Source organism: Stenotrophomonas maltophilia group sp. P373 (genome assembly GCF_053295075.1).
Map to the genome: position 1 here is coordinate 884,885 of NZ_CM129994.1, position 221,288 is coordinate 1,106,172.

At 66.5% G+C, this 221,288-nt stretch carries 215 protein-coding genes, 14 tRNA genes, 1 other RNA gene and 1 pseudogene (2 of these 231 running past the window's edge); 135 read left to right on the top strand and 96 right to left on the bottom strand.

What is annotated here, in order from left to right; genetic code table 11:
• The 30 genes from fusA to ACSYHF_RS04125 form a co-directional block, all read left to right on the top strand.
• Positions 1–901, top strand: partial view of an elongation factor G gene (gene fusA / locus ACSYHF_RS03980; RefSeq protein ID WP_049414677.1) — the end only. It extends 1,241 nt beyond the left edge of the window; only the last 901 of its 2,142 coding nucleotides appear in the window; its start codon lies off the left edge, out of view; its stop codon occupies positions 899–901.
• Positions 902–953: 52 nt separating this feature from the next.
• Positions 954–2,144, top strand: coding sequence for an elongation factor Tu (gene tuf, locus ACSYHF_RS03985; RefSeq protein WP_065178958.1), 1,191 nt, complete (start codon positions 954–956; stop codon positions 2,142–2,144).
• 332 nt (positions 2,145–2,476) lie between these two features.
• Positions 2,477–2,788 carry a 30S ribosomal protein S10 gene (gene rpsJ, locus ACSYHF_RS03990; protein WP_005408208.1) on the top strand — a complete coding sequence of 104 codons (312 nt, stop codon included), beginning with the start codon at positions 2,477–2,479 and terminating at the stop codon, positions 2,786–2,788.
• Positions 2,789–2,799: 11 nt separating this feature from the next.
• Positions 2,800–3,450, top strand: coding sequence for a 50S ribosomal protein L3 (gene rplC, locus ACSYHF_RS03995; RefSeq protein WP_004145336.1), 651 nt, complete (start codon positions 2,800–2,802; stop codon positions 3,448–3,450).
• A 12-nt stretch (positions 3,451–3,462) separates the two neighbouring features.
• Positions 3,463–4,068: a 50S ribosomal protein L4 gene (gene rplD, locus ACSYHF_RS04000; protein ID WP_005415412.1), complete on the top strand. Its 606-nt coding sequence runs from the start codon at positions 3,463–3,465 to the stop codon at positions 4,066–4,068.
• Entirely contained in the window at positions 4,065–4,364 is a 300-nt protein-coding gene (rplW, locus tag ACSYHF_RS04005; RefSeq protein WP_004145338.1) for a 50S ribosomal protein L23, read from the top strand. The genes rplD and rplW overlap by 4 nt, the downstream gene beginning before the upstream one ends.
• Positions 4,365–4,374: 10 nt before the next feature.
• Positions 4,375–5,202, top strand: coding sequence for a 50S ribosomal protein L2 (gene rplB / locus ACSYHF_RS04010; RefSeq protein WP_004145339.1), 828 nt, complete (start codon positions 4,375–4,377; stop codon positions 5,200–5,202).
• A 6-nt stretch (positions 5,203–5,208) separates the two neighbouring features.
• Positions 5,209–5,478: a 30S ribosomal protein S19 gene (gene rpsS / locus ACSYHF_RS04015; RefSeq protein WP_005415413.1), complete on the top strand. Its 270-nt coding sequence runs from the start codon at positions 5,209–5,211 to the stop codon at positions 5,476–5,478.
• Positions 5,479–5,490: 12 nt separating this feature from the next.
• Positions 5,491–5,826: a 50S ribosomal protein L22 gene (rplV, locus tag ACSYHF_RS04020; protein ID WP_004145348.1), complete on the top strand. Its 336-nt coding sequence runs from the start codon at positions 5,491–5,493 to the stop codon at positions 5,824–5,826.
• Positions 5,827–5,844: 18 nt separating this feature from the next.
• On the top strand, positions 5,845–6,579 hold the full coding sequence (gene rpsC / locus ACSYHF_RS04025) for a 30S ribosomal protein S3 (protein WP_005415414.1): 735 nt from the start codon (positions 5,845–5,847) through the stop codon (positions 6,577–6,579).
• A gap of 5 nt (positions 6,580–6,584) precedes the next feature.
• Positions 6,585–6,998 carry a 50S ribosomal protein L16 gene (gene rplP, locus ACSYHF_RS04030; RefSeq protein WP_004154486.1) on the top strand — a complete coding sequence of 138 codons (414 nt, stop codon included), beginning with the start codon at positions 6,585–6,587 and terminating at the stop codon, positions 6,996–6,998.
• On the top strand, positions 6,998–7,183 hold the full coding sequence (rpmC, locus tag ACSYHF_RS04035; RefSeq protein WP_004154487.1) for a 50S ribosomal protein L29: 186 nt from the start codon (positions 6,998–7,000) through the stop codon (positions 7,181–7,183). The genes rplP and rpmC overlap by 1 nt, the downstream gene beginning before the upstream one ends.
• A gap of 11 nt (positions 7,184–7,194) precedes the next feature.
• Complete coding sequence (gene rpsQ, locus ACSYHF_RS04040; RefSeq protein ID WP_004154489.1) at positions 7,195–7,464, top strand: 30S ribosomal protein S17; 270 nt, start codon at positions 7,195–7,197, stop codon at positions 7,462–7,464.
• A 12-nt stretch (positions 7,465–7,476) separates the two neighbouring features.
• Positions 7,477–7,845 (top strand): 50S ribosomal protein L14, encoded by a 369-nt coding sequence (gene rplN / locus ACSYHF_RS04045; protein WP_010483978.1) that lies wholly within the window; start codon positions 7,477–7,479, stop codon positions 7,843–7,845.
• 16 nt (positions 7,846–7,861) lie between these two features.
• Entirely contained in the window at positions 7,862–8,179 is a 318-nt protein-coding gene (gene rplX, locus ACSYHF_RS04050; protein ID WP_004154490.1) for a 50S ribosomal protein L24, read from the top strand.
• 11 nt (positions 8,180–8,190) lie between these two features.
• A complete protein-coding gene (rplE, locus tag ACSYHF_RS04055; protein WP_005415416.1) occupies positions 8,191–8,733 on the top strand; it encodes a 50S ribosomal protein L5 in 543 nt (180 codons plus the stop codon).
• A gap of 18 nt (positions 8,734–8,751) precedes the next feature.
• The gene (rpsN, locus tag ACSYHF_RS04060) at positions 8,752–9,057 is read left to right on the top strand and encodes a 30S ribosomal protein S14 (protein ID WP_005408209.1); all 306 of its coding nucleotides are present in this window, start codon (positions 8,752–8,754) and stop codon (positions 9,055–9,057) included.
• A 257-nt stretch (positions 9,058–9,314) separates the two neighbouring features.
• A complete protein-coding gene (rpsH, locus tag ACSYHF_RS04065; RefSeq protein ID WP_005415417.1) occupies positions 9,315–9,713 on the top strand; it encodes a 30S ribosomal protein S8 in 399 nt (132 codons plus the stop codon).
• 18 nt (positions 9,714–9,731) lie between these two features.
• Entirely contained in the window at positions 9,732–10,256 is a 525-nt protein-coding gene (gene rplF / locus ACSYHF_RS04070; protein ID WP_005415418.1) for a 50S ribosomal protein L6, read from the top strand.
• Between the two features lie 32 nt (positions 10,257–10,288).
• Positions 10,289–10,642 (top strand): 50S ribosomal protein L18, encoded by a 354-nt coding sequence (gene rplR / locus ACSYHF_RS04075; protein ID WP_004154495.1) that lies wholly within the window; start codon positions 10,289–10,291, stop codon positions 10,640–10,642.
• 161 nt (positions 10,643–10,803) lie between these two features.
• Positions 10,804–11,346 (top strand): 30S ribosomal protein S5, encoded by a 543-nt coding sequence (rpsE, locus tag ACSYHF_RS04080; RefSeq protein ID WP_005415419.1) that lies wholly within the window; start codon positions 10,804–10,806, stop codon positions 11,344–11,346.
• A complete protein-coding gene (rpmD, locus tag ACSYHF_RS04085) occupies positions 11,339–11,530 on the top strand; it encodes a 50S ribosomal protein L30 (protein WP_005408214.1) in 192 nt (63 codons plus the stop codon). Before rpsE ends, rpmD begins: the two co-directional genes overlap by 8 nt.
• A 6-nt stretch (positions 11,531–11,536) precedes the next feature.
• The gene (gene rplO / locus ACSYHF_RS04090) at positions 11,537–11,980 is read left to right on the top strand and encodes a 50S ribosomal protein L15 (RefSeq protein ID WP_004154498.1); all 444 of its coding nucleotides are present in this window, start codon (positions 11,537–11,539) and stop codon (positions 11,978–11,980) included.
• Positions 11,981–11,987: 7 nt separating this feature from the next.
• Positions 11,988–13,355: a preprotein translocase subunit SecY gene (secY, locus tag ACSYHF_RS04095; RefSeq protein ID WP_005415420.1), complete on the top strand. Its 1,368-nt coding sequence runs from the start codon at positions 11,988–11,990 to the stop codon at positions 13,353–13,355.
• A gap of 347 nt (positions 13,356–13,702) precedes the next feature.
• Positions 13,703–14,059 carry a 30S ribosomal protein S13 gene (gene rpsM, locus ACSYHF_RS04100; protein WP_004154500.1) on the top strand — a complete coding sequence of 119 codons (357 nt, stop codon included), beginning with the start codon at positions 13,703–13,705 and terminating at the stop codon, positions 14,057–14,059.
• 11 nt (positions 14,060–14,070) lie between these two features.
• On the top strand, positions 14,071–14,460 hold the full coding sequence (gene rpsK, locus ACSYHF_RS04105; protein WP_004145443.1) for a 30S ribosomal protein S11: 390 nt from the start codon (positions 14,071–14,073) through the stop codon (positions 14,458–14,460).
• Between the two features lie 15 nt (positions 14,461–14,475).
• Positions 14,476–15,105 (top strand): 30S ribosomal protein S4, encoded by a 630-nt coding sequence (rpsD, locus tag ACSYHF_RS04110; protein ID WP_004145446.1) that lies wholly within the window; start codon positions 14,476–14,478, stop codon positions 15,103–15,105.
• A 55-nt stretch (positions 15,106–15,160) separates the two neighbouring features.
• The gene (locus tag ACSYHF_RS04115) at positions 15,161–16,159 is read left to right on the top strand and encodes a DNA-directed RNA polymerase subunit alpha (RefSeq protein WP_005408216.1); all 999 of its coding nucleotides are present in this window, start codon (positions 15,161–15,163) and stop codon (positions 16,157–16,159) included.
• Between the two features lie 190 nt (positions 16,160–16,349).
• A complete protein-coding gene (gene rplQ, locus ACSYHF_RS04120; RefSeq protein WP_005408217.1) occupies positions 16,350–16,733 on the top strand; it encodes a 50S ribosomal protein L17 in 384 nt (127 codons plus the stop codon).
• A 161-nt stretch (positions 16,734–16,894) separates the two neighbouring features.
• Positions 16,895–17,401, top strand: a complete 507-nt coding sequence (locus tag ACSYHF_RS04125; protein ID WP_053500146.1) for a disulfide bond formation protein B — start codon at positions 16,895–16,897, stop codon at positions 17,399–17,401.
• Between the two features lie 63 nt (positions 17,402–17,464).
• On the opposite strand, the gene ACSYHF_RS04130 is transcribed toward ACSYHF_RS04125, so the two are convergent.
• Complete coding sequence (locus ACSYHF_RS04130) at positions 17,465–19,591, bottom strand: TonB-dependent receptor (protein ID WP_447576098.1); 2,127 nt, start codon at positions 19,589–19,591, stop codon at positions 17,465–17,467.
• Between the two features lie 221 nt (positions 19,592–19,812).
• Here ACSYHF_RS04130 and ACSYHF_RS04135 point away from each other — a divergent pair, with 221 nt between their 5' ends.
• Positions 19,813–21,204 carry a class II 3-deoxy-7-phosphoheptulonate synthase gene (locus ACSYHF_RS04135; RefSeq protein ID WP_053500150.1) on the top strand — a complete coding sequence of 464 codons (1,392 nt, stop codon included), beginning with the start codon at positions 19,813–19,815 and terminating at the stop codon, positions 21,202–21,204.
• A gap of 588 nt (positions 21,205–21,792) precedes the next feature.
• The gene (locus ACSYHF_RS04140) at positions 21,793–22,980 is read left to right on the top strand and encodes a mechanosensitive ion channel family protein (RefSeq protein ID WP_315974235.1); all 1,188 of its coding nucleotides are present in this window, start codon (positions 21,793–21,795) and stop codon (positions 22,978–22,980) included.
• Positions 22,981–23,007: 27 nt separating this feature from the next.
• On the opposite strand, the gene ACSYHF_RS04145 is transcribed toward ACSYHF_RS04140, so the two are convergent.
• The 3 genes from ACSYHF_RS04145 to typA are packed head-to-tail and all read right to left on the bottom strand — an operon-like array spanning position 23,008 to position 26,998.
• The gene (locus ACSYHF_RS04145; protein ID WP_005415425.1) at positions 23,008–24,630 is read right to left on the bottom strand and encodes an amidase; all 1,623 of its coding nucleotides are present in this window, start codon (positions 24,628–24,630) and stop codon (positions 23,008–23,010) included.
• Positions 24,631–24,671: 41 nt separating this feature from the next.
• Positions 24,672–25,139 (bottom strand): DUF2127 domain-containing protein, encoded by a 468-nt coding sequence (locus ACSYHF_RS04150; RefSeq protein ID WP_005415426.1) that lies wholly within the window; start codon positions 25,137–25,139, stop codon positions 24,672–24,674.
• 11 nt (positions 25,140–25,150) lie between these two features.
• Positions 25,151–26,998 carry a translational GTPase TypA gene (gene typA / locus ACSYHF_RS04155; RefSeq protein ID WP_005415427.1) on the bottom strand — a complete coding sequence of 616 codons (1,848 nt, stop codon included), beginning with the start codon at positions 26,996–26,998 and terminating at the stop codon, positions 25,151–25,153.
• 272 nt (positions 26,999–27,270) lie between these two features.
• Here typA and ACSYHF_RS04160 point away from each other — a divergent pair, with 272 nt between their 5' ends.
• The 6 genes from ACSYHF_RS04160 to ACSYHF_RS04185 all read left to right on the top strand — a co-directional run bounded on the left by ACSYHF_RS04160 (position 27,271) and on the right by ACSYHF_RS04185 (position 33,957).
• Complete coding sequence (locus tag ACSYHF_RS04160) at positions 27,271–27,762, top strand: peptidylprolyl isomerase (RefSeq protein WP_005408225.1); 492 nt, start codon at positions 27,271–27,273, stop codon at positions 27,760–27,762.
• Positions 27,763–27,879: 117 nt separating this feature from the next.
• On the top strand, positions 27,880–28,866 hold the full coding sequence (locus ACSYHF_RS04165) for a malate dehydrogenase (RefSeq protein ID WP_447576099.1): 987 nt from the start codon (positions 27,880–27,882) through the stop codon (positions 28,864–28,866).
• A 122-nt stretch (positions 28,867–28,988) separates the two neighbouring features.
• Positions 28,989–29,603: an RluA family pseudouridine synthase gene (locus tag ACSYHF_RS04170; RefSeq protein ID WP_111128987.1), complete on the top strand. Its 615-nt coding sequence runs from the start codon at positions 28,989–28,991 to the stop codon at positions 29,601–29,603.
• 653 nt (positions 29,604–30,256) lie between these two features.
• Positions 30,257–32,137: a propionate--CoA ligase gene (gene prpE / locus ACSYHF_RS04175; protein WP_005415430.1), complete on the top strand. Its 1,881-nt coding sequence runs from the start codon at positions 30,257–30,259 to the stop codon at positions 32,135–32,137.
• A 214-nt stretch (positions 32,138–32,351) separates the two neighbouring features.
• Complete coding sequence (locus tag ACSYHF_RS04180) at positions 32,352–32,855, top strand: hypothetical protein (protein ID WP_005415431.1); 504 nt, start codon at positions 32,352–32,354, stop codon at positions 32,853–32,855.
• A gap of 46 nt (positions 32,856–32,901) precedes the next feature.
• Positions 32,902–33,957 (top strand): suppressor of fused domain protein, encoded by a 1,056-nt coding sequence (locus tag ACSYHF_RS04185; protein ID WP_005415432.1) that lies wholly within the window; start codon positions 32,902–32,904, stop codon positions 33,955–33,957.
• 93 nt (positions 33,958–34,050) lie between these two features.
• Here the strand turns inward: ACSYHF_RS04185 and ACSYHF_RS04190 are convergent, their stop codons facing one another.
• The 5 genes from ACSYHF_RS04190 to ACSYHF_RS04210 form a co-directional block, all read right to left on the bottom strand.
• The gene (locus tag ACSYHF_RS04190) at positions 34,051–34,662 is read right to left on the bottom strand and encodes a glutathione S-transferase N-terminal domain-containing protein (protein WP_100477630.1); all 612 of its coding nucleotides are present in this window, start codon (positions 34,660–34,662) and stop codon (positions 34,051–34,053) included.
• A gap of 84 nt (positions 34,663–34,746) precedes the next feature.
• Entirely contained in the window at positions 34,747–35,205 is a 459-nt protein-coding gene (locus tag ACSYHF_RS04195; protein WP_004154513.1) for a cell wall hydrolase, read from the bottom strand.
• 297 nt (positions 35,206–35,502) lie between these two features.
• Positions 35,503–37,533, bottom strand: coding sequence for an FAD-dependent oxidoreductase (locus ACSYHF_RS04200; protein ID WP_197598404.1), 2,031 nt, complete (start codon positions 37,531–37,533; stop codon positions 35,503–35,505).
• Between the two features lie 271 nt (positions 37,534–37,804).
• Positions 37,805–38,437, bottom strand: coding sequence for a membrane protein YczE (gene yczE / locus ACSYHF_RS04205; RefSeq protein ID WP_139726767.1), 633 nt, complete (start codon positions 38,435–38,437; stop codon positions 37,805–37,807).
• 159 nt (positions 38,438–38,596) lie between these two features.
• Complete coding sequence (locus ACSYHF_RS04210; protein ID WP_005415436.1) at positions 38,597–39,616, bottom strand: zinc-binding alcohol dehydrogenase family protein; 1,020 nt, start codon at positions 39,614–39,616, stop codon at positions 38,597–38,599.
• Positions 39,617–39,973: 357 nt separating this feature from the next.
• Here ACSYHF_RS04210 and ACSYHF_RS04215 point away from each other — a divergent pair, with 357 nt between their 5' ends.
• The 4 genes from ACSYHF_RS04215 to ACSYHF_RS04230 all read left to right on the top strand — a co-directional run bounded on the left by ACSYHF_RS04215 (position 39,974) and on the right by ACSYHF_RS04230 (position 43,037).
• Positions 39,974–41,065 (top strand): OmpA family protein, encoded by a 1,092-nt coding sequence (locus tag ACSYHF_RS04215; protein ID WP_005415437.1) that lies wholly within the window; start codon positions 39,974–39,976, stop codon positions 41,063–41,065.
• A gap of 218 nt (positions 41,066–41,283) precedes the next feature.
• Positions 41,284–41,790 (top strand): hypothetical protein, encoded by a 507-nt coding sequence (locus ACSYHF_RS04220; RefSeq protein WP_005408235.1) that lies wholly within the window; start codon positions 41,284–41,286, stop codon positions 41,788–41,790.
• 20 nt (positions 41,791–41,810) lie between these two features.
• Positions 41,811–42,617 (top strand): pseudouridine synthase, encoded by an 807-nt coding sequence (locus ACSYHF_RS04225; RefSeq protein ID WP_262222150.1) that lies wholly within the window; start codon positions 41,811–41,813, stop codon positions 42,615–42,617.
• A gap of 84 nt (positions 42,618–42,701) precedes the next feature.
• Complete coding sequence (locus ACSYHF_RS04230; protein ID WP_005415439.1) at positions 42,702–43,037, top strand: hypothetical protein; 336 nt, start codon at positions 42,702–42,704, stop codon at positions 43,035–43,037.
• Positions 43,038–43,126: 89 nt separating this feature from the next.
• Here ACSYHF_RS04230 and kbl read toward each other — a convergent pair whose 3' ends face one another.
• Entirely contained in the window at positions 43,127–44,335 is a 1,209-nt protein-coding gene (gene kbl / locus ACSYHF_RS04235; protein ID WP_005415440.1) for a glycine C-acetyltransferase, read from the bottom strand.
• Between the two features lie 205 nt (positions 44,336–44,540).
• Between kbl and ACSYHF_RS04240 the strand changes: the two genes are divergently transcribed.
• A complete protein-coding gene (locus tag ACSYHF_RS04240) occupies positions 44,541–45,236 on the top strand; it encodes a TorF family putative porin (RefSeq protein WP_134956049.1) in 696 nt (231 codons plus the stop codon).
• 194 nt (positions 45,237–45,430) lie between these two features.
• Here the strand turns inward: ACSYHF_RS04240 and tdh are convergent, their stop codons facing one another.
• A complete protein-coding gene (gene tdh, locus ACSYHF_RS04245) occupies positions 45,431–46,453 on the bottom strand; it encodes an L-threonine 3-dehydrogenase (RefSeq protein WP_005415442.1) in 1,023 nt (340 codons plus the stop codon).
• A gap of 308 nt (positions 46,454–46,761) precedes the next feature.
• Between tdh and ACSYHF_RS04250 the strand changes: the two genes are divergently transcribed.
• The 7 genes from ACSYHF_RS04250 to ACSYHF_RS04280 all read left to right on the top strand — a co-directional run bounded on the left by ACSYHF_RS04250 (position 46,762) and on the right by ACSYHF_RS04280 (position 55,363).
• Positions 46,762–48,924, top strand: a complete 2,163-nt coding sequence (locus tag ACSYHF_RS04250; protein WP_447576100.1) for a S46 family peptidase — start codon at positions 46,762–46,764, stop codon at positions 48,922–48,924.
• 200 nt (positions 48,925–49,124) lie between these two features.
• On the top strand, positions 49,125–49,769 hold the full coding sequence (locus ACSYHF_RS04255) for a histidine phosphatase family protein (protein WP_005415444.1): 645 nt from the start codon (positions 49,125–49,127) through the stop codon (positions 49,767–49,769).
• A 41-nt stretch (positions 49,770–49,810) separates the two neighbouring features.
• Entirely contained in the window at positions 49,811–51,082 is a 1,272-nt protein-coding gene (gene folC / locus ACSYHF_RS04260; RefSeq protein ID WP_070490517.1) for a bifunctional tetrahydrofolate synthase/dihydrofolate synthase, read from the top strand.
• An 80-nt stretch (positions 51,083–51,162) separates the two neighbouring features.
• Positions 51,163–52,206 (top strand): SPOR domain-containing protein, encoded by a 1,044-nt coding sequence (locus tag ACSYHF_RS04265; protein WP_069138935.1) that lies wholly within the window; start codon positions 51,163–51,165, stop codon positions 52,204–52,206.
• 46 nt (positions 52,207–52,252) lie between these two features.
• The gene (locus tag ACSYHF_RS04270) at positions 52,253–53,032 is read left to right on the top strand and encodes a CvpA family protein (protein WP_049414286.1); all 780 of its coding nucleotides are present in this window, start codon (positions 52,253–52,255) and stop codon (positions 53,030–53,032) included.
• Between the two features lie 30 nt (positions 53,033–53,062).
• On the top strand, positions 53,063–54,529 hold the full coding sequence (purF, locus tag ACSYHF_RS04275) for an amidophosphoribosyltransferase (RefSeq protein ID WP_049414284.1): 1,467 nt from the start codon (positions 53,063–53,065) through the stop codon (positions 54,527–54,529).
• Positions 54,530–54,538: 9 nt separating this feature from the next.
• Positions 54,539–55,363 (top strand): ferritin-like domain-containing protein, encoded by an 825-nt coding sequence (locus tag ACSYHF_RS04280; protein ID WP_065185786.1) that lies wholly within the window; start codon positions 54,539–54,541, stop codon positions 55,361–55,363.
• Positions 55,364–55,429: 66 nt separating this feature from the next.
• On the opposite strand, the gene ACSYHF_RS04285 is transcribed toward ACSYHF_RS04280, so the two are convergent.
• A complete protein-coding gene (locus tag ACSYHF_RS04285) occupies positions 55,430–56,887 on the bottom strand; it encodes a DUF2235 domain-containing protein (RefSeq protein ID WP_111128354.1) in 1,458 nt (485 codons plus the stop codon).
• Positions 56,888–57,112: 225 nt separating this feature from the next.
• Here ACSYHF_RS04285 and ACSYHF_RS04290 point away from each other — a divergent pair, with 225 nt between their 5' ends.
• Positions 57,113–58,366, top strand: coding sequence for a M12 family metallo-peptidase (locus tag ACSYHF_RS04290; RefSeq protein ID WP_069138938.1), 1,254 nt, complete (start codon positions 57,113–57,115; stop codon positions 58,364–58,366).
• Positions 58,367–58,454: 88 nt separating this feature from the next.
• Here ACSYHF_RS04290 and lpxH read toward each other — a convergent pair whose 3' ends face one another.
• The 9 genes from lpxH to ACSYHF_RS04335 all read right to left on the bottom strand — a co-directional run bounded on the left by lpxH (position 58,455) and on the right by ACSYHF_RS04335 (position 72,052).
• On the bottom strand, positions 58,455–59,201 hold the full coding sequence (gene lpxH, locus ACSYHF_RS04295; RefSeq protein WP_095377045.1) for a UDP-2,3-diacylglucosamine diphosphatase: 747 nt from the start codon (positions 59,199–59,201) through the stop codon (positions 58,455–58,457).
• A gap of 93 nt (positions 59,202–59,294) precedes the next feature.
• Complete coding sequence (locus tag ACSYHF_RS04300) at positions 59,295–59,834, bottom strand: phosphatase PAP2 family protein (protein WP_111128356.1); 540 nt, start codon at positions 59,832–59,834, stop codon at positions 59,295–59,297.
• Positions 59,815–60,960 (bottom strand): glycosyltransferase family 4 protein, encoded by a 1,146-nt coding sequence (locus ACSYHF_RS04305; RefSeq protein WP_053500127.1) that lies wholly within the window; start codon positions 60,958–60,960, stop codon positions 59,815–59,817. The genes ACSYHF_RS04300 and ACSYHF_RS04305 overlap by 20 nt, the downstream gene beginning before the upstream one ends.
• A gap of 170 nt (positions 60,961–61,130) precedes the next feature.
• Positions 61,131–64,055, bottom strand: a complete 2,925-nt coding sequence (locus ACSYHF_RS04310; RefSeq protein WP_447576101.1) for a TonB-dependent receptor domain-containing protein — start codon at positions 64,053–64,055, stop codon at positions 61,131–61,133.
• Between the two features lie 318 nt (positions 64,056–64,373).
• Positions 64,374–65,900, bottom strand: a complete 1,527-nt coding sequence (ppx, locus tag ACSYHF_RS04315; protein WP_005415458.1) for an exopolyphosphatase — start codon at positions 65,898–65,900, stop codon at positions 64,374–64,376.
• Positions 65,901–66,069: 169 nt separating this feature from the next.
• Entirely contained in the window at positions 66,070–68,157 is a 2,088-nt protein-coding gene (gene ppk1, locus ACSYHF_RS04320) for a polyphosphate kinase 1 (RefSeq protein ID WP_197598409.1), read from the bottom strand.
• A gap of 4 nt (positions 68,158–68,161) precedes the next feature.
• A complete protein-coding gene (gene phoR / locus ACSYHF_RS04325; RefSeq protein ID WP_061479944.1) occupies positions 68,162–69,493 on the bottom strand; it encodes a phosphate regulon sensor histidine kinase PhoR in 1,332 nt (443 codons plus the stop codon).
• A 106-nt stretch (positions 69,494–69,599) separates the two neighbouring features.
• Positions 69,600–70,289, bottom strand: coding sequence for a phosphate regulon transcriptional regulator PhoB (gene phoB / locus ACSYHF_RS04330; protein WP_005408258.1), 690 nt, complete (start codon positions 70,287–70,289; stop codon positions 69,600–69,602).
• 116 nt (positions 70,290–70,405) lie between these two features.
• On the bottom strand, positions 70,406–72,052 hold the full coding sequence (locus tag ACSYHF_RS04335; protein WP_447576102.1) for a M48 family metalloprotease: 1,647 nt from the start codon (positions 72,050–72,052) through the stop codon (positions 70,406–70,408).
• A gap of 142 nt (positions 72,053–72,194) precedes the next feature.
• Between ACSYHF_RS04335 and grxC the strand changes: the two genes are divergently transcribed.
• From grxC to ACSYHF_RS04360, 5 genes are all read left to right on the top strand, one after another.
• The gene (grxC, locus tag ACSYHF_RS04340; protein WP_004154541.1) at positions 72,195–72,485 is read left to right on the top strand and encodes a glutaredoxin 3; all 291 of its coding nucleotides are present in this window, start codon (positions 72,195–72,197) and stop codon (positions 72,483–72,485) included.
• Entirely contained in the window at positions 72,482–72,874 is a 393-nt protein-coding gene (locus ACSYHF_RS04345) for a carboxymuconolactone decarboxylase family protein (RefSeq protein ID WP_069138941.1), read from the top strand. Before grxC ends, ACSYHF_RS04345 begins: the two co-directional genes overlap by 4 nt.
• A gap of 330 nt (positions 72,875–73,204) precedes the next feature.
• Entirely contained in the window at positions 73,205–74,209 is a 1,005-nt protein-coding gene (locus tag ACSYHF_RS04350) for an isocitrate dehydrogenase (RefSeq protein ID WP_033835461.1), read from the top strand.
• A gap of 246 nt (positions 74,210–74,455) precedes the next feature.
• The gene (locus ACSYHF_RS04355; RefSeq protein WP_197598410.1) at positions 74,456–75,199 is read left to right on the top strand and encodes an isochorismatase family protein; all 744 of its coding nucleotides are present in this window, start codon (positions 74,456–74,458) and stop codon (positions 75,197–75,199) included.
• Positions 75,200–75,252: 53 nt separating this feature from the next.
• Entirely contained in the window at positions 75,253–76,161 is a 909-nt protein-coding gene (locus tag ACSYHF_RS04360) for a LysR family transcriptional regulator (protein ID WP_065179772.1), read from the top strand.
• Between the two features lie 78 nt (positions 76,162–76,239).
• On the opposite strand, the gene ACSYHF_RS04365 is transcribed toward ACSYHF_RS04360, so the two are convergent.
• Complete coding sequence (locus ACSYHF_RS04365; RefSeq protein WP_005415466.1) at positions 76,240–76,998, bottom strand: Bax inhibitor-1/YccA family protein; 759 nt, start codon at positions 76,996–76,998, stop codon at positions 76,240–76,242.
• A gap of 180 nt (positions 76,999–77,178) precedes the next feature.
• Here ACSYHF_RS04365 and ACSYHF_RS04370 point away from each other — a divergent pair.
• The 18 genes from ACSYHF_RS04370 (at position 77,179) to ACSYHF_RS04455 (ending at position 88,576) form a co-directional block, all read left to right on the top strand.
• Positions 77,179–77,255, top strand: a tRNA-Pro gene (locus ACSYHF_RS04370).
• A 39-nt stretch (positions 77,256–77,294) separates the two neighbouring features.
• Positions 77,295–77,371, top strand: a tRNA-Arg gene (locus ACSYHF_RS04375).
• 172 nt (positions 77,372–77,543) lie between these two features.
• Positions 77,544–77,620: transfer RNA gene (locus ACSYHF_RS04380), tRNA-His, on the top strand.
• Positions 77,621–77,699: 79 nt separating this feature from the next.
• Positions 77,700–77,775: transfer RNA gene (locus ACSYHF_RS04385), tRNA-Lys, on the top strand.
• A 198-nt stretch (positions 77,776–77,973) separates the two neighbouring features.
• Positions 77,974–78,049 (top strand) — tRNA-Lys (locus tag ACSYHF_RS04390).
• 415 nt (positions 78,050–78,464) lie between these two features.
• Positions 78,465–78,833: a hypothetical protein gene (locus ACSYHF_RS04395; RefSeq protein WP_005415467.1), complete on the top strand. Its 369-nt coding sequence runs from the start codon at positions 78,465–78,467 to the stop codon at positions 78,831–78,833.
• A 136-nt stretch (positions 78,834–78,969) separates the two neighbouring features.
• Positions 78,970–79,054, top strand: a tRNA-Leu gene (locus ACSYHF_RS04400).
• A gap of 189 nt (positions 79,055–79,243) precedes the next feature.
• Positions 79,244–80,539 (top strand): trigger factor, encoded by a 1,296-nt coding sequence (tig, locus tag ACSYHF_RS04405; protein WP_005415468.1) that lies wholly within the window; start codon positions 79,244–79,246, stop codon positions 80,537–80,539.
• A gap of 76 nt (positions 80,540–80,615) precedes the next feature.
• Positions 80,616–81,242, top strand: a complete 627-nt coding sequence (clpP, locus tag ACSYHF_RS04410) for an ATP-dependent Clp endopeptidase proteolytic subunit ClpP (RefSeq protein ID WP_004146318.1) — start codon at positions 80,616–80,618, stop codon at positions 81,240–81,242.
• A 126-nt stretch (positions 81,243–81,368) separates the two neighbouring features.
• The gene (clpX, locus tag ACSYHF_RS04415) at positions 81,369–82,658 is read left to right on the top strand and encodes an ATP-dependent Clp protease ATP-binding subunit ClpX (RefSeq protein WP_004154600.1); all 1,290 of its coding nucleotides are present in this window, start codon (positions 81,369–81,371) and stop codon (positions 82,656–82,658) included.
• 143 nt (positions 82,659–82,801) lie between these two features.
• On the top strand, positions 82,802–85,252 hold the full coding sequence (lon, locus tag ACSYHF_RS04420) for an endopeptidase La (protein WP_329915928.1): 2,451 nt from the start codon (positions 82,802–82,804) through the stop codon (positions 85,250–85,252).
• Between the two features lie 220 nt (positions 85,253–85,472).
• Positions 85,473–85,745: an HU family DNA-binding protein gene (locus ACSYHF_RS04425; protein WP_005408270.1), complete on the top strand. Its 273-nt coding sequence runs from the start codon at positions 85,473–85,475 to the stop codon at positions 85,743–85,745.
• An 11-nt stretch (positions 85,746–85,756) separates the two neighbouring features.
• Positions 85,757–85,831, top strand: a tRNA-Val gene (locus tag ACSYHF_RS04430).
• 26 nt (positions 85,832–85,857) lie between these two features.
• Positions 85,858–85,934, top strand: a tRNA-Asp gene (locus ACSYHF_RS04435).
• An 82-nt stretch (positions 85,935–86,016) separates the two neighbouring features.
• Positions 86,017–86,093, top strand: a tRNA-Asp gene (locus ACSYHF_RS04440).
• An 86-nt stretch (positions 86,094–86,179) separates the two neighbouring features.
• Positions 86,180–86,256 (top strand) — tRNA-Asp (locus ACSYHF_RS04445).
• Between the two features lie 106 nt (positions 86,257–86,362).
• Positions 86,363–86,439, top strand: a tRNA-Asp gene (locus ACSYHF_RS04450).
• 181 nt (positions 86,440–86,620) lie between these two features.
• Positions 86,621–88,576, top strand: a complete 1,956-nt coding sequence (locus ACSYHF_RS04455; RefSeq protein ID WP_053500849.1) for a peptidyl-prolyl cis-trans isomerase — start codon at positions 86,621–86,623, stop codon at positions 88,574–88,576.
• A 180-nt stretch (positions 88,577–88,756) separates the two neighbouring features.
• Here ACSYHF_RS04455 and ACSYHF_RS04460 read toward each other — a convergent pair whose 3' ends face one another.
• Both ACSYHF_RS04460 and gloB read right to left on the bottom strand, forming a co-directional pair.
• Entirely contained in the window at positions 88,757–89,959 is a 1,203-nt protein-coding gene (locus tag ACSYHF_RS04460; protein WP_032953978.1) for a lytic transglycosylase domain-containing protein, read from the bottom strand.
• On the bottom strand, positions 89,956–90,720 hold the full coding sequence (gene gloB, locus ACSYHF_RS04465; RefSeq protein ID WP_065177986.1) for a hydroxyacylglutathione hydrolase: 765 nt from the start codon (positions 90,718–90,720) through the stop codon (positions 89,956–89,958). Before gloB ends, ACSYHF_RS04460 begins: the two co-directional genes overlap by 4 nt.
• A gap of 11 nt (positions 90,721–90,731) precedes the next feature.
• Here gloB and ACSYHF_RS04470 point away from each other — a divergent pair, with 11 nt between their 5' ends.
• The 3 genes from ACSYHF_RS04470 to dnaQ are packed head-to-tail and all read left to right on the top strand — an operon-like array spanning position 90,732 to position 92,577.
• Positions 90,732–91,376 carry a methyltransferase domain-containing protein gene (locus ACSYHF_RS04470; protein WP_065185797.1) on the top strand — a complete coding sequence of 215 codons (645 nt, stop codon included), beginning with the start codon at positions 90,732–90,734 and terminating at the stop codon, positions 91,374–91,376.
• Positions 91,377–91,388: 12 nt separating this feature from the next.
• Positions 91,389–91,841, top strand: a complete 453-nt coding sequence (gene rnhA / locus ACSYHF_RS04475; RefSeq protein WP_005408275.1) for a ribonuclease HI — start codon at positions 91,389–91,391, stop codon at positions 91,839–91,841.
• A 4-nt stretch (positions 91,842–91,845) separates the two neighbouring features.
• A complete protein-coding gene (gene dnaQ / locus ACSYHF_RS04480) occupies positions 91,846–92,577 on the top strand; it encodes a DNA polymerase III subunit epsilon (protein ID WP_005415480.1) in 732 nt (243 codons plus the stop codon).
• Between the two features lie 62 nt (positions 92,578–92,639).
• On the opposite strand, the gene ACSYHF_RS04485 is transcribed toward dnaQ, so the two are convergent.
• On the bottom strand, positions 92,640–93,344 hold the full coding sequence (locus tag ACSYHF_RS04485; RefSeq protein WP_005415481.1) for a PP2C family protein-serine/threonine phosphatase: 705 nt from the start codon (positions 93,342–93,344) through the stop codon (positions 92,640–92,642).
• A 165-nt stretch (positions 93,345–93,509) separates the two neighbouring features.
• On the opposite strand from ACSYHF_RS04485, the gene ACSYHF_RS04490 reads away from it, so the two are divergent.
• Both ACSYHF_RS04490 and ACSYHF_RS04495 read left to right on the top strand, forming a co-directional pair.
• A tRNA-Ser gene (locus ACSYHF_RS04490) sits at positions 93,510–93,600 on the top strand.
• Between the two features lie 917 nt (positions 93,601–94,517).
• Complete coding sequence (locus ACSYHF_RS04495) at positions 94,518–94,922, top strand: DUF6165 family protein (RefSeq protein WP_005415482.1); 405 nt, start codon at positions 94,518–94,520, stop codon at positions 94,920–94,922.
• Positions 94,923–94,940: 18 nt separating this feature from the next.
• Here ACSYHF_RS04495 and ACSYHF_RS04500 read toward each other — a convergent pair whose 3' ends face one another.
• Positions 94,941–95,987, bottom strand: coding sequence for a glycosyltransferase family 9 protein (locus ACSYHF_RS04500; protein ID WP_005415483.1), 1,047 nt, complete (start codon positions 95,985–95,987; stop codon positions 94,941–94,943).
• 20 nt (positions 95,988–96,007) lie between these two features.
• Between ACSYHF_RS04500 and ACSYHF_RS04505 the strand changes: the two genes are divergently transcribed.
• Both ACSYHF_RS04505 and ACSYHF_RS04510 read left to right on the top strand, forming a co-directional pair.
• Complete coding sequence (locus ACSYHF_RS04505) at positions 96,008–96,757, top strand: 3-deoxy-D-manno-octulosonic acid kinase (RefSeq protein WP_005415484.1); 750 nt, start codon at positions 96,008–96,010, stop codon at positions 96,755–96,757.
• Complete coding sequence (locus tag ACSYHF_RS04510; RefSeq protein ID WP_005415485.1) at positions 96,757–97,524, top strand: MBL fold metallo-hydrolase; 768 nt, start codon at positions 96,757–96,759, stop codon at positions 97,522–97,524. Before ACSYHF_RS04505 ends, ACSYHF_RS04510 begins: the two co-directional genes overlap by 1 nt.
• A gap of 148 nt (positions 97,525–97,672) precedes the next feature.
• Here ACSYHF_RS04510 and ffs read toward each other — a convergent pair.
• Positions 97,673–97,769, bottom strand: an RNA gene (gene ffs, locus ACSYHF_RS04515) — signal recognition particle sRNA small type.
• A 300-nt stretch (positions 97,770–98,069) separates the two neighbouring features.
• Between ffs and ACSYHF_RS04520 the strand changes: the two genes are divergently transcribed.
• Both ACSYHF_RS04520 and ACSYHF_RS04525 read left to right on the top strand, forming a co-directional pair.
• Positions 98,070–98,387 carry a DMT family transporter gene (locus ACSYHF_RS04520; RefSeq protein ID WP_005415486.1) on the top strand — a complete coding sequence of 106 codons (318 nt, stop codon included), beginning with the start codon at positions 98,070–98,072 and terminating at the stop codon, positions 98,385–98,387.
• Positions 98,388–98,745: 358 nt separating this feature from the next.
• On the top strand, positions 98,746–109,635 hold the full coding sequence (locus ACSYHF_RS04525; protein WP_447576103.1) for an autotransporter-associated beta strand repeat-containing protein: 10,890 nt from the start codon (positions 98,746–98,748) through the stop codon (positions 109,633–109,635).
• A gap of 57 nt (positions 109,636–109,692) precedes the next feature.
• Here ACSYHF_RS04525 and ACSYHF_RS04530 read toward each other — a convergent pair whose 3' ends face one another.
• Positions 109,693–110,136 (bottom strand): GNAT family N-acetyltransferase, encoded by a 444-nt coding sequence (locus ACSYHF_RS04530; RefSeq protein ID WP_447576104.1) that lies wholly within the window; start codon positions 110,134–110,136, stop codon positions 109,693–109,695.
• Between the two features lie 348 nt (positions 110,137–110,484).
• Here ACSYHF_RS04530 and ACSYHF_RS04535 point away from each other — a divergent pair, with 348 nt between their 5' ends.
• Positions 110,485–110,859 carry a DUF3592 domain-containing protein gene (locus ACSYHF_RS04535; RefSeq protein ID WP_138953046.1) on the top strand — a complete coding sequence of 125 codons (375 nt, stop codon included), beginning with the start codon at positions 110,485–110,487 and terminating at the stop codon, positions 110,857–110,859.
• A gap of 333 nt (positions 110,860–111,192) precedes the next feature.
• Here ACSYHF_RS04535 and ACSYHF_RS04540 read toward each other — a convergent pair.
• A tRNA-Ser gene (locus ACSYHF_RS04540) sits at positions 111,193–111,285 on the bottom strand.
• 144 nt (positions 111,286–111,429) lie between these two features.
• On the opposite strand from ACSYHF_RS04540, the gene dnaX reads away from it, so the two are divergent.
• From dnaX to ACSYHF_RS04560, 4 genes are all read left to right on the top strand, one after another.
• Positions 111,430–113,478: a DNA polymerase III subunit gamma/tau gene (dnaX, locus tag ACSYHF_RS04545; RefSeq protein WP_164092962.1), complete on the top strand. Its 2,049-nt coding sequence runs from the start codon at positions 111,430–111,432 to the stop codon at positions 113,476–113,478.
• Between the two features lie 6 nt (positions 113,479–113,484).
• Positions 113,485–113,805 (top strand): YbaB/EbfC family nucleoid-associated protein, encoded by a 321-nt coding sequence (locus ACSYHF_RS04550; RefSeq protein WP_019659509.1) that lies wholly within the window; start codon positions 113,485–113,487, stop codon positions 113,803–113,805.
• An 82-nt stretch (positions 113,806–113,887) separates the two neighbouring features.
• Positions 113,888–114,487 carry a recombination mediator RecR gene (gene recR / locus ACSYHF_RS04555; protein WP_053499586.1) on the top strand — a complete coding sequence of 200 codons (600 nt, stop codon included), beginning with the start codon at positions 113,888–113,890 and terminating at the stop codon, positions 114,485–114,487.
• 67 nt (positions 114,488–114,554) lie between these two features.
• Positions 114,555–114,914, top strand: coding sequence for a histidine triad nucleotide-binding protein (locus ACSYHF_RS04560; RefSeq protein WP_005415497.1), 360 nt, complete (start codon positions 114,555–114,557; stop codon positions 114,912–114,914).
• 76 nt (positions 114,915–114,990) lie between these two features.
• On the opposite strand, the gene ACSYHF_RS04565 is transcribed toward ACSYHF_RS04560, so the two are convergent.
• Genes ACSYHF_RS04565 through ACSYHF_RS04580 form a run of 4 tightly spaced genes read right to left on the bottom strand, consistent with a single transcriptional unit; the run spans position 114,991 to position 119,357 of the window.
• Positions 114,991–115,518: a Slp family lipoprotein gene (locus tag ACSYHF_RS04565; RefSeq protein WP_005415498.1), complete on the bottom strand. Its 528-nt coding sequence runs from the start codon at positions 115,516–115,518 to the stop codon at positions 114,991–114,993.
• Complete coding sequence (locus ACSYHF_RS04570) at positions 115,515–117,464, bottom strand: transglutaminase TgpA family protein (protein ID WP_338167680.1); 1,950 nt, start codon at positions 117,462–117,464, stop codon at positions 115,515–115,517. Before ACSYHF_RS04570 ends, ACSYHF_RS04565 begins: the two co-directional genes overlap by 4 nt.
• Positions 117,457–118,380: a DUF58 domain-containing protein gene (locus ACSYHF_RS04575; protein WP_053499582.1), complete on the bottom strand. Its 924-nt coding sequence runs from the start codon at positions 118,378–118,380 to the stop codon at positions 117,457–117,459. Before ACSYHF_RS04575 ends, ACSYHF_RS04570 begins: the two co-directional genes overlap by 8 nt.
• Positions 118,381–118,403: 23 nt before the next feature.
• Entirely contained in the window at positions 118,404–119,357 is a 954-nt protein-coding gene (locus ACSYHF_RS04580; RefSeq protein ID WP_005415501.1) for an AAA family ATPase, read from the bottom strand.
• A gap of 42 nt (positions 119,358–119,399) precedes the next feature.
• Here ACSYHF_RS04580 and ACSYHF_RS04585 point away from each other — a divergent pair, with 42 nt between their 5' ends.
• Positions 119,400–121,235, top strand: a complete 1,836-nt coding sequence (locus ACSYHF_RS04585; protein ID WP_032953980.1) for a glycosyltransferase family 39 protein — start codon at positions 119,400–119,402, stop codon at positions 121,233–121,235.
• A 35-nt stretch (positions 121,236–121,270) separates the two neighbouring features.
• Here ACSYHF_RS04585 and ACSYHF_RS04590 read toward each other — a convergent pair whose 3' ends face one another.
• Positions 121,271–122,236 (bottom strand): IS110 family transposase, encoded by a 966-nt coding sequence (locus ACSYHF_RS04590; protein WP_253137552.1) that lies wholly within the window; start codon positions 122,234–122,236, stop codon positions 121,271–121,273.
• A gap of 324 nt (positions 122,237–122,560) precedes the next feature.
• Entirely contained in the window at positions 122,561–123,130 is a 570-nt protein-coding gene (locus ACSYHF_RS04595) for a Maf family protein (protein ID WP_447576105.1), read from the bottom strand.
• Between the two features lie 113 nt (positions 123,131–123,243).
• Here ACSYHF_RS04595 and ACSYHF_RS04600 point away from each other — a divergent pair, with 113 nt between their 5' ends.
• From ACSYHF_RS04600 to ACSYHF_RS04665, 14 genes are all read left to right on the top strand, one after another.
• Positions 123,244–123,753 (top strand): YceD family protein, encoded by a 510-nt coding sequence (locus ACSYHF_RS04600; RefSeq protein ID WP_005415504.1) that lies wholly within the window; start codon positions 123,244–123,246, stop codon positions 123,751–123,753.
• A 107-nt stretch (positions 123,754–123,860) separates the two neighbouring features.
• Complete coding sequence (gene rpmF, locus ACSYHF_RS04605; RefSeq protein WP_005408308.1) at positions 123,861–124,055, top strand: 50S ribosomal protein L32; 195 nt, start codon at positions 123,861–123,863, stop codon at positions 124,053–124,055.
• 91 nt (positions 124,056–124,146) lie between these two features.
• Entirely contained in the window at positions 124,147–125,124 is a 978-nt protein-coding gene (locus ACSYHF_RS04610) for a beta-ketoacyl-ACP synthase III (RefSeq protein WP_014036188.1), read from the top strand.
• 76 nt (positions 125,125–125,200) lie between these two features.
• Positions 125,201–125,983: a hypothetical protein gene (locus ACSYHF_RS04615; protein ID WP_053499577.1), complete on the top strand. Its 783-nt coding sequence runs from the start codon at positions 125,201–125,203 to the stop codon at positions 125,981–125,983.
• A gap of 160 nt (positions 125,984–126,143) precedes the next feature.
• Positions 126,144–127,088: an ACP S-malonyltransferase gene (gene fabD, locus ACSYHF_RS04620; RefSeq protein ID WP_005415507.1), complete on the top strand. Its 945-nt coding sequence runs from the start codon at positions 126,144–126,146 to the stop codon at positions 127,086–127,088.
• Positions 127,089–127,170: 82 nt separating this feature from the next.
• Positions 127,171–127,914, top strand: coding sequence for a 3-oxoacyl-ACP reductase FabG (gene fabG, locus ACSYHF_RS04625; RefSeq protein WP_005408312.1), 744 nt, complete (start codon positions 127,171–127,173; stop codon positions 127,912–127,914).
• Between the two features lie 152 nt (positions 127,915–128,066).
• Positions 128,067–128,306 (top strand): acyl carrier protein, encoded by a 240-nt coding sequence (acpP, locus tag ACSYHF_RS04630; protein ID WP_005415509.1) that lies wholly within the window; start codon positions 128,067–128,069, stop codon positions 128,304–128,306.
• A gap of 142 nt (positions 128,307–128,448) precedes the next feature.
• Entirely contained in the window at positions 128,449–129,711 is a 1,263-nt protein-coding gene (gene fabF, locus ACSYHF_RS04635) for a beta-ketoacyl-ACP synthase II (RefSeq protein ID WP_005415510.1), read from the top strand.
• Between the two features lie 101 nt (positions 129,712–129,812).
• A complete protein-coding gene (locus tag ACSYHF_RS04640) occupies positions 129,813–131,177 on the top strand; it encodes an aminodeoxychorismate synthase component I (protein ID WP_065177974.1) in 1,365 nt (454 codons plus the stop codon).
• A 233-nt stretch (positions 131,178–131,410) separates the two neighbouring features.
• Positions 131,411–132,472 carry an endolytic transglycosylase MltG gene (gene mltG, locus ACSYHF_RS04645; protein WP_447576106.1) on the top strand — a complete coding sequence of 354 codons (1,062 nt, stop codon included), beginning with the start codon at positions 131,411–131,413 and terminating at the stop codon, positions 132,470–132,472.
• Positions 132,469–133,134 carry a dTMP kinase gene (gene tmk, locus ACSYHF_RS04650; protein ID WP_053501108.1) on the top strand — a complete coding sequence of 222 codons (666 nt, stop codon included), beginning with the start codon at positions 132,469–132,471 and terminating at the stop codon, positions 133,132–133,134. The genes mltG and tmk overlap by 4 nt, the downstream gene beginning before the upstream one ends.
• Positions 133,131–134,087 carry a DNA polymerase III subunit delta' gene (locus tag ACSYHF_RS04655; RefSeq protein ID WP_111127621.1) on the top strand — a complete coding sequence of 319 codons (957 nt, stop codon included), beginning with the start codon at positions 133,131–133,133 and terminating at the stop codon, positions 134,085–134,087. The genes tmk and ACSYHF_RS04655 overlap by 4 nt, the downstream gene beginning before the upstream one ends.
• Positions 134,084–134,437: a PilZ domain-containing protein gene (locus ACSYHF_RS04660; protein WP_005412452.1), complete on the top strand. Its 354-nt coding sequence runs from the start codon at positions 134,084–134,086 to the stop codon at positions 134,435–134,437. The genes ACSYHF_RS04655 and ACSYHF_RS04660 overlap by 4 nt, the downstream gene beginning before the upstream one ends.
• A 117-nt stretch (positions 134,438–134,554) precedes the next feature.
• Positions 134,555–134,629: transfer RNA gene (locus tag ACSYHF_RS04665), tRNA-Val, on the top strand.
• 85 nt (positions 134,630–134,714) lie between these two features.
• On the opposite strand, the gene ACSYHF_RS04670 is transcribed toward ACSYHF_RS04665, so the two are convergent.
• Together ACSYHF_RS04670 and ACSYHF_RS04675 are read right to left on the bottom strand one after the other, a co-directional pair.
• Positions 134,715–135,278, bottom strand: a complete 564-nt coding sequence (locus ACSYHF_RS04670; protein WP_005415515.1) for a hypothetical protein — start codon at positions 135,276–135,278, stop codon at positions 134,715–134,717.
• 52 nt (positions 135,279–135,330) lie between these two features.
• Positions 135,331–135,738, bottom strand: coding sequence for a hypothetical protein (locus tag ACSYHF_RS04675; protein ID WP_447576107.1), 408 nt, complete (start codon positions 135,736–135,738; stop codon positions 135,331–135,333).
• A 566-nt stretch (positions 135,739–136,304) separates the two neighbouring features.
• On the opposite strand from ACSYHF_RS04675, the gene ACSYHF_RS04680 reads away from it, so the two are divergent.
• Complete coding sequence (locus ACSYHF_RS04680) at positions 136,305–136,685, top strand: tautomerase family protein (protein ID WP_005415517.1); 381 nt, start codon at positions 136,305–136,307, stop codon at positions 136,683–136,685.
• Between the two features lie 34 nt (positions 136,686–136,719).
• Here the strand turns inward: ACSYHF_RS04680 and ACSYHF_RS04685 are convergent, their stop codons facing one another.
• Together ACSYHF_RS04685 and ACSYHF_RS04690 are read right to left on the bottom strand one after the other, a co-directional pair.
• A complete protein-coding gene (locus tag ACSYHF_RS04685; RefSeq protein WP_134955758.1) occupies positions 136,720–137,817 on the bottom strand; it encodes an XVIPCD domain-containing protein in 1,098 nt (365 codons plus the stop codon).
• Between the two features lie 32 nt (positions 137,818–137,849).
• A complete protein-coding gene (locus ACSYHF_RS04690; RefSeq protein ID WP_447576108.1) occupies positions 137,850–138,428 on the bottom strand; it encodes a hypothetical protein in 579 nt (192 codons plus the stop codon).
• A gap of 241 nt (positions 138,429–138,669) precedes the next feature.
• Between ACSYHF_RS04690 and ACSYHF_RS04695 the strand changes: the two genes are divergently transcribed.
• From ACSYHF_RS04695 to ACSYHF_RS04705, 3 genes are all read left to right on the top strand, one after another.
• Positions 138,670–139,065 (top strand): DUF2946 family protein, encoded by a 396-nt coding sequence (locus tag ACSYHF_RS04695; RefSeq protein WP_095377022.1) that lies wholly within the window; start codon positions 138,670–138,672, stop codon positions 139,063–139,065.
• Between the two features lie 129 nt (positions 139,066–139,194).
• Positions 139,195–141,333: a TonB-dependent receptor gene (locus ACSYHF_RS04700; protein WP_447576109.1), complete on the top strand. Its 2,139-nt coding sequence runs from the start codon at positions 139,195–139,197 to the stop codon at positions 141,331–141,333.
• Positions 141,334–141,344: 11 nt separating this feature from the next.
• The gene (locus ACSYHF_RS04705) at positions 141,345–142,850 is read left to right on the top strand and encodes a PepSY domain-containing protein (protein ID WP_447576110.1); all 1,506 of its coding nucleotides are present in this window, start codon (positions 141,345–141,347) and stop codon (positions 142,848–142,850) included.
• Between the two features lie 9 nt (positions 142,851–142,859).
• On the opposite strand, the gene ACSYHF_RS04710 is transcribed toward ACSYHF_RS04705, so the two are convergent.
• Both ACSYHF_RS04710 and ACSYHF_RS04715 read right to left on the bottom strand, forming a co-directional pair.
• Positions 142,860–143,993: an MFS transporter gene (locus ACSYHF_RS04710; RefSeq protein ID WP_338167688.1), complete on the bottom strand. Its 1,134-nt coding sequence runs from the start codon at positions 143,991–143,993 to the stop codon at positions 142,860–142,862.
• 11 nt (positions 143,994–144,004) lie between these two features.
• Positions 144,005–144,781 carry a DeoR/GlpR family DNA-binding transcription regulator gene (locus ACSYHF_RS04715; RefSeq protein WP_053499766.1) on the bottom strand — a complete coding sequence of 259 codons (777 nt, stop codon included), beginning with the start codon at positions 144,779–144,781 and terminating at the stop codon, positions 144,005–144,007.
• Between the two features lie 158 nt (positions 144,782–144,939).
• Between ACSYHF_RS04715 and smqnr the strand changes: the two genes are divergently transcribed.
• Positions 144,940–145,587: a SmQnr family pentapeptide repeat protein gene (gene smqnr / locus ACSYHF_RS04720; protein ID WP_065177962.1), complete on the top strand. Its 648-nt coding sequence runs from the start codon at positions 144,940–144,942 to the stop codon at positions 145,585–145,587.
• A 3-nt stretch (positions 145,588–145,590) separates the two neighbouring features.
• On the opposite strand, the gene ACSYHF_RS04725 is transcribed toward smqnr, so the two are convergent.
• Both ACSYHF_RS04725 and ACSYHF_RS04730 read right to left on the bottom strand, forming a co-directional pair.
• On the bottom strand, positions 145,591–146,265 hold the full coding sequence (locus ACSYHF_RS04725) for a class I SAM-dependent methyltransferase (RefSeq protein ID WP_095377019.1): 675 nt from the start codon (positions 146,263–146,265) through the stop codon (positions 145,591–145,593).
• A gap of 86 nt (positions 146,266–146,351) precedes the next feature.
• Entirely contained in the window at positions 146,352–147,050 is a 699-nt protein-coding gene (locus ACSYHF_RS04730; RefSeq protein WP_111127633.1) for a glutathione S-transferase family protein, read from the bottom strand.
• A gap of 115 nt (positions 147,051–147,165) precedes the next feature.
• Between ACSYHF_RS04730 and ACSYHF_RS04735 the strand changes: the two genes are divergently transcribed.
• Positions 147,166–148,110 carry a LysR substrate-binding domain-containing protein gene (locus tag ACSYHF_RS04735; RefSeq protein WP_111127635.1) on the top strand — a complete coding sequence of 315 codons (945 nt, stop codon included), beginning with the start codon at positions 147,166–147,168 and terminating at the stop codon, positions 148,108–148,110.
• On the opposite strand, the gene ACSYHF_RS04740 is transcribed toward ACSYHF_RS04735, so the two are convergent.
• Positions 148,049–149,428: an aminotransferase-like domain-containing protein gene (locus ACSYHF_RS04740; protein ID WP_375367465.1), complete on the bottom strand. Its 1,380-nt coding sequence runs from the start codon at positions 149,426–149,428 to the stop codon at positions 148,049–148,051. The genes ACSYHF_RS04735 and ACSYHF_RS04740 overlap by 62 nt on opposite strands.
• Positions 149,429–149,560: 132 nt before the next feature.
• Between ACSYHF_RS04740 and ACSYHF_RS04745 the strand changes: the two genes are divergently transcribed.
• Positions 149,561–150,424 carry a DMT family transporter gene (locus ACSYHF_RS04745; RefSeq protein ID WP_375367463.1) on the top strand — a complete coding sequence of 288 codons (864 nt, stop codon included), beginning with the start codon at positions 149,561–149,563 and terminating at the stop codon, positions 150,422–150,424.
• On the opposite strand, the pseudogene ACSYHF_RS04750 reads toward ACSYHF_RS04745, so the two are convergent.
• A pseudogene (locus ACSYHF_RS04750) lies at positions 150,414–151,398 on the bottom strand (LysR substrate-binding domain-containing protein). The gene ACSYHF_RS04745 and the pseudogene ACSYHF_RS04750 overlap by 11 nt on opposite strands.
• A gap of 107 nt (positions 151,399–151,505) precedes the next feature.
• Between ACSYHF_RS04750 and ACSYHF_RS04755 the strand changes: the two are divergent.
• A complete protein-coding gene (locus tag ACSYHF_RS04755) occupies positions 151,506–153,023 on the top strand; it encodes an MFS transporter (protein ID WP_065197131.1) in 1,518 nt (505 codons plus the stop codon).
• Positions 153,024–153,301: 278 nt separating this feature from the next.
• Here the strand turns inward: ACSYHF_RS04755 and ACSYHF_RS04760 are convergent, their stop codons facing one another.
• The gene (locus ACSYHF_RS04760; protein WP_329841409.1) at positions 153,302–153,706 is read right to left on the bottom strand and encodes a GFA family protein; all 405 of its coding nucleotides are present in this window, start codon (positions 153,704–153,706) and stop codon (positions 153,302–153,304) included.
• Between the two features lie 171 nt (positions 153,707–153,877).
• On the opposite strand from ACSYHF_RS04760, the gene ACSYHF_RS04765 reads away from it, so the two are divergent.
• On the top strand, positions 153,878–154,852 hold the full coding sequence (locus tag ACSYHF_RS04765; protein ID WP_065197111.1) for an Lnb N-terminal periplasmic domain-containing protein: 975 nt from the start codon (positions 153,878–153,880) through the stop codon (positions 154,850–154,852).
• Complete coding sequence (locus ACSYHF_RS04770) at positions 154,852–156,873, top strand: esterase/lipase family protein (RefSeq protein WP_095377015.1); 2,022 nt, start codon at positions 154,852–154,854, stop codon at positions 156,871–156,873. The genes ACSYHF_RS04765 and ACSYHF_RS04770 overlap by 1 nt, the downstream gene beginning before the upstream one ends.
• An 87-nt stretch (positions 156,874–156,960) precedes the next feature.
• Here the strand turns inward: ACSYHF_RS04770 and ACSYHF_RS04775 are convergent, their stop codons facing one another.
• Positions 156,961–158,382, bottom strand: a complete 1,422-nt coding sequence (locus ACSYHF_RS04775) for an MFS transporter (protein ID WP_095377014.1) — start codon at positions 158,380–158,382, stop codon at positions 156,961–156,963.
• A 29-nt stretch (positions 158,383–158,411) separates the two neighbouring features.
• Here ACSYHF_RS04775 and soxR point away from each other — a divergent pair, with 29 nt between their 5' ends.
• Positions 158,412–158,846 (top strand): redox-sensitive transcriptional activator SoxR, encoded by a 435-nt coding sequence (soxR, locus tag ACSYHF_RS04780; protein WP_005415534.1) that lies wholly within the window; start codon positions 158,412–158,414, stop codon positions 158,844–158,846.
• A gap of 78 nt (positions 158,847–158,924) precedes the next feature.
• Here the strand turns inward: soxR and ACSYHF_RS04785 are convergent, their stop codons facing one another.
• Positions 158,925–159,527 carry a short chain dehydrogenase gene (locus ACSYHF_RS04785; protein WP_005415535.1) on the bottom strand — a complete coding sequence of 201 codons (603 nt, stop codon included), beginning with the start codon at positions 159,525–159,527 and terminating at the stop codon, positions 158,925–158,927.
• A gap of 98 nt (positions 159,528–159,625) precedes the next feature.
• Between ACSYHF_RS04785 and ACSYHF_RS04790 the strand changes: the two genes are divergently transcribed.
• Entirely contained in the window at positions 159,626–160,501 is an 876-nt protein-coding gene (locus ACSYHF_RS04790; protein WP_065197109.1) for a LysR family transcriptional regulator, read from the top strand.
• A gap of 60 nt (positions 160,502–160,561) precedes the next feature.
• On the opposite strand, the gene proC is transcribed toward ACSYHF_RS04790, so the two are convergent.
• Both proC and ACSYHF_RS04800 read right to left on the bottom strand, forming a co-directional pair.
• Complete coding sequence (gene proC, locus ACSYHF_RS04795; RefSeq protein ID WP_447576111.1) at positions 160,562–161,383, bottom strand: pyrroline-5-carboxylate reductase; 822 nt, start codon at positions 161,381–161,383, stop codon at positions 160,562–160,564.
• A gap of 18 nt (positions 161,384–161,401) precedes the next feature.
• Positions 161,402–162,079, bottom strand: a complete 678-nt coding sequence (locus tag ACSYHF_RS04800; protein WP_095377011.1) for a YggS family pyridoxal phosphate-dependent enzyme — start codon at positions 162,077–162,079, stop codon at positions 161,402–161,404.
• 87 nt (positions 162,080–162,166) lie between these two features.
• Here ACSYHF_RS04800 and ACSYHF_RS04805 point away from each other — a divergent pair, with 87 nt between their 5' ends.
• The 3 genes from ACSYHF_RS04805 to ACSYHF_RS04815 all read left to right on the top strand — a co-directional run bounded on the left by ACSYHF_RS04805 (position 162,167) and on the right by ACSYHF_RS04815 (position 165,550).
• Positions 162,167–163,204 carry a type IV pilus twitching motility protein PilT gene (locus tag ACSYHF_RS04805; protein ID WP_004147099.1) on the top strand — a complete coding sequence of 346 codons (1,038 nt, stop codon included), beginning with the start codon at positions 162,167–162,169 and terminating at the stop codon, positions 163,202–163,204.
• A gap of 146 nt (positions 163,205–163,350) precedes the next feature.
• Complete coding sequence (locus tag ACSYHF_RS04810; RefSeq protein WP_049411044.1) at positions 163,351–164,445, top strand: PilT/PilU family type 4a pilus ATPase; 1,095 nt, start codon at positions 163,351–163,353, stop codon at positions 164,443–164,445.
• A 121-nt stretch (positions 164,446–164,566) separates the two neighbouring features.
• Positions 164,567–165,550, top strand: coding sequence for an aldo/keto reductase (locus tag ACSYHF_RS04815; RefSeq protein ID WP_005415540.1), 984 nt, complete (start codon positions 164,567–164,569; stop codon positions 165,548–165,550).
• Between the two features lie 55 nt (positions 165,551–165,605).
• Here the strand turns inward: ACSYHF_RS04815 and ACSYHF_RS04820 are convergent, their stop codons facing one another.
• Positions 165,606–166,505: a LysR family transcriptional regulator gene (locus ACSYHF_RS04820; RefSeq protein ID WP_262221352.1), complete on the bottom strand. Its 900-nt coding sequence runs from the start codon at positions 166,503–166,505 to the stop codon at positions 165,606–165,608.
• Between the two features lie 223 nt (positions 166,506–166,728).
• Positions 166,729–167,643 carry an IS110 family transposase gene (locus tag ACSYHF_RS04825; protein WP_111126928.1) on the bottom strand — a complete coding sequence of 305 codons (915 nt, stop codon included), beginning with the start codon at positions 167,641–167,643 and terminating at the stop codon, positions 166,729–166,731.
• A 484-nt stretch (positions 167,644–168,127) separates the two neighbouring features.
• Between ACSYHF_RS04825 and ACSYHF_RS04830 the strand changes: the two genes are divergently transcribed.
• The gene (locus ACSYHF_RS04830) at positions 168,128–168,340 is read left to right on the top strand and encodes a DUF4287 domain-containing protein (protein ID WP_197598428.1); all 213 of its coding nucleotides are present in this window, start codon (positions 168,128–168,130) and stop codon (positions 168,338–168,340) included.
• A 108-nt stretch (positions 168,341–168,448) separates the two neighbouring features.
• Positions 168,449–169,156 carry a YitT family protein gene (locus ACSYHF_RS04835; RefSeq protein WP_005415543.1) on the top strand — a complete coding sequence of 236 codons (708 nt, stop codon included), beginning with the start codon at positions 168,449–168,451 and terminating at the stop codon, positions 169,154–169,156.
• An 82-nt stretch (positions 169,157–169,238) separates the two neighbouring features.
• Here the strand turns inward: ACSYHF_RS04835 and ACSYHF_RS04840 are convergent, their stop codons facing one another.
• On the bottom strand, positions 169,239–169,784 hold the full coding sequence (locus ACSYHF_RS04840) for a DNA-3-methyladenine glycosylase I (protein WP_072168202.1): 546 nt from the start codon (positions 169,782–169,784) through the stop codon (positions 169,239–169,241).
• The gene (locus tag ACSYHF_RS04845; RefSeq protein WP_447576112.1) at positions 169,781–171,592 is read right to left on the bottom strand and encodes a DUF4153 domain-containing protein; all 1,812 of its coding nucleotides are present in this window, start codon (positions 171,590–171,592) and stop codon (positions 169,781–169,783) included. The genes ACSYHF_RS04840 and ACSYHF_RS04845 overlap by 4 nt, the downstream gene beginning before the upstream one ends.
• A 91-nt stretch (positions 171,593–171,683) precedes the next feature.
• Here ACSYHF_RS04845 and ACSYHF_RS04850 point away from each other — a divergent pair, with 91 nt between their 5' ends.
• The 4 genes from ACSYHF_RS04850 (at position 171,684) to ACSYHF_RS04865 (ending at position 174,341) form a co-directional block, all read left to right on the top strand.
• Positions 171,684–172,250: a YqgE/AlgH family protein gene (locus tag ACSYHF_RS04850; RefSeq protein WP_049410646.1), complete on the top strand. Its 567-nt coding sequence runs from the start codon at positions 171,684–171,686 to the stop codon at positions 172,248–172,250.
• Positions 172,243–172,737, top strand: a complete 495-nt coding sequence (gene ruvX / locus ACSYHF_RS04855; RefSeq protein ID WP_005408378.1) for a Holliday junction resolvase RuvX — start codon at positions 172,243–172,245, stop codon at positions 172,735–172,737. Before ACSYHF_RS04850 ends, ruvX begins: the two co-directional genes overlap by 8 nt.
• 16 nt (positions 172,738–172,753) lie before the next feature.
• Positions 172,754–173,704: an aspartate carbamoyltransferase catalytic subunit gene (locus tag ACSYHF_RS04860; RefSeq protein WP_065197103.1), complete on the top strand. Its 951-nt coding sequence runs from the start codon at positions 172,754–172,756 to the stop codon at positions 173,702–173,704.
• A gap of 145 nt (positions 173,705–173,849) precedes the next feature.
• Positions 173,850–174,341 (top strand): REP-associated tyrosine transposase, encoded by a 492-nt coding sequence (locus tag ACSYHF_RS04865; protein ID WP_262221348.1) that lies wholly within the window; start codon positions 173,850–173,852, stop codon positions 174,339–174,341.
• Between the two features lie 87 nt (positions 174,342–174,428).
• On the opposite strand, the gene ACSYHF_RS04870 is transcribed toward ACSYHF_RS04865, so the two are convergent.
• From ACSYHF_RS04870 to ACSYHF_RS04945, 16 genes are all read right to left on the bottom strand, one after another.
• A complete protein-coding gene (locus ACSYHF_RS04870) occupies positions 174,429–175,226 on the bottom strand; it encodes a carboxylesterase family protein (RefSeq protein ID WP_095377005.1) in 798 nt (265 codons plus the stop codon).
• Positions 175,227–175,297: 71 nt separating this feature from the next.
• Entirely contained in the window at positions 175,298–175,564 is a 267-nt protein-coding gene (locus tag ACSYHF_RS04875) for a hypothetical protein (protein ID WP_005415551.1), read from the bottom strand.
• Positions 175,565–175,669: 105 nt separating this feature from the next.
• On the bottom strand, positions 175,670–177,031 hold the full coding sequence (mgtE, locus tag ACSYHF_RS04880) for a magnesium transporter (protein WP_049410631.1): 1,362 nt from the start codon (positions 177,029–177,031) through the stop codon (positions 175,670–175,672).
• A gap of 187 nt (positions 177,032–177,218) precedes the next feature.
• Complete coding sequence (gene ptsP, locus ACSYHF_RS04885; protein ID WP_447576113.1) at positions 177,219–178,988, bottom strand: phosphoenolpyruvate--protein phosphotransferase; 1,770 nt, start codon at positions 178,986–178,988, stop codon at positions 177,219–177,221.
• A 2-nt stretch (positions 178,989–178,990) separates the two neighbouring features.
• A complete protein-coding gene (locus ACSYHF_RS04890; protein ID WP_005408385.1) occupies positions 178,991–179,260 on the bottom strand; it encodes an HPr family phosphocarrier protein in 270 nt (89 codons plus the stop codon).
• Entirely contained in the window at positions 179,253–179,645 is a 393-nt protein-coding gene (locus tag ACSYHF_RS04895; protein ID WP_005408386.1) for a PTS sugar transporter subunit IIA, read from the bottom strand. The genes ACSYHF_RS04890 and ACSYHF_RS04895 overlap by 8 nt, the downstream gene beginning before the upstream one ends.
• Positions 179,646–179,950: 305 nt before the next feature.
• Positions 179,951–180,835 (bottom strand): RNase adapter RapZ, encoded by an 885-nt coding sequence (gene rapZ / locus ACSYHF_RS04900; protein ID WP_005415554.1) that lies wholly within the window; start codon positions 180,833–180,835, stop codon positions 179,951–179,953.
• A 27-nt stretch (positions 180,836–180,862) separates the two neighbouring features.
• Positions 180,863–181,813, bottom strand: a complete 951-nt coding sequence (hprK, locus tag ACSYHF_RS04905) for an HPr(Ser) kinase/phosphatase (protein ID WP_005408388.1) — start codon at positions 181,811–181,813, stop codon at positions 180,863–180,865.
• Positions 181,810–182,262: a PTS sugar transporter subunit IIA gene (locus ACSYHF_RS04910; protein ID WP_069138991.1), complete on the bottom strand. Its 453-nt coding sequence runs from the start codon at positions 182,260–182,262 to the stop codon at positions 181,810–181,812. Before ACSYHF_RS04910 ends, hprK begins: the two co-directional genes overlap by 4 nt.
• Before the next feature lie 21 nt (positions 182,263–182,283).
• Positions 182,284–182,601 carry a ribosome hibernation-promoting factor, HPF/YfiA family gene (gene hpf, locus ACSYHF_RS04915; RefSeq protein WP_447576114.1) on the bottom strand — a complete coding sequence of 106 codons (318 nt, stop codon included), beginning with the start codon at positions 182,599–182,601 and terminating at the stop codon, positions 182,284–182,286.
• Between the two features lie 58 nt (positions 182,602–182,659).
• Positions 182,660–184,081 (bottom strand): RNA polymerase factor sigma-54, encoded by a 1,422-nt coding sequence (locus ACSYHF_RS04920; RefSeq protein ID WP_447576115.1) that lies wholly within the window; start codon positions 184,079–184,081, stop codon positions 182,660–182,662.
• 40 nt (positions 184,082–184,121) lie between these two features.
• Positions 184,122–184,841 carry an LPS export ABC transporter ATP-binding protein gene (lptB, locus tag ACSYHF_RS04925; RefSeq protein ID WP_005415558.1) on the bottom strand — a complete coding sequence of 240 codons (720 nt, stop codon included), beginning with the start codon at positions 184,839–184,841 and terminating at the stop codon, positions 184,122–184,124.
• Positions 184,841–185,407, bottom strand: a complete 567-nt coding sequence (gene lptA / locus ACSYHF_RS04930) for a lipopolysaccharide transport periplasmic protein LptA (RefSeq protein WP_005415559.1) — start codon at positions 185,405–185,407, stop codon at positions 184,841–184,843. The genes lptB and lptA overlap by 1 nt, the downstream gene beginning before the upstream one ends.
• Before the next feature lie 102 nt (positions 185,408–185,509).
• Positions 185,510–186,085: an LPS export ABC transporter periplasmic protein LptC gene (lptC, locus tag ACSYHF_RS04935; RefSeq protein ID WP_005415560.1), complete on the bottom strand. Its 576-nt coding sequence runs from the start codon at positions 186,083–186,085 to the stop codon at positions 185,510–185,512.
• Complete coding sequence (locus tag ACSYHF_RS04940) at positions 186,082–186,630, bottom strand: KdsC family phosphatase (protein WP_065177942.1); 549 nt, start codon at positions 186,628–186,630, stop codon at positions 186,082–186,084. Before ACSYHF_RS04940 ends, lptC begins: the two co-directional genes overlap by 4 nt.
• 66 nt (positions 186,631–186,696) lie before the next feature.
• Positions 186,697–187,698, bottom strand: a complete 1,002-nt coding sequence (locus tag ACSYHF_RS04945) for a KpsF/GutQ family sugar-phosphate isomerase (RefSeq protein ID WP_005415562.1) — start codon at positions 187,696–187,698, stop codon at positions 186,697–186,699.
• A 54-nt stretch (positions 187,699–187,752) separates the two neighbouring features.
• Between ACSYHF_RS04945 and ACSYHF_RS04950 the strand changes: the two genes are divergently transcribed.
• Genes ACSYHF_RS04950 through ACSYHF_RS04960 form a run of 3 tightly spaced genes read left to right on the top strand, consistent with a single transcriptional unit; the run spans position 187,753 to position 189,590 of the window.
• Entirely contained in the window at positions 187,753–187,983 is a 231-nt protein-coding gene (locus ACSYHF_RS04950; RefSeq protein WP_005408396.1) for a BolA family protein, read from the top strand.
• A 21-nt stretch (positions 187,984–188,004) separates the two neighbouring features.
• Positions 188,005–189,276, top strand: coding sequence for a UDP-N-acetylglucosamine 1-carboxyvinyltransferase (murA, locus tag ACSYHF_RS04955; RefSeq protein WP_005415563.1), 1,272 nt, complete (start codon positions 188,005–188,007; stop codon positions 189,274–189,276).
• On the top strand, positions 189,273–189,590 hold the full coding sequence (locus tag ACSYHF_RS04960; protein WP_053500219.1) for a hypothetical protein: 318 nt from the start codon (positions 189,273–189,275) through the stop codon (positions 189,588–189,590). Before murA ends, ACSYHF_RS04960 begins: the two co-directional genes overlap by 4 nt.
• A gap of 122 nt (positions 189,591–189,712) precedes the next feature.
• Here the strand turns inward: ACSYHF_RS04960 and ACSYHF_RS04965 are convergent, their stop codons facing one another.
• From ACSYHF_RS04965 to purM, 7 genes are all read right to left on the bottom strand, one after another.
• Entirely contained in the window at positions 189,713–190,396 is a 684-nt protein-coding gene (locus ACSYHF_RS04965) for a DUF3108 domain-containing protein (protein ID WP_005415565.1), read from the bottom strand.
• 2 nt (positions 190,397–190,398) lie between these two features.
• Entirely contained in the window at positions 190,399–191,220 is an 822-nt protein-coding gene (locus tag ACSYHF_RS04970) for a DUF3108 domain-containing protein (protein ID WP_005415566.1), read from the bottom strand.
• 68 nt (positions 191,221–191,288) lie between these two features.
• Positions 191,289–191,948: a phosphoribosylglycinamide formyltransferase gene (gene purN, locus ACSYHF_RS04975; RefSeq protein ID WP_065185831.1), complete on the bottom strand. Its 660-nt coding sequence runs from the start codon at positions 191,946–191,948 to the stop codon at positions 191,289–191,291.
• On the bottom strand, positions 191,945–192,607 hold the full coding sequence (locus ACSYHF_RS04980) for a DUF2238 domain-containing protein (RefSeq protein WP_447576116.1): 663 nt from the start codon (positions 192,605–192,607) through the stop codon (positions 191,945–191,947). The genes purN and ACSYHF_RS04980 overlap by 4 nt, the downstream gene beginning before the upstream one ends.
• A 38-nt stretch (positions 192,608–192,645) precedes the next feature.
• Positions 192,646–193,068: a hypothetical protein gene (locus tag ACSYHF_RS04985; RefSeq protein WP_005415569.1), complete on the bottom strand. Its 423-nt coding sequence runs from the start codon at positions 193,066–193,068 to the stop codon at positions 192,646–192,648.
• Positions 193,065–193,553 (bottom strand): hypothetical protein, encoded by a 489-nt coding sequence (locus ACSYHF_RS04990; RefSeq protein ID WP_061480736.1) that lies wholly within the window; start codon positions 193,551–193,553, stop codon positions 193,065–193,067. Before ACSYHF_RS04990 ends, ACSYHF_RS04985 begins: the two co-directional genes overlap by 4 nt.
• 21 nt (positions 193,554–193,574) lie before the next feature.
• Positions 193,575–194,633, bottom strand: a complete 1,059-nt coding sequence (purM, locus tag ACSYHF_RS04995; RefSeq protein WP_053500215.1) for a phosphoribosylformylglycinamidine cyclo-ligase — start codon at positions 194,631–194,633, stop codon at positions 193,575–193,577.
• Positions 194,634–194,732: 99 nt separating this feature from the next.
• On the opposite strand from purM, the gene ACSYHF_RS05000 reads away from it, so the two are divergent.
• Genes ACSYHF_RS05000 through hda form a run of 3 tightly spaced genes read left to right on the top strand, consistent with a single transcriptional unit; the run spans position 194,733 to position 197,745 of the window.
• Entirely contained in the window at positions 194,733–195,872 is a 1,140-nt protein-coding gene (locus ACSYHF_RS05000) for a DUF2066 domain-containing protein (protein WP_447576117.1), read from the top strand.
• Positions 195,869–197,038 (top strand): AI-2E family transporter, encoded by a 1,170-nt coding sequence (locus ACSYHF_RS05005; protein ID WP_053500214.1) that lies wholly within the window; start codon positions 195,869–195,871, stop codon positions 197,036–197,038. Before ACSYHF_RS05000 ends, ACSYHF_RS05005 begins: the two co-directional genes overlap by 4 nt.
• Positions 197,038–197,745, top strand: a complete 708-nt coding sequence (gene hda, locus ACSYHF_RS05010) for a DnaA regulatory inactivator Hda (protein WP_005415574.1) — start codon at positions 197,038–197,040, stop codon at positions 197,743–197,745. Before ACSYHF_RS05005 ends, hda begins: the two co-directional genes overlap by 1 nt.
• 204 nt (positions 197,746–197,949) lie before the next feature.
• Here hda and murU read toward each other — a convergent pair whose 3' ends face one another.
• The 4 genes from murU to ACSYHF_RS05030 form a co-directional block, all read right to left on the bottom strand.
• Positions 197,950–198,660, bottom strand: a complete 711-nt coding sequence (gene murU, locus ACSYHF_RS05015; RefSeq protein ID WP_111127011.1) for an N-acetylmuramate alpha-1-phosphate uridylyltransferase MurU — start codon at positions 198,658–198,660, stop codon at positions 197,950–197,952.
• Entirely contained in the window at positions 198,657–199,682 is a 1,026-nt protein-coding gene (locus ACSYHF_RS05020; protein ID WP_119706065.1) for an aminoglycoside phosphotransferase family protein, read from the bottom strand. Before ACSYHF_RS05020 ends, murU begins: the two co-directional genes overlap by 4 nt.
• A gap of 64 nt (positions 199,683–199,746) precedes the next feature.
• Positions 199,747–200,016 (bottom strand): GlsB/YeaQ/YmgE family stress response membrane protein, encoded by a 270-nt coding sequence (locus ACSYHF_RS05025; RefSeq protein WP_005415577.1) that lies wholly within the window; start codon positions 200,014–200,016, stop codon positions 199,747–199,749.
• Between the two features lie 69 nt (positions 200,017–200,085).
• Positions 200,086–201,579, bottom strand: coding sequence for a M20 family metallopeptidase (locus ACSYHF_RS05030; RefSeq protein ID WP_088496714.1), 1,494 nt, complete (start codon positions 201,577–201,579; stop codon positions 200,086–200,088).
• A gap of 199 nt (positions 201,580–201,778) precedes the next feature.
• Between ACSYHF_RS05030 and ACSYHF_RS05035 the strand changes: the two genes are divergently transcribed.
• From ACSYHF_RS05035 to ACSYHF_RS05050, 4 genes are all read left to right on the top strand, one after another.
• Positions 201,779–202,105, top strand: coding sequence for a ComEA family DNA-binding protein (locus tag ACSYHF_RS05035; protein WP_032953992.1), 327 nt, complete (start codon positions 201,779–201,781; stop codon positions 202,103–202,105).
• 352 nt (positions 202,106–202,457) lie between these two features.
• The gene (locus ACSYHF_RS05040) at positions 202,458–203,543 is read left to right on the top strand and encodes a L,D-transpeptidase (RefSeq protein WP_447576118.1); all 1,086 of its coding nucleotides are present in this window, start codon (positions 202,458–202,460) and stop codon (positions 203,541–203,543) included.
• Positions 203,544–203,560: 17 nt separating this feature from the next.
• Positions 203,561–204,286 carry a murein L,D-transpeptidase catalytic domain family protein gene (locus ACSYHF_RS05045; protein ID WP_447576119.1) on the top strand — a complete coding sequence of 242 codons (726 nt, stop codon included), beginning with the start codon at positions 203,561–203,563 and terminating at the stop codon, positions 204,284–204,286.
• Positions 204,287–204,320: 34 nt separating this feature from the next.
• Complete coding sequence (locus ACSYHF_RS05050; protein WP_447576120.1) at positions 204,321–204,926, top strand: HutD/Ves family protein; 606 nt, start codon at positions 204,321–204,323, stop codon at positions 204,924–204,926.
• Positions 204,927–205,042: 116 nt separating this feature from the next.
• On the opposite strand, the gene ACSYHF_RS05055 is transcribed toward ACSYHF_RS05050, so the two are convergent.
• The 13 genes from ACSYHF_RS05055 to ACSYHF_RS05115 form a co-directional block, all read right to left on the bottom strand.
• Entirely contained in the window at positions 205,043–206,647 is a 1,605-nt protein-coding gene (locus tag ACSYHF_RS05055; protein ID WP_188238752.1) for a sulfite reductase subunit alpha, read from the bottom strand.
• Positions 206,644–207,615 (bottom strand): FAD:protein FMN transferase, encoded by a 972-nt coding sequence (locus tag ACSYHF_RS05060; RefSeq protein ID WP_447576121.1) that lies wholly within the window; start codon positions 207,613–207,615, stop codon positions 206,644–206,646. Before ACSYHF_RS05060 ends, ACSYHF_RS05055 begins: the two co-directional genes overlap by 4 nt.
• Positions 207,616–207,671: 56 nt before the next feature.
• Entirely contained in the window at positions 207,672–208,475 is an 804-nt protein-coding gene (locus ACSYHF_RS05065; RefSeq protein WP_447576122.1) for a DUF4198 domain-containing protein, read from the bottom strand.
• Positions 208,476–208,596: 121 nt separating this feature from the next.
• Complete coding sequence (locus ACSYHF_RS05070; RefSeq protein ID WP_180885530.1) at positions 208,597–209,115, bottom strand: DUF2271 domain-containing protein; 519 nt, start codon at positions 209,113–209,115, stop codon at positions 208,597–208,599.
• 40 nt (positions 209,116–209,155) lie between these two features.
• Positions 209,156–209,794: a PepSY-associated TM helix domain-containing protein gene (locus tag ACSYHF_RS05075; protein ID WP_447576123.1), complete on the bottom strand. Its 639-nt coding sequence runs from the start codon at positions 209,792–209,794 to the stop codon at positions 209,156–209,158.
• 169 nt (positions 209,795–209,963) lie between these two features.
• Positions 209,964–212,384, bottom strand: a complete 2,421-nt coding sequence (locus tag ACSYHF_RS05080) for a TonB-dependent receptor domain-containing protein (protein ID WP_447576124.1) — start codon at positions 212,382–212,384, stop codon at positions 209,964–209,966.
• Between the two features lie 145 nt (positions 212,385–212,529).
• The gene (locus ACSYHF_RS05085) at positions 212,530–212,931 is read right to left on the bottom strand and encodes a hypothetical protein (RefSeq protein ID WP_053496847.1); all 402 of its coding nucleotides are present in this window, start codon (positions 212,929–212,931) and stop codon (positions 212,530–212,532) included.
• Between the two features lie 164 nt (positions 212,932–213,095).
• Positions 213,096–213,773 (bottom strand): Fe2+-dependent dioxygenase, encoded by a 678-nt coding sequence (locus ACSYHF_RS05090; protein WP_053496849.1) that lies wholly within the window; start codon positions 213,771–213,773, stop codon positions 213,096–213,098.
• Between the two features lie 10 nt (positions 213,774–213,783).
• The gene (locus ACSYHF_RS05095; protein ID WP_262221337.1) at positions 213,784–214,503 is read right to left on the bottom strand and encodes a tetratricopeptide repeat protein; all 720 of its coding nucleotides are present in this window, start codon (positions 214,501–214,503) and stop codon (positions 213,784–213,786) included.
• A 71-nt stretch (positions 214,504–214,574) separates the two neighbouring features.
• The gene (locus ACSYHF_RS05100; protein ID WP_447576125.1) at positions 214,575–216,866 is read right to left on the bottom strand and encodes a TonB-dependent receptor; all 2,292 of its coding nucleotides are present in this window, start codon (positions 216,864–216,866) and stop codon (positions 214,575–214,577) included.
• 149 nt (positions 216,867–217,015) lie between these two features.
• Complete coding sequence (locus ACSYHF_RS05105) at positions 217,016–217,420, bottom strand: hypothetical protein (protein WP_053496854.1); 405 nt, start codon at positions 217,418–217,420, stop codon at positions 217,016–217,018.
• A gap of 175 nt (positions 217,421–217,595) precedes the next feature.
• Positions 217,596–217,928, bottom strand: coding sequence for a non-heme iron oxygenase ferredoxin subunit (locus tag ACSYHF_RS05110; protein ID WP_005415593.1), 333 nt, complete (start codon positions 217,926–217,928; stop codon positions 217,596–217,598).
• The gene (locus ACSYHF_RS05115; RefSeq protein ID WP_065177925.1) at positions 217,925–218,464 is read right to left on the bottom strand and encodes a GNAT family N-acetyltransferase; all 540 of its coding nucleotides are present in this window, start codon (positions 218,462–218,464) and stop codon (positions 217,925–217,927) included. The genes ACSYHF_RS05110 and ACSYHF_RS05115 overlap by 4 nt, the downstream gene beginning before the upstream one ends.
• Positions 218,465–218,668: 204 nt before the next feature.
• Here ACSYHF_RS05115 and ACSYHF_RS05120 point away from each other — a divergent pair, with 204 nt between their 5' ends.
• Positions 218,669–219,319: a transposase gene (locus ACSYHF_RS05120; RefSeq protein ID WP_447576126.1), complete on the top strand. Its 651-nt coding sequence runs from the start codon at positions 218,669–218,671 to the stop codon at positions 219,317–219,319.
• 15 nt (positions 219,320–219,334) lie between these two features.
• Here the strand turns inward: ACSYHF_RS05120 and ACSYHF_RS05125 are convergent, their stop codons facing one another.
• Together ACSYHF_RS05125 and sufD are read right to left on the bottom strand one after the other, a co-directional pair.
• Positions 219,335–220,591 carry a cysteine desulfurase gene (locus ACSYHF_RS05125; protein WP_447576127.1) on the bottom strand — a complete coding sequence of 419 codons (1,257 nt, stop codon included), beginning with the start codon at positions 220,589–220,591 and terminating at the stop codon, positions 219,335–219,337.
• Positions 220,588–221,288, bottom strand: the 3' portion of a protein-coding gene (gene sufD, locus ACSYHF_RS05130; protein ID WP_447576128.1) for a Fe-S cluster assembly protein SufD. 562 nt of this gene lie beyond the right edge of the window; only the last 701 of its 1,263 coding nucleotides appear in the window; the start codon falls outside the window, past its right edge; the stop codon is at positions 220,588–220,590. Before sufD ends, ACSYHF_RS05125 begins: the two co-directional genes overlap by 4 nt.

The window sequence follows — 221,288 nt, forward strand, 5'->3', positions numbered from 1 at the left end:
GGTGATCTCGATGGCCGTCGAGCCGAAGACCAAGTCGGACCAGGAAAAGATGGGCCTGGCCCTGGGCCGCCTGGCGCAGGAAGATCCGTCGTTCCGCGTCAAGACCGACGAAGAATCCGGCCAGACCATCATCTCGGGCATGGGCGAGCTGCACCTGGACATCATCGTTGACCGCCTGAAGCGCGAGTTCAATGTTGAAGCCAACGTCGGCGCGCCGCAGGTGGCCTACCGCGAAACCATCACCCTGGCCGACGTCAAGTCGGACTACAAGCACGCCAAGCAGTCCGGTGGTAAGGGTCAGTACGGTCACGTCGTGATCGAGCTGTCGCCGATCACCGCTGCCGACCGTGCCGATCCGAAGATCGCTCCGATGATCAAGGACGACTTCCTGTTCATCAACGACATCACCGGCGGCGTGATCCCGAAGGAATTCATCCCGTCGGTCGAGAAGGGCCTGCGCGAAACCATCACCAGCGGCCCGCTGGCTGGCTTCCCGGTCGTGGACGTCAAGGTGAAGCTGGTGTTCGGTTCGTACCACGACGTCGACTCCTCGGAAATGGCGTTCAAGCTGGCTTCGTCGATGGCCTTCAAGCAGGGCTTCGCCAAGGCCAAGCCGGTGCTGCTGGAGCCGATCATGAAGGTCGAGATCGTGACCCCGGAGGATTACCAGGGTGACGTGATGGGCGACGTCAGCCGTCGTCGCGGCGTGCTGCAGGGCTCCGACACCACCGGTGACGGTTCGGCCAGCATCATCAACGCGATGATCCCGCTGGGTGAAATGTTCGGCTACGCCACTGCACTGCGTTCGCAGACCCAGGGCCGCGCCACCTTCACCATGGAATTCGATCACTACGAGCCGGCTCCGACCAACATCGCCGAAGCCGTCATGAAGAAGGGCTGAGCCTCGCTCAGCCTCTCTTGAAACCACTTACGAACAATCAAGGTATAGAACAATGGCAAAGGGTAAGTTCGAACGCACCAAGCCGCACGTCAACGTCGGCACCATCGGTCACGTCGACCACGGCAAGACCACGCTGACCGCCGCACTGACCAAGATCGGTGCCGAGCGCTTCGGTGGCGAGTTCAAGGACTACTCCTCGATCGACGCCGCGCCGGAAGAAAAGGCGCGTGGCATCACGATCTCGACCGCGCACGTCGAATACGAATCCCCGACCCGTCACTACGCCCACGTTGACTGCCCGGGCCACGCTGACTACGTCAAGAACATGATCACCGGTGCCGCCCAGATGGACGGCGCGATCCTGGTGTGCTCGGCCGCTGACGGCCCGATGCCGCAGACCCGTGAGCACATCCTGCTGTCGCGCCAGGTCGGCGTGCCGTACATCGTCGTGTTCCTGAACAAGGCCGACATGGTGGACGACGCCGAGCTGCTCGAGCTGGTCGAGATGGAAGTGCGCGAGCTGCTGAGCAAGTACGAGTTCCCGGGCGACGACACCCCGATCATCGCCGGTTCGGCCCGTCTGGCGCTGGAAGGCGACCAGAGCGACATCGGCGTGCCGGCCATCCTGAAGCTGGTCGACGCGCTGGACAGCTGGATTCCGGAGCCGGAGCGTGCGATCGACAAGCCGTTCCTGATGCCGGTGGAAGACGTGTTCTCGATCTCGGGCCGCGGCACCGTGGTGACCGGTCGTATCGAGCGCGGCGTGATCAAGGTTGGCGACGAAATCGAAATCGTCGGCATCCGTCCGGTGCAGAAGACCACCGTGACCGGCGTTGAAATGTTCCGCAAGCTGCTGGACCAGGGTCAGGCAGGCGACAACGCTGGCCTGCTGCTGCGCGGCACCAAGCGTGACGACGTCGAGCGTGGCCAGGTGCTGGCCAAGCCGGGCACGATCAAGCCGCACACCAAGTTCGAAGGCGAAGTGTACGTTCTGTCGAAGGACGAGGGCGGCCGCCACACCCCGTTCTTCAACGGCTACCGTCCGCAGTTCTACTTCCGCACCACCGACATCACCGGCGCCGCCAAGCTGCCGGAAGGCGTCGAAATGGTGATGCCGGGTGACAACGTCAAGATGGAAGTCACCCTGATCAACCCGGTGGCCATGGACGAAGGTCTGCGCTTCGCCATCCGCGAAGGCGGCCGTACCGTCGGCGCCGGCGTGGTCTCGAAGATCATCGAGTAATCTGGTAGTATCAGCGCCCCGATGTTGCCTGGGTAGGGCATCGGGGCGTATCAAATGGGAAAGCAGGCACAGGATGTGCCTTGTGTTCCCCGGACCAGGAAGGGTCAATGCCATTCAGGCGGCGTCAACAGGCGACTGTTGACAGCTGCCTTGTGTGCCATTATGCTTCTACGTCTGGGCAGGCCGGGTAACTGGTCTGCCTACGTTTTTGAGGTCCATGGATTGACCTTGGCGGCCTGCAGGACTGCGGGCCGTCCGTATTCAGGAATTTCATGGGACAAAGCAACCCAGAGGCTTTGTCTGTCGCTCTTTTAACGAAGGAACCTACCGCCATGGCGGACCAAAAGATCCGGATCCGGCTGAAAGCGTTCGATCATCGTCTGATCGACCGTTCGGCCAGCGAGATCGTTGAAACGGCAAAGCGGACCGGCGCGCAAGTGCGTGGCCCGATCCCGCTGCCGACCAAGATCGAGCGTTACACCGTTCTCGTTTCCCCGCACGTCGACAAGGACGCGCGTGACCAGTACGAGACCCGCACGCACAAGCGCGTGCTCGATATCGTTGACCCGAATGACAAGACCGTGGACGCGCTGATGAAGCTCGAACTGGCTGCCGGCGTCGACGTTCAGATCAAGCTGACCTGAGGACTACGACCATGACGAAGAAGTATTCGTTGGGCTTCGTGGGCCGCAAGGCCGGCATGAGCCGCGTGTTCACTGAAGATGGCCGCTCCATCCCGGTGACCCTGATCGAAGCAACCCCGAACCGCATCGCGCAGATCAAGACCGTCGAAACCGACGGCTACAGCGCCGTGCAGGTGACCGTCGGCGCGCGTCGCGCTGCCCTGGTCAACAAGCCGGAAGCCGGCCACTTCGCCAAGGCGAAGGTGGAAGCGGGTCGTGGCCTGTGGGAATTCCGCGTTGAAGACGCGCAGCTCGGCGATTTCGCCGTTGGCGGCGAAGTCAAGGCGGACATCTTCGAAGTCGGCCAGATCGTCGACGTCCAGGGTGTCACCAAGGGTAAGGGCTTCCAGGGCACCATCAAGCGCCACAACTTCCGTATGGGCGATGCAACCCACGGTAACTCGCTGTCGCATCGCGCGCCGGGTTCGCTGGGTCAGCGCCAGACCCCGGGTCGCGTTTTCCCGGGCAAGAAGATGTCGGGCCACATGGGCGCGGTGCAGCAGAGCACCCAGAACCTGGAAGTGGTCAAGGTCGACGTCGAGCGCGGTCTGATCGCGGTTCGCGGCGCCGTTCCGGGCGCGGCGGGTGGCGATGTGATCGTCCGTCCGGCGAGCAAGGCATAAGGAGAGATGACGATGGAACTCGTTATCACGGGTAGCAACAACAAGGTCTCGGTCTCCGAAGCCGTGTTCGGTCGCGATTTCAGCGAAGATCTGGTCCACCAGGTCGTCGTTGCTTACCGCAACGCCGGTCGCGCCGGCACCAAGGCACAGAAGACTCGCTCCGAAGTGGCTGGTACCACCAAGAAGTCGAAGAAGCAGAAGGGCGGCGGCGCGCGTCATGGCGCACTGACGGCTCCGATCTTCGTCGGCGGCGGTGTCACCTTCGCGGCCAAGCCGCGCAGCTTCGAGCAGAAGGTCAATCGCAAGCAGTACCGTGCCGCCATGTGCGCGATCCTGTCCGAGCTGAACCGTCAGGGCCGTCTGACCATCGTGGAGGCCTTCGACGTCGAAGCCACCAGCACGAAGGGTCTGATCGCCAAGCTGGCCGGCCTGGAAGTGGGCAAGCGCCCGCTGATCGTCACCGAGGAAGCGTCCGAGCACCTGTACCTGTCCGCCCGCAATCTGCCGTACGTGCAGGTGCGTGACGTGCAGGGTCTGGACCCGGTCTCGCTGGTGGGTGCCGACACGGTCGTCATCACCGCTGACGCGGTCAAGAAGGTCGAGGAGTGGCTGGCATGAACAGCAACGAAAAAATCTTCAGCGTGCTGCGTGCCCCGCGTGTCTCGGAAAAGACCGCGCGCCTGCAGGAACTCTCCAATCAGTATGTCTTCGAAGTTTCGAACGAAGCCACCAAGGCCGATGTAAAGGCCGCGGTTGAGCAGCTGTTCGACGTCAAGGTCGAAGCCGTCAACGTGGTCAACGTCAAGGGCAAGAACAAGTCCTTCCGTAACCGTGCTGGCCGCCGCGGCGATTGGCGCAAGGCGTACGTTCGCCTGGCCGACGGCCAGTCGATCGATGTAACGGCCAAGGCCTGAGGTACATCCCATGCCATTGATGAAATTCAAGCCCACCTCCCCCGGCCGCCGTTCGGCCGTGCGCGTGGTCACCCCCGACCTGCACAAGGGTGCTCCGCACGCCGCGCTGGTCGAGTCGCAGAGCCGCTCGGGTGGTCGTAACCACCACGGTCGCATCACCGTGCGTCACGTTGGTGGTGGTGCCAAGCAGCACTACCGCATCATCGACTTCAAGCGCAACAAGCTGGGCATCCCGGCGCGCGTGGAACGCATCGAATACGATCCGAACCGCACCGCCCACATCGCTCTGCTGTGCTACGTCGACGGTGAGCGTCGCTACATCATCGCCCCGAAGGGCCTGAAGGCTGGTGATCAGGTGATCGCTGGTTCGGACGCCCCGATCAAGGCCGGCAACACCCTGCCGCTGCGCAACATCCCGGTCGGTACCACCATCCACTGCATCGAACTGAAGCCGGGCAAGGGCGCTCAGATCGCTCGCGCCGCTGGTGCGGCCGTGCAGCTGGTGGCTCGTGAAGGCATCTACGCCACCCTGCGCCTGCGCTCGGGTGAAATGCGCAAGGTTCCGGTCGAGTGCTGCGCCACCATCGGCGAAGTCGGCAACGACGAGCACAGCCTGGAAAAGCTGGGCAAGGCCGGTGCCAAGCGTTGGCGCGGCGTTCGCCCGACCGTTCGTGGTGCTGCCATGAACCCGGTTGACCACCCGCACGGTGGTGGTGAGGCCAAGGCCGGCCAGGGTAACCCGCATCCGGTCACCCCGTGGGGTGTCCCGACCAAGGGTTACAAGACGCGCCATAACAAGCGCACTCAGCAGTTCATCGTCCGCGATCGTAGGGGCTAATCGACCATGGCACGTTCACTCAAGAAGGGCCCGTTCGTCGATCACCACCTCGTCAAGAAGGTGGAGGCCGCTGCGGGCAGCAAGAAGCCGATCAAGACCTGGTCGCGCCGTTCGATGATCCTGCCTGACATGGTAGGCATCACCATTGCCGTGCATAACGGCAAGAACCACATCCCGGTTCTCGTCAACGAGAACATGGTCGGCCACAAGCTCGGCGAATTTGCCATCACCCGGACCTTCAAGGGTCACGGTGGTGACAAGAAGTCGGGCAAGTAAGGAGAGATGACAATGGAAGCGAAAGCCATCCTGCGCACTGCGCGCATCTCCCCGCAGAAGGCTCGTCTGGTCGCTGACCAGGTGCGCGGTCTGCCGGCCGAACGTGCGGTCAACCTGCTGAAGTTCTCGGACAAGAAGGCTGCCCACCTGATCAAGAAGGTGGTGGAGTCGGCAATTGCCAACGCCGAGAACAACCAGGGCGCCGACGTCGACGAGCTGAAGGTTCAGACCATCATGGTTGATGAAGGTCCGACCCTGAAGCGTTTCATGGCGCGGGCGAAAGGCCGCGGTACCCGCATCCTCAAGCGCACCAGCCACATCACTGTGGTTGTGGGCGCCGCCAAGTAAGCGGATAAGGAAAAGACCATGGGTCATAAAGTTCATCCGATTGGTATCCGCCTCGGCATTTCCAAGGACTGGAACTCCAAGTGGTACGCCAACAAGGCCGAGTTCGCCGGTTACCTGGCAGCCGACCTGAAAGTGCGCGACATGCTGCGCAAGAAGCTGGCTCAGGCCGGCATCAGCAAGATCCTGATCGAGCGTCCGGCCAAGACCGCTCGCGTGACGATCCACACCGCCCGTCCGGGCGTGGTGATCGGCAAGCGCGGTGAGGACATCGAGAAGCTGCGCAAGGAAGTGAGCGAGATGATGGGCGTCCCGGCGCACATCAACGTCACCGAAGTGCGCAAGCCGGAACTGGACGCGCAGCTCGTTGCCGAGTCGATCGCCCAGCAGCTGGAGCGTCGCATCATGTTCCGCCGTGCAATGAAGCGCTCGGTCGGCAACGCGATGCGTCTGGGTGCCCTGGGCATCAAGGTCAACGTCGGTGGCCGCCTCAACGGTGCAGAAATCGCCCGTTCGGAGTGGTACCGCGAAGGCCGCGTGCCGCTGCACACCCTGCGTGCCGACATCGACTATGGCTTCGCTGAAGCCAAGACGACCTACGGCATCATCGGCATCAAGGTCTGGATCTACAAGGGCGAGGTCTTCGATTTCTCCCAGGTTGGCCAGGAAAAGCAGGACGACACCCCGTCGCGCAACGATCGTCACGATCGCGGCGACCGCGGTGACCGTCAGCGCCCGGCCCGTGAAGCGAGGTAACGACAATGTTGCAACCCAAGCGAACCAAGTACCGCAAGGTACACAAGGGCCGTAACGATGGCCTGAGCTGGAGCGCCAACGCTGTCAGCTTCGGCGAATACGGTCTGAAGGCAACCGCACACGGTCAGCTGACCGCGCGCCAGATCGAAGCGGCCCGCCGCTCGATCAGCCGCTACGTCAAGCGCGGCGGCAAGATGTGGATCCGCGTGTTCCCCGACAAGCCCATCACCAAGAAGCCCATCGAAGTCCGAATGGGTTCGGGTAAGGGTAACGTGGAATACTGGGTGGCCCAGATCCAGCCCGGCCGCATGATCTATGAAATCGAGGGTGTTTCCGAGGAAGTGGCTCGCGAGGCGTTCCGCCTGGCCGCCGCCAAGCTCTCGGTCACCACCACTTTCGTGACCCGTACGGTGCGCTGATGGATATCAAAACTCTCCGTGAAAAGTCGGCTGACGAACTCAAGGCCCACCTGATCGACCTGCGTAAGGAACAGTTCTCTGTCCGTATGCAGCAGGTCACCGGCCAGCTGCCGAAGACCCACGACATTCGCCGGGTCCGTCGCGAGATTGCTCGCGTCAAGACCCTGCTCGGCAGCACGAAGTAAGGATGGCCGCTATGAGCGACAATACTGAAAAGAAGACGCTGCGCACGGTCGAAGGCCGTGTCGTCAGCAACAAGATGGACAAGACGGTTACCGTCCTGGTTGAGCGTCAGGTCAAGCACGCGCTGTACGGCAAGTACATCAAGCGCTCGACCAAGCTGCACGCCCACGATGCCGACAACGCCTGCAAGGAAGGCGACGTCGTCCGCGTGACCGAGATTGCTCCGATGTCCAAGACCAAGAACTGGCGCGTGGTGGAAGTCATCACGCGTGCGGCTGAATAAGGAGTCTGAATCATGATCCAGATGCAGAGCTACCTTGACGTCGCGGACAATTCGGGTGCCAAGCAGGTGATGTGCTTCAAGGTGCTGGGTGGTTCCAAGCGCCGTTACGCCGGTATCGGCGACATCATCAAGGTCACCGTGAAGGATGCGATTCCGCGCGGCAAGGTCAAGAAGGGTGAAGTGTATGACGCCGTCGTGGTGCGTACCCGCAAGGGTGTGCGTCGCGCCGACGGTTCGCTGATCCGCTTCGACGGCAACGCTGCCGTCCTGCTGAACAACAAGCAGGAGCCGATCGGTACCCGTATCTTCGGGCCGGTGACCCGTGAACTTCGTTCGGAGAAGTTCATGAAGATCGTCTCGCTCGCTCCCGAAGTGCTGTGAGCGACAGGAGATAATCATGGCTAACCGTATCAAGAAGGGCGACCAGGTTGTCGTCAACGCTGGCAAGGACAAGGGCAAGCAGGGCGAAGTCGTCCGCGTCGACGGCGACCGCGTGGTCGTCGCCAACGTGAACATCGTCAAGCGCCACACCAAGCCGAATCCGCAGGCAGGTGTTGCCGGCGGCGTGGTCGAGCGCGAAGCTTCGATCCATATCTCCAACGTGAACGTGCTGAACCCGGCTTCGGGCAAGGGCGAACGCGTTGGCTTCAAGGTGCTGGAGGATGGACGCAAACTGCGTGTGTTCCGCTCCAGCGGTGAGGCGCTCGACGCCTGAGGAATGTGAAGATGACTTCCCGTCTCGAAAAGATCTACAAGGAAGAAGTGGTGCCGGCGCTGATGAAGCAGTTCGGCTACACCAATCCGATGGAAGTACCGAAGCTCGTCAAGGTCACCCTGAACATGGGTGTCGGCGAGGCTGCCACCAACAAGAAGATCCTGGAAAACGCCGTCGCGGACATGACCAAGATTTCCGGCCAGAAGCCGGTTGTCACCAAGTCGCGTATCTCGGTTGCGTCGTTCAAGATCCGTGATGGTTGGCCGATCGGCTGCAAGACCACGCTGCGTCGCCACAAGATGTACGAGTTCCTGGACCGCCTGATCAACATCTCGCTGCCGCGCGTGCGCGACTTCCGTGGTGTTTCCGGTCGTTCCTTCGACGGCCGCGGCAACTTCAACATGGGTGTGAAGGAACAGATCATCTTCCCGGAAATCGACTTCGACGCCGTCGACGCGATCCGCGGTATGGATATCGCCATCACCACCACTGCGAAGACCGACGCGGAAGCGAAGGCGCTGCTGGCAGCGTTCAAGTTCCCGTTCCGTAACTGATCTGTCGAGGAAACCGAAATGGCAAAGACCTCCATGGTCAACCGCGACATCAAGCGGGAAAAGCTGGCCAAGAAGTACGCTGAGAAGCGTGCGGCTCTGAAGAAGATCGTGTCCTCCGTGGACGCGACCTACGAAGAGAAGATCGACGCCGCAACCAAGCTGGCCAAGCTGCCGCGCGATTCGTCGCCGAGCCGCCAGCGCAACCGTTGCGAGCTGTCGGGTCGTCCGCGTGGCGTGTACAGCAAGTTCGGCCTCGGCCGCAACAAGCTGCGCGAAGCCACCATGCGTGGCGACGTCCCGGGCCTGCGCAAGGCCAGCTGGTAATTCCAGCCGGCCCTGCGATCAGGAGCCCCCTCGGGGGCTTCTGAACCGGGGAGGGAGGCGTTCAGCTTCCTTTCTGCGAAAAAACCCGAAGAGCCCGGCGCAAGTCGGGCTCTTTTGGCGTATACTCCCGCGTCTTGCCCTGCGCAAACGGGGTTGTAGGAGTGGGCCCCGGCCCGCTGCATCAAGGGACCTGGCCCGTTTCCAGGAGACAACAGATTTTCGCGAAAGCGGATATCGGTGCACTCAAAGGTACTCATATGAGCATGACTGATCCCATCGCCGACCTGCTGGTCCGCATCAAGAATGCGGCTGCGGTTGGCAAGCAGACGGTGAAAGCCCCGTCGTCCAAGATCAAGGTTGCGATCGCCCAGGTCCTGAAGGACGAGGGTTACATCACCGACCTGCGCGTGACCCAGCTGGAAAACAACAAGGCCGAGCTGGAAATCGTGCTGAAGTATTTCGAAGGCAAGCCGGTCATCGCGACCCTGAAGCGCTTCTCGCGTTCGGGCCTGCGCCAGTACCGCGGCAAGAGCGAGCTGCCGAAGGTCATGAATGGCCTGGGCATCTCCATCATTTCCACCTCCAAGGGCATCATGACTGATGCGCAGGCGCGCCAGCTGGGCGTCGGCGGCGAAGTCCTGTGCTTCGTGGCCTAAGGCGAAAGGAGTAGAACTATGTCCCGCGTAGCCAAGAAGCCCGTCACCCTGGGTAAGGTCGAACTGAACGTCCAGTCGGAAAGCGTCACCGTCAAGGGCCCGAAGGGCACCCTGTCGCTGGTCAAGCCGGCCGGTATTGCCATCAACGTCGACAGCGGCGTTGCCACCCTGAGCACCGAGAGCGCCGACCTGGTCGCGCTGACCGGTACCGTGCGCGCGATCCTGGCCAACATGGTCAAGGGCGTGTCCGAAGGCTTCGAGCGCAAGCTGGAGCTGGTCGGCGTGGGTTACCGTGCTGCCATGCAGGGCAAGGATCTGAGCCTGTCGCTCGGTTTCTCGCATCCGGTCGTGTTCGTGGCGCCGGAAGGCATCACCATTTCCACCCCGACCCAGACCGAGATCCTGGTCCAGGGCGCTGACAAGCAGGTCGTCGGTGAAGTCGCCGCCAAGATCCGTGCGTTCCGCAAGCCGGAGCCGTACAAGGGCAAGGGCGTGAAGTACTCCGACGAAGTCATCATCCGTAAGGAAGCCAAGAAGGCCTAATTAGGCGCTTCCGCTTTCAAGGAAAACACATCATGAACAAGAACATCGCCCGCCTGCGTCGCGCCAAGTCGACCCGCGCCCACATCCGTGAGCTCGGCGTCGCCCGCCTGTCGGTGCTGCGCACCGGCCAGCACCTGTACGCCCAGGTCTTCACCGCTGACGGTTCGAAGGTGCTGGCTGCCGCCAACACCACCCAGACCGACGTCAAGGAAGGCCTGAAGAACGGCAAGAACGCCGATGCCGCTGCCAAGGTCGGCCGCATCGTTGCCGAGCGCGCCAAGGCCGCCGGCATCGAGAAGGTTGCCTTCGATCGTTCGGGCTACCGCTACCACGGCCGCATCAAGGCCCTGGCAGAAGCCGCCCGCGAAGCCGGCCTGCAGTTCTAAGGGACAAGGGCAGGGGGCCGATGGCCTCCTGCCTGCCTGCTCGCCAGCCTGAGTGAGGCTGGACGGCGCCGCTCTTCTGCAGCGGTCCACCGGAACAACGCGTCACTCCACAACCATAAGCGGCCTCGAGCCGTACATACCCAAACAACCAAGGAATCAACATGGCAGAAGAGCGTCAGCAGCGGGGTCGCGATCGCGACCGTAACCGCGAAGAGAAGATCGACGACGGCATGATCGAAAAGCTGGTCGCGGTCAACCGCGTCAGCAAGACCGTCAAGGGTGGCCGCCAGTTCACCTTCACCGCCCTGACCGTGGTCGGCGACGGCGAAGGCAAGGTCGGTTTCGGTTATGGCAAGGCCCGCGAAGTGCCGGTCGCCATCCAGAAGTCGATGGAACAGGCCCGCAAGAACCTGGTCAGCGTTGACCTGAACAACGGCACCCTGTGGCACACCATCAAGGATGGTCACGGCGCAGCCCGCGTGTTCATGCAGCCGGCTTCGGAAGGTACTGGCGTCATCGCCGGCGGTGCGATGCGCGCCGTGCTGGAAGCCGTTGGCGTGAAGAACGTGCTGGCCAAGGCCACCGGTTCGCGCAACCCGATCAATCTGGTGCGCGCCACCGTGAAGGGCCTGACTGCTGCGCAGTCGCCGGCCCGCATCGCGGCCAAGCGTGGCAAGAAGGTGGAGGAACTCAACCATGGCTAATGAGTCCAACAAGACTGTGAAGGTCCGCCTGGTGCGTGGCCTGCGTGGCACCCAGTCGCGTCACCGCCTGTCGGTGCGTGCCCTGGGCCTGAACAAGCTCAACGATGTGCGTGAACTGAAGGACAGCCCGCAGGTGCGCGGCCTGATCAACAAGGTTCAGTACCTCGTCCAGGTTGAGGAGTAATCGACCATGACTCTGCGTCTCAATGAACTGAGCCCGGCACCGGGCGCCCGCACCGAGCGCACCCGCGTCGGCCGCGGTATCGGCTCGGGCCTGGGCAAGACTGCCGGCCGCGGCCACAAGGGTTCGTTCGCCCGCAAGGGTGGCGGCAAGATCAAGGCTGGCTTCGAAGGCGGCCAGACCCCCATGCAGCGTCGTCTGCCGAAGATCGGCTTCCGTTCGCCGATCGCCAAGGACACCGCTGAAGTGCTGCTGTACGCGCTGGACAAGCTGCCGGCCGGTGAGATCGACTTCGCCGCCCTGCGTGCTGCCAAGCTGGTCCCGAGCACTGCCAAGAAGGCCAAGGTCGTCGTCAAGGGCGAAGTGACCAAGGCGTTCACCCTGAAGGGTATTGCTGCCACGGCTGGTGCCAAGGCTGCGATCGAAGCTGCCGGCGGCAGCGTAACGGAGTAAGAAAATCATGGCGCAAGCTGGCATCGGTAACCTCGCGGGCGGAATGGGCAAGTTCACTGAACTTCGCCAACGTTTGCTGTTCGTCGTCGGGGCTTTGATCGTCTATCGCATCGGCTGCTACGTGCCGGTGCCGGGCGTCAATCCCGATGCCATGCTTGCCATGATGCAACAGCAGGGCGGCGGCATCGTGGACATGTTCAACATGTTCTCGGGCGGCGCCCTGCACCGTTTCAGCATCTTTGCGCTGAACGTGATGCCGTACATCTCGGCATCGATCGTGATGCAGCTGGCCGTGCACATCTTCCCCGCCCTGAAGGCGATGCAGAAGGAAGGTGAGTCCGGCCGCCGCAAGATCACCCAGTATTCGCGCATCGGCGCCGTGCTGCTGGCAGTGGTGCAGGGCGGTTCGATCGCGCTGGCCCTGCAGGGGCAGGTTTCGCCGTCGGGCGCTCCGGTCGTGTACGCCCCCGGCATGGGCTTCGTGCTCACCGCGGTGGTCGCACTGACTGCCGGCACCATGTTCCTGATGTGGGTCGGTGAGCAGGTCACCGAACGCGGTATCGGCAACGGCGTGTCGCTGATCATCTTCGCCGGTATCGTCGCCGGCCTGCCGGGTGCGGTCATCCACACCTTCGACGCCTACCGCGACGGCAACATCCAGTTCATCCAGCTGCTGCTGATCGCTATCGTCGTGCTCGCTTTCACCTTCTTCGTGGTGTTCGTGGAGCGCGGCCAGCGCCGGATCACGGTCAATTACGCGCGCCGCCAGGGCGGTCGCAACGCGTACATGAACCAGACCTCGTTCCTGCCGCTGAAGCTCAACATGGCCGGCGTCATCCCGGCGATCTTTGCCTCGAGCCTGCTGGCCTTCCCGGCCACCCTGGCCATGTGGTCCGGCCAGGCCGCCAACCAGAGCAGCTTCGGCCAGGTCCTGCAGAAGGTCGCCAATGCCCTGGGCCCGGGCGAGCCGCTGCACATGATCGTGTTCGCTGCGCTGATCACCGGTTTTGCGTTCTTCTATACCGCGCTGGTGTTCAATTCGCAGGAAACCGCCGACAACCTGAAGAAGTCGGGCGCTTTGATTCCGGGCATCCGTCCGGGCAAGGCCACCGCCGACTACATCGACGGCGTGCTGACCCGCCTGACCGCGGCCGGCTCGGCCTACCTGGTGATCGTCTGCCTGCTGCCGGAACTGATGCGCACGCAGCTGAATGCCTCGTTCTACTTCGGTGGCACGTCGCTGCTGATCGTGGTGGTGGTGGTGATGGACTTCATCGCCCAGGTGCAGGCACACCTGATGTCCCACCAGTACGAGAGCCTGCTGAAGAAGGCCAACCTGAAGGGCGGCAACCGCGGCGGTTTTGCCCGCGGCTGATAGGCCTGTTATACTTTCGTCTTCCTGACGTGATGGTCCCTCCGCTTCGCGGACTCCGGCCACACAAACGAAGGGCGGCCCCCGCAGCGGTTCCGGGTGGGGGTGTGATGAGGTGGTCCCGCGCTGGAGTAGCGCGGGCGGCCCCGGGGGAAACCCCAGGTCCAACCCCATCCGGCGCCGGAGCCTGGGCACACTCCCCAGGCCGGGTTCATGAAACCAATGGTTTCACGGGCTTCCATGTAAACCGGAACCTTGTTAGTATCGCTAGTTCACTTTTTTGATCCATCCTGCCGGATTGGCGTGCCCGAGGCGCGCTGTCGGCCATCACTCAGCTGGAGAACCGCGTCATGGCGCGTATTGCAGGCGTCAACCTGCCAGCCCAGAAGCACGTCTGGGTCGGGTTGCAAAGCATTTACGGCATCGGCCGTACCCGTTCGAAGAAGGTCTGCGAAGTCGCAGGCGTTGCTTCGACCACCAAGATCCGCGATCTGTCGGAGCCGGAAATCGAGCGCCTGCGCGCCGAAGTCGGCAAGTACATCGTGGAAGGCGATCTGCGCCGTGAGATCGGCATCGCGATCAAGCGCCTGATGGACCTGGGCTGCTACCGCGGCCTGCGTCACCGTCGTGGCCTCCCGCTGCGTGGCCAGCGCACCCGTACCAACGCCCGCACCCGCAAGGGTCCGCGCAAGGCGATCAAGAAGTAAGGGACTGAGAAATGGCTAAGCCCGCTGCTAAGACCAAGAAGAAGATCAAGCGCGTCGTCACCGACGGCGTTGCCCACGTCCACGCTTCGTTCAACAACACCATCGTCACCATCACCGACCGCCAGGGCAACGCTCTGTCGTGGGCGACCTCCGGTGGCGCTGGCTTCCGCGGTTCGCGCAAGTCGACCCCGTTCGCTGCCCAGGTGGCTGCTGAAAAGGCCGGTCGTGCTGCGCTGGACTACGGCGTGAAGTCGCTGGAAGTCCGCATCAAGGGCCCGGGTCCGGGCCGTGAGTCGGCCGTGCGTTCGCTGAACAACGTCGGCTACAAGATCACCAACATCATCGACGTGACGCCCATCCCGCACAACGGGTGCCGTCCGCCGAAGAAGCGTCGCGTCTAAAGGGAGCGATAAGAAATGGCTCGTTATATCGGTCCTACCTGTAAGCTCGCCCGCCGCGAAGGCGCCGACCTGTCCCTGAAGAGCCCGGCGCGTGCGCTGGACTCCAAGTGCAAGCTGGAGCAGAAGCCCGGCCAGCACGGCGCCACTGCCCGCAAGGGCAAGCTGTCCGACTACGCCACCCAGCTGCGTGAAAAGCAGAAGGTCAAGCGTATCTACGGCCTGCTGGAGCGTCAGTTCCGCAACTACTACAAGAAGGCCTCGACCAAGAAGGGCAACACCGGCGAGAACCTGCTGCAGCTGCTGGAAACCCGCCTGGACAACGTCGTCTACCGCATGGGCTTCGCCGTGACCCGTCCGGCTGCCCGTCAGCTGGTGTCGCACCGCGGCGTCACCGTGAATGGCAAGTCGGTCAACCTGGCTTCGTACCAGGTCAAGGCTGGCGACGCCATCGCTCTGTCCGAAAAGGCTGCCAAGCAGCTGCGCGTCCAGGAAGCCCTGACCGTCGCCGCCCAGCATGACCTGAGCCCGTCGTGGGTTGAAGTGGATTCCGGCAAGTTCACCGGCATCTTCAAGGCTGTTCCGGATCGTTCGGATCTGCCTGCGGACATCAACGAAGCGCTGATCGTCGAGCTGTATTCGAAGTAATTCACATTGGAGAGCCCCCGGCGACGGCCGGGGGTTCACTAGGAGAACCCGCAACATGACGGTTACCGCCAACCAGGTTCTGCGTCCTCGCGGTCCGCAGATCGAACGCCTTACCGACACCCGTGCAAAGGTCGTTATCGAACCTTTGGAGCGGGGTTACGGGCATACGCTGGGCAACGCCCTGCGTCGCGTGCTGCTGTCGTCCATCCCGGGCTTCGCCATCACGGAAGTCGAAATCGACGGCGTGTTGCATGAGTACACCACGGTCGAAGGTCTGCAGGAGGACGTGCTCGAAGTCCTGCTCAACCTGAAGGATGTGGCCATCCGTATGCACTCCGGCGACAGCGCCACTCTGTCCCTGTCCAAGCAGGGCCCGGGCGTTGTCACCGCTGCCGACATCAAGGTCGACCACAATGTGGAGATCCTGAACGGCGACCATGTGATCTGCCACCTGACCAAGGATACGGCGATCAACATGCGTCTGAAGATCGAACGTGGTTTCGGCTACCAGCCGGCTGCCGCGCGTCGTCGTCCGGACGAAGAAACCCGTGCCATCGGCCGCCTGGTCCTGGATGCCTCGTTCTCGCCGGTTCGCCGTGTCGCCTATGCCGTGGAAGCGGCGCGTGTCGAACAGCGCACCGACCTGGACAAGCTGGTCATCGATATCGAGACCAACGGCACCATCGATGCCGAGGAAGCCGTGCGCACCGCCGCCGACATCCTCAGCGACCAGCTGTCGGTGTTCGGTGACTTCACCCACCGCGACCGCGGTGCGGCCAAGCCGGCCAACAACGGCGTGGATCCGGTGCTGCTGCGCCCGATCGACGATCTGGAGCTGACCGTGCGTTCGGCCAACTGCCTGAAGGCTGAAAGCATCTACTACATCGGCGATCTGATCCAGAAGACCGAAGTGGAGCTGCTGAAGACCCCGAACCTGGGCAAGAAGTCGCTCACCGAGATCAAGGAAGTGCTGGCTCAGCGCGGCCTGTCGCTCGGCATGAAGCTGGAGAACTGGCCGCCGGCCGGCGTCGCCAGCCACGGCATGCTGGGCTGATATCGGTAATACCTGAAGGCTCCACCGTTCGCGGTGGGGCCTTCAACGCACCACACCATGCCACGACGAACCGCAGGTTCGCGGGCAGGTCGTCCAGGACGGGCGGCCAGGACCATCCGCAGTCCGCGCAGCAACGCCAGGATGGCGACAACGATCCGCACAGCCTCATCATTAACCAAGGAATATCACCATGCGTCACCAGAAGTCTGGCCGTAAGTTCAGCCGTACCAGCGCCCACCGCGAAGCGATGTTCAAGAACATGGCCGCCTCGCTGTTCAAGCACGAGCTGATCAAGACCACCCTGCCGAAGGCCAAGGAACTGCGCCGCGTTGCCGAGCCGCTGATCACCCTGGCCAAGGTCGACTCCGTCGCCAACCGCCGTCTGGCTTTCGCCCGCCTGCGCGACAACGAAGCCGTGGGCAACCTGTTCACCATCCTGGGCCCGCGCTACGCGAACCGTCCGGGCGGCTACCTGCGCCTGCTGAAGTGCGGCTTCCGCGCTGGCGACAACGCGCCGATGGCCTACGTCGAGCTGGTTGACCGTCCGGTCGTGGCCGAGGAAGTGGCCGAGTAATCGGACCGCTCCAATGCGACACAGCGAAAGCCCGGCCTCTGCCGGGCTTTTGCGTTTCTGCGGGATCTGACCCGCACCGTTCCGACAGGCGTCACCTGTGGCGGTTCGAATGGCATGCACTCTCGGTTACGCTTGGCGCCTGATCCATTCGAGCGTTGACGATGAATCCACTGCGCTGGCCCTTCCGCGCCCAGTTCTTCCTGGGCTTCCTGATCTGCGCCGGCCTGCTGGGCTACGCGATCTTCCTGCAGCTGAAGATGGGCCTGGAGCCGTGCCCGCTGTGCATCTTCCAGCGGCTGGCGTTCGCCGCGCTGGGCCTGCTGTTCCTGATCGGTGCACTGCACGGGCCCTCCAACCGTCCTGGCCGGGCAACCTACGGCGTGCTCGCCTTCATTGCCGCCGCGGTCGGCGTAGGCATCGCTGCGCGCCACGTCTACGTGCAGATGCTGCCACCGGAGATGGGGGCGACCTGCGGCCCGCCGCTGAGCTTCCTGCGCGAGACCATGGGGCCGCTGGAAGTGTTCCGCACGGTGCTGACCGGTACCGGCAACTGCGGCAATATCGACTGGACGTTCCTGGGCCTGACCATGCCGATGTGGTCGGGCGTGTGGTTCGTGCTGCTGGCGCTGTGGTCGCTGGTGGTGTCGCTGCGCAAGGTCAAGCGCTGAACTAAGGCGGGGTCGGAGCCCTCTCCTGCGGAAAGGGGTCCGACCCCAGGCACCCTGGCGTCCTCAGAAATCCTGCTGCAGGCTCAGGTAGGCGCCACGGCGCGGCCCCCACTGCGGCGCGAACACGCCAACACCGCCGCCATCGCGCAGCTGGTAGCTGCGATCCAATGCGTTGATCACGGCCAGTTGCACGTGCAGCGGATGCCCGCTGTCGGCATTGAAATCGTGCCCGGCGCTGAGGTTCACCTGCAGGTAGGATGGCAGCTCGCCGCCGTTGGGCACGCCCTCGATGTCCGAACGCAGGCCGCTACCGAACACGTAGTTGGCGCCGACCCGGTTGTGGCCGGCGAAGGCGTAGCTGAAGCCGCCCGATGAGGTCAGCTTCTGGTCGTGGTCGAGGTGGATCCAGTGGTTGGCCACATAGGCCAGCGCCTCTGGATCGAGGTTGTACTGGCTGGTGATGACCTGGGTGCCGATGGCCTTGTTGTACGCCGCGTTGACGTAAGCGCTGAACGGACCGTTGCTGTAGTCGGCACTGAACTCCAGGCCACGGATATGGCCGCGGCGGTAGTTGAACGTCGAATAGATGTAGGCGGCACCAAACTGGCCTTCGTCCTGCAGGCGCGCAACACGGCGGTCGTACGCGTCCAAGCCCAGGGTCAGGTGTTCGCCCAGCTGATGCGATACGCCGATGTCGTAGTAGTCACTGCGCTCGGCCAGTGGCGTGTTGTTGCCGCCGCTCGGCTGCTGGTTGGTGGTGCCGTCGTACAGCGCGATATCGCTGCTGGCGATCAGCTCACTGGCCGGCGGCGTGAAGTAACGCGAATAGCCGGCATGCACGGTGGTGCTGTCGCTGGCATTCCAGGCCACGCCCACGCGGGGGCTGAGCTGGCCCTCGGTGTGGCCAAAGGCCTTGTAGCGATCGCCGCGCAGGCCGTAGTTGACGGTCCAGTCGTCGCCGATCTTCCATTCATCCTGCACGTACAACGCCAGCGTGCTGGCATGGAAGGCACTGCGGTCAGGTATCAGCAGCGGCGTGGTGCTGGACTGCTGGCCGGCGTCATCGACCGGGAACACCCAGCTGCTGTTGCTGGCCCGCGCGTTCTCGTAGTTGCCGTACAGGCCATAGCGCAGCGTGTGGTCGTTGCCCAGCGGGGTGGAGAAATCGGCCTGCAGCGTGTTGGCGCGGTTGCTGCGCTGCACCTGCGAGGCGACGCCACTGAATACCAGGTCGCCGATGACATCCGGGTTGAACGCCACATCGCTGTAGCGCTGCCCGGCGGACAGCTGGTAGGCGGTGCTGCCCAGCGCGCCCTGCAGCACCAGCATGCCGAAGCGGGTGGTTTCGCGCTGGGTTTCATCCAGCTGGCTGGAGTCGAAGGTGGTGGTGTCCAGGTAACCGAACTGCGGGGTCTGCCCGGGGTTGACCGGGATCTGGAAGCGGTTGTTGGCGAAGCCGGCGAACACGCTCAGGCGGGTGTTCTCGTTGACCAGGTAGGTGAGGTCAGCGAACGCTTTGCCCTGGTGGGTGTCGTCGTGCAGCGGCTTGCGCGAGCGGGTCGGGTTTTCCAGGCCAACCTCGTTCTGGTCGTAGTTGCCAGTCAGGAACCAGCTCCATCGCCCCTGGTTGCCCCACCACGAGGCATTCGGATTGATCTTGCCGAACGAGCCTGCGGTCAGACCGGCGCTGCCGCCATTGCCGAGCTCGGCACCATTGCGGGTGGTGATGTCGACCACTGCAGCGGTGCGCTCGCCGAACTGCGCCGGCAGCGCGCCATCCATCAGGCGGATGCTCTTGATGGTGCGTGCATCCAGTGTCTGGCCGAAGCCGGAGATCGATTCGGGCAGCAGCACGCCATTGATGCGGTACTGCAGGTTGGCGTGGTCGCCGCGCACGTGCACGCCGCCATAGGAATCCTGGACCACGCCCGGGGCCTGCAGCAGTACCTGGCTGAGCGGCGCGGAGGCACCCAGCGGCTGCTTCTGGATGTCCTCGGCGGTGATCTGGTACTGGCTGCTGCCGATGTCCGGCGACAGCGCGTTGCGGGCCTGGTCGAGCTGGGCGTGGACGGTGACCGCGTCCAGGTCCTTGACGGAGGAAGAGGTGTCGTCGGCCGTTGCGGCGAAGGCGGGCAGGCTGGCCAAGGCCAGGGCGAAGGTAATACCGGTAGCGAGGGGCGAGGGCTTCATGGTGAGAGAGGGGGCGGCTGGGCGTGGAAGGGGCCGGTCCATGACGTGTAAGTGTTACTCCGTAACAAATCATGCGCCTGTCCCCTGCGGCTGGCCATGCTGGATCTGGCTGCTGGCTTTGGCCTTTCCCTGCCGTTCAGGTGGCCGGGGCGGTGGGGGTGGGCCTTTGCGTCAGCGGCTGGCTCTGCGACCATGGCCGCCCCCCACCCCGGAAGTCTGCAATGAGCCTGTCCGCCGTTCCGCCCGCCTCCGATTCCGACGCGACCACCGCTGGCGCTGCCTGGTCGCCGGAGAGCTGGCGTGGCAAGACCGCGCTGCAGATGCCGACCTACCCGGACCCGGTGGCGTTGGACGCCGCTCTGCACGAGCTGAAGCGGCTGCCGCCGCTGGTCACCTCGTGGGAGATCCTGGCGTTGAAGCAGCAGCTGGCCGAGGCCCAGGAAGGCAAGCGCTTCCTGCTGCAGGGCGGCGACTGTGCCGAGAATTTCAGCGACTGCGAATCGGGCACCATTTCCAACCGATTGAAGGTGTTGCTGCAGATGAGCCTGGTGCTGGTGCACGGCCTGCGCCAGCCGGTGATCCGCGTGGGCCGCTTCGCCGGCCAGTACGCCAAGCCGCGCTCGGCCGACACCGAGACCCGCGATGGTGTGACCCTGCCCAGCTACCGCGGCGATGTGATCAACGCGCCGGCCTTCACCGAGGCAGCACGCCTGCCGGACCCGAAGCGGATGCTGCAGGCCCACGCGCATTCGGCGATGACGATGAACTTCGTGCGTGCGCTGATCGACGGCGGTTTCGCCGACCTGCACCACCCCGAATACTGGAACCTGGAGTGGGTAAGCCACTCGCCGCTGGCGGCCGAGTACCAGAAGATGGTGGCCTCGATCGGCGATGCGGTGCACTTCATGGAGACCCTGGCCGGGGCCCGCGTGCACAACCTCAACCGCATCGACTTCTACACGTCGCACGAAGCGCTGCTGCTGCCCTACGAGCAGGCGTTGACCCGCCAGGTGCCGCGCCAGCAGGGCTGGTTGAACCTGAGCACGCATTACCCGTGGATCGGCATGCGCACGGCCGCGCTCGATGGCGCGCACGTGGAGTACCTGCGTGGCGTGCGCAATCCGATTGCGATCAAGGTGGGCCCGTCGGTGACGCCGGACCAGCTGCTGCGCCTGATCGATGTGCTCAACCCACATGACGAGCCGGGCCGCCTGAGCTTCATCCACCGGATGGGCGCAACGCAGATCGCAGAGAAACTGCCGCCGCTGCTGGACGCGGTCAAGCGTGATGGTCGCCGCGTGCTGTGGGTGTGCGATGCGATGCATGGCAATACCGAAAGCACCGCCAACGGTTTCAAGACACGCCGCTTCGACAACGTGCGTGGCGAGGTGGAGATGTCGTTCGATCTGCATGCGGCCGCCGGTACGCGCCTGGGCGGTGTGCATCTGGAACTGACCGGCGAGGACGTGACCGAGTGCATCGGCGGCGCGCGCGAACTGACCGAGCGCGACCTGGAGCGTGCGTATCGTTCGACGGTGGACCCGCGGTTGAACTACGAGCAGTCGCTGGAGATCGCGATGGCGATCGTGCGCAAGCAGGAGCAAGTGCGGTAAGTGCGTTGCGGCAGGGCTTGCAGCCCTGCACCTGCCGAATCAACGTCAACTTCAACGTCAAACGCGGGCATTCCGTGGGAAGGCGGGGCGGTATCGGAGTGCGGGGACGCCGCAAGTACGTCCTTGTAGGCTTGGCAGCCGCATCCATGCGGCTGACACCCCGCACTCCGACACCGCCCCGCCTCTTACGAATTCCGGCGGCTGCGGGTAAGTGTCGACCTTGGTCGACACGGTAGATCCACGCCATGCGTGGATGCTTTTGGAATCCAATTCGAAATATTCGATTCCGATGGAGATTCATCCACGCATGGCGTGGATCTACTGCAGATCGCGGAGATCTGTCGTAGGCGGGGTGGGTCCGGTTGCGGGGGCGTGAGCCGCATGGATGCGGCGACCGAGCTTACATGGACGTACTTGCAGCGCCCCCCGCAACCGGACCCACCCCGCCATCCCACAGCAAACCCGCTTCTGCTTCGGCTGATGCTGTTGAGGTTGCCGGCCAGCGGCCGGCACTACCGCAGGTGCAGGGCTGCAAGCCCTGCCGACCAACACCCTCCTTACAAACGACTGACGTGACGCTCATGTGCCATGCGCGAGGCTGTCCACTTGGCGGTTCGACTGGAGGTGACAAGGGTGCACTGGCAGAGCGCACAGGCCTACGCATGGCCGTTGGGATTGGCCGTGGTGGTGGGCGGTATCGGCGCGTGGCTGATCCTGTGGATCTATCATCGGCTGAAAGGGCGTGATCGGCGGCGCGCGCGCATCGGGCGTGTGCTCGGGCTGCCAATGGCCACCGCATGGCCGCTGCTGCTGTTGATTCCTGCGTTGCAGGCCACGCCGCTGCAGGATCCCCTTCTGGGCAACCTGCAACGGGTGCTGCATATCGCACTGACCGCCTGCTTCATCTGGTTGCTGGTACGCGCAGTGGCAGCGGGTGAGCGGGCCATCCTGCGCAGCCATCCCATCGATGTCTCCGATAATCTGGAAGCGCGCCGCATCCAGACCCAGACGCGGGTGCTCAGCCGAGTGCTGATGGGCGGCATCATCGTGCTGGGTGCTTCGCTGGTGCTGTTGACCTTTCCCATGGTGCAGAAGATCGGCACCGCGCTGCTGGCCTCGGCGGGCCTCATCGGCCTGGTGGCCGGTATCGCCGCAAAGCCAGTGTTCGGCAACCTGATCGCTGGCCTGCAGATTGCAGTGACCCAGCCGATCCGGCTGGACGATGTGGTGATCGTCGAGGGCGAGTGGGGACGCATCGAGGAGATCGGCAGCAGCTACGTGGTGGTACGCATCTGGGACGAGCGGAGGATGGTGGTGCCGTTGACCTGGTTCATCGAGAACCCCTTCCAGAACTGGACGCGGCGTAGCGCTGACCTGCTCGGCACAGCCTTCCTGTGGCTGGATTATCGTGCCCCGATTGCGGCGATCCGTGCTGAACTGGAGCGCATCTGCCGGGGCGAAGCGTTGTGGGATGGCCGGGTCTGCGTGACCCAGGTGACCGAAACCAGCGAGCGTGCGATCCAGGTGCGCCTGCTGGTGAGTGCGCGCAGCTCCGGCGACGCGTTCGACCTGCGTTGCCTGGTACGCGAGCGCATGCTCGATTTCCTCGCGCGTGAGCATCCGCACTCGCTGCCGCAGCTGCGTGCGCGGCTGCAGCATGCAGACGAGCTGGACATGCCGCGAGGTCCTCGTGCACGCACTGCAGATGTGCGTTCGCCGGGGGCTGAAGACGGTGAGGCGGCAATCGTGCCGATGGAGCCGGAACCCGAACGGTAGCGCCGGCCAGCGGCCGGCACTACCGGATCAAGGCTCGCCGGCGTCGATCAGCGTGTCGGTGCCGAAGTGCGGTGGCCGCCGCGCGCGGGTGCGCTGTTCGTAGGCGTACGCCATTTCGATCAGCTTCGGTTCGCTCCAGGCGGTGCCCATGAACAGCAGGCCGACCGGCAGGCCATCGATCTGGCCCATCGGCACGCTGAGGCTGGGATAGCCGGCGACGGCGGCGGCACTGTAGCTCTCGCCGGGGAAGTCGTCGCCTTCGCTGCGGATCGGCCACGCAACGCCGGTGGTCGGCGCGACCAGGGCGTCGAGCTGGTGGGCGGCGAGGGCCGCATCGATGCCTTCCGGGCCCGCCAACCGGCGCGCATCGCTGCGTGCGCGGATATAGGCGGGGTCGGCCAAGCCAGCGGTAGCGTCAGCTTCCACCAGCAGTTCCTGGCCGAACAGGCCCAGTTCCTGCTTGCTGTGCGCCCGGTTGAAGGCGATCAATTCGGCCAGGCTGTGCAGGGGAGCGCGGTGGGCGCTGAAGTAACGCTCCAGCCCGGCCTTGAACTCGTACAGCAGTACCTTGCGTTCGGCGTCGGCCCAGGCGCCCTGGTTGGGCAGCTCCACCGGCACCACGACGGCGCCGGCCCGACGCAGCTCGGTGGCGGCGTGTTCGATCAGTGGCGGCATGCCGCGGTATTTCAGCAGCGGCGTCTGCAGCAGGCCGATGCGCTTGCCACGCAGTCCCTGCGGATCCAGCCGCGCGGTGTAGTCGTACACCGCACGGCCGGGCATGGTTGCGGTGGCCGGGTCGGCATCATCGCGGCCGGCAATTGCGGTCAGTACGGCCGCAGCGTCGGCGACGCTGCGTGTCATCGGCCCCGCAGTATCCTGGCTGAAGGAAATCGGGATGATGCCATCGCGGCTGACCAGGCCGACGGTCGGCTTGAGGCCGACGATGCCATTGATCGCCGCAGGGCAGACGATGCTGCCGTCGGTTTCGGTGCCGATCGCCACGCTGGCCAGGTTGGCGGCCACCGCTACCGCGCTGCCGCTGCTGGAGCCGCAAGGCGAGTGGCTGAGGCGATAGGGATTGCGGGTCTGGCCACCGCGCGCGCTCCAGCCGGACACCGAATCGTTGCCGCGGAAATTGGCCCATTCGCTGAGATTGGTCTTGCCCAGCACCACGGCCCCGGCCTCGCGCAGGCGCCGCACCAGATACGCATCGTCAGGGCGGAACCCCTGCAGGGCCAGCGAGCCGGCACTGGTGGCCATCGGTGCGGCGTTGATGTTGTCCTTCAGCAGTACCGGGATGCCATGGAGCGGTCCGCGCAGGTGCCCATCGCGGCGCTCGCGGTCGCGTTCGGCGGCTTCCTTCAGGGCATCGGGGTTGAGCTCGATCACCGCGCGCAGGCGGGGGCCGGCCCGATCCAGGGCGGCGATGCGCTGCAGGTAGGCCTGGGTCAGGGTGGTGCTGTCCAGTTCACCGGCGGTCATCCGCGCCTGCAGGTCGGTAACATCGGTTTCAGCGTACGGGAACGGCACGTTGCGGCTCGCAGGTTCGGCCGCATGCGCGCTGGGCGTGGCCGGGCTGCAGCCAGCCGAAAGCAGCGCAGGCAGCGCGGCGAGCAGGCAGGTCAGCAGAGGCGGCAAGGACGGGCGCATGGGGCGGCTTGGTCGGCTCCAATCCCCAGTGTAGCCGGTGCTCAGCGGTGGCGCTTGCGCAGGTCGCGGGCGAGAACGTAGACCACGATCAGGTTGATCGCCAGGATCGTCCACGACGGCCAGCCGGGGTGGCGGATGATCGCGAAGATGTCGAAGGGCAGGTACAGCGAGGCAGTCAGGCAGCCCAGCCAGGAGGCCCAGGCCTTGGCCCGCCACAAGCCCCAGGCTTCGACCAGGTGCAGCAGGCCGTAGCCGATCATCCCCGCCGCGGCCAGGTGGACCGCGTCGGGGCTGATCATATGCAGCAGCGAGGGCAGGGTGCCATGGTCCGGATCCAGGCTGAAACGCCGGATCAGGACCATGATGCCGTGCCGAAGCGGCTGCGGTCCGAGCACTTCCAGCCCGGTGGCGGCCAACAGCGCCAGCATCGCCTTGCTCGCTTCGAGCAGGGCGATGACGTGCAGACCTGGATGCCGGTGTGGATCCGGGTTGTAGCCGCTCTGGTTCACGGGGTGCTGGCTCAGCCGCCGCGCGAAGCCTTCTTGCGGTCGCTCTCGGTCAGGAACTTCTTGCGCAGGCGGATCTCCTTCGGGGTGATCTCGACCAGCTCGTCGTCTTCGATGAAGTCCAGGGCCTGTTCCAGCGAGTACTTGATCGCCGGGGTCAGCTGGATCGCATCGTCCTTGCCCGAAGCGCGCATGTTGGTCAGCGGCTTGGTCTTGATCGCGTTGACGGTCAGGTCGTTGTCCTTGGAGTGGATGCCGACCAGCTGACCTTCATACACGTTGTCGCCTTCGGCAGCGAAGAGCTTGCCGCGTTCCTGCAGCGGACCCAGCGAGTAGGCCGGGGTGACGCCCGGCGCATTGGCGATCATCACGCCGTTGATGCGCTTGGCGATGGCGCCCTGTTCCTTCGGGCCGTAGTGGTCGAACACGTGGAACAGCAGGCCCGAACCCTGGGTCAGGGTCTTGAACTCGTTCTGGAAGCCGATCAGGCCACGGGCCGGGATCTGGTACTCCAGGCGCACGCGGCCCTTGCCGTCCGATTCCATGTTCTTCAACTGGCCCTTGCGGGTGCCCAGCTTTTCCATCACGCCGCCCTGGTGGATTTCTTCGATGTCCACCACCAGCTGCTCGATCGGCTCCATCAGCTGGCCGTCGATTTCCTTGATGATCACTTCCGGGCGCGACACAGCCAGCTCGTAGCCTTCGCGGCGCATGTTCTCGATCAGCACCGACAGGTGCAGTTCGCCACGGCCGGAGACCAGGAACTTGTCGGCGTCTTCCAGCTGCTCGACCTTCAGGGCCACGTTGTGGACCTTTTCACGGTCCAGGCGGTCCTTGATCTGGCGGCTGGTCAGGAACTTGCCACCGGACAGGTCCTTGTTGCCGGCGAACGGCGAATTGTTCACCTGGAAGGTCATCGAGATGGTCGGCTCGTCGACGGTCAGCGCAGGCAGGGCTTCCGGGAAGTCCGGTGCGCAGATGGTATCGGAGATGGTCAGCTCCTGGATGCCGGAGATGGCCACGATGTCGCCGGCCTCGGCCGAATCCTGCTCGATGCGCTCCAGGCCCATGAAGCCCAGCACCTGCAGCACCTTGCCGTTGCGCTTCTTGCCTTCACGGTCAATGACCGCGACCTGCATGTTCTTCTTCAGGGTGCCGCGCTGGATGCGGCCGATGCCGATCACGCCCACGAAGTTGTTGTAGTCCAGCTGGCTGATGCGCATCTGGAACGGGCCTTCCGGGTCCACTTCCGGCTTCGGCGCGTGCTGCATGATCGCTTCGTACAGCGGGGTCATGTCGCCGTCGCGCACGGTGTCTTCCAGGCCCGCGTAGCCGTTCAGGCCCGAGGCGTAGACGATCGGGAAATCCAGCTGCTCGTTGGTGGCACCGAGCTTGTCGAACAGGTCGAAGACCTGGTCGATCACCCACTCCGGACGGGCGCCCGGACGGTCGACCTTGTTGACCACGACGATCGGCTTGAAGCCCATCGCGAAGGCCTTCTGGGTCACGAAGCGGGTCTGCGGCATCGGGCCGTCCATCGCATCGACCAGGATCAGCACGGTGTCGACCATCGACAGCACGCGCTCGACCTCACCGCCGAAGTCGGCGTGGCCGGGGGTGTCGACGATGTTGATCCGGTTCTTGATGCCGGTCTTCTTGTCTTCCCAGGTGATGGCGGTGTTCTTGGCCAGGATGGTGATGCCGCGTTCCTTTTCCTGGTCGTTGCTGTCCATCACGCGCTCGGCGAGGACGGTGCGCTCGGACAGGGTGCCGGACTGCTTCAGCAGCTGGTCGACCAGGGTGGTCTTGCCATGGTCGACGTGGGCGACGATGGCGATGTTGCGAAGATTTTCGATGGACATACGAAAGGGGGCCAGTCGGCGCCGGATTTGGAAAAAGAAGTCCAACATTATACGTCGAACTTGACGATTCGCGAAAAGGTGGATTTCACGCCGGCCAAACGGCCCATTCAGCTGGCTGTCCGCCGCTTCGGCCGAGGTCGCCAGGACGGGCCCCCCGGCTCACCTTCCGCTGGCTGAAGGCGGGGGCTCCACCGATGGTCGAAGGCACCGCCGCCACGAGGCAGGTGTAAACTAGGTGGCTAGACGCATTCCCCTTTGCACCAAGGATCTTCATGTCCCTCATCGCCACTTTCGACACCACCCAGGGCCCGATCAAGGTCGAGCTTTTCGCCGACAAGGCGCCGCTGACCGTGGCCAACTTCGTGAACCTGGTCAAGCACGGCTTCTATGACGGCCTGATCTTCCACCGCGTGATCGCCGACTTCATGATCCAGGGCGGCTGCCCGCAGGGTCGTGGCACCGGCGGGCCGGGCTACAAGTTCGAAGACGAGAAGAATGGCGTGAAGCACGAGGTCGGCTCGCTGTCGATGGCCAACGCCGGCCCGAACACCAACGGCAGCCAGTTCTTCATCACCCACATCAAGACCGATTGGCTGGACGGCCGCCACACCGTCTTCGGCAAGGTCCTGGAAGGCCAGGCCATCGTCGATTCGGTCAAGCAGGGCGACGTGATCCATTCGATCACCCTGGAAGGCGACGTCGACGCCGTGCTGGCCGCCCAGGCCGACCGCGTCGCGGAGTGGAACAAGCACCTCGCCGCCTGACCCCCTTCGAAACGGCCACCCACGGGTGGCCGTTTCCCTGTTCCCCGCCGCCCGCCCGGCCTGCGTGGCCATGCCCGCGGCGTCCCATCAAACGCTTGCAAGCAAGAGGAAACCCCCATGAAAGCACCCGTTCGTGTTGCCGTGACCGGCGCCGCCGGCCAGATCGGTTATGCCCTGCTGTTCCGCATCGCCTCCGGCGAAATGCTGGGCAAGGACCAGCCGGTCATCCTGCAGCTGCTGGAACTGCCGGTCGACAAGGCCCAGGCCGCCCTGAAGGGCGTGATGATGGAGCTGGAAGACTGCGCGTTCCCGCTGCTGGCCGGCATGGTTGGCACCGATGACGCCGAAGTCGCGTTCAAGGACGCCGAAATCGCTCTGCTGGTCGGCGCACGTCCGCGTGGCCCGGGCATGGAGCGCAAGGACCTGCTGCTGGAAAACGCCAAGATCTTCACCGCCCAGGGCGCGGCGCTGAACAAGGTCGCCAGCCGCGACGTGAAGGTGCTGGTGGTCGGCAACCCGGCCAACACCAACGCCTACATCGCGATGAAGTCGGCCCCGGACCTGAAGCCGGAAAACTTCACCGCCATGCTGCGCCTGGACCACAACCGCGCGCTGAGCCAGCTGTCGGCCAAGCTCGGCAAGCCGGTCGGTGGCATGGAGAAGCTGGTCGTGTGGGGCAACCACAGCCCGACCATGTACCCGGACTACCGTTTCGCCACCGCCGACGGCGCCTCGATCGCCGATGCGATCAACGACCAGGAGTGGAACGCCAACACGTTCATCCCGACCGTCGGCAAGCGCGGCGCGGCGATCATCGAAGCCCGTGGCTCGTCCTCGGCCGCTTCGGCCGCCAATGCCGCCATCGACCACGTGCGTGACTGGGTGCTGGGCAGCAACGGCAAGTGGGTCACGATGGGCGTGCCGTCCGACGGTTCCTACGGCATTCCGGAAGGCGTGATCTTCGGTTTCGCGGTGACCACCGAGAACGGCAAGTACACCCTGGTCAAGGATCTGCCGATCGACGACTTCAGCCAGAAGTACATCGACAAGACCCTGGCCGAGCTGGAAGAAGAGCGCGCCGGCGTCGCCCACCTGCTGGGCTGATGCAGGCGGTACCGGCTCCGGTCGGTACGTCTTGCATCAAGGTAGGTACCGACCGCTGGTCGGTACGCAGAAAACGGGGAGGCTTCGGCTTCCCCGTTTTCATTTGGAATTCCTGGAACCGCATGATCCACCTGCACTACATCGACGACGCGCTGCTGGTGGCTGAAAAGCCCGCCGGCCTGCTGTCCGTGCCCGGCCGCAGCGCCGAGAACCAGGACTGCGTCGTCGCGCGCCTGCAGTCGCTGTACCCGGATGCGTTGACCGTGCACCGCCTGGACCAGGTGACTTCCGGACTGCTGCTGCATGCGCGTGGCAAGGACATGCAGGCGGCGTTGTCGATGCAGTTCGAGCAGCGCCGGGTTGGCAAGCGGTATGAAGCCGTCGTGCAGGGTGTGATCGAAAGCGATGCCGGTGAAGTGGACCTGCCGCTGATCGTGGACTGGCCGAACCGGCCGAAGCAGATGGTCGACCATGAGCGTGGCAAGCCGGCGCTGACGCGTTGGCGCGTGCTGGTGCGCGATGTTGAAGCGCGGCGCACGCGCGTGGCGTTGGAACCGATCACCGGCCGCAGCCATCAGCTGCGGTTGCACATGGCCAGTATTGGCCATCCGATTGTTGGCGACGTGCTGTATGACGCGGCACCGGCGCAGCGCGTGCACCTGCATGCGCGCAGCCTGCGGTTCACGCATCCGCTGACGGGCGAGGCGCTCGCGTTCGAGTCCGCGGCTCCGTTCTAGGGGGTCGGCAGGGCTTGCAGCCCTGCACCCGCAGAATCAACGTCAATGTCAAAAGCGGGCTATACGTGGGTTGGCGGGACGGTGTCGGAGTGCGGGGCCGCCGCAAGTACGTCCGTGTAGGCTTGGCAGCCGCATCCATGCGGCTGACACCCCGCACTCCGACACCGCCCCACCTTCGACAGGTTCAGTCGGCTGTTGGTAACGGTGGCCGTTGTTCCGCGCAGCTGTTGGTAGGTGTCGACCTTGGTCGACACGCTTTTTCTGTCAGATATCGAATGAATCATTCACGCATGGCGTGGATCTACCGTGTCGACCAAGGTCGACACCTACCAGAACAATATGCCGTTCCGGCAGATCGCGGAATCTGTCGAAGGCGGGGTGGGTCCGGTGGCGGGAGTGTCCGCGGCATGGATGCCGCGGCCAAGCCCCCATGGACGGGTTTACGGCGTCTCCCGCCACCGGACCCACCCCGCCATCCCCAAGTTAGCCAGCTTCTGCTGTTGCTTCGGCTTCGGCTTCGGCTTCGGCTTCGGCTTCGGCAGGTGCAGGGCGCAGCCCTGCATGAAAAACCCACCCCCTACCAAGGTAGGGCGGCCCGCGCGCCAGCGCCGGACTATCCTCGAACCCATGACTTTGTCTGGGAGGGCTGCGTCATGAACTACGAGGAAACCTACCGTCGCTCGATCGACGAGCCGGAGGCCTTCTGGGGCGAGGAAGCCAAGCGCATCCATTGGCACAAACCGCCGCAGCAGGTGCTCGACTACAGCAACCCGCCGTTCCGGCGCTGGTTCGTCGGCGGCGAAACCAATCTCTGCTACAACGCCGTCGACCGCCACCTGGCAACGCGCGCCGACCAGCTCGCGCTGGTTGCGATTTCCACCGAAACCAACAGCACCCGCGAGATCACCTATCGCCAGCTGTATCGCGAAGTGAACGACTTCGCCGCCGTGCTCAAGCATCTCGGCGTCGGCCACGGTGACCGCGTGGTGATCTACATGCCGAACATGGCCGAAGCCGTGTTCGCGATGCTGGCCTGCGCGCGCATCGGTGCGGTGCACTCGGTGGTGTTCGGTGGCTTCGCCGCGCACAACCTGGCGCTGCGCATCGACGATGCGAAGCCGAAGTTGCTGATCGCAGCGGATGCCGGCATGCGCGGTGGCAAGCTGATTCCGTACAAGCCGATGGTCGACGCGGCCTGCGCCGAAGCGGCGTCGCCTCCGCCACACGTGCTGATCGTCTCGCGTGGGCTGGATGCCGCCGAACCCCGCGTGCCGGGTCGCGACGTGGACTACGCCGCGCTGCGTGCACAGGTTGGTGAAGTCGATGTGCCGGTACAGTGGCTGGAAGCGAGCGAGCCGAGCTACCTGCTGTACACCTCCGGTACTACCGGCAAGCCGAAGGGCGTGCAGCGCGATGTCGGTGGTTACGCGGTGGCGATGGCGCAGTCGATGGAGACCGTGTTCGACTGCAAGCCGGGCCAGGTGATGTTCTCCACTTCCGACGTCGGCTGGGCGGTAGGCCACTCGTACAACGTGTACGGCCCGCTGATCGGTGGCTGCACCTCGTTGCTGTACGAGGGGCTGCCGACGAATCCGGACCCGGGTATCTGGTGGGCGCTGTGCGAACAGTACAACGTGCGCACCATGTTCTCCTCACCCACCGCCATCCGCGTGCTGAAGAAGCATGACGCGGACTTCATCCATCGCCACGACCTGCGCGCCCTGAAGTATCTGTTCCTGGCCGGAGAGCCGCTGGACGAGCCCACCGCGCACTGGATCAGCGAAGCGCTGGGCAAGCCGATCATCGACAACTACTGGCAGACCGAAACCGGCTGGCCGGCACTGACCCTGCTGCCGGGCCTGGAGATGAAGCCGGTGCGCTTCGGTTCACCGGGCTTCCCCAATCTCGGCTACCGGATGAAGGTGATCGACGAGAACACCGGCGAGGAAGTGGCACCGGGGCAGAAGGGCGTGCTGGTGGTGTCGCCGCCCTTGCCGCCGGGTTGCATGAGCACGGTGTGGAACGACGACAGCCGTTTCCTGCAGAGCTACTTCAGCCACTTCAAGGAACTGCTGTACAGCTCGCTGGACTGGGCGATCCGCGATGACGATGGCTATACCTTCATCCTCGGCCGTACCGACGATGTGATCAACGTGGCCGGGCATCGTCTGGGCACGCGCGAGATCGAGGAGGCCATCTCCAGCCATCCGCGCGTGGCCGAGGCTGCCGTGATCGGGGTCAAGGACGAGCTGAAGGGGCAGGTGCCGCTGGTGTTCGTCACCCTCAAGCAGGGGCTTGAAGGCGAGGATCCGGCGCCGGTGGTGGCCGAGATGATGGCGACGGTGACGACTTCGCTTGGTGCGGTCGCGCGCCCGGCGCATGTGCACGTGGTCAACGCGCTGCCCAAGACCCGTTCGGGCAAGCTGCTGCGGCGCTCATTGCAGGCGTTGGCTGAGCAGCGTGACCCGGGCGACCTGTCGACGCTGGACGACCCCAGCGCGCTGGAGGAGATCCGCCGCGCGCTGGGCCGTTGATCCGGTGGTGCCGGCCGCTGGCCGGCCCCCCCTCAATCCCGAGGTTGCCGGCCAGCGGCCGGCACTACCCGCTGCACTTGCGCTAAGCTCGCCCTGTCATCGACCTGCAACACGCGGTGCGCGCCGGGGAATGCGCGCGCCGCCCAGGGGTGGCACACAGGGGGGCGTGCCCGTGAGGGTGCGCCGGCATGGCGCATCAAGGGAGGGGGATGCAATGGCATTGCTGCACGCCAAGACGGCTGCTGGCCGTCAGGAAATCGAAGACCGTGGCCGGCGCCTGCCGGCGGCACTGCGTTCAATCCTGCTGATGGTCGATGGCCATCGCGATGACACCGAACTGCGCGGCTTGTTCGATGGCCTGCGCGCACCTCCGGATGCACTGGAGCAGCTGGCCGCACAGGGACTGATCGAGGTGATCGGCGGGAGCGTAGAGGCCGCTCCGGCGCGTGGCATCAGCACCGGCCGCGAACAGGACCCGGCGCTGTACCAGCAGTTGTACGACGCGATGAGCGAGGCGGTGCGGCGCCATCTGGGGCTGAAGGGCTACTTCATGCAGTTGAAGATCGAACGCTGCACCGATGCGCTGGCGTTGGAACGCCTTTGCCCGGAACTGCTGGCGGCGGTGGGCAAGGCGCGCAGCCCGGCGCTGGCCCAGCGCTGGTGGCAGGAAACCCAGTCCGCCGTAGTAAACGCTGGCAAAGAGGTCGTGCAGGCCTGAGCCACCGCGTAAAGTGATCGGTTCACTTCCCCACAAGGAGTTCCGCGTGCAGGACGACCACGATGACACCGACACCCCCGGCTGGGACGCGATCAATGCGGCGCTTTCGCCGCTGTATGCCGGGCAGGAGCCGCGACACTACGGCACCGCGCTTCCCTACACGCTCGGCGGCCAGGATCCGCTGGATGGCATCAGCGTGTACTGGGCGGATGCGCCGGTTCCGCATTGGCACTACATCACCTACGGTTTCTCCGAGCTGTATGCCAAGGAGAGCAGTGATGCTGCCGCCAGCGGCTATGGTTTCGAGCTGACGTTCCGTCTCGCTGCCGAAGCCGCTGAGAACGCCGACAGCACGCCGCCGGTGTGGCCGATGAACCTGCTGCAGAACCTGGCGCGCTATGTGTTCGGCAGCGGCAACGTGTTCGAGGATGGCCACCATCTGAATGCCAACGGCCCGATCGCACTGGAGACCGACACGCGGTTGTGCCACCTGGCCTTCATTGCCGACCCGCAGTTGCCGGCACGCGACACCGCCAATGGCCACCTGCAGTTCCTGCAGCTGGTCGGATTGACCGATGAGGAAATGGAGGCGGTCAAGCGCTGGTCTACGCGCGGCGTGCTGCAGGCGCTGCAGCCGGCAATGCCGCTGTGGGTCAGCGACCTGCACCGCGGCAACCTGCTGGAGGACCCTGCGCTGGCGGCAGAGGTGCGGGCCGGCAGCGAGCGCGAAGGCTCCAGCACCGGCATGCTGTTCATCGAGACACTGGACTGGCGCCAGGAGGCGGGCATGACCACGCTGGTGCTTGGCGCCGGCCAGGTGGCGAGCGTGTGCGAACTGCTGCCGCTGCGCCTGCGCCACGGCAGATCGCTGGAACTGGTCAGCCGCGAGCGGCAGTGGGAGTTCATCGCGGACGGGGGCGGTGAAGTGGCGGACGTATCCGCCGACAGCGCGCGCTGGTCACTGGACGAGGCGGGCCTGCAGGCCCTGGCAGGGGTGCACTCCGAGCGCGGGGTCTACCCGCTGGCAGGAAGGTTGCGTATCGAGGTGGTGCCGACCTACCTGCGCGATGCCAAGGGGGAAGTGATCCGCCAGATCGGCTGATCGCGCCAATGAAATCGAGGGGGGCGGAGCCGCCTGGTAGCCGATGGGGTCAGATCCGTTCGCCACGCGAACGGCTCTGACCCCTGACCAAGGTCAGGCCAGGCCTTCGGCCTTCAGCGCGGCCTGCACGCCGGCATCGGCGTCCATGCGTGCCTTGTAGGCGGCCAGGTTGTCCAGGCCGGACAGATCAACCTTGGTACCGGCGGCCCAGCGCAGGGTGATGTAGAAGTACGGGTCGGCGAAGCTGCGGAAGCCGGCCAGCCAGGGCTTGTCGGCCAGCTGCCTGTCAGCGGTCTCGAACAGGCCACGCAGGCGCTTGTGCGCGGCGGCGCGGATCGCGTCGTACTGGCTCTCGTCGGCGATGAACTTGCCCGGCGCGAACAGCGGCGAGAAGGCCGGGTGCACGTCGGAATTGACGAAGGCCAGCCAGCGGGTGGCTTCGGCGCGCTGGCGCGGGCTGCCATCACCGCCGAGGCCGGCCTGCGGGAAGCTGTCGGCGATGTAGCCCATGATCGCGGCGTTCTGCAGCAGCACGAAGTCGCCGTCGACCAGTGCGGGAACGGCACCGGCCGGATTGATCTTCAGGAATTCCGGACCCTTCAGGGTGTCCTTGTTCAGCAGTTCAACCTCGAACGGCTGGCCGGTCCACTGCAGGGCGATGTGGTCGGCGGTGGAACAGGCACCGGGCTTGCTGTACAGCTTCATGGGAACTCCAGGTGATGCGGGCGGGAAACGCCCACTATCCCAGAGCCCGGCGGCGGCCGGCAACGCTGCCGCCAGCACGGATCGTTACGATTGCCGCGGCTTGAGGTTCTGCACCTTGTAGAAGGTGTGATCGCCGATGGTCGCCACCTGGTAGGCGTTGCGCCAGTTCGGGCTGGCGATGGACAGCGCGGCGAAGTGGCTGGCACCGGGCACGATCTCGCGGCGTTCGCCGGCCGGCAGCGCCCAGTTGCGCTCGGCGTCGAAAGCCACGTTCATCGCTTCGCTCCACGCCGCGTCATTGCCCAGCTGGGTGCCGGGGGAGACGATGGTCGGTGCGAACTGCTTGCGCGCGGTGACCACCTGGCACATCGAGTCGCCCCACAGGCCACTGTCGAGACGGCGCAGGGCGACCTCGGCAACAGCCTGCTGGCCGCGCAGGGTCTGGTCGCGGGCTTCCAGGTAGACGGTGGTGCTCAAACACAGTGAATCAGCGGCCGGCTGAGGCAACAACTGCGACAGCCAGAGAATCCAGGCCAGTTTCATATAACTCCTTGCTCCGTATGGGCCGCACCCTCCGGTTCCGGCCGCGGGGCGACAGGAGGTGGGGGACGACTTGGCGTCATGGGGAGGCGGCCATCGGGGCCGCCCCGTGGGCAGCCCCAAAAGAAACGATCAGTACCGATCGTGGGGACTGCGCCGGCTCACCGGAAACTGGCTGGTGAGCGGAAAGATGGCGCAAGGTAGGGGGGCATAGCCGAACGCATCGTGAACCGCTCGGCTTGACATTCAGGTTCAACCGGGGTGACGGAAATCACATTCCGTCCCCCATTCAGGCGCTCATCAGAGCGCGGCGGCGACCCGGCTGCCCTGGTCGATGGCGCGTTTCGCATCGAGTTCGGCGGCCACGTCGGCACCGCCGATCAGCTGCGCGTTGATGCCGGCCGCCTGCAGTTCGGCCTGCAGCGTGCGGTTCGGTTCCTGCCCGGCGCAGATCACCACATGGTCGACCGGCAGCAGCTGTTCGCTGCCGTCCACGCGGATGCGCAGGCCCTCGTCGTCCACCCCTAGGTACTCGACGCCACCGAGCATGCGCACGCCCTTGGCCTTCAGCGTGGCGCGATGGATCCAGCCGGTGGTCTTGCCCAGCCGCGCGCCCGGCTTGCCCGGGCTGCGCTGCAGCAGCCACAAGCGTCGCGGTGACGGCTCGACCTCGGGCCGACCCAGCGAGCCGCGTGCCTCGAAGCTGGGGTCCACGCCCCATTCGGCCATCCAGCGCTGCGGATCCAGCGAGGGGGATTCACCGGCGTGGCTGAGGAATTCGCCGACATCGAAGCCGATGCCGCCGGCGCCGATGATCGCCGCATTGGCGCCCACTTCGACCCGTGCCAGCAGCACGTCCAGGTAGCTCACCACCTTGGCGTGATCGGCACCGGGGAAATCGACCTTGCGCGGGGTGATGCCGGTGGCCAGCACCACCTCGTCGAAGCCAGCCAGTTGGGAAGCGTCGACGCGGGTGCCCAGGCGCAGCTGTACGCCGGTCTCCTGCAGCGCGTGGCGGAAGTAGCGCAGGGTCTCGTGGAACTCTTCCTTGCCGGGGATGCGCTTGGCCACGTTGAACTGGCCGCCGATCTCATCATTGGCATCGAACAGGGTGACCTGGTGGCCACGCTGGGCAGCGACAGTGGCGCAGGCCAGGCCGGCGGGGCCGGCGCCGACCACCGCAACCGTCTTCGGCGTAGCAGTGGGACGATAGACCAGCTCGGTCTCGTGGGCGGCGCGCGGATTGACCAGGCAGCTGGCCAGCTTGTTCTCGAACACGTGGTCCAGGCAGGCCTGGTTGCAGGCGATGCAGGTGTTGATCGCCTCCGCGCGGCCGGCACGGGCCTTGTTCGGCCACTGCGGGTCGGCCAGCAGCGGGCGTGCCAGCGACACCATGTCGGCGCCGCCACCGGCCAGGATGCGTTCGGCAACGTCGGGCATGTTGATGCGGTTGGTCGCCACCAGCGGTACCTTCACATGCGGCTTGAGCTTGGCGGTGACGCCGGCAAAGGCCGCGCGCGGCACCGAGGTGGCGATGGTCGGAATGCGCGCTTCGTGCCAGCCGATGCCGGAATTGATGATCGTTGCGCCAGCCGCCTCGATCGCCTGCGCCTGTTGAACGATCTCGTCCCAGTCGCTGCCGTCGTCGACCAGATCCACCAGTGACAGGCGGTAGATGATGATGAAGTCCGGGCCACAGGCCTCGCGGATGCGGCGCACGATCTCGACCGCGAAGCGCATGCGCTGGCGCGCGTCACCGCCCCAGGCATCGGCGCGCTTGTTGGTGCGCGGGGCGATGAACTCGTTGATGAGGTAGCCCTCCGAGCCCATCACTTCCACGCCGTCGTAGCCGGCCTCGCGGGCCAGCTTCGCGCTGCGAGCGTAGTCGGCGATATGGCGCTCTACGCCGCTGGCCGACAATGCGCGCGGGGTGAACGGGTTGATCGGTGCCTTCAGCTTCGACGGTGCCACCGACAACGGGTGGTAGGCATAGCGGCCGGCATGCAGCAACTGCAGGCAGATCTTCGCGCCGTGCTGGTGCGCGGCGGCGGTGAGCTGGCGGTGCGGCCGCACTTCCCAGGGCCAGGACAGCTTGCCACCGAATGGCTTCAGCCAACCGACCACATTGGGCGCGAAGCCGCCGGTGACGATCAGGCCGACGCCGCCCTCGGCGCGCTCGGCGAAGTAGGCCGCCAGCCGTGGGAAGTCGCGGGCGCGATCTTCCAGGCCGGTGTGCATCGAACCCATCAGGACGCGGTTGCGCAGCTGGGTGAAGCCCAGATCCAGCGGGGCGAACAGGTGGGGATAGGCGCTTTCGTTGGCTGGCGACATGGTCGATACGCTTGCGTACGGAAGCGCGAAGCGTGCCGCGAAACGGCGGCCGGGGCAAGGGCCGCTTCTTTGGGAGGGCTGGCCGCTGTCTGACGGTTTGGTAGTGTCGGCCGCTGGCCGGGTGCGCTCGGCACATGCGTGCTGTCGCTCCCGCGTTTCGCTGCGCGAATCGCGGGCCCCACTCACCGGCCTCCAACCCCCCCGCGCCTGCGGCGCTGCCCCCGAACTCCGGGGGCGGTAGTGCCGGCCGCTGGCCGGCATTCCGGTCAACTCAGGGCGATTGCGGTTGCCGGCCAGCGGCCGGCACTACCGGAGCAGGCCGACCGATCCCGAACCAGCCCAGCGTCACTCCGCACAGCGGCCCGATCAGCAGGGCGAAGGCGAGGGTGCCGAGGCCGACATTGCCGCCCAGGCACCAGCCCAGCAGCAGTACGCTGCCTTCGATCAGGCTGCGCACCTTCCAGATCGGCCAGCCGGCACGGGCATGCAGACCGGTCATCAGGCCATCGCGTGGCCCCGGGCCAAGGCGGGCACCGATGTACAGGCCGGTGGCCAGCGCCACCAGCAGCATGCCGGCACAGAACATCGCCACCTGCCAGCCAAGGCCGACGGCCGGCGGCAGCAGCCACAGCCCGAACTGTGCGGAGGGGCCGATCAGCATCACGTTGAGCACGGTGCCGAGGCCCGGCTTCTGCCGCAGGGGCCACCACAGCAGGAGCACCAATGCACCGATGGCATTGGTTGCCAGGCCGAATGACAGCGGCGTCTGCGCGGCGATGCCCTGCGACAGAACATCCCAGGGTGCCACGCCGATGGCGGCGCGGATCATCAGCGAGGCGCCGAAGCCGTACAGGAACAGGCCGGTGATCAATTGCAGCAGGCGCAAGGGCAGGGCGGTGGGCATGGCGGTCCGGGGGGGGGCGGGAATCTGTTTCCACCGTATCGCCGTTTCTGCGTCATCCATAGATACAGATGCCGGCCAATCCGCCGCTACAGGTAGCGTCGATCCCGCGTAGAGGCTGTGGTGTAGAGCCGAGCCCCTGATCGGCTCCGCACTGCGGCGTCAGTCGTCCCAGCCGACCAGCGCCAGCTTGCCCACCGTGCGCCCGCTGGCCAGGCGCTGATGCGCGATGTCCAGGTTGGCCGCATTGATCGTGCCCAGCGTCTCATTGAGCGTACCGCGCAGCTGGCCGGCATCGATCATGCTGGCCGCACGGCTGAGGATGCGGTGCTGTTCGATGCAGTCGGCGGTGGCGAAGCGCGAACGCGCGAACATGAATTCCCAGTGGATGCCGATGCATTTGGCCTTGTAGGGATCGCCGATGCGCAGTGCACCCCGCGGCTCGACGATCAGGCCGACGTGGCCCTGCGGTGCCAGCAGCTGGCCCAGTTCATCCCAGTAGTGGTCGGTGTCGGCCAGATTGAGCGCGACCTGCACCGCATCGATGCCCAGCGCCTGCAACTGGGGCTGCAGTGGCTGCCGATGGTCGATCATATGCGCGGCCCCCATCTGTCGGCACCAGTCGATCGAGGCCTCGCGCGAGGCGGTGGCGATCACCTCGAAACCGGCATGGCGTGCCAGCTGGATCGCCATCGAGCCGACGCCGCCGGCGCCGCCGATCACCAGCAGGTGCTGGCCCACGTGGCGGCGGCCATCGAGCTGCAGCGGCATGCGCTGGAACAGCAGTTCCCAGGCTGTGAGAGTGGTCAGCGGCAGCGCGGCCGCTTCAGCGAAATCGAGCGTGGTCGGCTTGCGCGCGACCAGGCGCTCATCAACCCACTGGTACTGGGCGTTGCAGCCCGGTCGGGTCACGTCACCGGCGAAGTAGACCTCGTCACCGGAGGCGAACAGGCTGGCCTCGTCACCGATGGCTTCGACCACGCCGGCTGCGTCCCAGCCGAGCACCCGGGGAACCTCAAGGGTGGCTGGATCGGTGGCGGCCCGCTGCTTGCCATCGACGGGGTTGACCGAAACCGCTTCGATCCGCACCAGCAGATCGCGGCCGCGAGGAGGCAGCGGCGGTGGCAGGAGGACATCACGCAGGGCGGGCGCGTATTCACGACTCAGGGCGACGGCTTTCATCACGGCTCCGGCTGGGTTCGTGATCCCATCATAAGGTTCCTCACGTTTCCTCAGACGCGCTGAACCGTGTGATGCAGCACGTTGCGCAATATGTCGCTTCTCGCACCTAAACCCCGTCAAACCCTTGCAGCGTGTGGGTCTTGCGGATTTTCATCATCCTGTATAGGGTTTCAACGTCGGACCGGTGGACGGTCGGGCGCAACACTTCACATGTTACGGGACTGTTAACATGGCCTTCACCCGCCTGAGCATAATGTTCGCGGCGGTGGCGTGCTGAATCGGCTGTCGAACATCGACGCACTAGTGCTGGCCCATGCCTCTACCGGTTTCATACCCCCGAAATAGGAGCTGTATTCAATGAACAAGAAGATCCTTACTGCCGCGCTGCTGGGCGGCCTGGCTTTCGCCCAGGCAGCTTCTGCGCAGGAGTTCGATGACCGCTGGTACCTGACCGGTTCGGCCGGCTTCAACTTCCAGGACAGCGACCGTCTGACCAATGACGCTCCGTTCGTGACCCTGGGCCTGGGTAAGTTCATCAGCCCGAACTGGTCGCTGGACGGTGAGCTGAACTACCAGAACCCGAACTTCGACAGCAACCAGGACCTGAACTGGTCGCAGTACGGCATCTCGCTGGACCTGCGTCGCCACTTCATCAAGGAAGGCCGCGGCTGGAACCCGTACATCGTCGGTGGCCTGGGCTACCAGAAGTCGGAAGAAGAGTACGCTGCGCTCGACAACAACGGCCCGCGCCAGCGTAAGGACGGCAATGTTGCTGCCAAGCTGGGCGTCGGCCTGCAGACCACCTTCGACAAGCGCGTTGCTGTCCGCGCCGAAGTGGCCTACCGCGCTGACTTCGACGACCAGAGCATCGCCGCACGTGACGAAAGCTGGTTCGGCGACGTGCTGGCTTCGGTCGGCGTCGTGATCCCGCTGGGCCCGGCTCCGGTCGCGGCTGCTCCGGCTCCGGCTCCGGTTGCCCCGAGCTGCGCCGACCTGGACGACGACGGTGACGGCGTCAACAACTGCGACGACAAGTGCCCGAACTCGCAGCCGGGTCAGACCATCGGTCCGGACGGTTGCCCGGTTCCGGTCTCCATCGACCTGAAGGGCGTCAACTTCGACTTCGACAAGTCGAACCTGCGTCCGGACGCCGTGGCGATCCTGAGCGAAGCCACCGAGATCCTGAAGCGTTACCCGGATCTGCGCGTTGAAGTTGCCGGTCACACCGACTCGAAGGGTACCGACGCTTACAACCAGAAGCTGTCGGAGCGTCGTGCTACCGCCGTGTACAACTACCTGACCAAGAACGGCGTTGACGCCGGTCGCCTGGTCGGCCCGATCGGCTACGGCGAGAGCCGTCCGATTGCTCCGAACACCAACCCGGATGGTTCGGACAACCCGGAAGGTCGCGCCAAGAACCGTCGTACCGAGCTGAACGTCCAGAACTAAGTTCTGACGCTCTGCCCGTAGGACACAGCAGGACCCGGCTTCGGCCGGGTCTTGTTGTTTCTGCGGGCAGGACGCTCGCCTGTGACGGGGCAAGGCAACCGTTCGTCGGTCTTTTGTCCGTAAAACCAATAAGTTGTCGTATTCATTGAAAGTGGCGCTTGAAAGCTGACGCGGCATTGCTAAACTCGCCGCGTCACTTCCTTCCGTGGATGCCCCTCATGCTGCGCTCTGCATCGGCCGCCGTCCTGGCGCTGGCCCTGGTTCCCGCCGCCCACGCTGCGGTCGATTGCTCGGTCAACACCAGCGCCTCGCCGCTGCCGTTGCCGGCCACGACCATCGCGCCAGTGGCCGACGAGCTGTACATCCGTGGCAACCAGCTGGGCATGCCGGCCGGTGTGCTGAGCAGCAACTACGATCCGTCGCAGTCGCTGGACCAGGTGCTGCAGCGCCTGCGCATCGACGGCTGCCAGAACATCGCCAAGGCCATTCCGAGCGCACCGGCGGTGAAGCCGAACGATCCGGCGGCCTACAAGCCGCAGACCGAATTCGACAACACGCCCTGGCGCTTCGACATGAGCCAGAACGGCAAGCGCATGACCGCCGAAGAGTTCGACGCCTGGATGAAGGCGCGCGGCGTTCGCGTGGTCAAGGCGCGTCCGGCTCCGGCCGCCACTCCGGCCCCGGCCGAAGCACCGGCTGAGACCAAGCCGGTCGACAAGAAGTAAGCGCCGCGGGGAGCAGAGGCTTGCGCACGCGCCGCCCACCTGCCGCCCCCGCCGCCCGCTCCCGCGCACCGCGTGGGCGTGCGACTCCGGATGTCTCCAGTGGCGTGCGCCATGGCCTGGCGCGCGTGCTGTCCAAGGCGGGTGTGTGCTCGCGCAGCGAGGCCGCGCGCTGGATTGCCGAGGGCCGCGTACGCGTGTCCGGCCGCATCGTTCGTGATCCCGAGTTCCCGATTGCCAGTCCGCCCCCGCCGATCGAGGTCGACGGCCAGCCGATGGGGGCGCCGCAGCGCCTGTACCTGATGCTCAACAAGCCGCGCGGGGTGGTCACCACGGCGCAGGACGAGCGTGGTCGCGACACCGTGTATCGCTGCTTCGATGGTGCCGGCCTGCCGTGGATCGCGCCGGTCGGGCGCCTGGACAAGGCCAGCGAAGGCTTGCTGTTGTTCAGCAATGATCCGCAGTGGGCGGCGCACCTGACCGATCCGGAGACCGGCCCGCAGAAAACCTATCACGTGCAGGTGGATCGTCTGCCCGATGAGGACACCCTGGCCGCGCTGCGCGCCGGTGTCGAAGACGCGGGCGAGCTCCTCGCCGCCCGTGCCGTGCGCGTACTGCGCAGTGGCGACAAGACCGCATGGCTGGAGGTGGTCCTCGACGAGGGCCGCAACCGCCATATCCGCCGCCTGTTGGCGGCCTTCGACCTGCAGGTGCTGCGCCTGGTCCGGGTCGCGATCGGTGGGCTGGTGCTCGGCGATCTCGGCAAGGGCCAGTGGCGGGTTCTGCAGGTCAGCGACCAGCAGCGGCTGGGGGCCGCTGCACTGGGCTGATCATCGCCCGTGGCCGGCAGTTGCCGGCCGCCGTTCCAGGCGTAGGGGGCGCCTGGCTGTCGACATTCCCGAACGGAGCCTGCCATGTACCACCCGACCCTCAATCAAACCCTGCGCTGTGCAGGCCTGCTGCTGCCGATGGTGCTGCTGGCCGCCTGCGGCGGCCACAAGAAGGTGGCCAAGGCGGAAACGCCTGCCGAGACCCCGGTGGTGGAAGTGAAGACCCCGGAGCTGGATGGTCGCGGCAGTTACCGCTTCCTGATGAGCAACGGCGACAAGAAGATGACCGCCGATGAGTTCGATGCCTGGATGAAGGCCAACGGCATCCGCGTTGCCAAGGGCAATGGCCAGGACGCTGCCGCCAAGCCGGTAGTGGTGGCCAGCAAGGAAGAGCCGAAGGGCAAGAAGAAAAAGAAGTGACGCCAGTGGGTGCCGACCTCGGTCGGCACGCTTTGACCGTGCGGGGTCAGAGCCCTTTCCTGCGGAAAGGGATCCGACCCCGGCCGTGATCAGCCCTTGACCACGCCCAGTTCGACACCGATGCGGGTGAACGCATCAATCGCCCGGTCCAGGTGCTCGCGGCTGTGCGCGGCGCTGATCTGGGTACGGATGCGGGCCTGGCCCTTGGGCACCACCGGGAAGAAGAAGCCGATCGCGTAGATGCCTTCTTCCAGCAGGCGCTCGGCGAACTTCTGCGCCAACGGTGCGTCATACAGCATCACCGGGCTGATCGGATGCACGCCCGGCTTCACGTCGAAACCGGCGGCGGTCATCTTCTCGCGGAAGTAGGCGGTGTTCTCGGCCAGGGTGCTGCGCAGGTCGTCAGCGGCAGCCAGCATTTCGAACGCCTTGATGCCGGCGGCCACCACGTGCGGCGGCAGCGAGTTGGAGAACAGGTACGGGCGCGAGCGCTGGCGCAGCAGTTCGATCACCTCGGCGCTGGCGCAGGTGAAGCCGCCCAGTGCGCCGCCCATGGCCTTGCCCAGAGTGCCGGTGATGATGTCGATCTTCTCCAGCACCCCCTTCACTTCGGCCGAGCCGCGGCCGGTGGCGCCAAGGAAGCCGGTGGCGTGGCATTCGTCGATGTGCACCAGGGCGTTGTACTTCTTTGCCAGCGCGGTGATCTCGTCCAGCGGCGCGATGAAGCCATCCATCGAGAAAACGCCGTCGGTGGTGATCAGCTTGGTCTTGCAGCCGGCGGCATCGGCGGCCTGCAGCTGGGCTTCCAGATCGGCCATGTCACAGTTGGCGTAGCGGAAGCGCTTGGCCTTGCACAGGCGCACGCCGTCGATGATCGAAGCATGGTTCAGTGCATCGGAAATGATCGCGTCGTTCTCGCCAAGCAGCGGCTCGAACAGGCCGCCGTTGGCGTCGAAGCAGGCCGCGTACAGGATGGTGTCCTGCTTGCCGAAGAAGTCGGCGATCTGCTTTTCCAGCTGCTTGTGCAGGTCCTGCGTGCCGCAGATGAAGCGCACCGAGGCCATGCCGAAGCCGTGGGTATCGAGTGCGTCCTTGGCGGCCTGGATCAGGTCCGGATGGTCGGCCAGTCCCAGGTAGTTGTTGGCACAGAAATTCAGCACCTTGCGGCCGTCGTCGAGGGTGATCTCGGCCGACTGCGGGCTGGTGATGATCCGCTCGGACTTGAACAGGCCCTGGGCGCGGATGGCGTCCAGTTCCTCGGCGTAGTGGCGGGTCAGGGCGGAGGAGGCGTCGGTCATGGCGTGGGCACGGCTCTGAACGGGAAACCGCTGATTCTAACGGGCATCGCCGCTCGCCGACCGGCCCGGGCGGGGCATCGCCACGGCCGGCACATGTTGCATCGCAATAGCAAAGTGGTTAAAAATTCGTGAACCGGAGCTGTCCCGTTCCGGCCGATACGCCCGCCCTCGGCCTTCCACGCCACCGCCCCCACCGGAGACGCTCATGAAGCACGCCCGTGCCTGCCTCGCCATTGCCGCTGCCTTGACCCTGGCTGCCCCGTTCGCCGCCAGTGCCCAGGAAAACGAATCGCCGTACAGCTGGAACGTCACCGCCGTGTCGGACTACCTGTTCCGTGGTGTCTCGCAGACCGACGAAAAGCCGACCCTGCAGGCCGGTTTCACCTACACCTCGCCGGTAGGCCTGTATGCCGGTGTCTGGGGGTCGGGCGTAGACTTTGGTCCGGGCGACCCGAACACCGAGGTCGACTACCAGATCGGTTACGGCGTGGACGTCACCCCGCGCGTCAACTTCGATGTGCTGCTGAACCGCTATACCTACATCGGTGCCAGCAACCAGAACTACAACGAGCTGGTGACCACCACCACGCTGGATGAGACCTACAAGCTGACCGTGGCCTACACCAATGACCAGTGGAACAGCGGCACCGACGGTTGGTACTACGGTGTCGGCGGCCAGTGGGGCCTGCCGCGTGACTTCACCCTCAACGCCAATGTCGGCCGCAGCAGCTTCGAGAAGGGCCTGGCCAAGGACTACACCGACTGGAACGTCGGCGTCAGCCGCCAGTTCGGCCTGTTCAACGTCGGCCTGGGCTACTACGGTACCGACGGCAATGGCCGTGACAACTCGGGCAAGCTGGCACACAGCCGCGTGCTGCTGACCGTGGCCATCGGCAAGTAACCCTTGCTTCGGTAGGTGCCAGGCTTGCCTGGCATGCTTTACGAAAAAGGCGCCCATCGGGCGCCTTTTTCAATTCCGCAGTGTTCTTGATCCCATCCGGGGGAGAGCCCCCTTGTTGTTCAAGGGGGCGCGCCAATGGCGCGGGGATAAGGAAACATGCGCGGACTGATTCAACGTGCCGAGGGCACGGTGAATCAGTTCCAGCTGAGCACGACCTTGCCGGCCTTGCCTTCTTCCATCAGGTCGAAGCCCTTCTGGAAGTCGTCGATCGGCAGCTGGTGGGTCATCACCTTGCCGAGCGGGAAGCCGGACAGCACCAGCTGGGTCATCTTGTACCAGGTCTCATACATCTTGCGGCCGTAGATGCCCTGCACGGTCAGGCCCTTGAAGATGATCTTGTCCCAGTCGCAGCCGGCACCCTTGGGCATGATGCCCAGCATGGCGATCTTGCCACCGTGGTACATGCAGTCGAGCATGTCGTTGAACGCACGAGGGTTGCCGCTCATTTCCAGGCCCACATCGAAGCCCTCCATGTGCAGTTCCTTCATCACGTCCTTCAGCGACTGGTTGGCGACGTTGACCACCCGGGTGGCGCCCATGTCGGCGGCCAGCTTCAGGCGGAAGTCGTTGACGTCGGTCACCACCACGTTGCGCGCACCGATGTGCTTGCAGATGCCGGCAGCGATGATGCCGATCGGGCCCGCGCCGGTGATCAGCACGTCCTCACCGATCACGTCGAATTCCAGTGCGCAGTGCGCTGCGTTGCCGTACGGGTCGAAGAACGCGGCCAGCTCCGACGGGATCTGGTCCGGGATCGGCCACAGGTTGCTGGCCGGCATCACCATGTATTCGGCAAAGGCACCATTGACGTTGACGCCGATGCCGACGGTGTTCGGGCACAGGTGCGGGCGGCCGCCGCGGCAGTTGCGGCAGTGGCCGCAGACGATGTGGCCTTCGGCCGAGACGCGCTGGCCGATCTCGTAGCCGGTCACGCCCGGGCCGATTTCGGCAATGCGGCCGACAAATTCATGGCCGATGGTCAGGCCCGGCTTGATCGTGCGCTGGCTCCACTCGTCCCACAGGTAGATGTGCAGGTCGGTACCGCAGATCGCGGTCTTCTCGAGCTTGATCAACACCTGGTTGGGGCCCGGAGTCGGCACCGGAACCTCTTCCATCCAGATGCCCTTGGCTGCTTCGCGCTTGACCAGGGCCTTCATCGTTTGCTGCGCCATCGGGGTGGAACTCATCAGGGGGAAAGCGCGGATTATAGGGTGCCGCGCGGATTTCCCATGTTGCGCTGCGGGTGCAGTGGCGGAACGAAAGGCGTGCGCCGGCGGGCGTTTCGAACGTACTGCGAACAGCGGCGCCTCCCTGATTCCGGGGCAGGGTGACCACGCCCCCTCTGGACGATTCCGTGTGCGCGGCCGATGTGCGCAGAGCAAGAAGCAGGCCCATGACTTCCGGGGTTCGGGCCGGGGCAGGGCGGCGGGCTACAATCGAGGGTTCCACTACCAGGGGCCGCTCCATGCGCTCGAACCTGCTTGCATTCTCCATCGTCGCCAGCCTTGGGCTGGTCCAGGTCGCCCACGCCGCAGAAGGCATGTGGGTGCCGCAGCAGCTGCCGGAAATTGCCGGGCCGCTGCAGAAGGCCGGCCTGAAGCTGTCCCCGGAGCAGCTGGCCGACCTGACCGGTGACCCGATGGGTGCGGTGGTTGCGCTGGGGGGCTGCACCGCCAGCTTCGTCTCGCCGCAGGGCCTGGTGGTCACCAACCACCACTGCGCGTATGGCGCCATCCAGCTGAATTCGACCGCGCAGAAGAACCTGATCAAGGACGGCTTCAACGCGCCGACCCTGAAGGACGAACTGAGCGCCGGCCCGAACGCCCGCGTGTTCGTGCTCGACCAGATCACCGACGTCACCGCCCAGGCCAAGGCCGCCATCGCCGCCGCCGGCAACGACCCGCTGGCCCGCAGTCGCGCGCTGGACGCCTTCGACAAGGCCCAGGTTGCCGCCTGTGAAGCCGATGCCGGCTTCCGCTGCCGCCTGTACAGCTTCTCCGGCGGCAACACCTATCGCCTGTTCCGCAACATGGAAATCAAGGACGTGCGCCTGGTCTACGCGCCCCCGGGCAGCGTCGGCAAGTTCGGCGGCGACGTCGACAACTGGATGTGGCCGCGCCACACCGGCGATTTCTCGTTCTACCGCGCCTACGTCGGCAAGGACGGCAAGCCGGCCGCCTTCGCCGCCGATAACGTGCCGTACCAGCCCAAGCACTTCCTGAAGTTCGCCGACCAGCCGCTGGGCGCCGACGACTTCGTGATGGTGGCCGGCTACCCGGGCCGCACCAACCGCTACGCGCTGGCCGGTGAGTTCAACGAAACCGCCAGCTTCACCTACCCGACCATCGCCAAGCACTACAACGCCGTGCTGAAGATGATCGCCGACGCCGGCAAGGCCGACGCCGACGTCAAGGTGAAGTACGCTGCCACCGCCGCCAGCATGAACAACGTGGCCAAGAACTACCTGGGCCAGCTGGAAGGCTTCAAGCGCATCGACGCCGCCGGCCAGAAGCAGGCTGAAGAAGCTGCCGTGCTGGCCTGGCTGAAGAAGCAGGGTGCCGCCGGCAAGCCGGCCCTGGCGGCGCACGCGCAGCTGGTCAAGCACCTGGATACCAGCAAGGCGACCCGCGAGCGCGACCTGTTCGTCGGGCAGTTCAACAACACCTCGGCCGTTGGTGCGGCAATCACCCTGTACCGCCTGTCGATCGAGCGCAGCAAGCCGGATGCCGAGCGCGAAGCCGGTTACCAGGAACGCGACCTGACCACCATCGAAGGTGGCCTCAAGCAGATGGACCGCCGCTATGTGGCGAAGATGGACCAGCAGCTGCAGGCCTACTGGCTGGAGCAGTACGTGGCCCTGCCGGCCGCGCAGCGCGACAATGAAGTGCTGAACAAGTGGCTGGCCGGTAGCGATGCCAACGCAGTCAAGGCGCTGGTGGGCAAGCTGTCGGGCACCGAGCTCGGCAGCCTGGACGCACGCCTGAAATGGTTCAAGGCCGACCGTGCCGCATTCGAAGCCAGCAGCGATCCGGCCATCCAGTACGCCGTGGCTGTCATGCCGGCACTGCTGAAGCAGGAAGAGCAGAAGAAGATCCGCGAAGGTGAATCGCTGACCGCACGTCCGCTGTACCTGCAGGCCGTGGCCGACTACAAGAAGAGCCAGGGCGAGTTCGTCTACCCGGACGCCAACCTGTCGCTGCGCATCACCTTCGGCAACGTCATGGGCTACGGCAAGGACGGCGTGAAGTACACCCCGTTCACCACCCTGGAAGGCGTGGCGGCGAAGGAAACCGGTGAAGATCCGTTCGATTCGCCGAAGGCGCTGCTCGATGCGGTCAAGGCCAAGCGTTATGGCGGCCTGGAAGACAAGCGCATCGGTTCGGTGCCGGTGAACTTCCTGTCCAACCTGGACATCACCGGCGGCAACTCGGGTTCGCCGGTGCTGGACGCCAACGGCAGGCTGGTCGGCCTGGCATTCGATGGCAACTGGGAATCGGTCAGCTCCAACTGGGTGTTCGACCCGGTGATGACCCGCATGATCGCCGTCGACAGCCGCTACATGCAGTGGATCATGCAGGAAGTGGCGCCGGCGCCGCAGCTGCTGAAGGAACTGAACCTGGCGAAATAAACCGGTTGCGGTAGTGCCGGCCGCTGGCCGGCAAACCCGACCCGATGGCCGGGAATTCCGAAACCCCGCGACCCACGTCGCGGGGTTTTTTCATGCCCGCCCCGACCCGGCGCGCCGAACAGGTATCATCCGTGTTCCGCGCACTTCACAGGATGTGAACGAAACGCGGGAACCTCCTCCCCCCAGGACCCCTTGCACGCATGCGCATCCTGCTTGCCCGCCACGGTGAAACGCCGTGGAACGCCGAAGGCCGCTATCAGGGCCAGATCGACATCCCGCTGTCGCCGATCGGCGAAGCCCAGGCCCAGGCACTGGGTGCCCGCCTGGCCTCGGTCGACATCACCCGTGCCGTCGCCTCGCCGCTGTCGCGCGCGCAGCGCACCGCGCAGCTGGCGCTTGGCGCCGCCCGTGCCGACATGCTGCTGACCGAGCCGGAACTGCAGGAAATCGCCCACGGCGAATGGGAAGGGCTGCTGGCCAGCGAGATCCACGAGAAGGATCCGTCGCGCCTGCAGGCCTGGCGCGAGGAGCCGGATACCGTGCTGATGCCCGGCGGCGAATCGCTGCGCCTGGTGCTGGAGCGCAGCTGGCGCGGCCTGGCCCGCGCCACCGACGGCCTCGGCGAGCACGACACCCTGCTGGTGGTTGCCCATGACGCGGTGAACCGCGTGATCCTGTGCAAGGTGCTGGGCCTGCCGATCTCCCGCCTGTGGACCTTCCGCCAGGCACCGACCACGCTCAACCTGCTCGAAGGCGCCGACCTTGACAGCCTGGAAGTGGTGCGCCTGAACGACTGCGCCCACCACACGCCGTTCTTCGGCGAAGCCAAGCACCGCGCACTCTGATCGATCCCCTCGCACCAACTGCTTCTGCTGGAACCGCTGCCGTGACGAACACCCCGACCACCCTGGCCGACTGGCTGGACTACATTGAACGCCAGCATCCGGCGAGCATCGACATGGGCCTGGAGCGCGTGCGCGCCGTGGCCACGGCGATGGGCCTGGGGGCGCCGGCCAAGCGCACCATCGTGGTCGGTGGCACCAACGGCAAGGGCTCCACCGTGGCCTTCATCGAAGCCATTGCACGTGCCGCCGGCTGGAAGGTCGGCGCGTACACCTCGCCGCACCTGCTGCGCTACAACGAGCGCGTGCGCATCGACGGCCAGGACGTGGACGATGCCGCGCTGGTCGCTGCGTTCAGTGCGGTCGAGGCCGCGCGTGGCGAGACCACGCTGACCTATTTCGAGTACGGCACGCTGGCTGCGCTGCAGCTGTTCGCCGACGCCGGGCTGGACCTGGCGGTGCTGGAAGTGGGCCTGGGCGGCCGCCTGGATGCGGTCAACATCGTCGATGCCGACGTGGCGGTGATCACCACCGTGGACATCGACCACGCCGAATGGCTGGGCGAGGACCGCGAGGCGATCGGCACCGAGAAGGCCGGCATCATCCGCGGCTGGAAGCCGGTGATCCTGGGCGAGACCGACCCGCCCTCGAGCGTGCTCGCGCGTGCCTACCTGGTCGGTGCCAACGCGATCCGCGGCGGCAGCGACTATTTCTACGAGCCGATCGATGCCCAGCGCTGGCGCTGGCGGGACGTTGGCCTGCGCATGGAACTGCCAACCCCGGCGCTGGCCGGGCCGATCCAGCTGGCCAATGCGGGTGCCGCCATTGCTGCGCTGCGCGCGCTGGACAAGCCGGTGCCGCGCGCGGCGTGGGCCGCCGGTATCGCGGCGGCGCGCATTCCGGGCCGCCTGCAGGCGTTCGAGCGTGGCGGTGTGCAGATCCGCGTCGACGTCGGGCACAACCCGCAGGCGGCGGGCCAGCTGGCGCGCGCGCTGAAGGCCGAGGCGTCGGCCGGGCGCACCTTGGCGGTGTATGCCGCATTGCAGGACAAGGACGCGGCGGGCGTGGTGCAGGCATTGCAGGGCGTGGTTGGCGAGTGGACCCTTGCCGGCCTGGACGGCCCGCGCGGCCAGAGTGCCGCCCAGTTGCAGGCGCGCCTGGCCGAGACCGCTGCTGGCAGCGCGCAGCTGGCCGCTTCGGTCGAACAGGCGCTGGCGCAGGTACTGGCCCGGGCCGAGCGCGGTGACCGCGTACTGGTGTTTGGCTCCTTCCATACCGCTGCCGCCGCGTTGCAGTGGTTGCAGGGCAGCGCCTGAGCCACGTTCAGCCAATCCCGACGCCGTCCGGTCCGGCACCCGTATAATCGACCGCAACCTCCGGACAGTTGCCGCCTCACGTGGATACGCCTCTGAAACAGCGTCTGATTGGTGCCATCGTGCTGGTTGCACTGGCCGTGATTTTCCTGCCGATGCTGGTCAAGGGGCCTGCACCGGACAGCGGCGTGGCCTCGGTGCCGATCGCCGCGCCGGATGCACCGGCCGATGGCCAGTTCGAAACCCGTGAACTGCCGCTGGTGGCCCCGGCCGGTGGGGCTACCGGCCTGCAGACCGGGCAGGCCAAGCCGCTGCAGGAGGCCGCCACGCCGGCCACGCCGCCGACCGTGGACACGTCCCCGGCGGTTGCCGCTGGCAACTACGCCGTCACTTTCGGCGCATACGGCAGCAAGGCCGACGCCGATGCCGTGATCGCCTACCTGCAGCGCTCGCAGCTGCCGGGCTTCGCAGAAGCGACTACCATCAACGGCCGTCAGGCATGGCGTGTGCGCGTGGGGCCGTATGCCGACCGTGCACAGGCCGAGGCGGCCCGGCTGCAGGCGGTGAAGATCCGCGCCGATGTGAAGGCCGAAGTGATCACTCTGGATGCCGCAACGGGCAGCAGCGCCCCGGTGGCAGCTACCCCGGCACCGGCTACGCCAAGCGCCAGTACCCCGTCCGCAGCCACCTCGCCGTCCGCCAGCAGCAACCCGGTGCGCAGCGAAAGCCTGCCGCCGAGTACGCCGACTGCGACGGCCACTCCGGCGGCCAAGCCCGAGCCGCCGAAGCCGGCGCCGAAGCCCGAAACCCCGAAGCCCGAGCCGAAGCCGGAGGCCACCGCCAGCAAGCCGGCGACGGCACCGGCCACGCCGGCTGCACCGGCGGCCAGCGGCGTCGGCTTCGCCGTGCAGCTGGGCGCGTTCGGCCAGGCCAGCGATGCCAATGCGCTGCGTGACAAGGTCCGTGCTGCCGGCTTCAGCGCCTTCGTCGAGCAGGTGCGTACCGAAAAGGGCACCCTGCATCGCGTCCGTGTCGGACCGGTGGCTAACCGGGCTGACGCCGAACAGCTGAAGGCGCAGGTCGCCGCCAAGGTTGGCGTCGCCGGCATGGTCCGACCGCACCCATGACCGACGTGCAGGCCCGTTGCCAGCGCCGCCGAAGGAGCGGGGCGCCATGATCGACGTGGTGCTGCTGATCGTGATCGCTGCCTCGACCCTGCTCGGGATGCTGCGTGGCTTCGTGGGAATCGTCATCGGCACGTTGTCGTGGCTGCTGGCCGCGTGGGCGGCCTTCGCCTTCGGCAACGATGCCGCGCGCTGGTGGGCGGCACCCGCGGCACCTGGCGGCGAACATTTCGTCGGCGGCTACCTGGGCGTGGGTATTGGCGTGATGATCGTGGTCGCGGTGATCGGCATGGTCATCAAGGCGATGATCCACCGCAGCATGCTGACCAGCCTGGACCGGTTGCTGGGCGGTGTACTGGGGGCCGTGCGTGGTGGCCTGATCGCGGCGATCCTGGTGCTGCTGGCCGGCTTCACCCCGCTGACCGCCGAGCCCTCCTGGAAGCGCTCGGCGGTTCGCCCGGTGCTGAATCCGGCCGTGGCATGGATGAACGGGAAGCTGCCGCGCTGGCAGGTACCCGGCGCCGATATGCTGCCCAAGGCCTTGCCGACCGACATGCTGTCCCCATCTGCATTGATGGAATTGGGGAAGAACGCAGGCGCCGGGTTGGGAAAGCCGGGCGCGGCAGGCGATAATGGCATCCTCAACCAGGTAGTGGCGGGCGGCGGATGGCTGCGGCCCGCGAAAGCGGAACAGGGCGATGCATACGATCCGGCCGAAGTGCGCCCGGACGCCCCAGCACTGCCGGACAGTATCGAGCCGGACGATCCGGCCAATGTCGACCGCAGGCGCGGCGACCACCGCGGCCAGGTACGGCCACCTTCCTTGTAACTGGGCACAGCCCAGCGGAGACCTCGCACCATGTGTGGCATCGTCGGAATCGTCGGCAACCAGAACGTCGCCGGGCAGTTGTATGACGGCTTGACCGTTCTCCAGCATCGCGGCCAGGACGCGGCAGGTATCGCCACCGCCAATGGCAGCCGCCTGCGGGTGCAGAAGGCCACCGGCCTGGTCCGCGATGTGTTCGACGCCCGCACCATGTCCACGCTGGAAGGCAGCGTCGGCATCGCGCACGTGCGCTATCCGACGGCAGGTTCGGAAGGCATGGACGAGGCACAGCCGTTCTACGTGAATTCGCCTTACGGCATCGCGCTGGCCCACAACGGCAACCTGATCAACACCGAGGCGCTGCGCCAGCAGGTGTTCGAACAGGACCGGCGCAACGTCAACACCGATTCGGACAGCGAAGTGCTGTTGAACGTGTTTGCCTACGAACTGGAGCAGCAGCGCCAGCTCAGCCCGGAAGCCGCGATCCGCGCGGTGGCCGGCGTGCATCGCCGCTGCAAGGGCGGCTATGCAGTGGTCAGCGTGGTGCTGGGCCTGGGCCTGGTGGCCTTCCGCGACCCGCATGGCATCCGCCCGCTGGTGCTGGGCAAGCGCAGCCACGCAGAAGGCGACGAGTACATCGTGGCGTCCGAGTCGGCCGCGCTGGACGTGCTGGGTTTCCAGCGCGTGCGTGACGTGCAGCCGGGCGAAGCGCTGGTGATCACCGCGCGCGGCGAGCTGTTCTCGGAAATCTGCGCCGAGCCGGCCGAGCACACCCCGTGCATCTTCGAATACGTGTACTTCGCGCGACCGGATTCGATGATCGACAACGTCTCGGTGCACAAGGCACGCATGCGCATGGGCATCAAGCTGGGCGAGAAGATCCTGCGCCTGCGCCCGGACCACGACATCGACACCATCATCCCGATCCCGGATACCTCGCGCGATGCCGCGCTGGAGATCTCCAATGTCCTCGGGGTGAAGTACCGCGAAGGCTTCATCAAGAACCGCTACATCGGCCGCACCTTCATCATGCCGGGGCAGGGGGAACGCGTGAAGTCGGTGCGCCGCAAGCTCAACCCGATCCACCTGGAGTTCCGCAACCGCGTGGTGCTGCTGGTGGACGATTCGATCGTGCGTGGCACCACCAGCCAGCAGATCGTGCAGATGGCCCGTGATGCCGGCGCGCGCAAGGTCTACCTGGCCAGCGCCGCGCCGCCGGTGCGCTACCCGAACATCTACGGCATCGACATGCCGGCGGCCGAAGAGCTGGTCGCGCACAACCGCACGGTGGAAGAGATCGAGGCCCACCTGGGCTGCGACTGGCTGATCTACCAGGACCTGGAAGACATGGAAGCGGCGGTGAGCGAAGGCAACCCGGCGCTGCGCAGCTTCGATTCGTCCTGCTTCAACGGCCACTACCCGACCGGTATCGAGCCGGGCTACTTCGAGCGCATCCAGCAGTTGCGTTCGGACGATGCCAAGCACAAGCGCCGCGCCTGAGGATCAGGCGTGGTGGATGTGCCCGACGTTGGTGGCGACCTGCTGCGCGCTGCGCAGCAGTGCCTGGCTGAAGCCGATCCGCTGCGCAAGGTTGCATTGACCCAGGCGTATGCGGCCGCGTTCCGTGCCGGTCGCCTGAAGGTGGCCGCGGATGCGCCGCCGCCGGATCCGATCTGCATGCCGGGTCGTCCGGGACGACTGGTGCTGGTGCATCCGCGCGAGGTACCACGGCGTGGACTGGGCGGCGTGGAAGGGCGGGCTGCCTTCATCCACGCCATCGCCCATATCGAGCTCAACGCGATCGACCTGGCCTGGGACGCGGTGTACCGGTTCCGGGGCCTGCCGTCGGCGTTCCATGCTGATTGGGTCAGCTGTGCCGATGACGAATCGCGGCATTTCATGCTGCTGCACGAGCGCCTGCAGGTGCATGGCCACGACTATGCTGATTTCCCCGCACACAACGGTCTGTGGGAAATGTGCGAAAAGACCGCGCATGACGGCCTGGCGCGCATGGCGCTGGTGCCGCGCGTGCTGGAAGCGCGTGGCCTGGACGTCACCCCGGGCATGATCGAGAAGCTGCGCAATGTCGGTGATGGCGAAACCGCCGATGTGCTGGAGGTGATCCTGCGCGAGGAAGTGGCGCATGTTGCCGCCGGTTCGCGCTGGTATCGCTGGTACTGCGACCGCGCCGGTGTCGAGCCGCGCGCGCGTTTCAAGGAGCTGCTGGTGGAGTACGCCGGCGGCTACCTGCATGGGCCGTTCAACATGGAAGCGCGCCTGCTGGCTGGATTCGATGCGGACGAACTCGCCAACCTGGTCGAGCAGGCCGTTTGAAAAAAAGGGACGGAGGGAATTAAGTCGTTTTGGCACAAACGACTTAATTCCCTCCGTCCCTTTTTTTCATGCGTTCGGCAGTACCACGCGCTTGCCATCCACCGTTGGACGGTTGATGTAGAACAGGCCGGGGCCCGGCCGGTACGGCAGCTCGCTGACGCCGGCATCGGCGGCGTAGGTCAGTGCGGTGTCGCCCAGCGCGTCGAAGTTCCAGTGCGCCGACTGCATCAGGTAACGCCGCCGCAACAGCGCCTCCTGGGTTTGCGTCAGTGGCTGTCCGGCCACCAGTCGTCGTGCGATGGGTTGCAGGGCGGACGGCAGCTCCCAGCCGGGGACTGCGTTGGCATTGGCCGTCCATCGCACGCCGGCATCAATGGCATGCTGCTGCATCACCTGAAGCGCGATCAGCTGGTAGCGCCAGTCGATGCGCCGGCGCAACACCACGGCCGCCGTCACGTACAGCACCGGTGACAGCACTACGCTGCGGCTGCCGGCGCGACGCTGTTGCTGCCACTGGTGCCAGACATCCACCCAGACTTCCTTTTCGTCCAGGCCCAACTGCTGCCGCCAGCGCTCGGCGTCGGCCTGTGCCTCGGCGTAGGCCGTGGTCGCCTGCAGGATCGCCAGCGGTGGCGTCTGGTACTCGGCCACGCTCGGGCGGCGCAGCAGCTGCCGGCGCGGGCGACTGAGCAGCTTGGGCCCTTCTTCGAGCTGGTTGTAGCCGCCGCCGATGTTGGCGTGTACGCCGGGCAGGGCGATCTCGGTGAACGTTGGCGCCACGCTGGTCAATGGATAGTGCTGGCGATGCTCGTCACGCGCGCTCAGTTGCAGCACCTGCCTGGCAACGCCTGCATGCAGCGCGAGATGAGGTTGTTCGTCGGTGCGGCCACCGCTGACCGCAACCACCGTGTCGAACAGGCCGATGAAGCGCAGCGGCGGAGCGGCCGGGGCGAAGTCCGTTGTGCAGGACAGGCCAGCGGCCTGCAACAGCTGCCGCCAGCGGGTGCGATCCCAAGCCTGCAACTGGTTGGCCACATCGCGCGCGGCGGCCGCACCCCGTGAAAAGCCGAACAGATCCAGCTGCACGCCACGCACTGGTCGCTGCCAGCGTGCAGCGAGTGCACCCAGTGCCGCCGGCAGCAGCACCTGCAGCGCACGCTGCACTTTGGCGCGCACACCGCTGGCGCCAATGCCGAACGCCAGTCCGATCAGGTCGTCGTCGGCGTCATCGCGGGTACCGACACCTTCCACGTAGATCGACAGGGACGGGGGCGCCGATGTCCCGCTGCGGCTGTCCGGGTACAGCTGCTGCAGGCGGGCGATGTTGGTCAGGCCATTGTCGTAGCTGCTGGTCAACCGGCTCTGGTAGGTCGAATCGTCATCCGCACGCAGCTGCGCCGGGCGCGGCTGCGGCAGCTGGGGCCTGCCACGGGCCAGGTTGTGTGCGTTGTTGCGGGTGCCATCGAAGAACAGCCCGATCCGCAGCAAGCCGACATCTTCGTCCGTGTCCTGCGATGGTGCCATGTGCATTCCCCGTCGTGGCTGCGTCACGGTAGCGCGAAAGCGGTGTGTTAGCGACGTGTAGTAACGCTTTTGACCTTACTTAACCCAGATGCGGCCGATCACAAATCCTGATTTTCACTTCTCTCGCCTATTGAATTCACACGACCCGCGCAGGCCATATGACCAGACCCGGCAAACCGGGTCGTGCTGCATCAACGCTGTTCACATCATTCAAGGAGCGACGCAATGTTGTCCAGATCGATTGGCAAAGCGGCAGGTGGCCTGGTGTTGGGTTTGTCGGTGGCAGCGGCCGCGCATGCGGCACCGTTGTTCGAGCCGGTGACGGTCATCAGCCGCGCATCGGCAAACAGCGAGCCCGCACTGGGCAAGCTGCTGGCCACCCCGTCCACGGCGACGGTACAGGAAGTGCGTGTCGATGCAGCAGCCACTGCACAACCGCAGCTGGAATTCGAACTGCTCGGCCGGCGGGTGCAGGCGGTGCGCAGCAAGGTCGAAGCACTGCCCGATGGCGGCAGCATCTGGTACGGCCAGTTCCGTTCGCCCTCGGACAAACTGACCGCGGCCACCTCCAACGGCCAGGACGACCCCGGCAATTCGCTGATCCTGGTGCGCTCGGGCGACACCGTCACCGGCTCGATCCGCAAGGATGGAAAGCTGTATCGCCTGCGCCCGTTGGGCAACCGCCACGTGCTGGTGGAAGTGGATGAATCGCGGATGCCGGCCGACCATCCGGCCGACTACAACCAGCTGCCGAAGATCCCGATGGGCAACAACGATCGCATCGGCATCGCGCAGGCATCGTCCGGTACGCCGGCGACCATCCGTGTGCTGGTGGTGGCGACCAATGCCGCCGTCGCCGCCTATGGCGGCAACATGCAGTCGCTGGTGCAGCTGGCGGTGGCCGAGTCCAACCAGGGCTACGGCAACAGCAACGTCGGCCTGACGCTGCAACTGGCCGGTTACGAGACCACCAGCTACAGCGAGTCTGGCAACTTCACCACCGACCTGTCGCGTTTCCGTGGCACCAGCGACGGCTACATGGACAGCATCCACACCAGCCGCAACACCACCGCGGCCGATGTCGGCGTGCTGCTGATCAACAACAGTGCCTACTGCGGCCTGGCCTCGGGGATTGGCTCGACCGCGTCGACGGCGTTTGCGGCGGTGTACTGGGATTGCGCGACCGGCTACTACTCATTCGCGCATGAGATCGGCCACCTGCAGAGCGCGCGGCATGACATCGCCACCGACCCGAGCACATCGCCCTACGCCTATGGCCACGGCTACCGCTATGAGCCGTCCAGCGGCACCGGCTGGCGCACGATCATGGCCTATAACTGCACCCGCAGCTGCCCGCGCCTGAACTACTGGTCCAACCCGAACATCAGCTACAACGGCATCCCGATGGGCAATGCCAGTACCGCTGACAACCAGCGCGTGCTGGTCAACACCAAGGCCACCATCGCGGCCTTCCGCTGAGGCCAAGCGCCGACCAAGCGGCGGCGTCTACCCGGGCGCGTTCACCGGCTCGGGTAGATGCCAACCCTGGTTGGCATCCTGCGATCCATCAATCGCGGGCGAGCGTATCCAGCGACCAACCGTTGGCATCCACACGCAGCACCGAACCCTGTTCGTACCAGTCACCCAGCACGATACGGATGCAATCGCGTCCACCGGCCTGCAGTGCGTGGATCGCCGGACGGTGCGTGTGACCGTGGATCATGGTGTCCACGCCGTGGCGGACGAAGGTTGCATCGACTTCGGACGGGGCCACGTCGGTGACGGTCTCAAACTGCGCACGATCGCCCTGCTTCATTTCCGACTGGCGGGCCTGGCTCGCCTCGCGCGCCTTCTGCGCGAAGGCGATGCGTGCGGCCAGCGGCTGCGACAGGAACTGCGCCTGGAACACCGGGTCGCGGGTCTGCGCACGGAACTGCTGGTAGGGGATGTCATCGGTGCACAGCAGGTCACCATGCTGCAGCAGCACCGGGCGGCCGTACAGCTCGATCATGCACGGGTCGGGCAGGATGCGCAGGCCGGCACGGCGCGCATAGTCCTCGCCAAGCAGGAAGTCGCGGTTGCCGCGGATGAAGTACACGGGCACGCCGCTGTCGGACAGCACCTTCAACGCATCGGCCACCGCATCGGCGGCCGGAGAGGGCGTGTCGTCGCCGATCCAGGCCTCGAACAGGTCGCCGAGGATGTACAGCGCATCGGCGCCGGGCGCCTGCTCGCGCAGGAAGCGCAGGAACAGGTCGGTGATCTCCGGACGGCTGGGGTCCAGGTGCAGGTCGGATATGAACAACGTGGTCATGCCTGCATTCTAGGCCATCAATGATGATGGTAGCGCCGCCGGTATTGTGGGGGTCAGATCTCTTTTCCGAAGGAAAAGGATCTGACCCCGGGGCTACACCGGCAGCGGCAGCCAGGTCAGGCTGGCCGAAGCCAGCAGGACGGCGATGCCCGTGGCGGCGAGCACGTCGGAAGGATAGTGCAGGCCCAGCACCACCCGCGACAGTGCGACGCCGAGGGTGAACGGCACCAGCAAGGGTGCCAGCCAGGGGTAGTAGGCCAGTGCGACGATGGTGAACGACACTGCGTGCAGGGTGTGCCCGGAGGGGAAGCTGAATTCGTCCAGCGGTGCCACCCAGGCGCGGATGCGAAGATCGGCCGCGTAAGGCCGCGGGCGCCGCGTCCAGCGCTTGAGGCCCTTGTACAGCAGCAATGCGGCCAGGCCGGTGGCGGCCATGTGCACCGAGGCGCGCAGGCCATCGAAGCCATCCAGCACCACCAGCGCAGCCATCAGCACATACCAGAACACGCCATCGCCGAGACGGCTGATGGCCGCGAACAGGCGGCGCACGCGGCGGCGCCGGCAGTAGTGGTTCGCCCGCCGGCACAAGCGTGCCTCGCGCCCTGCCAGCAGTTCAAGCGGCGTGGTGCGCATGGCCGCTCCTCCGCGACTGCGCAAGCTCGGCCAGCAACGCATCGAACTCGGCCACCACCTGCTGTGGATGCAATCGCTTCATCGCGCGTGCGGCATTGCCGCCCAGTTCGTGGCGTTTCGCGTCATCGGCGGCCAGTTGCACGGCGGCCTCGATGAACTGCTCGTCGCTGTCCACCGCTGCGCCGTTCTCGCCGTTGCGCAGGTACTCACGCGCGGCGCCGTAGTCGAAGGCCACGGTGGCCACACCGCTGGCCATGCTTTCCAGAGTCACGTTGCCGAACGTCTCACTGCGGCTGGGGAACAGGAACAGATCGCCGCTGGCGAAGTGGCGGGCCAGCGCATCGCCGCGCTGGATGCCACAGAAGATGAAATCGGGATTTTCATGTGCCAGCTTCTCGCGGGCCGGGCCGTCACCCACCCATACAAAGCGTGCCTTGGGCCGGATCTGCTGCAGGCGGCGGAATGCCTTCACCGCCAGGCCGAGGTTCTTTTCGGCAGCAATGCGGCCGACATAGATCGCCACCAGGCCGTTGCCATCCACGCCCCATTCCTCGCGCAGTGCAGGGTCGCGCCGGCCTGGATCGAACTGCTGGCTGTCCACCGCACGGGCCAGCAGGCGCACGCGTTCGAAGCCCTGTTCGCCGAGGAACTGCTGTAGTTCGCGGGTCGGCACCAGGGTAGCGTCCGCTTGGTTGTGGAAGCGGCGCATCCAGCGCATGGCCGCGGCCTGCAGCCATGCCACGCCATAGTCGGGCAGGTACTCGTCGAAGCGGGTGTGGAAGCCGCTGGCGACCGGAATGCCGAGGCGACGTGCGGTACGCAGTGCCGACCAGCCGAGTGGACCTTCTGTGGCGATGTAGACCGCATCCGGACGCTGATTCTGCCAATGGCGGCCCAGCCGGATCGGGGCTGGCAGGCCGAAGCGCAGGCCGGGGTAGCGGGGCAGGGCAGCGCCGGGAACCAGCAAGGTGCCGGGTGCCGAATCCAGCGCTTCGGTGGACTGGCGGGGGCGGACGAGGTCGATCTCGTGTCCGGCTGCACGCAGACCCTGCTCCAGGCCCTGTACGGTGAGGGCGACGCCGTTGACTTCCGGCGGATAGGTCTCGGTGACGATGGCATAGCGCATGGCGGGCCTCCCGGTTTCCGGCATGCTCGGCCCTGGCGATGTAGCCGACATGACCGCTTTGCGACCGTCAGATGACGGGGGCGCCGGCCACCGCAGGGGCGCTGCGGCCAACAAAAAACCACGGCCCCGAAGGGCCGTGGTCCTGGTGCTTCATGTCACAGCGCGATGGATCAGAAGCGCTGCTGGTACTTCATGTAGACGAAGCGGCCGATGTCGTAGCCACCGTAGTACGAGAAGGCCGAGTTCGGCTTGCTGTACATGATCGGGCCGGTCTTTTCGAACACGTTGTTGGCACCGACCGACACGGTGGCATCCCACGGCAGCGAGTAACGCACCTGCACGTCGTGGAAGGTGACCGCACCACGCTCGTTGTAGTTGCGGGCGCCCTTGTACCACGGTGCATACACACCCGGATCCGAGCATTCGTCCGGGTACAGCGCGATGTTCGAGCAGGTTTCCTTCACGCCCGAGTAGTAACGCGCGGTCCAGCTCGCGCCGAAGTTGCCCCGCTCGTAGCCCAGCACCAGGTTGGAACGGACGCGGAAGGCGCTGCCGATGCCGTTGGTGACGATCGGAACGATCGAGTTGTCGTTGGAGGTGCGGTAGGTCGCACTGGACACGTAGGTGGTGGCCGAGTTCACGTTGAACTTGCCGAACCGGGTGTCCAGACGGTAGCTCACGTCCAGGTCGTAGCCTTCGGTTTCCATGAAGCCCGCGTTGCGGTTGCCGAACTTCAGGTTGGTCACGATGCCGGTCACCGGGTCACGCTGGAAGCGCGAGCAGCGCGCTTCGATGCCCGACTCGTAGCAGTCCTGCAGGATCTGGGTCGGCGTGTCGGCGATGATCGTGTTGTCGATGCGGATCTTCCACCAGTCCAGCGAGGCGTTGAAGCCCTGGATGAAGCTCGGACTCCAGACCAGGCCCAGGGTCTTGCTGGTCGAGGTTTCCGGCGTCAGCAGCGGGTTGGACCCGGAGGTGAACGGCACCGGCGTCGCGTCCGTCGACGTGTTCACCGGGGTGCCGCCCTGGCGCAGCTGGCGGAAGGTATTCGCATTGGCGATGTCGCGTGCGCAACGTGCACGGACTTCGGCGCTGGAGGCCGAGGAACCGAAACGGGTGTCGCACGGATCGCTGAACTGCGCGAAGGTCTCCGAACCACCACCGAACAGGTCGCTGATGGTCGGTGCACGGAAGCCCTCGGCCCAGGTGCCACGCACCATCAGCGAGTCGATCGGCTTCCACTTGAAGCCGAACTTGCTGTTGAGCGTGTTGCCGAAGGTGTTGTAGTCCGAGAAGCGGGTTGCGCCATTGAAGGTCAGTTCCTTCGCGCCCGGCAGGTCGGCCAGCACCGGAACGTTCACTTCCAGGTAGGCCTCGTTGACGGTGTAGTCACCGCCGGTCGGGCCTGCGGCCAGGTTGGTGGTAGCGCCGGTCTGGGCCAGGGCATCCGGGGTGTACTTGCCTTCTTCCTTGCGGCTTTCCACGCCGAAGGCGAAGCCGAGATCGCCAGCCGGCAGGGTCACGATGCTGCCAGCGATGTTGGCAAAGAAGTTCTTGGAGGTGGTGCGGCCCTTGGTGATCTCTTCCGGGAACAGCCACGCCTGCAGTTCTTCGTTGCCGTACAGGCCATCGGCAGCCGTCGTGCCGTACGGAACCAACGGGTTCCACGGCTTGCACACGTCGTAGGAGATCGGTGCAGCTGCGGTACCGCACTGCACCTTGCCAGTGGCGGCGTTGTAGAACGACGGGCCGACGCCGCCGGCGACGCGACCCTTGTGCAGGTTGCCGGTGGCCACCGATTCCAGTTCATTGCGGTTGTACTGGTAGCCCACTTCCCAGTCGAAGTAGCGGCTGCCGATCTCGAACGAACCGTCGAACGACGCCACCGCGCGGTAGGTCTTCAGCTCGCTGGTGGTCACGCGCGGCACTTCCCAGGTACGGCGGTTCCAGGCCACGGCGGTCGGGTTGGCGTAACCGTGCTGGCGGCCGAACGGGTTGAAGTAGCTGTTGATCGACATCGAGCCGACACCGGCGGTGCTCGACTGCAGCGGATAGCCCGCGATCTGGCGGGTGGACTCACGCTTGTTGTAGCCCAGCTCGGTGCGGAAGTTGACGTTGTCGGTGATCTTGAAGCGGCCGTCGAAATAGACCGAGTCGCGCTTGATCGGATACATCACATGCATCTGGTCGTTGGCGTTGCTCACGTCACCGGTGAAAGGCGTGGTATCGGTGAGGTGGTAATTGGCCGGGTTGGTGGGATCCGCGCCGCGGTTGAGGGAATAGCCGCAACCCGCAGTGGCGGTACAGCCCGGGCCGCGCAGACCCGTGAACTGGCCGTACTGGCTGATCGTGGTCCAGTTGCTGCTGTCGTACGGATGGCGATCGGTCATGCCGTACTTGCTGAAGCCGCGATCGCGCGCCCACACGCCCTTCTCTTCGGCATGCTCGGCCGAGAGGGTCAACGACACGCGCTCATTGCTCCAGCCGGCGACAACGTCGAAGCGGTCGCGTGCACCGTCGCCCTGGCTGTACTGGCCGTGGTAGACGTTGGCAGTCACACCGGTGACATTGGAACGGGTGATGATGTTCACCACACCGGCCATGGCGTCGGAGCCATAGATCGCAGAGGCGCCGTCCTTCAGCACCTCGATGCGTTCCACGGCGGACACCGGCAGCGTGGAGATGTCCTGGTAGCCGGACGTGCTGATGCCCAGGCGCTTGCCGTTGACCAGCACCAGGGTGCGCTGGGTGCCCAGGTTGCGCATGTCGATGTAGGTGCCGCCCGCGTTTTCGCCTGCGGTCAGCGCATTGGCGCGGCTGATGGTCGGGCTGCCCATGGCGGTGACGTTCTGCAGAATGTCGGCAACCGAGCTGAACCCCTGCTTTTCGATGTCGTTGCGGCTGATCGCGAACACCGGCTGGGCGGTCTCCACGTCCACCTGGCGGATGCGCGAGCCGGTGATCTCGATGCGGTCGAGGTTGGTCGGGTTGGCGTTGCTGCCTTCCTGGGCAAACGCGGGCAGCGCTGCCAGCGCTGCAGTGGTAGCCAGGGCGTAGCGGATGGCCTGCCCCAGTGCGGTGGTGCGTGAAGTCATGGCGAGCTCTCTCTCTCAGGTCGTGCACAGGACGCCAAAGTGGGCGTCGAAGGAGCCAGCAGGGTCGATGACCGAGCCGGTGACCCGATAGTAGTCTCGTTAGTTAATGCTCTGTAAAGGGTTCGTATCCATTTATGTCACGCGGCCGCGCCATCCTTCACAAAACGTGAACAAAAGCAGGCGCTTACGTGATGGCAGCGATTGCCCACAGCGGGCCGTTTGTGGTGCGGAGCAGCACAAAAAACCGCCAGACTGCGCAAAGTGGGAGTGGGAAATGCGTCACCCCGGTTGTCCTGTGGACAACAGCGGACAGCGTATTCAGGCCACGAACGGACGGAACTGGATGCCCAGCCCGGCGATGCCATCGGTCTCGCCGATCAGGTCCGCGCGCAGCAGCGGGCGGGCATCGATGAAGGCCTGCGGCACGATCAGCGACAGCCGGTTGTCGTCGGCGGTCAGTTCCAGTGCCGGCAGCGGATCGTCTTCGTGGGCGCGATTGAGCAGCACCGCCAGCCGCAGCAGGGCCGCCAGCCGGCGTGCGGTCAGCAGCAGTCGCTCGGGCAGGGCGTCGAAGGCGGTCTTGGTCACGCTGCGGCGGTGGCTACGCACCAGGGCCGCCAGCATCTGCTGCTCCTGGCGCGAGAAGCCGGCGATATCCGAGTGTTCCAGCACATAGCTGCCATGCACGTGGTAGCCGCTGTGCGCGATCATCAGGCCCAGCTCGTGCAGGCGCGCGGCCCAGCCGAGCATGCGCGCATCGTCGGCATCGAGCCTCCAGCGCTCCTGCACCTGTTCCAGCAGGGACAGCGCGGTGTCCTGCACGCGCTCGGCCTGGACGGTATCGATACCGTAGCGCTGGCTGAGAGCAGCCACCGATTCGTCACGCAGGTCGTTCTCGCCGGCGCGGCCGACGATGTCATACAGGATGCCTTCGCGCATCGCCGCCTTGCTGACCAGCAGCTTCTGCAGGCCCAGCGCCTGGAAGGCCGCTTCCAGCACCAGGATGCCGCCGGCGATGATCGGGCGGCGGTCGCTGGACAGCCCCGGCAGCTGGATGTCGTCGATCTTCTTGGCCTTCAGCAGTTCATCGCGCAGCTGCGGCAGGGCCTCGGCGGTGATGGCGCCCTTGCTCAGCTTCATCGTCGCGCAGATCTCGCTGATCGCCTTGTGCGTGCCGGAAGAGCCCAACGCTTCCTGCCAGCCCAGCGCGCGGTACTTGCTGGCGAAAGGCTGGAACTCGCGGCCAATCTCGGCCAGCGCGTCCTTCCAGCGCTTCTTGCTCAGCTTGCCGCCGGGGAAAAAGCGCCGGGTGCTGGCGATGCAGCCGGCCTGCAGGCTTTCGCGCTCCAGGGTCTGCATGCCCATGCCGATGATGAACTCGGTGGAGCCACCGCCGATGTCGATCACCAGCCGGCGCTGCCCGGGCTTGGGCGGTTGCGCGTGGGCCACGCCCAGGTAGATCAGGCGCGCTTCTTCGCGCCCGCTGACCACTTCGATGGCATGCCCCAGTGCGGTCTCGGCCGGTACCAGGAACGACTGCGGCGAGCGCAGCTGGCGCACGGTGTTGGTGGCCAGCGCGCGCACCCGGTGCGGCGGCACATTGCGGATGCGCTGGCCGAAGCGGGCCAGGCATTCCAGTGCACGTTGGCGTGCAGCGGAAGAGAGACCACCCTTGCCATCCAGGCCATCGGCCATGCGCACCGTCTCGCGCAGGCGGTCGATCACCCGCAGCTGGCCGAGCGTATAGCGCGCGATGACCATGTGGAAACTGTTGGAGCCAAGGTCGATGGCGGCCAGCAGGTCGCCATCCTGCAATGCGGGCGGAGTCGTGGTGGTATGCGGCATGGACGAATGTTAGCCGAAGGGGCGGTGTGCTCGTCACCGCGCGGCCTTCACATTTTGGAAGAGGGCGTGCCGCAGGACTGCAAGGGGTCAGATCCCTTTCCCGCAGGAAAGGGATCTGACCCCGTGGCGATCGAATCCCGACCAGCGGTCGGGATCTACCGGGGCAGGGTCAGAGCCCCTGCATCAACGCCATCTGCGCCGAATGCGGGGCTTCGTCGTGGGCTGGGGCACGCTTGTGGTAGATGCCGTGCGCGTCCAGTTCCCAGGCGTTGAGGTTGTCGTCAAGGTAGTTCTGCAGGACTTCGCGGTAGACCCGCTTGGCCAGTGTTGGATCGAGGATCGGGAAGCAGGTCTCGACCCGGCGCAGCAGGTTGCGTTCCAGCCAGTCGGCGCTGGCGCAGTACATTTCCGGTGCGCCGTCGTTGCCGAACCAGTAGACGCGGCTGTGTTCCAGGAAGCGGCCGACGATCGAGCGCACGCGGATGTTGTCCGAGATGCCCGGTACGCCCGGTCGCAGCGTGCAGGCGCCGCGGATGATCAGGTCGATCTGCACGCCGGCCTGCGACGCGGCGTACAGCGCGCGCACCACCTGCGGTTCGTTCAGTGCGTTCATCTTGGCGATGATCCGCGCCGGGCGGCCGGCGGCGGCGATGCGCGTCTCGCGCTCGATGCGGCCGAGGATGCCGGTGTGCAGGGTGAAGGGCGACTGCAGCAGGCGCTTGAGCTTCATCTTCGACGCCAGCCCGGACAGCTGCTGGAACAGCAGGTGCACGTCATTGCCGATGTCCGCATCGGCGGTGATCAGGCTGATGTCGGTATACGCGCGGGCGGTGCCGCTGTGGTAGTTGCCGGTACCCAGGTGCACGTAGCGGCGCAGCTTGCGGCCCTCGCGGCGCACGATCAGCAGCATCTTGGCGTGGGTCTTGTAGCCGACCACGCCGTACACCACCTGCACGCCGGCTTCCTGCAGGCGATCGGCCAGGCCGAGGTTGGCTTCTTCGTCGAAGCGGGCGCGCAGTTCGACCACCACGGTCACGTCCTTGCCGTTGCGCGCGGCCTGGATCAGCGCATCGACGATCAGTGAGTCCTTGCCGGTGCGGTACAGGGTCTGCTTGATCGCCAGCACGTTCGGATCGATTGCCGCCTGCCGGATCAGGTCCAGCACTGCGGTGAAGGCGTCGAACGGATGGTGCAGCAGCAGGTCCTGGCGCGCCACCGTCTCGAAGATGCCGTCACTGTCGCGCAGCGTGCGCGGGGTCATCGGCGGGTATTTCAGGTCCGGTTGCGCGATCAGATCGTACAGCTGGATGATGCGGTTGAGGTTGACCGGGCCATCGATGCGGTACACCGCGTTCTCGGTCAGGCCGAAATTCTGCAGCAGGGTCCGCACGATCTCGCGTGGCATGTCGTGCGCGATCTCCAGCCGCACCGCTGGCCGGTAGCCGCGGTCGACCAGCTCGTCACGCAGCGCCAGCGCCAGGTTTTCCACTTCCTCCTCGTCCACCACCAGCTCGGAATTGCGGGTGACGCGGAACTGGTAGGCGCCCTGGACTTCCATGCCCGGGAACAGCTCATCGACGAAGGTCGACAGCACCGACGAGAGGAACACGAAGTTCTGGGGCCCGCCGAGCTTTTCCGGCAGCTGGATGATGCGCGGCAGCGAGCGCGGCGCGCGCACGATGGCCAGGTGGCCGGCGCGGCCGAACGCATCGGTGCCCTTGAGCACCACCACGATGTTCAGCGACTTGTTGAGGATCTTCGGGAACGGGTGCACCGGGTCCAGGCCCAGTGGCGACAGCACCGGCATGATCTCGTTGCGGAAGTAGGCGCGCAGCCAGCGCTTCTGGCGGTCGGTCCAGGAGTGGCGGCCGAGCACGCCGATGCCGGCCTCCATCAGCGCCGGCCGCAGCGTCTCGTTCCAGCAGCGGTACTGCTGGTCCACCAGTTCGGCGGCGCGGTCATGGATGGCGCTCAGGATGGCCTGCGGGCTCATCCCGTCCGGTGCGGGTGGCAGGCCGAACTCCTGCGCGTGGCGCACGGCGGCGGCGCGGATCTCGAAGAACTCGTCGAGGTTGGTGCAGGAAATGCACATGAAGCGCAGGCGTTCCAGCAGCGGTACCTGCGGGTCCATCGCCTGGGCCAGCACGCGGAAGTTGAAATCCAGCTGCGACAGCTCGCGGTTGATGTACAGCGCCGGGTCACGCAACGGATCGTTGTCCGGGCTCACGGGGAGGGGGAGGGATCCGAGGCTGCTCATGGCGTCATTCTTCGATGGAGGTCAGGGGGGCGGACTCGCGCGGGCGCACGTGGTCGGCATCGAAATGGCAGGAGAACACCGAGCCCTTGCCGACTTCGCTTTCAATCTCCAGCCGCGCGTGGTGCAGGCCGAGGATGTGCTTGACGATGGACAGGCCCAGGCCGGTACCACCGCTTTCGCGCGAGCGGCTGCTGGAGACACGGTAGAAGCGTTCGGTCAGGCGCGGCAGGTGGGTGGCCGGGATGCCGTAGCCGGAATCGCGCACCGCCAGCACCGCGCCGTCGCCCTCGCGGCGGAACTCCACCGCGATGCGGCCACCGGCCGGCGTATAGCGCACCGCATTGGTGACCAGGTTGGAGAATGCGCTGTGCAGTTCCTTGGTCGAGCCCTGAAGGTCAACGCCGGCGAGGTCGTCGATGCTGATCTGGTGGCGGCCCTGGCTGTGCGCTTCGGCTTCGCGGCGCAGGGTGGCCAGCATCGGCTGCATGGCCACGGTCTCGTCCTCGCTGTGTTCCTGCGATTCGAGGCGCGACAGGGTCAGCAGGTCTTCCACCAGCTGGGCCATGCGCTGGCTCTGCTTGCGCATTTCTTCCAGCATCGGTCCGGTTCCCGGGAAATCCTCCGGGTCCATCATGTCCAGGTAACCGTGCACCACGGTGAGCGGCGTGCGCAGCTCATGTGAAACGTTGGCCACGAAGTCACGGCGCACCTGTTCCAGGCGCAGCAGCTTGCTGACATCGCGCGCGATCAGCAGCCAGTAATCGGAGGAATAGGGAATCAGCCGCAGGTTGAGGCGGATCGCCGGATCGACCGGCGAGGGTACGTCCAGGATCGGCTCGGCATTGCGGCCACCAGCCAGCCAGTGCGCCAGCGGCATTGGCTGCAGGCGCTCGACCAGGGCCTCGCCAAGGTCGCCGGGATGGTGCAGGCCGAGCAGAGCGGTAGCCGCTTCGTTGAACCACTGCACGCGCTGGCTGTTGCGATCCAGCACGACGACGGCATCAGGCAGCGCGGCGGCGGCAGCGCGGTAGCTGCGCAGCATGTCCAGCAGGCGGCGCTTGCGCACGCGCATTTCCACCTGGTTGCGGTACAGCAGGCGGTCCAGTTCGTTCCAGACGCCGGTGCCTTCTTCGGCGGTGTCCCAGCGCTGGCGAGCGGTCAGCCGGCGCAGAACGCTGCGCAGGCGCCAGTAATGCCAGGCCAGGGTCGCCAGCGCGCCCAGTGCGATGCACAACCACAGATGGCCCGTGAACCACCCCACCAGTCCGGCGAACAGCAGCACCGCGGCAACGGTGGCCAGGGTCTTCAACCAGGCAGAGCGGATGTGGCGGGGCATTGCGATCTCGTCGTTGAGGTGCGGCGGTTCACTGGGGTGAACCGAGGGTTATAGCAGAGTTGCCGGCACCGGCACCCGCAGGTGCGCGGTGCCGGCACGACGAGACTCAGGTAGCAGTGGAGAAGCGGTAGCCGGCGCCGCGCACGGTCTGCACCATGTTCTCGGCGTTGAACGGCTCCAGCGTCTTGCGCAGGCGGCGGATATGCACGTCGATGGTGCGCTCCTCCACGTACACGCTGCCGCCCCATACATGGTCCAGCAGCTGCGCGCGGGTGTAGACGCGCTCGGGATGGGTCATGAAGAAATGCAGCAGACGGTATTCGGTCGGGCCGATCGGCACCGGTTGGTCGTTGGCGAACACGCGATGGGCGGCGCCGTCGATACGGATCGGGCCGACGGCTACGCTGCCGTCCTCGTCATCTTCGCGGGCGCGGCGCATGACCGCTCGGATGCGGGCCAGCAGTTCGCGTGCCGAGAACGGCTTGACCACATAGTCATCGACACCGGCCTCGAGGCCACCGACGCGATCATTCTCTTCGCCGCGGGCGGTCAGCATGATGATCGGTACTTCGCGGGTCAGCGTTTCCTTGCGCCAGCGGCGGGCCAGGTCCAGGCCGCTGGTGCCGGGCAGCATCCAGTCCAGCAGGATCAGGTCGGGAACGCGATCGGCGATCGCGGTCTGGGCCTCCCGGGCATCGCCGGCGTGGACCGGTTCGTAATCGCCCTTGCGAAGGGCGAAGGCGACCATTTCACGGATCGCGGGCTCGTCATCGACGATCAGGATGCGTTTCTGCACGAGGACACCGTAGGGCTCGGTTACTGGAGTGGTGCCAGTAGACTACGGTTTGATGACATGTTTGTGACTACCCGGCCGGAACCGGCCTGGATTGCCATCGGCCGGTCATGCGGTGCTCAGCGGCGGTCCAGGTCCGGGTCCTGCACGCCCTGCCGGCGCAGCTCCAGCACTGTCGGGGTGATCGATTCGATGCGGGCGTCAACCCGCGCGCGGCCGATGTAATCCAGCGCCGGGTTGCGCTTGAGCGCCTGCAGCTGCATCAGCGCCTGTTCTGGCCGCCCGCTGAGGAAGGCGGCCTCGGCATAGGCCTCGCTGGCGCGCACGCTGTCGCCGGCCAGCTCGCTGGCGCGGGCGAAACGCTGCTGGAAGACCGGATCGTTACCGCTTTGCGACAGCAGGGGGCGCAACATTGCCTGCGCACGCTGGCCGGCTTCGCGGCTGCCTTGTTCGTTCAGGATCTCGGCATAGGTCAGTGCCACCGGGCGGCTGTTGGGGTGTTCGCGCAGCAGCTGCTCGAAGCGGCTGTTGGCCTGGGCCGCCTGGCCTGCGCGCGACTCCGCCTCGCCCAGTCCCAGCGCCAGCCACAGGTTGCCGGGATGGGTCTGCAGCAGGCCGGCCAGGGTCTGCCGGGCCTGGCCGGCACCGGCACGGCCACCGCGCATCACCGCCAGCGCCTGGCCGTAGCGCTGCGCATCGTTGAGGCCGTCCTTCTGCCGCTTGGCCAGGTCGGCGTACTCGCGCTCCAGCTCGGGGGTGGAGTCCGCGCTGAGCACGCGCAGGCGCTCACGCGCCCACTCGAAGTCACCGCTGGCGCCACGGTTGAGCTGGCCGATCGGCAGGCGCAGCACACTGCCGGGCAGCAGCGGGTTGTTGCCGCGCAACAGCGGCTCGCCCAGGCTGGGATCTGCCGGGTCCACCCGCTCCTTGCGCTCGCCGGTGGGGGTGCTGGTGGTGAGCAGCACCGTATCCTTCTTCATCTGCTCGGCGCGGGCTTTGGCCTCGCTGATGCGGGTGATGTTGACCGGGTGGGTGCGCAGGAACTCGGGCACGCTGTAGCCGCCTTCGTTGCCGCGCATGGCTGCCGACATCCGCTCGAAAAAGCCGGCCATGGCATCCACGTCGTAGCCGCTGCGCGACAGGGTGCGGATGCCCAGGCGGTCGGCCTCGGACTCGTTGGAGCGGGTGTAGTTGATCTGCCGCTGCTGCATCAGGCCCATGCCCGAGCTGATCGCGGCCATCGTTGCGTTGCCGGACGACGTGCTGTTGCTGGCCTGGGCGGCCACTACCGCCGCCAGCATGCCCAGCAGGATCGGGATCTGGTCGCGCTGGGCGCGCTCGACACCGCGCAGCACGTGCTGCTGGGTGACGTGGGCGATTTCGTGGGACAGCACCGCAGCGACCTCGTCCTCGCGCTCGGCGGTCAGCACCAGTCCGGCATTGACCCCGATGTAGCCGCCCAGCGTGGCGAACGCGTTGATCTGGCGGTCGTTCATCACGAAGAAGGTGTACGGCTGCCGCGGCTGGTCACTGTTGGAGCCGAGCCGGGTACCCATGGTCTGCAGCCAGTCGTTGACCAGCGGGTCTTCCAGCAGGTAGCCGTAGTTGCGCAGCTCGCGCAGCATCATCGCGCCGTACTCGGCCTGGCGGGCCGGGGTCAGCAGCTCGCCGGCCGAAGAGCCGATGTCGGGCAGCTTCTCCTGGGCCTGGGCCAGCGGCATGGCCAGGGCCAGGGTGACGGCGGTAGTCAGCAGCAGGGCTCGCAAGCAGAAGGTCCTCGGGCGGGGCGCGCCAAGCGTGGCAGGGCGGGGGGCAACCATTCGTTAATCCACAGTGTTGCGGCCGTGGCGTGGAAATTCCAGCGCACCGGTACCATATGTAGACCGTCGATCCATCGTGGAGTTTCCCGTGACAGCCCAGACCGCCGGCGGTGCCCCCGCCATCACCATCTATTCCACTGCCGTCTGCCCGTATTGCGTGGCCGCCAAGAACTTCCTGAAGAGCAAGGGCCAGCAGTGGACCGAGGTCCGCATCGACCTGGACCCGGCCGAGCGCGAGAAGATGATGGCGCTGACCCGCCGCACCAGCGTGCCGCAGATCTTTGTCGGCGACGTCCATGTCGGCGGCTACGACGACATGATGGCCCTGCACCGTGAAGGCAAGCTCGAGCCGCTGCTGGCCGGGCAGGGCCAGGCATGAGCGCGGCCGACGACGGCAGCAAGGACCGCATCGCCGAGTTCACCGAGTTCCGCAAGCGCATGAACGAGCGCATCCTGGGCGAACCGAACCAGGTGGTGCGCCGCTTCTTCGCGCTGGATACGCAGACCTACCAGGCCGGCGCGCTGGACGTGAAGACCAAGGAGCTGCTGGGCCTGGTGGCCTCGATGGTGCTGCGCTGCGACGACTGCATCAGCTACCACGTGGCCCAGTGCAAGGACGCCGGGGTGACCCGCGAGGAGTTCTTCGAGACCTTCTCGGTCGGCCTGGTGGTGGGCGGCTCCATCGTGATCCCGCACCTGCGCCGCGCGGTCGACTTCCTCGACCAGCTGGAAAGCGGCGCCGCCGCGCCAGCCGCGCACGAGCACTGAGTGCTCCGGAAGTGCCGGCCGCTGGCCGGCATTTCCTGAACCCCACATGGCCGAGGTTGCCGGCCAGCGGCCGGCACTACCGGACCTGCGAGGGGGCCTTCCCCGCAATCCAACAGTCCAGGAGCCCCCTTGTTGTTCAAGGGGGCGGGCCGACAGGCGCAGGGTTAAGGCGGGATGCGCGGGCAATTCTGCCTGAGCCGGGGACTGGGACCATGGTCTATTTGGGACCTCGGCCCCGGCTCAGGCATAATTGCCGGTGAAACTTCCTTTGCGCCGGCGTTTCCGGGCACGTCCGGACGGCGTTTTTCCCCCTGTTCGGAACATCGATCAATGACGCAGAAAATTACGGTCATCCGCGGCGACGGCATTGGCCCGGAAATCATGGACGCCACCCTGTTCGTGCTCGACCAGCTCAAGACTGGCCTGGAGTACGAAGACGCCGACGCCGGCCTGGTGGCCCTGGAAAAGCACGGCGACCTGATGCCGGCGGTGACCCTGGAATCGATCGCGCGCAACAAGGTCGCGCTGAAGAGCCCGCTGACCACCCCGGTCGGCGGTGGCTTCACCTCGATCAACGTCAGCCTGCGCCGTCACTTCGACCTGTACGCCAACGTGCGTCCGGCCCACACCTTCCCGAACACCAAGTCGCGTTTCGACAACGTCGACCTGATCACCGTCCGTGAGAACACCGAAGGTGCCTACCTGGCCGAAGGCCAGGAAGTGTCGGCCGATGGCGAGACCGCCTTCTCCGGCACCCGCATCACCCGCAAGGGCTCCGAGCGCATCGTGCGCTACGCCTTCGAGCTGGCCAAGAGCACCGGCCGCAAGAAGGTCACCGCCGTGCACAAGGCCAACATCATCAAGTCGACCTCGGGCCTGTTCCTGAATGTCGCCCGTGAAGTCGCCGCGCAGTACCCGGACATCGAGTTCCAGGAAATGATCGTCGACAACTGCTGCATGCAGCTGGTGATGCGTCCGGAACAGTTCGATGTGATCGTCACCACCAACCTGTTCGGCGACATCATCTCCGACCTGTGCGCCGGCCTGGTCGGCGGCCTGGGCCTGGCTCCGGGTGCCAACATCGGCAAGGACGCGGCGATCTTCGAAGCCGTGCACGGCACCGCGCCGGACATCGCCGGCCAGGGCAAGGCCAATCCGTGTGCGCTGCTGCTGGCGGCCGCGCAGATGCTGGACCACATCGGCCAGCCGGAGAATGCCGAGCGCCTGCGCAAGGCCATCGTGGCGACCATGGAAGCCAAGGACTCGCTGACCGGCGACCTGGGTGGCACCGGTACCACCATGAGCTTTGCCCAGGCCATCGCCAGCCGCCTGTAAGCGGCCCGACCTCGGTTGGATCCACAGCGGGGCGCCTTCGGGCGCCCCGTTGCGTTGTGGGCTGGCTCGGTAGATCCACGCCATGCGTGGATGACGGGGCCCCTACGGTCCGCAGCCACCCATGGGGTGGCTCTACAGGGGATTTTCTGTGCGTATATCGCACAGATCATGTGCCGCTGGGCGGCTGGTTCGTGCGTAATGTGATCGGCATCCTGTGCCCACTTCCCAATGCACCGGAGCTTGAACATGAACCTCACCGCCTTCGGCCTGGCCAGCCTGATCGGCATGACCCCCACCCTCCCGCTTGCTGCTGCCGAGCCGGCCCATCCCACCATCCGCCATATGGCGGGTGCGCCGGTCGCGACCTCGCTGGATGCGGCGAAGACTGCCGTGCTGGTGATCGACTTCCAGAACGAGTACTTCGATGCCAAGGCTGTACCGGGCTTTGCGGGTGGCCGCATGGTCATTCCCGATGGCGAGGCCGCACTGCGCCAGGCCAGGCGGGTAGTCGAATTCGCCGATGCCCACGGCATCCGCGTGATCCATGTCCAGCACGTGCTGCCGGCCGGCGCACCCCTGTTCGCGCAGGGCAGCGTCAATGCCGCCTTCCATCGCGACCTGCAGCCGCGCCAGGGCGAGACCGTGGTGAAGAAGGACAATGTCAGCGTATTCGCCGGCGCGTCCGCCGCGGTGCTCGACCCGATGCTGAAGAACGCCGGCATCGACACCCTGATCGTCACCGGCCTGCAGACCCACGCCTGCGTGGCCGGTGCTGCGCGCGACGCGGCAGCGGCTCCGCGCGGCTACCGGGTGATCGTCTCGTCCGATGCCAGCGCCAGCCGCGATCTGGATCTGGCCGGCGGCCGTCGCATCGGCCATCGCGCGCTGCATGAGGCCTCGCTGGCGCAGATCGAAGACGCCTTCGGCGATGTCATGAGCACCGACGCGATCCTCGCGCTGCCGTTACGCAAGGCCGGTGACGGCGCTTGATAAGCTGGCGGGGCCCGCATGCCGTGGGCCCCGCCACGTGGAGCTGCCCGCCGATGGATCACTTCGCCGCCCTGCGTGCGCTGCGCGCCATCGTTGACGCGGGCAGTTTCACTGCGGCCGCCGAGCGCCTGGGGACCACCCACTCGGCGATGTCGCGGCAACTGCGGCAGCTGGAAGAGCACCTGCAGGTACGCCTGCTCGATCGCAACAGCCGTCGGCTGTCATTGACCGAGGCCGGGCGCGATTACTACCGCGAGGCGGCAACGCTGCTGGACCGCCTGCAGGAGGCGGATGATCGTGCTCGCGCCGGGCAGGCGCAGCCCAGCGGCAGCGTGCGGATCAGCGTGCCGCAGGTGGTGGCCAGCCAGGAGCTGCCCCACTGGCTGCCCTCGTTCCTGCAGCGTTACCCGCAGGTCACGCTGGACCTGTCGGCGGATGATCAGGTGGTGGATGTGGTCGGTGGTGGATTCGACCTGGCGCTGCGCATTGCAGCTTCATTGCCGGACAGCCAACTGGTTGCGCGCGAGCTGGCCAGCTGCCCGCGCATCCTGGTCGCCGCACCGGTCTACCTGGCGCGCCATGGCCTGCCACGGCACGCTGTGGATCTGGAGCAGCACACGCTGCTGGGTTTCAGTCCCACGCCGTCAATGCCGCCCTGGCGGTTGCTGGGACCGCGCGGCGCCAGCGTGAGCGTTGAAGCCGGGCAGCGCCTGCGCGTGGATGCCACGCCCGCGCTGTACGCCGCCGCGCTGGCCGGAATGGGCATCAGCCTGTTCACCGCGCTGACCGTGCAGGAGGATCTGCGCGCCGGTCGTCTGATCCGCGTGCTGCCGGCCTGGCATGCCGGCCAGCGGCGCTACTTCGCGTTGTACCCGCATGCACGTGCGCTCGCGCCCAAGGTGCGAGCGCTGGTCGAACACCTTGCGGCGCACTACGCTGCACAGGCTGGCGTGGCTGGCTAGCCGGGAAATGCAGCCACGCGTTACAAAGAGAAAAGGGCGCCCCGAAGGCGCCCTTTGTCGTTCATGGCTCTGCCTGGTTCAGCGCTGCTGGATCTTCGACAGCAGGCGCAGGAACTCCACATACAGCCAGACCAGGGTCACCATCAGGCCGAATGCGCCATACCACTCCATGTACTTGGGCGCGCGCTGGGCCACGCCGGTCTCGATGAAATCGAAGTCCAGCACCAGGTTCAGCGCGGCCACGACCACCACGAAGAGGCTGAAGGCAATGCCCAGCCAGCTGGAGTCGTGGATCACCGGCACGTTGATGTTGAAGAAGCCCAGCACGAACGAGGCCAGGTAGAGCAGGGCGATGCCGCCGGTGGCGGCCACCACGCCCATCTTGAAGTTCTCGGTGGCCTTGATCAGGCCGCTGCGGTATGCGAACAGCAGGGCGGCCAGGGTGCCGAAGGTCAGCAGCACCGCCTGGAACACGATGCCCGGGTACTTCATGTTGAACAGGGCCGACACGGCGCCCAGGAACAGGCCTTCGACCAGTGCGTACATCGGCGCGGTGACCGGCGACCATTCCTTCTTGAAGATGGTGATCAATGCCAGCACCAGGCCGCCGATCGCGCCACCGATGGCGTACAGGCTCGCGCTGCCGGAAATCTGGCCGTACTCGTCGACCGCCTGGCTCCAGGCGAACGCCGCGGTCAGCACGGTCAACAGCAGCAGGATGCCGGTCTTGTTGGCGGTGCCGTTGAGGGTCATGGCCTGGTCGGGGCTGGTCACTACCGAGCCACTGGCGAGGTCGAGGAAAGTCGACTCGGAAAGAGCCGGGTTGCCGCTGCGCATGCGTGTTCTCCGTGCGAATGAAGGTCGGGACGGCCATCCGGCCGATGGGCGTCAGCATAGCCGATGACTGCTTTCGGCGTTGTGGCAGGCCCGGGATCTGTGCATCCTTCGTTGACAGTTCCCAACGCGCTTGGCGACAATGACCAACTCCCCGGGCCCAACCCGAGGGGATTGCAAGACCGGGGTATAGCGCAGTCTGGTAGCGCGCCTGCTTTGGGAGCAGGATGTCGGGGGTTCGAATCCCTCTACCCCGACCAATCCCACGCCACGTCGGATTGGACACCGTTCCGGTTCGGGCGCCCGTAGCTCAACTGGATAGAGCACCGGCCTTCTAAGCCGGCGGTTACAGGTTCGATTCCTGTCGGGCGCGCCATTGGCGAGCACCGGGATCGCATCGACGGATGTGAAGAAGTGCTTGCAAAAGCGCAAGGACTCCACCAGAATATCGGACTCGCTTCGGCGGACCGCAGCTTCGGTGACAGTCCCCAGGCAATGTTCAAGGTTCCAGCGTCAGTGATATCGGCGATGGAGCGAAAGTTTCAGTGGTGGCTGTAGCTCAGTTGGTTAGAGTACCGGATTGTGATTCCGGTGGTCGGGGGTTCGAATCCCCTCAGCCACCCCACTGATTCAACCGCATCGGCGCAGCCGAAACGGTATTGCAATAAACAGAAGGCACGCTACAATGTGCGTCTGAGTTTCACGGGCCGTTAGCTCAGTTGGTAGAGCAGTTGACTCTTAATCAATAGGTCCAAGGTTCGAATCCTTGACGGCCCACCAAGACAGAAGCCACCTGGTACGCCAGGTGGCTTTTTTCTTATAGGTGTGACTCCCATCGTTCCGATGGATCACGCGTTGCGGAACCCGTTTGGCGTGGATCTGCAGCAGGAGCGGGCCCCGCAGTGCTGGTTTCAACCACGTTGAAAAAAGTGCTTGCACCCACCGAGCGGATCGGGTCATAATTCGCGCCCCGATTTCGGGCTGTTAGCTCAGTTGGTAGAGCAGTTGACTCTTAATCAATAGGTCCAAGGTTCGAATCCTTGACAGCCCACCAGACAAAAGCCACTTGGTCCGCCAAGTGGCTTTTTTCTTGCCTGTTCGCTGAGGGGCATCTGCAGATGCCAGCGGTGCTGGCTGGAGTGGAGCCCCCTTGAGTCAAGGGGGCACGGCGAAGCCGCGGGGATGTGGCGGCTGATGAAGTGGGGCCCGCGCTTTGCCGCGCAAAGCGTGGGGCTGCGGCGCGAATGCGCGGCAGCTTCCCACTTGGTCCGCCAAGTGGCTTTTTTCTTGCCTGTTCGCTGGGGGATTTCATCCACGCCTGGCGTGGATCGACTGAAGCAATGCTGAAATCAGCGGCATACACGTCATCAGTGTTTTCAATGCTGTGCGCTGCATCTCACCGCATCGCGTCCTGCATCGCACCCAATGGATCTTCCGCGCCGACGGCGCATGCACGAAGGACGATGTTGATGGCTCATATCAATCGATTGCACCGCACGCTGTGGGTTTCCTTCGCGTTGCTGGCACTGGCGGCCTGCGCGCCCGCCGACGATCCCGCGCAGACCGTCGAACGCGATGCTGGCACGGAGAGCGCTCCTGCACGCTCGGTCGGTGAGGCCATGCAGATGCAGCCGGCTCAGCCGGCAGAGCGGGAGGCCCTGCCCGATGCGGTGGACGTGCAGCGCAATGCGGATGGTTCGGTGGATGTGCGCAAGGCCACGCCGGAGTCGGCGGCCCTGCGGCGCACCGGCGACGGGGGCGTGGAGATCCGCAAGGTGGATCCTGCAGCCGGGCAGGGTGCCGATACGGCGTCGGCCAAGGCCAGGCCGCAGCAGTGAACCCCGCCACCCCGGATGAGCTTGCGCTCGCCGGGGTGGTTCAACGCGCGGGCTGCGCACAATTGCCATGTTCAGTTTTGTGCAGGCCTTCCGCTTCCCGTCATCGCCTGCGACAATGAACACCTGCGCCGGCCACGCGAAAGTGGCGGAATTGGTAGACGCCCTGGATTTAGGTTCCAGTGCCGCAAGGCGTGGGGGTTCGAGTCCCCCCTTTCGCACCAGTGCCGGCCTGTCCCCGCCCTGATCGGGCCATCTGCGCCCCCTTGACCGGCACGCGCTGGCAGTGCAAGCCGAATTGGGCGAAACTAAAGGGCTGCGGCAAGCAGGCGCGTCCCAGACGTCGCGTCCTTACAACCGTTTCATCCCAATCATCGAGCCGGGGGCCTGGGCCACCGGTGGCAGGAGTCAACATGCAAGCTTCGATCGAATCCACCGGCAACCTGGAACGCCGCCTGAGCTTCTCGCTGCCGGAAGAGCGTCTGCAGAGCCACATCGTCGGCCGCCTCGGCGAAATCGCCCGTACCACCCGCATCAAGGGTTTCCGCCCGGGCAAGGTGCCGGCCAAGGTGATCGAGCAGCGCTTCGGCGCGCAGGTCCGTGGCGAGGCGCTGGACGGCCTGCTGCGCGAAACCTTCGATGCAGCCGTGCGCGAGCACGACCTGCGCATCGTCGGCAGCCCGCGCATCGACAAGGGCGACGAGGGTGAGTTCTCCTTCGTCGCCACCGTGGAAGTGGTGCCGGACTTCGGCGACATCGACGTCAGCAAGCTGACCGTCGTGCGCCATACCGCCGAGATCACCGACGCCGACATCGACCAGATGATCGAGAACCTGCAGAACCAGCGCCGTACCTGGGCCCCGGTCAGCCGTGGCGCGCAGGACGGTGACCTGGTCGCGGTGGAAACCTGGTCGCAGGCCGGCGAAGAGCGCCTGCCGGCCGAGGGCACCGAGAAGGGTTCGATCGTGCTCGGCCAGGGCATGATGTTCGACACCATCGAGAAGGGCCTGGTCGGCCTGGCCAAGGGCGAAGAGAAGACCCTGGACGTCGAGTTCCCGGCTGACTGGCGCGTGCCGGTGCTGGCCGGCAAGACCGTGCAGGTCACCGTCAAGGTCACCGAGGTCTCCGAGCCGGTCGTGCCGGCGGTCGACGAAGCCTTCATCAAGAGCTTCGGCGTGAAGGGCGGCGATGTGGAGCAGTTCCGCAGCGACATCCGCGCCAACCTGGAGCGCGAGCTGAAGGGTGCGTTGATGAACCGCCTGCGCCGCGAAGTGGGCGAGCAGCTGATCGCGGCCTACTCCTCGGTCGAAATGCCGCCGCGCCTGGTCGAGAACGAAGCCCGCGCCATGCTGGCCCAGCAGGTCGAGCAGCTGCGCCGCAACGGCCAGAACGTCGGCGAGATCCCGGCCGATGCCCACGAAGGCTTCAAGGACGCTGCCGCCAAGCGCGTGCTGGTCGGCCTGCTGGTCGGTGAAGTGGCCCGCATCAACGACCTGCGCCTGGAAGCCAAGCGCCTGAATGAAACGATGCGTCTGATCGCTTCGACCTACGAAGAGCCGGAGCAGGTCATTGAGATGTACCGCAACGACCCCCAGTTGATGTCTGGCCTGCAGAACCGTGTGATGGAAGAGCAGGTGATCGACTGGATCGCCGAGCGTGCCCAGCACACCGAAGAGAAGCTGTCGTTCCAGGACGCGATCCGCCAGTAAGCCCGGGCGGATCACCGGATGCCCCGCGCCTTTGCCGGCGCGGGGTTGTTGCCCCCCAAGATAGGTACCTCACGTAATGGACAACCGAACCAAAGCCCTGAACCTGGTTCCGATGGTGGTCGAGCAGACCAGCCGCGGCGAGCGTGCCTACGACATCTATTCGCGCCTGTTGAAGGAGCGCCTGATCTTCCTCGTGGGCCCGATCGACGATCACATGGCCAACGTGGTGGTGGCGCAGTTGCTGTTCCTGGAATCGGAAAACCCGGAAAAGGACATCAACATCTACATCAACTCGCCGGGTGGCGTGGTCACCGCCGGCATGGCGATCTACGACACCATGCAGTACATCAAGCCGAATGTGAGCACCACCTGCATCGGCCAGGCCGCCTCGATGGGCGCCCTGCTGCTGGCCGCGGGCGAAGCCGGCAAGCGCTATGCGCTGCCGAACTCGCGCGTGATGATCCATCAGCCGCTGGGTGGCTACCAGGGCCAGGCCACCGACATCGACATCCACGCGCGCGAGATCCTGACCCTGCGTTCGCGCCTGAACGAGGTGCTGGCCAAGCACACCGGCCAGTCGCTGGAGACGATCGCCCGTGATACCGAGCGCGACAACTTCAAGAGCGCCTTCGAGGCGCAGGCCTACGGTCTGGTCGACCAGGTCCTGGAGCGTCGTCCGGATGAGTCGATCCAGGCCGGCTGACCGGCCTTCACGGGGCCAGGGAGGCCTCGTTCCTGCAGGGTCGGGTGGGACTGGTGTCCCCTCGGCCCTGTGCTATTCTCGAATCGAACCCCCGTTCAGCGGGTGGGGTAACTGGGTAAGCGAAGCATGAGCGAAGACCGCCAAGGTCGTTCCACGGACACCGGCAAGATCCTCTACTGCTCTTTCTGCGGCAAGAGCCAGCATGAAGTGCGCAAGCTGATTGCGGGTCCGAGCGTGTTCATCTGCGATGAGTGCGTGGAGCTGTGCAACGACATCATCCGTGAGGAACTTGAGGAAAAGGCGCAGTCGGCGCGCAGTTCGCTGCCCAAGCCGCGCGAGATCCTCGAGGTCCTCGACCAGTACGTGATCGGCCAGAACCGTGCCAAGCGCACGCTGGCAGTGGCCGTGTACAACCACTACAAGCGCATCGAGAGCCGGCAGAAGAACGACGACGTCGAACTGGCGAAGTCGAACATCCTGCTGGTCGGCCCGACCGGTTCGGGCAAGACGCTGCTGGCCGAGACCCTGGCCCGCCTGCTCAACGTGCCGTTCACCATGGCCGACGCCACCACGCTGACCGAAGCCGGTTACGTGGGTGAGGACGTGGAGAACATCATCCAGAAGCTGCTGCAGAAGTGCGACTACGACGTCGAGAAGGCGCAGCAGGGCATCGTCTACATCGATGAAATCGACAAGATCTCGCGCAAGAGCGAGAACCCGTCGATCACCCGCGATGTGTCCGGCGAAGGCGTGCAGCAGGCGCTGCTGAAGCTGATCGAAGGCACCGTGGCCAGCGTTCCGCCGCAGGGCGGCCGCAAGCACCCGCAGCAGGAATTCCTGCAGGTGGACACCAAGAACATCCTGTTCATCTGCGGCGGCGCGTTTGCCGGGCTGGACAAGGTGATCCAGGCCCGTTCCACCGACGTCGGCAGCATCGGCTTCGGCGCCAAGGTGAAGAGCAGCGAGCGCAAGCAGGAAGTGGGCAAGGTGCTGGCCGAAGTCGAGCCGGAAGACCTGATCAAGTTCGGCCTGATTCCCGAGTTCGTCGGCCGCCTGCCGGTGGTGGCGACCCTGGAGGAGCTGGACGAACCGGCCCTGATCAAGATCCTGACCGAGCCGAAGAACGCCATCACCAAGCAGTTCAAGAAGCTGTTCGAGATGGAGAACGTCGAGCTGGAGTTCCGCCCGGACGCGTTGTCGGCCATTGCCCGCAAGGCGCTCAAGCGCAAGACCGGTGCCCGCGGCCTGCGCACCATCGTCGAATCGGTCCTGCTGGACACCATGTACGACCTGCCGTCGCAGGAAAACGTCAGCAAGGTGGTGGTGGACGAGTCGGTGATCGAGCACAAGTCCGAGCCGTACCTGATCTACCAGACCCCGGCGGCCCCTGAACAGAAGGCCGCAGGCGCCGAGTGATCCTTCCAGGTTGTTGATTGGAAAGGATTTTCAAGGAATGCCTTGCATCTGAAAGCCGATGGCCCCATAACGGGGCCATCGGCTTTTTTTGTCTCCGGAAGATGCCCTCCCGGAGGCGGTTTTCCCCCTTCCCTGGAGCCCCCATGGCCCGTTCCCCAAGTGAAACCCTCGACCTGCCGGTCCTGCCGCTGCGCGACGTAGTGGTGTTCCCGCACATGGTCATCCCGCTGTTCGTCGGCCGTGACAAGTCCATGCACGCGCTCGAACAGGCAATGGAGGCGGACAAGCGCATCCTGCTGCTGGCGCAGAAGTCGGCCGAGACCGATGACCCGCATGCGGCCGACCTCTACCAGGTCGGTACGCTGGCGCAGGTGCTGCAGCTGCTGAAGCTGCCCGACGGCACCATCAAGGTGCTGGTCGAAGGCCTGTCGCGCGTGCAGGTCACCCACGTCGACGAGCGCAACGGCTCGCTGCATGGGCAGGCGGTGGAAATCGACGCCACTGACGAGCGCGAAGCGCGCGAGGTCGAGGCGATTGCCCGCTCGCTGATGTCGCTGTTCGAGCAGTACGTGAAGACCAACCGCAAGCTGCCGCCGGAGCTGCTGCAGACGCTGTCGGGCATCGATGAGCCGGCGCGCCTGGCCGACACCATCGCTGCGCACATCAGCGTGCGCCTGGCCGACAAGCAGCGCCTGCTGGAAACGCTGGCCGTCGGTGACCGCCTGGAGATGCTGGTCGGCCTGGTCGACGGCGAGATCGACGTGCAGCAGATGGAGAAGCGCATCCGCGGCCGCGTGAAGTCGCAGATGGAGAAGAGCCAGCGCGAGTACTACCTCAACGAACAGATGAAGGCCATCCAGAAGGAACTGGGTGACCTGGACGACGCGCCGGGCGAGCTGGAAGAACTGGCCCGCAAGATTGCCGAGGCCGGCATGCCGAAGGCGGTTGAAGCCAAGGCGCGCAACGAACTGAACAAGCTCAAGCAGATGTCGCCGATGTCGGCCGAAGCCGCCGTCGTGCGCAACTACCTGGAGTGGCTGCTGGGCGTGCCGTGGAAGAAGCGCAGCAAGGTGCGCAAGGACCTGAAGGTCGCGCAGGATACGCTCGATGCCGACCACTACGGCCTGGAGAAGGTCAAGGAGCGCATCCTTGAATACCTGGCGGTGCAGTCGCGCGTGAAGCAGATGAAGGGCCCGATCCTGTGCCTGGTCGGGCCGCCGGGCGTGGGCAAGACCTCGCTGGGCCAGTCCATTGCCAAGGCCACCAACCGCAAGTTCGTGCGCATGTCGCTGGGCGGCGTGCGCGACGAGGCCGAAATCCGTGGCCACCGCCGTACCTACGTCGGTTCCATGCCGGGCCGCATCGTGCAGAACCTCAACAAGGTCGGCAGCAAGAACCCGCTGTTCGTGCTCGACGAGATCGACAAGATGTCGATGGACTTCCGTGGCGATCCGTCTTCGGCGCTGCTGGAAGTGCTCGATCCGGAGCAGAACAACGCATTCAACGACCACTACCTGGAAGTGGACCTGGACCTGTCCGAAGTGATGTTCGTGGCGACCTCGAACTCGCTCAACATTCCCGGCCCGCTGCTGGACCGCATGGAAGTGATCCGCATCCCCGGCTACACCGAGGACGAGAAGCTCAACATCGCGACCCGCTACCTGGTGCCGAAGCAGGTCAAGGCCAACGGCCTGCAGCCGGAAGAGCTGGAGATCGGCAGTGATGCCATCCAGGACATCGTGCGCTACTACACGCGTGAATCGGGCGTGCGCAACCTGGAACGCGAGATCGCCAAGATCTGCCGCAAGGTGGTGAAGGAGATCGCGCTGGCTGGCCCGCAGCCGGTGAAGGCGAAGAAGGGTGCGAAGAAGTCCAAGGCGCTGGTCAGCGTGTCCAGCAAGAACCTGGACAAGTACCTGGGCGTGCGTCGCTTCGACTTCGGACGTGCCGAGGAAGAGAACGAGATCGGCCTGGTCACCGGCCTGGCCTGGACCGAGGTCGGCGGCGACCTGCTGCAGATCGAATCGACCCTGGTGCCGGGCAAGGGCCAGCTGATCCTGACCGGCCAGCTCGGCAACGTGATGAAGGAGTCGGCTTCGGCGGCACTGTCGGTGGTGCGTTCGCGCGCCGTGGGCTTCGGCATCGACAGCGACTTCCTGCAGAAGCACGACGTACACCTGCACGTGCCCGATGGCGCCACGCCGAAGGATGGCCCGAGTGCCGGCGCGGCGATGGTCACCTCGCTGGTGTCGATGCTGACCAGGGTGCCGGTGCGCGCCGATGTGGCGATGACCGGCGAGATCACCCTGCGTGGTCGCGTCACTGCCATCGGTGGCCTGAAGGAGAAGCTGCTGGCTGCACTGCGTGGCGGCATCCGCACGGTCATCATCCCGGAAGAGAACCGCAAGGACCTGGCCGACATCCCGGCCAACGTCACCCGCGATCTGAAGATCGTGCCGGTGAAGTACATCGAAGAAGTCCTGGACCTGGCGCTGGAGCGTCCGTTGGCACCGAAGAAGGCGCGCAAGAGTGCGCAGCGTGTCACGGTGCGCAGCAAGGCCAAACCGAGTGGAAACGCGCGCGTCAAGCATTGACGCGCGCTGTCCAATGGCCCGAAACCCGCGTCGTTGCTGGCTTTCCAGCTTGCGTGGGGGTAGGGCCACTGGTATAAAAGCAGCACTCGCGAATGAGTGGTCGCAGTCTGGTGATCGCTGGAATTCGGCGAACCGTTTCCACATGGCGGCCGCATGCAGATGGCGTGCGGTTGCTTCCCTGTCGAATAAGCGGAACCCACCGCCAAAGGAGTTGTAGAGAATGAACAAGACCGAATTGATCGATGCCGTTGCTGAAGCTGCCGACCTGACCAAGGCAGAGTCCAGCCGCGCTGTCGATGCCGTCGTTGCTGCCATCACCAAGGCGCTGAAGGACGGCGATGCGGTCACCCTGGTTGGCTTCGGTACCTTCCAGGTCCGCGACCGTGCTGCCCGCACCGGCCGCAACCCGAAGACCGGCGACACCATCAAGATCGCTGCTTCGAAGAATCCGTCGTTCAAGGCTGGCAAGGCCCTGAAGGATGCTGTAAACTAAGCGGCTCGCTGGGGTGCTTAGCTCAGCGGTAGAGCGTCTCCTTTACACGGAGAGGGTCGGGGGTTCGAAACCCTCAGCACCCACCACAGCACCGCGGTAAAAGTTTGAGTGTGGAGCGGTAGTTCAGCTGGTTAGAATGCTGGCCTGTCACGCCGGAGGTCGCGGGTTCGAGTCCCGTCCGCTCCGCCATTCAACGAGGCCTCCGGCCAAAAGCTGGAGGCTTTGTTTTCTCCCCGGTCCAGGCCGGCTGAAAGCAAAAAAGTAACAACGCGGAGCGGTAGTTCAGCTGGTTAGAATGCTGGCCTGTCACGCCGGAGGTCGCGGGTTCGAGTCCCGTCCGCTCCGCCAGTACATCGAGGCCCCCGGTTCAAGGCTGGGGGCCTTGTCTTCTCACCGAGAGGTTCGGGAGGAAGGCGAAAAGTCTTTGCAAGAACGGAGCGGTAGTTCAGCTGGTTAGAATGCTGGCCTGTCACGCCGGAGGTCGCGGGTTCGAGTCCCGTCCGCTCCGCCATTGCAGACTTCTTAAGTCCCTGTGAAAAAACTTTGAAAAAAGTGTTCATCGGGCTGGGTTTCCAGCGAGTCTTCGGATATACTGGGCACCTGCAAAGTTCAAGCGCGGAGCGGTAGTTCAGCTGGTTAGAATGCTGGCCTGTCACGCCGGAGGTCGCGGGTTCGAGTCCCGTCCGCTCCGCCAACTCTAAAAGCCCTCGGCGCAAGCCGGGGGCTTTTTCTTTGCGCCAGGATGGAGTTGGCCGATGCACTGATGGTGCGTGCCTGCGCAAGTGGGCGCAGGCCGCGTCGGTGCTGCTTTTGGTCCCTGCGGCGAAGCGGGTTACACTGCCGGGCTCGCCAATCAGGCCTTGTGATTCCTCACCATGCTGCAGAAACTCCGCGACAAGACCTCAGGCTGGATCGTCACCGTGATCCTGGGGCTGCTGATGATTCCGTTCCTGTTCGTGATCGACAACAGCTACCTCGGTGGCGTTGGCGCACAGAACGTGGCCAAGGTTTCCGCGCCGCCCACCTGGTGGCGTTCGGCGCCGTCGTGGTGGCCGGTGCGCATGCTGTGGCAGCACCATGAGATCAGCTCGCAGGATTTCCGCACGCGTTTCGAGCAGGAGCGCATGCGTGAGCGCCAGCAGCAGGGCGACAACTTCGACCCGCGCGCGTTCGAGAGCACCGAGAACAAGATGGCCGTGCTCGATCAGCTGATCGACGAACAGGTCGTGCGTCTGGTCGGTGAACAGGCGGGCGTGGTGATCGGCGACGGCGCTGTGCGCGAATACATCGCGACCATGCCGGCGTTCCTCGATTCGAACGGCAAGTTCAACGAGAACAACTACCGGCTGGCATTGGCCGGTGGCAATCCGCCGCGTACCCCGACCCAGTTCCAGGAACTGGTGCGTGAGAGCCTGCAGCAGTCGGTGATCCCATCGGGCCTGCAGAGCTCCGGCTTCGTCACCCAGGCCGAGACCGAGCGCCTGTTGAAGCTGCTGGGCGAAACCCGCGACGTCGAGCTGGCCGCGTTGCCGCCCGTACCGGCCGATACCGCGCCGGTCACCGATGATCAGATCAAGCAGTGGTACGACAGCCACGGCAAGGATTTCCGCCAGGCCGAGAGCGTGTCGCTGGAGTACGTCGAGATCAACGGTGCGAACCTGCCGGCACCGGTCCCGGCCGATGAAGCGACCCTGCGCAAGCGCTATGAAGAGGAAAAGGCAAAGTTCACCTCGCCGGAGCAGCGCCAGGCCTCGCACATCCTGATCACCGGTGACGGCGCCGAAGCCAAGGCGAACAGGATCGCTGCCGAAGCCAAGACGGCCGGTGCCGACTTCGCTGCGCTGGCCAAGGCCAATTCGGAAGATCCGGGCTCCAAGGACCAGGGCGGTGACCTGGGCTGGGTCGAGCGCGGTGCGATGGTCAAGCCGTTCGAGGACGCGCTGTTTGCGGCCAAGGCCGGTGACGTGATCGGCCCGGTCAAGACCGAGTTCGGTTACCACATCATCAAGGTGGCCGCTGTGCGCGGTGGCCAGGGCAAGTCGTTCGAGGAAGTGCGTGACACCCTGGCTGCCGAGCAGCTGAAGGCCGACGGCGAGCGCGGCTTCAACGAACTGGCCGGTCGCCTGGTCGATGCCATCAACAAGAGCCCGAGCGACCTGGCGGCCGCCGCCAAGGAAGTGAACCTGCCGCTGCAGACCCTGGGCCCGATCACCCGCGCGACCGCCAGCGGCATCGCCGCTGACCCGGCCGTGCTGCGTGCCGCCTTCTCCGACGTGCTGGTGCAGGACGGTACCGCCAGTGACCCGATCGCCCTGGGCGGCGCGACCAACCACAGCGTGGTCATCCGTGTGGCTGCACACACCCCGGAACAGGCCCTGCCGCTGGACAAGGCCCGTGACCAGGTGATCGCTGCGATCCGTGCTGATCGCCAGCGCCAGGCCAGCGACAAGGCGGCCGATGCCATCCTGGCCAAGCTGAAGGCGGGCGCCACCCTGCAGTCGCTGGCCGCCAGCGAGAAGCTGCAGCTGAGCCCGATGCCGGGCCTGCCGCGCAGCCAGCCGGTGCCGACCCCGGAAATCAACCGCGCGATCTTCAGTGCGCCGGTGCCGGCTGAAGGCAAGCCGAGCTATGGCAAGGTCGACGTCAATGGCCACGCGCTGCTGTTCGCGGTGAACAAGGTCAATCCGGGCGACATCAAGGAAGTGACTGCAGAGCAGCAGAAGCAGCTGAAGGAACAGCTGAGCCAGATCGACGGCATGGCCGCAGCCAAGGCCTACATCGAAGCGATGCGCAAGAAGTTCATGATCCAGACCACCGAAGCGAACCTGTAAGCCTCGCGGCGGCACCCATGAGAGAGGCCCGGCAATGCCGGGCCTTTTTTGTGCCTGCCGATGCGTAGCGTCGAGCCATGCTCGACTGCGCCTGCTGGGCGCAGGCATGAAAAAAGCCGAGCGTGGGCTCGGCTCTCCAGAACAAAGGGGCGGGCAGGGCGCGGCGGTGCCGCGCCGGACTCAGTCCTCCACGCGCAGCACGGCGCCCGGCTTCAGCACGCTGCTGCCGCTCAGGCCGTTCAGCGACAGTAGCGCCTTGACCGGCATGCCATAGCGGCGGGCGATGGTCCAGGCCGATTCACCATCCCGCACGGTGTGGCGACGACTGCGCGGACGATCGGCGATCGCGGCCACGGTCTTGGCGACCTGTGGCGTTGGCGAGGCGGCGGCAACAGGTACGCTACTGGCCACCAGTGCGGTGGCGGTGTCCGCCACGGTCGCGCTGGCGGCCGAGACCGGCGCCAGCACGCGGGTGGTGCCGGACGAGACGCGCCCACCGCCCGCCAGGGCGGGGTTGAGGCGGACGATCCTGGCCGGGTCCAGGGCACGCTGTGCGGCCCACTGCTGGACGCTGGTGCCGGCGGGCAGGGTGTGGTCCTTCAGTACGGGCACGGTGCGGTCCAGCGAGGCCATGACACCTGGCTGGTCTTCCACATCTTCCAGCACGCAGGCCAGGGCATGCAGCTTCTCGACGTAGGCATGGGTGACCGGCGACAGGCCGGGCAGCGCCGAGGGCTTGGCGTTCTGCGCGTTCATGCCGGCCTTGCGCATCGATTGCAGCACGCGGTACTCGCCGGCGTTGTAGGCCATGGTGGCCAGGCGCCAGTCGCCGCCGAACATGCCGTGCAGGGTCTTCAGGTAGCGCACTGCGGCCTGGGTGGAATCGACCGCCGACAGGCGCCCGTCGTAGCCGTTGGCCATGGGCACGCGGTGATTGCGCGCAGTGGTGGCGATGAACTGCCACAGGCCGGTCGGGCCGCTGCCATTGCGTGCATTGGGCCGGTAACCGCTTTCCACGAACGGAATCAGCGCGAACTCGGTAGGCAGGTTGGCCTTGCGCAGCTCTTCGACCACATAGCCGAACAGCACCAGTGCATCGTCATCCTGGTTGGCCAGGCGCGACGGGGCGTGGGCGAACTGCTTCTGCCAGCGCGGGCTGGTGGCCTCGGCATTGCAGGTGGGCTCGGCCAGGCCGTCGCGGAAGCTGGAGAAGATCTCCTGGCCGTTGCGGACCGACGCGGCCGGCAACGCGGCCGGATCCAGCGGCAGGGCCGCGGCGGCGGTCAGGTTCTGGCCGATGCCAGCGCCCAGCGACTGGGCGCCGGCGGTTCCGGCCAGCCCCAGGACCAGGCCCAGGGCCAGCGGCAGACTTCGGCGCATCATGCGCGGAAGCCGTCTTTCCAGTGCCGGAGACCGGCCATCACGTCGACGTCGTCAACGACGTCACGGCCCAGGTGCGCCGACACCGACGCGCGGATCGGCGCAGTGTGCACACGCAGGAACGGATTGCAGTCGAATTCGCTGGCCAGGGTTACCGGCAGGGTGGAACGGTCATCGCGGCGCATGGCCAAAGCCTCCTCTTGGCGCTGCCGCAAGGCAGCGTTGGCGGGGTCGACATGCCGCGCGAAGACGGCATTTGACACGGTGTACTCATGAGCGCAACAAAGCAGCAGTTGCGCGGGCAAGGTACCCAGCTTGCGCATCGATGCCAGCAGCTGGGACGGCGTACCTTCGAACAGGCGTCCACAGCCCAGGCTGAACAACGAATCTCCGCTGAAAAGATGTTCAGCAGTGTGAAACGCGATGTGGCTGCGGGTATGCCCGGGCACGGATAGTACGTGGAACGCCTGGCCCAGTGCCTGAACGCGTTCACCTTCGCCGACCCGTTCGGTTGCCGTGGGGATGCGCTCCTCGACGGGTGCGATCACCCGGACTCCAGGAAAACGTGCCTGCAGCACCGGCACGCCACCGATGTGGTCATCGTGATGATGGGTGAGCAGGATCGTGTCCACGCGCAGGCCCTGATCGGCGAGCGCAAGCACCGGCGCGGCATCGCCGGGATCGACGACCACGGCGTTACCGTCGTCGTCGATCAAGGTCCAGATGTAGTTGTCCGCAAATGCGGGCAGGGCAGTCAGTCGCATAGAATTGGACCATGCCCGCGCTGCAGAGCACCCGTCAAGCGAGCCAGACCCCGTGGTTCGACAGCGAACCAGCGGAAGCCCTGCGCGTTCTGGAGCGGCAACTGCTGCTGCCGCAGCTGTCGTTGCTGCCGGTGCAGCCCTGGCTGTGGATCGCGCCGAGTGCCGCATGGCTGGACGATGCGCAGCTTGGCGGGCGCGGCCTGCGCCTGTACCGGCAGGGGCACGGCTATGCCGGCGACACCCGCTGTGCGTTGCCGCTGCCGCTGGCCAATGAAAGCGTCAATGCGGTCGTGTTGCAGCATGTCACCGCAGCTGACGCTGATCGGTTGCTCGATGAGTGCGAGCGCGTGCTGATGCCGGGCGGCCATCTGTGGCTGAGCAGCCTCAACCCGTTCAGCCCTTACCGCACGCACTGGCGCCAGCACGGGCTGGTGGTGCGCACGCCGCAGCGGATCCGCCTGCTGCTCGGCCGCCACGGGCTGGAGTGCGACGATATGCGTTTCCTCGGCCCGCTCTGGCGCGGCGCCGGCAGCCGTCGCCCGGGCGGTTGGTCGCCACTGCGCGCGGCCTGCCTGTTCCATGCTGAAAAGCGAACGCTGGCCCTGCCCGGGCCGAAACCGTTGCCGGTGCGTTGGCACGGCACCGTTGCTACCTGATCTGGAGTTGTATTGAAAACCATTGAAATCCACACCGACGGCTCCTGCCTTGGCAATCCTGGCCCCGGCGGCTGGGCTGCACTGCTGCGCTACAAGGGCCACGAGCGTGAACTGAGCGGCGGCGAAGCGCACACCACCAACAACCGGATGGAGCTGATGGCGGCCATTTCCGGCCTGGAAACGCTGACCGAGCCGTGCAACATCGTGCTCTATACCGATTCGCAGTACGTGCGGCAGGGCCTGACCCAATGGATGCCCGGCTGGATCCGCAAGAACTGGAAGACCGCCGGCGGCGACCCGGTGAAGAACCGCGAGCTGTGGGAGCGCCTGCATGCGGCGACGCTGCGGCACCAGATCGATTGGCGCTGGGTGAAGGGCCACTCCGGTGACCCGGACAACGAGCGGGTGGATACCCTGGCGCGCAACGCGGCCATCCAGATCCGTGACGCCAGCCCGGTAAACTGAGTCCATGCGCCAGATCATCCTCGATACCGAAACCACCGGCCTGGAATGGAAGAAGGGCAACCGCATCGTTGAAATCGGCTGCGTGGAGCTGTTCAAGCGCCGCCCGACCGGCAACAACTACCACCAGTACATCAAGCCGGACTGCGAATTCGAACAGGGCGCGCAGGAAGTCACCGGCCTGACCCTGGAGTTCCTGGCTGACAAGCCGGACTTCGCGCAGATCGCCGATGAGTTCCTGGCTTTCATCGATGGCGCCGAGCTGATCATCCACAACGCGGCGTTCGACCTGGGCTTCCTCGACAACGAGCTGTCGTTGCTGGGCCCGCAGTATGGAAAGATCACCGATCGCTGCACGGTGATCGATACCCTGGTGATGGCGCGCGAGCGCTTCCCGGGCCAGCGCAATTCGCTGGATGCGCTGTGCAAGCGCCTGGGCGTGGACAATTCGCACCGTGCGCTGCATGGCGGCCTGCTCGACGCGCAGATCCTGGGCGATGTCTATATCGCGCTGACCTCGGGCCAGGAAGAGATCGGCTTCGGCATGGGCGACGATGACGGTGGTGGCGCCGGTGCCGCGCTGCAGGCCTTCGATACCAGCAAACTGCTGCCGCGCCCACGCGTGGTGGCCACCCCGTCTGAACTGGAAGCGCACAGCGCGCGTCTGGAACGACTGCGCAAGAAGGCCGGCTACGCCTTGTGGGATGGCCCGAAGGTGGAAGAGCCCGCCAGCGCATAAACATCCACGCATGGCGTGGATCTACTGTAGAGCCGAGCCCATGCTCGGCTCATGCACCAGGTTCAGTGGCAGCGCACCAGGATCACGCTGATGTTGTCGCGGCCACCGCCGTCGAGCGCGGCCGCGACCAGCGTGTCCACGCATTCCTGCGCGCTGGCATCGTCGAAGGCGAGGGTGCGGGCGATGCTGCGGTCGTCCACTTCCTCGGTCAGGCCGTCACTGCACAGCAGCAGCTGCATGCCCGGGCGCAGCTCACCGCTGGTGGTGGCCACGTTCAGATGTGCCGGGTCGGTCACGCCCAGCGCCTGGGTGACCACGTTGCGATGTGGATGCGCACGCGCCTGTTCGGCCGTCAGGTTGCCCTGCGCGACCAGTTCCTGCACCACGCTGTGGTCCTGGCTGAGCTGGGCCAGCTGGCCGTCACGCCACAGATAGGCGCGGCTGTCACCGACCCATGCCACTTCATAGCGATTGCCCTGCACGCGTGCGGCGACCACGGTGGTGCCCATCGGCAGGGTGTCGTTGCGCCGGCGCGAGGCGCGGATGATCTCTTCGTCAGCGGTGCGGATGGCCTGGGCCAGCGGCGCGCCACGGCGGATCTCGCGTACGATGGTTTCGCGCGCCAGCGCGCTGGCCACCTCGCCGCAGGCGTGGCCACCCATGCCATCGGCCACCAGCCACAGGGCCAGCTCGCTGTCACCGTAGTAGGTGTCTTCGTTGAGCTCGCGGCGCAGGCCGGGGTGAGTGAGGTGTCCGAATTCGATCATGGGGTGCGGGGGCGGGGTATTGCTGGGGAGACAGGCATCATCGGGGGGCTGCAGGCATCCGGCAAGGCATGCACTCAGGAAATTTTCACTTCGTTGACCGGAATGACTTGTCGCCGGCCTCACTTCCTCGTATGATGCGCGTCCCCGGTCCGCCGGGGACCACCCGGAGAGGTGGCAGAGTGGTTGAATGTACCTGACTCGAAATCAGGCAGGCGTTTATAGCGCCTCGGGGGTTCGAATCCCCCCCTCTCCGCCAGATAAAGAAAAAGGGCTGCCGAACGGCAGCCCTTTTTCTTTATCTGGCGCGGGACACGACGCGCTTTGCGCGCGTCGCCCCACACGTTGCTGTGCAACGCGTGGGCCCCTCCCTTCGCCGGCCTCTCCCCGCCCCTGTCGGGGCAGCCCCTCAACAGAGGGGCTTGTTCCACCAGATTGCCTCCGTGAATCCACGCCATGCGTGGATGCGCATCGGGATTTGCGGCGTAGTGACCATGTCCTGATCCGGCGCGGGACACGACGCGCTTTGCGCGCGTCGCCCCACACGTTGCTGTGCAACGCGTGGGCCCCTCCCTTCGCCGGCCTCTCCCCGCCCCTGTCGGGGCAGCCCCTCAACAGAGGGGCTTGTTCCACCAGATTGCCTCCGTGAATCCACGCCATGCGTGGATGCACATCGGGATTTGCGGCGCAGTGACCATGTCCTGATCCGGCGCGGGACACGACGCGCTTTGCGCGCGTCGCCCCACACGTTGCTGTGCAACGCGTGGGCCCCTCCCTTTGCCGGCCTCTCCCCGCCCCTGTCGGGGCAGCCCCTCAACAGAGGGGCTTGTTTCTCCAGATGCATCCGTAGATCCACGTCATGCGTGGATGGACAGCGCGAGTTGCGCTGTAGTGACCATGTCCTGATCTGGCGCGGGACGCGACGCGCTTTGCGCGTCGCCCCAAACGTTGCCGTGCAACGTTCGGGCCCCTCCCTTTGCCGGCCTCTCCCCGCCCCTGTCGGGGCAGCCCCTCAACAGAGGGGCTTGTTCCAGCAGATGCATCAGTAAATCCACGCCATGGGTGGATGCACTTGCTGCAGGGCTGGACCATCCACGCGCGGCGTGGCTCTACCTGAACTGTCCCATCGCCAGTCGCGGGTTAAACTGCACACATCACTTGCTGGAGCTTTCCCCGATGACCGCTGAAATCCTCGTCCCCGTGTCCTTCGGCGAGCTGCTGGACAAGATCTCGATCCTGCAGATCAAGTCCGAGCGCATCAGCGACGAGGGCAAGCTGGCCAATGTGCGCAGGGAGCTGTCGGCGCTGGAGCAGACCTGGATGGCACACCCGGCTGCGGTGAAGGACATCGCCAAGCTGCGTGCCGAGCTGAAGGCGGTCAACGAGCAGCTGTGGGACATCGAGGACGACATCCGCCTGAAGGAGAAGGCGCAGGCGTTCGACCAGGGCTTCATCGACCTGGCGCGCAGTGTCTACCTGCGCAACGACGAGCGCGCGCGCATCAAGAAGGCGATCAACCTGGCGCTGGGTTCGGCGTACGTGGAAGAGAAGTCCTATCAGGATTACGCGCAGCGCACGTGATCCCGGGCAGTCCGCCGCTCACCCCAGGTGGTCGGCGACGTAGCGTTCGAAGGCGGCGATACCGTCTTCGACGGTAATCAGTTCCATTACATCGTCGAACTCGATCTTGGTGCCCCACTTCAGATCGGTGGCCTGCTTGGCCAGGTACTTGCGCGCTGCGTCGTCGTAGCGGTCCACGCAGTAGCGGCGGTCCGAGTACGGGCCGCTGCGGTCCGGATTGCTGGCCGCATGCAGCCCCAGTACTTTGGTGCCCATTGCGTTGGCGATGTGCATCGGGCCCGAGTCCGGGGTCATCACCAGATTGGCGCGGGCCAGCAGGGCAGGCAGCTGCTTCAACGTGTCCTTGCCAACCAGGTCCAATGCAGGCGTCTGCAGCTGCGCCTGGATCGCATCGGCCATGTGGCGCTCCAGTTCGCTGCGGCCACCGCACAGCACCACCCGCCAGCCGCGCTGGACGGCATGGTTGGCCACCGCGGCGTAGCGGTCGGCGTACCAGTTGCGGCGCACGTGGCTGGAACAGGGCGAGATCATCAGCACCGGGCGGCCATCGTCCTGCCACTGCGCGGCGGCCCACTCGAAGGCGGACGGCGGCACGGCCAGATCCCAGCTGACTTCGGTCTGGCGCAGGCCCAGCGGCTCGCAGAAGCTGCCGATGGCATCCAGCACGTGGATGCCGGGGCGATCGGGAATACGCTCGTTGATGAAGAGCCCGTGCAGGTCCTTGGAGCGGCTGCGGTCGTATCCGATGCGGCGCTCGGCCGGAATGAAGGCCGACAGCAGGTTGGCGCGGAACGCGACCTGCATCTGCAACAGCGCTTCAAAGCGCCCCGGTGGCAGGTGCCTGCGCAGTTCCTTGACCCCGGCCATGCCGCTCTTCTTGTCGTAGGCATGGAAGGTGACGCCGGGCAGCCCGTCGAGCAGCTTGTGGCCGGCTTTGTCGATGATCCAGTGGATCGGCGTGTCCGGGCGTGCGGCCTGCAGGGTGCGCACCAGGGGCACCACGTGGGTGACATCGCCAAGTGCGGACAAGCGCAGGAGGCACAAGGAGGAGGACGCTGATGCCATGTGTTGTTAGACTCAATGAAATGGTCGCATTCGACGCCAATGAAGCGCTGACGCCATGCCGCGAGGGTCGCGGCATCGGGGCCATTCTGTTCGACCGCGAGCGGCTGCGGCAAGCCGATATTGGCCTGTTCTCGCCCCAGCACTGGGGCAGCAAGGCCCGCCCGGTGGGCGAGGGCGGCCGCGGCAGCGCCTGGTTCGTCGATGCGCCGTTCGGGGCCAGCGTGCTGCGCCACTACCTGCGCGGCGGCATGGCGGCCCGGATCAGCCACGACCAGTACCTCTGGCGCGGCTCGGACCGGACCCGCAGCTTCGCCGAATTCCGCCTGATGCGCGCGCTGCGCGAGAAGAAGCTGCCGGTGCCACGGCCGATCGCCGCGTTCTACATGCGTGAAGGCCTGCGCTACCGGGCGGCGATCCTGATGGAACGGATCGAGGACGTGCGCTCGCTGGCCGACCGCGCACTGGTTGCGGGCCGGGGCGCGCCCTGGGAAGAGACCGGGCGGCTGATCGCCCGTTTCCACCGTGCCGGCCTGGACCATGCCGACCTCAACGCGCACAACATCCTGTTCGATGGCAGTGGCCATGGCTGGCTGATCGATTTCGACCGTGGGGTGATCCGCATCCCGGCCACCGGCTGGCGCGAACGCAACCTCAAGCGGTTGCTGCGCTCGCTGGTCAAGCTGCGCGGCGAGCGCAGCGTGGAAGATGTGCAGAAGGACTACGCACGGCTGCGCCGTGCCTATGACATGGCGTGGAACCGGGGCACCTGATGGACTGGTCGTTGCGTTTCCTCGGCGTCGGCAATGCGTCGGCGGTCGAGCTGGGATCGCCGATGTCGGTGATCGAGCGCGGTGGTCGCCCGTGGCTGACCATCGATTGCGGCGGTGAAGGCCTCACCGCGTTCAAGGCGCACTACGGGCACATGCCGCAGGCGCTGTTCGTCACCCATGTGCACCTGGACCATGTGGCCGGCTTCGAGCGCCTGTTCGTGGACACTTTCTTCAATGCGCACCGGCGCGGCAAGGTGCGCCTGTACGTGCCTGCCACGGTGGTGCCGCTGCTGCACAAGCGCATTGCTGACTATCCGAACGTGCTGGCCGAGGGCGGTGCGAACTTCTGGGATGCCTTCCACCTGATCGTGGTGGGCGAGGCGTTCTGGCATGAGGGGATGCGCCTGGAGGTGTTTCCGGTGCGCCATCACTGGCCGGAGACGGCCTATGGCCTGCGCTTGCAGGGCGCGCTGACCTGGAGCGGCGATACCCGGCCGATTCCGGAGATGCTGGCGCGCTACGCCAACGACAACGAGCTGATCGCCCACGACTGCGGCCTGCATGGCAACCCGTCACACACGGGCGTGGACGACCTGGAGCGTGAGTACAGCATCGAACTGCAGGCGCGGATGATGCTCTACCACTACGCCAGCGTGGCCGATGGCCAAGCGCTGGCCGTGCGCGGGCACCGCGTGGCGCAGCCGGGGCAGTGCGTGCCGCTGGCCGACCCGACCGCGCCGCACGTACTGGTGCAGGATCCGCCGTGAGCAGGACCGGCCAGCCCGCTGATACGGCGCGGGCTGCCGAACTGGAGGCGCTGGAGCGAGCGCTGCAGTAGCGATGGGCCATGCCCGGCGAGGGGCGCCAACCAGGGTTGGCAGCTGCCAGGGCCGGGTGTCGCCAGAAAAGGCGATGGCCCCGCCGGCTGACCTCGGCGCCCGCGTCGATCGATACCGTTGCTGCCTTCCGGCCCTGGCGGGGTTTTCGACCTAGCGTCGCGAGGGGCCGACGGGGCCACCATAGAGACGTTGGCCGCCCCGAGGGCGGCCAGTTCACGGATCAGGGGAAGCAGCGCGCGATGCGCCGGAGACCACAGCCGGACCGCACATCGGCTAGCCGATGGCAGGCGCTCATTCTAGCGCAGGCGGGTGCGTCGATGCCAGCTTCACGCACTGAATCGGCTGTAACCCGTTCCCGGCCACGGCGGCCGGGCGTGGCTCCCGTTGCTAGAATGCCGGCCAGGAGGAACGACCTCCCCCACATCGGGAATCAAAGACCAGGACGGCCTGGCCCTACCAAGAGGAGGGCCGTCATGGCCTGGATCTATCTATTGTTTGCCGGCCTGCTGGAAATCGTCTGGGCCGTGTCCATGAAGCAGTCCGAAGGCTTCACCCGTCTCACCCCCACCGTGGTCACCATCATCGGCATGATCGCCAGCTTCTGGCTGTTGGCGGTGGCCATGCGCAGCCTGCCGCTGGGCACCGCCTATACGATCTGGACCGGCATCGGCGCGGTCGGCGCGTTCGTGGTCGGCATCGTGTTCCTGGGGGAGCAGGTCAGCCCGATGCGGATCGGTGCAGCGGTGCTGATTGTTTCCGGCCTGGTGCTGATGAAACTCTCCAGCAGCTGAATTTATTTACTCATGGCGGGGAATGGATTCTCCGCCACATGCAGCGATATGCATTTTCGGCAAAACCATTCTGTCTGCCTCTTTTATTTGACGTGCGTCATGAAAATAACGCGCGCGATTCACATGCCGCTGGCACGGCCGGTCGCACAGTGCCGCCATTCGTCGGGCGAAATCGGGGAGTTTTCGTCCTGGTGGACACGCTGACGTACCTGTCCCGGGGTGCGATTACGTGAAGATGTGAAGATTTTCAGGAGTTAATGCCTTCAGGCCTTGTTCCCGTATCGGGAGCAGGGGTGGACCGCATTGTCTCGAAAAACCTGCCAGCTGTGCCATCCGGTCTTTTCATGGAGATTTGCCGATGAACCGCATTTACCGTCTGGTTTTCAATCGCGCCCTTGGGGTAATGCAGGTTGCTTCGGAGGTCACCCGGAATCCCGGCGGAAGCGCGGTCGGCGCAGGGCGGGTGCCGCGATTGCGGGCGCACCAGCTGGCGGCGGCACTGGCCGCCACACTGGCCAGCGGATCGGCATTCGCGGCGTGTACGGGCACCACGACCGTAAACTGCGACAGCACCACCAACATCAACAACTACTCCAACGCGACCAGCGGCCTCACGCTGAACATTGCCGCGGGTGCGTTGCTGCGTACGCCGCCGATCGTAGGTGGAGGCAACGCAGCAACGCTGACTGGCGACAACGTGACGGTCAACAACAATGGCACGATCGATCCGAGCTCGATCGTCCTCGCCTCGCCCGGCCTGGTCATCGGCAATGGTTCCGCCAACAACAGCGCGATCGTCGTCAACAACAACGCCAGTGGACAGATCAAGGGTGTCGTCAACATCGCAACGCTGCTGGGCTTCGGTGGACAGGCGCTGGTGGCACAGAACGTCAACGGCACCACCACCATCAACAATGCCGGCCTGATCAGCACGTCGTTGATCGGTGTGGGCAGCGTTTCCGACGCGACCACGGTCGTGACCTATGGTGGCGCGGCAGCCAATGTGACCAACACCGGCACCATCGACGGGCGTGTCGGCCTGGGCGCTTCTGGCGGTAATACGTTCCTCAATGCAGGGGCGGTCAGTGGCAGCGTTCACCTGGGTGATTCAACCGGCGGCAATACCTTCACCGCAGTGTCGGGTTCCAGCGTTGTGGCCGGCGGTGGCACCGCCCTTGCCGGCGTGATTACGGGTGTTACCGGGGTGAAGGTTGCGGCAGCGGGAACGGTCGACGCCGGTACCGGCAGTGGCGCGGCCAACAACACGCTGGTGTTGCAGAACGTCGTCAGCGGTCCGGGCTCCGGCACCGGCGGAGCGGTGACCACACTGGGCTGGAACCAGTACCTCAACTTCCAGAAGCTCACCGTCAACAGCGGTACCTGGAACCTGCAGGGCGCATGGGGCGCATCCGGCCCGACGACGCTCAATGATGGCCTGGTCAATTTCAACAATGCCGGTTCATTCGGCACAGGGCTGTTCACGGCCAACGGCGGTGCCATCGCATCCTCCACGGCCGGTCTGAATCTGGCCAATGCGTTCAACCTCGGCGGCAATCTATCCCTGGCCGGGACCAATGCGTTCGGCTTGAATGGCGTGCTTTCAGGCGCTGGTGGGCTGACGGTGAACAACACCGGCATTGTTACTCTCGGCGGCGCAAACCTGTTCTCCGGGGGCGTCAACCTCAATGCCGGCGGCCTGCTGCTGGGCAATGCCGGTGCACTCGGCAGCGGCAACCTGACCGTCGGTGGCAGCGCCTCGCTGGATACGACGGCAGGCTTCGCCCTGGGCAACAACCTGGTGGTCAATGGCGGGGGCTCGCTGAACCTGCTGGGCAGCAATGCGCTGACATTGAGTGGCTCGATATCCGGTGCCGGCAACGTGACCAAGAACGGTGCCGGCACGCTGACCTTGAACGGTGCCAATTCGCTGAGCGGCAGCTTCAACCTGGCCGGGGGCGCGTTGGCGCTGGGCGCGGGCGGCAGCCTGTCGCCCACCGGTGCGATCACGCTGGGCGTCGGCACCAGCCTGGATCTTTCGGCGGCGGCCGACCAGACCATCGGCTCGCTGGCCGGGCTTGGCGGTTCGGTCAACCTCGGCAGTCACACCCTGACCCTGGGCGGGCTGGGCAATACCAGCTACAGCGGCACGTTCGCCGCAGGCACCGGCGGCCTGATCAAGCTCGGCACCGGTGTGCAGACCCTGTCGGGCGTCAACAGCCTCGCGGGCGGTGTTGCGCTCAACGCCGGTGGCTTGTTGCTGGGCAATGCCGCCGCGCTGGGCAGCGGTACGCTCTCTGTCGGCGGCAACACCACCTTCGACGGCACCACGGCGCTGGCGCTGACCAATGCTGTCAGCCTCGGATCGGGTGCCAGCCTGAATCTGCTTGGCGGGCAGGCGCTCACTTTCAACGGGGTGATCAGCGGCGCTGGCGGCCTGATCAAGGATGGTGCATCGTCGCTGACCCTCAACGGCGCCAATACGTTCGGCGGTGGTCTGGCACTCAACGCGGGCAGCCTGGTGCTGGGCAACGGCGGTGCACTGGGAACCGGGGCACTGAACGTCGGCGGCGCGGTATCGCTCGACGCCAGCGCCGGGCTCGCCGTGGGCAATGGCATCACGCTTGGCGCCGGTGGTTCGCTCAATGTGCTGGGCTCGAATGCGCTGACGCTGGGGGGTGTCATTGGTGGGAGCGGCAGCCTGGTCAAGAACGGCGCTGCCACGCTGACGTTGGGCGGCGCGAACACGTTCACGGGTGGACTGGCGGTAAATGCCGGAACGGTGGCATTGGCCAGTGGTGGCAGCCTGGCGGCGACCGGCGCGGTCAGCCTCGCCGGCGCTGGCAGTGCACTGGATATCTCGCTGGGTGGCAACCAGACCATCGGTGCATTGTCCGGTGTGGCGGGCAGCACCCTGGCGCTGGGCAGCAGCACGCTCACCTTCGGTGATGCCACCAACCAGACCTTCGCCGGCGTGATCGGCGGCACCGGTGGGCTGATCAAGCAAGGTACCGGCGTGCAGACGCTGACCGGTGCCAATACCTTCAGCGGTGGGGTGAATCTTGCGGCCGGTGGCCTGGTGCTGGGCAACGCCGGTGCGCTGGGAAGCGGTGCGCTGACGGTCAGTGGCAACGGCTCGCTGGACGCCACTGCGGCGCTGAACCTGGGCAATGCGATCAACCTCGGCGCGGCCCTGACCCTGCCGGGCAGCCAGGACCTGACCCTGGGCGGCAACATCACTGGCACCGGCAGCCTGGTCAAGAATGGCGCGTCGACACTGACCTTGAACGGCACCAACACTTTCAGCGGTGGACTGAACGCAAACGCCGGCAGCCTGCTGCTGGGCAACAGCGGCGCGCTCGGTACCGGAGTACTGGGCATCGGCGGCAACGTCACGCTCGATGGCAGCGCCCCGTTGAGCCTGACCAACAATGTTGACCTGGGCGCGGGTGCGGCGCTGTCGTTGCCGGGCTCGCAGGCGATCACGCTGGGTGGCGTGGTGTCCGGTACCGGCAGGCTGGTGAAGAACGGTGCCAGCACGTTGACCCTCAACGGCGCCAACAGCTTCGGTGGTGGGCTCACCGTCAACGGCGGCGGCGTGTTCCTGGGGAACGCCGGCGCACTGGGCACCGGTGCACTGTCGGTGGGCGCCACTGCCACGCTGGACAGTTCAGCAGCGCTGAACCTCGCCAACAACGTCAACCTCGGGGCAGGCGCGGCGCTGGATCTGCTGGGCAGCCAGGACGTGTCACTGGGCGGTCTCATCAGTGGCACTGGCAGCCTGGTCAAGAATGGTACGGCCACGCTGGCGTTGAATGGAGCCAACACCTTCAGCGGGGGTGTCGGCCTCAACGCGGGCCTGCTGCAGCTGGGCAATGCGCAGGCACTGGGTACCGGCCAGCTGGACGTGGGCGGTAACGCTTCGCTGGATGCAACGTCTGCACTCACCGTAGGCAACCTCATCGGCCTGGCCGCCGGTGCGAATCTCTCCGTGCTGGGCGGCAATGACCTGACGCTCACCGGTCCGGTATTCGGTGCCGGTGGGCTGATCAAGGACGGCGCGGCCCGCCTCACTCTGTCCGGCGCCAACCTCTACACCGGTGGCACCACCATCAACGCCGGCACGCTGGCGCTGGGGGCGGGCGGCAGTCTTGCCGCGGCCGGCGCGGTGGATCTTGCCGGTGCCGGTGCGACGCTGGACATCTCCGCAGCCGGTACGGCGCAGGCCATCGGCGCGCTGAACGGCGTGGCAGGCAGCCAGGTGGTGCTGGGCGCGCAGTCGCTGACCTTTGGCGGCGCCAGCAGTGGCAGCTTTGCCGGCGTGATCGATGGTACCGGCGGCCTGATCAAGACCGGTGCCGGCGTGCAGACGCTGTCCGGTGCCAATACTTTCAGTGGTGGCCTTGCACTCAACGACGGTGGCCTGATTCTCGGCAACGCCAGCGCACTCGGTACCGGTGCACTGGGCATTGGTGGCACGACCACGCTGGACAGCACCGTGGCGCTGAACCTGGCCAACGCAGTGAACTTCGGTGCCGGTACGCAGCTGACCCTGGGTGGCAGCAACGATCTCACCCTCGGTGGCATGGTGGCCGGCAATGGCAGCCTGATCAAGAACGGTGCGGGCCTGCTGACCCTCAACAACACCAATACCTTCGGTGGCGGCCTGACCTTGAACGGCGGTGGCCTGGTGGTCGGTGCGAATGGTGCGCTCGGTACCGGCGCGCTGGCGGTGAATGCCAGTACCACGCTGGACGCGGGCGCAGCAGTGACGCTCGGCAATGCGGTCACGCTGGGCTCGGGCGTCGTACTGACGTTGCCGGGCAGCAATGCGCTGACGCTGTCGGGCGTGGTCGGCGGCAATGGCAGCCTGGTCAAGAATGGTGCCACCACGCTGACGCTGTCCGGTGCCAACACCTACACCGGCGGTACCACCATCAATGCCGGCACGCTGGCGCTGGGCACGGGCGGCAGCCTTGCTACAGCGGGTGATGTCACGTTGGGTGCAGGCGCTGGCTTTGATATTTCCGGTGCCGGCAGCAGCCAGACCATCGGCGCGCTCAACGGTGCGGGTGGCAGCACCTTGGCGCTGGGCGGCAATTCGCTCACCTTCGGTACGGCCGGCAACGCCGCGTTCGATGGCGTGATCAGTGGCGGCGGCGGTCTGATCAAGGCAGGCGCGGGCGTACAGATGCTGTCCGGAGCCAACACGTTTGGCGGCGGCGTAACGCTCAACGCGGGCGGACTGGTGCTTGGCAATGATGCGGCGTTGGGCGCCGGCGCATTGACTGTTGGTGGTGCCGCCACGCTGGATACCACCGGCCTGGCAACGTTGGTCAACAACATCGCGCTCAACGCCGGGCTGACCGTGCTCGGGACCAATGCACTGACGCTCAACGGCGTCCTGTCCGGGGCCGGCAGCCTCACCAAGAATGGCAGCGCGACGCTGACCTTGAACGGCGCCAACACCTATACCGGTGGCACCAACATCAACGCCGGCACGCTGGCGCTGGGGGCCGGTGCCAGCCTGGCGGCGAGCGGTACCGTGAACCTCGCCACCGGTGCCACGCTGGACCTGTCTGCCGGCAGCGGCACGCAGCAGTTCGGCACCCTGGTCGGCAATGGTACGGTGAACCTCGGCGCCAACTCGATCGAAGTGGGCGGCGCCACCGATGGCACCTTCAGTGGCTCGATCGCAGGCACCGGTGGCCTGACCAAGGTGGGCGCGGGCATCGAAACGCTGACCGGTGCCAACACCTACACCGGCGGCACCTTCATCAACGCTGGCACGCTGGCGATTGGTCCGGGCGGCAGCCTGGCCGCGACCGGCGCGGTGACGCTGAGCGCTGCGGGCACCGGCTTCGACATCTCCACCGCAGGGGCCGGCCAGACCATCGGGTCGTTGAACGGCGTGGCCGGCTCGACGGTGAGCCTGGGGGCACAGACGCTGACACTCGGTGGCGTGGGCAACAGCCTCTTCGATGGCGCGATTTCCGGCACCGGTGGCCTGGTCAAGAATGGCGCCGGCATGCTCACGCTGGGTGGCGCCAATCTGTTCAGTGGTGGCGTTGCACTGAACGGCGGTGGCCTGGTGGTCGGCAACAACGCTGCGCTCGGCAGCGGTGCGTTAACGGTCGGAAGCAACGCGACGCTGGATGCAACGACCGGCGTCAGCCTTGCCAACAACATCGGGCTGGCAGCGGGTGCCAGCCTCGATCTGCTCGGCAGCCAGGCGCTGACACTGGGGGGCGTGATTTCCGGCACGGGCGGGCTGATCAAGGACGGTGCGTCCACCGTAACCCTGAGCGGTGCCAACACCTACACCGGGGGGACCACCATCAACAGCGGCACACTGGTAATCGGTGCCGGTGGCAGCCTCGCCGCAACCGGCGCGGTGAACCTGGCCGGTGCGGGCACGCTCGACATCTCCGCGGGTAACCAGGCCATCGGTTCGCTGGCCGGCGTGGCGGGCAGCACGGTGGCGCTGGGTGGCAGCACGCTGACTCTGGGCGGCACCGTGGACAGCACCTTCAGCGGTGTGATCGGCGGCAGTGGCGGCCTGATCAAGAACGGTGCGGGCGTGCAGACGCTCAATGGTGCCAACACCTTCAGCGGTGGCGTGGCGCTCAACGCCGGTGGCCTGGTGGTCGGCAACAATGCTGCGCTGGGCACCGGTACGGTGACGGTCGGAGGCGCTGCGACGCTCGATTCGAACACTGCGGTCATCCTCGGCAACAACTTCATCCTCAACAACGCGTTGACCGTCCTGGGCAGCAACAACCTCACCCTCAACGGCAACCTGAGTGGTACCGGCAGCCTGACCAAGGAGGGGGCCGCGACGCTGACCTTGAACGGCACCAACACCTACACCGGCGGCACCAACATCAACGCCGGTACGCTGGCACTGGGTGCGGGCGCGAGCCTGCACGCCAGTGGCATCGTCAACCTGGCCTTGGGGGCGACTTTCGATCTGTCGGCAGGCAGCGGCACGCAGCAGTTCGGTACCCTGATCGGCAACGGCACGGTGAATCTGGGCGCCAACACGCTGACGATCGGAGACGCCACCAATGGCACGTTCAGTGGCTCGGTGGCCGGCTCCGGTGGGCTGATCAAGGAAGGCTCCGGTACCCAGACGTTGACCGGCACCAACACCTTCACCGGTGGCACCACCATCAACGCCGGCACGCTGGCGATCGGCGCCGGTGGCAGCCTCGCTGCGACGGGTGCGGTGAATCTGGCCAACGCCGGTACCACCTTCGACATCAGTGCGGGGGGCGCGCAGGCGATCGGTTCGCTGGCAGGCGTGGCAGGCTCTTCAGTGGCGTTGGGTGGCAGCACGCTGACCCTCAATGGCGTGGGCAATACCACTTTCGCCGGCACCATCGGAGGTGCAGGGGGGCTGGTAAAGAACGGCGCAGGCATCCAGGGCTTGACTGGCGTCAACGTCTTCACGGGCGGCGTGACCCTCAATGCCGGTGGCCTGCTACTGGGCAACGACGGTTCGCTGGGAACCGGTGCGCTGACCGTAGGCGGCAACGCCAGCCTGGATGGCACCAGCGCGCTGACGCTGGCCAACACCGTGCAGCTGGCCAGCGGCACGCTGACTCTGGGCGGCAGCAACGCACTGACCTTGAACGGCCCGATCAGCGGCGCTGGCGGCCTGCTGAAGGATGGCGCGGCGACGGTCACCCTCGGCGGTGCGAGTACCTATACCGGTGCCACCACCATCAACAGTGGCACGCTGGCGGTGGCGGCCGGTGGCAGCCTGTCCGGTGCCAGCACGGTCAACCTGGCCGGTGCCGGTACGCTGGATATCAGTGCCGGTGGCAGCCAGAGCATCGGAGGCCTCGCTGGCGTGACCGGTTCCAGCGTGGTGCTGGGCGGTGCAACCCTGACTACCGGCGGCAACAACGCCAGCACCACGTTCGCCGGCGTGCTCAGTGGCACCGGCGGCCTGGTGCAGAGCGGTACCGGCACGCTGACCCTGAGCGGCGACAACACCTATACCGGAGGCACCACCATCAACGGTGGCAGTACGCTGCAGATCGGCAACGGCGGCAGCACCGGTTCGGTGCTGGGCGACATCACCAACAACGGCAGCCTGGTCTACAACCTCGGCACCACGGCAACCGTGGGCGGTGTAGTCGGCGGCAGTGGCAGCCTGACCCAGGCCGGCAGCGGCACGCTGGTGCTGACCGGCAACAACACCTACACCGGCGGTACCACCATCAATGCCGGTGGCACATTGCAGATCGGCAACGGCGGTGCGGCCGGCGCGATCGTCGGCGATATCACCAACAACGGCGCGCTGGTATCCAACGTGGCCGGCAACACCACGCTCGGTGGCACCATCAGCGGCAGTGGCGGCCTGACCCAGGCCGGCAGCGGCACGCTGACCCTGACCGGCAACAACACCTATACCGGCGGCACCACCATCAATGCCGGTGGCACGTTGCAGGTGGGCAATGGCGGTGCGACCGGCGCGATCACCGGCAACGTTGCCAACAACGGCAGCTTGGTGTTCGACGTTGCGGGCAACACCACGATCGGCGGTGCGATCAGCGGCAGTGGTGGCCTGACCCAGGCCGGTAGCGGTGTGCTGACCCTGGTGGGCAACAATACCTACACCGGCGGGACCACCATCAATACCGGCGGCACGCTGCAGGTGGGCAACGGCGGCGCGACCGGCGCCATCGCTGGCGACATCACCAACAATGGCGCGTTGATTTCCAACGTGGCCGGCAACACCGCGCTGGGCGGCACCATCAGTGGCAGCGGCGGCCTGACCCAGGCGGGCAGCGGTACGCTGCTGCTGACCGGGACCAACACCTATACCGGCGGCACGACCATCAACGCCGGCAGTACGCTGCAGCTGGGCAATGGCGGGGCAACGGGCTCAATCGTCGGTGATGTCACCAACAACGGCACGCTGGTGTCCAACCTGGCGGGCGATACCACGCTGGGCGGCACCATCAGCGGCAGTGGCGGCCTGACCCAGGCCGGCAGCGGTACGCTGACCTTGACCGGCAACAACACCTATACCGGCCCGACCACCATCAACACGGGTGGCACGCTGCAGGTGGGTAATGGCGGCGCCACCGGTGCGATCGGCGGCAGCGTCACCAATAACGGCAGCCTGGTGTTCAACGTGGGCGGCAACACCACCGTCGGCGGCGCCATCAGCGGCAGCGGTGGCCTGACCCAGGCGGGCACCGGTACCGTGATCCTGGCCGGCAACAACACCTACACCGGCGGCACCACCATCAACACCGGCGGCACGCTGCAGGTCGGCGATGGTGGCGCCAGCGGTGCGATCACCGGCAACGTTGCCAACAACGGCAGCCTCGTGTTCAACGTCGGCGGCAACACCACGGTGGGCGGCACCATCAGCGGCAGTGGCGGCCTGACCCAGGCCGGTACCGGCACCGTGACCCTGACCGGCAACAACACCTATACCGGCGGCACCACCATCAACGCTGGCGGCACCGTGCAGGTCGGCAATGGTGGGGCCAGTGGCTCGATCACCGGCAACATCACCAACAACGGCGGCCTGGTCATCAACACCGGTGGCACCACCACGCTTGGCGGCAGCATCACCGGCGGCGGCAGCATCGTGCAGGCCGGCCCGGGCACGCTGAATCTGGGCGGCAACAGTGGTGGCTTCAGCGGCACCGGCCAGGTCACCGGCGGCGGTTTGAATGTCACCGGCACGATCGGCGGCCAGTGGACCATCGGCAGTGGTACGACCCTGTCCGGCACCGGCACCATCGGTGGTACCGGCGGTGGCGTGACGGTGTCCAGCGGCGGCGTGCTGTCGCCGGGCAATGGCGCGGGCAATGGCAGTGGTGCAGGCAATGGCACCGGCACGATCACGGTGGGCGGCAATCTGAACCTGTCACCGGGCAGCACGCTGGGCATCGACCTGGGCGCCACCGGCAGCGACACGGTGCAGGTGGGCGGCAGCGCGAATGTGGGCGGCAGCACCGTGCGGGTGAATACCATTTCGCCGAGCACCAGCTACCAGCAGGGCCAGCAGTACACGGTGGTCAATGCGGGCGGTGGCGTGAGTGGGCAGTTCGCCTCGGCAACCTCGCCGTCGGCCTTCCTGACCATCACCCCGGTCTACACCGCCAACACGGCCAACCTGCAGATCGACGTGGCACAGACCGCAGCGTTCACCACCGTGGCCAACACGCGCAACCAGTACAACACCGCCGCGGCGCTGGACAGCCTGCCGCAGAGTGGCGCGGCCCTGGGCCTGTACAACACGGTGCTGATGTATGACGCCGGCACTGCGCGCAGCGCATTCGAACAGCTCTCCGGTGAAGTGCACGCGGCCAGCCGCGCGGTGCTGCTGTACGACAACTACCTGGAAGAAGGCATCCGCCAGCGACTCGGCAGCGAGTTGCCGACCGTGCGTGGCGAGCGCGCTTCGGCCTGGCTGGCCGGCAGTGGCAAGGTGTTCAGGCAGGATGGCGACGGCAATGGCGATGAGATCCGCGCCAATCGCAATGCGCTGATGGCCGGTGTCGACTGGCAGCTGGGCGAGCATGTGGTGCTGGGTGCAGCGGCCGGCAACGAACGGCTGGATACGCGGCTGTATGATCGCAGCTCGCGGGCCCGCCTGCGTGGCAACACGTTCGGCCTGTATGCACAGGGACAGTGGAACAACGGCTTTGCGGTTGGTGGCAGCGTGTCGCGCGGTGACTACCGCACGCGCGCCACGCGTGAAGTGCCGTTGTTGGGCCAGACCCTGTACAGCCGCCAGGATTCCGATGTGACCATCGCCCAGGTGGAAGGCAGCTGGACATGGACCCACGGCAGGACCCAGCTGCAGCCCTATGTGCAGTTCACCAAGCACTGGGTCGACAGCGATCGTGCGGTGGAGCAGGGCGGCAGCGCGGCACTGGTGCTGGAAGGCGGCAAGGACACGCTCAATGTCAGCACCGTGGGCGTGCGTGGGCGCTGGGACGTGGGCAGCGGCGAGCGCTTCCCGGCGCAGCTGACGGTCGGCCTGGGTTGGCAGCATGCGTCGGGGGATACCGATGTGGTCAGCCGCAACCGCTTTGCGGTCGGTGGTGATGCCTTCGATGTCTACAGCGCGGTGATGGCACGCAATGCCCTGGTCAGCCAGGTGGGCGTGGCGGTCGGCCTCGGCCGCAACAGCCAGCTGTCGATGTTCGTACAGGGCCAGCATGGCGATGGCCGCCGCGATGTGGGTGGGCAGATCAACCTGCGCGTCGGGTTCTGAGCAGGGGATGCCTGCGGTAGATCCACGCCCTTCGTGGATGGCACCGGGGCGGGAGCGCTAGAGCTCCCGCTCCATTTCAACGGCGTCGATCCCGGCGCCATGCCCATCGGGCACGATGCGCGTCACCTGGAAACCCAGGCAGGCATAGAAGCCCTGGGTGTGCTGGCTGGTGCTGAGCGCGATGCGGTCGATCGACGGATCGCTTTCAGCCTGGTGCAGGCGCGCGAGTGCCAGTTCGCGGCCCAGTCCCTGGCGGTGCAGCGCGCGCTGCACCATGCCCCAGCAGAAGCCGGCGCTGCCGTCGCTACGGCGCGAGAGGCCACCACAGGCGACGACGTTTCCATCGCGCTCGATCACCTGGAATGCACAGTCCGTGGCCTGTTCGCGCAGGAAGCATTCAAAGTCGCTGCGCTCTTCGGGCGCGAAGTAGGTGGGTACGTTGCTGTCGAAAATCGACAGGCAGGCGCTGGCATCGGCGGGGCGGTAGAGGCGGAGATTCATGGGAAATGCGTGGAGTTGCCCGGCTGCATTTCAACCGTCCAGACGTTGGGAGGGGGCGAAAGTTCAAGGGTACATGGAGCGATGCCAATCCCTTTACAGGTAACGTCTCCCCACTCGAATGATCGTGCGGAATGCAGGCGCCTGAACCAGGCGGGTGCGTCGGTGGCGGGCAATGGCGAGGCGCATCCGGTGGCGATGGCGTGCAGTGGGGCGCAGTGGCTTCTGGGCTATGCTTTCCACACGTGGGACTGACCGCGCGGCAGGATCCGCCGGCCCCATTCGTCTTCCCGCCTGCAACGGAGCTGCCCAGCGATGCCCGCCCCTTCTTTTTTCCGGACTGCCCAGCTCATGCGCGGCCTGCTGTTTGGCGTGGTGGGTCTGTTGATCCTTGCTGTGGCCGCCTTCGAGGTGACACATCGTCTTGAGTTCCTGGCGGTCGCGCAGGCCGTTGATGGCCAGGTCGAGCGCCTGAACGCCGGCGGATCGCATCCGCAGGTCGCGTTCACCACCGCGACCGGCCAACGCGTCTCGTATCCGCAGGGCGGCATGATCTTCGGCTATGAGCCTGGGCAGCCGGTACGCGTGCTGTACGACCCGGCGCAACCGCGGCTGGATCCGGTCCTGGACACATTCGGTGCGCTGTGGGGAATGACGGTCGTGTGGGTGCTGCTGGGGCTGGCGTTCGTCGGCGCCTGCGTGCGGGGACTGCTCCGGCGCAGATGACCTGCGGCGGATCGCGCGCCGTCGGCGGGCGGGCCGTTGGACCGGCCACGATGGCAGGCCCTGTTCAGTCCGGTAGTACCTGCGACGATTCCCGCCAGCCATACAAAAAAGCCGCCCACTGGGCGGCTTCTTCATTTATCTGGCGGAGAGAAGGGGATTGTCGGGTGCATCCCTGCACCCGATCCCGATGCGCGTTGCGCCCCGGGACCAGCCTGCGGCTGTCCGGTTCTGCTCCTGCAGAACCGTCGAACCCCGGCGGGGCTTCTCACCACCCATCCCATCCGCCAGACAAACGCAAAAGGGCCACCCTGTGGGCGGCCCTTTGCGTTTGTCTGGCGGAGAGAGGGGGATTCGAACCCCCGAAGCGCGGTTTAGACGCTTACACACTTTCCAGGCGTGCTCCTTCAACCACTCGGACACCTCTCCGGATCCCTGCCATCGGCAAACGCCTCAGCAGGGGCGCAGATTCTAGCGGGCGGCGCGGCCGGACACAAGCACCTCTGATCAGAGGCGCATCCACGGGCATTGTTGGCGAGGGGGCTGGACAGGCATGGCACAATGGAACATCCGATGGAAAACGGTGGCCTGATGTCCTATCTCGTCCTTGCCCGCAAGTGGCGTCCGAAGCGTTTTGCCGAGCTGGTGGGCCAGGAGCATGTGGTCCGTGCGCTCAGCAATGCGCTGGACAGCGGCCGGGTCCACCACGCGTTCCTGTTCACCGGTACCCGTGGCGTGGGCAAGACCACCATCGCGCGCATCTTCGCCAAGTCGCTGAACTGCGAGCAGGGCACCAGCGCCGACCCGTGCGGCCAGTGTGCCGCCTGCCTGGACATCGACGCCGGTCGCTACATCGACCTGCTGGAAATCGACGCCGCGTCCAACACCGGCGTGGATGACGTGCGCGAGGTGATCGAGAACGCGCAGTACATGCCCTCCCGCGGCAAGTACAAGGTCTACCTGATCGACGAAGTGCACATGCTGTCCAAGGCGGCGTTCAACGCACTGCTGAAGACGCTGGAAGAGCCGCCGGAGCACGTGAAGTTCCTGCTGGCCACCACCGACCCGCAGAAGCTGCCGGTCACCGTGCTCAGCCGCTGCCTGCAGTTCAATCTCAAGCGCCTGGACGAAGACCAGATCCAGGGCCAGATGACCCGCATCCTGGCGGCGGAAGAGATCGAGGCCGACGGCAGCGCCATCGTGCAGTTGGCCAAGGCCGCTGACGGCAGCCTGCGTGACGGCCTGTCACTGCTGGACCAGGCGATCGCCTATGCCGGCGGCGCGCTGCGCGAGGATGTGGTGCGCACCATGCTGGGCACTGTGGATCGCACCCAGGTGGCGGCGATGCTCGATGCGCTGGCCGAGGGCGATGGCCCGCGCCTGCTGCAGGTGGTGGCCGCGTTGGCCGAATTCTCGCCGGACTGGAGTGGCGTGCTGGAAGCGCTCGCCGAAGGCCTGCACCGCATCCAGGTGCAGCAGCTGGTGCCGGGTGCCGCCGTCGCGGAAGGCCTGGATGTCGCATCATTCGCCGAGCGCCTGCGCCCGGAAGTGGTGCAGCTCTGGTACCAGATGGCCCTGAATGGTCGACGCGACCTGCCGTTGGCGCCGAGCCCGCGCGCCGGCTTTGAAATGGCGGTGCTGCGCATGCTGGCGTTCCGCCCGGCCGCAGCGGTACCGCCGGTGCCGAAGGCCGTCGACGGTGCGGTGGGAGGCACGCCGGGTGGCAACGCTGCCGGTGGTGGCGCCCATGCCGGAAGCCATGAAGCGACGCCGGCTGCTGCCGTCGCTTCGGCCAGCCCGGCCGTGGCGGCGCAGGTGGCCGCTCCGGCGGCTGCACCGCGCGAACCTGAACCCGAACCCGAGCCGGCCCCGCAACCGGAGCCGGATCCGACGCCTGAACCCGAGCCGGTTCCGGTGGAAGAGCCCGTGTCACCGCCGCCGGTGAAGGCCGAGGCGCTGGCGCCTGCCATCGCTGCAGAGGCAAGCGATGACCTGCCGCCGTGGGCCACCGACGAAGCCGAGGCGCGGGATGGGGCTCTGGCGGCCGAGATGGCCGGCCCGGATGCCGCCATGGTCGCGCCCTGGCATGAACCGCCGGCTCCCGCCGCGGATCCAGGCGAGCCTGCGCCGCCGGAGCGTTCGTTCCGCGCCGAAGGTATTGCCATTGCGCCGGCCGAACCGGCCCCGGCGCATGCCGCCACGCCGCAGGAAGGTGTCAGCGAGCTGGCCACTGCCGAAGACTGGCTGGATCTGGTCGCCAACAGCGGCCTCAGCGGCCCGTCGCGCCAGCTGGCCGCCAATGCCGCCTTCATCAGCTGCCAGCACGGGACCTTGAAACTGGGCCTTTCGCCCGGATTTGAATACCTGCGCTCGGAGCGCGCGCTGGCCGCCCTGGGCGAGATGCTGGAAAAGGCCCTGGGCCAGGCGCCGAAGATCGTGGTCGAGACCGTGGAAACCGAACACGTTCCGGCCGAGACCCTGCATCAGCGTGCCGACCGCCAGCGTGGCGAGCGGCAGCAGGTGGCAGAGGCCGTTTTCATGGATGACCCGGAAGTGCAGGTGCTGATCCAACAGCACGGTGCCCGGGTTGTTTCCGATTCCATCCGTTCTTTTGACGAGTAAGAGACTATGCGCGGCAACATCGCCCAACTGATGCAGCAGGCCCAGAAGATGCAGGAAAACCTGCAGAAGGCCCAGGAAGAAATCGCCAGGATCGAAGTGACCGGCAGTGCCGGCGGCGGCATGGTCAGCGTGACCCTGACCGGCGCCAAGGAATGCCGCAAGGTGCGCATCGACCCGTCGCTGACCAGCGACCCGGAGATGCTGGAAGACCTGATCGCCGCCGCCTTCAACGATGCCTCGAACAAGATCGATGCCGAGTCGAAGTCGAAGATGGGTTCGGCCACCGCCGGCATGCAGCTGCCGCCGGGCATGAAGCTGCCGTTCTGATTGCCAGCGTGGCATCCGTGCAAGCGGGTGCCACAGAATCTGTAGCCGTCGAGCTCGCTCGGCGCCATCAAAGCACGCCGCCGTGTCCGCACCCCTGCTTGAACAATTGATCGACGCACTGCGGGTGCTGCCTGGCGTAGGCCAGAAGACGGCGCAGCGCATGGCCTACCACCTGCTCGAGCGCGAGCGCGAAGGCGGCCAGCGCCTGGCCGAAACGCTGGCCTTGGCGGTGGAGCGTATCGGCCACTGCGCGCAGTGCCGCGACTTCAGCGAAACCGAGCTGTGCCCGACCTGTGCCAACAGCAGCCGCGAGCGCAGCCAGCTGTGCGTGGTCGAATCGCCGGCCGATCGTCTCGCGATCGAGAACGCGACGGGTTTTCGCGGTGTCTACTTCGTGCTGCAGGGCCGGCTGTCGCCGCTCGATGGTGTCGGCCCGCGCGAGCTGGGCCTGGAGCAGCTGGAGCAGCGGCTGGCCGAAGGTGAGGTACAGGAGCTGATCATCGCCACCAGTGCCACCGTCGAAGGCGAAGCCACCGCGCATTACCTTGCGCAGCTGGCGCGCGCGCGCAAGGTGCGGCCCAGCCGGCTGGCACAGGGCCTGCCGCTTGGCGGCGAGCTTGAATACGTTGACCGCGGCACGCTGTCGCACGCGTTCGGGACGCGCAGCGAATTCCGTGATTGAGCACCACCCGGGCATCGCCCGGCGCGGCCGGCCTACAATGCGGAAGACACTCCCGCCGAGGCCGACCATGAGCAACGAAACCCTCTTCAGCAAGATCATCCGTCGCGAGATCCCGGCCACCATCGTCTATGAGGACGACGAGGTGCTGGGCTTCAAGGACATCGCACCGCAGGCGCCGGTGCACGTACTGTTCATTCCGAAGAACGAGATCATCCCGACCCTGGACGACCTGCAGCCGTCGCAGGCGCACCTGGTCGGCAAGCTGGCCCTGGCCGCTGCCGAATACGCGCGCCGCGAGGGTTTCGCGCAGGACGGCTACCGCATCGTGATGAACTGCCGCGAGCACGCCGGGCAGACCGTGTTCCACATCCACATGCACCTGCTGGCCGGCGCGCCGCTGGGGCATTTCGGTACGCCGGGGCGTTGAAGCCCTGTCCACGCATGCGTGGATGAAAAAGGCCGCCCGAAGGCGGCCTTTTCCGATCATGCGGGCTGGGTGGCGATCACCACCAGCCCCAACGGCCGTAGCCACCCCAGTACGGGCCCCACGGACCCGGGCCCCACGGGCCATAGGGGTAGGGCACCACATCGACCTGGCGCTGTTCCGGCCACAGGTAGATCACATCGGCCGACAGCTTCGGCAGGCGGTAGTCGTAGTCCCCGATGCGGGTGTTCTGGTAGCCGTCGATCTTGCCGATGAAGGTCACGTCACGCCCGGCTTCAAACACGGCCGGGTCGTAGAAACCGGCGCGGCAGGCAATGAAGCGGCCGTCGCTGGCGTCGGACGAGGTGGTGTTCGGGCGGCCACTGGCGTTGAGCGGGCGCGAGATCATCTGGAAGCAGGTCTCGCCCTGGCCGGGCTTGGTCTCGATGATGCGGCCGCCCCATCGGACCGGCGTACCGACCTGCTGGGTGGCGACCGAGTCGCGCGGGGAAACCAGGCTGAACTGTCCCTGCAGCGGCTTGGGGGCCGTGGCGCAGGCCGACAGGGCCAGCGTGGCCACAGCGGTGAGGAGGAACTTGGTGTTCATGGGGAGGCTCCGGAAGTCGGGCGATGCCTGCGCAGGTCCCGCAATAATGAAGCGAGGTCGGTGCAAGTTCCAGCGTAGCGCGCGTCGGCGAAACGCTGGCTGAGCGCGAGCAGGGTCGGGTCGGGTCGCTGCCGGTGAACCCGCTGTGCCCAGTCCTGTGCGGTCTCGTGCGGTTCGCGGGCCAGGCCAAGGCGCGCATACCGCCGCCCGAGCCGGTGCCAGGCGCGCAGCAGCGGGTCGCGCTCGCGCTCGCCGCGGGCCAGCAGCCAGGCCATCCACGCCAGTGCCAGCAGGGCGGCGACCACGAATCCGGTCACCAGCTGCGCCGGCCCGAGGTCATCCAGCCCGAACGGCTTGAGCAGTTGCTGCTGGCGGCGTGCATCGAAGGACAGCACCAGGTCGTTCCAGCCGCGCCGCAGCCAGTCACCCATCTGCCCCAGCTGCAGCCAGCGCTGTTGCAGCGGGGTATCGGTGCCGGCCCGCAGGCGGTCGTCCAGGGTGTCCAGGATGCGTTCCGGTGCCACGGCCGCGGTCGGGTCGACCCGCACCCAGCCGCGTTGCGGCAGCCAGACTTCGGCCCAGGCGTGGGCATCCATGCGACGCACCACCCAGTAGTCGCCGATGCGGTTGCGGGTACCGCCTGCGAAGCCGGTCACCACCCGGGCCGGAATGCCGGCGTTGCGCATCAGCACTACGAAGGCCGAGCTGAAGTGCTGGCAGAAGCCGGCCTTGTAGTTGAACAGGAAATCGTCGACCGGATCGCGCCCCGCCACCGGTGTATCCAGCGTGTAGGAGAAGTCGCGGGTGATCCATTGCAGCGCACGGCGGACGATGGCCTCGTCATCGCTGCCTGCCTCCTGCCGCCATTGCCGCGCGAGCTGGGCGGTGCGCGGATTGAAGCCGGGCGGAAGCTGCAGCGCCGCGCGGCGCAGGTAGGGCGACAGATCGGTGTCGAACCGTTGCGGCGGCGCCGAATGCAACCGCCAGCGGCTGAGCGCGGACAGCGTGCGGTCGCTGCGCAGGCTCATGTCGGCATCGAAGCTGCTGCCCTCCGGTGCGCGGCTGGGCAGGTCCAGTGCCACCAGCAGGCGACGGTCGGTGGGCTCGTAGTCGATCTGGTAGTCCCAACCCTGTGCGGCGGTTTCGACCACCGGTGCGGGGCGTCCGGCCGTCGCGCGATCGCGGCTCCAGCGGTGGCCGTCGAACGACGTCAGCACCGGGCCGCGCCAATAGCGCTGCGCAGGCTCGGGCACCGCGCCGAAAAACTGCACGCGCAACGCCGGGGTGTCGTCGGCCATCAGGTCCAGCCACTGGTCCGGCGCCATGCTGTCAGCCAGGCCCGGTGTGCCCACCGCTCGCTCGGGTACGCCCCACAGCGGCGTGGACAAGCGCGGGAACAGCCAGAAGCAGGCCAGCGCGAGTGGCAGGCCGATCCCCAGCAGGCGGCCGACACCGCGCAGTTGTCCGCGCAGCGGCAGTCGAGGGCTGTGGCCCTCGTCCAGGGCCAGGCGTTGCAGGGCCAGCAGTGCGGCAACTGCGGCCAGCGCTGCCAGCCCGGTGGTCAACGGCCCCTGGTCGAGCAGGAAGGCGGCGAACGGCGAGAACAACGCGAAGCCCAGCAGGCTGCGCGCATCGCGCAGGTTGCGCAGTTCGCTGGACTTGATCGCCAGCATCGCCGCCAGCAATGCGCAGCCGGTATCGCGGCCCGGGCGCACCATGCCCATCTGCCAGACGATGGTGGCAAGCATGGCCAGCACCAGCACCAGGCGAACCGGCATCGGCAGCACCCGCCGCCACGAAAGCGCAGCGGTCAGCACCGCAGTGATCGCGATCACGCCGGCCAGCACCGGTGGCAGCTGCAGCAGCAGTGGCAGCAGCGCCAGCGCTGCGCTGGCCAGGGTCCAGCTGCGGGCGTTGCGGTCGAGCAGGACGGCAGGCTCAGTCATGGGGCATCAATGCCAGTGCGCGCAGGCACAGGTGGTGGTGGCTGGCGCCCTGGCCGGGTCCCAACGGCGGATGGGCCGGAAGCAGCAGCGTATAGCGACGGCCTTCGCGCTCGGCCATGTCGACCCAGCGTGCCAGTCGCGCGATGCGCGCTTCATGGCCCAGCGCCGCCAGCGTGCGCCAGTCCAGCACCACTTCGATGCCGATCGGCTTCTCGTATTCGCGTACCAGCAGGCTGTCGCGGCGCGCCGAGTGTTTCCAGGCAATGCTGCGCGGGGCATCGCCGGCACGATAGGGGCGCAACTGGTGCAGCTCATCGCCACTGGCATGGGCGCGGGTGTGCAGTGGGTCGTTGCCACGTTCCGGAAGCGGCGGTGCCAGTGCCTCGGCAAGTGGATAGACCAGCAGCGGCTGCTCCGGCCACACCCACGACCATGCCCGCACCAGTCCCAGCGGCTGCGTGCTCGACAGGCGGATGCGGGGCAGTTCCAGCCAGCCGCGCCGCTCGCTGGGAACATCCAGCTCCACTTCGCCGCGACCGTGTGCAGGCAGTGCAACCCAGGCCTCGCTTGCGCCCAGCTGCAGGTGCAGCCCGTGGCGCGCGCGCGGGTCGCGCAACGAAAGGTCCACGCGCAGGCGCAGGGGATGCCCGGCCGGTACCGGTTCGGCGGAGATTGCATCGATCTGTATGCCGGACAGCTGCAGGTGCGCGGCGATGGCGCTGGCGATCGCTGCCGCGGCCAGCAGCAGCGCCAGCAGCAGGGCCGGGTTGTTGTTGTAGTTCAATGCGCCCAGCAGCATCGCCGACAGCAGGGTGGCGACGAACAGGCCAAAGCGGGTTGGTAGTACATAGATGCGATGGCGGTCCAGTCGCTGCGGCAGGGCTTCGGGCCTGCGGGGGCGTGCCAGCAGCTGCATGCGTGCCCAGCGTGTGGCCACCTTCAGTCCACCGCGACGGTCTGCAGGATCGCCCGCGCCAGCGCCGGCCCGGAGCTGGATTCGGCTTCGGCCACCAGACGATGGCCGGCCACCGCCACGAACAGGGTCTGCACGTCTTCGGGCACCACATGCCCGCGGCCGAGCAGCAGCGCATGTGCCCTGGCGGCACGCAGCAGGGCCAGTCCCGCGCGCGGTGACAGGCCTACGCGCACGCCGGCATGGTGTCGGCTGCGGGTCAGCAGCGCCTGCACATAGTCGATCAACGCGTCGCTGGCATGCACCTGGTCAACCGCTTCACGCAATGCACGCACCTGGGTGTCGTCCAGCTTTGGCAGCGCGCGTGCGATCAGGTCGCGGCGATCAGTGCCGCGCAGCAGCTCGCGCTCGGCCTGCGCGCTGGGGTAGCCCATCGCCAGGCGCAGCAGGAAACGATCCAGCTGCGAATCCGGCAACGGGAAGGTACCGGACAGGTCGACCGGGTTCTGCGTGGCGATCACGAAGAACGGGTCGGGCAGTGGATGTGTCTGTCCATCCAGTGTGACCTGTTGCTCGGCCATCGCTTCCAGCAGCGCACTCTGTGTCCGCGGCGGTGCACGATTGATCTCATCGGCCAGCAGCACGTGGGTGAACACCGGGCCGGGATGGAACTGGAACTGGCGGCTGCCGGCCTCGTACACCGAAACGCCAAGTACATCGGCCGGCAGCAGGTCAGAGGTGAACTGCACGCGCTGGAAGCTGAGGCCGAGGCTGCTGGCCAATGCATGCGCCAACGTGGTCTTGCCCAGCCCGGGCAGATCCTCGATGAGCAGGTGGCCGCCAGAAAGCAGGGCGACAAAGGCCAGCCTGACTTCCGGCACCTTGCCCAGCACCAGTGCGTTCACCTGATCCTGTGCCTCCCGCAGGGCCTGGCGCAGTTGATCGGTTAGCATGCTGGGATTGGGGGACGAGGCTGGCATGATCGTCTCAGGTCTGGAATCCACTCGATTATCCATAGAGCAATGCAAGGCGAACAGCGCGCGCGGACAATATTTCTCTGGTTATGGACGCTGATCACAGCGGCCAAGCTGGTGGTGGCTGCGCGCCTGCCGCTGTTCGTCGATGAGGCGTTCTATTGGCAGGAAGGCCAGCACCTGGCCGCTGCCTATTCCGACCTGCCGGGGCTGACCGCCTGGCTTGCACGCCTGGGCGTGGAGATCGGTGGCCATCACGTACTCGCACTGCGCCTGCCGTTCCTGGCCATCGGTGCGCTGCTGCCGTTGCTGGTGGTGCGCATCGCTACGCGCTGGTTCGGCAACGTGGCCGGTTGGCAGGCGGGCAGCCTGACGCTGCTGATGCCGTTGTCGGCCACGCTGGGCCTGCTGGCCGTGCCGGACGTACCGATGGCGCTGGCGGCGGTGATCTGCCTGCACGCAGGTGCACGCCTGCTGCACAGCGTGGACGCGTCCTCGGCGATGAAGCTGGCGCTGGGCCTGCTGATCGGTGCGCTCAGCCACTACCGTTTCATTGGTGTCATCGGTGTCGGCTTCATTGCGTTGCTGGCGTTGCCGCAGGGCCGTCGCATGCTGGCCGACCCGCGCGTATGGGTGGCGCTGGCGGTGGGCGTGCTGGCCTGGCTGCCGTTGCTGGCGTGGAATGCCGACAACCACGACGCCGGCCTGAAGTTCCAGGTGGTCGAGCGCCACCCGTGGACGTTCGAGTGGGAGGGGCTGTGGTTCCTGGTGATCCAGCCGATGCTGGTGACGCCGATCCTGTGCATCGCGATGTGGAAGGTCGCCCTGGCGGGTACCCGCAGTGGCGGTGGGGCGCGGGTGCAGTGGCGCTATTTCGGCCTGGTGGGCGGGGTGTCGACGCTGGGCATCTTCCTGCTGGGCTTCTTCACCGATGTCGAGCGGATCAGTTTCCACTGGCCGCTGCCAGGCTACCTGGCGCTGCTGGTGGCCGTGCCGGTGGTCCTCAACGGTTGGCCGCGCTGGCTGCGCCGTACCGGCTGGTGGCTGGCCGCTGCAGGTACCGTGCTGGCGTTCGGCTACTACCTGATGGCGTCCACGCCGGCACTTCGCGAGCAGATGGCCGGCAGCAAGTACTACCCGCGCAACTTTGCCGGCTGGCAGCCACTGGCCGTGGCGGTGCGTGACGAACTGCGGCAGATGCCACCGGGTACGCGTGTCCTGGCGGGCAACTTCAAGGTCGGTGCCGAACTGGGCTTCCAGCTGGGCAATGGCGATATCGAGGTGTTGCCACATCCGCTCAACGACAAGCATGGGCGCACCGCACAGCTGGCGCAGTGGGACCTGCTGCACGAAGGCCCGCGCAGTGTGCCGATGCTGCTGGTGCTGTCACCCAGTGACCAGCGCTACCGCGACCTGCTGGCGCGCTATCACACCATCTGCGAGCAGGTGGGGCCGTTGCCGGCGCCACGCGTGGTCAGCAGCGATCATGGCTTCCAGCGGTTCCTGCTGTTCCGGCTGCCGGCCAAGCGTGCACAGGGGGCCTGCGTAACGCCCTCAATGGCTTGGCTGGATGCGCCGTCCAACGGTGAAAAGGTCTCCGGAACGCTCGCCATCAAGGGCTGGGCATTCAAGGATGGGGTCGGGCTGGCGCGGGTTGAAGTGCTGGTTGATGGCCGCTCGATCGGTGACGCGCGTTACGGGCGCGTGTTCGACATTCGCCCCGCCTGGCCGGACAGTACCGATCCGCAGCATCCGGCGGTGGGCTTCGACGCGTCGCTGGACACCACCACGCTGGCGCCGGGCCGGCACTGGCTCGGCCTGCGCCTGCACGGGCGCGATGGCAGCGTGGAGGCGTGGCAGGAGCAACCGTTCGAGGTTCGTTGAGGTCTCTGGTCCTGTAGATACCGTGTTGCCCTTGCCTAGGCAAGGGCGCCGTCAGGCTCAAATGGGCGGCCGCTTTTCAGTACGCCCCAAACCAGATGGATGAGCTTGCGCATCACCGCACACATGACGACCTTGAAGGGCTTCCCTTTCGCGCTGAGCCGGTCTGCAAAGGACTTCAGCCTGGGGTTGTAGGTCTTCCCGGTCAACGCCGGCATGTACAGCTTTTTGCGGAAATTGGCGTCGCCCACGCGTGATATGTGGGATTTGCCTTCGTAGTTTCCTGATTGACGCTGGGCCGGATTCAGGCCTGCGTGGGCAACCACCTGGCGCACGTCGCTGTATTTGCTTAGATCCCCCAGCATGGCCAGCAGCTGGGCACTGCTGGTGTTGCCTACACCGGGAATGCTGGTAAGCAGGTGATGACGCTGGCGCAGGTCCGGATCGTTATCGATATGGTCCTCAATCGCCTTCTGGACCTGCTTGATCTGCTCCTCCAGCGTCTGGATCACATCCTTGATCCCTTGCTGGACCGAGATGTCGGCAACGTCCAGGCGATTGCGCTCCATCTGCAGCATTTCCTGGAGGTCATCTCGACGCCGTACCAAGGCACGCAGTTTCACCTCCGAGGGGGTCGGCGGAACGTAGGGATGCAACTTCTCCGAGCGCTGCGCCTCAAAGAACCGGGCAATCAGCTTGGCATCGCTGCGGTCCGTCTTGGTCCGGATGCCCTCCGCCTGTCCAAACGCCTTTACCCGGGCGGGATTGGCCACATGAACCACCACCCCTGCTTCCACCAAGGTTCGCGCCAAAGCTTCGTGGTAGATACCGGTGGCCTCCATGCCTACCGCCGCGTTCGGCGCATGCTTGGCGCGCCAAGCAAGAAGCTCATTAAAGCCCTTGGCTGAATTGGGGAGTTTGGCCTTGGTTCGATATTTGCCATCAGGCAGCGGCAAGGCGATATCAAAGGTCGCCTTGGCAGCGTCGATGCCGATAAATTGCATGATTTCGCTCCAGCTTGAACTTACGATCGTGATCGGAAGCCGCCAGACTTGCCCTTGTGAGTACAGGCTCTCACCCAAGGGTGGGCCTAAGATACCGTTCAAGTTCCAAGGCGGTGTCAGGCCGCCGACGCGCTGAATCTACTTTGCAAGCTCAAAGGCTTAAGAGCCGAGGCAGCGTCATCGGAGCCTCCCGGGTCACCGGGGAATTGTGCCTGATCAGGGCACCATCCGAGACACAAGAGCCGAGCCGATGCCCGGCTGCGTCCGATTCAGATGGCAGGCAGCCTCGAAAAAAGCAGCCGAGCATGGGCTCGGCTCTACCGTTCACGGCACCGCGAATCCGGCCCTGCGCAGCAGGCCGCACAGCGCGATCAGTGGCAGGCCGACCAGCGCGGTCGGGTCGCGGTTGTCGATCGTCTCGAACAGGCTGATGCCCAGGCCCTCGCACTTGAAGCTGCCGGCGCAGTCCAGTGGCTGCTCGGTGGCGATATAGCGGGCGATCTCCTGCGAGTCCAGCGCGCGGAAGTGCACTTCGGTCAGATCCAGGGCGGCGAGGGATTCTCCATCCCGTCTGAGACTGATTGCCGTGTGAAAGCGTACCGTCTGCCCGGACATCGCCACCAGCTGCGCACAGGCCGCCTCGACCGTGCCAGGCTTGCCCAGCGGCTGGCCGTTCAGGTCGGCCACCTGGTCCGAGCCGATCACCCAGGCACCCGGATGGCGCGCGGCGACATCGGCCGCCTTGGCGGCGGCCAGGCGCGTGGCCAGGGCCATCGGGCCCTCGCCGTTCAACGGTGTTTCATCCACCTCCGGGCGTGCGCAGTCGAAGGGCAGGCCCAGCCGTTGCAGCAGTTCGCGACGGTAGCGGGAGGTGGAGGCCAGGACCAGTGACATGCGAGAATACCGAGGCAGGGCGCGGCAGTCTGGCCCGCCGGCAACGCCAGCAGCAAGTCCTGTATGGCGGGCATTTGACAGCGGGCGGTGCGATCCTTAGTATTCAGCGGCTTATGTCCGCGAACGTGCCCGAAACGCTGGATGCCTGGCGGATGGTTGTAGCGCGAAGGCGCTTCGACGGTCAGGTCTCCCTGGCTGAATTGACCCGCCTGCAGGGGTTGGTCGCAGATACCGACGGCGAGTGTGTCTACTCGCTTGAATTCGGTCGCGACGACGTCTTGCGGGTATCCTATGTGGAACTGACCATCGACACCGCGTTGCCGCTGACGTGTCAGCGCAGCATGCAGCGATTCCTGTTGCCGGTGAAGGTGACCCAGAGGCTTGGCCTGATCCGCGACGAGGACGAGGAATCGTCCCTGCCGGAGGAGTACGAGGCGTTGCTGGTGCCGGAAGACGGCCAGCTGCGTCCGCTGGACCTGGTCGAGGACGAGTTGGTGCTGGCGGTGCCTGTGGTGCCGCTGTCGCCCGACGGTGAGGCAGTCGATCAGGACTGGGCACCGAGCGAAGAAGAAACAAAGAAGGCCAACCCGTTTGCGGCGTTGGCGGCATTGAAGAAACAATAGCAGCCGGTTGTCGTCGGCGGCTGCGGCGAAAGCGAAAAGTGTGCTGGGCGCTGGCGTCCTGTGCGACGAAACGACGAAGCAAAACGAACCGAGTTTGGAGCAATCCCATGGCTGTCCAGAAATCCCGTGTTACCCCGTCCCGCCGCGGCCAGCGCCGTTCGCATGACGCCCTGAGCGCCAAGCAGCTGTCGACCGACCCGACCACCGGCGAAGTGCATCTGCGTCACCACATCACTGCCGATGGTTTCTACCGCGGCAAGAAGGTCATCCAGACCAAGACCTCGGCCGTCGAAGAAGATTGATGTGCCGGGAAGGCCGCTGCCTCCGGGCAGCGGCCTTTGCCTTCTTTCCCGGGCGTGCCGGTGATCGGCGGCCCGCGCAACAGGAAACATGATGAGCAAGCGGATCTATTCGAGGATCGCGGGCACCGGTAGCTATTTGCCGGAGAAAGTCCTGACCAATGCCGACCTGGAAAAAATGGTCGAAACCTCGGATGAGTGGATCCAGTCGCGCACCGGAATTCGTGAACGGCACATCGCGGCCGAAGGCGAAACCACCAGCGACCTTGGCTACAACGCCGCCCTGCGCGCGCTTGAAGCCGCAGGCATCGATGCCTCGCAGCTCGACATGATCGTGGTCGGCACGACCACCCCTGACCTTATTTTCCCGTCCACCGCGTGCCTGATCCAGGCCAAGCTCGGTGTGGCCGGGTGCCCCGCCTTCGACGTCAACGCAGCCTGTTCCGGCTTCGTGTTCGCGCTGGGCGTGGCCGACAAATTCATCCGCTCCGGCGACTGCAAGCACGTGCTGGTGATCGGCACCGAAACGTTGACCCGCATGGTCGACTGGAACGATCGCACCACCTGCGTGCTGTTCGGTGATGGCGCCGGCGCCGTCGTGCTCAAGGCCGACGAAGAAACCGGCATCCTCAGCACCCACCTGCATGCCGATGGCAGCAAGAAGGAACTGCTGTGGAACCCGGTTGGCGTCTCGAGCGGTTTCAAGGACGGCGCCAACGGTGGTGGCACCATCAACATGAAGGGCAACGACGTGTTCAAGTACGCCGTCAAGGCGCTGGACTCGGTCGTGGACGAGACCCTGGCCGCCAACGGCCTGGACAAGTCCGACCTGGATTGGCTGATTCCGCACCAGGCCAACCTGCGCATCATCGAAGCCACCGCCAAGCGCCTGGACATGTCGATGGACCAGGTCGTGGTGACCGTCGACAAGCACGGCAACACCTCGTCCGGTTCAGTGCCGCTGGCGCTCGATGCCGCCGTGCGGTCGGGCAGGGTCGAGCGCGGCCAGCTGCTGCTGCTGGAAGCCTTCGGCGGTGGCTTCACGTGGGGTTCGGCCCTGCTGCGCTATTGATAGTGCAAGTTACGACAATGTGAAGTCTTGTCGTTACGGCCCTCCGGGGCCGTAACGCGTTTAAGGAGGACCTGTCATGGTTGAGCCCATCGTCATCGAAGGGCAACGTGCCTGGCTGAAGCAGTACGGCAAGGGAAGCCGAGCACTGGCCCTGGGCCTGCTCAATTTTGTTGCGCGCCGTTTCCATCTCGATGCCCTGCGCCCGCCGCCGCACCGTGGTGGTGACGCCGCGCGCGAAACCGAGGCCCGCCGCCTTGCAGAGCTGCAGGCACAAGGCGTGAACGTGCCGGACGTGCTGGGCACCGGCCATGCCGCGCTGGTGATCGGCGACAACGGCAGCTCGTTCAATACCTGCCTGCGTGAAGCGGATGAGGCCGGTCGTGATCGGCTGGTGATGGCGGCGATGCAGGCCATTGCCCAAGCGCATGCGCGCGGCGCCTATTTCGGCCAGCCGTTGCCGCGCAATCTCACCTGGGATGGGCAGCAGGTCGGCTTCATCGATTTCGAGGAAGATCCGCTGGAAGTGATGGACCTGTCCGAAGCGCAGGCCCGCGACTGGCTGATGTTCGGTTATGGCGTGGCCAAGTACTACGCTGATCGCCCTGAACATCTGCAGGCGATGATGGCCGAGGCGATGGGCGAGGTCCAGGCGCCGGTGCGCGAGCACGTGCATGCGGTCAGTGGCCGCCTGCGCAGCCTGGCCAGGGTCTGCATGAAGCTTGGCCGCTCAGCGCGCGCGCTGGCCCATTCGATCTTCATCACCCACGGTGCCAGCACTGCTGGCGTGCTGATGCTGGTGGGCCTGTGCGTGGATTTCCTCGCCGACGGCGATCTGGACGTGCTGCAGCTGTTCTGCTGATGGCTGATCGGGGTCAGATTCCTTTTCCTGCGGAAAAGGGATCTGACCCCATTGCGCTTGCCCGGCCGCCCTCCATACGCCTGCATACGCGCACGTACAGACGACACAGCGGATTCCCCCTTATCATGGCCCGCTTCGATTGCAGCAAGCGGATGACCGCGTGACCGTATCCACCCTCGCTTTTGTCTTCCCCGGCCAGGGCTCGCAGTCTGTGGGCATGGTGGCCGAGCTGGCCGAACTGCACCCGCAGGTGCGTGAAGCCTTCACTGAGGCATCCGATGGTGCCGGCGTCGACCTGTGGGCGCTGTCCCAGGGTGGCCCGGAGGAAATGCTCAACCGTACCGAATACACCCAGCCGGCCCTGTTGGCCGCAAGCATTGGTGTGTGGCGCGCCTGGAACGCCGTGGGCGGTCCGCGCCCGTCGGTGCTGTCCGGCCACAGTCTGGGCGAGTACACCGCCCTGGTTGCCGCCGGCGCGCTGAGCCTGCATGACGGCGCGCACCTGGTGCGCCTGCGTGGCCAGCTGATGCAGGAAGCGGCACCGGCCGGTGTCGGTGCCATGGCCGCCGTGCTCGGTGCCGAAGACCAGCTGGTGCTGGATGTCTGCGCCGAAGCCGCAGGCAGCCAGGTGGTGGTGCCGGCCAACTTCAATTCACCGGGCCAGATCGTGATCGGTGGCGACGCTGACGCGGTCGACCGTGCGCTGGCGCTGCTGGCCGAGAAGGGCGTGCGCAAGGCGGTCAAGCTGGCCGTCAGCGTACCCTCGCACACCCCGTTGATGCGCGAAGCCGCCAACCGCCTGGCCGAAGTGATGGCTGGCCTGTCCTGGCAGGCGCCGCAGCTGCCGGTGGTGCAGAACGTCGATGCCCAGGTGCACGACGGCGTGGACGCCATCCGCACCGCGCTGGTCCAGCAGCTTTACCAGCCGGTGCAGTGGACCGGTTGCGTGCAGGCGCTGGCCGCCCGTGGCATCACCCAGATCGCCGAGTGCGGCCCAGGCAAGGTGCTGACCGGCCTGGTCAAGCGCATCGACAAGGCCATCGACGGCCGTCCTCTGGCCACGCCGGGCGACTTTGAAGCCGCCCGCGAGGCATGGTCGGCCTGACCTTCCCTGTTTCCTGCCGACCGTACCGGTGGCCGCTGCAAGCGGCACGGTGCGGCGGCCGCTCCCGTCTGAGGAAAACAACATGAGCAAGCCCCTGCAGGGTGAAATCGCACTGGTCACCGGTGCCAGCCGTGGCATTGGTGCCGCCATCGCCGATCTGCTGGCCGCCCAGGGCGCCACCGTCATCGGCACCGCCACCACCGAATCCGGCGCCGCCGCGATCGGTGAGCGCCTGGCCGCCCACGGCGGTCACGGCCGCGCGCTGAACGTCACCGACGCCGCTGCGCTGGACAGCGTGCTCGATGGCATCGCCAAGGAATTCGGCCCGATCTCGATCCTGGTCAACAATGCCGGCATCACCCGCGACAACCTGCTGATGCGCATGAAGGACGAGGACTGGGCGTCGATCATCGACACCAACCTGACCAGCGTGTTCCGCACCAGCAAGGCGGTGATGCGCGGCATGATGAAGGCGCGCAAGGGCCGCATCATCAACATCGCATCGGTGGTGGGCGTGACCGGCAACGCCGGCCAGGCCAACTACGCGGCCGCCAAGGCCGGCATCATCGGCTTCAGCAAGTCGCTGGCCAAGGAAATCGGCTCGCGCGGCGTCACCGTCAATGTTGTCGCACCCGGCTTCATCGACACCGACATGACCAAGGCGTTGCCGGAAGAAGCGCGTACCGCGCTGATCAACGACATCGCCCTCGAACGCCTGGGTTCGCCGGAGGACATCGCCCATGCGGTGGCGTTCCTGGCCAGCCCGGCTGCCGGTTACATCACCGGCGAAACCCTCCATGTGAACGGCGGCATGTACATGCCGTAAGCAAGGGGCGCAGGGATTGCGCCGCAAGTGGTTGATCTGCGGAGGTTTTTGCTGCAATGCAAGGCCGCGCCGGTTTCCACTACACTATCCCACGGCCATCGCCCTTGATGGCGACCACTTTTGAACCACAACTCCATCTGGAGCGAGATCCCATGAGCACCATCGAAGAACGCGTCAAGAAAATCGTCGTCGAACAGCTTGGCGTCAAGGAAGAAGAAGTCACCAACAGCGCATCGTTCGTCGATGACCTGGGCGCTGACTCGCTGGACACCGTCGAGCTGGTGATGGCCCTGGAAGAAGAATTCGAGTGCGAGATCCCGGACGAAGAAGCCGAGAAGATCAGCACCGTGCAGGCCGCCATCGACTACATCAAGGCCCACGTCAAGGCCTGATGTCAGACGGCAGTGCGCGCGCGGGTCTCCGCTCGCCGCGCACCGCACCCCATGGGGCCGCAGTTGCGGCCCCGTGTGTTTGAGCATCACACCGAAGCAAACCGTGTTACCCGATTGAACCTTCGGGTCAGGAGAATCAGCAATGAAGCGTCGCGTCGTCGTAACCGGCCTGGGTATCGTCTCGCCGTTGGGCAATGATCTGGCCAGCAGCTGGGAAGGCATCACCCACGGTCGTTCGGGCATCGGTCCGCTGACCAACGTTGCCGATGCCTACCTGGACCGGTTCACCACCAAGATTGCAGGTGAGGTCAAGGGCTTTGACATCACCGCCGACAACGAACTGTTCGGCAAGTACCGGGTCAGCGGCAAGGATGCCAAGAAGATGGATCCGTTCATCCATTACGGCCTCGGTGCCTCGTTCATGGCCCTGCACGACTCGGGCCTGGAGATCACCGACGCCAATGCCGAGCGCATCGGCGCCATTGTCGGCGCCGGCATCGGCGGCCTGCTCGGTATCGAAGAGCAGACCATCGAGTTCCACGAGGGCAAGAAGATCTCGCCCTTCTACGTGCCCAAGACCATCATCAACATGCTGCCGGGCCAGCTGAGCATCATCACCGGCCTGAAGGGCCCGTCGTTCTCGGCGGTGTCGGCGTGCGCGACCTCGAACCATTCGATCGGTACCGCGATGCGCATGATCCAGTACGGCGATGCCGACGTGATGGTGGTCGGTGGTGCCGAGCGCGGCTCCTCGCCGACCGCACTGGGCGGTTTCTGCGCGATGAAGGCGATGAGCACCCGCAACGATGCTCCGGAACAGGCCTCGCGCCCGTGGGACAAGGACCGTGACGGCTTCGTGCTGGGCGACGGCGCCGGCATCCTGATCCTGGAAGAGTACGAACACGCCAAGGCGCGTGGCGCGAAGATCTACTGCGAACTGGCCGGCTTCGGCGCCAGCTCCGATGCGTACCACATGACCGCCCCGAGCGAGAACGGCGAAGGCGCCGCCCGCTGCATGGTCATGGCCATGAAGGACGCTGGTGTGACCCCGGAACAGGTCGGCTACCTCAACGCGCACGGCACCTCCACGCCGCTGGGCGACCTGGGCGAGACCATGGCGATGAAGACCGCCTTCGGCGACCACGCCTACAAGATGATGGTCAGCTCCACCAAGTCGATGACCGGCCACCTGCTGGGCGCGGCCGGCGGCGTGGAAGCGATCTTCTCGGTGATGGCGCTGCAGGACAACGTCATTCCGCCGACCATCAACCTGCAGCAGCCGGGCGAAGGCTGCGACCTGGACTACGTGCCCAACGAAGCACGCCAGGCCAAGGTTGACGTGGTGATGTCCAATGGCTTCGGCTTCGGCGGCACCAACGGCACGCTGATCTTCAAGCGCGTCTGACCGGGTTGTAGCGTCGGGCCATGCTCGACTGAACGTGCATTACGCACGAGGAGGCCGCCGCAAGGCGGCTTCCGTGCATCTGAATCCCTGAACTGGCCATCATGACCCACGCACCGCTGATCCACCCGCTGCCGCACCCGATCGATCTGCTGGCCCTGCAGCAGCACGACCCGGCACGCTTCCCGCTGCTGATGGAATCCACCGCCTCGGGCACCGCCCAGGGCCGCTGGAGCCTGCTGCTGGCCGCGCAGGGCGACTGCCTGCGGCTGGATGCCGATGGCCAGGTGCGCGACCAGCACGACGCGGTACACGCCGGCAGCTTCCTGCAGGTGCTGGACCGTGCCTGGCAGCACGAACGCCTGCCGCACGACGGCAGCCACAGCCTGCCGTTCCGTGGCGGCTGGGCGTTGATGCTCGATTACGAAGTGGCCAGCCAGATTGAACCGGTGCTGCCGGCGCGCGCGCGCGAGGACGGCCGCCCGACCGCGCTGGCGCTGCGCTGCCCGGCTGCGGTGCTGCACGACCACCAGAACGACGCCAGCTTCGTCATCGCCGAAGCCGGTGAGCAGGCCCTGCTGGAGGCGCTGGTGACCATGGCGTCGCAGGCACTGCCGGAGGCCGGGCAGGGCTGGCAGCCGCCGCAGTCGGTGGGCGAGGATGCGCCACAGCGCTTCACCGACGGCGTGCGCCGGGTGATCGACTACCTGCGTGCCGGCGATGTGTTCCAGGTGAACCTGTCGCGGCGCTGGAGCGCGCAGTTCGCTGCGCCGGTCCAGCCGCAGGCGCTGTACGCGCAGCTGCGTCGTGCCAACCCGGCACCGTTCGCCGGCCTGTTCAGCGCGCACGGTCGCCATGTGGTCAGTTCCTCGCCGGAGCGGCTGGTGTCGGTGCATGCCGGCCACGCGCAGACGCGTCCGATTGCCGGCACGCGTCCGCGCTTCGAGGGGGACGATGATGCCGCGCGCATCCGGGAGCTGGTCGGCCACCCCAAGGAGCGTGCTGAGCACGTGATGTTGATCGACCTGGAACGCAACGACCTGGGCCGCATCTGCCTGCCCGGCACCGTGGTGGTCGATGAGTTGATGACGGTGGAGAGCTACGCCCATGTGCACCACATCGTCAGCAATGTCAGCGGCCACCTGCGCCCGGAGGTCACGCCCGGCGAGGTGATCGCCGCCACGTTCCCGGGTGGCACCATCACCGGCTGCCCCAAGGTGCGATGCATGCAGATCATCAGCGAACTGGAGCAGGTGCCGCGCGGTGCCTACACCGGCGCGTTCGGCTGGCTGAACCGCGATGGCGACCTGGACCTGAACATCCTGATCCGTACCGCCGAAGTGGATGGCCACGAGGTGAGCTTCCGCACCGGCGCCGGCATCGTGGTCGATTCGGACCCGGACAAGGAACTGGACGAGACCCGCGCCAAGGCCCGCGGCCTGCTGCGCGCGCTCGGCCAGCAGGGGTAGTGCCGGGGCGCTGGCCGGCAACGCCATTCCCCCACGGTGGGTGCCGACCGTTGGTCGGCACGGAGTCCTCCATGGCCATTCATCCACGCATGGCGTGGATCTACTGATCGCCGCGCCAGGCATGGATTGTGGTGGGTGCCGACCGTTGGTCGGCACGGCGACGCCACCCCGGTCATGACCCCAATCCACCGGCACGGTATCCTGCACGACGGAATCGAGTTCAGAGGTAGTCCATGGCGGGAGCCAAGCGCGGATGTCTGTTCGTGGTAACGCTGGTGGTGGTGCTGGGCGCCGTCGTGGCCGGCGCGGGCGCGTGGTTCTTCTACCAGCAGACCCGGTTCGCCGATGCCCCGATCACCCCGACCGCCGAGAGCGTGGTCATCGCCAGCGGCGATGGCATGAACAGCGTGCTGCGCAAGCTGCGCGATGCCGGCGTGGACGAGGGCCAGGACACCCAGTGGCAGTTGCTGGCGCGCCAGCTCGATGCGGCCGGCAAGCTGAAGGTGGGCGAGTACGCGCTCAGTGACGAGCTGACCCCGCGCGAGCTGCTGCTGCGCATGCGCGCCGGCAAGGTGCTGCAGCACCGGGTCACGATTGTCGAGGGCTGGAACATCCGCCAGCTGCGTGCCGCGCTCAAGCGCGCCGAGCCGCTGCTGCACACCACCGATACCCTGGATGACGCCGCGTTGATGCAGCGCCTCGGATTCGGTGGCCAGCATCCGGAAGGCCGCTTCCTGCCGGAGACCTACGTCTACCAGCGCGGCGACAGTGATCTGGACGTGCTCAAGCGCGCCCACGCCGCAATGGAAAAGGCGCTGGACGAAGCCTGGGAAAGCCGCGCACCGGACCTGCCGATCAACACGCCTTACGAACTGCTGACGCTGGCCTCGATCATCGAAAAGGAAACCGCGCTGGCCAGCGAGCGCCCGCAGATTGCCGGCGTGTTCATGCGCCGCCTGAAGATCGGCATGCGCCTGCAGACCGACCCGACCGTGATCTATGGCCTCGGTGCTGCGTATGACGGCAACATCCGCCGTCGCGACCTGACTACCGATACGCCCTACAACACCTACACCCGTGCCGGCCTGACGCCGACCCCGATCGCGATGCCTAGCCGCGATGCGCTGATGGCGGCCGCGCAACCCGCGGCGGGCGACGCGCTGTACTTCGTCGCCGTGGGCGATGGCAGCGGCGCGCACGTGTTCTCGCCCAGCCTGGACCAGCACAACGCGGCCGTAGCCCGCTACCTGCAGCAGCTGCGCCAGCAACGTACCAAGGAGACCCCGGCGCAATGAGTCCCGCGCTGCTTCGCCACCCGCGTTTCGTCAGCCTGGAAGGCGGTGAAGGCGCGGGCAAGACCACCGCCATCAATGCCATTCGTGACTGCCTGCGCAGCCACGGCCACGAGGTGGTGCTGACCCGCGAGCCGGGCGGTACGCCCCTGGCCGAGCGTATCCGCGGCCTGGTGCTGAAGCCCGATGCCGAGATCGCTGCCGAGCCACTCAGCGCCGAAGCCGAGTTGCTGCTGGTGTTCGCCGCACGCGCGCAGCATGTGCGCCAGGTGATCCGGCCGGCGCTGCAGCGCGGCGCCTATGTGCTGAGCGATCGCTTCACCGATTCCAGCTACGCCTATCAGGGCGGTGGCCGTGGCCTCGACCCGCAGTGGATTGCCGACCTGGAGCGCCGCGCGGTCGGCCTGCTGCCGGGCCTGACCCTGCTGCTGGATGTGGACGTGGCGGTGGGCCGCGCCCGCGCGAATGGCCGTGACCTGTGGCCGGACCGCATCGAGAGCGAGCAGGACGATTTCTTCCAGCGCGTGCGCGAAGTGTTCCGCAGCCGCGCACAGCAGGATCCGCAGCGCTTCGCATTGATTGATGCGGGCCAGGAGCAGGCGCGCGTGGCCGCCGATGTGGTCGCGCGTGTCGAGCGCTGGCTGCGGGACGGGGAGGGCGCATGAGCACGTTTTCGCCCTGGCAGCAGCGCGCGTTCGAACAGACGGTGGCCGCGCTCGACGCCGGTCGCCTCGGTCATGGCCTGCTGATCTGCGGTCCGGCCGGGCTGGGCAAGCATGAGGTGGCGCTGGCGCTGGCCGACTACGTGCTGGCGCAGGGCGATGCAGCCCACGCCACGCGCACGCGCCAGCTGATCGCGGCGGGCACGCACCCGGACCTGCAGCTGGTCAGCTTCATTCCGAACAAGAGCGGCGACAAGCTGCGTACCGAGATCGTCATCGAGCAGATGCGCGAGATCACCGACAAGCTGGCGCTGACCCCGCAGTACGGCGTGGCGCAGGTGGTGATCGTCGACCCGGCCGATGCGATCAACCGCTCGGCGGCCAACGCGCTGCTGAAAACCCTGGAAGAGCCGCAGCCCGGCCGCTACCTGTGGTTGATCAGCAGCGACCCGGCACGCTTGCCGCAGACCATCCGCAGCCGCTGCCAGCGCCTGGAATTCAAGTTGCCGCCGCAGCACGAAGCACTGGCCTGGCTGCAGCAGCAGGGCCATAGCGAGGCATCGGCGCGCGAAGCGCTGGACGCGGCGCGCGGCCATCCCGGCCAGGCCGACAACTGGCTGCGCGAAGACGGCCTGAGCCTGCGCCGCGAAGTGGGCCGCGAGCTGGAACAGCTGGCTGCCGGCAAGACCGGCGCGGTGGAGCTGGCGCAGAAGTGGTGCGGTGACGACAACGCGGCGCTGCGCCTGCGCTTTGCCGCCGACCTGGCGCTGGCCCAAGCCAGCACCGATGCCTTGACCACGCCGGAGCGATTGCACAAGCTTGCAGCCTGGTTCGATGCGGCCAACCGCACCCGCGACCTGCTGCGCACCACGGTGCGTGCAGACCTTGCGGTGGTCGAGTTGCTGCTGGCCTGGAACAAGGTAAACGAGCGGCCTGCCGCAAGGGGAAATCGATGAGTGCCAGCAACGCCCGCCAGGGCATCCTGTCCCTGGCCGTAAAGGACAAAGCCGCGCTGTACAGCGCGTACATGCCGTTCGTGAAGAATGGCGGCATCTTCGTGCCCACGCCCAAGCGCTACTTCCTGGGCGACGAGGTGTTCCTGCTGCTGACCCTGCCCGATTCCAGCGAGCGCCTGCCGGTGGCCGGCAAGGTGATCTGGGTGACCCCGGCCGGCGCGCAGGGCAACCGCACCGCCGGCATCGGCGTGCAGCTGGCCGATGGTGCCGAAGGCGAGGGCGTACGCCACAAGATCGAGACCCTGCTGGCCGGCCTGACCGGCTCGGACAAGCCGACCCATACGATGTGATTCCGGTAGCGTCGGGTCATGCCCGGCGGCGGCCCTCGAAACGCCCGTGAACACGAATGTGAAAAACTGTTGACGGCCTCTGAAAAGCCCCTATAATGAGCGGCTCAGCAACACACCGGGCGGTTAGCTCAGCGGTAGAGCATTGCCTTCACACGGCAAGGGTCACAGGTTCGATCCCTGTACCGCCCACCATGTTGCAGAACGAAAGAAGCCTCCAGAAATGGGGGCTTTTTTGTTACCAGCGATCCAGCAAGATCAGCTGGAAGCACACGCCCTTTCAGCCGTGCCGCTCCAGCAGCTCGCGCGCGATCATCGCCGTGGCATCCAGCAGGTCATGGCCGCTACCCGCCTGCACCACCACCGCCAATAGGCTGCGGCCCACCTCGGCATTGCCGCTGGTCAGTTCCATCTCGCCCTCAAAGCACAGATCGGCCAACCATTCATGGGCCTGCTGCAGCCCGCGCTTGCGGACGCGGCGGAACTCCGCGAGCAGCTTCGCCTGGCCGGCCTCCTGCTCACCGTCGGCCAGCAGGCCGATGGCACCGCCGTGCGCCGCGCGCCAGAGGGCCGGTAGCGGGCGACCGTTCGCGTCCACCACGTCCGGCGAGAACTGCGCGCAGTACATTTCGTAGCGCTTGCCCGCTGTGCTGCGGGGCACGATGCCGGCCTCGGCCAGCAGGCGTTCGGCTTCATCCAGTGTGCTGAACTTCAAGCGCAGCAGTGCAGGGCGGCTCAGCTGTTGTGCCAGCGCGTGCTGGTTGGCGGCGAACCAGACGTTCCAGCCCACGGTTGCGCGGCCTTCCAGTGCGGCCTTGAAGTATTCCAGGTGTTCGGCGTCCATTGCGGTCTCCTGCGCTCCCTGCGCGATTGTAGCGGGAGCGTATCCGGGCCGGTCAGGCGTCGCCGCCGGAGAGGCAATGATGTGCCTCGCGCACCAGTTGTCGGGCGGCCACGATCAGTCCGTCGATATGGAAGGCGCCCAACTGCTCGTTAGGACCGCCTTCGTTGCGCGCATGGTCGGCGGCCTGCAGCAGATCGAGCAACGCGCCGAGCCCAGATAGCGAGCGGCGCAACGAAGCGTGATTGCTGGCGCCGAGGGTGAGGCTGATGCACGGCTGTCCGTCATCGCCGTCAGCATGGTTGATCGCATTGAGACGGGCGAAGAACGGGGGCAGCTGCGCGGGCAAATTCTGCGCGTTCAGGGCGCACTCGATCTCGCGTGCGAGGTCTTCGGGCACATCGGCGGCGACGTCGCCGATAAGGGTGTACAGGCGGGGATGGACGGCGGTGCGGTTGGTCATGGCGAAACCCTCACTGGCGTAGGGCCACCTTCCGGAGTGAAGGTGGCGGACGGTGCGGGTTGGCGTACCAAGGCAAACGAACTCCCATCGAGAAGAAGGCCTGGCGGATCTGTCGATCCCCACGCACCGGCCGCCATTGAAGGCAATCGGTGCATTCTCTCTGCTGCGACGTAAACCGCAGCGATGGGTGTTCATTCGTTTATTCGAGACGCCAATCCCGGCCAAGGCGTCTTGCCTCGGCGCGGCGATCTTCAAGCCGGGCAATCACATCGGTCTGTAAGGAAAATTCTCAACTGTCCCTAGGCAGGCCAGACGTTTCCCGATGTGTGTCGTCCGACACCTGCGAGTAGTGCGGCCCATCACTGATGGCGCACATCGCCGCCCCTGCCGACCGTGCACATGACGACTCCGGAGGGATGCCACCACGGCAATCGCGTCACCCCGCGCGGCGGAGGCGGGACCATGCCACGCATGGAGCCAGAGGGTTCCATCCCTGCGCTGTCCCGCCGCTCCGGGCAGGCGTAGTCTCAGCCTGTCGTCGTACCCATCCACTCTGGAGTGCCACCATGCCGCTCGCCCGCATCGATCTTCGCAAAGGCAAATCCGCCGACTACCTGCAACGCGTCGGCGAAACCATCTACCAGGCCATGCGCGCGGTGGGGGTGCCGGAAAACGATCGCTTCCAGATCTTCCAGGAACACGCGCCCGGCACGCTGATCTACGATCCCGGCTACCTGGGCGTGGATCGCACCGACGACTTCATCTGCATCCAGATCACCTGGAACGAAGGGCGCACGCTCGAGCAGAAAAAGGCGTTGTACGCCGGCATCGCCGATGGACTGCATGCGGCGGTGGGCATCCGCCGCGAGGATGTGTTCATCAATCTGGTGGAAGTGAAGAAGGAGAACTGGTCGTTCGGGAACGGTCAGGCGCAGTACGTGAGTTGATGCGGGAACGGTGTCAGCGCCTGATGCGGCTGGGTCAGGCCATGGGCGGCGACGCCTGCTGTTGTGCCTGTTGCTCGTCCTGCGCCAGCCGGCTTGCGTCGCGGGATTGCTGCTGCACGTTGGCCTTCTGATACAGCATATCCACATCGCCCTGCTGCGTATCGAGCAGGGACAGGCGCTGGCGATTGGCGGCAGGGTCCGGCGAGGCGGTGTCGCCGCTGCGATGCAGGAATACGTAGCCGGGTGCCTCGGCGGTGCTGTTTGAACTGAATGCCACCTGCAGCGTGTCCTTTTCGCTGAAGCCGGCCTGCACCGCCGCGTGGGTCAGATGGCCTGCCAGTCGTTCGTGCTCCTGGCCGGGGGGCAGTCCCTGCTGTTCGCTGGCCTGGGCGAGTGCGGTACGCACTTTCTGGTCCAAGGCATGAAGGCTGTGCCCCGGTGCGCGCGCGTCCGCAGCCAGACGCTCGCCCAAGGGGCCATCAATGCCATCGGTTTCGCTGAGCAGACGCTGCTTCAAGCTGCGCTCGGGCAGGGGATGAGTGGTGGTGCGGTTGAGTTCGCTGTTGGGGAAAGGGGGCTCAATGCTGTCCACGCCATGGATGTTGCGCAGCGGACGATAGCCGTCCTTGCCCTGTGACTGGACGCCCAGCGGAATGCGGACATCGGGCAGCAACTGGCCAACGGGGCCGCCGATGCTGTTCACGTCCAGGCTGTGCTTGCGCTGGATGCCGGCGTGATTCAATGCGCCCCAGGTGAAGTCCACGCAGTTGTGGCGCACGTCGGCATAGTGCTTGCTGAAGCCGTACTTCACTGGATCGTCGCCGAACGCCTTGAGCTTGTTGTACTGGGCTTCGGTGATTTCGATGGTGCGGACATGGGCGGGGTCCTTATAGACTTTCACGTCGTCTCTGACGATGCGCCCGGGACCATTCATGCTGCCATGCTCGACGGGTGCGAAGCCGAAACTCTGCGCCGCTTTACCTGTAGCATGCAGAACATAGAACATGTGGCCAGGCCCGGAAGTATCAGGAGTGCCATCGGGCGTCAGCTGCTGCTTTCCCGAATCGGGATCGAGCAGTGGGGTGCCGGGTGCGGCAATGACAATGTCCAGGCTGTAGCGGGGCTTGTTCATGGAAACTCCTTCGTTCCTTCGAATGAATGGTGTCACTTCCCTGCAGGACGCGAGGCGTGCACGACTAGCCTTGCCGAATAGTCTTGCAGTCCTGATATGGCATGGACCGTTTGAATCTGCAGCCGGTATCTGCTGTCGAGCTCCAGCGGCAGCGCTGTCACGTTCAGGAGGTAGTTGCCGTCGCTGCCTGATGCGAGCGAGGCATAGCGCCAGCTCTCAGAGTGGTGCCACGAGGGGAGCGGCTCAACACCGTTGCGCGCGCGTGCCTGATAGCTGTCCCGTGTTGCAATCTCCTGCCAGGTAGTGCCTTCCCGACGCTGCAGGGATACTTCGAATGGGATGTTGATACTTGCTATATCGGGCGTGCCCGTTGTGGCTGGACTTCGCCGCTGCAGTTCCAGTTCCACCGCATAAGTGCGGTAGCTGGCAAAATTGCGCGCCGTGGTTTCGAACTCGAACTGCACCTGCTGGCCGGGCGCGTCCACGGCGATGGGCTGTGAGAGTTCCAGCGGCTCTGGCGGTGGGGGCGGCCCCTTGTCGGCGCAGGCAGCAAGCAGCGCGGTCAGGCCGAGCAGGCTGATGCGCTGCCGGTGTGTGATGCGGGTGGTCATGCAGATTCCTCTGGCTCCTTGCCGTGGCCAATTGAACCCTAACGTTGGCGAGGCAGAGCCCGCAAGCGCAGGGACCGCGGTGTGGTGCGTTCACATGTCGCCGCGCGACGCGAGCTCCTGCGTCACCGTGTCGCAGGGGGCAAACCCTGAACGGGGTCCAAGGTTGGGCACAGGCCCGTAGAATGGCCGGGTGCGTCATTCTGTCCTCCACCGCCGGTTCCAGGCCCTGGCTTGGCTTGCCATGCTGCTGGTGCTGCTCGCCCCGCTGGTGAGCCGCTGGCTGGCGCAGGGTCACGTGGCTGCCGCTGCGCCGGTGGCCGCCATGGACCACGCAATGCACGCAGAGCATGCGCAGCACGCGATGGAAGGGCACCACGACCATCACGCGATGGCGATGCCGCACGGCGAGACCGCAAAGAAGCCGCCCGCCGATCCGCATGCCGATCACGAGATGGGTGTGGACTGCGATTACTGCCTGATCGCTGCACGGCTGATCACCCTGCTGGTGGCGGCCGTGCTGCTGTTGGCGCCGATGGTACCGGTGTGCCGCGCACTGCGCGGCGCGGTGCAGGCGTTGCCGCAACGAATCGGCGGCACGTTGGGAGCGCGTGGGCCACCGGCACTGATGGCTGCCTGAGCCGCACGCGCGTTGCACTGATCGTTTTTCCATGAGGTTGCCGGCCACGGCCGGTGCCCGCACGCGCGTGTCTGTCCCTTTCTGATTGCTGCCCTGCCATCGCGGGGTGGCCTTGCATGCCGTGAAAAAATGAAAACGAACCCCAACTCCGCGCGCCTGCGACGGGCGACGCTGCCTGTCCTGTGCGCGTTGCTCCTGCATGCTGCGCCCCTGCTTGCCGCCGACGCGGCACCCCCGACCACGCTGGAGACCGTGCGCGTGGTCGATGCTCGCAGCGGTGAGCTGTCATCCACCGCCAGCGCAGGCTCTGCGTTGGGCTTGAGCGTGCTGCAGACGCCGGCCAGCCTGACGGTGATTTCGCGCGAACAACTGGAGCAGCGCGGCGACAGCAACCTCAACGATGCGATCAGCCGGGCGGGTGCGATCAGTGCGATGCCGCATCCGGGCAATGGCCTGAGTGCGCTGTCCAGCCGCGGCTTCACCGATGGCGCCTCGGTGATGCGGCTGTACGACGGGCTGCGCCAGTACGGCGGCGTGGGCATCACCTTCCCGTTCGATACCTGGTCGATCGAGCGCATCGAAGTACTGCGCGGGCCGGCCTCGGTCATCCACGGCGACGGTGCGATCGGCGGGGTGATCAACATCGTGCCGAAGAAGCCCTCGCGCGGTGCCATCGAAAACGAGATCAGTGTGACCGTGGGCAGCGAGGACACCGCGCGGCTGGGCTTCGGCAGTGGTGGCGCGCTGACGCCCGAGCTGGCCTACCGGCTGGATGTGAGCGGCAACTACAGCGGTGGCTGGGTCGATCGGGGACGCAACGGCGATGCCACCTTCTCCGGCGCGCTGCTGTGGCAGCCGCGCACCGACCTGCAGCTGACCTTGACCCACGCGCAGGGCCATCAGAAGCCGATGCGCTACTTCGGCACGCCGCTGGTGGAGGGACGCCAGTTGGACGCGCTGCGCCATCGCAACTACAACGTGGACGACAGCGAGATCCGTTATCGCGACCGCTGGACCCAGCTTGATGCGCTGTGGACACCGAACGCGAACGTGGAATGGCGCACGCGCCTCTACCAGATCGACAGCCAGCGCGATTGGCGCAACGCCGAGGCCTATGTCTACAACCCGCGCACCGGCCTGATCGATCGCTCGGGCAACACCCAGATCACCCACAACCAGGACCAGACCGGGCTGACCTCGACGCTGCGCGTGCAGGGCAATGTGGGCGGTAGGGCGAACAGCTTCGCGGTGGGCCTGGACGCCAACCGCGCGCACTTCAAGCACACCAACAACACCTATACGGGCAGCTCCGGCCCGGTCGATCCGTTCCATCCGGTGCCGGGCCAGTTCGCCAGCGACGCGCCGAACCTGCCGCGCTACCGCAACGCCGCCGAGCAGTACGCGCTGTTCGTGGAAGACCGGTTGGCGCTGAGCGAGCGCTGGTCGGTGCTGGCTGGCCTGCGCCACGATCGCGCGCGCATCGATCGCACCGATCTGATCAGTGGCCAGAACGCGTTCTCGAAAACCTACAGCAGCACCGGCTGGCGCGCCGGCACGGTATTTGCGCTGCAGCCGACGCTGAGCCTGTATGCGCAGTACTCGCAGGCGGCAGATCCGGTCAGTGGACTGCTGATGATCAGCCCCGCGAATGGAGCGTTCGATCTAGCCAAGGGGCGGCAGATCGAGGTGGGCCTGAAGCAGGCGTTCGACGGTGGCGAGTGGACGCTGGCGGCGTACCGCATCCGCAAGACCGGGCTGCTCAGCCGCGATCCGCTGGTGCCTGATCGCCGCGTGCAGGTGGGCGCGCAGACCTCGCGCGGTATTGAAGCGTCGTTGACCTGGAATGTCGCGCCGCACTGGACGCTGGATGCCAACGCGACGGTGCTGAAGGCCGAATTCGAGGACTTCCTGGAAACCACGGGTTCGCCGGCGGTGCTGGTATCGCGTGATGACAACGTGCCGCCTAACGTGGCCGAGCGCCTGGCCAGTGCGTGGCTCAGCTGGCAGTTCGCACCGGACTGGAGTGCGGCGGGGGGCGTGCGTTACGTCGGCAAGCGCTACGCCGACAACGCCAACACATTGGAGCTGCCCGGCTACAGCACCACCGACCTGGCGCTGACCTGGCAGGCGGCACCGCGCACGCGGGTGAGCGCGCGCCTGTTCAACGTGTTCGACAAGGCGTACTACGCCACCGCGTACTACACCAGTACGCAGTGGTTGCTGGGTGCAGACCGGCGCGTCGAATTCACTGTTGACCATCGCTTCTGAGGACGCTGGCGATGACGTTGCGATCCACCGCCAAGCGCTGGACCTACCTGGTGCACCGCTGGCTGGGCATCGGCGGATGCCTGCTGATGCTGCTGTGGTTCGTCAGCGGCATGGTGATGCTGTTCATTGGTTACCCGAAGCTGACACCCGGTGAGCGGCTGGCGGCGTTGCCGGTGCTGGGTGAGGCCCGCGACCTGCAGGGGCTGTCGGTACTGCCGGCTGCCGTGCAGGCCGAGCCGGAGGCTGTGGCATTGACCACACTGCGTGGCGAGCCGGCGTATGTGGTGCGAAGTGGCAGCAACGTGGGCGCCTGGTCTGCCGTGACCGGCCAGGCGCTGCTGCCGGTGTCGGCACAGCGTGCCGAAGCGTCCGCTGCACAGTTCGCGGGCGGCCCGGCCTTCGTGGGTGCGATGCGCGTGGACGAGGACCGCTGGACGCATTCGCGCGCTCTGGATGCGCATCGGCCGCTGTATCGCGTCGAGGTGGGCGGTGAGCAACCGGGCGACCTGTATGTGTCTTCGCGTACCGGCGAAGTGGTGCTGGACGCCCCGCATGTGCAGCAGCGCTGGAACTACGTGGGTGCCTGGCTGCACTGGTTGTATTTCCTGCGCATGCAGTCGGTGGATCCAGTGTGGACGTGGGGGGTGATCGTGCTGTCCGCACTGTGCACGCTGGCGGCGGTCAGCGGCGTCGTGGTGGGTGTGTGGCGCTGGCGTTTCCGTGGCCACTATCGTTCCGGTGCGAAGACGCCGTATGTCGAACCGTGGATGCGCTGGCACCATCTGATCGGATTGTGTGCTGCGGCCTTCGTGTTCACCTGGATCTTCAGCGGCCTGTTGTCGATGAATCCATTGGGCGTCTTCAGCAGCACGCGAGAGGCGATCGATGTTGAGCACTACCGTGGCGGCGCGGTGGCGGTGGACGGTGCACTGGGTGATCCTGACACGCTTCTGGCAGTGGCCGAAGCCGCGCGCTTTCAGCCGGTGGAGATTCAGTGGCGACGGATCAGTGGTGAACTGTTTGCGGTGCTGCTGGACGGGCAGGGTCATACTCGCATCGTGTCCGGCAGCAATGGGCATCTGCAGGTTACGCGGTTGCTGCCGGCAGCTTGGCTGCAGCAGAAGGTGCGTGCGTTGTCCGATGCACCGATGCAGGGCTTCGTGGTGCAGCATGCAGCGGATGCGTACTTCTATCCGCGTGCGCCCGAGGCCATGAATGGTGCAGCGGTACGCCGCTTCCCGGTGGCCGTGGTGGACTTCGGTGATGCCGAGGCGACGCGCGTCTATCTCGACCTGGCGACCGGCGATCCGTTGCTGACGATGGGGCATCGCGAGCGGGTGGGGCGCTGGTTGTTCTACTTCCTGCACAGCTGGGACCTGCCGGCGATGCTGCGCCAGGAAGGTGTCCGGTTGGCGGTGTTGCTGCTGCTGAGCGCTGCTGGCACCGCGCTGTGTGCCACGGCGACGGTGATCGGCTACCGGCGCGTGCGGATGAAGCTGCGGCGCAGGCGGCGTTGATGCCCTGGGCTACACCCGCAGCCAGCGCGTGGACACCGCCACCAGCAACAAGGCCGTGGCCACGCCGACGAACGCGGCGATCAGGCCGAAATGGTCTGCGGCGAAGCCGATCAGTGCCGGTCCGGCAAGGATGCCGGCAAAGCCGAGCGTGGACACGGCAGTGATCGCCAGCGCGCCGGGCATGCGGGTCTGGTGACCGGCCAGCGAGAACAGCGCGGGCGCGATGTTGGCGCAACCGAGGCCGACCAACACGTAGCCGACCAGCGACGCCTGCCACGGCGTGACCAGGGTCAGCACCAGCACGCCCGCAGCGGCAAGCAGAGCACCGAAGACGATCGCGCGCTGGCGGCCCACGCGCGCCACCAATGCATCGCCGAACAGGCGCGCGACCGTCATGGTCAGGGTGAAGGTCACATAGCCGATGCCGGCGAGGCTGGCGTCGGCGCGACGAACGTCACTGAGGAAGACCGCGCTCCAATCCAGCATCACGCCTTCACCGAGGAAGGCGACGAACGCCAGCACGCCGATGAACAACACGATGCCGTGCGGCAGGGCCAGCATCGGTGTGTCGTGCGGCATGCGTTCGCTGTGCCAGTGCGCTGCCGACAACAGCATCACCAGCAGCATGGCGCCAACGGCGATCAGCACCGATGCCAAGGGCGGCAGCTGTGCGGACAGCAGCACGGTCATGGTGGCCGCGCCGAGGAAGCCGCCGATGCTGAAGAAGGCATGGAAGCCGGACATCATTACGCGCCGTGCTTCGCGCTCGACGATGACGGCCTGTACGTTCATCGTGCAGTCCATCGCGCCCACGGCGGCGCCGAACACGAACAGCACCAGCCCCAGTTTCCAGGCCGAGCCGGCCAGGGCCAGGCCGGGCACGGTCAGGCAGATCAGCAGGCTGCTGGCCACCATCACCCGCCGGCAACCGAGGCGCGCGGCCAGCACGCCGGACAACGGCATTGCCAGCAGCGAACCGGCACCGAGGCAGAGCAGTACCAGCCCCAGCGTGGCGTCGTTGATCCCGGTGCGTGCCTTGGCGAACGGCACCAGGGTGGCCCACAGCGCGGTGGCGAAGCCGGGAATGAAGAACGCAGCGCGGGTTGCGTGCTGTTCGGCACGCGCGCGGTTGGCAAGGGACATGAGCGATACGGTCAGGGGGGAGTGGGGTGTACCGCGATGCCGGCGGCGCGGAAGCGCGCCGCCAATGCGGGCGGCGCGGTGGTGGTCAGCACCAGGTCGTCGATCTCGTCGAGGCTGGCGATCTGCCAGTGGCCGCGGGCACCGAGCTTTTCAGTAGTGGCGGCGACGATGACGCGGCTGCTGCACGCGACCATCGCGCGCTTCAGCGTGGCCTCTTCTGCATCCATTGCCCATACACCAGTATCGCCGTCCACCGCGCAGGGGCCGGGCAGGTACACGTCGGCGCGCAGGCGCTGCACCTGGGCCAGTGCTTCTGCGCCGACCGCACCGCCACCGCTGGCCAGGCGGCCGCCGATCAGCTGCACCGAGGTGCCATCAAGCATGCTGGCGGCCGTGGCGATCTGTGGCGCATTGGTGATCACCGTCAAGCCGAGGGCGGGCGGCAACTGCTGGGCGATCGCCAGGTTGGTTGAACCGGCATCGAGCAGTACAACCTGATTGGGTTGCAGCAACGCGCAGACGCGGGCGGCCAGCTCGGCCTTGTCGCCGCGGTCGCGGGTCAGGCGCTCGCGCAGCGGGCGTTCCTTGGGCGGTGGCAGCACGGCGCCGCCGTAGACACGCTGGCACAGGCCCTGTGCGGCCAGCTCGCGCAGGTCGCGGCGGATCGAATCTTCGGAGACGGCATAGCGGCGCGCCAGTTCGGCAGCGACCACGCGGCCCTGCTGGCGCAGTTCTTCGAGGATCTGCCGAGTGCGTTGGGCGGGGAGGGGGCTGGGGTCTGAGCTCATGCCATAAGTCTGCACATTCGTGCATAAATGTGCAACAACGTGCAATTGGCATCGGGGACACAGCGCGGCTGGACTGCCGGTGAATCCTCCCGCGCCCACGTCTATGGATCGCCCTCGCGGCCCGGCATCATGGCGGGGCACCTGGCATGGAATCCACGATGTCCCCCACCGTTCACCGCAAGCTGCGCATCGGCGCGGACCAGTACACCGGCCAGAAAGTGGTCGACCAGCAGTTCCACGAATGCGATTTTTCCAGCGTGGACCTGACTGCCACCGAGTTCATCAACTGCAGCTTCTATGACGCCGAAAGCCGCAGTGGCTGCCGCTTCAACGGCGCCACGCTGAAGGAAGCCAGCTTCCGCAGCTGCGACATCAGCATGTGCCACTTCAATTTCGTCAAGGCATTGGGCCTGGAAATCAGCGAGTGCCGCGCGCAGGGCGCGGATTTCAGCAACGCCAGCTTCATGAACCAGATCACCCCGCGCAGCGGGTTCTGCAGTGCCTTCATCAAGAAGTCGAACCTGCGCTATGCCAATTTCTCGCGGGTGACGCTGGAAAAGTGCGAGCTGTGGGAAAACCGCTGGGATGGTGCGAACGTCAGCGGCGCCAGCTTCGCCGGCTCGGACCTGTCGGGCGGCCAGTTCGAGGGCATCGACTGGAGCAGCGCCAACTTCACCGGCTGTGACCTGACCCACTCGGAGCTGGGTGAGCTGGACCTGCGCAGCACCAACCTGCGCGGCGCCACGCTGGATGTGCAGCAGGTGGCGCTGTTGATGCAGCGCATCGGCATCACCGTGGTGCCGTAGGCATCACCCGGCGTACGCCACCCAGCCCCTGAAGCTGAAGCCTGCATAGAACAGCTCCACGCCGTCGAAGCCGGCCTCCTGCAGCAGGGCGACCTCCTGTTCGGGCGCCAGCAGCGGCAGCCGCTCGGCAATGGCGTCGATCGCGCGCTGCGCATCGGCGTGGGCAACACCCGAGGCTTCGGCGAACGCGGCGTAGCGCTGCAACCAGCGGAGCTTGCCGGCCGGATCCTGCGGCACGCTGTGGTGCGCCACCACCAGCGGCGCGCCGGGCTGCAGGCGCCTGTGCAGCTCGCGCAGCGTGTGCAGGCGCTGCGCGGCATCGAGGAAGTGCAGGGTGAGCAGGCAGCTGGCACCATCGAAGCGCGCGTCCGGGGCATCGTCGATGTAGCCTTCCAGCAGTTCGACGCGTGCGTTCAACGGGCCCAGTGTCTGCTCGGCCAGCGCGAGCATCGGCGCGGCCGGATCCACACCCAGCAACTGCCAGCCCGGCTGCGCCTCGGCGAAGGCTTTCAGCTCCAGCCCGCCCCCGGCACCGAGTACCAGTACGCGGCCCTGCGCAGGAACACGTTCGGCCAGCAGCAGGCGGCTCATCTGCTGCAACGCGAGGAACCCAGGCACCTGGCGCAGTGGCGCTTCGGCATAGCGGGCCACCGCCTGTGGGTCGGAGAACGTGGACATGCGCGGATTCCTTCGACGGGGACAGACCACTGTAGCGCGGCGCGCAAGAGGCATTGCGCGCCGCTGCCGCAGAGACAGCACAGGGCTCAGGCCGCTGTGGCCTCAAGCACGTCTTCCAGCCTCACCTCGCCGAGGAAGCCACCACTGCTGGTTGCCGGCTGCTGCGCTTCGATGGCGTGGGCGAACTGCACGCCCGCGTCGTCCTGCAGGCGTTCGAACAGCTGCTGCACCCTGGGGAACTCGCGGCGGTCGACGACCTGGTGAAAGTCGTTCCAGCGCGCGATGCCGGCGAAGTAGGCATCGGCGAAGCTGCGCTGTTCGCCCAGCAGCCACGGGCCCGTACCGATCATCTGCTCCAGCGCCTGGTGGGCGTGGCGCACCTTGGTCGTGCCATAGGCACCCAGCACCTCGGCTTCATCACCTTCCGCATGCTCCAGTGCGTGCCAGAGCGGCGCGTAGGCACCGAAGAAGCTGGTGTTGAGATAGGCCAGCCGGTGGTTGAGGCGATCGAAGCCAGCCGTGCCCTGTGCGAAGCCCAGCCCCTGCGCGATGCCCTTCGCAGCCAGGTGGTTGAGGATTGCCAGGCTCTCGCTGAGCAGCTCGCCCTGCGGGGTTCGCAGGGTCGGGGTTTCGCCCAGTGGATTGAGGCGGCGGTAGTCTTCGCCCTGCACCTGGCCGGGCATGTCGATGCGGCACAGCTGGTAAGGCTGGCGCAGCCACTCCAGTGCAACGATGGAGCCGAACGAGCAGCCCGAGGGCACGCCGTAGAAGAGGATCGGGGTCATGGCAGATTTCCGGTTCGAGCCGCGATGCGGCGGGTGAGGAAAGCGTGCCAGCATGGACATTACCGCTGAAGCCGTCCGAATGGCATCCTGAAGTCCACACGTGTGGACGTTGCGCATGCTCAACCTCAATGATCTGGCCCTGTTCGTGACCGCAGTGGAGCAGGGTGGTTTCGCCGCAGGTGGGCGCCATCTGGGCCTGCCGCGCTCGACCCTTAGCAAGCGCGTGGCGCTGCTGGAAGAACACCTCGAGGTGCGGCTGCTGCAACGCAGTTCGCGCCGCTTCGCGCTGACCGAGGTCGGCCAAGAGTTCTTCGAACGCGCACGCGCGGCGTTGTCGGAGGTAGAGGCTGCGGAGGCCATTGTCCGCGACCGCCAGGCCGAACCCAGCGGCACCGTGCGCATCAGCGCTTCGATTCCGGTGGTGCAGGGCGAGCTCGCCGCGTGCCTGCCCGCATTGGCCCGCCGCTATCCGCGGCTGCGCATCGAAGTTGAAGTGAGTGATCGTTTCATCGATCTGGCGCAGGAGGGCATCGACATCGCCCTGCGCAGCCACTTCGGTCCGCTGCCGGATTCCGGGTTGGTGCAGCGAATGCTCGGTAGCGAACGCATCGTGCTGGTGGCGGCCCCTGGTTATCTGGCAGCCGCGCCGGCAGTGGACACGCCCGAGCAGCTACGCGCGCATGCCGGCCTGCTGACCGCGCGCCATGCAACGCGCTGGACGCTGCACAGCGCCGACGCCGGCACCGTGCAGGTGGAGCCGCAGGTGGCGCTGGTCGGCAATGAATCGCAGCTGCTGATCGCGGCGGCAGAAGCGGGTCTTGGCATCACCGTGCTGCCCTACAGCCTGTGTGCGGCGGCCATCGCTGCTGGCCGCCTGCAGCAGGTCCTGCCGGCGTGGCATGCCGGCGAAGTCACCACCAGCGTGCTGCTGCCGCATCGTCGCGGCCAGCTGCCGGGCGTGCGCGTGGTGGTGGATGCGCTGGTCGCGCATTACCAGCTCATCGCAGCGCGCGTGCCAGTACCTGCCAGATCCTCGGGTCCTGGCACTGCGAGACGTTGAAACGCAGATAGTCGGCCGCGCGCTGCGACTGGCTAAACGCGTTGCCCGGGGCCAGCACGATGCCTTCGCGCAGGCACTGCCGTGCCAGCGCAGCAGCATCGCGGCCATCGGGAAGCTGGCACCAGAGGAACAGGCCGGCTTCCGGTTGCAGCCACGGGGTGATGCCCAGCGTGTGCAGTTTCCGCAGTGTGTGCCGGCGCGCATCGGCCAGCCGCGAGCGTATCGACTGCATGTGGCGTCGGTAGCCACTGTCGGTCAGCGCGATGTGCATCAACTGCATCGCCAGATGGCCGCCGCCGAAGCTGGTGGCCAGCTTCAGGTCGGTCAGTGCTTCGATCCAGTCGTGGCGTGCAGCGATGTAGCCACAGCGCGAGGCGGCCGACAGGGTCTTGGAGAAACTGCCGACGTGGATCACCCGCGACAGCCCATCCAGCGCAGCGAGGCGCGGTGCCGGCTGCAGTTCGAAGTCGGCGAAGATGTCGTCCTCGACGATGATCAGTTCGCTGCGTTCGGCCAGCCCCAGCAGCCGATGCGCGGTGCTGGCCGAGAGCACCGCACCGGTCGGGTTGTGCAGGCCCGAGTTGGTGATGTACAGCCGTGGCGAATGGTCCTGCAATGCACGATCGAACGCTTCAAGGTCCGGGCCGGTGGGTGTGTACGGCACACCCACTGCCTGTACCTGGTGCGCCTTCAGCAGCGCGTGGTAGTTGAAGTAGCTCGGGTCATCGACCAGCACGCAGTCGCCGGGCTTGAGCAGGAAACGGCAGATCAGGTCGACCGCGTGCGTCCCGGAGTCGGTCAGCAGGATCTGCTCCATCGGTGCATCGATGCCGAGCGTGGCGCTGCGCCTCTGCAGCAGCTGGCTCAACGCGGGCAGCCCGAGTGGTCCGGCGTAGTCGACCAGATGCACTGCATCGGCACGCGCCAGCCGACGCAGGCCGCGGCGCATGCCATCGTGATACAGCCAGTTACTGGGCATCCACCCGCACCCCGGCTTGAGGTGGCCCGGCGGGGTTTCCAGCGATTGCCGCGACACCCACAACGGATCCACCGCGCGGTCCAGCCGCGGTTCCATTTCGGCCAGGGCGAGCGGTGCGGCCGGTCCGCTGACGTAGAAGCCGGAACCGGCACGCGCGCTGATCAGCCCTTCGGCCGCCAGGCGCTCGTAGGCTTCGACCACGGTGGAGACCGACACCCCCATCGCTGCCGCCTGCGCGCGCACCGAAGGCAGGCGGGAGCCGGGGCCATCGACCCGCGCGGTGATGCGGTTGCGGACCGCCTGGATGACCGATTCGATGCGGGTAAGCGGACGTGGCATGTCAGCACTGTAGTGGAAGTGTGGGCAATACAGTTCTTTGCGACTGTACTGGATTGTAGCTGGGGCGGTTCCGCCATGGATGCTTCCATACAGGCTCCGCCAGGCGTCGCCTGGCACTTCAGGATCACAGGCGTGGAACGGTCGGCGAGCGGTTGGATCAATGGCTTCATCGGGGTGGTGATTTTCGCGGGCTCGTTGCCGGCCACCCGCCTGGCGGTGCTGCAGCTGGATGCCGGGTTCGTCACCGCCGCACGCGCCACCATCGCCGCCGTGCTTGGCCTGGGCCTGCTGCTTATGCTGCGCCAGCCGTGGCCGCGGCGCGGTGACCTGCCTGGGCTGGTGGTGGTCAGCCTCGGCGTTGTGGTCGGTTTTCCACTGCTGACCGCGCTTGCGCTGCGCCACGCGTCATCGGCACATACCATCGTGTTCCTCGGCCTGTTGCCGCTGAGCACTGCGCTGTTCGGCGTGCTGCGCGGTGGTGATCGGCCGCGCCCGGCGTTCTGGTTGTTTTCGTTGCTGGGCAGTGCCTGCGTGGTCGGCTATGCGGTGCGCAACGGCATCGAGGCCTCGCTGCAGGCCGACCTGCTGATGCTGGCGGCCATCGTGGTGTGCGGGCTGGGCTATGCCGAAGGCGGCCGGCTCGCCCGTCATCTGGGCGGCTGGCAGGTGATCAGCTGGGCACTGCTGCTGGCGTTGCCGGTGATGCTGCCGTTGACGGTGCTGATGCGCCCGGCCTCGTTCACTGCGGTCGGTGCCTCGGCGTGGTGGGCGCTGGGCTACGTGGCGGTGTTCAGCATGCTAATCGGCTTCCTGTTCTGGTACCGCGGGCTGGCGCAGGGCGGCATCGCCGCTGTCGGCCAGTTGCAGTTGCTGCAGCCGTTCTTCGGCCTGGCCCTGGCCGCGCTGCTGCTGCACGAATCGGTCAGCCTCAGCATGGTGCTGGTGACCGCGGTCGCGGTGATCTGCGTGGCAGGCGCCCGCCGCTTCAGTCGCTAGGAAAAAGGGGACGGACGGGGTTAAGTCGTAACTGGCCCTGCTGTGCCTGAAACGACTTAATCCCCTCCGTCCCCTTTTTATGAGGCGTCCTGGAACAGGTTGGCAACGGCGTAGTCGATGAACACCCGCAGGCGTGCACTGGGATGGCGCCCACCGGGCCATAGCAACGAGAACTGCCCCTGGTACGTGGGCAGCGCAGGCAGCACCCGTTGCAGGCGGCCATCGTCCAGCGCGTCAGCGGCGAGGAAGTCCGGCATCCAGGCCAGGCCCATGCAACCGATCGCAGCGGCCAGCACGGCTTCCATGTTGTTGCAGGTCATCGCCGTGGGAAGGCGCGCGCCGGCATCGCCTTCGATACCCGGCAGCTGCCACGGATGCAGCCTTCCGGTGGTGGGGTAACGGAAGCGCAGCGCGGTATGCATGCGCAGGTCGCCTACATCGCCGGGTGTGCCGTGCGCCTGCAGGTAGCCCGGCGCCGCACAGAGGATGAAACGAAAGCCACCCAGTCGCCGCGCGGTCAGGCTGGAATCGGCCAGTTCGCCGCTGCGTATCACCGCGTCCAGGCCTTCGCTGACCACATCGACGATGCGGTCGTTGAAGTCCAGTTCCAGCTGCACCTGCGGGTAGCGCTGCTGGAAGCCGGGCAGCACCGGCAGCAGGAAGCGGTAGCCGATGGTGGGCAGGCCGATGCGCAGCAGTCCGCTGGGGGCGTGCTGTCGTTGCGCCAGATCTGCCTGCGCTTCGGAAAGTTCGTCCAGCGCACGCCGGCAGCGTTGCAGCAGCAGTTCGCCTTCGTCGGTGAGGTGCACGCGGCGGGTGGTGCGCTGGAACAGGCGCGCGCCCAGGTCGAGCTCAAGGCGGGCGATGCGCTTGCCGACGGCCGAGGCTGACAGGCCGAGTACGCGGGCCGCACCGACGATGCTGCCTGCCTCCGCGGTGCGGACAAAGGCGAGCAGGGCGGAGATGGAGTCCATGGGGAGCATGATTGCGGAACGGTTGGACGTAATCAACGTCCATCGAGCCTGTTTTTCTGGAATAGCGGCCTGTCCATCATCAATGCCCCTGATGGATGGAGGCCCGCATGGCCCCGGATTCGATGCTCCCTGTACCTGTCCGCGCGCAGCAGCGCTGGGCCCTGCTTGCGGTCTGCCTGGCCGCGCTGGCGTTGCCGTTGTCCTTCACCGCCGGCGCCGTCGCGGTGCCGGTGCTGTCCCGCTCCTCAGTGGCATCGCCCACTGCGCTGGCCTGGGTGACCAACGCCTTCATGCTCACCTTCGGCAGCCTGCTGCTCGCTGCCGGTGGCCTGGCTGATCGCCATGGCCGACGGCGGATGTTCCTGCTGGGCACGGCCGGCTTCACCGTCGCGACGGCCGCTGTATGCCTGTCGCCTACGCTGCTGTGGCTGGATCTGGCGCGCGCTCTGCAGGGCGTTGCCGCTGCCGCAGCGCTGGCCTCGGGCACCGCTGCGCTGGCGCAGGGCTGGCAGGGACCGAGGCGTGCCCGTGTCTTCGCCCTGCTGGGCACGACATTCGGTGCGGGCCTGGCGCTGGGGCCGCTGCTCGCGGGCCTGTTGCTGCAGGCGCTAGGCTGGCGCAGCGTGTTCGCTGCAGGCGGTGTGCTGACGTTGGCGGCGTTCGCACTGGCCGCGCGCGCGTTGCCCGAAAGCCGGGGCGAGCGCGGACGGCTGGACATCGCCGGCATGCTGGGCTTCAGCCTGATGCTGGCGGCATTGACCCTGGCCCTGCTGTGGCTGGGAGAGTACGGCCTGCACGCCGGTCGCGTGCAGCTGGCGCTGTTGGCGACGCTGCTGTTGGGCGGCGCGTTCGTCTGTGCCGAACGGCTGCATCCTTCCCCGTTGCTGGACCTCTCACTGTTCTGGCAACCGGCGTTTCTCGGCGTCCAGCTGCTGCCGGTGGCGACCTGTCTGGGCTACGTGGTGCTGCTGGTCGTGTTGCCTCTGCAACTGCTGGGCGTGCATGGCCAGAGCACGACGCTGGTGGGACTGCAGATGCTGGCGCTGTCCGCGCCGATGCTGGTGCTGCCGATGCTGGCTGCGCGCTGGGCGGAGCGCGTTGGAAGTGCGCGGCTGTGCACGCTGGGACTGCTGGTCTGTGCCTCTGGCCTGTACCTGTTGTCGCGCCACGCATCGCAGCCGTCGCCCTTGCAGTGGGTGCCGTTGCTGATGCTGGTCGGTGCAGGGACGGCCTTGCCATGGGGCCTGATGGATGGGCTGTCGGTGAGCGTGGTGCCTGTACAGCGTGCGGGCATGGCCGCCGGCATCTTCGGAACCGTGCGGGTAGCGGGCGAAGGCATCGCCCTGGCCGCAGTGACGGCGCTGCTGGCGATGCTGGTCGACCAGCAGCTGCATGGGGCATCGCCCGCGTCGTTGGCGCGTGCCGGTGCCTATCTGGCGAGCGGGTCCCGCGACCAGGCGGCGGCACTGCTGCCGGCGATGAGCGGTGAGCAGCTGCAGCAGGTCAGCGCCAAGGCGCTGGCAACACTGCTGCGTGTACTGGCGCTGCTGACGGCTGTGTGTGCTGTGTTGTTGCACCTGTTGCTGCGGAAACGCAAAGGCACGTTGGCCGAGCATACGGCGTAGCAGGCTCATCGCCCCCTCCGCCGTCATCCCGTTGTCGTCTTCCGCTCACGCCGCCCATGCCCACCCAGGTCTAATGTTGATCGTCCCCGTCCCCCACGGAGACCCGCCATGTGGCTGCTCGACCATCTCTGGCCCGGCCGTAGACCGCTTCCTCCCCCGGCCGCGGATGCGCCGCAGGTGCCGCCACGCCGGCCCTGGCTGAAACGCCCTGTGCGGGCGGGGCGCAGCGGCATGGCGCCCTGGCAGAAGGTCGCCACGCCGCCGCGGCGCACGCGCCACTAGCCGGTGCGGTCTGACGGGTGGTTGACCCCGTCGCTGACCGGAATGACCCCCAGCGCGAACGGATCAATGCCCTCCAGGCAGGCCACGTTGTAGCCGTACTGGTCGGGGTTGGAGCGGCGCCGGTGATGGGTGTAGATGCCGCACACCCCGCAGAAGTAGTGTTCGGCCACATGGGTGTTGAACTGGTATAGCTGCAGGTGGTTCTGCCCGCGCACGACCTGCAGGCCCGCGCGGGCAACGCTGGCTGCAATGGCACCCCGGCGCCGGCACATCGAGCAGTCGCAACGGCGCGGGTCGACGATGCCGTCCGGCAGGTCCAGCAGCAGCTCGACCGTGCCGCAGTGGCAGGTGGCGCGGTGCTGGGGTTGGACCGGAACGCCGGCCACGGAAGTGATGCCCATCGTTGCTCCTGTGAAGTGAACCTGGCCGCATGGACCGCCGCAGACGGTGCGCCGGCGTGCCTGAACAGGCCGTAGATGCCACGGTGAACCCGCTTGTGGCTAACTATGCGGCTTCGGGACCGCGACAGGATGCCAGTGAAAGCCGCAGGACGTTGGATGACAGGAAGTGCCATGGCGCTGGCAGCGCTGTGGGTGGCCGGGCTGCTGGCCTATCAGATGCCGGGGCCGGGCTGGCTGGCGAACGGCATTGCGGTGCTGTGGCTGCTGTTTGCGCTGTGGGCGTCGTGGCGGGTCGCGCGTGGTCGCAGCAACCGCCGCCTCGGCATGGCGTATGGCGCTGCGCTGGCGCTGGCCGGCCTGTGGTGGCTGCTGCTGACCCCACGCCAGGACCGCGTGTGGGCCGATGACGTGGCCCAGCGCCTGCATGTGGTGTCCTTCGACGGGCGCCACGTGGTGTTTGACAACGTGCGCGATTTCACCTGGCGCAGCGAAACCGACTACGACGCGCGCTGGGTGCGCCGCGAATACGACCTGGACCAGTTGCGCTCGGCCGATCTGGTGCTGTCGTACTGGATGGGCCCGGCGATCGCCCACACCCTCATCTCGTTCGGTTTCGAGGACGGTCGCCACGTGGTGTTTTCGCTGGAGATCCGCAAGGAGCGCGGCGAATCGTTTTCGGCACTGGGCGGGTTCTTCCGCAAGTTCGAGATGACCCTGGTGGCCTCGGAAGAGACCGACATCATCCGCACCCGCACCAACGCGCGTGGCGAGGATGTCTATCTGTACCGCCTGCACGGCATGGACCACGCGCAGCTGAAGGAACTGTTTGCCGCGTACATCGCGCAGGCGCGCGAACTGGATGCGAAGCCGGGCTTCTACAACACGCTCACCAGCAACTGCACCACCATCGTCTTCGACCTGGCCCGCCACATCGCGCCGCGCCTGCCGCTGGACTACCGCCTGCTGCTGTCCGGGTATCTGGCCGAGTATGCGCAGGAGGTCGGCGCACTCACCCCAGGCGTGCCTTATGCCGAGCTGCATGACAAGGGCCGCATCACCCAGCGTGCGTTGGACCTGGGCAGCGGCGACCACTTCTCCACCGTGATCCGCCAGGGCGTACCTGGCACCGAGCAGGACCCGCAGTAATGACTCGACTCCTCCTGATCCGCTGGCAGCGTGCGCTGCCGGTGTTGTTCGCCGCCTTCCTGCTGCTGGGCAGCAGTGGTTGCGCGATGGTCACCGTCAAGCAGGTCAAATCCAGCGATTCGCTGGTCAACAAGCGTGCCGACGTGCTCAATACCGGCAAGCTCAGCCCCGCTGCGCGCGAGACGCTAAGCGCGGCAGGCCTGGACGAATCGCAGTGCGAGAAGGACTTCCTGGTCTGCCGCAGCACGCTGCTGATGACCGACGATCTCAATGTCGAGCAGCGGCTGTCTGCGCTGTCCGAACTGTGGGTGAAGGCCGCGCTGGCGCTGACGCCGAAGAAGACCGCAGCCGGCGATCCGCCGATGAGCGACGCAGCGCTGGACGCTTGGCTGGAAGCCGCGCGCTACGCCTATGCCTACCTGTTCTACAGCGGCCGCTCACCATCGGATCGCGCCTTCGAAGACCGGCAGACGCAGGTGCGTGACTACTACAACTACGCGGCCGAGAAGGCGGCGGTGGTGCTGTTCGTCCGCGCGCGCGCCGCTGCGTTGGCTGGCGAGGACTACACGAAGCCGATCTCGGTTGGCAGCTGGTCGCTGGCTTCCAACTACCAGCAGCTGAACCTGAAGAGCATTCCCGCGCAGCTGGTGCCGGCCGGCACGGTCAGCTTCGTCGGGCTGCGCAGTACTTATCGCCGTGATGGCTTCGGTGCCGAGCTGGTGATGGTGATGGACCCGCCGAAGCTGGTCGCACCGGTGATCGCGCCTGAGGGCCCGAAGGCGGAGACACCGCAGGATGACGAAGAGGGCGCACGCCGTGGCCGCCGTCATCGGCATGACGATTCGGTGCCCGAGTTCAGCGAGATGTCCTCGATCAACGTCACCGCGTTGCTGCGCTTCGAAGGCAGCAGCCTGGACGATGTGATGCGGACGCGCCGGGTTGAACTGGATGCCTATTCGCCGGAAGCTACCGAGCGCATCACCCTGCACGGCGAACAGGTGCCGCTGGCCGGCAATTTCACCGCGGCCTACGGCCTGTGGCTTGCCCAGAGCGGTTTCGCCCGGCAGTCACTGCGCACCCTGTTCGGCATGAGCGAGGGCATCGGCGAGCCACACATCTACCTGATGCAGCCGTGGGACCCGAACCGCCGCATCATCTTCATGCTGCACGGCCTGGCCAGCAGCCCGGAAGCCTGGGTGAACCTGGCCAACGAGATCATGGGCGACCCCGAGCTGCGCCAGCAGTTCCAGGTGTGGCAGGTCTATTACCCGACCAACGCACCGATCGCGCTGAACCGCTACGAGATCGCCAATGCGTTCAACGACACGCTGAAGCACTTCGATCCCAATGGCAGCACGCGTGCATCGAAGGACATGGTCTACATCGGCCACAGCATGGGCGGCGTGCTCGCGCGGCTGCTGGTGAGCGATTCCGGTGACGTGCTGTGGAACGACCTGCTGGCCAACTATGACCTGAAGGGCGAGCGTCTGAAGCGCGTGCAGAACAAGCTGGGGCCGTTGCTGCATTTCAAGGCACAGCCGAACGTGGAGCGTGCGATCTTCATCGCTGCGCCGCACCAGGGCACCGATATTGCCGGCAACAAGGTCGGGCGCCTGCTGGGCCGGCTGGTGCGCCTGCCACTGACCATCCTCGGCAAGTTCGAGGACGTGTTCATGGCGCTGGCGCAGGCCGAGCAGCAGGTCGATGGCACGGCCAAGCCGAAGATTCCCAACAGCATCGACAACCTCAAGGCCAGCGACCCGTTCGTCAAGGCCGCAGCGCAGCTGCCGATCGAAGCGGGACTGAAGTACCACTCGATCATCGCCCAGCGCAAGCCGGAGCTGCCGGTGGACAAGTCCGATGACGGACTGGTGCCGTACTGGAGTGCGCACCTGCCGGGTGCACAGTCGGAGAAGGTCATCATTTCCGGCCACAGTGTGCAGGAGACCCCGCAAGCGGTGCTGGAAGTCCGGCGCATCCTGCACCGGGATATCGATGACGTGGGGACGGCGACCCGGTAGTGCCGGCCGCTGGCCGGCACTCTCCGCGCACGCGGGAATTCCGTGATGGTGCCGGCCAGCGACCGGCACTGCCGAAACCCGGCGGCGCTACACCCGCCGCGCGATCACCGCGGCCAGCACCGCCAGGCCGAAAGTGATCGCCAGGCACAGCAGGTAGCCGGTGTGCGGCGCGCTTTCCACGAACAGCGCGAACAACGCACCGGAGACCGCCAGCGCGGTGGTCACCGACAGGGCCTCGCTCAGCTGCAGGGCCGACGTGTTGGCACCCTGCTCATGCGCTGCTGACAGCGAAAGCGTGAGTACCGAGAGGCTGGCGTAGATCATGCCCATGCCGAAACCGGTGACCGTCCAGCCCACCAGGGCCACCGGCAATGGCACTGCATTGAACAACACCGCAAGCGTTGCGGCGATGCCGACCGTCATCATCGCCGTGCCGACGCGCAGCAGCTGCTGGCGTGACCAGCCGCGCTGCTGGTGACCCTGCAGCCAGGAGCCGGCGAACCAACCGAGTGCGCCGAGGCTGAGCACCGCGCCGGCCCAGCTGGGCGGGAGCCCGCGTTCGCGCTGCAGCAGCAGCGGCAGGTAGGCTTCGCAGGCGAAGAATGCGGCAGCGGCGACGCCGCGCAGTGCGATCACGCTGGGCAGGCCCCTGCGCAGGATCAGCGTTCCGGCCGGCAGCAGGCGATGCACGCATAGCAGCAGCGCCAGCATCGCCACGCCGATGCAGAGCAGGGCGGTCGGACCGTGCTGCTGGCCGCCGAAGTACAGCAGCAGCGCCGCCAGCGATGCACCACTGGCCCAACGTACGACGTTGCCGCGCCCCTCGTCGTCGTTGCTGTCGGCGGAGGGCTGCATGCGCGCCAGCGCAGGCCGCAGCAACAGGGCAGCAGGGACTGCCAGCAGCGGTACCGCCAGGAACACCCAGCGCCAGCCGAGATGCTGGACGATCAGGCCGCTCAGCGCCGGGCCGACCATCGAGGGCACCACCCAGCCCGCCGAGAATGCCGCGAACACCTTCGGCCGCAGGTGCTCGGGGTAGCTGCGGCCGACCATCACGTACAGCGAGACCGAAATCGCGCCCGCACCCAGGCCCTGCAGCAGGCGCCCGGCCACCAGCATGCCCATGCGCACGGCGAAGCCGGCCAGCAGCAGGCCCAGCACGAAGCACGCCAGGCCGTACCACAGCGGCCGTGCCGGGCCCTGGCGGTCGGCCCAGCGTCCGGCCAGGGTCATGCCGATCACGCTGGTGGCCAGTGTGCCGCCGAAGGCCAGCGCGTACAGGCGCAGGCCGCTGAGTGCTTCGGCCACCGTGGGCATCGCGGCAGCGACGGCCAATGCTTCGAAGGCGTGCAGCGCGACCAGCGCGACCATGCCGAGGGTGGTGGCGCGGTAGCGCGCGGACAGGATCGATGTGTCAGCCGGCAGGCGGGTGTCGGCGGGAGAGAGGGTCGGGGTCATACCGGTCAGGGGCGGGCCGCGCTTGTCAACGGGCGGCGAAGATAGCAGCATGCCACCTCAACTATAGTTGAGGTCAAGCAATGGCATCCCAGGAACTCAGCGTTGGCGAGGTCTCGCAGCGCAGTGGCGTGGCCGTTTCCGCACTGCATTTCTACGAGCGCAAGGGGCTGATCAGCAGCCTGCGCACCTCGGGCAACCAACGCCGTTACAGCCGCGACGTGCTGCGCCGGCTGGCGGTGATCCGCGTTGCGCAGCGGGTGGGCATGCCACTGGAAGCGGTCGGCCGCGCCTTCGAGAGCCTGCCTGAAGGCCGTGCACCGACCAAGGCTGACTGGGCCAAGCTGTCCGCGCGCTGGCGCACCGAGCTGGAAGAGCGCATTCACATGTTGCAGCTGCTGCGCGATGAATTGACCGGCTGCATCGGCTGTGGCTGCCTGTCACTGCAGCATTGCCGCCTGGCCAATCCTGGCGACGTTCTCGGCGAACGCGGCGACGGCCCGATGCGCTGGGAATGAAAAAGGGGACGCGCTCCCGGTAGCGCCGGGCCATGCCCGGCGGACGAAAACGACTTGATCCCCTCCGTCCCCTTTTTCTTACCAGACCGTGATCGTCTCGCCGCTCTGGATGCCTTCCACCGCGCGCTGGAAGGCCAGCGCCGCGCGTTGCGCGCTTACCGCTTCAAAGCCCGGGAAGTAGGGGCCGTAGGCCGCCATCGATTCGATCAGTACGTTCGGGCTGACCACGTTGATGCGCAGGCCGCGCGGCAGCAGCTCCAGTGCGGCAGCGCGCACGAAGCCTTCCAGTGCGGCATTCACTGCGGTGGCGTTGACGCCGTCGCGGATCGGCTGCGCGCTGATGATGCCGCTGGTCAGGGTGATCGAGCCACCGGCATTGAGGTGGTGCTGGGCGGCCAGTGCCAGCCGCACCTGGCCCAGCAGCTTGTCCTGCAGGCCGCTGTTGAACTGTGCCGGCGTCATCTCCTGCAGCGGTCCGAAATGCACCGAGCCGGTGGTGGAGATCACCGCATCGACTGCACCGGTGCGGGCGAACAGTTCGGCGACGCTGGCGTCGTCAGTCAGGTCCACACGCAGTTCGCCACTGCGGCGGCCGGCGGCGAGAATCTGATGCTGTTGGCCGAGCTGACGGGCGACTGCCTGGCCGAGGGTGCCGCTGGCACCGACGAGGAGAATCTTCATGGCCGTTCCTTGCGTGAGGGAGTGAGCGCAGTCTGCGCCGTCACAGTGGGGTTAGGTAAGCGGCGTATGATTCGTAGATTCCTAACTCTGGATTAGCAATGGATACCCTTCGCTGCATGCAGGCCTTCGTGGCAGTGGCCGAGCGCGGCAGCTTCGCCGGCGCCGCCGAACAGCTGCAGGTGTCGGCGGTGATGGTGGGCAAGTACATCCAGCAGTTGGAAGCACATCTGGGCACCGCGTTGCTGCAACGGAACACCCGCCGCCAGCGCTTGACCGAAGCCGGCAGCGCCTACCTGGCCGGGTGCCGGCAGGTGCTGGAGCAAGTGCAGCAGGCCGAGGCCGATGTGGCCGGCCTGCAGGTACAGCCGCGTGGCCTGTTGCGGGTCAGCGCGCCCACCACCTGGGGCAGCTGCGTGCTGGCGCCGCAGCTGGCTGGCCTGCTGCGTGCGCAGCCGCAGTTGAATATCGAGCTGGACCTGAGCAACCGCCGCGTGGACCTGATCGAAGATGGCTTCGACGCGGCGATCCGGGTCGGGCCGTTGCCATCGCAGGAGGTGGTGGCGCGGCCGCTGCCGCCGTATGCGATGAGCCTGTGCGCGGCGCCGTCTTACCTGCGCAGGCGCGGCACGCCGCGAACACCGGATGACCTGCAGGGGCACGACTGCCTGAGCCATCTGGCCTGGCGCGGCGGGCATGGCTGGCAGTTGGCCAACGGCGAACAGGTCGACTGGGAGGCGCGGCTGAGCAGCAACGATGGCTTCGCATTGCGTGAAGCCGCCGTGGCCGGGGCCGGGCTGGTACTGCAGCCCACCGCACTGCTGGCGGCGGAGATCGCAGCGGGGCGGTTGAAGCCGCTGCTGCGCGACTACCTGCCCGAACCGCGGCCGATGCACCTGATCTACCTGCCCGATCGACGCCCGCGCCCGCGTTTGCAGTGCTTCGTCGATTTCGTCATGACCACATTGGGGCAATGATCATCGGGATAGATGGGGTCCGATCCCTTTGCCGAGGCAAAGGGATCGGACCCCAGGGGATCAATCATTCGCCGCAGACAATTCCTGTCCACGCACCTGCGCGGCGCGCAGTGCCTTGTCCACCAGTGCCTCGAAGCCGCCAGCCTGGAAGCTCTCGATCGCGGCCTGGGTAGTGCCATTGGGTGACGTCACGCGGCGGCGCAGTTCTGCGGGGCTCTCACCGGCCTCATCCAGCATGCGCGAGGCGCCCAGCAGGGTCTGCACCACCAGCGTGCGCGCGGCGTCGGCCGGCAGGCCCTGGGCAATACCCGCCGCTTCCATCGCTTCGGCCAGCAGGAACACGTAGGCTGGTCCGCTGCCGGACACGGCAGTCACCGAATCCATCAGCGCCTCACTATCGATCCACACCGTGCGCCCGGCACTGGCCAGCACCTGTTCGGCCTGCGCGTGCTGCTGCGCATCCACCGATGCAGTGGCATACAGGCCGGTCACGCCGGCGCCGAGCAGAGCGGGGGTATTGGGCATCGCACGCACCACCGGCAGGTTGCCACCCAGCCAGCGTTCCAGCTGCGCGCTGGTGATGCCGGCGGCGATCGACACCACCAGCGGCCGGTTTGCCTGGGCCAGTGCCTGCAGCGACTGGCAGACCTCACGCAGCACCTGCGGCTTCACCGCCAGCAACCAGGTGCCGCCCTGTGCGGCGGCATCGGTGGCGTTGTCGTGCACTTGCACGCCGAAGTCGGCAGCCAGCGACTCGCGCAGCGCTGCAACCGGTTCGGCCACATGGATGTGCGCGGCGGGCACGCCCTGGCGGATCAGGCCGGCGATCAGGCTGCGCGCCATGTTGCCGCCGCCGATGAAGGTGATGGAATCAGCTGCCATGGATGTCTCCTTGGAAAATCAGGCCGGTCGCGCGCGCGCGCCGAACAGGGCGGTGCCGATGCGCACCAGGGTGGCACCCTCGGCGATGGCTTCGGCGTAGTCGCTGCTCATGCCCATCGACAGCGTGTCGACCTGTGCATGCTGGGCGGCCAGCGACTGGAAGAGTGTGCGCATGCGCACGAACGCATCCCGACGGCGCTCGGCCTCGGGCCACGGCGCGGGAATCGCCATCAGGCCACGCAGGCGCAGGGTGGGCTCGGCGGCAATCGCCGCGGCCAGCCCCTCGACATCCTCCGGTGCACAGCCGTGCTTGCTGGATTCATCGTCGATGTTGACCTGGATCAGCACGTTCAGCGGGCCGCGTGCGGCCGGGCGATGGCGCGCCAGCGCCGTTACCAGCTTGGGCCGGTCCACGCTCTGCACCCAGTCGAAATGGGTGGCCACCGCCTCGGCCTTGTTCGACTGCAGGTGGCCGATCAGATGCCACTCCAGCGCCAGGTGCTGCAGCGCCTGCATCTTGGCCAGCGCTTCCTGCACATAGTTCTCGCCGAAGGCCTGCTGGCCCTGTGCGGCCAGCGCAGCCACGGCCTCGGCCGGTTGGGTCTTGGAAACGGCCAGCAGGCGCGGATCGGGCCGGCCGGCCGCCTCGGCGGCGGCATGCAGGTTGCTCAGGATCTGGGGCAGGGGAGTGGCCACGTAACGCGTTCCGTTGAATCAGGAGGCTATACTGCCGCCCGGGGAAAGATCCTTCCAGTCGAAGCCGTTATTGGGGAGTAGCCGCTCATGGATATCGCCGAACTGCTGGCGTTTTCCGTAAAGAACAAAGCGTCCGACCTGCACCTGTCTGCAGGCCTGCCGCCGATGATCCGCGTGGACGGCGACGTTCGCCGGATCAACATCCCGGCCCTGGACCACAAGCAGGTCCACGCGCTGGTGTACGACATCATGTCCGACAAGCAGCGCCGCGATTACGAGGAATTCCTCGAAGTGGACTTCTCCTTCGAGATCCCGTCGCTGGCGCGCTTCCGTGTGAACGCGTTCAACCAGAACCGCGGCGCCGGTGCGGTGTTCCGTACCATTCCGTCCGAGGTGCTCACCCTCGAAGACCTGGCCTGCCCGCCGCTGTTCCGCGAGGTGATCCAGCAACCGCAGGGCCTGATCCTGGTGACCGGCCCGACCGGCTCGGGCAAGTCGACCACGCTGGCGGCGATGATCGACTACATCAACAAGAACGAATACGGCCACATCCTCACCGTCGAGGATCCGATCGAATTCGTGCATACCTCGCAGAAGTGCCTGATCAACCAGCGCGAAGTGCACCGTGACACGCATGGCTTCAACGAAGCACTGCGCTCGGCACTGCGTGAGGACCCGGACATCATCCTGGTCGGCGAACTCCGCGACCTGGAAACCATCCGCCTGGCACTGACCGCCGCGGAAACCGGCCACCTGGTGTTCGGCACCCTGCACACCAGCTCGGCGGCCAAGACCATCGACCGTATCATCGACGTGTTCCCGGCCGGCGAAAAGCCGATGGTGCGTTCGATGTTGTCCGAGTCGCTGCGTGCGGTGATCTCGCAGGCACTGCTGAAGAAGGTCGGTGGCGGCCGTACCGCAGCGTGGGAAATCATGGTCGGCACCCCGGCCATCCGCAACCTGATCCGCGAGGACAAGGTGGCGCAGATGTACTCGGCCATCCAGACTGGCCAGCAGTACGGCATGATGACCCTGGACCAGCATCTGCAGGACCTGGTCAAGCGCAGCCTGATCACCCGCAACCAGGCCCGCGAGTACGCCAAGGACAAGCGCCTGTTCGAGTAAGGCGGGACAGCGACGGGCGGCGCGCGCAATGGCGCGGCCGCTCCGTGTTGTTTCCTCCACCGACCGTTACCTGGTAAACCGCTTTCCGGGAGCCCGCCGTGAACACCACCGCGACCACCATCGATTTCACTTCGTTCCTCAAGCTGATGGCGCACCAGCGCGCCTCGGACCTGTTCATCACCGCCGGCATGCCACCGGCGATGAAGGTCAACGGCAAGATCTCGCCGATCACGCAGACGCCACTGACGCCGCAGCAGAGCCGCGACCTGGTCCTCAACGTGATGACCCCGGCGCAGCGCGAGGAATTCGAGAAGACCCACGAATGCAACTTCGCCATCGGCCTGTCCGGTGTCGGCCGTTTCCGCGTGAGCTGCTTCTACCAGCGCAACCAGGTCGGCATGGTGCTGCGCCGCATCGAGACGCGCATTCCGACCGTGGAAGAGCTGAGCCTGCCGCCGATCATCAAGACGCTTGCGATGACCAAGCGCGGCATCATCCTGTTCGTCGGTGCTACCGGTACCGGTAAATCGACTTCGCTGGCGGCGATGATCGGTTACCGCAACCAGAACTCGACCGGCCACATTATCACCATCGAAGACCCGATCGAATTCGTGCACAAGCACGAGGGCTGCATCATCACCCAGCGCGAAGTCGGCATCGATACCGACAGCTGGGAAGCCGCGCTGAAGAACACCCTGCGCCAGGCGCCGGACGTGATCATGATCGGCGAGGTGCGTACCCGCGAAGGCATGGACCACGCCATCGCGTTCGCCGAAACCGGCCACCTGGTGCTGGCCACGCTGCATGCCAACAATGCCAACCAGGCGATGGACCGCATCGTCAACTTCTTCCCGGAAGACCGCCGCAACCAGCTGTTGATGGACCTGTCGCTGAACCTCAAGGGCGTGGTCGCGCAGCAGCTGGTGCCGTCGCCCGATGGCCGCTCGCGCAAGGTGGCGATGGAGATCCTGCTGGGCACGCCGCTGGTGCAGGATTACATCCGCGACGGCGAGATCCACAAGCTGAAGGAAGTGATGAAGGACTCGGTCCAGCTGGGCATGAAGACCTTCGACCAGAGCCTGTTCGAGCTGTACCAGGCCGGCGAGATCAGCTACGAGGACGCGCTGCGCTACGCCGATTCGCAGAACGAGGTCCGCCTGCGCATCAAGCTCAGCCAGGGCGGCGACGCGCGCACCCTGTCGCAGGGGCTGGATGGGGTGGAGATCTCCGAAATCCGTTGACCCGGCCGGCATCGGTCATGGCCGGATTGATGAATTCCAGTCATGACCGACTGCGGTCCAACCGGCTCAATCCATCGCCGCTGCAGGCGTATCGTCAGCACTCCCCCTCTGGAGTACGACGATGCAGACACGTGAACTCGGCCGCAGCGGCCTGAAGGTTTCCGCTCTGGGCCTGGGTTGCATGGGCCTGACCCATGCCTACGGCCAGCCCGTCGAACCGAGCCAGGGCATCGCCCTGCTGCACGCTGCCGTCGAGCGCGGCGTGACCTTCTTCGACACCGCCGAGGTGTACGGCCCGTACACCAACGAAGACCTGCTCGGCCAGGCCTTGGCGCCCTACCGCGACAGGCTGGTGATCGCCACCAAGTTTGGTTTCAAGGACGCGCGCACCGATGCCGGCCTGGATAGCCGCCCGGAGAACATCCGTGCCGTGGCCGAAGCCAGCCTCAAGCGCCTGCGTACCGACCATATCGATCTGTTCTACCAGCACCGCGTCGACCCGAACGTGCCGATCGAGGATGTGGCCGGCACCGTGCGCGACCTGATCGCCGAGGGCAAGGTCGGCCACTTCGGCCTGTCCGAGGCCAGTGCTGCCACCGTGCGTCGCGCGCATGCCGTGCAGCCGGTCGCCGCCGTGCAGAGTGAGTATTCGCTGTGGTGGCGCGAGCCGGAGCGTGAGCTGCTGCCGACGCTGCAGGAGCTGGGCATCGGCTTCGTGCCGTTCAGCCCGCTGGGCCGCGGCTTCCTGACCGGTGCGATCAACGCCGATACCACCTTCGACGCCAACGACTTCCGCAATACCGTGCCGCGTTTCGAAGTGGAGGCGCGCCGCGCCAACCAGGCGTTGGTGGATCGCATCAGCACGATTGCGGCAGCGCGCGGTGCGACGCCTGCGCAGGTCGCACTGGCCTGGCTGCTCGCGCAGGCACCGTGGATCGTGCCGATTCCGGGCACCACCAAGGTTCATCGCCTGGAAGAAAACCTGGGCGCGGCCGACCTGCAGCTGGCGCCGGAAGAACTGCAACGCATCGCGCAGGCGCTGGACGAAGTGTCGATCGTTGGCGAGCGTTACAACCCGCAGCGTGCGGCACAGGCCAAGGGCTGACCAGCCGGTGAGTGCGGACCGTTGGTGGTGGGTGCGGACCGTTGGTCCGCACTCCTCAACGCCCCATCGGCCCGCGCAGCGCATCAAGCACCGTCCGCATCGCCACGGTCACGTGGCGGCGCGAAGGGTAATACGCGTAGTAACCATCGAAGTGCGGGCACCAGTCGTCCAGCACTGATTGCAGCCGTCCATCGTCCAGCATCGGCTGCACCTGGTCTTGCGGCAGCCAGGCCAATCCGCTGCCGGCCAGCGCAGCGGTGCGGGTCATGCCCATGGTGTTGAACGTCCACTGGCCGCTCACGCGCACGCTCAGTTCATTGCCGTCCTGGCCGAAATCCCACGGCATCAGCCCACCATGCGTAGGCAGCCGCAGGGTCACGCAGTTGTGCCCGGCCAGGTCGTCCGGGTGCCGCGGCACCACGTGCTGGCGGAAGTAGCTGGGCGCCCCGACCACGCGCATGCGCAGCGGCGGGCTGATCGGTACGGCGATCATGTCGCGCGCCAGCCGCTCGCCGAGGCGGATGCCGATGTCGTAGCGCTCGGCCACGATGTCGGCCAACCCGTAGTCGGCCGCCAGTTCCACCTTCAAATCCGGGTACTGCTGCAGCAGCGGCGCCAGCCTGGGCCAGGCGATGTACTCGGCGGCGTGGCCGGTGGCATTGATGCGGATGGTGCCGGCCGGGCGTTCACGGTACTCGGCCAGCGCGGCCAGCCCGTCCTCGATCTCGGCCAGGCGCGGGCCCAGGGTATCGAGCAGGCGGGCACCGGCTTCGGTGGTCGAGACGCTGCGGGTGGTGCGGGTCAGCAGGCGCACGCCCAGGCGCTGCTCCAGTCCGCGCATGGCATGGCTGAGCGCGGACTGGGACACGCCCAGCTGGGCGGCAGCCTTGGTGAAGCTGCCCTCGCGGGCAACGTGGACAAAGGCCTGCAGATCGTTGAGATTTTCGCGGGGCATGCGGGAATGATACGGCCGGGCTGCGCCCGGCACCTGCTTCAAGCCAAGGCAACGTCAACGTCAAATGCGTGCATTCCGTGGGATGGCGGGGTGGGTCCGGTTGAGGGGGCGCCGTAAATACATGTAGCAACTGTGTTGACGGAGGGGCCTGGCCCCTCCATGAGACGGGCACGGTAGTGCCGGCCGCTGGCCGGCAGCCTTTTGGGGCACGCGCAGGCTGGCTTCAGGCGGGGATCGATCCGCCTTGAGCGTCACGCACGCGGGCGTTGAGAATCACCAGCATCTTCCGCATCACCGCCACGATGGCCACTTTCCCTTCCTTGCCGCGGGCCCGCAGCGACCGGTAAAAGTCCCGCAATCGTGGCTCATGTCGCATGGCCGACATGGCCGACATGTAGAGCACCTGGCGGATCTCGGCCCTGCCACCGTGGATGCTTCGCCTCCCTCGCATGGCCCCGCTGTCGTGGGAGATCGGCGCCACGCCGACCAGGCTGGCAATGGCTTTTCCGCTGATCTGACCCAGCTCAGGCAGGTAGCTGGCCAGCACCGCCTGCAATGCCGGGCCAACCCCTTTCATCGACTTCAGCACTGCCAGTTGGGGCTGCTGCGCGACCTGTTCAGAGATCTGCTTCCCCAGTCGCTCGACCAGTGTCTGCAGGCGAATGATGTTGCCTTGCATCTGCCGGCGTAGCTCGCGGTCAGTCACCATTTCCTGCTGTTGGCGGGCTACGGTCAGTGCCTGCATCGTTTGTCGACGCGCCCGCACAAACTCGCGCAGTTTCCGCTGCCAGGGCTCCAGTGGCTGATAGGAAGGCAGTTCCACCAGTGCGGCCATCTGCGCCAATACAAGAGCATCCAAGCGGTCCGTCTTGGCCACTTTACCCAGCCCCTGAGCCAGTCTACGCGCCCGCAGGGCGTTGGCGCGGATCACCGGATGGCCGGCCTTGTGAAGAAAGTCCAGGACAGTCTGCTCATAGCCGCCAGTGGCTTCCAGAACGATCTGAATGGCCGGCCGCGTGCTCAACCAAGTGCTCAATTCAGCATAGCCAGAGGGGCTATTGCTGACCTGCACAGTCTCGCCGTCTGTCGTGCCGATATCCAGTCGGCGCTTGCTCACATCGATCCCGATCCCGTTCATTGCCCGACTCCGTATAGTCTGGAAGGGTCGAGAGCTCCCCCGCTTGCCCAGTCTTATCGCTTCGAGTGTCAGCTCCAGCAACTGTTCGGGCGGATCAAGGGAGAATCCGGTGTGGGCGCCAAGCTACATGGCGATCGTCGAGATCCAGGCTCGTACGGCGGCCCACGCCGGCTCTCGACACCTACGCTGACAGATTTCCATCAGATAAGGCTCGGTCGCCGCTTGCTCGTGTGCGCTGTCCTGCGCACACGGCAAGACCGGGGTTGGGCGTCTTGCCCAACCCGCCCGAGGCATGCCTCGGGCCCATGCGGCTCGCGCCCCCTCAACCGGACCCACCCCGCCTTCGACAGTTTCCCGCGAGCTGTTGGAACGGCATTCTGCTTTGGTGGGTGCCGACCGTTGGTCGGCACTGGGTCGGGCGTGTAGGGATGTCGATTTCAGGGACTGTGGTTCGTCGAATGAATGACTTCAACGGGAGCTGCAGATGAGCACTGACACCAAGCCGAAAGGCCCGGCCTCGTATTTCCCCTCCATCGAGAAGACCTACGGGCAGCCGGTGGCGCACTGGTTCGGGCTGCTGGCGGGGAAGAACGGCCTGAAACACATGGAACTGGTCAGCTTCCTGAAAAGTGAGCACGGTCTGGGCCATGGGCACGCCAACGCGCTGGTGGCGCACCATCTGGCCGGCAAGGGGTGACCGGCGGCCGGCGGAGCGGGCTGGGGCGCATTCAGCTGAACGATTTCATCTGCAACTGTCATGCAGATCGTGTCTAATACCGCTCCCCACCTGCTGTTCCCCACCCGCATGTCCCTTCCCTCCCATGGCCCCGCGCCGTGCGACGACGCTGACGGCCACCTGGTCACCGCCGGTCCGCTGACCCCGCCGCCCGACAGCGCCGGCACCACCGCCGACGACAAAGCGCTGCGTCACTCGATCGCCGAGGACGTGCAGGGCATGGTGCTGGCCACGATGGTGGCCTCGCTGGGCCTGGCCATCTTCGCCAAGGGCGGGCTGATGATCGGCGGCATGGCGGGCATGGCCTTCCTGCTGCACTACGCGATGGGCTGGAACTTCGGCCTGGTGTTCGTGCTGGTCAACCTGCCGTTCTACTGGGTGGCGCTGCGGCGCATGGGCTGGGAATTCACCCTGAAGACCTTCGCCGCGGTCACCGCCTGTGGCGTGCTGACCGACCTGCTGCCGCGCTGGATCGACTTCTCGCACATCAACCCGCTGTACTCGGCGATTGTCGGCGGTGCGTTGTCCGGCCTGGGCATCCTGTTCTTCATCCGCCACCGTGCAAGCCTTGGCGGCATCGGCATCCTGGCGGTGTACCTGCAGCGCACCCGTGGCTGGAGCGCGGGCAAGGTGCAGATGTCCTACGACGCGTGCCTGATGGTGGCCGCGTTCTTCGTGTTGTCGCCGTCGAAGGTGCTGTACTCGGCCATCGGCGCGGTGGTGCTCAGCCTCGTGCTGATGTTCAACCACCGCCCTGGCCGCTACATGGGCGTGTGACGTTCAACGGTGTTGCCGGCCAGCGGCCGGCACTACCGGAACCCATGCATGGCAGCGCCGGGCCATGCCCGGCGGATATCCATCAGCGGGCGGCGGCCTTCAACCACGGCGGCGACAGCATCAGCAGCCGCGCATGCACCGGGCAATCCTCGGCGTGCGCACCGGGCAGGTAGCCCAGGCTCATCAGGAATTCGCCGGTGATCTCGCCGCCGGTGAAGCGGAAGGTCTTCTTGAACAGCTTCACCCAGTCGGCCTTGCTGCGCGGGTGGTGTGCATCCAGCCACGCCGCGAAGCTGCCATGGCTGGCCCGCAGCTGCTGGATCACCTGCGCGTTGTGGATCGCCGCCAGCACCTTCAGGCGGTTGCGGATGATGCCCGCGTCCGACAGCAGGCGCTCGATGTCCTGCTCGGCATACGCGGCCACGCGGTCCACATCGAAGCCGTCGTAGGCCGCGCGGAAGCCCTCGCGCTTCTTCAGGATCGTTTCCCAGCTCAGGCCGGCCTGGTTGATTTCCAGCACCAGTCGCTCGAACAGCTCGCGCTCGTCACGCTGCGGGAAGCCGTACTCGTTGGCGTGGTAATAGTCGTGCACCGGATGGCCCGGGGCGATGAGGCAGTAGCCGCTCATGGGGAAGGCTCGTTGGAATCGGATTCGGATTCGGATTCGGATTCGGATTCGGGATCGATGGCCACCGCAGGGTGCCCGCCGATGGACAGCATCGGCCAGCGCGGTGGAATGAGCGTGAGTCTGCCGTCACGCAGGGCCTGGTTGATCGTCTCGGCCTGGCCGCTGACGGTGCCGAACAGCGCACCGGCCCGGCGCCACTGGGAATCCTTGCCACGTGCGTACAGCACGCAGTCCGGTCCACGGTGGGTGTACAGCTCGCACAGCAGCACTTCGCCGGTACCATCACCGTCCAGGTCGCGATGCACGATCAGGCAGTCGCGCTCGCTCTGTGCGCAGGATTCGCCATTGATCGATCGGGTGGCCAGAGCTTTCCACCAGTCGTCCGGTGGAGAACTGGATCCCTTGGCCAGCTTCAGCGCGCGCTGCAGGGCGGCGACGTCCTGCGGCCCCTTGTCGAGGCGGTGGCCGTCGTCCCAGCGTGAGGTGCGTGCCAGTGCAGCAGCGATCACCTGTGGCGCGTTGGCATCGGCGATGATGGCCGGATCACGCTGCAAATCGCGCAGCGCCTGCACGCCACGGCGGCCAAGATCGAAGCGCAGCACGTTGACGTCACTGCTGGTGATCGCCGGCGGGTCCGCGCGCAGGCGCTCCAGCTGGCTGGACAGGGTCAGCCGCACCGGGTCCAGCAGGGGCGAGTTGCCCAGCAGGGCCAGTGCGAGCACCACCCAGCACATCCAGCGGTTGACCGGTTCCAGCGCCTGCAGCCAGCGGCCCTGGCGACGCAGTACCGCCAGCGCATAGCCCAGGGCATAGCCGGCCACGGCCAATGCGACGAGCACCGCCCAGAAGCGATCCAGGGTCCAGCCGTACTGCGCCACGCGCAGGCCCAATGCATACAGTGCCAGCGCGGCGTAAACCGGCAGTGTCAGCAGGCTGGCTTCGACCAGCCTGCGCAGCACGAGAGGGTAGGGGGCACTGTCTTCCCCCTGCTGGTAGACCGCATTGGTGAACGTCACCAGCAGCAGCGACACCACCACCAGCAGGCTGGCGGCCGAACGGGTCTTCCACAGCGGCTCCAGCCCGGTAAGCGGCAGGCTCAGCACGAACAATACGGCGATGAACGACAGCAGCGGCAGCAGCCCGCGGCAGATCGCGAACAGCACCTGGCGGGTGATCTGGATCGCGCGGTGCTGGGTGCGCCCGATCAGCACGCCGAACCCGGCCAGGCTGCCGGTGGCCAGTGCGATGAAAGCGTCCTGCCGGAACAGGTCGCGGAAGACATTCACGTCCAGCAGCTGGAACAGCGCTGCCCACAGCCACAGCAGCAGCCAGGTCAGCCCGGTGAACAGCGCCGCCAGGGCCAGGGTCAAACCGTTCTGCCAGGCGCGCTCGAACAACTCGGGGTAGCTGGCGCGCCAGTGCCCATGCTGCAGCTGGAACTGCCACCAGGGCAGGGCCACGAACACCGCCACTCCCATGCCCAGGGTCAACGGAAACTGCAGCGCGCCCGACTCCAGTGCGGTCTCGCCATTGAGGTTCCAGCCGATCCAGGCGGCCAGCGCCAGCACCACCGCCGAGCCGAGCACGGCCTGCAGCCACAGTCGGCGCTGGCCCAGCTCGACCAGGCTCAGCGCCACCGCGCTGGGAATGGCCAGCACCCAGGCGTACCAGCAATAGCGCCAGCCGATATCGCGGAACGGCCACGCGTCGGACAGCTCCTGCGCGGCATACAGCATCAGGCCCTGCAGCAGGGCAAGCAGGACGATGGCGCTGCGTGCCGGCAGGGTCAGGGGCGAAGAAGACGGCATCAATGACCTTCCGTGGCAAAGCACCATCCTAGCCCATCGTGGTTCGGCGCCATCGCGCGACCATCCCGCCCCCAGCAGGTAGAATGGGCCCATGCCTGTAATGCCGACCTCCCTTGCCGATCACCTGCTCGTCGCGCTGCCGTCGCTGCTCGACGCGACCTTTGCCCGCAGCGTCGCGCTGATCTGCCAGCACGACGAGAACGGGGCGATGGGCGTGCTGGTCAACCAGCCTTCCGAATACACGCTGGGTGAAGTGCTCGCGCAGATGGACATCACCACCGGTGATGGCGACCTGCAGGCGCGCATGGTGCTCAATGGCGGCCCGGTGCATCCCGAGCGCGGCTTCGTCATCCATGACGACGCGCGCGCGTGGGATTCCAGCCTGACCGTGGGCCACGGCCTGTACCTGACCACCTCGCGCGACATCCTCGAAGCGATGGCGCGCGGCGAAGGCCCGGCCAATGCGGTGGTCACCCTCGGCTGTGCCGGTTGGGGCGCAGGGCAGCTGGAAAGCGAGCTGTCCGAGAACAGCTGGCTGACCGTGCCGGCCGATGCCGAGCTGGTGTTCCAGCTGCCGCTGGAGCAGCGCTGGCAGGGTGCGGCTTCGCGTATCGGCGTGGACCTGTTCCGGCTGACTGACTACAGCGGCCATGTCTGAGCCCATCACGCCCGCACCGGATTCTGCTGCCCCGGCCATCCGTCGTGACGGCACGGTCCTGGGTTTTGATGTCGGCTCGCGGCGGATCGGCGTGGCCATCGGCAGTGCCTTTGCCGCGCATGCGCGCGCGGTGGCGGTGGTCGATGTGCACGGCAACGGCCCGGACTGGACCGCGATCGAACGCCTGCTCAAGGAATGGAAGCCCGACGGCCTGGTGGTCGGCGACCCGCTGACCCTGGACGGCCAGGACCAGCCCAACCGCAAGCGTGCGCAGGGCTTTGCCCGCCAGCTGCGGGAGCGCTTCAAGCTGCCGGTGGTGATGATCGACGAGCGTTCCAGCTCGGTCGAGGCTGCCCGCCGTTTCGCCGTCGAGCGCGCCGAAGGGCGCAAGCGTCGCCGTGATGCGGCCGCCCTCGACGCCGTGGCCGCGGCGGTGATCATCGACCGCTGGCTGTCGTCCCCCGACGACGCCACCCCCATTCCCTGACTGCACGACTCCCGCCATGACTGCCCAGCAAATCGATGCCTCCGGACGCCTGCGCCACCTGCTGACCCTGGAGGGCCTGCCGCGCGAAACCCTGCTGCAGCTGCTCGATCGGGCAGGGCAGATCCGCGACGCCGCAGTCGGCCGTGTCGGCAACAAGCGCCACGTGCTGGCCGGTTCGGCGGTGTGCACGCTGTTCTTCGAGCCGTCCACGCGCACCCGCAGCTCGTTCCAGCTGGCCGCGCAGCGCCTCGGGGCCGATGTGCTGAACTTCGATGCCTCGACCTCGTCCACGCGCAAGGGCGAAACCGCCTGCGACACGCTGCGCAACCTGGAAGCGATGGGCGTGCGCGGCTTCGTGGTGCGCCACCCCGATGACGGCGCCGTGGCCGCGCTTGCCGACGCTGCGGGCGAGGGCACCGCGCTGATCAATGCCGGCGACGGCCGCAGCGCGCACCCGACCCAGGGCCTGCTGGACATGCTGACCCTGCGCCAGGCCAAGGGCCCGGATTTCTCGAAGCTGAAGGTGGTGATCGTCGGCGACGTGAAGCACTCGCGCGTGGCCCGCACCGACCTGCATGCGCTGCGCACGCTGGGCGTGGGCGAGATCCGCGTGTGCGGCCCGCAGTCGCTGCTGCCGGACGACGAGACCCTGAAGGGTTGCGTGGTCGGCGATGATTTCGACGCGATGCTGGAAGGTGTCGACGCGCTGATGATGCTGCGCCTGCAGCGCGAGCGCATGGAAGAAGGCCTGGTGCCGTCGCTGGAGCAGTACCACGCGCAGTACGGCCTGACCCGCGAGCGCCTGGCGCGTGCCGGCAAGGACGCTGCGGTACTGCACCCGGGCCCGATCAACCGCGGCGTGGAAGTGACCGACGATGTGGCCGACGGCCCGCAATCGTGGGTGCTGCGCCAGGTCGCCAACGGCGTCGCGGTGCGCATGGCCGTGCTGGAAACCTTGCTGGGCTGACCACTTTGGTGGGTGCCGACCGTTGGTCGGCACTGAACCATCAGTGCGGTGAAGTGCGGGCCTGGGCATTGAATGGTTTCGGGCCTACCTGTATTGACGTGTTGCCCGATAGAAGAGAGATACCGGCAGGCGCACGCTTGGGCCCATGAACCGGGCACGCCTACGCCTTGGCCGCCATTCCCGGATCGGGCAATCCTACATCCTGACCACCGTCACCCAGGAACGTCGACGCTACTTCGATGATGCCACTGCGGCACAGGAGGTGATGGATGTGTTCCGTCGCATTGATGATGATGGCCTGACGCACTCACTTGCCTATGTGGTCATGCCGGACCACATCCATTGGCTTGTGGAGATCCGTGCGTTCTCGCTGGACTACATCATGCAACGCTTCAAATCGAGCAGTGCATTGCGGATCAACCGCATGCTGGGCAAGACAGGACCATTTTGGCAATCGAGCTATCACGATCACGCCATTCGTTCTGAAGAATCACTGTTTCGCCATGCGATGTACATCGTCGCCAACCCGGTCAGGGCGAACTTGGCGAGCTGCGCGGGAGAGTATCCGTATGCCTGGTGCCGATGGGAGATCGATGGGAGGTACCAAGCAATGGATTACCCCGAAGCGGAGAGATAGTGCCGACCAACGGTCGGCACCCACCCATACCCAAGCCGACCAACGGTAGGTATCCACCAACAGATGTTTCTCAGCAGAAGCCGCGGTTCAGCGCTTCTGCGCGAACAGCCATGCCCACATTGCCGGGTCCGCGTAGGTGGCGTCCCAGGCATTGTGGTTGCCCTCCGGGTACTCGGTGTAGCGCACGTCGCGTGCAGCGGCGCTTTGGAAGGCGGCGTGCAGCTTGCGGTCGTCGTCCGGCGGCACCACGTCATCCAGCGCACCATGGAAGATCCAGATCGGTGTGTGCCGAAGCCGCTTGGCGATCACGGCATACGGATCGGATTCCTGGGCCACCTGTTCGACGAACAGGGTCGGACGCACCGCGCGCGGCGCCAGCACCGCGCCGCATACCGGCACGATCGCGGCGAAGCGGCCGGGGTCATCCAGCGCGATGTTCCAGCTGCCATAGCCGCCCATCGACATCCCGGTCAGGTACTGCCGCGAGGGATCGGCACCGAACTCGGCGATGGTGGCGTCCAGGGCGGCCAGCGCAACGCGGTTGTTGCGCCCGCTCCATTCCTGGCGGCCTGGCACCTGCGGGAATACGGCCAACGCGGGGAAGTCGGCCGCGTGCCTGCGCAGGTGCGGCCCCAGCCCGGCATGGGTCTGCTTGACGCCGTCGCCGCCGCGCTCGCCGGATCCATGCAGGAACAGCACCACCGGCAGTGCGCCAGGCGTGCGCGCCGCGGTGGCCGGAATGAACACCTGGTAATAGGCGGTACGGCCATCCACTTTCACCGCACGCGATTCGAAGTGGCCGCGCGCGCTGTCCGGCTGCGAGGCGCAGCCGGCCATCATCAGGATCGCCAGCATCGGCAGCCAGCGCATCATCGTACGGACCATTGACGTTCCAGGAGCGGTGGGTTCAGCCGCATCCTAGTCCGCCGCAGGTCAATGCGGCATCATGCGCCGCATCACTGCGGGCGCGGAAAGCTGGCGATGATGTCCAGCTGTTCCTGGGCTTCGGCATTGCCGCTGGCGGCCGCGGCCTGCACCTGTGCCATGTCCGGATGCAGCACCACCAGCAATGGGTTTTCGCAGACCGGACAGGCGTACTCGGTGGCGTCCTCGTCCAGCTCCATCTCCATGGCACGCGAGCTGCCCTTCCATTCGCAGGCTGGGCAGGTGTGCTGCTGGTCGCGCCAGCCGGGCTGGAAATAGTTTTCGATCGTGGTGGCCATGAGGGTCCAGTTGGAATCGGGTCAGAGCCCCGCGCTGCGGGGATCCGACCCTGGGTCTTGGTGTGGGTCGGAGCTCCGCGTTGCGGGGATCCGGCCCGGCAGGGATCAGTGCAGCAGCACCAGCGTGGCCAGGCCGAGGAAGGTGAAGAAGCCCATCGAGTCGGTCACGGCAGTCAGGAAGATGCCACTGGCCAGCGCCGGGTCGAAGCCGAAGCGTTTCAGGGTCAGCGGCACCAGCACGCCGGCCAGCGCCGCAAACAGCAGATTGCAGGTCAGCGCGATGGCGATCACCGCCGACAGCCCGGGCGAGTGGAACCAGACCAGCACGATCAGTCCCAGGATCGAGCCGAGCAGCAGGCCGTTGAGCGCGGCCACCCGCACTTCCTTCCACAGCAGCGTGCGCGCGTTGGAGGCGCCCACCTGGCCCAACGCCAGGCCGCGCACCATCAGCGCCAGCACCTGGGTACCGGCGTTACCGCCGAGGCCGGCGACGATCGGCATCAGCACCGCCAGCGCCACCAGCTTGTCGATGGTGCCTTCGAAATGGCCGACCACGCTGGAGGCCAGGAACGCCGTGCACAGATTGATCGACAGCCACATCAGGCGGCGGCGCATGGCGCGCCAGACCGGGCTGAACAGGTCCTCGTCCTCGTCCAGGCCGGCGGCGCCCAGCGCCTGGTGCTCAGCCTGGCCGCGGATGATGTCGACCACGTCATCGATGGTGATGCGGCCAACGAGGATGTTGTTCTCGTCCACTACCGGTGCGGAGATCCAGTCATGGTCGGAGAACTGCCGTGCCACTTCCTGGTCGCTCTCGCCGACGTCGATGGCCGGCTGCTCGTCGTCGATCAGGCGGTTGATCGGGGTGGTGTCCTCGTGGGTCACCAGTGCCGCCAGGGACACCCGGCCGAGATACTGGTGCCGCCGGCTGACCACGAACAGGTGGTCGGTGTGGTCCGGCAATTCGCCGCGCAGGCGCAGGTAGCGCAGCACCACGTCGACGTTGACGTCGGCGCGCACGGTCACCACGTCCGGGTTCATCAGGCGGCCGGCGCTGTCCTCGGGATAGGACAGCACCTGTTCAAGCCGCTCGCGGTTCTCGCGGTCCATCGACTTGAGGACTTCATCGATGACCGTATCCGGCAGGTCTTCGACCAGGTCGGCCAGATCGTCGATGTCCAGGTCTTCGACCGCGGCGATGATCTCGTCCGGGTCCATGTCCGCGAGCAGGCTTTCGCGCACGTCCTCGCCGACGTGGACCAGCACCTCGCCGTCGTCTTCAGGATCGACCAGGCCCCACACCACCTCGCGCTTGCCCGGCGGCAGTGATTCAAGCAGGTTGCCGATCTCGGCCGGGGCCAGGGTGTTGACCAGGCGACGTACCGGGCCCAGCCGGCCGCTGTCCAGTGCATCGGACAGCATCCGCAGTTGGCGCGCAGTCTTGTCGTGGCGTACAGCTTCAGCCATCGCAGCTCCCGCGGGATAAGAAAAGCCGCGATCCCGGCAAGGATGCGGCAACAGGGGTGTTCAGCGCGTCATTATCGCAAGGCGATGTTTCACCGGATACCCCGGCGGCAACGAGACGGGGTCAGATCCCTTTTCCCGCGGGAAAGGGATCTGACCCCAGGCGTGCATGCCCGGCGAGCGGGTGGTGTCAGGGCGTATCCGCCACCAGCGCCAGCCAGCGTTCGATGGCGCGGCGGTCGCGCGCGGCCAGCAACTTTGTGGCACGGGCGCGCAGCGCACCCAGATCGGCTTCGCGTATCGCGCGGCGTACCTCCAGCAACGTACCCGGGTGCAGGCTGAACTCGCTCAGGCCCAGCGCCAGCAGCAGCGGGGTCATCCGGGCATCACCGGCCATCTCGCCGCAGACCGCCACCGGGACGCGGTGACGCGCGCCGGTCTCGATCACCATCTGCAGCAGCCGCAGCACGGCCGGGTGCAGCGGTGAATACAACTCGCCCAGCGCCTCGTTGTTGCGGTCGGCAGCCAGCAGGTACTGCACCAGATCGTTGGTGCCGATCGACAGGAAATCGACCAGGTCGATGAAGCTCTCCAGCGCCAGCGCAGCGGCGGGGACTTCGATCATCGCGCCCAGCGGTACGTGGTCGGACACCATGTGCCCTTCGCCGCGCAGCTGTTCGGTCAGTTTGAGCATGCGCCGGCGCACGGCCAGCAGCTCTTCGCGGGTGCTGACCATCGGCACCAGTACGCGCAGCTTGCCGTATGCAGACGCGCGCAGGATCGCGCGCAGCTGGGTGTCGGCCACTTTCGGCCGTGCCAGCGACAGGCGCACCCCGCGCAGGCCGAGTGCAGGGTTCTCTTCGTTGCTCAGGGTCAGGCCGGTACGGTCGGCCTTGTCCGCGCCCAGGTCCAGCGTGCGTATGGTGACCGGCCGCCCGCTCATGCCCAGCGCGGCATCGCGGTAGGTCTGGAACTGCTCTTCTTCGTCCGGCAGCTCATTGCGCTGCAGGAACAGGAATTCGGTGCGGTACAGGCCGAGCCCCTGCGCGCCCAGCGCATGCGCCTGGGTCACGTCTTCCAGCGATTCGGCATTGGCCAGCAGGGCAATGTCGACCTGGTCGCGGGTACGGCTGGGCTTGCTGCGCAGGCGGCCGAGCTCGCGCTGCTCGCGCGCATGTTCCTTCAGCCGGACGCGGTAGTCCCGCAGGTTGTCGGCCTGCGGGTTGACGGTGATGCTGCCGTCGGCGCCATCGATGATCAGCACATCGCCATCGGCGATGCGGCTGAGCAGCTGCGGCACGTTGACGATCAGGGGCAGGTGCAGGCTGCGCGCCAGGATCGCGCTGTGCGACAGCGCGCTGCCGGCGGCCGTGACGATGCCGACTACGCCCTGTGCCTGCAGCTGCGCCAGCTCGGAGGGCGCGATGTTGTCACAGACCAGGATCTCGCCGGCCAGGCCTTTCACTGCCGACGGCCGTTCGGGTTGCAGGAAGGCATGGATGCGCCCGATCACATGGTCGAGATCGTCCATGCGGCTCTTCAGATAGGCATCGTCCATGCCATCGAAGACCTTGGCCAGGCGGTCGCGCTGCAGGCGCAAGGCATACCCGGCGCTGTACGGGCCACTGCGGATCAGCTCGTCCAGGCCGTACAGCAGCTCGGGGTCGTCCAGCAGCAGCGCGTGCAGGTCGAGGAACTCGCCCACTTCCTGGTTCAGGGCGCCATGCAGGCGCTGGCGCAGCTCGTGCATTTCCGTACGCGCGGCATCCAGCGCCCGGTGCAGGCGCGCCAGTTCGGCCTCGACCTGGTGGGCGGCCACGCGCTGCTCGGCCACCTCCAGCGCATGCGGCAGCCGCACGCGTGCCCGGCCCATCGCCGTTCCGCGCGCGGCGCCGTGGCCGGCCAGCAGCTGTACCGGCCGTTGGCCGGAAGGGACCTGGCTGGCGCGTGCGCGCGGCACGCTCAGCTGTCCTCGTCGAAGCGGCGTTCGAACAGGCCGACCACCGCTTCCATCGCGGCGGCTTCGTCCTCGCCGTTGATGCGCACGGTGACCGGGGTGCCCTGGCCGGCGGCCAGCAGCATCACGCCCATGATGCTCTTGGCGTTGATCTCACGGCCCTTGGCGGCCATGGTCACGTTGCAGCGGAACGGTGCCAGGGTCTGCACCAGCTTGGCGGTGGCCCGGGCATGCAGGCCCAGGCGGTTGCTGACGGTGAGTTCTCGTTCAAGCATCGTCGACTATCGCTCCATTACGGGTACCCGCCGCGGCTGTGGCGGGCAGTTGATCCAGTCCCTGTTCCGGATAATTCATCACCCGCAGCAACATCGGCAGGCTCAGCGCCGATACCCGGCGAACCGGGGTCCCCAGCCGGGCCAGCTGCCCGGCAAGGTTGGCGGGGCTGGCGCCGTACAGGTCGGTCAGGATCAGCACGCCGTCACCTCCATCGACCCGCCGCAAAGCGGCCGAGGCGAGCGGGAGCAGGGCGTCCAGGTCTGCGTCGAACGGTACTTCGAAAGCTTCGGTTTTCAGCGGCAACTGCCGCAGGAGCCGGGTCGCCACGTCAAGCAGGGCGGTCCCGACCCCGGGATGTGTTACGAGGAGAATGCCACAGGTCATTACTGCACGTTAACAGGTCAAGGTGAATCGGCGATAGCAGCAGATGAGGGGTACTGTGTCCCGTATTCAGTGTTGCTCGGGTCGGGGCCCTTTTTCATTGAAAAAGGGATCCGACCCCATGCGTTTTTCGATGCCTGGCAGCGATTCATCCACGCATGGCGTGGATCCATCGTGTCGACCAAGGTCGACACCTACCCACACCGCCCCGCCATCCCACGGAATGCCGCTTTTGCTGTTGCTGTTGCTGTTGCCGGCCAGCGGCCGGCACTACCAACGGGTGCCGGGCGCAGCCCGGCCGACCACCCTCAATCCTGTTCGCGGTGGTAGGTGGCCACGTCCTGCCAGCCCATCTCGCGGGCGTGCCGGGCCATGCGCTCGGCCAGGAACACCGAGCGGTGCTTGCCGCCGGTGCAGCCGAACGCCACGGTCACGTAGCTGCGGGTGCCATCCCCCAGTTTCGGCAGCCACGTATCGAGGAAATCCATCAGCTGGGCCAGGTAGCGCTGCACGTCCGGCTGCGCTTCCAGGTAGTCGCGCACGCCGGGTTCGCGGCCGCTCAGCGCGCGCAGGTCCGGGTCCCAGTGTGGATTGGGCAGCACCCGCGCATCGAACACGAAGTCCGCCTCGGCCGGTACGCCGCGCTTGTAGGCGAATGATTCGAACAGCAGCGACAGGCCAGTGGCATGGTCCATCGCGAACTCGGTGATGATCCGCCGCCGAAGCTGGTGCACGTTGAGGGTGCTGGTATCGATCACCGCATCGGCCTCGCGGCGCAACGGTGCGGTCAGCTCGCGCTCGCGGGCGATCGCTTCGGGCAGCGACAGGCCCAGCTGGCTCAGCGGATGGCGACGACGGGTGTCGGCGTAGCGCTTGAGCACCGTTTCGTCGCTGGCCTCGAAGAACAGTACCTTCACTTCCACGCCGGCGTCGGTGGCCAGCTGCCGCCAGTCGCCCAGCTGGCTCAGGTCAGCCTGGCCCCGGACATCGATGCCTACGGCCAAGCGGCGCGGTGCGCTGCCGTCGTGGTTGGCCAGCAGGCTGCGCACGAAATCCGGCAGCAGGTGGATCGGCAGGTTGTCCGAGCAGTAGTAGTCCTGGTCCTCGAAGGTCTTCAGGGCGACGGATTTACCCGAGCCGGACAGGCCGCTGACAATGATCAGGGTCGGGGCGGTGGGGATTGCGGTGCTCATGGACAGGCTCTTCGAGGGGCAGGAGGATCAGGGAGTTCGCCGTTCCAACAGGTTGCTGTGGCGGGCGATGAACATGGCCGCCGGGTCAATGCCCTTGGTGCGCAGGATGTGCAGGCGGGTGGCGGCTTCGGTCAGCACGGCCAGGTTGCGGCCGGGCATCACCGGCAGGGTGATCAGCGGAACGTCCAGATCCAGCACATGGCGGGTGCCCGAGTCGCCGGTCAGGCGCTCGTAGCCATGCGGGGTGGGTTCGGTCATCGGCTTGGTCAGGTGAACGATCAGCCGAAGGTACTTGTTCTTCTTTACAGCCGTGTCGCCGAACATCTCGCGCACGTTCAGCACGCCCAGGCCGCGCACTTCCAGCAGGTCCTGCAGCAGTTCGGGGCAGGTGCCGTCGAGCACGTCCGGGGCGATCTGGGTGAACTCGGGGGCGTCGTCGGCGACCAGGCGGTGACCACGGCTGAGCAGTTCCAGTGCCAGCTCGCTCTTGCCCGACCCGGCCTCACCGGTGATCAGCACGCCAATGGAATAGATCTCCATGAACACGCCGTGCAGGATCACCCTCGGCGCGAGCGTGCGCGCCAGGTGGTAGGACAGGTGGTTCAGCAGTTCGTGGCCGCGCTTGGGCGACAACCACAGCGGCGTGCCGGATTCATCGGCGGCGGCGCGCAGGTCTTCGGGGCAGGCCTGGTTGCGGGTCAGCACCAGCGCAAGCGGGTGCGACTGCATGATCTTTTCGATGGTCTCCCAGCGCTGGCGCGGTTCCAGCGCATCCAGCCAGGACAGTTCCTCGGTGCCCAGGATCTGCACCTTGTTGGGATAGATGGCGTTGAGGTAGCCGGCCAGCGAGGGACGCCGCGAGACCGTGTTGCCGGCCTCCAGCTCGCGCTTCTCACCGGATTTGCCGGCGGCCCAGCGCAGCCCCAGCCGCTCGCGCTGCTGTTCGAACAGTTCACGGGCGGTGATGCTGGTATTCATGCGGCGCTCGCAGGTGGGGGCATGTCCAGCGCCTCGCGCAGGGCCCGGGCATCGCCGGCTTCACGCAGGGCCTGGCGGATATCCGGCGCGGAAAACAGCTCGGCCAGCTCGGACAGCAGCATCAGGTGCTGGTGGGTGTAGTGGGCCGGGACGGCCATCGCGAACACCAGGTCCACCGGCTCATCGCCGCCGAAGTCGACCGGGGTCGCCAGGCGCAGCAGCGCGCCACGGGGGCGGTCCAGGGTCGGTGCGCGGCCGTGGGGGATGGCGATACCGTGGCCGATCGCGGTGCTGCCCAGGGCTTCGCGCTGGCACAGGTTCAGATAGATCTGTTCGGCATTGGCCTGGCGGCAGGCCAGCAACCCGGCGGCGGCCTGCAGGACGCTGTCGCGGTCGGTGGCCGCGCAGAGCTGGGTCTGCACGGCCGCCAGGAGGTCAGTCAGGGGCATGTCTGCGGGGAACGGTGGCGATCAGCCACCATTGTCACCCACCGGCAGCGGTGCGTGCTGCTGTTTTTTCTCCTTGTGCTTGATGACCAGGCGGTCAAGCTTGTCCGCAAGCAGGTCGATCGCGGCATACATGGTCTGGCCGCCGGCCTCGGCGTGCAGGGTCTGCCCCGGGATGTTGAGGCTGGCGTCGACGTGGTGTTCGTTCTTCTGCAGCTTGAGGGTCACCCGCGCTTCGCAGTGCTGGTCGAAGTGTTTTCCGATCCGGGCCAGCTTCTCCTCCACATAGGACTGCAGGGCCGGGGTGACTTCGACGTCTTTGCCAAACGTTTCGATGCGCATCGGGTTTCTCCTGTGTTCGGATGTGCCAATGAACCTCTCCGCCGGGCGCGGCGGCGCGTCAAGCGATTCTGACCCTTTCGTGCGAGGCGGAGATGTTCATGGCTTCACGATACTTCGCCACGGTGCGTCGCGCTACTGGAATTCCCGACGATTTGAGCAGGTCAGCCAGCTTGGCGTCAGAAAGCGGCTTGCGCGGGTTTTCGTCGTCGATCAGGCGCCGGATCATCGCCTGGATGGCGGTGCTGGACGCCTCGCCACCGCCTTCGGTATCGATGCCCGAGGCAAAGAAGGCACGCAGCGGCAGCGTGCCGCGCGGCGTGCGCACATGCTTGCGGGCGATCGCGCGCGACACCGTCGACTCGTGCAGGCCCAGTTCGGCGGCGATCTCGCGCAGGGTCAGCGGACGCAGCGCCTGTTCGCCGAACTCGAGGAAACCGGCCTGCTGGTGGATCAGGCTGCGCACCACCCGCAGCAGGGTTTCACCGCGCTGCTGCAGGCCCTTCAGCAGCCAGCGCGCCTCCTGCAGCTGGCCACGCAGGTAGCCGGCGTCGGCCTCGCCACAGCGGCGGATCAGCTGTTCGTAGCCACGGTGGATCACCACCTTTGGCCCGGCATGGGCGGCCAGCGCCGCGCGCCAGATGCCGTTCTGCCGCCACACCACCACGTCGGGCACCACGTAGGTATCCTGCGAAAGCGGCGCGATCTGAGTCCCTGGACGCGGGTCCAGCGAGCGCAGCAGGGCGACCGCTGCCTCGACCTCGTCCAGCGGCTGTTTCAGTTCATGGGCCAGACCGGCGACGCCACTGCGTGGCAGCCGTTCCAGCGGGCCTGCGGCAATCTGCCGCGCCAGGATCAGGCCGGGCGTGTCGCCGGCCAGCACATCCAGCTGCAGCAGCAGGCATTCGCCCAGCGTGCGTGCAGCCACACCCACCGGATCGAAGCGCTGGATGCGATGCAGCACGGCGAGGATCTCGTCCTCGTCGGCGTGGATCGCCGGCAACAGGGTTTCAGCGATGGTGGCCAGCGGCTCGCGCAGGTACCCGTCGTCGTCCAATGCATCGATCAGTGCCGCGCCGATGCTGCGATCACGCGAGGACAGATGCGACAGATGCAGCTGCCACAGCAGATGGTCGGCCAGTGTTTCGGTTTCGGCTACGCGCTCGGCAGCGCTGCCGTTGTCGTCGTCATCGTCGAAGCTGCCGCCACTGCCGGCAGCGCTCCAGTCGAGCTCGGCCGGTGCCCAGTCGTCGCCATTGTCGGCGCGTTCGGCCGGCGTGTCGGCGTCCGTGTTGTCGCCGCCTTCATTGGCGGCACTGCTGTCGTTGCTGTCGGCCCAGTCCAGCAGCGGATTGCTTTCCACGGCCTGGGCGATTTCAAGCTCCAGCTCGGTCGTGGACATCTGCAGCAGCTTGATCGCCTGCTGCAGCTGGGGGGTGAGCACCAGCTGCTGTCCCAACGATGTCTGCAGCCGAGTCTTCATGCCTGTGCCGAACGGAAGGAAAGGGACCCAGCACCTGCGGTCACAGCTTGAAGGAATCCCCAAGGTAGACGCGACGTACGTCAGCGTTGTCCAGGATCGCCTCCGGCGAGCCCTGGGCCAGCACGGTGCCCTCGGCGAGGATATACGCGCGGTCGCAGATTCCCAAGGTCTCGCGCACGTTGTGGTCGGTGATCAGCACGCCGATGCCACGCTGCTTGAGATGGGTGACGATGCGCTGGATTTCGCCCACCGAGATCGGGTCGACACCGGCAAACGGTTCGTCGAGCAGGATCAGGCGCGGCTGCGCGGCCAGTGCGCGGGCGATCTCGCAGCGACGACGTTCGCCACCGGACAGGCTGGCACCGAGCTGGTCGGCGACATGGCCCAGCTGCAGCTCGTCGAGCAGGCTGTTCAATTCGCGCTCGCGGCCGGCCGAATCCAGGTCTTCGCGCAGTTCAAGCACCAGGCGGAGGTTGTCGGCCACGGTCAGCTTGCGGAACACCGACGGCTCCTGCGGCAGGTAGCCCACGCCCTGCTTGGCACGGGTGTACATCGGGTCGCTGGTGATGTCCTTGCCGTCGAGCACGATGCTGCCTGCATCCGCAGCGACCAGGCCGACGATCATGTAGAAACAGGTGGTCTTGCCGGCACCGTTGGGGCCGAGCAAACCGACCACTTCACCGGCGTCGAGGGTCAGCCCGAAGTCCTTGACGACTTCGCGCTGCTTGTAGCGCTTGCGCAGGCCCTTGGCGACGAGCATTACTTCTTGCTCCCCGCCGGCTTGGCCGGCGTGCTGGCCGGAGCCGCTGCCTTGGGTGCGGCGGCCGGCTGTGCTGCCGCGTTCTTGTTCTTCGGCGGAATGACGGTGCGCACACGGCTGCCATCACCACCGGAGTTCATCTCCCCGGTGCGGGTGTTGTAGACCATGCGCTGGCCGGCATTGGTGCCGCGCGCGCTGGTGACCTTGTAGTTGCCGGTCAGGGTGATGATCTCGGTCTTGATGTCGTAGTCGATGCGATCGGCCACCGCGTCCATCCAGGTGCCATCGTCCAGCTGCTGCTTCATCGTGGCCTGCTTGCCGGTGAATACCGCACGCACGGCTTCGCCATCCTTCAGGTAGATCTCGGCTTCGGACGAGCGGAGGTCCAGCGTGCCCTGGGTGACGGTCACCCCCTGCGACAGCACGGTCTTGCCGTCGCCGGTCAGCACGCCCGACTGGGCGCCGGATTCGATGTTCATGTTCTCGTTGCGGTCGGTGGACTTGGCAAAGGCAGCGCTGGGAACAAGGAGACCGAGCGCGAGTACGGCTGCAAAGGGAATCTTCATCGGGGTCCGTTCTACCGGTGGGGCCGTCCGGAAAACCGGCGGCGGGTGGGGGGGGCTGCCGTCCTTGCGCCGGTCCGGGGACGTCGCAGGAGGGCGGCGGAATCAGCGTCGGGGCGTGTAGCGGCCCTTGGACTGGCTGAGGAAATGATACGTGTTGTTCTTGGAATCCACCTCGAAGCCAACGCCGGACTGTTCCATGCCGGGGCGGGTCATGGTGACCCGCGCATCGGTGCGGGCACGGTTCTCCTTCGGGAACACGTCCAGGTGGTCGGTGCGGAACGTGGTCGGCACCACGCCCGGATCGGCCGGGCTGTCGCCAGCGACATTGCCACGCAGCTTCATTTCGTCGCCCTTGGCGCTGAGCCAGCCGGTCTCGGCGCGCAGGGTCCAGTGCTTGCCATCCTTGTCCGGCATCTCGAACAGTGGGGTGGCGATGTTGATGGTCTGGTCGCCACGCTGGCGTTCCAGCCGCGGTGCGCGCAGGGTGGTCGATTCCTTGCCCTGCTCATCCAGCGCGACGATCTGGAAGTCGTGCAGGATGTAGTCCACGCCGGCGTCCTGGCCGGCAGTGGCCGGGCCCTTGTCGCGGTTGCGCAGGGCGGCCCAGCTGCTGAGCAGGGCCGCCAGCAGCAGGCCGATGCCGAGCACGGTGCGCCAGTTCAGGGTGGGCAGGTTCATGCGCCGAACCTCGCCAGGACCGCGTCCACATGGCCCTGGGCGGCCAGCAGGATGTCGCACAGTTCACGGGCGGCGCCACGTCCGCCATCGGCTCGGGTCTGCCAGTGCACGCGCTCGGCGATCCACGGGTGGGCGTTGGCTGGCGCCACCGCCAGGCCGACCGCGCCCAGCGGCGCCAGGTCCGGCAGGTCGTCGCCCATGAAGGCCACCTGCTCCAGGCCGATGCCATGCTGTGCGCACAGCGTCTGCACGCTGGCCAGCTTGTCGCCCACGGCGATCTGGGTGTCGATGCCGAGGTCGGCGCCGCGCTTGAGCGCGGACTGGCTGTTGCGCGCGGTGATCAGCACGGGGTGGATGCCGTGCTGCTGCAGCAGTTTCAGGCCCAGACCGTCCTGCACGAAGTACGCCTTGCTCTCGTTGCCGTCCTTGTCGTAGTACAGCCGACCGTCGGTGAGGGTACCGTCCACGTCGAAGCAGGCCAGGCGGACGCGGGCCGCAGCGGCATGCAGGTGGGCGGGGAACGCGGGCAGCGGGGACCAGGGCATCAGGCGATCAGGCTCGGTGGGGGCGGGTGGGGCATTACAGACTGAATGGGGTCTACGGACTGTCGGTTAAACCACCCGGGCCCGCAACAGGTCATGAATGTTCAGGGCGCCGACCGCACGGCCCTGGCCATCGACCACGATCAGGCCGTTGATTTTCTGGGTCTCCATCTGCCGCGCGGCCTCTACGGCCAGCTGGTCGGCACCGATGGTGCGCGGGTTGCGGGTCATCACATCGGCGATCTTCGCGGTGCGCACGTCCAGCGCGCTGTCCAGCGCCCGGCGCAGGTCGCCGTCGGTGAACAGGCCGATCAGCACGCCATCGGCGTCGACCACGGCGGTCATGCCGAGCCGCTTGCGGCTCATTTCCACCAGCGCCTCGCTGAGGCTGGCATCGGCGCCCACGCTGGGCAGGTCCTCGCCGGTGTGCATGACATCGGTGATGTGCAGCAGCAGGCGACGGCCGAGGCTGCCGGCCGGGTGCGAGCGGGCAAAGTCGTCGGCGGTGAAGCCGCGTGCGTCAAGCAGGGCTACGGCCAGCGCATCGCCCATCGCCAGCGAGGCGGTGGTGCTGGAGGTCGGCGCCAGCGCCAGCGGGCAGGCCTCGGCCGGCACGCTTACATCCAGGTGGATGTCGGCGGCCGTGGCCAGGCTCGACTGCGGGCGGCCGGTCATGGAAATCAGCACGTTGCCCTGGCGCTTGAGCACCGGCAGCAGCATCAGCACCTCATCGGACTCGCCCGAATAGGACAGGGCCAGTACCACGTCGGCTTCGGTGATCATGCCCAGGTCGCCGTGGCCGGCTTCGCCGGGATGCACGTAGAACGCCGGTGTGCCGGTGGAGGCCAGGGTGGCGGCGATCTTGCGGGCAATGTGGCCGGACTTGCCCATGCCGGTGGCGACCACCCGGCCGCGGCTGGCCAGGATCGCCTCGCAGGCCTGCTGGAAGGCCTCGCCAAGGCGGTCGGCGACGGCATCCAGCGCCTGCCGCTCGATCTCGAACACGCGGCGGCCACTGGCGACCAGGCCGGCAGGGTCGACGGAACGGGGGGGCAACAGGGATTCGGCCATGCGGACGCCACGCAGCGGAAGTAGAATGGAGGCACATTTTATTAGGAAAGCCCGTTGGACGCCGACACCATCCGCAATCTGATCGAAACCGGCCTGCCTGGCGCCCGCGCCGATGTGCAGGGCGATGATGGCGTGCATTTCGAAGCGACCGTGGTCTGCGAGGCCTTCGCCGGCAAGATGCCGCTGGCCCGCCACCGCATGGTCTATGCCACGCTGGGCGACCTGATGGGCGGCGCGATCCACGCGCTGGCACTGAAAACCGTGACCCCGGCCGAAGCCGGCTGAACCGCAGAAGATCCCGAATACATGGCCAAGATCGTTGTGACCGGCGGCGCTGCGCTGCACGGTGAAGTGAGCATCTCCGGCGCCAAGAACGCCGTCCTCCCCATCCTCTGCGCGACCCTGCTGGCCGATGAGCCGGTGGAGATCACCAACGTGCCGCACCTGCACGACGTGGTCACCACGGTGAAGCTGCTGGGCGAGCTGGGTGCCAAGGTCACCATCGACCAGGGCACGCTGTCGCGTGGCAGTGCGATCGTGGTCGACCCGCGCTCGGTCAACCAGCATGTTGCACCGTACGAGCTGGTCAAGACCATGCGCGCCTCGATCCTGGTGCTGGGCCCGCTGCTGGCCCGCTTCGGCGCGGCGGAAGTGTCGCTGCCCGGCGGCTGCGCGATCGGTTCGCGTCCGGTCGACCAGCACATCAAGGGCCTGCAGGCGCTGGGTGCCGAGATCGTGGTCGAGAACGGCTTCATCAAGGCCACTGCCAAGCGGCTGAAGGGCGGCCATTTCACCTTCGACATGGTCAGCGTCACCGGCACCGAGAACGTGCTGATGGGCGCGGTGCTGGCCGAAGGCACCACCATCCTCGACAACTGCGCGATGGAACCGGAAGTGACCGATCTGGCGCATTGCCTGATCGCGCTGGGCGCGAAGATCGAAGGCCTGGGCACTGCCCGCCTGGTCATCGAAGGCGTCGAGCGCCTGTCCGGCGGCCGCCACGAAGTGCTGCCCGACCGCATCGAAACCGGTACCTTCCTGGTCGCTGCGGCGATGACCGGCGGCAAGGTCACGGTCAACCGTGCGCGCCCGAACACCATGGACGCGGTGCTGTCCAAGCTGGTCGAGGCCGGCGCGAAGATCGAGACCACCGAAGACACCATCACCCTGGACATGCAGGGCAAGCGGCCGAAGGCGGTCAACCTGACCACCGCGCCGTACCCCGCATTCCCGACCGACATGCAGGCGCAGTTCATGGCACTCAACTGCGTGGCCGACGGCGTCGGCGTGATCAACGAAACGATCTTCGAGAACCGTTTCATGCACGTCAACGAACTGCTGCGCCTGGGCGCGGACATCCAGGTTGAAGGCCACACCGCCATCGTGCGTGGCAGCGAGACCCTGAGCGGTGCGCCGGTAATGGCCACCGACCTGCGTGCCTCGGCCTCGCTGATCCTGGCCGGCCTGATGGCCAGCGGCGAGACCACCATCGACCGCATCTACCACCTTGATCGTGGCTACGAGAACATCGAAGAGAAGCTGTCTTCGCTCGGCGCCACCATCCGGCGCGTGCCATGATCCTGCGCGGCAAGTTCAGCCCGCGCCGCAAGGCGCTGCTGGCCCTGGTGCTGATCGTGCTGGCGTGGCTGGGCTATGCCTGGTACGCCAACATCGCCATCACCCAGGGCATCGAGCAGAAGGACATGGACTGGAATGGCGACGGCACGGTCTCGCGTGACGAGATCATCGAATCGTTCTACGCGGTCGCGGTGAACGACAGCCAGGACGGCAACCGCCATTGCCGCACCTTCGTCTGGCGCAGCACCGGCGAGCAGATCCGCGTGGACTGCCGCACCGAGTTCAAGCCGGCCGCGGCCGAGCAAAAGAAGTAAGAACAACGCCCGCGAAAGCGGGCGTTTTTTTACGGTAGATCCACGCCATGCGTGGATGAAGGCGCCGGGTCGCTGTCGGGGTCAGAGCCCTTCCCGTTGGGAAGGGATCCGACCCCGGGCGCTCAGTTCATCGCCTTGATGGTCAGGTCCAGCGCATCGCGGCCGCTCTCACGCTGCAGCATGCGCGCCGGCACCGGGAATTCCGGCACGATCCAGGCGATCAGCTCCTTGTTGCCGTCGGCACGCGAGACCTTGGTGGCCTCGTAGCTCTTGCCGCCCACGGTGATCGATTCCTTGCCGATCACGCGGTAGGTCATGTTCTTGATGCGGCCTTCGTCGACCATGCGATAGGTCAGCGGCTTGCCGGCGGCCAGGTCGCGGGCGATCGCCAGATTGATCAGCAGCGCGTCCATGTCGCCCGTCTTCAACGCGATGGGGCCCGCACGGTCCGGCTTGATGTCGCCGGTCCAGGTGGCCTGGTTGCTGGTCCAGTTGTAGTTGGCCTGCACATTGCGCTTCTTCACCAGCAGGGCCGAACGGTCCTGGCTGCTGAGCGGGCGCAGCTGGCCGCGCACCTCTTCGAATACGGTGCTCTGGCTCAGGTCGGCCAGCTGGTTCTTCACCTGCAGCGTGTAGCGCCACTTGTTGGCTCCCTCGCTGCTCAGCGTCATGCTGCCATTGGCCTGCATGCCCATGTAGCTGGCCAGGTAATCGGCCTTGAATGGCTGCAAGGCCATGGCCGGCAGGCTGGCCACCGACAGTGCGGCTGCAGCGATCCAGGTGAGGGGGCGGGTCAGGGTGCTCATGCTCAGACTCCTTGGTACTCGATCAGGCGCAGATCGACGCGGTCTTCGCCGTCTTCGCGTTGCAGGATGCGCACCGGGGTGGGGACACCGTTGGCGATCCAGAGGATGGTTTCGTTGTTGCCGCCGTTGGTCCGGTAGACCCGCAGCGCGTTGTAGGACAGGTCGCCGACCTCGACGTTCTCGGTCTGCGGCGCGGCCTGGTAGTCGTGCTGGCGGACCTTGCCCATGTCCACGTAGCGGTAATGCATGGTGGCGCCCGGGCGGGCATCACGCATGATCGCCAGATTGATCAGCAGCGCGCTCTGGTCGCCCGGCTGCAGCGGGATCGGTTGCGCACGTTCCTTCTTGACGTCGCCGCTCCACTGCGCGGTGCCGGCCTGCCAGTTGTACGTGCCGACCGCCTTCTTGCCCAGGAACAGGCCCTTGCGCACCGTGCTCTGGCTGAGCGGCGCATAGACGCCGCTGCGCTCTTCGAACACCGTGCTCTGTTCGATGTTCAGGCCCAGCACGCTGGCAAAGCCGCGGCGGCCGACCACCTGCATGTCCACCCGCCACTGGTTGCCGCCGGTGTGGGTGACCTGCATGCTGGCGTCGCCGGCCTCCTTGCCTTTGTAGAAGGCCTGGTAGGTCGCGGTGAACGGCTGCAGCGGCGGCGGCTCCCAGGCCAGCGCCGGCGGCATCGGCACGGCCGGTTCCGCAGGCGGTTGGACTGCAGGCGCCGGCTGCGCAGGGGCCGCAGGCGCTTGCACCTGGCCCCAACCCACGCCGGGAAGCACGACAAGCGACAGCAGCAATGAAGTGGACAGCAGGGTCGTGGTCTTCATGGAGGACAGGAGCTGCAGGAGGGGGGCAGGATGCCAGCCCCGCAGTCAGCGGGGCGTGTGCGTGGGCGTTACCGGTTCAGGTTCCCGGCGGAATCTAGGGCCAGTGGGCTAAACAGGGGGTGACCGTCCAGGTGCGGCTGCCCCTCCCGTTCAGTCAGGCGGCCGGCGCACAGCAGCTGGAGGGTGGCGATCAACAGGGGATGCTCCACCGCCAGCACGCGCGCGGCCAGGCTGTCGGCGTCATCGCCGGGCATCACCGGTACCCGTACCTGGGCCAGCACGGCGCCGGCATCCAGTTCGGGAACGACCAGATGCACGCTGGCCCCGTGCTCGGCATCGCCGGCGTCCAAAGCCCGCGCATGCGTATCCAACCCTTTGTGCAGTGGCAGCAGGGAGGGGTGGATGTTGACCAGGCGGCCATTGAAGCGCTGCACGAAGGCGGCGCCGAGAATGCGCATGTAGCCGGCGCAGACGATCCAGTCCGGCGCGGCCGCGGCCAGTGCATCGCCCAAGGCCTGCTCGTAGGCGGCGCGGTCGTCGAATTCCTTCGGCGCATGTGCCCAGCGCAGGCTGGCGCCGACCCGTTGCAGCGCGGCGGCGGCCGGGCGGTCGGAGAACACGCCGACGACCTCGGCGGGCAGGCGCCCGGCCGCGATGGCATCGAGGATGGCCTGCAGGTTGCTGCCGCGCCCAGAGGCGAGCACCGCGATGCGGGTGGGCGCGGTCATTGCGCGGCACTCCGGCGGATCAACGGCCAGCTCAGCAGGCTGCCCACGGTCGCCAGCAGCATGTCGGCATGGGCGTCCCACATGTCGCCCTGCTGCCCGTTGTAGGCCTCGGCGGCGTCCGGCGACAGGGCCAGCGCGATGGCCCACTCGAACCACTCGTAGACCAGGCTGGCGCACATCACTGCCATCACCGCCAGGGTGAAAGCCTGGCCGCGGCGCAGCGCCGGCCAGGCATGGCGTGCCAGCTGCAGCAGCGCAGGCGTGAAGCAGACGCCGAACAGGAAGTGGATAAGCCGGTCGAAATGATTACGCTGCCAGCCAAACGCCGCATTCGGCGACCAGCCGGTCAGCGCCTGCGCACATGCGTCGTAGGGCACGTTCGAGTACAGCCAGCGCGCAGCCACGCAGTGCAGTGCAATGAAGCCGCAGATCGCGATGAAGGCACCGTTGCCCAGCCAGCCACCCCGGCGGTCGACCCATAGCAGTGCGGCCAGCCCGATCACGGTCAGGGTGCTGTGCAGGGCCTGCTCGGTGGGCCACAGCGGGTGGATCCAGCTGATCGCGAACACCGCCAGCACGGCGGCGAAGGCCAGCTTCTTGGGGCCCGTGAAACGGGAAGCGGCAGGCGAGGCGGTCGTGGAGAGGGCAGGCGCGGACATGGGAAGTCGATCAGGAAGGGGGGCGTCTGCCGGCAAGCTCAGACGCTGAGATGGTCGCCGCGGTCGAACAGTGCGGCCATGTCAGGCTTGGACAGGAACACCCAGGCATAGGCGGTCAGGGCCATGCCCAGCGGGCCAGCCAGTACCGCCAGCCAGGCCGCGCGCTGGCACCAGGCCAGCCCGGTGCGGCGCGACAGCAGGCGTGCGGTGTGCAGCTGCACGACGCCAAGCGCGGCCGCCAACAGCGAAATGACCCCGTACACCGTGGCCAGTACCGCGCCATCGGCCAGCCCGCGTGAGCTGGCGACCAGGCCGATGAAACCGAGGAACGCCAGCGCGGCCATCCAGTGGAAAACCGCCAGCGCGTAGAACAGCACCTTCAGCGTCTGCAGGTGGCTGGCCAGCTGCAGCTGCGCCAGGGTCTGCTGTGGTAGCGGCGGTGGTGCGCCGGGTGTCGTCATGTCGTTGCACCACTTGCATCGAAGGCGGCCTTGACCTGCGGGCGCAGCAGCGTAACCAGGGTGAATACCCCCAGAACGGTGCCCAGCGGCGCGCACAGGCAGAGCAGGCCGGCCACGATCAGGCACAGCAGGTGGCGACGACGCTGGGCCAGGCAGCGTCCGGCCTGGATGACGAATGCGGCCATGCCCAGGCCACCGGCGACGAACACGGTCCCCAGCACCGTGAACACCCAGCCGAACAGGCGCTGTTCGGCCGGCGACGAGGGCTGGCCCCCGGAGTTCATCGGCAGATGGCCGCTCAGCGCACTGATGCCGAGCACGATGTACAGAATGAAAAACAGCGAGAGCAGCGCGATCAGGCCACCGAACACATAGTGCGCGATGGACAGCGCGCGTAGGTGGTCGGCGTCCTGCCTGCTGAAGACCGGCACGGCCGCCAACGGCGGCGGTACCGGGGTGGGTGCCAGGGGGGGCGTTGCGTCCATGCGGGCTCCTCGGGGTCGGGTTCAGCCGATGCGGACGCGTTCGGCGCCTTCGGCGGTGACCACCTGGCCGATGGTCCAGTGGTCCAGGCCCTGGGCTTGGACCGCCTCGGACACGGCAGCGACCTGCTCCGCTGCCACGATCAGCACGAAGCCGATGCCGCAGTTGAAGGTGCGCCACATCTCGCTGTCGGCGACCGCGCCTTCTTTCTGCAGCCACTGGAACACTGGCGGCAGGGTCCAGGACGAGGCCTGGATGTCCAGGCCTAGGCCATCGGGCACCACGCGGATGATGTTCTCGGTCAGGCCGCCACCGGTGATGTGGGCCATGCCGTGGATGGCATCGCCGTGCGACTTCAGCAGCGACAGGATCGGCTTCACGTACAGGCGGGTCGGTGCCATCAGTGCGTCGACCAGCTTCACGCCACCTTCCAGTTCCAGATCGGCCGGGCGGCCGGCGCGGTCGTAGATGCGGCGCACCAGCGAGTAGCCGTTGGAATGCGGGCCGGACGAGGCGATGCCGATCAGCACGTCGCCGGCGGCCACGCTGGCGCCGTCCTTCAGCTCGCTCTTCTCGACCGCAGCCACCGTGAAGCCGGCCAGATCGTACTCGCCCGGGGCGTACATGTCGGGCATTTCAGCGGTTTCACCGCCGATCAGCGCGCAGCCGGCCTCGGTGCAGCCGTTGGCGATGCCGCCCACCACCGCCGCGGCGGTATCGACGTCCAGCTTGCCGGTGGCGAAGTAGTCCAGGAAGAACAGCGGCTCAGCGCCCTGCACCAGCACGTCGTTCACGCACATCGCGACCAGGTCGATGCCGATCGTATCGTGGCGGTTCAGCTGGTGGGCCAGCTTCAGCTTGGTGCCCACGCCGTCGGTACCCGACACCAGCACCGGCTCGCGGTATTTGTTGGACAGGTCGAACAGGGCGCCGAAGCCGCCCAGGCCGCCCATCACTTCCGGGCGGAAGCTGCGCTTGACCAGGGGCTTGATCCGCTCGACCAGCGCGTTGCCGGCGTCGATGTCGACACCCGCGTCACGGTAGGTGAGGGGGGAGGGGGCGGAAGACGGGGTGTTGGTCACGGGCGTCGGCGCTGGCAGGGGTTGAACGAGCGATTTTAACAGGCCGCATTGGCGCAAAGGCCGTATTCGGGCAACAATTCCCCCGGATTCGTCGAGCCAATGGATGTCCTGATGCGCCGCAGCCTGATTCTGACCCTGCTCCTTGCACTGAGCCTGCCGGTGGCCACGATGGCCCAGAGCGGCCTGCGCACCGAGGGAGATGTTGCCACCGCCTCGGGTGCGTACGAGGCCGAAGTGCCCGTCAACAGCCAGGCCGAAGCCGATCGCAACGGCGCCCTGGCCCGTGCCCTGAGCGTGGTGTTGGGCAAACTGTCCGGCGACCGCAACGTGATGTCCCGCCCCGGCGTGGTGCAGGCGCTGCGCAACGCCAAGGACTACGTGGCCAGCTACGACTACAAGCAGGACCAGAGCGTGGGCGCCAGCGGCGCGCCGAGCTTCAGGACCCTGCTGGTGGCCCGCTTCCGCGAGGATGACGTTGACTCGCTGGTGTCGGCGCTGGGTCTGCCGCTGTGGCCGCAGCCGCGGCCGAAGCCGGTGGTGTGGTTGGCCGTCGACGACGGCAGTGGCCCGCGCCTGGTCAGCGTGCAGCAGGCCAACGCCGCCCGCCCGCTGCTGAACCGCGCCATCGAGCGGGGTTACAAGCTTGGCCTGCCCAGCGGCGGTGCCGCCGAACAGGCGCTGGCCGGTGCCATCTGGCGCCAGGACAGTGCCGCCGTGGCCCGCGCCTCGTCGCGCTACGCGCCGCCGATGCAGCTGATCGGCAAGCTCTACCGCGCCAACGGCGGCTGGCAGGCGGACTGGGTGTTTGTCGACAACGGCCGTGAGCTGAACAAGTGGACCAGCAAGGACGCCAACGCCATGCGCGCGATGGCCGCCGGTGCCGACGGCGCCGCCGACGCGCTGGTCAGGCGCTATGCCAAGGCGGGTGCCGCCGTCGGCCAGGCCGGGACCTACCGCGTGGTGGTCACCGGCATCAACAGTGCCGACGACTACCTGCGCCTTGCCGCCGGCCTGCGCGAGGTGCCGGTGGTGCGCAACGTCACCCCGCTGCACGCTTCGGCCGGCCAGCTGGAGCTGAGCCTGGAGATGACCACCGGCCTGGCCGGCTTCAACCGCATGCTGGGCGACAATGGCGTGCTGGTGCCCAGCGCGACGCTGCCGGCCCTGCCGACCCCGATCGATGACACCACCGGTGCCCCGGTGGCCGCGCCGGTCAGCAACGAGTACCGCTTGCGATGACCCTGACCCCGGAAGCCGAAATCGCGCAGTTCCTGCGCCGCCTGAAGTACATCCTGTTCGCCGGCCTGGTCGGCTGGGTGGTGTGGCTGCTGGCACCGATCCTGACCCCGTTCGTGCTGGCGCTGGCGCTGGCGTGGCTGGGCGATCCGCTGGTGGACCGCATCGAGGCCACCGGCCGTTCGCGCATGACCGGCGTGGTGCTGGTGTTCGCTGCGATGGTGCTGGTGATCGTGGCGCTGCTGCTGGTACTGGTGCCGATGATCGAGCGCCAGATCACCACCCTGATTGCGGTCGCGCCGCAGGCACAGGCGTGGCTGATGGAGAAGGGGATCCCCTGGTTCGAGCAGAAGACCGGCCTGGAAGTGATGCAGTGGCTGGATCCGGACCGCCTGATCGAATGGGTGCGCAGCCACTGGCAGCAGGCCGGCGGCTTCGCCACCACATTCATGGGCTACGTCTCGCGTTCGGGCTTTGCGATGGTGACCTGGGTGGTCAACATCCTGCTGCTGCCGATCCTGGCGTTCTACTTCCTGCGCGACTGGGACAAGCTGGTCGAGCGGGTGGCGTCGGTGATTCCGCGCAACCACATCGGCACCATCAGCGCGTTGGCGCGTGAGTCCAACGAGGTGCTGGGGGCGTTCATCCGCGGACAGTTCCTGGTGATGCTGGCGCTGGGCGTGATCTATGCCGGCGGCCTGTCGCTGGTCGGCCTCAAGCTGGGCCTGCTGATCGGCCTGATTGCCGGCCTCATCAGCTTCATCCCATACCTGGGCGCGACCACTGGCGTGCTGATGGCGGTGATCGCGGCACTGGTGCAGGCGCAGGGCTTCGACCTGAAGCTGCTGATCCTGGTGGGCGTGGTGTTCACCGTGGGCCAGCTGCTGGAAAGCTACGTGCTGACCCCGCGTATCGTCGGCGACAAGATCGGCCTGCACCCGGTGGCAGTGATCTTTGCGGTGATGGCCGGCGGCCAGCTGTTCGGCTTCCTCGGCATGCTGCTGGCGCTGCCGGTGGCGGCGGTGACCAACGTGCTGCTGCGCTATGCGCATCAGCGCTACCGCCAGAGCGAGCTGTACGTGGGCGAGAAGCCGGCGATCGTGCTTGATGGCGTAGTGGACGCCCCCCATATCATCGTTCCGAACGACAAGGGCCCCGACCTGAAGTGATGGGTGTGCCGCAACTGCCGCTGGCCCTGCATTACCCGCGGGACCAGCGCCTGGAGACCTTCATCGGCGCGCCGGACGGCGCGCTGGCGCAGCTGCGCGCGATCGCGGTTGGTGCCAGCCACGACTGGGTCTACCTGGAAGGTGCGGCGGGAACCGGCAAGACCCACCAGGCGCTGGCGATGTGCTCCAGCGCCGAGCAGGCCGGGCGCCTGCCGACGTACGTGCCACTGGCCAGCGCAGCAGGCCGCGTCCGTGCAGCGCTGGATGGGCTGGACGCACGCGAACTGGTGGCGCTGGACGGGCTGGACGAGGTTGCCGGCAATCGCGACGACGAGATCGCGCTGTTTGATTTCCACAACCGCGCGCGCGCTGCAGGTGTGACCGTGCTGTACACGGCGCAGAAGGCACCGGGCGAGCTGGGCCTGGTGCTGCCGGACCTGCGTTCGCGCCTGGGCCAGTGCGTGCGCGTGCTGCTGCAGCCGCTGGATGAGGAAGGTCGTGCTGCGGTGCTGCGCGAGCGTGCACTGCGACGTGGCCTGGCCATCGACGAAGCGGCCATCGAATGGCTGCTGTCGCACACCGGCCGTGAGCTGGGTGGATTGATCACCCTGCTGGACTGGCTGGACCGCGAATCGCTGGCGGCGAAGCGGCGGATCACCGTGCCGTTCCTGCGCCAGGTGCTGGAAGAAGGCCGGCCCCGCTACTGAGGGTGGGGTTTGTTTGCAGGGCTGCGCCCTGCACCCGCGGTAGTGCCGGCCGCTGGCCGGCAGCTTCAACAGCAACGTCAAAAGCTGGCTTCCTGAGGGGAGGCGGGGTGGCTCAGGTTGCGGGGGGGACTTGCAGCGTCCCCTGCATGGCCCACCCGCCCGGCCAAGCACGCGATCCGCTTTACGCGACCAACCACGAGGGGCTCAGCCGTTCGCCGCCAGCTCCACATCCAGCGCGCGCAGGCGATCCACGGTCCCGACATCGGTCCAACGCCCCCGATGGTGCTGCCCCGTCATCAACCCCTGCGCCATGAAATGCTTCTGCAGCGGCACCACCGAGAACCTCGGCGGCAGCCGCTCGCTGCCCGGCGCATCGCCGATCACCGCGCGCCAGTCGGCCACGATCGAGGGGCGGTACACGCCGATGCCGGCATAGGTCAGGCATGGCCCTGCGCGGTCGTGGTGCAGCAGGCCCTGTGCATCCAGCCGATAGTCACCGTTCGGGTGCTGAACCGGATTGTCGACCAGCACCAGGTGTGCCTGGCCCTGCGGCTCGCGCGGCAGCGTGGCGAAATCGAAATCGGTCCAGATATCGCCGTTCACCACCAGGAACGGGGCATCGCCCAGCACCGGCAATGCGTTGAGGATGCCGCCGCCGGTTTCCAGCGGGGTCTGCCCTTCGTAAAGGAAATGCAGACGCAGGCCCCACTGGCTGCCATCACCCAGCGTCGCCGGGAACTGCTCGGCCAGCCACGCGGTGTTGACCACCACCTCGCGCACGCCGAGCGTTGCCAGGCGCTCCAGGTGCCAGACGATCAGTGGCTTGCCGGCCACTTCCAGCAGCGGCTTGGGTGTGTGCAGGGTCAGCGGGCGCATGCGCTCGCCGAGCCCGGCGGCAAAGACCAGCGCCTTCATCGGGCCACGCGCATCGGTGCGCCCAGTTCGGCCAGCGCCGGCTTGATGCGGCTTTCCAGCAGCTGCTGCAGAGGCGCCAGCTCGCGATAGCGTGGCAGCACTTCATCCAGATAGCCGATGAAGCGCGGTGCGTCGTCCAGGTAATGGCCCTTGTTGTCGCGGTAGCGCAAGCGGCAGAACAGGCCGAGGATCTTCACGTGGCGCTGGATGCCCATCCAGTCGGCATCGCGCAGGAAGGTGGCGCGGTCGGGCACCGGCAGGCCGGCGTCGCGCGCGCGTTCGTGGTACTGCGCCAGCCACTCGTCAACGCGCTGCAGCGGCCAGCTCAGGAAGGCGTCCTTGAACAGGCTCACCGCGTCGTAGGCGATCGGGCCACGCACCAGGTCCTGGAAATCCAGCACCGCGGGGCCGTCGTCGACCGGCATCAGGTTGCGCGGCATGTAATCGCGGTGAGTCATCAGCTGGGCCTGGCCCAGCGCGTTGTCCATCAACCGGCGATGTACCAGCTGCAGCCCCTCGAGCTCACCGCAGTCCAGTTCCAGGTTCAGGTGACGCTGCAGGAACCATTCGTCGAACAGGCCGGCATCGCGCTGCAGCAGCGCTTCGCCGAACTGGCCGAAGTCGGCCGGTACCGGAATCGCCTGCAGGCGCAGCAGCTGTTCGATCGAGCGGCCGAACCATTCATCGGCGTTGCGCGCGTCGAGGATCCTGGCCAGGGTCGGGCCGCCGAGATCTTCCAGCAGCAGGAAGCCGGCCTCCAGGTCCTGCGCCAGCAATGCAGGCACGCGCAGGCCGTGGTCGTGCAGCAGGCCGCGCATGCGCAGCCACGGCCGCGGATCTTCCAGCCCCGGTGGGGCGTCCATCACGATGTGGCTGCCACGGGTGCTGGTCGTGCGCCAGTAGCTGCGCATGCCGGCATCGACCGAAGCGCGCTCGACCACCGCGCTGGCATCGTCGAGCTGGGTACGGGCCCACTGCAGGCGCCGCGCGCTGCGCTGGGGATCGGAGGCGGGTTCGGTCATGCGGGCATATCCGGGGGCGCTGGGCGCGCCAACGTCGGGAACAGGAGGGGAAGGAGGGACGGGGTCAGCGGCGGCCGCTGAACAGGCGCAGGACGGCCAGCACGGCCACCGCGCCCACTACCGCACCGAGGAAACCGGCCGGTTCGCCGGGGGCGTACCAGCCCATGTACTGGCCGAACCAACCGGCCAGCAGTGCACCGAGGATGCCCAGCACGATGGTCAGCAGGCAGCCCATGCGGTTGTTGCCGGGCATGAAGAAACGCCCGAGCAGGCCGACGAAGAAGCCGACCAGCAGGATGTACAACCAGCTGCTGCTGCCGAACAGACCATTCATGCGCGCGGATTCCGCTTGAGTGTGGACGCAGCCTAGCAAGGCCAGGCTGCGTCCGTCACCGGTGCCGGATCAGCAGCAGCCGTGGTCGCCGTGGCGGGTGCCGCTGTCGGCAGCCACCGGCGAACCGCTGGTCTCGCCACGCAGGCTGGCGGCGTAGTGCTCGCTGATCACCTTGGACACGCAGGCGGTGACCTTCTTGCCCATCGGGATGTGCAGGAACTCGTTCGGGCCGTGCGCATTGGAGTGCGGGCCGAGCACGCCGGTGATCATGAACTGCGCACCCGGGAACTTCTCACCGAGCATGCCCATGAACGGGATCGAGCCGCCTTCGCCCATGTACATTGCCGGCTTGCCGAAGAAGGCCTGGCTGGCATCGTCGATGGCCTGGGTCAGCCACGGCGCCATGGCCGGGGCGTTCCAGCCAGTGGAGGCCTTTTCCAGGTCCAGGGTGACCTGCGCGCCGTTCGGTGGGTCGCGCAGCAGCGCTTCCTTCAGCAGCTCGCCGCAGGCCTTGCCATCGGCGGTCGGCGGCAGGCGCAGCGACAGCTTCACCGAGGTCTGCGGGCGCAGCACGTTGCCGGCCGATTCCAGCGGCGGCATGCCGCCCACGCCGGTGACCGACAGGGCCGGGCGCCAGGTGCGGTTGAGCACCAGTTCGGTCAGGTCCTCGTTCATCGGGCGCAGGCCGTCGACCATCGGGAACTTCTCGAAGATCTCGGTATCGACCACTTCGGCCGCGCGCTTGGCCTGTTCCAGGCGTTCGGCCGGGATTTCGACGTTCATGCCGTCGATCAGGATGCGGCCGGTGTCCTGGTCCTCGATGCGCGACAGCAGCTGGCGCAGCAGGCGGAAGCTGGACGGCACAACGCCGGAGGCATCGCCGGAATGCACGCCTTCGTTGAGCACCTTCACGGTGAAGTTGCCGCCGGTCAGGCCGCGCAGCGAGGTGGTGCACCACAGCTGGTCGTAGTTGGCGCAGCCCGAATCCAGGCAGACCACCAGCGAGGGCTTGCCGATGCGCTCGGCCAGGTGGTCGACGTACGCCGGCAGGTCGTAGCTGCCGGACTCTTCGCAGGCCTCGATCAGCACCACGCAGCGGGCGTGCGGCAGGCCCTGGGCCTGCAGTGCCAGCACCGCGGCCAGCGAGCCGAAGATGGCGTAGCCGTCGTCCGCACCGCCGCGGCCATACAGCTTGTCGCCGCGCAGGACCGGGGTCCACGGGCCGAGGTCGTCGTCCCAGCCGGTCATTTCCGGCTGCTTGTCCAGGTGGCCGTAGAGCAGGATGGTGTCGTCGCCGGTTTCGGCGCCGGTCGCTGGAATTTCCAGGAAGATCAGCGGGGTACGGCCTTCCAGGCGCACCACTTCAACCTTCAGGCCGGGCAGCTGCTGGGCCCTGGCCCAGTTCTCCATCAGGGTGACCGCCTGTTCCATATAGCCGTTCTGCACCCAATTGGCGTCGAACATCGGCGACTTGTTGGGAATGCGGATGTAGTCGACCAACTGCGGGACGATTTCGCTGTCCCACTTGTCATTGACGAATTGGCCGAGCTTGGCGCTGTCCATCTGAAACTCCGGTTGCATGGGCTGATCCGGCCATTCTACGCCTGTGCCACGGGTAGGGTTTTTCCTACATCACGTCGGGTATTTGGCTGGCTTACGGAAATCCGGGAAACCGATAGGCTGTGCACATGTGGTGACGGACACTGTTCCTGCCGACGGGATTGCCGGTCGGGGCGGCCAGAATCACAGGGAGATACACGTCGTGCCTTGGAGTGTCGTGTTGAGGGCACTGGTGCTGGTAGTGGGGATCGCTGGGGCGCATGCCGCCGAACCGATCGACATCAACCGCGCCGATGCCCAGGCGCTGCAGCAGGGATTGACGATGGTCGGAGCCGCCAAGGCCGAGGCGATCGTCGAGCACCGGCGCAGACACGGCCCATTTCATCGCGTCGAGGACCTGGCGCAGGTGAAGGGGATAGGGAAAGCGATCGTCGAACGGAATCGACAGCGGATCACCGTAGGCAACAGGTTGTTGCCGGCGGATCCGGTACCCGGATCGGTACCGGTGCGGACCGTACCCAGGCGCTGACAGCAGGAATCGTCGGAACCGGCAGGAGGCTGGTTCAGCGGTCACGGACAGGACGGCCGTGACCACCGACCGCCGCAGGATGCGGCACCAATCACCAGGATGGTGGCATCACAGACCTGTGGAAGGGGCTGAGATACAAACAGGACAGACGCGGCCGCGTGCAGGATGCAACGCTGCCCCCACAGCGCAGGATGCGAGGGGGCGGCAGCAGGCCGACAAGGACGTAACGATTGCCCGGTACGACACATGGCTGTGTCGCCGGGCAGTTTCATTTCCGGCGCCTGGTTTTGCCGCGGCCACCACGGGCCTATGGTGTACGGTGGCTGCACCGCATGGAAAGGACCCCCGCAGGATGCTTCCGCACCGCCCCACCACCCTGATGCTCGCCCTGGCACTGGCCCTGCCGCTGCTGGCCCATGCCGCTGCGCCGGCACCGGCTGCCAAGCCCGCAGCTGCCACTGCCGGCACCGCCGAAGTGCGCGGGCCGACCGACCTGAAGCCGGGCGAATACCTGTGGCATCCGGAAATCTCGCCGACCGGCCCGATCGTGCTGGTGGTCAGCCTCGATGAGCAGCGTGCCTACGTCTACCGCAACGGTATTGCCATCGGCCTGACCACGATCAGCTCGGGCAAGGCCGGGCACGAGACACCGACCGGTGTGTTCACCATCCTGCAGAAGGACAAGGACCACAAGTCCAACCTCTACAACAGCGCGCCGATGCCGTACATGCAGCGGCTGACCTGGGACGGCATCGCCCTGCATGGCGGCAGCCTGCCCGGGCATCCGGCCTCGCACGGCTGCGTGCGCCTGCCGCAGGCCTTCGCGCAGAAGCTGTTCAGCGAAACCCAGCGCGGCGACACGGTGGTGGTGGCCGATGCCAAGAGCTCGCCGATGACCCTGGCCTATCCGTCGGTGCTGGCACCGGTCAATGCACGCGGCCAGGTCCTGCCGGAGACGGAGGGTGGGGCGCCGGCACAGGCCTGGTGGAACGGCAGCGCGGCGCCGACCGGGCAGGTCGGCATCCTGGTCAGCCTGCACGACCAGCGCCTGTACGTGCTGCGCGATGGCGTGATGATCGGCGAGTCGCCGCTGAAGGCCGACGCGCTGCCGGCCTTCCAGGGCACCACCCTGTTCGTGATGGGGCAGGGTTTCAGCGATACGCCCAGCCCGCTGGACGCGAACCAGCGCCTGCACCAGTGGACGGCCTATCCGCTGCTGGGCCAGGACCGTGCCCGGGCCACGCCGGACCTGCTGGCCACGCCCTCGTTGCCGATGGCGCTGCCGGCCGAGTTCGCCCGCCAGCTGTACCAGGTGCTGGTGCCGGGCACGACCCTGCTGGTCACCTCGCTGCCGGCGGTCCGCCCAAGCCCGGCTGAATCCGGAATGCAGCCGGTCTTGGAATCCGAGCCGCCAGGGTCCACCCTCAAGGGCAACTGAGTCCCTTCGTTGTGCCCATGACTGCATCCTGCCTGTGCCGGCTGGCCGCGTTCGGCCTGCTGGCGACCTCGGCCAGCGCCCCGGCGCTGGCACAGACGCCCGCCCTTGCCACCAGCGCCGATGATCTGGCTGCCCTGCTGTCGCGCAGTGCGCCCAAGGCCGACCGCCACGTGTTGCAGCTGGCGGCGCGCGCCATGCGTTGCGCGCTGCAGCGTCCGGAGCTGGGCGTCAACGGTGATCGCCTCAGCGTGATCGACTACTCGCGGCCGTCCACCGAGCCGCGCCTGTGGGTGTTCGACCTGGCCCACCAGCGCCTGCTGTTCGAGGAATGGGTGGCGCATGGCCGCAACAGCGGCGAGAACCGCACCGAGCACTTCTCCAACCGCGATGGCAGTTTCATGTCCAGCCTCGGCGCGTTCACCGCACAGGAGACCTACATGGGCGGTAATGGATATTCGCTGCGCCTGGCCGGGCTGGAGCCGGGCTTCAATGACCGCGCGCGCGAACGCGCGATCGTCATCCACGGCGCGCCGTATGTGAACCCGGCCACCGCGCAGCTGCAGGGGCGGCTGGGCCGCAGCCTGGGCTGTCCGGCGGTGCGCCTGTCGGTGGCCAAGCCACTGATCGATGCGTTGCGTGGCGGCACGATGGTGTTCGCCTATTACCCCGACCAGGACTGGTTGAAACACTCGCAGCTGCTGGCCGGCGGGTGCGGCGGCCAGGGCACGCTGGCCACGCGGTGATGCACGATGGCGCGCGGCGTGATGCAATGCGCCGATGAACGTCGACTCCCTGCTGCACACTCCGAGCCAGGTCATCTCACGCCTGGACTACCGCCGCGAACGCTGGCGCAACGGCCTGGGCTGGACCCGCGAGATCCTGCGCCTGCCCGCGCAGGGGGATGACTGGGCGTTGCGCCTGTCCGTGGCCGAGATCGAGCAGGACGCGGCGTTCTCCGCCTTCCCCGGCGTGGAGCGCGAACTGGTGCTGCTGCAGGGCAATGGCGTGCGTCTTCGCTTCGAGGATGGCCGTGTGGCGGAAGTCCTGCCGCCGCACGGGCGCGTGCGCTTTGCCGGCGAGGAAACGCTGCACGGCGAACTGGTCGACGGCACCACCCACGACTTCAACCTGATGTGGAGGCGCGACCTGCTGCACGCCGAACTCCTGCACCGGCCACTGGTGGGCAGCATGTTCTTCTTCTGCGAACCAGGTGTTGCCTGGGCGCTTTACCTGTTGGCCGGTCATGCCGAATTTGGGGCTGACAGCGGTCTGCCGCCGATGCACGCTGGCGATACCGCGTGGCTGTCAGCGGGTGAACGGCAGCGGCACGAGTTGCAGGGCGGGGGCGAGTTGTTGGCGATCAGGGTGAGTGCGGCGGGATGATTCCTGGGCGCCGGTGGGTACCATCCACGCATGGCGTGGATCTACTTGCACTGCGGTTGCCACCCTGCCTGGACACGCCGTTCAGTAGATCCACGCCATGCGTGGATGGGGCAACCTCAATACACATCGCGCCGGTAACGACCGGCCAGCAGTAGCGCTTCCTTGTCCGCAGTCCCCAGCACCTGCTCGATCACCGCATCCACCGCCGGGGCCATGCCCTGCAGGCTGCCACAGACCAGGATCGTCGCGCCTTCATCCACCCACTGCCGCAGTGTTGCTGCTTCGGCCAGCAGGCGGTCCTGCACATAGCGATGCACACCGCCATCGCGGCTGAACACAGCATCCAGCCGCGCCAGCGTGCCGTCGGCCAGCATCGCCTGCAGCTCTTCGCCGAAATGGAAGTCATGCGCGGCGGTGCGCTCGCCGAACAGCAGCCAGGTACGGCGCGCGCCACTGCGTACGCGTTCGTGCAGGTGTGCGCGCAGGCCGGCGATGCCGGTGCCGTTGCCGATCAGCAGCAGCGGTACCTCGGCGGCGACGCCGTGGAAATTGTCGTTGCGGCGCAGGCGCAGCTGCACCGGTTCGCCAAGTGCGGCGTGGTCGCACAGCCAGCCGCTGCCGATGCCGGGTGTTCCATCGGCGCGAAGCTGGCGACGCAGCAGCAGCTCCACCGCGCCGTCGGCCATCACTGAGGCGATGGAGTACTCGCGATGCGGCAGCGGCTGCAGGGTCGCCAGCAGCGCGGGCAGATCACCCGGGGGAACCAATGAAGGCAGGTGCGAGCGCGCGACGCGTGCCAGCAACGTCTGCCCGTCGTCCAGCACCCTGTCCGCATCGAAGCGCTGTGCGTCCAGCCAGGCACGCACGGTGTGCGACGCATGCTGCGGGCCGATCTCGGCGATGTCGCCGGCCTGCCACTGCACATCTGCGCCGGCCGGTGGCCGCAGGCGCAACCAGTACACTGGACCGCCGGGGCTGCCCGGGTTCAGATGTTCGCGCTGCAGCAGCGTCCACGGCTGGTATTCGGCCGGGCTCCAGTCGGGCAGTTCACTGGCGCCGCCGCCGAGTTGTCCCAGCAGCTGTTGCCAATGACGAAGCGCTGCCGGATCGGCGTTGTCGACCTCGATCGCATCGAACAGCGGATGCGCGCTGTGCTGGCGCAGCCATTGGTCAAGCTGGTGGCCGAATCCGCAGAAGTGGCCGTAGCTGCGGTCGCCCAGTGCGAGCACGCCGTAGTGCAGGTGCTGCAACGGAGGCGGCGTGGCCATCACCCCGCGCAGGAACGGTAGGGCGTGGTCGGGCGGATCGCCTTCGCCGGTGGTGCTGGCAATGAACAGCGCGCGCTGGCTGTCGGCCAGCAACGCTGCATCTACCTCGTGCAGTCCGCGCACACGCACCGGCACGCCGGCACCACGCAGGGCCTCGGCACTGCGTTCGGCCAGTTCGCGGGCAAAGCCGGTCTGGCTGGACCAGACCAGCAGGAGCGGTGCGGTATCGGCGGACGCCGCATCATCGCGCGGACGAGTGCGCCACCACAGGGCTGCGCAGGCCAGCGCGTACAGCGCGGTGGCGATGATGGCGATCTGCGATTGCCGTGCCGGCGGCGCGCCGTGCCACCACGCTTCGCCGAGATGCAGGCGCAGCAACGCCCAACCGATCAGCGCCAGCAGAAGCAGGACCAGGCCGTTGCCGAGCCATGCGCGTGACGGCCGGGTGCTCATGCATCCTGCTCGTCGAGCAGGCGCTGGAAGGCGCTGCTGAGGAACTCCCGCGCGCCATCTGCTGCACGGTGCAGGTAGCGTGCAGCCAGGCCTTCGCGCTCGGCCAGTGCCATGCCCTGTTCGCGACCGAGGACGGTCAGCGCGGTGGCCCAGGCATCGGCGTGCATGGCATCGTCTGCCACCACGGTGACCGCTGCGGCGACCTGGCGCACCGGCGTGCCGGTACGTGGATCGAGACTGTGGCTGTAGGCCTCGCCATCGACCCGGTACTGGTGCCAGCGATCGCCGGAGGTGGCCACCGCCTTGCCCTCCAGTACCAGCACCCGTGGCGGAGTATCGGTCTGCGCATCCTCTTCCGGCGCCGATTCCACCAGCACGCGCCAGGGATGGCCATCCGGTTTGCGGCCGTAGCCGGCCAGCTCGCCGCCGACTTCGATCAGCGCTGCCGCAATGCCTTGACCACGCAGCCAGGCAGCCACGTGATCGACGCCGAAGCCCTTGGCGATCGCAGAGAGATCCAGTTGCAGTCCGCCCGGCTGCTGCAGCGCATCGCCGCGCCATTGCAGGCGCTGCCAACCGCAGCGCTCGCGCGTGGCCTGCAGGGTAGCGTCGTCGGGCAGGCGGCGTTCGCCGGCGTGTGCACCGAAGCCCCACAGCGCAACCAGCGGACCGATGGTGGGATCAAAGGCGCCGCCACTGGCGGCAGCGATGGCCTGTGCGCAGGCCAGAACGTGGCGGGTCTCGGCCGGCAGCACGCACCATTGGCCCGCGTTGGCGCGGTTGTAGCGACTCAGGTTCGAGCCGGGCTCCCAGGTGCTCATCTGCGCCACCACCGCATCCAGCCGCGCCTGGATGCCGGCATGCAGTGGATGCAGGTCGCGCTGGCGCGGCGCGACCAGCGACACGCTCCACGTGGTGCCCATGGTGGTGCCGCCGAGGCGGGCGATGTCGAGCTGGGGATCGGTCATGGTGGTCTACCGCAGGCACGATGCCGGGGTCTGCCCGGCATCGCGGTCCACATCTATTACTGCGGCAACACTTCCAGCGTGGCGACGTAGCTCAGGCGGCGCTTGGCGGCCTGCTTCACCGAGGTCTTGTTGTCTTCGGTGCCGGTTTCCAGCCAGTACATGCCGGCTTCCGGCCAGGTCACCTTGATCTCGCCCCTGGCGTCGCTGGTGAGCTTCAGTTCGTCCTGTGCGTTGCGGTAGCGGGTGGCACCCCGCACGATCTCGAACTCCAGGCCAGCGGTCGGCTTGCCATCGACCAGCACGCGGAAGGTGGCTTCCTCGCCGGCGAACAGGTCGTTCGGGTGGCCGACGGCGACCAGCTCGATGCCGCGGTTGGTCGGCTTCAGCGCGGTGTCGTTCGGCGCACCGTTGGTGACGAAGGTCTCCACGCGGCCCACCGACTGGCTCAGTTCGAGCTTCTTCGCGTCCTTGGGCAGTTCGCCGAGGGTCGCCACGCTGCCACGCCAGCGCTTGCGCTCGCCGTTCTGCTCGTAGGTGGCGAACAGGCCGTCATTGACCGAGGCGATGCGGTAGGTGCCGGGCTGCTTCAGTTCGATGTCGAACACGCTGCGGTACTTGCCGGTCGAGGCATTCTGCGGCTGCACGGTGCTGCCGTCCGGCGCGGTGATCACCAGCGATTCCAGCCGCAGCGGCACGTGGTTGAAGTAGAACAGGTCGTTGGAGACCGCACCGTCGACGGTGATCCACGGTGCATTGCCGGCGATCACGGTCTGCGAGGGCAGCAGCCAGGCCTTGTGGGCCAGGGCGGAGAAGGGAAGGGCAGCGGCCAGGGCGGCGGCGAGGACGAGCGTGCGCTTCATGCGGAAGACTCCAGTTGGAAGGGGTCGGATCCCTTTCCAACGGAAAGGGCTCTGATCCCGGGGATGTGGCGATGGGGTCAGAGCCCTTCCTGTGGAAGGGATCCGACCCCGGCTCAGACAATTACGGTTTGACGGCGAGGGTGACCTGACCCAGTTCGGTGGCGCCCTGCGCCTTGCCGCTCTGCGCGGCGGTGGCCGGCCAGGTAAAGGGGATCTTCAGCAGTTCACGGCCGCCGACTTCGCGCACTGCTTCGACCACCAGGGTGTAGTTGCCGGGGGCCAGCTGCTTCAGTGCCGGCTGCCTGTCGTTGAACGACAGCGCGTGCTTGCCGGCCGGGCGGGTCGGGCCGGTCACGCCGTCCACCGGCACCTGCAGGGTACGGCCACTCTTGCGCCACCACTGGCGCAGGTCGGGCAGCCACTTGGTGCCGTGGCCCTCGCTGTTGCTGGTCTGCTGGTACCAGACCGACAGGTTGGCCGCGACCTTCTGGTCGGCGCCTTCCAGCCACACCGCCACATACGGGCGGTGGTACTCGGCCACGTTGAGCTTGGGCACTTCGACGTTGATGTCGAGGGTGGTGGCATAGGCCGGCGAGGTGGCCAGCAGGCCGCTGAGGGCGATGGTCAGGGTGACGCGCATGGGGCGGCTCCGGAGGAACGGATGGAATTCACGGTGGAAGTCAGTGGATCAGCAGCAGGGCGATCAACAGCGGGATCATCAGGCCGAGGCCGACCAGCGGCCAGGTCATGCGCCGTTGCCGCGCATGCAGGTGCAGCAGGAACAGGCCGGTGATGCAGAACACCAGGCAGGCCACGGCGAACAGGTCCAGGAACCAGCCCCATGCGGGGCCTGCGTTGCGGCCCTTGTGCAGGTCGTTGAGGTAGGAGACCACGCCGCGCGAGGTCGATTCGTACTCCACCGCGCCGGTTTCGCGGTCGATGCTGAGCCAGGCGTCGCCACCGGGGCGCGGCAGCGACAGGTAGATCTCCTCGGCCGACCACTCGGCCGGGCGTCCACCGATGGCGATGCCCAGCTGCGTGTCCAGCCAGTGCCGAGCCGGGCGCGGAATCGGCGCGTTGCCGTCCTCGCGCGTGCCCAGCTGGCCCAGCAGCGCGGCCGGCAGTTTCAGATGCTGGTTCTGCACCTCGGGCTTGGCCTCGATCTTCGCGGCATGGTTGAGAGTCAGGCCGGTCACCGCGAACAGCAGCATGCCGATCAGGCACACCGCCGAGCTGATCCAGTGCCACTGGTGCAGCGTCCGCAGCCAGAAGCCACGGTTCTGTTGCTGCTGCACGGTGGAAGAGGCAGGACGGCTCACGGCACGGTTCGAAGCGGACGGGGACTGCCCATTACATCATTGATGAGAATAGCTCGCAATTGCGTGTCGTTCTGTATCCCGGAGCAGGCATTCCGGGGTGCCGGCCAGCGGCCGGCACTACCGATCGGTAGATCCACGCCATGCGTGGAGCAGGAGCAGGGCGCGGCGATCAGAACTTCGCGTTCAGCGAAATCCAGTAGCTGCGCCGCTGGTCCTTGGTCGCATAGTCGTCCACGCAGTTGAATTCGCTCTGGCTGATCAACAGGCACGACTGCGAGACGAAATCCTTGTCGAGCAGGTTGTTGACCCGCGCGTTCACCGTCAGCCAGGGCGTGGCCTTCCAGCTGCCACCGAGATGGAAGATCGTGTAGTCCTCGTAGTAGCGGGTGTTGCTGGCGCCGTTGGCATCCAGCAGCGTGTCGCGGTAGCGGTCGTAGCGGCCCTCACCGATCAGCGACAGGCTGACCGCTTCATTGATCTGCCAGTTGAGGCTGGCGTTGGCCATGTGTCTTGCCGGCATGGTGCCGCTGATCGGCAACCCCTTCTGTGCGCCACTGGTCTGCTCACTCTTCGTCCAGGTGTAGTTGCCGCGCAGCTGCAGAGTGTCGAGCAGGTCGACATGCGCGGCCAGTTCGGCACCGCGGGTCTCGGCCTTGTCGATGTTCACGCTCTGGGTGAAGGTGCTGTAGCCCAGTGCCGCCCAACCCGGGCCGATGTCCACGCAGTAGCCGCTGCCGGCGCGCGCCACTTCGCAGTTGGGGAAGGTGCCGCCGCTGGCGATCTTGTCTTCGAACGTGTTGAAGAAGCCGGTGACGTTGAAGCCCCAGCGCTGGCCCTCGTAGTAGGCGGCCAGCTCGTAGTTGGTGCTGGTTTCAGGCTTCAGGTTCGGCGAACCCACCAACGGCAGCACGCCCTGGCCACCGAAGCCGGTGATGCCCGGGAACAGCTGGTCCGGTCGCGGGGTCTTGTAGCCGGTGCTGACGCCGCCCTTGAAGGTCCACGCATCGCTGGCGTTCCACACCAGGTAGCCACGCGGGCTGACGTGGCTGCCGAACACGTTGTGGTCGTCGTAGCGCAGGCCGAAGGTGGCGGTGAGGGTGTCGGTCAGCGCCCAGTTGTCCTCGGCGAACAGCGCCCACATGCGGTGCTTCTGCCTGGTGTTGCTGCGGTAGCCAGCGCCATCCATGCCGAACACGCCATCGACCATGTCAGTGTTGTTGTACTGGCCACCCACGGTCAGCTTGTGTGCGCCGAAGTCCAGGTCGAGCATCGTGTCGAGCACGTAGCCTTCCAGCTCCATGGTGCGCAGCGGGCGCGGCAGGAACGCCTGCAGGCGCGCCATCTCGCTGGGATGGAGTGCGGCCAGCGCATTGCCACGGCCGGCCGCGCAGTTGTTGGAAGCGCCGGTGCGACGGCAGACGTCATTCCACAGCGCCTGCAGGTTGGCACGCTCGTCCAGTGTCAGCGGCAGAGAACGGCCGAGATTGCTGCTCTTGCTGTGGGTCAGCGAAGTCTGCCAGGTGCCGAAGCTGTAGCGGCCCTGGTGGGTCAACGATAGCTGATCGCGCTCGTAGCGCTGGTAGGCGGTGTAGCCCACGCGCGGCTGCACCACACGGCGGGTGACGGTGCCGCTGCCGTTCGGGTTGGGGATCACCGCATTGCCGACGCGCCACAGGCTGGCCAGGCTGTCCAGCGTGCCGGTCTGGCCTTCGCGGTTGTCGTACTTCTGCCGAGACACGTCGTAGTCCAGCCACAGTTCGTGGTCATCGTTGACATGGAAGTCCAGGCGCACCCCGGTATTCCAGTTGGTGTTGGCGACCGACTTGCCGCCACCGCCGAAGCCGATGCTGCGCTCCCACAGGCTGCCGTCGGGCAGGGACAATGCATCCCATTCGGGGTTGGATGCCTTGGCATCGTAGTAGCTGCCGCGTACCGCCAGGCTGAGGCGGTCCTTCAGCAGTGGGCCGCTGAGGTAGAGGTCGGTGGTGCGCGCATCGCCGAACTGGTCGTCCTGCTGCACGGTGAAGCTCTGGCTGACCGAGCCGTGCCAGCTGTCCTGGTTGCGGCGGGTGATGATGTTGATGACGCCGCCCATCGCGTCCGAGCCGTACAGCGTGGACATCGGCCCGCGCACGACTTCGATGCGTTCGATCGCCTCCAGCGGCGGCAGGTAGGCGAACTGGCCGCCACCGAAGTTGTTCGGATAGATCTGGCCGACATTGCTCTGGCGGCGGCCGTCGATCAGCACCAGGGTGTACTCGGACGGCAGGCCGCGCATCGACACGGTGGCGCGGCCGTTCTTGTCGGTCGCTTCCAGGCCCACGTCGATGCCTTCGACGTCGCGCAGCGCGTCGACCAGGCTGGTATAGGGGCGCTTGCTCAGTTCCTCGCGGCTGACCACGCTGATGCTGGCCGGGGCATCGATCACCTTCTGTTCGAAGCCGGAGGCAGTGACCACCACCTTGTCCAGCGTCTGCGGTGCGCCGGCGGCGTCACCGTGGGCGAAGGCGGGGCTGGCGAAAGCCGCCAGCACGGCGCTGGTCAGCAGGGTACGGGACAGGGACGAACGGACACGATGGCGCTGGGCCATGGCAGTTACCTCGAAGGATGCAGGGTGGCGCGATGCCGTGCGCGAAGGGCGCGGCAGGCACGGAAGGCCCGGTCAGGGGCGGCAGGGATGAAGCAGACAGCGGCGTGCAGGCGCGACCGCGCAGGCGGTCACGCCAGGCCGTGGATCAGGCGAGCGGCGGCGCCTGGCCGCGTTGCTGGCGGCGCCCGGGCGCATCGGCCCAGGGCGTGTCCGGAGCGGCCAGCGGCCAGTCCGGGCGCACGCCGGGCATGGCCGGCGTGGCGGGTACGAGTTCGAGTTCAGTGCGCAGCCAGTGGCTGGCCAGCAGCAACGGCGGGTGTGCCTGCTCGGCCGCTTTCACCGGGGTGGCGGCACAGCGGCGCAGCTTGGCCGGCGCCTCTTCCTGCAGGGGGCTTTCGCCACCGCGCTCTTCCAGCGGCATCTGCATGGCCATTCCGGCCTGGGCCTGTGGCAGCAGTGGCAGGGTGCCCAGCAGCAACGCCAGCATCGCCACCCATGCCAGCAGGCTGGCCAGCGCCGGACGCTGGCCGCGCATGGCGGTGCCCATCTTGCGATGGATGAGTGGGCGAGGGCGAAGCGGACGCAGCAAGCAGGGGTCCCCAGGGGTCTGCCGGCAGCGGCCGGCATCAACGGGGCGTGATTGTAATGAGAGCCGTTAGCTGTTGCAAATGAGAATGATTGCCAAGATGCCGCAGGCCGGCCCGGCAAGGCTCAGACTTCGCTCCAGCGCCGCAAAAGGTTGTGGTACACGCCGGTCAGCTGCAGGATCGCCTCGGCGTCGCCGCCGGTCTGACGCAGGCGCTCGATCGAGCCATCCATTTCCCACAACAGGCGGCGCTGCACGTCGTCGCGGATCATGCTCTGCACCCAGAAGAAAGAAGCCACGCGTGCGCCACGGGTAACCGGCCGCACCTGGTGCAGGCTGCTGGACGGGTACACGACCAGGTCGCCGGCCGGCAGCTTCACTTCGTGCTCGCCGTAGGTGTCGCTGATGATCAGCTCGCCGCCTTCGTACTCCTCGGGCGCGGACAGGAACAGGGTGCAGGAGATGTCCGAGCGCAGCTGCTCGCCATTGGCCAGGTTCATCACCGCACCATCGACGTGGTAGCCATAGGCGCCGCCACCGCTGTAGCGGTTGAAGCGCGGCGGCAGGTACTTCAGCGGCAGCGCGGCGCTGAAGAACAGCGGGTGCCGGGCCAGCGCGACGAGGATGATCTCGCCCAGTTCGCGGCGCAGCGGGGAAGCCTCGGGCAGCTGCTGGTTGTGCTTGGCCTGTGCGCCCAGATGCCCCACGGTTTCGCGGCCATCGGTCCAATCGGCGTCGTCGAGGCGGCGGCGGAAGCCGGCGACCTGGTCGGCGCTGAGAATGTCGGGGATGTGCAGCAGCATGCGGGACTCCTCAGAGGGACGGCGGTGCGATCAGGGCGCGCACCTGGGGATGCGGCGACGCGGCCAGTTCCGGCACGATGTGCGCCATGAACGCCGGACTGCCGTGCGCCAGGGCGAGCCGCAGCCAGTGCACGGCCTGCTCGACCTGGCCGGCCTGCAGCAGGATCGAGGCGTAGTTGGCCTGGCCGCGGAAATCACCGGCCTCGGCCGCGCGCTGGTACCAGGCGAGCGCCGCCTGCGGATCAGCCGCGGTATCCAGCCCGTCTTCGAGATGGCGGGCCAGCAGGTTCATCGATTTGGCATGGCCCAGGTGCGCGGCACGGGTGTACAGGGCCAGTGCCTGCGCGCGGTCCTGGGGCACGCCGCGGCCGGTGGCCAGCAGGTTGGCCAGGTTGTACAGGCCCCAGTCCAGCCCGGTGTCGGCCGCGCGCCGGTACCACACCGCGGCCAGCGTGAGATCGGGCGTGGTGCCCTGGCCCAGCTCATGGCAGCGGCCGAGCATGTTCATCGCCATCGGCGCGCCATTGTTGGCGGCGGTTTCGTACCAGAGCAGCGCAGCCGAGGCGTCCTGCGCGGTGCCTTTACCTTCCATGTGCATCTGCGCGAGCAGCAGTTGTGCATCGACCTGCCCGGCCTGTGCGGCGTCGCGCACGCGTGCGAACGCAGCCTGTGGATCGTGCTGGAGCAGCTCGGCCAGGGCGTCGCTGTCGATGGGGGTACGGGGTGCCATGATGGGGTGAGTATCGCCGGAAACAAAAACGGCGGCAGGAGCCCCTGCCGCCGTGGTGGAGCGCCGTTACATCAGAACTTGACGTTCAGTGCCAGGGTGGCCGAGCGACCCGGGGCGACGCTCGCGTAGTGCGAGGCATAGGCCTTGGTGAAGTAGGTCTTGTCGGTCAGGTTCTGCACGTTGAGCTGCAGGCTGATGTTGTCCTGGATCGCGTAGCTGGCCATCGCGTCGAAGCGGGTGTAGCTCGGGATCCACTTGGTGTTGGCGACATCACCGTACTGCTTGTCCGAGTAGAACGCGCCGGCGCCGAGGGTCAGGCCGATCGGGAAGCGGTAGGTGGTCCACAGGTTGGCGCTGTGCTTGGCAGTGTTCGGGAACACGTTGCCGTTGTATGGCGACGGCACGTACACGTTGGACGGGCAGGTGCGGCCCACCGGTGCGCCACAGACGAAACCGTTGTCCTTCAGTTCCGAGTCCAGGTAGGTGTAGCCGCCGTACAGGCTCCAGGCGTCGGTCAGCTGGCCGGTGAAGCCCAGTTCGAAGCCGTTGATCTCCTTCTTGCCGGCGTTCTGGCTGGTGCCGTTGTCGACCGTCACGCGTGCGTTGTTCATCACGGTGTGGAAGATCGCTGCGGTCAGGTTCAGGCGCTGGTCGAACAGGTCCCACTTGGTGCCCAGTTCGAGGTTCTTCGTGTCCTGCGGCTTGAGGTCGGCCACGGCGGCGCTCAGGCCGTCCGAACCGTCACCACCGTCCATGCCCGGCGGGGTCGAGGAGGTGCCCCACGACAGGTAGATGCTGCCGTTGGCGGCCGGCTTGAACACCACACCGGCCTGGTAGTTCAGGAAGTCGTTGCTGTTGCGCACGCGGGTCGGTGCCTTGCCGGCCACCGGAGTGGTCAGGGTGGTGCGGAAGTCGTCGTAGCGCAGGCCGAGGTTGATCATCCACTGCTCATTGAGCTCGATGGTGTCGAACACGTAGGCGGAGGTGGTCCTGGTGCGCTGCTCGACGTCCAGTGCCTTGTCGCTGCGGTACACCGAATGGGTGGCTGCCCACGGATCGCGCGGATCCGGATTGGCGAAATCGGTGCAGTTGTAACCGGTGGCCGCGCCGGTGGTCGGGCACTTGCTGTTGCCGGTGAGCGGGTTGCTGGTGCCCGGCGTCATCAGGTAGCTGCCGCGGGTCATCTTCTCGTCGCTGTATTCCACGCCAGCGCTGTAGCTGTGCTTGAGCGCGCCGGTCTGGAAGGCACCGGTCAGGCCCAGCTGGTCGGCGAAACTCTTGACGTCGACGGCGCGGGCGTTGGTACGGCGCCAAAGGGTGCCGTAGTTGTTCGGGTTGCCCTGGCTGTCGTCCGGCTGGGTCCACAGGTAATCGTTGCTGGTGTTGCCCAGGCGCGCGATGTTGCGCAGCTTGTGGCCGCCGAAATCGTAGCTGGCATCCAGGGTGCTGATGTCGGCGCGGGTGCGCTGGAAGTCACGATCGACCAGGCCGTAGTAGTTGTTGCGGTCCGGCACCATCGGGCGGCCATCGACCCACTTCGAGGCCGGCGCCCCGTTCGGGTTGCCATACGGGAAGCCACCCGCGTCCGGCAGGTCATCGCTCTGCATGTGGTAGTGGCTGGCGATCAGCTGCGCCGGGCCGTTCAGGCCGAACGCGATCGACGGTGCGATGCCCCAGCGGCTGACATTGGCAGCGTCACGGCCGGGGATGTCCGACTCGTGCTTCATCAGGTTCAGGCGGGCGGCGATGCCATCGCCCAGCACGTAGTTGGCATCCACGGTGCCGCGTGCGTAGCTGTCGGTACCGATACCCATGCTGGCGCTGGTCTCGTTCTTCAGCTTCGGCGTTTTGCTCACCAGGTTCAGGCTGCCACCACCGGAATCACGGCCACCGTAGGCCGAGCTCGGGCCCTTGACCACTTCCACCTGCTCCAGGTCGAAGATCTCGCGGGTCTGCGAGCCGACGTCGCGCAGGCCGTCGACGAAGACGTTGCTCTGCGAATCGAAGCCACGGATGAAGGGGCGGTCGCCGGTCGGGTTGCCGCCTTCGCCGGCACCGAAGGTGATGCCCGGCACCATGCGCAGCGCATCCTGCAGGTTGGTCGCACCGGTTTCGGCGATCAGCTTCTCCGACACGATCGACACTGACTTGGGGGTGTCCAGCAGTTCGGCGGTGAACTTCGGCGAGGACGGATTGAACCAGCTGCCGCGCACCTGCACCTTGTCCAGGTCGGTGGCCTTGCTGGATGCGGCATCAGCGCTGTCGGCAGCCTGCGCGGCCAGCGGCGCGAAGCCTGCGGCCAGGGTGGCGGTGGCGAGCAGGGAAACGCGCGGGGCGTGCTTGCGGGACGTGATGTGGGTCATGGCTTTGGGTAGTGGCGTGGATCGGGAAACGGCGAAGGCCGAAGCGCAGACAGCGCGACGACAGGGAGGGAGCGTCTTCTGTAGAGCCGAGCTGATGCCCGGCGATGCGGCGAACGACTTCAGGCGCACGGCAACAGCCGCAGGGCGCCTCAGCTGGCGTGCGGTGCGGGCGGTGCGTGGCCGGGGTTCAAGCGCAGTGCGGGATCGTGCAGTTGCCGGCGCAGGGCATCGGAGCGCCATAGCGGGATATGTGCGACCAGGGGCGCGCGCAGGGGTGCCACTCCGGTGCAGGGCGTGTTGCCCTCACCATCAAGCGGCGGCTCCGGTGCAGGTGCAGCATGTTGCGGGCATTCGTCTGCCGACGGCGCCGGCAATGGCATGACCTGGCGCAACCCTTCGGCATGTGCCTGCCACCCTTGGGTAGTCGGGGCGTTGCTGCGTCCTTCGTGCAGCGCCGACCAGCCCAGCAGCAGCGTCAGCAGCACGGCCACGGCCAGTGGCCACCCCTGGCGGGCGAGCTGGCACAACGTGGCAGTGGGCGCGGGCGATGCCATGGCGCGAGGGCGAAGTCGTTACGAAGATGTTACGTAGAATAACATCAACGATAATGATTCGCATGTACGGGGTGCTGCGGGACGCCGGGGCGGCCGGGGAACGCCCTGCGAAGGCCCTTGCGGGGCCTCCTGCAGATCCAGCCCATGGGTGGGTACCCCAGGTCGGGGCGCCGCCTCAATCCCGGTCGTCGCGCGTCCAGACGGCGTCGTGTTCGCGCTTCACCGGGAACTTGGGCACCGGGGTATAGGCCGGTGCGCACAGGGCGCGGCCATCGCGTACGTCGAAGCGCGCGCCGTGCAGCACGCACTCCACGCTGCCTTCGGCGGTGTTGAACTCGCCCGAGGACAGCTCGAATTCCTCGTGCGTGCACTGGTCTTCCAGCGCGTACAGCTCGCCGTCGAGGTTGAACACCACGATCGGGGTGCCGGTCACCTCGTCGAACACGCTCTTCATTTCACCGGGCAGCAGCTCGTTGCTGGCGCACACGAAGGTCCAGGTATCGCTCACGCGGCCGCTCCGGCCAGCGGTTTTTCCAGGATCTCGAAGCGCAGGTCGTCGCGCTTGGGGATGCCGAAGCGTTCGTCGCCATATGGGAAGGGTTTCTTGATGCCGGTCCGCTGGTAGCCACGACGCTCGTAGAAGGCGATCAGTTCGTCGCGTACGTCGATCACCGTCATCTGCATCACCGGCACGTTCCATTCGCGTGCGGCGTGGGCTTCGGCGGCGTCCATCAGCTGCTTGCCGACGCCGCCGCCCTGCTGTGCGGGGTCGACCGAGAACATGCCGAAGTAGCCCTTGCCCTCAACGTCGGCAACGTGGGCGCAGGCCACAAGAACGCCTTCGCGCTCGGCCAGCAGGATGGTGGAGCGGGGGCGGTCCAGGTCGGCCTGGATGCCTTCGGCGTCGATGCGGGCGCCATCCAGCAGGTCGGCTTCGGTAGTCCAGCCCACGCGGCTGGCGTCGCCACGGTAGGCCGAGGTGACAAGGGCGATCAGGGCGGGGATGTCGGCCGGCGTGGCGGCGCGGAAGGTCAGGGTGCTCATGGGGGCATTTTAGGTGGGCAGTGGGCGGGCGCAAATGGGGGAGTGGGGTCAGATCCCTTTCGCAACGCGAAAGGGATCTGACCCCGGTATCTACTGACTCAACGGCAGGCCATGGACCGACTGGCGCGGGCCCGGAATCGGCAGATGCTCGGGGTCAGATCCCTTTGCGCAAAGGGCTCTGACCCCTGTTCCCAGGAGAAGCCCATGCCAAGGCCACCACGCATCGATGCGCCCGGTCACCCGCAACATGTCGTTCAACGTGGCAACAATCGCCAGCCCGTGTTCTTCACCGATGGCGACCGTGTGGCCTACCTGCGCCTGCTGTGCCAGCACGCGGACCAGCAGCACTGCCGGGTCCACGCGTACGTGCTGATGGACAATCACGTTCATCTGCTGGTGACGCCTGATGTCTCCGGCGGGCTGTCACGGATGATGCAGGCCGTGAGCCGGACCTACGTGCGGCGGGTGAATGATCGGCAGGGCCGCACGGGAACCCTGTGGGAGGGGCGTTTCTACTCGACGCTGGTCGATACGGATCGCTATCTGCTGGCCTGCCAGCGCTACATCGAGCTCAACCCTGTCCGTGCGGGAAGGGCGGCGCGCCCAGGGGACTATCGCTGGGCGAGCTATCGGGCGAATGCGCACGGCAGGCCGAATGCGCTGCTCAAGCCGCATTCGGCATTCGAACTGATTGCCCTGCATCTGGATGAACGGCGCAGGCGCTATGCGGCGTTCATCGAGGAGGGAATTCCTGCCGCGGATGTGGCGGCGATCCGGCGAGCATTGCGGTCGCAGCGACGGTTGGCCGGTTCGCTAGCGGGGGCAGAGCCCTTTCGCGATGCGAAAGGGATCTGACCCCGTCTGCCGGGGTTACCCCAGCAGCTTGCGTACCTTGGTCAGCGCGGTCATGAACCGCTCGATCTCGGCGTGCGTGTTGTAGAACGCCAGCGAGGCGCGGCAGGTGGCGGCGACGCCGAAGTACCGCAGCAGCGGGTGTGCGCAGTGCTGGCCCGAGCGCACGGCCACGCCTTCCAGGTCGAGCAGGGTGGCCAGGTCGTGCGCATGCGCACCATCGATCAGGAACGAGACCACGGCCGCCTTCTCCGGTGCCTGGCCGATGATGCGCAGGCCGTCGACACGGCGCAGTTCCTCGGTGAAGTGCGCCAGCAGTTCGGCTTCGCGCGCTTCCACGTTGTCCTGGCCAAGCTGCTGCAGGTAGTCGGCGGCCACGCCCAGGCCGATGAAACCGGCGATGTTCGGGGTGCCGGCTTCGAACTTGTGCGGGGCATCGTTGAACACGGTGCCGTCGAAGCTGACTTCCTTGATCATCTCGCCGCCGCCGAGGAACGGCGGCATCGCGTCCAGGTGCTCGCGACGGGCCCACAGCGCGCCGGTGCCGGTCGGACCACACATCTTGTGGCCGGTGATCGCGTAGAAGTCGCAGCCGATCGCGGCGACGTCGACCTTGCGGTGCGGTACTGCCTGCGAGCCATCGACCACGGTGATGATGCCGCGCTTGCGCGCTTCACGGCAGATATCGCGCACCGGGTTGACCGTGCCCAGCACGTTGGAGACATGGGTGACCGCCAGCAGCTTGACCTCCGGGGTCATCGCCGCGCGCAGCGCATCCAGGTCCAGCGCGCCGTCAGGCGTGATCTCGGCCACGCGGATGGTGGCACCGGTACGCTGCGCGACCAGCTGCCACGGCACGATGTTGGCATGGTGCTCCATGCGCGACACCAGGATCACGTCGCCGGCCTTCAGCCGCGGCAACGCCCACGAATACGCCACCAGGTTGATGGCGAAGGTGGTGCCACTGCACAGCACCAGGTCGCTGGGGCGCACGTTGAGGAAGCGCGCCAGCGTGTTGCGCGCACCTTCGTAGGCATCGGTGGCTTCGCTGCCCAGTGCATGCACCGCGCGGCTGACGTTGGCGTTGTAACGGCGGTAGAACTCGTCCACCGCGCCGATCACCTGCACCGGCTTCTGGCCGGTGTTGGCATTGTCGAAATAGACCAGCGGCTTGCCGTGCACTTCGCGCATCAGCAGCGGGAAGTCGAGGCGGACGCGGTCCCAGTCGGGGGCGCCGGTGCGTTCTTCGATCGGGCGCGGCGTGGACAGGTTCATGCCACACCTGCCTCGGCCAGGGCCTTGTCCAAACGGCGTGCCAGCTGCTCGCGCAGGGCTTCCGGCAGGATCTTCAGCGGCTCATGGCAGAACGCGGCGCTCAGCAGCGCCTGCGCCTGTGCCTGCGGCAGGCCGCGCGAGCGCAGGTAGAACAGCGCGTTGGCATCGAGCTGGCCAACGGTCGCGCCATGCGCGGCCTTCACTTCGTCGGCGTCGATCACCAGCGTCGGCTGGGTGTCGATCTCGGCGTCGGCCGACAGCAGCAGGTTCTTGTTGGACAGGTTCGCGTCGGTGCCATCGGCGCCTTCGCGGATCTGGATGCCGCCATGGAACACCACGCGGCTGCGGTTGGCGGCTACGCCGCGCCACAGCAGTTCGCAGGCGGTATCGCGGGCGATGTGGTCGATGCCCAGGCGGGTTTCGACGTGGCGTCGGCCATTGCCGAGCAGCACGCCGTTGGCGGTCAGCTGGGCGTTGTCGCCTTCCAGTCGCACGTTCAGTTCATGGCGGCTGAGCGCGGCGCCCAGTTCCAGGTCGACGCGGTGGTACTGCGCGTCGCGGGCCAGCACCGCGTCGGTGCGCAGGAAGCTGGTCTGGCGCGCGCTGCCGGCCTGCACGCGGGCGTGCTTGAGCACGGCGTCGCGCGCGACGTGGGCATGCAGCACGGTGTTGTCCAGGTGGGCGGAGTCACCCACGC

Coding starts and splice junctions, on each gene's coding strand:
- ppx (WP_005415458.1), bottom strand. CDS start 65,900: ATGCCGCATACCACCACGACTCCGCCCGCATTGCAGGATGGCGACCTG.
- ACSYHF_RS04525 (WP_447576103.1), top strand. CDS start 98,746: ATGAACCGCATTTACCGTCTGGTTTTCAATCGCGCCCTTGGGGTAATG.
- ACSYHF_RS04560 (WP_005415497.1), top strand. CDS start 114,555: ATGAGCAACGAAACCCTCTTCAGCAAGATCATCCGTCGCGAGATCCCG.
- ACSYHF_RS04695 (WP_095377022.1), top strand. CDS start 138,670: ATGCTGCTGGTGCTGCTCGCCCCGCTGGTGAGCCGCTGGCTGGCGCAG.
- ACSYHF_RS04350 (WP_033835461.1), top strand. CDS start 73,205: ATGACGCAGAAAATTACGGTCATCCGCGGCGACGGCATTGGCCCGGAA.
- clpX (WP_004154600.1), top strand. CDS start 81,369: ATGAGCGAAGACCGCCAAGGTCGTTCCACGGACACCGGCAAGATCCTC.
- ACSYHF_RS04890 (WP_005408385.1), bottom strand. CDS start 179,260: ATGCTTGAACGAGAACTCACCGTCAGCAACCGCCTGGGCCTGCATGCC.
- soxR (WP_005415534.1), top strand. CDS start 158,412: ATGGCATCCCAGGAACTCAGCGTTGGCGAGGTCTCGCAGCGCAGTGGC.
- ACSYHF_RS04485 (WP_005415481.1), bottom strand. CDS start 93,344: ATGATCGAATTCGGACACCTCACTCACCCCGGCCTGCGCCGCGAGCTC.
- tig (WP_005415468.1), top strand. CDS start 79,244: ATGCAAGCTTCGATCGAATCCACCGGCAACCTGGAACGCCGCCTGAGC.
- ACSYHF_RS04815 (WP_005415540.1), top strand. CDS start 164,567: ATGCAGACACGTGAACTCGGCCGCAGCGGCCTGAAGGTTTCCGCTCTG.
- ppk1 (WP_197598409.1), bottom strand. CDS start 68,157: ATGAGCAGCCTCGGATCCCTCCCCCTCCCCGTGAGCCCGGACAACGAT.
- purF (WP_049414284.1), top strand. CDS start 53,063: ATGTGTGGCATCGTCGGAATCGTCGGCAACCAGAACGTCGCCGGGCAG.
- ACSYHF_RS04520 (WP_005415486.1), top strand. CDS start 98,070: ATGGCCTGGATCTATCTATTGTTTGCCGGCCTGCTGGAAATCGTCTGG.
- proC (WP_447576111.1), bottom strand. CDS start 161,383: ATGGCAGCTGATTCCATCACCTTCATCGGCGGCGGCAACATGGCGCGC.
- ACSYHF_RS05040 (WP_447576118.1), top strand. CDS start 202,458: ATGCTTCCGCACCGCCCCACCACCCTGATGCTCGCCCTGGCACTGGCC.
- rplP (WP_004154486.1), top strand. CDS start 6,585: ATGTTGCAACCCAAGCGAACCAAGTACCGCAAGGTACACAAGGGCCGT.
- murU (WP_111127011.1), bottom strand. CDS start 198,660: ATGAAGGCGCTGGTCTTTGCCGCCGGGCTCGGCGAGCGCATGCGCCCG.
- ACSYHF_RS05030 (WP_088496714.1), bottom strand. CDS start 201,579: ATGGACAGCGCCAAGCTCGGCCAATTCGTCAATGACAAGTGGGACAGC.
- ACSYHF_RS04760 (WP_329841409.1), bottom strand. CDS start 153,706: ATGGGCATCACTTCCGTGGCCGGCGTTCCGGTCCAACCCCAGCACCGC.
- ACSYHF_RS04970 (WP_005415566.1), bottom strand. CDS start 191,220: ATGAAGACCACGACCCTGCTGTCCACTTCATTGCTGCTGTCGCTTGTC.
- ACSYHF_RS05005 (WP_053500214.1), top strand. CDS start 195,869: ATGACCCTGACCCCGGAAGCCGAAATCGCGCAGTTCCTGCGCCGCCTG.
- ACSYHF_RS05070 (WP_180885530.1), bottom strand. CDS start 209,115: ATGCGCGTCACCCTGACCATCGCCCTCAGCGGCCTGCTGGCCACCTCG.
- rplQ (WP_005408217.1), top strand. CDS start 16,350: ATGCGTCACCAGAAGTCTGGCCGTAAGTTCAGCCGTACCAGCGCCCAC.
- ACSYHF_RS04960 (WP_053500219.1), top strand. CDS start 189,273: ATGATCCTGCGCGGCAAGTTCAGCCCGCGCCGCAAGGCGCTGCTGGCC.
- rplR (WP_004154495.1), top strand. CDS start 10,289: ATGAACAAGAACATCGCCCGCCTGCGTCGCGCCAAGTCGACCCGCGCC.
- ACSYHF_RS04550 (WP_019659509.1), top strand. CDS start 113,485: ATGCGCGGCAACATCGCCCAACTGATGCAGCAGGCCCAGAAGATGCAG.
- ACSYHF_RS05055 (WP_188238752.1), bottom strand. CDS start 206,647: ATGAGCACCCGGCCGTCACGCGCATGGCTCGGCAACGGCCTGGTCCTG.
- ACSYHF_RS04825 (WP_111126928.1), bottom strand. CDS start 167,643: ATGAACGGGATCGGGATCGATGTGAGCAAGCGCCGACTGGATATCGGC.
- ACSYHF_RS05125 (WP_447576127.1), bottom strand. CDS start 220,591: ATGAACCTGTCCACGCCGCGCCCGATCGAAGAACGCACCGGCGCCCCC.
- ACSYHF_RS04180 (WP_005415431.1), top strand. CDS start 32,352: ATGGCATTGCTGCACGCCAAGACGGCTGCTGGCCGTCAGGAAATCGAA.
- lpxH (WP_095377045.1), bottom strand. CDS start 59,201: ATGACCACGTTGTTCATATCCGACCTGCACCTGGACCCCAGCCGTCCG.
- ACSYHF_RS05060 (WP_447576121.1), bottom strand. CDS start 207,615: ATGACCGATCCCCAGCTCGACATCGCCCGCCTCGGCGGCACCACCATG.
- ACSYHF_RS04575 (WP_053499582.1), bottom strand. CDS start 118,380: ATGCAGCTGCTGGCACGCCCCCGCAGGCCCGAAGCCCTGCCGCAGCGA.
- ACSYHF_RS04715 (WP_053499766.1), bottom strand. CDS start 144,781: ATGAGCTCAGACCCCAGCCCCCTCCCCGCCCAACGCACTCGGCAGATC.
- lptB (WP_005415558.1), bottom strand. CDS start 184,841: ATGCTCGTCGCCAAGGGCCTGCGCAAGCGCTACAAGCAGCGCGAAGTC.
- ACSYHF_RS04220 (WP_005408235.1), top strand. CDS start 41,284: ATGCTGCGCTCTGCATCGGCCGCCGTCCTGGCGCTGGCCCTGGTTCCC.
- ACSYHF_RS04610 (WP_014036188.1), top strand. CDS start 124,147: ATGAGCAAGCGGATCTATTCGAGGATCGCGGGCACCGGTAGCTATTTG.
- ACSYHF_RS04675 (WP_447576107.1), bottom strand. CDS start 135,738: ATGACCAACCGCACCGCCGTCCATCCCCGCCTGTACACCCTTATCGGC.
- ACSYHF_RS04690 (WP_447576108.1), bottom strand. CDS start 138,428: ATGACCACCCGCATCACACACCGGCAGCGCATCAGCCTGCTCGGCCTG.
- ACSYHF_RS04985 (WP_005415569.1), bottom strand. CDS start 193,068: ATGACGACACCCGGCGCACCACCGCCGCTACCACAGCAGACCCTGGCG.
- rplO (WP_004154498.1), top strand. CDS start 11,537: ATGACTCTGCGTCTCAATGAACTGAGCCCGGCACCGGGCGCCCGCACC.
- ACSYHF_RS04140 (WP_315974235.1), top strand. CDS start 21,793: ATGCGCGAGGCTGTCCACTTGGCGGTTCGACTGGAGGTGACAAGGGTG.
- rpsN (WP_005408209.1), top strand. CDS start 8,752: ATGGCAAAGACCTCCATGGTCAACCGCGACATCAAGCGGGAAAAGCTG.
- lon (WP_329915928.1), top strand. CDS start 82,802: ATGGCCCGTTCCCCAAGTGAAACCCTCGACCTGCCGGTCCTGCCGCTG.
- ACSYHF_RS04850 (WP_049410646.1), top strand. CDS start 171,684: ATGCCTGTAATGCCGACCTCCCTTGCCGATCACCTGCTCGTCGCGCTG.
- ACSYHF_RS04580 (WP_005415501.1), bottom strand. CDS start 119,357: ATGCCAGCCTCGTCCCCCAATCCCAGCATGCTAACCGATCAACTGCGC.
- ACSYHF_RS04870 (WP_095377005.1), bottom strand. CDS start 175,226: ATGGTCCGTACGATGATGCGCTGGCTGCCGATGCTGGCGATCCTGATG.
- ACSYHF_RS04210 (WP_005415436.1), bottom strand. CDS start 39,616: ATGAAAGCCGTCGCCCTGAGTCGTGAATACGCGCCCGCCCTGCGTGAT.
- ACSYHF_RS04685 (WP_134955758.1), bottom strand. CDS start 137,817: ATGAACAAGCCCCGCTACAGCCTGGACATTGTCATTGCCGCACCCGGC.
- kbl (WP_005415440.1), bottom strand. CDS start 44,335: ATGACCGACGCCTCCTCCGCCCTGACCCGCCACTACGCCGAGGAACTG.
- ACSYHF_RS04300 (WP_111128356.1), bottom strand. CDS start 59,834: ATGCGCACCACGCCGCTTGAACTGCTGGCAGGGCGCGAGGCACGCTTG.
- ACSYHF_RS04270 (WP_049414286.1), top strand. CDS start 52,253: ATGATCGACGTGGTGCTGCTGATCGTGATCGCTGCCTCGACCCTGCTC.
- rpmF (WP_005408308.1), top strand. CDS start 123,861: ATGGCTGTCCAGAAATCCCGTGTTACCCCGTCCCGCCGCGGCCAGCGC.
- rplN (WP_010483978.1), top strand. CDS start 7,477: ATGATCCAGATGCAGAGCTACCTTGACGTCGCGGACAATTCGGGTGCC.
- rpsJ (WP_005408208.1), top strand. CDS start 2,477: ATGGCGGACCAAAAGATCCGGATCCGGCTGAAAGCGTTCGATCATCGT.
- ACSYHF_RS04535 (WP_138953046.1), top strand. CDS start 110,485: ATGCGCGGCCTGCTGTTTGGCGTGGTGGGTCTGTTGATCCTTGCTGTG.
- ACSYHF_RS04980 (WP_447576116.1), bottom strand. CDS start 192,607: ATGTCCGCGCCTGCCCTCTCCACGACCGCCTCGCCTGCCGCTTCCCGT.
- rpsC (WP_005415414.1), top strand. CDS start 5,845: ATGGGTCATAAAGTTCATCCGATTGGTATCCGCCTCGGCATTTCCAAG.
- ACSYHF_RS04595 (WP_447576105.1), bottom strand. CDS start 123,130: ATGTCACTGGTCCTGGCCTCCACCTCCCGCTACCGTCGCGAACTGCTG.
- fabG (WP_005408312.1), top strand. CDS start 127,171: ATGAGCAAGCCCCTGCAGGGTGAAATCGCACTGGTCACCGGTGCCAGC.
- ACSYHF_RS04455 (WP_053500849.1), top strand. CDS start 86,621: ATGCTGCAGAAACTCCGCGACAAGACCTCAGGCTGGATCGTCACCGTG.
- ACSYHF_RS04290 (WP_069138938.1), top strand. CDS start 57,113: ATGTTGTCCAGATCGATTGGCAAAGCGGCAGGTGGCCTGGTGTTGGGT.
- yczE (WP_139726767.1), bottom strand. CDS start 38,437: ATGCCCACCGCCCTGCCCTTGCGCCTGCTGCAATTGATCACCGGCCTG.
- ACSYHF_RS04310 (WP_447576101.1), bottom strand. CDS start 64,055: ATGACTTCACGCACCACCGCACTGGGGCAGGCCATCCGCTACGCCCTG.
- ACSYHF_RS04200 (WP_197598404.1), bottom strand. CDS start 37,533: ATGTCGCCAGCCAACGAAAGCGCCTATCCCCACCTGTTCGCCCCGCTG.
- ACSYHF_RS04160 (WP_005408225.1), top strand. CDS start 27,271: ATGTCCCTCATCGCCACTTTCGACACCACCCAGGGCCCGATCAAGGTC.
- ACSYHF_RS04790 (WP_065197109.1), top strand. CDS start 159,626: ATGGATACCCTTCGCTGCATGCAGGCCTTCGTGGCAGTGGCCGAGCGC.
- rplF (WP_005415418.1), top strand. CDS start 9,732: ATGTCCCGCGTAGCCAAGAAGCCCGTCACCCTGGGTAAGGTCGAACTG.
- ACSYHF_RS04615 (WP_053499577.1), top strand. CDS start 125,201: ATGGTTGAGCCCATCGTCATCGAAGGGCAACGTGCCTGGCTGAAGCAG.
- rpsE (WP_005415419.1), top strand. CDS start 10,804: ATGGCAGAAGAGCGTCAGCAGCGGGGTCGCGATCGCGACCGTAACCGC.
- ACSYHF_RS04355 (WP_197598410.1), top strand. CDS start 74,456: ATGAACCTCACCGCCTTCGGCCTGGCCAGCCTGATCGGCATGACCCCC.
- clpP (WP_004146318.1), top strand. CDS start 80,616: ATGGACAACCGAACCAAAGCCCTGAACCTGGTTCCGATGGTGGTCGAG.
- smqnr (WP_065177962.1), top strand. CDS start 144,940: ATGTCCCCCACCGTTCACCGCAAGCTGCGCATCGGCGCGGACCAGTAC.
- ACSYHF_RS04500 (WP_005415483.1), bottom strand. CDS start 95,987: ATGGCATCAGCGTCCTCCTCCTTGTGCCTCCTGCGCTTGTCCGCACTT.
- ACSYHF_RS04910 (WP_069138991.1), bottom strand. CDS start 182,262: ATGCCCCTGACTGACCTCCTGGCGGCCGTGCAGACCCAGCTCTGCGCG.
- ACSYHF_RS04530 (WP_447576104.1), bottom strand. CDS start 110,136: ATGAATCTCCGCCTCTACCGCCCCGCCGATGCCAGCGCCTGCCTGTCG.
- ACSYHF_RS04655 (WP_111127621.1), top strand. CDS start 133,131: ATGAGCACGTTTTCGCCCTGGCAGCAGCGCGCGTTCGAACAGACGGTG.
- ACSYHF_RS04640 (WP_065177974.1), top strand. CDS start 129,813: ATGACCCACGCACCGCTGATCCACCCGCTGCCGCACCCGATCGATCTG.
- ACSYHF_RS04195 (WP_004154513.1), bottom strand. CDS start 35,205: ATGAAACTGGCCTGGATTCTCTGGCTGTCGCAGTTGTTGCCTCAGCCG.
- rpmC (WP_004154487.1), top strand. CDS start 6,998: ATGGATATCAAAACTCTCCGTGAAAAGTCGGCTGACGAACTCAAGGCC.
- ACSYHF_RS04775 (WP_095377014.1), bottom strand. CDS start 158,382: ATGCTGCTATCTTCGCCGCCCGTTGACAAGCGCGGCCCGCCCCTGACC.
- ACSYHF_RS04285 (WP_111128354.1), bottom strand. CDS start 56,887: ATGGCACCATCGCAGGACACGGACGAAGATGTCGGCTTGCTGCGGATC.
- rpsH (WP_005415417.1), top strand. CDS start 9,315: ATGAGCATGACTGATCCCATCGCCGACCTGCTGGTCCGCATCAAGAAT.
- ACSYHF_RS04740 (WP_375367465.1), bottom strand. CDS start 149,428: ATGCCACGTCCGCTTACCCGCATCGAATCGGTCATCCAGGCGGTCCGC.
- ACSYHF_RS04735 (WP_111127635.1), top strand. CDS start 147,166: ATGCTCAACCTCAATGATCTGGCCCTGTTCGTGACCGCAGTGGAGCAG.
- lptC (WP_005415560.1), bottom strand. CDS start 186,085: ATGAACCTGCCCACCCTGAACTGGCGCACCGTGCTCGGCATCGGCCTG.
- ACSYHF_RS05065 (WP_447576122.1), bottom strand. CDS start 208,475: ATGAAGCGCACGCTCGTCCTCGCCGCCGCCCTGGCCGCTGCCCTTCCC.
- gloB (WP_065177986.1), bottom strand. CDS start 90,720: ATGCGACTGACTGCCCTGCCCGCATTTGCGGACAACTACATCTGGACC.
- phoR (WP_061479944.1), bottom strand. CDS start 69,493: ATGCCCCGCCACATCCGCTCTGCCTGGTTGAAGACCCTGGCCACCGTT.
- ACSYHF_RS04895 (WP_005408386.1), bottom strand. CDS start 179,645: ATGACCTGTGGCATTCTCCTCGTAACACATCCCGGGGTCGGGACCGCC.
- rplD (WP_005415412.1), top strand. CDS start 3,463: ATGGAACTCGTTATCACGGGTAGCAACAACAAGGTCTCGGTCTCCGAA.
- rpsD (WP_004145446.1), top strand. CDS start 14,476: ATGGCTCGTTATATCGGTCCTACCTGTAAGCTCGCCCGCCGCGAAGGC.
- ACSYHF_RS04495 (WP_005415482.1), top strand. CDS start 94,518: ATGACCGCTGAAATCCTCGTCCCCGTGTCCTTCGGCGAGCTGCTGGAC.
- ACSYHF_RS04700 (WP_447576109.1), top strand. CDS start 139,195: ATGAAAACGAACCCCAACTCCGCGCGCCTGCGACGGGCGACGCTGCCT.
- ACSYHF_RS04135 (WP_053500150.1), top strand. CDS start 19,813: ATGAGCCTGTCCGCCGTTCCGCCCGCCTCCGATTCCGACGCGACCACC.
- ACSYHF_RS04165 (WP_447576099.1), top strand. CDS start 27,880: ATGAAAGCACCCGTTCGTGTTGCCGTGACCGGCGCCGCCGGCCAGATC.
- rpmD (WP_005408214.1), top strand. CDS start 11,339: ATGGCTAATGAGTCCAACAAGACTGTGAAGGTCCGCCTGGTGCGTGGC.
- ACSYHF_RS05025 (WP_005415577.1), bottom strand. CDS start 200,016: ATGAATGGTCTGTTCGGCAGCAGCAGCTGGTTGTACATCCTGCTGGTC.
- ACSYHF_RS04125 (WP_053500146.1), top strand. CDS start 16,895: ATGAATCCACTGCGCTGGCCCTTCCGCGCCCAGTTCTTCCTGGGCTTC.
- ACSYHF_RS04670 (WP_005415515.1), bottom strand. CDS start 135,278: ATGGACGCCGAACACCTGGAATACTTCAAGGCCGCACTGGAAGGCCGC.
- ACSYHF_RS04785 (WP_005415535.1), bottom strand. CDS start 159,527: ATGAAGATTCTCCTCGTCGGTGCCAGCGGCACCCTCGGCCAGGCAGTC.
- ACSYHF_RS05105 (WP_053496854.1), bottom strand. CDS start 217,420: ATGGCATCGCCCGCGCCCACTGCCACGTTGTGCCAGCTCGCCCGCCAG.
- mltG (WP_447576106.1), top strand. CDS start 131,411: ATGGCGGGAGCCAAGCGCGGATGTCTGTTCGTGGTAACGCTGGTGGTG.
- ACSYHF_RS05090 (WP_053496849.1), bottom strand. CDS start 213,773: ATGCTGCTGCACATCCCCGACATTCTCAGCGCCGACCAGGTCGCCGGC.
- ACSYHF_RS04990 (WP_061480736.1), bottom strand. CDS start 193,553: ATGGACGCAACGCCCCCCCTGGCACCCACCCCGGTACCGCCGCCGTTG.
- hpf (WP_447576114.1), bottom strand. CDS start 182,601: ATGCGCATCGAAACGTTTGGCAAAGACGTCGAAGTCACCCCGGCCCTG.
- rpsM (WP_004154500.1), top strand. CDS start 13,703: ATGGCGCGTATTGCAGGCGTCAACCTGCCAGCCCAGAAGCACGTCTGG.
- ACSYHF_RS04705 (WP_447576110.1), top strand. CDS start 141,345: ATGACGTTGCGATCCACCGCCAAGCGCTGGACCTACCTGGTGCACCGC.
- ACSYHF_RS04830 (WP_197598428.1), top strand. CDS start 168,128: ATGAGCACTGACACCAAGCCGAAAGGCCCGGCCTCGTATTTCCCCTCC.
- dnaX (WP_164092962.1), top strand. CDS start 111,430: ATGGAAAACGGTGGCCTGATGTCCTATCTCGTCCTTGCCCGCAAGTGG.
- ACSYHF_RS04230 (WP_005415439.1), top strand. CDS start 42,702: ATGTACCACCCGACCCTCAATCAAACCCTGCGCTGTGCAGGCCTGCTG.
- ACSYHF_RS04360 (WP_065179772.1), top strand. CDS start 75,253: ATGGATCACTTCGCCGCCCTGCGTGCGCTGCGCGCCATCGTTGACGCG.
- ACSYHF_RS05095 (WP_262221337.1), bottom strand. CDS start 214,503: ATGGCACCCCGTACCCCCATCGACAGCGACGCCCTGGCCGAGCTGCTC.
- rplB (WP_004145339.1), top strand. CDS start 4,375: ATGCCATTGATGAAATTCAAGCCCACCTCCCCCGGCCGCCGTTCGGCC.
- dnaQ (WP_005415480.1), top strand. CDS start 91,846: ATGCGCCAGATCATCCTCGATACCGAAACCACCGGCCTGGAATGGAAG.
- ACSYHF_RS05020 (WP_119706065.1), bottom strand. CDS start 199,682: ATGACCGAACCCGCCTCCGATCCCCAGCGCAGCGCGCGGCGCCTGCAG.
- ACSYHF_RS04875 (WP_005415551.1), bottom strand. CDS start 175,564: ATGGCCACCACGATCGAAAACTATTTCCAGCCCGGCTGGCGCGACCAG.
- secY (WP_005415420.1), top strand. CDS start 11,988: ATGGCGCAAGCTGGCATCGGTAACCTCGCGGGCGGAATGGGCAAGTTC.
- ACSYHF_RS04835 (WP_005415543.1), top strand. CDS start 168,449: ATGTCCCTTCCCTCCCATGGCCCCGCGCCGTGCGACGACGCTGACGGC.
- murA (WP_005415563.1), top strand. CDS start 188,005: ATGGCCAAGATCGTTGTGACCGGCGGCGCTGCGCTGCACGGTGAAGTG.
- ACSYHF_RS04810 (WP_049411044.1), top strand. CDS start 163,351: ATGGCGCACCAGCGCGCCTCGGACCTGTTCATCACCGCCGGCATGCCA.
- lptA (WP_005415559.1), bottom strand. CDS start 185,407: ATGAAGATTCCCTTTGCAGCCGTACTCGCGCTCGGTCTCCTTGTTCCC.
- ACSYHF_RS04250 (WP_447576100.1), top strand. CDS start 46,762: ATGCGCTCGAACCTGCTTGCATTCTCCATCGTCGCCAGCCTTGGGCTG.
- ACSYHF_RS04130 (WP_447576098.1), bottom strand. CDS start 19,591: ATGAAGCCCTCGCCCCTCGCTACCGGTATTACCTTCGCCCTGGCCTTG.
- ACSYHF_RS04190 (WP_100477630.1), bottom strand. CDS start 34,662: ATGAAGCTGTACAGCAAGCCCGGTGCCTGTTCCACCGCCGACCACATC.
- ACSYHF_RS04920 (WP_447576115.1), bottom strand. CDS start 184,081: ATGAAGACTCGGCTGCAGACATCGTTGGGACAGCAGCTGGTGCTCACC.
- ACSYHF_RS04510 (WP_005415485.1), top strand. CDS start 96,757: ATGGACTGGTCGTTGCGTTTCCTCGGCGTCGGCAATGCGTCGGCGGTC.
- ACSYHF_RS04460 (WP_032953978.1), bottom strand. CDS start 89,959: ATGATGCGCCGAAGTCTGCCGCTGGCCCTGGGCCTGGTCCTGGGGCTG.
- ACSYHF_RS05085 (WP_053496847.1), bottom strand. CDS start 212,931: ATGGGCACCGCCATGCGCGGCCAGCGTCCGGCGCTGGCCAGCCTGCTG.
- rplE (WP_005415416.1), top strand. CDS start 8,191: ATGACTTCCCGTCTCGAAAAGATCTACAAGGAAGAAGTGGTGCCGGCG.
- ACSYHF_RS04680 (WP_005415517.1), top strand. CDS start 136,305: ATGCCGCTCGCCCGCATCGATCTTCGCAAAGGCAAATCCGCCGACTAC.
- ACSYHF_RS04215 (WP_005415437.1), top strand. CDS start 39,974: ATGAACAAGAAGATCCTTACTGCCGCGCTGCTGGGCGGCCTGGCTTTC.
- tuf (WP_065178958.1), top strand. CDS start 954: ATGGCAAAGGGTAAGTTCGAACGCACCAAGCCGCACGTCAACGTCGGC.
- ACSYHF_RS04710 (WP_338167688.1), bottom strand. CDS start 143,993: ATGTCCCTTGCCAACCGCGCGCGTGCCGAACAGCACGCAACCCGCGCT.
- ACSYHF_RS04425 (WP_005408270.1), top strand. CDS start 85,473: ATGAACAAGACCGAATTGATCGATGCCGTTGCTGAAGCTGCCGACCTG.
- ACSYHF_RS04145 (WP_005415425.1), bottom strand. CDS start 24,630: ATGCGCCCGTCCTTGCCGCCTCTGCTGACCTGCCTGCTCGCCGCGCTG.
- ACSYHF_RS04725 (WP_095377019.1), bottom strand. CDS start 146,265: ATGTCCACGTTCTCCGACCCACAGGCGGTGGCCCGCTATGCCGAAGCG.
- ACSYHF_RS04305 (WP_053500127.1), bottom strand. CDS start 60,960: ATGCGCTATGCCATCGTCACCGAGACCTATCCGCCGGAAGTCAACGGC.
- fabF (WP_005415510.1), top strand. CDS start 128,449: ATGAAGCGTCGCGTCGTCGTAACCGGCCTGGGTATCGTCTCGCCGTTG.
- ACSYHF_RS04945 (WP_005415562.1), bottom strand. CDS start 187,698: ATGGCCGAATCCCTGTTGCCCCCCCGTTCCGTCGACCCTGCCGGCCTG.
- rpsS (WP_005415413.1), top strand. CDS start 5,209: ATGGCACGTTCACTCAAGAAGGGCCCGTTCGTCGATCACCACCTCGTC.
- ACSYHF_RS04170 (WP_111128987.1), top strand. CDS start 28,989: ATGATCCACCTGCACTACATCGACGACGCGCTGCTGGTGGCTGAAAAG.
- ACSYHF_RS04770 (WP_095377015.1), top strand. CDS start 154,852: ATGACTCGACTCCTCCTGATCCGCTGGCAGCGTGCGCTGCCGGTGTTG.
- typA (WP_005415427.1), bottom strand. CDS start 26,998: ATGTCCATCGAAAATCTTCGCAACATCGCCATCGTCGCCCACGTCGAC.
- prpE (WP_005415430.1), top strand. CDS start 30,257: ATGAACTACGAGGAAACCTACCGTCGCTCGATCGACGAGCCGGAGGCC.
- ACSYHF_RS05000 (WP_447576117.1), top strand. CDS start 194,733: ATGGATGTCCTGATGCGCCGCAGCCTGATTCTGACCCTGCTCCTTGCA.
- rpsK (WP_004145443.1), top strand. CDS start 14,071: ATGGCTAAGCCCGCTGCTAAGACCAAGAAGAAGATCAAGCGCGTCGTC.
- ACSYHF_RS04115 (WP_005408216.1), top strand. CDS start 15,161: ATGACGGTTACCGCCAACCAGGTTCTGCGTCCTCGCGGTCCGCAGATC.
- ACSYHF_RS04345 (WP_069138941.1), top strand. CDS start 72,482: ATGAGCGCGGCCGACGACGGCAGCAAGGACCGCATCGCCGAGTTCACC.
- ACSYHF_RS04470 (WP_065185797.1), top strand. CDS start 90,732: ATGCCCGCGCTGCAGAGCACCCGTCAAGCGAGCCAGACCCCGTGGTTC.
- rplX (WP_004154490.1), top strand. CDS start 7,862: ATGGCTAACCGTATCAAGAAGGGCGACCAGGTTGTCGTCAACGCTGGC.
- ACSYHF_RS04820 (WP_262221352.1), bottom strand. CDS start 166,505: ATGCCCCGCGAAAATCTCAACGATCTGCAGGCCTTTGTCCACGTTGCC.
- ACSYHF_RS05080 (WP_447576124.1), bottom strand. CDS start 212,384: ATGGCCCAGCGCCATCGTGTCCGTTCGTCCCTGTCCCGTACCCTGCTG.
- ACSYHF_RS04940 (WP_065177942.1), bottom strand. CDS start 186,630: ATGCCCTGGTCCCCGCTGCCCGCGTTCCCCGCCCACCTGCATGCCGCT.
- ACSYHF_RS04660 (WP_005412452.1), top strand. CDS start 134,084: ATGAGTGCCAGCAACGCCCGCCAGGGCATCCTGTCCCTGGCCGTAAAG.
- ACSYHF_RS04240 (WP_134956049.1), top strand. CDS start 44,541: ATGAAGCACGCCCGTGCCTGCCTCGCCATTGCCGCTGCCTTGACCCTG.
- mgtE (WP_049410631.1), bottom strand. CDS start 177,031: ATGGCTGAAGCTGTACGCCACGACAAGACTGCGCGCCAACTGCGGATG.
- ACSYHF_RS04255 (WP_005415444.1), top strand. CDS start 49,125: ATGCGCATCCTGCTTGCCCGCCACGGTGAAACGCCGTGGAACGCCGAA.
- rplW (WP_004145338.1), top strand. CDS start 4,065: ATGAACAGCAACGAAAAAATCTTCAGCGTGCTGCGTGCCCCGCGTGTC.
- tmk (WP_053501108.1), top strand. CDS start 132,469: ATGAGTCCCGCGCTGCTTCGCCACCCGCGTTTCGTCAGCCTGGAAGGC.
- ACSYHF_RS05120 (WP_447576126.1), top strand. CDS start 218,669: ATGCCAAGGCCACCACGCATCGATGCGCCCGGTCACCCGCAACATGTC.
- ACSYHF_RS04805 (WP_004147099.1), top strand. CDS start 162,167: ATGGATATCGCCGAACTGCTGGCGTTTTCCGTAAAGAACAAAGCGTCC.
- ACSYHF_RS04765 (WP_065197111.1), top strand. CDS start 153,878: ATGGCGCTGGCAGCGCTGTGGGTGGCCGGGCTGCTGGCCTATCAGATG.
- ACSYHF_RS05100 (WP_447576125.1), bottom strand. CDS start 216,866: ATGACCCACATCACGTCCCGCAAGCACGCCCCGCGCGTTTCCCTGCTC.
- purN (WP_065185831.1), bottom strand. CDS start 191,948: ATGACCGCGCCCACCCGCATCGCGGTGCTCGCCTCTGGGCGCGGCAGC.
- ACSYHF_RS04840 (WP_072168202.1), bottom strand. CDS start 169,784: ATGAGCGGCTACTGCCTCATCGCCCCGGGCCATCCGGTGCACGACTAT.
- ACSYHF_RS04730 (WP_111127633.1), bottom strand. CDS start 147,050: ATGACCCCGATCCTCTTCTACGGCGTGCCCTCGGGCTGCTCGTTCGGC.
- ACSYHF_RS04965 (WP_005415565.1), bottom strand. CDS start 190,396: ATGAGCACCCTGACCCGCCCCCTCACCTGGATCGCTGCAGCCGCACTG.
- rplV (WP_004145348.1), top strand. CDS start 5,491: ATGGAAGCGAAAGCCATCCTGCGCACTGCGCGCATCTCCCCGCAGAAG.
- rpsQ (WP_004154489.1), top strand. CDS start 7,195: ATGAGCGACAATACTGAAAAGAAGACGCTGCGCACGGTCGAAGGCCGT.
- ACSYHF_RS05050 (WP_447576120.1), top strand. CDS start 204,321: ATGAACGTCGACTCCCTGCTGCACACTCCGAGCCAGGTCATCTCACGC.
- ACSYHF_RS04505 (WP_005415484.1), top strand. CDS start 96,008: ATGGTCGCATTCGACGCCAATGAAGCGCTGACGCCATGCCGCGAGGGT.
- ACSYHF_RS04865 (WP_262221348.1), top strand. CDS start 173,850: ATGAACCGGGCACGCCTACGCCTTGGCCGCCATTCCCGGATCGGGCAA.
- ACSYHF_RS04600 (WP_005415504.1), top strand. CDS start 123,244: ATGTCCGCGAACGTGCCCGAAACGCTGGATGCCTGGCGGATGGTTGTA.
- ACSYHF_RS04365 (WP_005415466.1), bottom strand. CDS start 76,998: ATGCGCAGCGGCAACCCGGCTCTTTCCGAGTCGACTTTCCTCGACCTC.
- ACSYHF_RS04860 (WP_065197103.1), top strand. CDS start 172,754: ATGACTGCCCAGCAAATCGATGCCTCCGGACGCCTGCGCCACCTGCTG.
- ACSYHF_RS04570 (WP_338167680.1), bottom strand. CDS start 117,464: ATGACTGAGCCTGCCGTCCTGCTCGACCGCAACGCCCGCAGCTGGACC.
- ruvX (WP_005408378.1), top strand. CDS start 172,243: ATGTCTGAGCCCATCACGCCCGCACCGGATTCTGCTGCCCCGGCCATC.
- ACSYHF_RS04590 (WP_253137552.1), bottom strand. CDS start 122,236: ATGCAATTTATCGGCATCGACGCTGCCAAGGCGACCTTTGATATCGCC.
- ACSYHF_RS04565 (WP_005415498.1), bottom strand. CDS start 115,518: ATGAACACCAAGTTCCTCCTCACCGCTGTGGCCACGCTGGCCCTGTCG.
- ACSYHF_RS04395 (WP_005415467.1), top strand. CDS start 78,465: ATGGCTCATATCAATCGATTGCACCGCACGCTGTGGGTTTCCTTCGCG.
- ACSYHF_RS05045 (WP_447576119.1), top strand. CDS start 203,561: ATGACTGCATCCTGCCTGTGCCGGCTGGCCGCGTTCGGCCTGCTGGCG.
- rplC (WP_004145336.1), top strand. CDS start 2,800: ATGACGAAGAAGTATTCGTTGGGCTTCGTGGGCCGCAAGGCCGGCATG.
- ACSYHF_RS04585 (WP_032953980.1), top strand. CDS start 119,400: ATGCAAGGCGAACAGCGCGCGCGGACAATATTTCTCTGGTTATGGACG.
- acpP (WP_005415509.1), top strand. CDS start 128,067: ATGAGCACCATCGAAGAACGCGTCAAGAAAATCGTCGTCGAACAGCTT.
- tdh (WP_005415442.1), bottom strand. CDS start 46,453: ATGAAGGCCCTGGTCAAGCGCGAAGCAGCCAAGGGCATCTGGATGGAA.
- ACSYHF_RS04845 (WP_447576112.1), bottom strand. CDS start 171,592: ATGCCGTCTTCTTCGCCCCTGACCCTGCCGGCACGCAGCGCCATCGTC.
- hda (WP_005415574.1), top strand. CDS start 197,038: ATGGGTGTGCCGCAACTGCCGCTGGCCCTGCATTACCCGCGGGACCAG.
- ACSYHF_RS05115 (WP_065177925.1), bottom strand. CDS start 218,464: ATGAGCACCCTGACCTTCCGCGCCGCCACGCCGGCCGACATCCCCGCC.
- ACSYHF_RS04755 (WP_065197131.1), top strand. CDS start 151,506: ATGGCCCCGGATTCGATGCTCCCTGTACCTGTCCGCGCGCAGCAGCGC.
- hprK (WP_005408388.1), bottom strand. CDS start 181,813: ATGAATACCAGCATCACCGCCCGTGAACTGTTCGAACAGCAGCGCGAG.
- rapZ (WP_005415554.1), bottom strand. CDS start 180,835: ATGAGCACCGCAATCCCCACCGCCCCGACCCTGATCATTGTCAGCGGC.